Consider the following 229035-nt stretch of genomic DNA (forward strand, 5'->3'; position numbering starts at 1 on the left):
GTGGTTCGGGCGGTCGTCCAGGTGCCGGCGGCGAGGTGCCCGGCGGCCCGGGTGAGGTTGTGGGTCGGCGCTTGTCCCGCAGTTGTGTACGAGGACCGGTTCGTTGCCGGCGAGCACATAGTACGTGTGGCATGTTCACGGCCAGCACGGAGAGTTACCTGTGGACGCAGGCCGTTGACCTGGACTTTCATCGACCGCAACGGCGTCAACCCTCGGCTGGGGACCTGGTTGACGGCAACGGTGACGGCAACGCGGACAGACACCAGCGCACGCCCGCGCACGCCGAACGGTCCGTCGGGTCCCCGTTGGACGTCCTCGACGGCCATCTCCACGAATAGCCTGCCAGGCCGCGAACGACGACCCATGGGCGGCGCGAGCGTACGAGGGGCCGCCCCTCCGGCCTCAAGGGCGCTACGCGTCGCCCTGCGACCGCCCTCCGGGCGTCCCTTGACCCCGGAGACCACTACGGCCCCGCAAGCGCCGACACCACCGGGCAGGCACCTGACGGCGCCCCGCCCGCCACCGCGCCACCCAACCGCCAGCACGTCGACCCAGAACCCAACACACGCAGAGGACAGGCGACGACAGCCACGGGGCGGACACCGGGGCCATGGAGCACGGCAGGGTCCCAGAGAAGGAGCCCCAGAGAAGGAGCAGGCTGGTTCAAATTTGCTCTACATAATCAAGACGGCCCGGCCGAAGCCGGGCCGCGCGCACGCGCTACAGGCCTACGGCCACGCGCGCACGCCACATCACGCCGAACCGATCAAGTGACAGGATCCGGCGTGCACGGCGACGATCACCAGAGACCATGATTAGTTCACATCGCAAGCGTGTACCCCAAGGGCGTAGTCGAGGTCCACGCCACCCGCCCTCAGGCGAACGCATCGATCGTCATCGACTCAACCTGCCTGATGAAGGCAACCGTGACGGCAACGCTCGCTAACCTCAGCAGTCAGGCACAACACGATCATCACTCATGGTATCAAATCACCTACGCCATCATCGAGTCCTCATCGAAGCCGAGTTCATCTTCGATACATAGCGCCACCGCAGCATGCCAGCGAATCGGGCCTGGCCACGAATCAGTAGTCATCTCTGCCAAATATTTATTCGCCTCATCTGATTCAAGCTCACTCAGAGCAAGTATTGCCTTCTGGCATAACCAATAGGCAGGAGCATCAGATTCAAGGGAACGTTTGACGACTCGGAATATCACACCTGCCGCATCGGTCGCCACTACCTCGCCGAGGATATCAACAAGATCCTCTTGATTAAGGCCAGCATGGTTCGCCTCAAGCAGATCCATTATGACCCGGCCGAGACCGGGAGCATGCAACTTCGCGCCCAAATTCGCAAAACGCTCGACCTTACGCCAGTCGCATGCCGCTGCTGCGACACGAATCCAACGCTCCACAGAGTCGGCGGCTCCCGGGAATCTTCCCTGGACAGCATGGGCAACCTCATCAGTAACAGGACCCCGAACGAGGTGAGAGTCTACCGCCTCAGAAAGCACGGCATCATTCCCTGGAAGCATCACCAATCGCCCATTCTCCTGAAACCAACAATCCTAGAGTTGAACACATCGACAGACTCTGGCCTCAGCCCAAAAGTTTCGAATCCTCGTTCCATCTTTAGATGCACAGATCGAATGTCTTGACCAATATCTCCTGGAAGCTTGCCTGCCGCGATAAGCGCATCGCGAGTGCCCGGCTGCATGTCATATTGAACCAATACGGAATACTTCTCGGCGTTACGACCGCCGCGCCGCGAGAATCGGTCCCGCAGCCCTCCCAGATATGAACGCGACTGGGTAACGAAGTTTTCCGTTCCCCTGACGGTTATCTCGCCGTTGTCTCCAAGTTGCTTGAACTCCTTCTCGCTCATCGCTCGATAAAAGGTCTCATTGCAGTTGTGTACGAGGACCGGCGTTGTGCCGGCGAGCACATAGTACGTGTGGATGCCTTCGACGGTGAGGTTGTGGACCCGACGTTCCGGGGTGAACGCGCGTACCGCCTCGATCTGGACGTACGTCCCCGCCGAGGTGCGCAGCCACTGGCCCGGTTCCAGGTCGGTGGCCGGCACCCACTTCTTGAGGTCGGCGACCCAGAACGGGTGCCCGTCGGTGGCAATCACCGAGCCGGACTCGTCGCCTTTCGCGCCGTCGGTGTCGACGGTGACCTCGACCAGGTTCTTGTGGCCGTCGCCGACGATCAGGCCGACCACCTTGCGGGCCTCGGTCTGCCCGGTCTCGGGGTCGGTGGCGAGCACCTCGTCGCCGAGGGTGATGTCCTCGATCGCCTTGTTCGAGCCGTCGGCCAGCACCACGCGTGTGTCCGGGGTGAAGCTGTTGCCGGTCTTGCAGGATTTCCCGGCCGTCTCGGCGACGTCGTCGCCCTGTCTGGCTGCCGTGGCTGCCGCGTCGTCGGCCTGTTTGGCTACCGCCGCTGCCGCGTCGTCGGCCTGTCTCGTCGCCAGCGCGGCGGCCTCGTCGGCTTGGGCGAGCACCCGCTGTGCCCACTTCATCTCGTCGAACCAGGTCAGGACCGCCTTGCCGGCCCGCATCGCGGCCTCGCCGATCTTCTTGGCCTTGAAGATCTTGCCCCAGGGAAGTGCACCGACCACCGCCATCGCGCAGGCGCCGATGTCGCCCTTCATCACGCAGTCGCGGATGTCATTGATCCCCAGAACCTCCAGCAGGATCTGCCCACCGGCCTCGATAACGATGTCAAGGATCTTCTTTTCCTTGACTGACTTCGCCCTGTTGACCTCGTCTTGGCTCGGGCCGCTCGGCGCCTTGGTGCCGCCCGCCGGGGGCTTGGTCTGCGTCGGGCCGGTACCGGCCACACCACCACCCCTGCCGGTGCAGGGGTCGTCGGCGCAGTACCGCAGGCCCGAGGCGTCCGAGAAGCTGACCGGTGAGTTGTTGGCGTAGGCGTACCCCTGCATCTGCTGGGGGTCGGTGAAGTCGATGATGGGGTCGACCGAGATGAACCGGCCGGTTGCTGGCTCGTATTCCCGGGCTCCGAGGTGGGTCAGTCCGGTGGATGAGTCGATGGTGCCGCCGACGAAGCCCTGCTGTCCCGGCCACACTGAGGGCTGGGTGCCGCGCGCCTGGCCGTACGGGGTGAACTTGCGCCGGGTCGAGGCGAGGGTGCTCGCGTCGATGGTCTCCTGGGCGGTGCCGTGGTGATCGCCGATCAGGAAGTTCACCTTGTTGGACGGGGTCCGGACCGCGCCGACCCCCTGGTAGTACCGGGTGCCGCTGACCGAGGTGGTCGCCTTGGTCAGGGTCAGCTCGGTGCCGCCCAGGTAGAGGGTGACGGTGGTCGGGTCCCGTCGGATCATCCGGTTGCCGTCGGCGTCGTAGAGGAACTCGGTGACCTTGGTGCCCTCGGTCACCTTGGCCAGGTGCCCCTCGTTGTCCCAGTCCAGGGTCTGTGCGGTTCCGCCGATCTTCCGGCTGATCATGTTGCCGGCGTTGTCGTACAGGTACTCGTCGAGACGCTGCCCGCCGGGCAGTCCGGGGGTGGGTGAGCCGACGGTGTTCACCGTCCGCAGGGTGTGCGGCTGCGGCGTGCCCGCCGTCGGGTACCCGTACGTGGCGGTGACGTCGTTGGCCGGGTTGCCCGAGGTGTCGTGCTGGACCTCGGTCTTCCGGTTGCTGGTCCCGTCGTGGAACGTGTACGAGTGCCAGTACGGGTTGGGTCCGCCGATGGTCGCCGCCGAGGGGGTCTTCGCCGCGCAGTCGTCGTTGGCGGTCCACGCCTGCGTCATCCGTCGTAGGTGGTCGTAGCCGAAGCACTGGGTGTCGGTGGTCGTGCCCTGCTCGACGCCCTTGATCTTGGTGACGTTGCCGATGGCGTCGTAGTCGTAGCTGATGTCGTCCAGTCGGGTCGGCGCGATGGCCCGGTCGACGATGGTCTGTGCCAGCCGGCGGGTGCCGTCCTGGTACTTGAAGCTCTGGTAGACCTCCTTGCCGACCGCGCCCATGGTGAGCCGCAACGGCTCGCCGTACTCCGAGTAGGTGGTGGTCTGGAGGTACTTACTCAGGCCGGTAACGCTGACCGGCATGTCCAGGCCGTTGTACCCGTAGCTGACCCGTTCCTCGGGCAGCCCACCGGCGAGCGGGTAGGTGGTGGCCTTCGGCAGGCCGGTGTTGTCGGTGTAGCTCTGCGCGAAGCTGTAACTGCCGGCCAGGGCCCCCTCGCTGGTCGGGATGGTGTACTTCGTCCCGGTCGGCTGGTTACGGACGTTGTAGCCGGTCACCTCGCTGACGTAGGCGTTGCTGCCCACCCACCGGGTCGACGAGGTCGGCAGCCCGATCTTCAAGCTGTCGTACGTCCACTGCGCGGCCAGGGCTCCCGTGGACGTGCCGTGCCGCAGCGCGGTCGGACGACCCAACTCGTCGTAACCGTAGGTGAGCGTCTTCTGCCGGGCATCGGTGGTGGAGACCAACCGGTCGCCGTCGTCGAAGGTACTGGTCGTGGTGCCCTTGTCCGGGTCACCCGCGTTGGTCTGCCGGCCTCGCAGGTCGTAGCCGTACGTCCACTTGTTGCCGGTCGGGTCCTTGACCTCCTTGAGCCGGCCGAACCGGTCGTAGGAGTAGGTGGTCGCCTCGTACGCGCCGGTGGGCGTCTCCGCCTGGTACTGGCGCAGTTCGGCGAGGCGTCCCGACCCGTCGGTGATCTTGGTGGTGGCGGTGCCGCCCTGCGGCGGGTCCACGTCGATCCGGTCACCGCGGTAGGTGGTGACCGTCCGCCACTTCTCGACGCCGAAGCTCTCGAAGATCTCGTTGGTCGGCCGGCCCATGCCGTCGAAGCGGTAGACCATCTGGCTCGGCACCAGGTTGTCGCCGACGCCGTCCAGCAGGGTCGCCGACGGTGCCGAGGAGTTGTAGTACGCGGCCCGTTTCTTCCAGGCCAGTCCCCGTGTGTCGTAGAAGACGTCGGTCAGCACCCGACCGCCGCCGTTGGCCGGTTGCTGGGTCTGCCGCAACCGCAGCATGCCGTCGTAGATCTCGTACCCGGTCCGGTACGAGCCGTCTTCCTTCAGCGTCTCGGTGGTCACCACCACCGGGGCGGACTGGGTCACCTGGTAGGTGAACTGGCTGTTCGGGGTGTCCGGGTAGGTGGCCTTGTCCCGGCCAGGCAGCCAGACCTTGGTGAGCCGGCCCAGCGGGTCGTAGCTCAGGTCGGTCCGCGCGCCGTTCGGGTCCACCTCGGCGACCGGGACCCCCCACGCCGGTTCGAGGTACTGGGTGGTCTTGTGCAGCTTCGGGTTGGTCGTGTCGACCTGGGTGACCAGGGCGTCCGCCGCCGGGAGGAAGGTGGTCTTCGTCTTCTTGCCGTAGACGTCGGTCGACTCGGTGACCCGGCCGTAGTCGTCATAGACCGACCGGCCGGTGACCGCCCAGCGCGGTCCACCCGCCGGCCACTCCATCAACTCCTCGACCTGGGTGACGTTGCCCTCGGTCGGGGCCGCGCCGAGGGTGGTGGAGTCGTCGTAGTACATCCGGGTCTCGGAGACCACGTCGGCCGGGCGGGACGGAGGGAGGGCGCAGGAGACCGCCACCTTCTCCACCCGCTTGACCGTCGTCATCAGCCAGTCGTCGGTGTTTCGGGCGTACTCGTGCCGGGTGCAGCTGTCGTCGTCGGTGCGGGACAGGTCGCCCAGGTCGCTGGTCTGGGTCGGGATGCCGTAGCCGTCGAAGCTGTGCTGCACCTCGGTACGACGCCAACTGCCGTCCGCCACCTTGGTCCGCGACTTCACGCTCGTCGTCTGGGTGACGTACGACTTCAACGCGCTGGTGCCGGGGCGGAGCCGGGTGGCGGTGGCGGCGCTGCGCCACGGGGTGTTCAGGGTGGCCGACTCGATCACCCCGCCGTCGCCGGAGTAGTAGATCGCCTCGCGGATCATGCCCTGGAACTCGGCCACGTCGGGCGTGGTCCCGTCCTCGGAGTCGGTGACCGACGCGGTGCGGGTGCCGGTGGAGGTCCTGTCACCGTCGAGGCCCTGGAAGTAGCGGGTCTCGGTCAGCGACAGGTTGTCCGGCGCCTTGCCCACCCGGGTCCGGACCCTGCCGTATCCGCGCCACTGGCTCCAGGTGCGGTGCGCGGCCTTGGTGAACTCGCCGTCGTCGTAGCCCCAGGCCGGGTTGAAGAACTCGTAGTTCGTCTCCTTCGGCAGCTGACCGCCCTGACGATCCTGTTCCACCACCTGGTTGACCACGTACTTGTGGAACCAGTCCAGCACCGGCTCAGTCTCACCCTCGGGCTGCCAGTAGGTCGGGTAGCAGCGCATGGTGTTGGTCTCGTTCGGCGCCGGCAGCACCACCGGGGTGAACCGGCTGCACTGCCGGGGCAGGTAGCCGATGCCGATGGTCGAGCCGGTCTCGGTGTCGATCCGGACCATCCGCTGCCGGGTGATCGCGGGAACACCTTCCAGGCCGTCGACCCGGTTGGGCATCATCTGGCCGGTGAAGGTCACCGGCGGCATGCTCACGCTGCCTCCGACCTTGCCGGTACGGGTGATCGAGGCGAGCCAGAGCGACGGGGTGGTGCCGTCCGCGGTCGTCGGAAAGGCGTGGTTCAACGTCCACAGGTTGACGTCCCGGTACGCCGTTCCCGAACGGACCTGGGTGGTGATCGAGGTCAGCCGTTTCCGGGTCCAGAACGTCGGTGAGAAGCGGTCGGTGCACTCCTCGTCCTTGACGCAGTTCTGGTCGACCGGGGTGTCCGGCCACCGGTTGGCGTTCGCCTTGGTGAACGTGCTCGGCGCGCAGTCGAAGTTGGCGTCCGGCAGGCAGCGCTCGTCGACTCCGAAGAGCACCCGTGACGGGGCCGGCTTGGCGTACTCCTGGCCGTTGCGCTGGCCGTACTCGATGCGGCTGAGGTAGCCGCCGCGCTCGTACTGCACCCCGGCGGTCTTGATGTTGCGGCCGTAGTAGTTGCTCTCCGGCGTGTAGTAGTACGCCATCGAGTTGCCGTTGGTGTCCACGACGTGGTCGAGGTTCCACCGCCAGCCCTGCTGGCACCAGGCGGCGTCGAAGTTGCTGTTGTCGCAGGGCTCGTTCGGGTTGTTGCCGAAGACCGGCGCCGTCCAGGTCGACTTCGTCTCCGGATTGCCGGTCACGTAGTTGGGCAGCCGGTTGCGGCCGAAGTAGTACTGGGTGCCATCGGTGGTGGTGACCCGCCAGTACTCGCCGTTGTCGTCGCCGTTGCTCGCGCCGGTCAGCGCCTCCACCCGGGAACCGTCGTCCTCGGCCGTCCGCCACCCGCCGGTGACGTCGTCACGGACCAGCTCGGTGGTCCGGCCGTTGAGCGACAGGGTGACATTGTTGGACGCCCAGCAGAGGTCGCCGGTCTTGACCTTGTTGACCGCGTTGCCGCCCATGTCCTCGGCACACGACTTGTACCGGCGCTCGACGAAACCGGGCCAGTAGTCCCAGCCGTCACCCACCCAGGTGGGCTGGTTGTTGGTGGAGACCATCCGCCCGTCGACACTGCTCGACGAGTAGCCCAGGCCGATCGACGGGGTCGGGCCACCGAGCGACGACGGCATCTCCATCGGGTACGACCAGGAGAAGTCACCGGCCGAGCCACCGGCCGACCAGGAGCCGCTGGGGTTCAGGCTGGTGGCGGAGTAGCTGCCACCCGGCCCGGAAGCGCCAGCGGCGGCGGCGAGCAGGGTCGCCGCCGCCGTCCGCCGTCCACTGCCCACGCCGGCCACATCCACCTCGGCCACCAGGGTCGAGGTGGCGACATCGTTACGGGTGCGCAGCACCGTGATCTGGGCACACTCGTCCCGTTCCGGGGTGGTCAGCGCACACGCCGGTAGCTGGACCAGGCGCAGCCGGGAGGCGTAGTCCGCGCCGTACGCGGTCCGGAAAGCCCGGTAGTCGACCTCGACGGAGACCCGACCGGCGGTGCCGTCGCCGCTGCCGATCCCGAACAGCACCCCCCGTACGCCGGCCCGGTCGGTGGTCGCGCGGTCCTCGACCTGCACCCGTACCGTCGCCGGGGCGGCGGCCGTGCCGCGGGCCGCGGTGCCGACAGCCGCCCCGACCTTGATCGGAGCGGACCCGACGGCGACTCGCGCGGTACCGACCAGGTCGACGGTGGTGGTAGAGGCAGCCGGCCAGGTTGGCCGGGCCAGCGGCGTGCCGGCCTGCCTGGCCTCGGGAACCGACGACCGCGCCTCGTGGCTACGGCCGGGAACCGAGCGTTCCTTCTGCAAAGCCGGCAGGTCCACCTCGACCGCTGCGCTGGCCTGCACCGGTGTGAGCGCGCTGGCCACCATGACCAGGCTCAGGACTCCGGCGACCCATCTCAGGTGCTGGTGTGTGGACGACACGCGACGTCGGGACGCGCGCAGCATGAAGTGACCCTTGGCCACGACAGCCTCCCCCGTGAGTGTGACGGCCATCGACGTTAGCCGTGTTGTGACGGCTACCGTAGGTAACTCTGCCCTCACGGACAAGTGAGAATTTCTGACAGCCTGCCTTTTGTGGATACTCGCTGTCATACGTCCCGATTGGACTTCATCGTGCTGTCCATGAACTGCTTGTCGCAGCCATTTCCGCCTGGTTGACTCTCGCCTCGCCGCCCGGAACATCGACGACATCAACCGGGCCTACGGGGAGGTTCCATGTCGCGCCGAAGAATGCTGTCCAGGTTCCTGGCCACCTTCACCACCACCGTCTCGGTGCTGACCGTGGCGGCCGTGGCACCGGCCTCGGCAGCACCCGCACCGAAACCCACCACCACCGGCCGCTCCGCCAAGGCCCCGGCCGGCAACGCGGCCTGGTACGCCACCGAGGCCGAGGCGATGGTCGCCGCCCGGCGCTCCGGCAAGCGCATCGAGGTCGACGCGCTGACCACCGAGACCCGACAGACCTTCGCCAATCCGCATGGCACCTTCACCCTCGAACAGCGGGTCCGGCCGGTCCGGATCAAGCGGAACAACAGGTGGGTGCCGGTCGACCCGACGCTGCGCTTCGGTGCCGACGGACGGGTCACGCCGCGCGCCACCAAGGTCGGGTTGAGCTTCTCCGGCGGCGGGGACAACGCCCTGGCCCGGGTCGTCCGGGACGGCAAGGAACTGGAGTTCAGCTGGGACGGCCCGCTGCCCCGGCCCACCCTGGACGGGGACACCGCCACCTACCCGAACGTGCTGCCCAACGTCGACCTGGTGGTCAAGGCGGACGTGGAGGGCTTCTCCGAGGTCCTCGTGGTCCGCACGCCCGAGGCGGCGGCGAACCCCGCCCTGGCGACCGCCGACTTCGCCCTACGCGCCAAAGGACTGAACGTCACCACCGACGCGGCCGGCAACATCAAAGCCCTCGACGCCGACGGCCGGATGGTGTTCACCGCGCCGACCCCCCGAATGTGGGACAGCGGCGGCACGGCGGAGCCCGGACTGTCGGCCGGTGCGCGGGCGTTCCAGAGCAACCAGGGCGCCCGGCAGGCCGCGATGAAGCCGACCATCCGCAACGGGACGCTCTCGATCACCCCCGACCAGGCCATGCTCCGGGCTGCCAGCACCCGCTACCCGGTCTACCTGGACCCGAGCCTGGTCAGTGGCAGCCGGTTGGCCTGGACGTCGGTCTGGAAGTCCTTCCCCAACTCGAAGTACTGGAACTCCAGTGACATCGCCCGGGTCGGCTACTCGCAGACCGACAACGTGACCAACCGCTCCTTCTTCCGGATGGACACCAGCCGGGTCAAGGGCAAGAACATCATCCGGGCCACCTTCCAGGCGTACGAGACCCACTCGTGGTCCTGCAACGCACGCTCGGTGGAGCTGTGGCGCACCGGCGCCATCAGCTCGGCGACCACCTGGAACAGCCAACCAAGCTGGATCGCCAAACTCGACACCGTCAACGTAGCCCGCGGCTACAGCTCCTCCTGCCCGGACGGCGGAGTCGACTTCGACGCCACCGCCGGCGTGCGGACGTCGGCGGCGGCCAAGGCCGGCGACCTCACACTGGGCCTACGGGCCACCAGCGAGACCGACACCTGGGCCTGGAAGAAGTTCCGCAACAACCCGACACTGAGCATCGAGTACAACTCGACGCCGTCCGTGCCGAACGCCCTCAGCACCAGCCCCGGCACCCCCTGCACCGGCGGCAAACTCGGCAACACCGACGTCTACCTGCGCGCCACGCCGAGCGACGCCGACGGCGGCAACGTCGTCGGCGAGTTCAGCCTCTGGCCGACCGGCGGCGCCACCACCGTGCGCAACGTGACGGTCTCCAGCGGCGTACAGGCGAGCGCCCTGCTCCTCAAGAGCAGCCTGACCGACGGCGCGACCTACAACTGGAAGGTCCGCACCAAGGACAGCGACGGCGCAGCGTCCGGCTACAGCGCCACCTGCTCGTTCACCGTCGACAAGACGCTGCCGACCGCCGACGTGGACATCACGTCGACGCAGTACCCGGCTCAGGACCCGGCGGGCACCGTCGTCAGCACGGTGCCCGCCGGCATCCCCGGCCAGTTCACCCTCAACGCCAAGGGCAACACGGACGTCATCGGCTTCTACGTAGGGCTCGACACCGACACCCCGAGCCGGTACGTCGCCGCGAACATGCCGGGCGGCACCGCGACCGTCACCATGACCCCGACCCACAACGGGCCCGGTTTCGTCGCCGTCAAGACCTGGGACGGAGTGAACCCCTCCGCGTCGGTCGACACCGACCACGCCTTCTTCGCCACCGCCCCGGTGGGCCCGCAGGCCGGCCGCAACGACCTCAACACCGACGGCCACGGTGACCTGATCGGCCGCACCGCCAGCGGCGACCTCTGCCTCTACCTGGGCGACGGCACGGGTGGTTTCATCGATGGCAACAGCTGCTCGGTGAAGATCGACAGCAACCGCAGCGGTTGGCTGCACGTGGTCCGCCCCGGCGACTGGGACGGCGACGGGTGGACCGACCTGGTGGCCGTCGAGACCGACGGTGACCTGGTCTACTTCACCGGCAACGGCGCGGGCGGGTTCCTGCCCGACGCCAACGACGTGATCATCGACTGGGACGCCAACGACAACCCGATCCGGACCACCGGCTGGAACCAGTACAACCTGGTCGTCGCCCCCGGAGACTGGGACGGCGACGGATATCCCGACCTGATCGCCCGCAAGTCCACCGGGGAGATCGTCCTGCACCGGGGCAACGGCTTCGGTGGTTGGGCCGACGACGCCGCGCCGGTACGCCTCGGCTGGGGAATCTGGCAGGGCTTCGACACCATCGTCGCCCCCGGCGACGTCGACGGTGACGGTAAGGCGGACCTGTTCGCCCGCAAGCCCAACGGCGAACTGACCCTGTTCCGGGGCAACGGCAAGGCGGGATTCCGCAGCCCGGGTGGGGTCAAGTACGGCGTATGGCAGACCGGGGTGAACGTACGGGGGGCGAGCACCACCTGCGACGCGTCCCCCTCGGTTGCCAACTGCCCCACCGTCGTCGACACGCTCAACCCCGGCGACCTCGTCCTACCGATCTGCCAGAAGCGCGGCGAGTCCGTCGGCGCCAACCCGTACTGGGTATACGGGACCACGCCGCGCGGCAAAACCGGGTGGCTCAACGGCTACCACCTCGACTACTCCGAGAACCAACTGCCCGACGTACCGAACTGCGCGCGACCGGCGCAGACCACCTACACCGTCTGGACCGACGGAGTGATCGTCACCGCCACCAACGCCACCTGCGAGGGGGCACCCAGCACCACCAACTGCACCACCGTGATCGACACGCTGTTCACCGGGTCCATGTTCACACCGATCTGCCAACGCACCGGGCAGACCATCAGCGGCAACCCGTACTGGGTCTACGGGATCAGCTCCAACGGACAGACCGGCTGGATGCCGGCCTGGTGGATGGACTACCCGGACAACCGACTGCCGAACCTCGCGCTCTGCGCCAACTACAACGGATCGATAGTGGGGACCGGCTGGAGCACCTACAGCGCCGGCCTGTTCGCTGCGGGCGACTTCAACGACGACGGCCACAACGACCTCATGGGCGTGAAAGCCACCGGGGACCTACACGTCTACCACGGCACCGGCAACGGCGCGAACCTCTTCACCAACGGCAACGGCGGCACCAAGATCGGCACCGGCTGGAACACCTTCAACAAGGTGTTCTGAACGACCGGCAACGCGCGATGGGAACCCGCTCGCAGAGCGGGCCCCATCGCGCCTTTCCGAGCACCGCCAAGGCCCTTGCGGTGAGGTGCCAGTACACCGTCACCACGACTGGTCGGTCACCGGCGGCTTCGTCACGGACTGGCATCGGCACCACCGGCCACCTCGGGGCCACAGGCCCCTCACTGACTGCATACGGGGCAGTGATCCGGTTGTGTGAGGCCGCGTACCGTGAGCGGCGGTGTGGGTGGTGATCGTGGGTGCTCGGTGGGTGCTCGTACGTCGGGGAACTGACCCGGACGTAGCGCTACGGACACGGACCCGACAGGAATCGCGACGTCCGCCAGTCCATCGATATGTAGGGATGCTTCCCGTGTGTAGGGCGTGGACCTGGGGGGACGCGACTGGACGTGGATGGATTAGAGGGGTTGCGGTCGGACGAGTTTGGGGTAGAGTGGTCTTTGTGGAATTCCGTTCTCCCGGCTTCGGTCTACGGATCAGAAGGTTAGGGGTTCGAGTCCCTTCGGGCGCACAAGATCATTGGGGGCCTGACCTGCCAAAACGGCGGTCAGGCCCCCTTGCGTTTCTGTCCCTTGTGGTCGGTTGGGTGCTCGGTGGGTGCTCGTGCGACGAGCATCCCTCACGTCCGGCCGTGTCCGGTGCTGGGTTGCCGTTTCTGGCTGGGTTTTGATCATGGCGGGGTCTACCGTTGTTGGTGCCCACGTTTCTGGTACGCGAATCTGTTCCGAGTTCGTCGTTGAGCCTGCTGGGTCCTTGTGTCTGCAGGCTGGGGCGTGTGCGGTGGTGCGGCTCGGGCGGGATGGCCTCCTGATACTGCGAGCGTCTACTGTCAGCGTGCCGTAAGGGGATGCTCCTATGGATGTCAAGGTGTGAGCGGTGGAGGTTGGGTGGGGTTGGTGAGGACCTCGTAGACCTCGCGGGCGATGTATCGCTTGAGGCAACGGATGATCTCTTTCTTGGATAGGCCTTCTTTGGTGCGGCGTTCGGTGTAGTCGCGGGTGCGTTGGTCCCAGCGCAGGCGGCAGATGACGATGCGGTGCAGGGCGGCGTTGGCTTGGCGGTCGCCGCCGCGGTTGAGTCGGTGGCGGTTGGTCTTGCCGCTGCTGGCGGGCAGGGGTGCGGCGCCGCAGAGCATGGCGAACGCGGCTTCGGAGTGGAGTCGGTCGGGGTTGTCGCCGGCGGTGACGAGGAGTTGTCCGGCGACGTCGGGGCCGATGCCGTTGAGTGTGCTCAGGTGCGGGTTGATCTGTTCGACGAGTGGGGTGATCAATGCGTCGAGCTGTTCGATTTCCTCGGTGAGGTGTCGGTGTCGGCGGGCGAGTGACCGCAGCGCGATCATGGCTGCGGTGGCGGGTTGGCTGGCCCGGTCGGTGCTGGGTCGGCTGGCAGCGCAGCGCGTGATCAGGTCTTTCATGGGCTGGTCGCGTAGGTCGGTGCGTAGTGGTTCGGGTGCGGTGATGATCAGGGTGTGTATCTGGCGTTGCGTGTCGGCGCGTTGCCGGATGGCGCTTCGGCGGGCTACCCGCAGGTTCCGTAAGGCTTCGACCTGTCCGTTCGCGGCCTTGGGGGTACTGGTACTGCGCGCGGCGAGACCGGCGCGGGCGGCGGCTTCGGCGTCGACCGGGTCGGACTTGCCCTGCCAGCGGCGGGTCTTACGGTCGGGCCGGTCGGCCTCGACCACGGTGACACCGCAGGTGTGTAGGAATCGGGTCAAGCCGGCTCCGTAGGCTCCGGTGCCCTCGACAGCGACCAGGGTCACCTGACCATGTCCGGTCAGCCAGTCCCATAGTGCCGCGTGACCGGGCGGGGTCGCGGGAAACTCGGCGGTGCCGAGAAGCCGTCCAGCGGTGTCGAGCACCGCAGCGGTGTGGGTGTCCTTGTGGGTGTCGACTCCGCCGGTGACCTGCACCTGGGCTTGTGTAATGGTGGACATGGCCGTCCCTTGCTCACTCGACTGACAGGGCGGCACGCACCAGCCGGGCGGGCGGACAGAACAGTGATGGGGCCTCTGGCCAGGCTCCTATCAGGTCACGGCCACGTCAGGTGAGTGCACGAGCAGTCCTCCCGGCCGCGGCCGACAGATCCCGTTCAAGACCCCAAGTCAGTTAGAAGGCGGGTCAGACCGGACCGGGAGGACTCTCTCGTACATCCTCACTGTCAGTAGCGAATGGTGATCAGCCCCTCCGGTGACGTGGGGGGACGTCCTCATGGATCCGCAGGGACTCAGTGACGTGAAGCGGGCGCTCGGGCGGCGGCTCGGGGCTTGGCGTAGGAAGCGTGGACTGACTCAGGACGATGTCGCGCGGCTGGTGCACAGCACCCGGAGCACGGTGGCCAACGTCGAGAGTGGCCGGCAGGTGGTGGACCGGGTCTTCTGGGCGCAGTGCGAGTCGCTCCTGCGGGCCGGTGGTGACTGCTCACCGGTTACGACGACTACCGGTCCCTCGATGCCCGGCATCAGGAGGAGAAGGCGCAAGCTGCTCGGCATGCCCGCTGGGGGGCGTTGGCGTCGCTTGACCCGACTGCAGGGCCTGTGGTGGCGAGTCGTCGGGACGAGGTGGTCGAGCCTGTCGCGGAGGTGCAGGCGCGGGTCCGCGACCAGCATGCCAACGTGCTCGACAAGTCGTTCCTCGGCGCCATGGAGGCGTTCGTTGCTGAGGTGGTCGATTCGTACGAGCTGCGGGGGCCGCAGGTCCTCGCGCCGGTTGTGGTCCGGGAGCGGCGGCGTGTTTAGCCGATGGTGATGGGTCGTGCGCGTCTGAGGCAGCAGCTGCGTCTGCTGGCCGTTGCGGGTCGTCTTTCCGGTCTGCTGAGTTACATGTCGGTCAACCTGGGACGCTTTGACTCGGCTCGCGCGTACGCGCTGGAGTGCTTCCAGTTGGCGGAACAGGCCGACGATCGTGATCTTCAGGCGTGGGTGCCAGTGGCCAGGGAATGATCCGGGTGGGCGGACATTTGTCTCCGGGCTGGCGGACAGTAGAACTCCGGGTTGACGATCACGAGATCGGTGGATGAAGCCCCGATATGTAGGCGGTCTCCGCGTCGTTGCACTGATTGTCGAAGATCGGCTGCTGCAACGCCGGGAGACCTGTGACCAAGTCTGGCAGGGAAATCGTGGAGATTCTGGAAGCGTTCGATCTGACTTGCTGTGCGCATTCGGCGGCGCAGCTCGCGGGAGTCGATGAGAAGACGGTGGTGAGGTATGTGGGGATCCGTGACGAGGGTGGTGACCCCGTTCTCGCGTTCGCGTCGACCACGGGTGACAGACCCGTTCGTGGACAAGATCGAGGAACTGGTGGAGAAGTCCCAGGCGCGGATCCGCGCTGATGTGGTGCATCAGCGCCTGACCGCGTTGGGTTCACCGGGGGTGAGCGTTCGACGAGGCGGGCGGTCGCGCAGGCGAAGGCAGGGTGGAAGGCGGGCCGGCGGCGCTCGTATCGGCCGTGGTCGCCTGAGCCGGGGGATGTGGATCCAGTTCGACTGGGGCTCCGGGCCGGTCATCGCCGGACGCGGGACGAGTTTGTTCTGCGCGTGGTTGTCGTGGTCACGGTTTGGGTCGTGCTACCGGTCTGGGACCAGACGCTACCGACGTTGGTGGCGTGTCTGGACGCGACGCTGCGGCGGATCGGCGGCGCGCCAACGTATGTGCTGACCGACAACGCGAAGACGGTGACGGTCGAGCATGTCGCCGACGTTGCGATCCGTCATCCGGAGATCGTGGCCGCTGGGCGGCACTACGGCTGCAAGGTCGAGACGTGCGAACCGTTCGACCCGGAATCGAAAGGCGGCGTCGAAGCGACAGTGAAGATCGCGAAAGCGGATCTGGTGCCGACGTCGGCGAACCTCGCCCCGGCGTACGAGTCTCTCGCGGAGCTGGCGGACGCCTGCTTCGACTGGTGCGAACGTGTCAACAACCGGGTGTACCGGGAGACCAGGGCCATCCCGGCGGCCCGTCTCGTGCAGGAACGCCAACACCTGCATGTCCTTCCCCCGCAGCCGCACGCGGTGGCGTTGGGTGAACAACGCCTGGTCAACGACGACCAGACGGTGTCGTTCGGGTCGGTGCGTTACTCGACCCCGCCAGGACACGTCGCCACGAAGGTGTGGTGCCGGGTGGCCGACGACGATTGTGGTCGTCGGACAGACCGGAGCCGGCCTAGCCGAGATCGCCCATCATCGGCTGTCAACACCGGGTAACCCGTCGATCGTCGACACCCACTACCCGCACCACCCCGGCGGGAACCTGCCACGACCACCACGGCCCAGGCCGCGCACCAGCGACGAGGTCGCATTCCTGGATCTGGGTGAAGGCGCCCACCGGTGGCTCATCGAAGCCGGCGCCGCCGGCGCGGTCCGGGTCCGGGCGAAGATGCGCAAAGCCGTCGAACTGGCCACGGCACTCGACCGGCAGCAGGTCGACCACGCTCTCGGCCTCGCGGCGATCGCCGGCCGGTTCGACGACGCCGACCTCGTGTCCATCCTGGACCACCTCGCCACCGCCGGCCCGCCAACAGACGTCGTGATCGTCGACCGCGACCATCGACGTAAATCGATCAATTTGGCTGGGTGGGACGCACGACAGCTACACGCGAATCATCTTGGCACCCACCAATCAACTGTGTCTCAGATCACATTTTGGCAACTTCGACCGACACCTGCCTGGCGTCCTCCTTCTGCTGAGAGTCCCCATCGGGGATCCTGGTACGGCGCTGGAGCGAAGAAGAGCATCGGCCTCTAGCCTCGGTCTTTCATCTGGGCGGCATTTCATAGCTGTTGGTCGATGACCTTGGTTCGGGGCTGGTCGGCCGGTTCGGTGGCATGGTGATGGCCCGGCGCTGGGCCGGGTTCCTCCGTGCTGCGGGTCGGGGCGTGAGGCTTCCGGGTCAGCCGGCGGGTCGTGGCAGTGCGGCGAGGTGGTTGAATGCGCTGGTCAGAGCGTCGGTCCACGGCCAGTCGGCGGTGATGGCGAGGCGGGTCCGGCGGGCGGTGCGGGTGAGGCGGGCCGCGACGTGCAGGAGCCGGTAGCGCAGTTTCTTGGGTTCTGCGCGGGCGAGGTCACCGTGCAGGAGCAGGGTTTGGGTCCAGGCGATCAGGTCGATGCCGGTCAGCGCGAGGTGCAGCCAGGCCTGGTTGATCGCGAAGACCCGGGACGGGAATCGGCCGAAGCCGGTGTCCTTGCCGCAGCGGATGCGGTCCTCGACGCGGGCGTGAGCGCGGTGCCGGGCCTCGAGGTGCTGGATGCTGCCGTTGCCGGGTGGGGTGTCGGTGGCGATGACCTGGTGTCGCCATCCCTCGGCGGTGTCGAACAAGGTCAGTTGGGCACCGGGGTGCGGGCGTTCGCGACGGACCAGGAATCGGGTGTCCTCGGGCCAGCCGGCGGCGTCGAACAGGCCGGTGATCTCGCAGACCTCGGCCTGTTGGCGCAGGTCACCGTCGGTGTCGACGGCGGGGACCCAGCCGGTGGCGGCCTGGATCGAGGCCCGGACCGACTCGGTGATCGCGGCGCCGACGGAGAACCGGATGTCCAGGTGCTGCTCGCGTAGGGACCGGATGTGGGCGAGGAAGCCGTGACTGGAGCCGGCCGAATCGCTACGGAGCAGGATCGGGGTGCCGTGCCGAACGGCGTCGGGGATCTGTGCGAGGGCCTGGTCCAGGACGGTGATGTGGTCGACGGTGGTGTTCGACCCGGCTCGGCCTTCCCGCAGCAGGCCGGCGAGGGCTTCGCCGGTGTTGTCCAGGAAGCACAGCAGCGGGTGGTAGCCGAAGGTCTTCTTCCAGGTGCGGGTCGCTGCTTCCTTCTCGGAATGGCAGATCACGATCGTCGCGTCGATGTCCAGGATCAGACCTTCGACCTGCTGGCCGGCCACCATCGGCTGCGGCAGGTCACCGCGGACCTCGGCATGTTGGGCCCAGGCGACCTCGCGGGCTCGGGCCCGGGCGGCACGCAGCCCGGCCAGCATCGGCTCGTCCAACTGCGACAACAACCGCCACGCAGTCGGGTCAGAGGCGACCGGCCCGAACAAGCCGGGCTGGTCCCGCAGCACCGCCAGATCAGCGATGGCCTCGCCGCCGTCGGCGAGCATCACCGCTAGATCCACGGCGATCCGGCCAGGGGCGTGTCCGCCCTGCCTCTTCCGCAGCCCCGCCAATGCCTCACTGAACACGCCGGTCAGCCCGGTGGCGTCGGCCAGATCAGCGAGCAGACGGGCACCGACGTGCCCCACCACGCCTCGCCCGCCCCCGGTCACCATGATCTTCGGACGTGTTGCGGTAGCCTTCACCCAGCAAGTGCCTTCCGTGACAGGAACATGGGACTCTCGACAAGCCCTATTTTCCCAGATCAGAAGGCACTTCTTCGTTCTCAGCCCAGTCCGTGGACAGCCCTAACCGAAGGGCCGAGGCTAGGTGTCTGCTCGGTGTGCCTAGCTCGTCGGACCCTGACGTGCTCGCCGTGTCGCGGGTTCGTGTCGAGGGTGTTCGACACAGGCCGGCCAGCTTTTACTTGATGGCATCAAGAGGTCGGCGGTTGTTCGGCTACCAGCATCTGAGTGTGTCAGCGGTGTCAGGAGGCGTTCCGGAGGCGGCGTCACCCATCGGGTGGAGACAACAATGGGTGCGTCCCGATCGTGTCGAGATCCGGGGACGGGTGCCGCGAGGTGTCGACCATTGTTTGCGGAGCGCAGCCGCTTAGATGAGCTGGCATGGTGGAGAGGCCACTGTCATGATCGATCCGCAGCAGCTTCAGGATGCGAAGCATGCCCTTGGCAGGAGGTTCCGCGAGTTGCGCAAGGGGCGCGGCCTGCTGCAGAGGGATGTCGCGCAGCGGGTGTGCAGCACTCGCAGCACGGTGGCGAATGTGGAGGCCGGCCGGCAGGTGGTCGACCGGGTCTTCTGGCAGCAGTGCGACACGCTCTTCGACGCCGACGGCGGGCTCCTCGGTGGCTACGACGCCTACCGCCGACTGCAGCAGCGTTATCAGTCCGAGCGGGCCGAGGCAGCACTGCGCGCACGGTGGGGCTCCGCCGCGGTGAGGGCCTTGGAGTCGAACGAGGCCAGCCCAGCTCTTCCGGTGCACCGACGGTCCGCCCCCATTGCACATCCCGGCGGCGATCTCGCATCGACGATCGCGTCCATGCTCGGGCAGGCTGCCCATGGCGCCAGGGCGGATCACACCCTCGCCGTGCCCGGTGGACGCTACTTCCCGAGCGCGCCTGTGGCGGTCGAGATGTATCCGGCGGTCGATGACGGGCGGATCGTCGCCACGATTCCCAGGGCCGATGCCGGCCGGCAGTGGCGGTGGCCGCTGCAGCGTCGACTCGTCGCCGGACGAGTCTCCACGGCCAAGGGCGAGGGAGTGTTTGCCTTGGACTCCCGCCAGGCGTCCCAGCGCATGGTCGGCATCGGCGACGATGTCCGCCTCCTCATCCCTCGCGCCTACCAACTGGACGAGATCACCGCGGCGGTGTTGTGGGCCGTGGCGAATCTGGACCAGTCGCTGCTGCTCGACGACGCTCGCCTCGACGCCTCGAGAGCTGCCACGGCAGAGTACAGCCGTCTGACCAGGTCCGCCGTCAGCGGCGACATCGTCCAGAACCTGGAGGACGTGTCACGGCTGTGGCTCGGCTCGGCGTTCTGCGCCGACCACATCAACCGTCAGTCAGCCGACCTGACCGAGGTGCCCACTTTCTGGACCCGGGAGCAGACTGGTGAGGAGGCCAGCACCTGGCTGCTGTTCGGGCACAAGCTGCGCTATCTGGCCGCGACCGCGGCACGGTTCAACAGCAGCTCGCAGCAGGCGACGAGGCTGTTCTGCGTCCCGCGGGCGGCGGTGGACGCGACGACGCAGTCAGAGCGGGTTCTCCTGCTGCTGGCGGTCGCGTTGATGGAGTCCTTCGGCATCGACGTCGCGGTCACCGACGAACCCGAGTACAGCGCGCTGCCCGGCCTCGTTCTCACCCGGCAGCGCGCGATCGTCGCGACGTGGATCCGCGCCGACGGCGTGTGGCACGTCGACGTCACCGGCCAGCGCGCCGCGCTGGCCGAGTACCACGACGCCGTCGGGCACGCACGAGCTCATTCCCTGGTCGCCGCTGACACGGCCGGTTCGAGGCTGCATGCCCTCGCCGACTATCTGGACCTCGACTGGACCAACCTGCGGAACCGGTGCGCCGAACTCGGTGACTACGGGCTGGCCGGGATAGCCGAGCCGCGCAGCCGCCTGCTGTCCCTGGACGGGGCTGATCGGGCGTGTCGCTTCGTCGGCTCCCTCCCGTAATAGGCTCCCGACACCACCACCCGTATGCCTGGAAGGACTCCGGTGTCCTCGAACCCGACAACGTCTGCGCCACGCGTGGTGGTGTTCGGACTCGGCGGCACCATCGCCATGACCAGCAGCACCGGCGACGCGGTGAGCCCCACCCTGTCCGCCCAGCAACTCGTCGACGCCGTACCCGGACTTGCCGCAACCGGGATCGACATCGAGGTAGTGGAGTTCCGGCGCTGTCCCGGCGCCTCCCTGACCTTCGCTGACATCACCGAACTCGCCGCCGCCGCAGCCGACGCGCTCGCCGGCGGTGCGACCGGCGTCGTGGTCACCCAGGGCACCGACACGATCGAGGAGACCGCCTACCTGCTCGACCTGCTCCACCACCGGCCCGAACCCCTCGTGGTCACCGGCGCGATGCGCAACCCCACCCTCGCCAGCGCCGACGGACCCGCCAACATCCTCGCGGCCATCCACACCGCCACCTCCCCACACGCGCGAGGTCAGGGCTGCCTCGTCGTCCTCGCCGACGAGATCCACGCCGCCCGCTGGGTCACCAAGACCCACTCCACCAGCGCAGCCACCTTCCGCTCACCGGACACCGGACCCCTCGGCTACGTCCTGGAAGACGCCGTGCGGATGCTGAACCGGGTGCCCCACCGGCTGCCCGTGCCCGTGCCGAACCCCGCCCGACAGACGACCGTCGGCCTGCACACGATCACCTTCGATGACGATCCCGCCCTCCTCGCCGCCGTCGGCACCCGCGTCGACGGCCTCGTCGTCGCCGGCTTCGGCGTGGGCCACGTTCCCGAATCCCTCGTCGACACCCTCACCACCCTCGCCGAACGAATCCCCGTCGTCCTCGCCTCCCGCACCCCCGCCGGGCCGACCCTCACCCACACCTACGGTTTCCCCGGCTCCGAGCAGGACCTCATCGCACGCGGCCTCATCCCCGCCGGCTGGCTGCACCCCTACAAGGCCCGCATCCTGCTCCGCGCCCTCCTCCACGCCGAAGCGAAGCCGCAGGAGATCGCGACAGCGGTAGCCGCCGCAGGCGGGCTCGCCGACTTCACCGTGTGGCCCTGGCCCGCCGCACTCGACAGCAATGGCCATTCGGAGAGGAGTACCACGAATGCGTAGCCACGAACTCGCCCCAGGCCGCATGATCGGCGTCGTCTTCGACCACGGTGACGACTTCTTTACCGCCCTCACCGACACCTGCCGTGCACACGGCATCAAGCAGGGCTACATCCCCGTCTTCATCGCCGGCCTCAGCACCGCGAAGATCGTCGGCACCTGCCAGCGGCTCGACAACCCCGACGCCCCGGTCTGGTCCCACGTCGACCTGACCAACGTCGAGGCGCTCGGTGGCGGCACCATCGCCTGGGACGAGACCACCCAGACGATCACACCCCACATCCACATCACGGTCGGACTGAAAGAACACAGCGCGACGGCCCACACCAGCCACCTGCTGGATGCCACGGTCCAGTTCCTCACCGAGATGCTCATCATCGAGATCAACTCCCCAACGATGAGCCGCCTACCGAACCCTGACCTGTACGACGTGCCACAACTGCGGTTCGACCACGCAAGCCGCACCGAGACGTAGTTCCCCACCTCGGCGCAGCCCTGCCGCAATGTCCCGCGCGCGGGACAGCGGGCCGCACCCGTGTCATTGGGGATCTTCATCACCGTCGGATGTGAGTGCACGTCGTCGACCGCTGCCTGGAGCACGCCGTCCACGTGATGCCCTCCCACGCCGGCACCTGGATCGCGGGGCCGGCGTGGGAGGGAACCATCTGTCGTACTCATCGGACCTGACGCGCGCCAGGCCGTGTCGAAGGTTCGTGTCGAGGGTGTTCGACGCGCGTGGACCAGCTTCTACTTGTTCCTGGCATCGAGGGTTCGGCGGTTGGCCGGCCGCCGACAGTAGGTGTCAGTGGCGTCAGGGGGCATTCCGGATGCAGCGGCACCCGTCGAGGTGAGGCCGCAGCGGGCGCATCCGGACCGCGTCGAGATCTGGGGACGGGTGCCGTTGATGGAAAGGAAGCGGTGGGCATGGGCTTGGACCGCGCGTCTGCCAGGGAAGAGACCGTCCGGCACCGTGGGCTGTTTGTCTGCCTGGAGGGGATCGACGGTGTTGGCAGGACCACCGCTGTCGGTCATGTCGTCGAGGTGTTGGGCGGCGGTACCGCCCTGAGGCTGCGCTGATGGTCCGGCCGTCGATTCCCCATGTCGCTATGCGTCCGCTCTGGCGGTGTCGCAACTGTGGCGCCGAGTGGCCTTGCCAGCCGGCTCGGCTGGCGCTGCTGGCGGAGTACCGGCATGACCGGACCGCGTTGCTGCTGTTCCTCGGGGCGCTGATGACCGAGGCGAGCGGTCAGCTTCACCAGCTCCACCCGGACCGCAGGCTCGATCTGACGGAGCGGTTCATGTCCTGGGCCAGGGCGCGCTGATGAGGGCCATGCCAAGGGTGAGAGGGCCCCCGGCCTCGACCCTGCCGCGAGTCACCTGCGCTTCATGACCGCTTCACCAGAGAACAGGCATGCGGAACCCCCAGCTCCGCACGCGGCGTTGATCAGCGCCGCTGACTGCACCAGGTGTAAGGAGAGAAGTCGTGACTGTCACCGCACACGAACCGACCACGACCGCGAGCATGACCGCCCTCGACCCTCGGACCCTCGTCACGGCCGAGGTGTTCGGGAAACTGGTCCATTACTTCGCCGCCGACCGGCACGTCACCCGCGTGTACGCGGAGCGGGCCGTGGAGCAGTTCCTGGTCTTTCTCAAGGCGCACGCCGACACCGTGACGAGCGAGGATTTCGGGATGCTGCTGCCCGACGGGTCGATCGGCCGTGTCGTGCCGACCCTCCCGGTCGACGCCGTGTGGCACTGCGTGTTGCAGCACACCGTGCCCTACGCCGCGGCCTGCAAGCAGATCGCCGGGAGCTTCGTCCACCACATCCCCATCCTGACCGAGGGGATGATGGACGGCACCGCCGTCACGTTCACCCTCGCGGCGCTGCACGCCACCGGGTACCGGGTCGACATGGAGTTCTGGCACGGTGAAGCCGAGTCGTGCTGCCCACCCGGAGAACCGGACTTCACCGGCAAGTAACAACGAGAGGTGACCATGCGCAGCGACTGGGCCGCCCTACCCGAGCCCGTGGAGGCGGCGGTCGCCGAACGGATCGGCGGCATCGTCGACGTGTACCCGGCTCCCAGTGGTGACCACGCGGAGATCGCGTCGACCGTCATCGGCTCCACCGGCACCGTCTTCGTCAAGGCCGCCTCTTCGGGCCCGGGCGTCCGGTCACTGCGCTACGAACTGACGGTAACCAGAGCCATCGACAGGTATCCGCCTACGGTTCTGTGGGACTTCGAGTCCGACGGCTGGTTGGTGGTGGGGGTCGAACGCCTGGACGGCCCCCACCCCGACCTGTCACCCGGCAGTCCCGACCTCGACACACTGGCCGCGACCCTCACAGGACTGCAAGAGACCGCCGCGCCGGACGTGCGGCTGTTCGCCCCGGCGGGGCGGCTCAGCTTCGCCCATCCGGCGATGGACGGCGATGTGCTCGTGCACTCCGACCTCAACCCGGCAAATCTGATCCTGACATCGGAGGGACTTCGGATCGTCGATTGGGCGTACGCGACCAAGGCGGCACCGTGGGTCGAGCTGGCGTTGCTCACTCAGTGGCTAATCGGCAACTGCCACACCCCGGCCCAGGCGGAAGACTGGCTGAGCCAGTTCCCCGCCTGGGCCGGGACTGACCCCGGGGTCTTGGACGACTTCGCAGCGAGGAACGCCTCGAAGTGGGCCAACAAGTCACGGCAGAGTACAGAGGGATGGGTGCGTGACCTCGCATGCTGGACCTACGAATGGGCTGCCTACCGGGCGTCTGGTGAACGCTGACAGTACGGGCGGCGTTCCCGGGCCTTTTCGGGGGTGGCCCTGCGATTCACCGGCCGCCCATGTTGACGCCGCACGTCGTGCCGTCTTTGGCTGCGGCGCGAACGATCATCTCGATGCCGGGTCTCGCTGGGGCATTCGGGAGATACACCGTACGTGCCGTCGAGGACACGAAGGCGTGAGCGGCCCGTCCACCGACCTGCTTGCAGTAGGAGACGGACGGATAGTTCGAGTCTTCCCGGTATGAGGTCATGTGCCAGCCCGCCGCTGCCGCCGGTTGGTCGAAGCGCTGCCGTAGTTGGGTTGCACCGTAGGCGACGGGTGTCTGGTACAGCCGGGTAACCTCAACGAACACCGGACTCGTCGGACTGCCCCCGTGTCCGTTGTCGCAGGTGTAGCTCTTGGCCTCCTTCTCGAGGAGCTGGCCGTCGTGTGGCGCGACGGCCAGCAGAGGGTCAGCCTCATACAGCCGGATCATGGCCGCCTCGTCGCGAGCCGGGTAGCAGGTGAACACCTCATAAACGATCACAATTGCACCGGCGACGAGTGTCACGGCCATCGCAACACGAAAGACGATCGACCTGTTCAATCTGTTCATGCCAGCCCCTTTGTCCCAGCTTCAGGTGTTGCTGCATGTCGGTTGAGGTCGCCCACTGGCAGTGTCCACTATGCCCGAATGTCGGCTTGCCCAACAGGGCTCTGTCGGGCGCGGGACCGCAATTGACGCGATCGCGTCTGGGAAGATGGATCCCTGTCGTGCCTACCGTGGTCACGGGTGGTGACTGCGTGGATTGCGGTAGCGAATCTCTGTGACCAGGCGGTGACCACCACAGCGTTGTCGCCCCAGCTCGCGCCGACTGCACGCAACGATCTCCCCCATGAGCACATGCCGTCGTCTTGAGCGCGGTTCACCTCGGCCGGGGAGTAGGTGATCGTCGGAGCTGCCCGTGGTGTCGTCTGCGCGACCAGGCCGTGAAGGCGCCGGACATCGGGAGCGCGGCGACAGCAGCCAGGGCTGTGCTCGGTGCCGTGGTCTGCCACGGTGCGGCGCCGGTGATCACGGCACGCCAGAACCATCGGGCGGACAGGATCATGCGGCTCAGCCGAGCGTCCGGGTGTAAGCGTTGGCGCAGTGCCAGACCCGCGATAGCGGAGTAGTCGCCAGGGCCGGCGCCGTAACCGGCTTCAGCAGCGCGACCAGTGTGCCGTCGGGCGAAGCTTTGGATTGCCATCGGACTCACGCATTACCTCCGGCCTCTCCAGCTCTTCACGGGAATGCCATCCCAGCGCCACAATCATCGACGATGCTGACTTCAGCTGCTGCAGATGGTGACCTGGAGGCATGGCATGGCATGGCATGGCACGACCGACCGCGAAGACGCCCGGCCTCGCCCGACCTCGTGTGCGTGCCGTGACGCTGGCACTTGCCACGCTTGTCGGCGCGGTGCTGTCGGCCACCAGTGCGGGGACTGCGGCGGCGACGCCTCCGGGGATCCCGTCGAAGGCGACGGCGCAGTCACGGCTCAACGCCCTCACCGTCTCCAGCGAGGGCTCCACCAGCGGCTACTCCCGTGACCTGTTCCCGCACTGGATCACCATCAGCGGCAGCTGCGACACCCGCGAGCAGGTCCTCAAGCGCGACGGCACCTCCGTCGTCGTCAACTCCTCCTGCCAGGCCACCTCCGGACGCTGGTACAGCCCCTACGACGGGGCGACCTGGACCGCCGCGTCGGACGTCGACATCGACCACGTGGTGCCCCTGGCTGAGGCGTGGCGCTCCGGTGCGAGTTCCTGGACGACCAGCCGCCGGCAGAGCTTCGCCAACGACCTGTCCGGCCCGCAGTTGATCGCGGTGACCGACAATGTCAACCAGTCCAAGGGCGACCAGGACCCGTCGACGTGGCAGCCGTCGCTGTCGTCGTACCGGTGCACCTACAGCAAGATGTGGATCACCGTGAAGTACGCCTGGGGCCTGCGGCTGCAGTCGTCGGAGAAGTCCGCGCTGCAGAGCATGCTCAACACCTGCTCCTCCTGAGTCCGCCCGGGTTCCGGCGTAGGAGCCCGCTCGGGTCCGTCGACGCCAGGAGATGCCGACATCAGGCGACCGTCCCGCCGACCATTCGGAACCTCCGCCCTGTCCGCACCGTTGAGTCCGGGGCATCGGGCACCCGCCTCCAGCCGCCGGCAAGCCGTACACCGGTGGCGGACTCAGGACAGAGGGGGCCCGAACAGCGCGTCGCGTGGCGCGATCATGCCGGCGGGCCTCCGTGATGGGCGGCCTCCCAACCCGTAGCGCGCCGCCATGACCGCAACACTCCCCTTCCGGTGAATCGCCGGCCTACCGGCACCGACCACGACCGTGGTGCAGGTCCACGGGTGGCTGTTCGATGACATGGACGCGTGCTCGTGCAAGACACCCCCGAGGGACACAACCTCCCCGGCAGCAGCCCCGAACTCGTCGATGCCGACGCGGCGGCCACCCTGCACAGGGAGGCCGCCGAGGAGTCTCAGGTACGGCTGACCGACCCGGTGATCCTCGGGCACGAACTCGCCGGCGACCAGGCGTACCTGCGCATGGCCGCGTGGATACTCTGGTTCGACGCCTACTGCCCGGACCCGGACGGTGGCCGTCTGCTCGGCCGGCGGCTGGTCCCCGTGACTGACGTGCCGCTCCTGCTCGGCTGGGGCGAGTCAGGAGCAGCGCAGGCCGTCCTTGCCGCCCGGGTGGCAGAGAGCAGGTAGACGCTACCGGTGTGGGCTCCCACCGCGCCGCCGACTGTCGTCGACTAGGCCCTGTCTGTCAGGGTGAGTTGAGACCAGCAACCCGTAGCAGGTCTATCTGGCAGGGCTAGTTCAGGATTCGGTGGAATCGGCCGGCGTTGATTCGATCGGCCACAATGCTGGTGGTGGTTCACTTCGGCTTTCGCTGGGATCGAGTCCGGCTCGTCGGCGGCGTGATGGTCGTGGTCGCGTCCGTCGTCGCCGCGCTGTTCCTTGATGCCCAGGTTGTCGGGTCGGTGGCGGGCCTGCTGGGGGCGGTGGCCACCGTTGCCGGTGTCTGGTTGCCGCGACGGCGTGCGGGGCAGCGGCAGGTCGGAGGACGTGGTGTGTCGGGCTCGCCCCGCCGGTCGGTGACGGCGCCGGTGGGTGATGCGCCGTTGGTGTTGCGCGGTCGGGAGGCAGAGGTGTCCCGGTTGCGTGCGGCGCTGGCTCGCCCCGCGGGGCGGTACGTGGTGGTGGCTGGTCTGGCCGGGGTGGGGAAGTCCGCGCTGGCGTTGACCCTGTACGCGCACGCGACGCACCGGCGTGGTCGACACACGTGGTGGGTCTCCGCGCGGACGCCGGAGACGTTCATCGACGGGCTCGTCGCCGTCGCGGAACTCCTCGGCGCCGACGCTACTGACGTCGAGGGTCTCCGGGCGGGCAACGGACGCGCCCGCGACGTCTTCTGGGAGTTGCTGTCCCAGGCGGATCGCGGCTGGCTGTTGATCATCGATGACGCTGACGAGTTTGGTGTGCTCGGCGCGCTCGACGGCACAGGATGGATACGGCCGAGCCGACGAGGCCTGGTCCTGGTCACCAGCCGGGTCAGTAGCGACCATCTGTGGGGACACACCGCCGACGTGATCACGCTCGGGCCGCTGGCGCAAGGACCGGCGACGCGGGTGCTGATGGACCTCGTCGACGGCGGCAGCGAGGAGCAGGCGCGAAGCCTGGCCCACCGTCTCGGTGGCCTGGCACTGGCACTGAGAGTGGCCGGCAGCGATGTCGGCTGGGAGTTCTCCCGCTGGGACTCGTTCGCCTCCTACGAGCGTGCGCTCGAAGCAGAGGACGTCACCGACGTCCTGCGGCTGGATGGCGGTGTTGACGGGCCGCCGGAACCGCGCCATGCCCTGGAGACGACCTTCGAGCTGTCCTTGACCAGTCTCGGTGAGGCAGGCGTGCCGCACGCGACGCCGCTGCTGCGGCTGCTGTCCTGCTACGCCCCGCACCTGCCGATCCCCGTCAGTCTCCTCACATGCGAAGGGGTCTATTCGCTGCTCGACAGCCCGAGGGGCGGTGCGGGCCGACACCGGCATCTCCACAACGCGCTGCGAGGGCTGGCGCAGTTGAGCCTTGTCACCGAAGGGCACCTGGAACGGGAGGGGGCACGGACGAAGACGGTGTCGTTGCATCCACTGGTCAGTCAGACCAGCCGCAGTCATGCCTCAGGTGTAGCTCACCAGGTGGCCGTCGGCGCAGTGGTCACCGCGCTCGACCCGCTCCGCGCCGACGACAGCCGCACCTGGCCGTTGGCCGCCATCCTCATCCCCCATGTGCGTCAACTGCTCGCCACGAGCACGCCATACCTCGACGAAGAGCACCACGCCACACTGCTCGACGCCGCGGCCCGGCTGGTGGCCGCCGCGACATGGAGCGGCGCGACGGCGACCAGCGAGCAACTCGCGGTCGACGCGCTCACTCGCACCACGTCGCTCGGCGACGATCACACCTCACGCCTGAACCTCAGTGCCGAACTGGCTTGGGCGACAGGCCGCAACGGCCGCTGGGACACCGCCCGCACCATGCTGACGTCGTTGCTCGACGCATGGCACAGCCAGCCAGACCCGCCGCTGCTGAACATGCTCGAGGTACGCCACAAACTCGCCTGGGCGATCGGGAAGACCGGGAACTGGGAACTGGCCCGTGCCCAACTGACCGCGGTCGCCGAACAACGTCGACACGCACTGGGTGACGACCATCCGGACACCCTGCACACCCGCTGCTGCCTCGCCTGGGCGATGTGGCGTACGGGATCCGGCGCCGAGGCCGAGGCCGAGTACCAGAAGGTGATCGCGGACCGCCGGGCGGTACTCGGCGACGACCACGTGGAAGTCCTCGACTCCTACCACTCCCTCGCAGAGGGCTACGTGCTCGACAACCGCCACGAGGAAGCCGAGACGGTGCTACGAACGGTCATCACCACCCGCGATCGCATCCTGGGACCCGAGCACCCGGAAACCCTCGACAACTGCCCCCGCTACTGGCTCGGACGCGCACTGCAGGGACAGGGGCGCTCCGCCGAGGCCACCGAACTCCTCACGAAACTCCTCAAGGAACAAACAATGATGTTCGGAGCAGATCATCCGGCGACCGCGGCCACCCGGGCACTCCTATCCGGACAGGACGAATCCGCCACCCAGTAACCGCAGATCATGCACCACCTCGATCAGCCCCTGCCCGAGGCGCATCCTGACCGACGTCGCGCAACCCGGTGCCACACTCCCCCAAAGCATCCCCGAATTGGATCCAGCCATCGATCAGCCCGAGGGCGACGGGAACAGGTATCCGGAAAAATTGACTTGTTTCGTCGTTGACGAGCGAGTGGCATCACGCCCGCGACGCCAGGCATTTGAGGGCAAGAAGCCCGGACGAGAGCATCGGTCACCTGAGCGGTGAACAGGCAGAGACCGCTTCTCAGCGTCGATACGATCGACCGCCGACCGAACCGTAGTCACCATTCGCAGGAACAGGCCCGGCACACTCACTGTCGTGGCCGCAGTGGAGTCAGCTACTGTAATCAATCGGCAGGATAACGGATGTGGAGGCAACGCGGACATGGCCAGACAGATCATTCACAGGCTCATCGACGACCTGGATGGTGGTGACGCTGACGAGACGATCAGGTTCGCTCTCGACGGGGTTCAGTACGAGATCGACCTGTCCACGGCCAACGCCGATAGACTCCGCAGCCTCTTCGCCCCGTATACGACCAAAGGCGCCAAGGTTACTCGCGGTAGCGTGGTCGGTGGTCGGAGCGGCCGCGGGATGGCAGGCGCAGAGGGACGGGCTACCAACGGCCGCGGCCGCGTCACGACCGACCGGGAGCAGAATCAGGCAATCCGGGACTGGGCGAAAAGGGCAGGCAAGGATATCTCCGATCGAGGGCGAATCCCACAGGAAGTCGTCACCGAATACCACGCCCAGGCTGGCCGATAGCCGCCGCCCTCTACTACGGCATCTCCCATCCCGCCTCGTAGGCGCGCGTCCGGCGAAGGATCGTCAGCAGCAGCGAACACAACGCCGCTTGTCGAGGCTGAGCTGAGATGCCCTAACCTCGGCCCTTCGGTTAGGGCTGTCCACGGACTGGGCTGAGAACGAAGAAGTGCCTTCTGATCTGGGAAAATAGGGCTTGTCGAGAGTCCCATGTTCCTGTCACGGAAGGCACTTGCTGGGTGAAGGCTACCGCAACACGTCCGAAGATCATGGTGACCGGGGGCGGGCGAGGCGTGGTGGGGCACGTCGGTGCCCGTCTGCTCGCTGATCTGGCCGACGCCACCGGGCTGACCGGCGTGTTCAGTGAGGCATTGGCGGGGCTGCGGAAGAGGCAGGGCGGACACGCCCCTGGCCGGATCGCCGTGGATCTAGCGGTGATGCTCGCCGACGGCGGCGAGGCCATCGCTGATCTGGCGGTGCTGCGGGACCAGCCCGGCTTGTTCGGGCCGGTCGCCTCTGACCCGACTGCGTGGCGGTTGTTGTCGCAGTTGGACGAGCCGATGCTGGCCGGGCTGCGTGCCGCCCGGGCCCGAGCCCGCGAGGTCGCCTGGGCCCAACATGCCGAGGTCCGCGGTGACCTGCCGCAGCCGATGGTGGCCGGCCAGCAGGTCGAAGGTCTGATCCTGGACATCGACGCGACGATCGTGATCTGCCATTCCGAGAAGGAAGCAGCGACCCGCACCTGGAAGAAGACCTTCGGCTACCACCCGCTGCTGTGCTTCCTGGACAACACCGGCGAAGCCCTCGCCGGCCTGCTGCGGGAAGGCCGAGCCGGGTCGAACACCACCGTCGACCACATCACCGTCCTGGACCAGGCCCTCGCACAGATCCCCGACGCCGTTCGGCACGGCACCCCGATCCTGCTCCGTAGCGATTCGGCCGGCTCCAGTCACGGCTTCCTCGCCCACATCCGGTCCCTACGCGAGCAGCACCTGGACATCCGGTTCTCCGTCGGCGCCGCGATCACCGAGTCGGTCCGGGCCTCGATCCAGGCCGCCACCGGCTGGGTCCCCGCCGTCGACACCGACGGTGACCTGCGCCAACAGGCCGAGGTCTGCGAGATCACCGGCCTGTTCGACGCCGCCGGCTGGCCCGAGGACACCCGATTCCTGGTCCGTCGCGAACGCCCGCACCCCGGTGCCCAACTGACCTTGTTCGACACCGCCGAGGGATGGCGACACCAGGTCATCGCCACCGACACCCCACCCGGCAACGGCAGCATCCAGCACCTCGAGGCCCGGCACCGCGCTCACGCCCGCGTCGAGGACCGCATCCGCTGCGGCAAGGACACCGGCTTCGGCCGATTCCCGTCCCGGGTCTTCGCGATCAACCAGGCCTGGCTGCACCTCGCGCTGACCGGCATCGACCTGATCGCCTGGACCCAAACCCTGCTCCTGCACGGTGACCTCGCCCGCGCAGAACCCAAGAAACTGCGCTACCGGCTCCTGCACGTCGCGGCCCGCCTCACCCGCACCGCCCGCCGGACCCGCCTCGCCATCACCGCCGACTGGCCGTGGACCGACGCTCTGACCAGCGCATTCAACCACCTCGCCGCACTGCCACGACCCGCCGGCTGACCCGGAAGCCTCACGCCCCGACCCGCAGCACGGAGGAACCCGGCCCAGCGCAGGGCCATCACCATGCCACCGAACCGGCCGACCAGCCCCGAACCAAGGTCATCGACCAACAGCTATGAAATGCCGCCCAGATGAAAGACCGAGGTTAAGCGGCCTCTCGTTCCGGCTCGGGCTTGTTGATCCAGACCTGTTCAGGCAGGTCGAGGATCTTGGGTGGGGGCGGGTGGTGCTGAACCGCTCCGGGTACTCCGTCCGGGCTGCGGCGAGGGTGCCGGCGCGGTTGGCGCGGACGCTGTGGTGACGGCCGTGGTGGACGTCGGCGGGGGTGTGCAACCCGATCCCGGAGTGGCGGTGGGCGTGATTGTACCAGGTCACAAACTCGGTCATGAACGCCCGCGCTTGGGCCAGGGACGCGAACCGGTCCGGGAAGACCGGCGCGTACTTCAACGTCTTGAAGCAGGCCTCGCTGTACGGGTTGTCGTTGGAGGTCTTCGGCCGGGAGTGCGAGCGGGTCACCTGGAGGTCTTCGAGTAGGTCAGCGACCGATTTCGAGGTCATCGAGGTATCCCGGTCGGCGTGCACGAGGTGCGGGACGTCGTGGGTGCTGAACACCTCGCGCATCATCGACTCGGCGAGCGGCCCGGACTCGAGGGCGTGCACCCGTGCGCCGACGATGTACCGGGAGCAGATTTCGATCATCACGTAGGCGTCGTAGAAGACGCCCTTGACCGGCCCGGCGAGTTTCGTGATGTCCCAGGTGTAGACCTGCCCCGGGCCGTGCGGAACCGGGTCGTGGCGTAGTTCGGGTTGATCGGCAGGCCATCGGCGTGGGTGAACACATACCCGGTGTCGGTCCATGCCTTGCCGTTCTCGGCGGCTTCGGTCTTCTGGTCGAGTTGGCGGCGGCGTTGTGCGCGCAGGACCTGGACGGTGCGTTTGTCCAGGGCGACGGCGCGGCGGCCGGCGGGGGCCTTGGGGTCGCCTTCGACAATTGGGTGTAACCGGCGGTGGTGCGGTTGCGCTCGATGGCGAGCACGCCCTGGTCGAGGTCGACGTCGGTCCGGAAGTACCAGGTGCCGTGGCCGCGCTCGGACAGCCGGGGGGAGGACTGTTCCAATCGCCGCCTTTGGTCGGGGGCACGCCCGGTGCTGCGGGCGCTCTGGTCCCACAACACCATCCTCGGCGACCTCCCCACCCTGGCCGCCGCCGCGATCAACCTCGCCACACCCCCTGCAAACCCGATCCAGCCGCGATCGCAACCAGCAAAGCCACCACGACGGGCCGACAACCCGAGGAACCCTGCGCCGACGTAGGAGCGCACCTGCGGCCGGGACCGTTCGCCGACAGAGCCGCCGTCTCGATAGTTGCGGCATGGGGGTGGCATCCTGTGGATCGTGAGGCCTAAGTGCTCCCTGTATGTGGACGTCGGTTACCTGCTCAGCGCCGCAGCGGTCCGGGTGACGGGGACGTCGCTGCGGAACGGGATTCAGGTCGACTACGAGTCGCTGATCGACGCGCTGGTCCAGCAGGCCGAGGCGCTGTCGGAGCTGCCGATGTTGCGCGTGCACTGGTACGACTCCGCGAGAGACGGTGTACCCGACGGCTCGCAGCAGTTCATCGGTGAACTGCCCAACGTCAAGCTGCGGCTCGGCCGGTTCGGCGTGGATGGCCAGCAGAAGGGTGTCGACCTGCGCATTGGGCTCGACCTGGTGATGCACGCGCGCAACGCGGTTGCGGATGTCTTCGTCCTCGTTTCGGGAGACGATGACCTGACCGAGGCCGTGGAGGAGGCCCAGGTGCACGGGGTGCAGGTCATCCTGCTCGCCGTCCCCAACGGGCAGGACCGACCCCATGGCATCAGCCGGCACCTGATCCGGGCGGCCGACGGGCTCAAGATCATATTTCCGGACACCATCGACCATGCCGTGACGAAGGTGGAGACACCCTCGGCAGTGCCGTCACCGATGGCGGTGCCGCTGGGCGGGCACCCGCGTGCCAAGGCCCCGTTGACGGGCTTCACCGCGCAGGAAGGCTCACGAGCACCCCGCCTGCCGTCCGTGCCCGCGTCCAGCGGGGCCCTGGACATCAGGACGGGCACGACGAATCACGAGGATCCTCCTGACCTTGCCGAACAGATCGGCTCGGTCGTCACCAACGTCCTGACGACTTTCCGCAGTTCCGCCACGCCGGAGGCCCTGGCGGAACTCACCGCCGGGAAACCATCGATTCCACGCGACATCGACAAAGCCCTACTGACCGACCTGTCTGAACGCCTCGGTGAAGTCGATCTGGGTGAAGCCGTGCGACACCAGCTTCGGGCACGGTTCTGGGAGCAGAATGACCAGGCCTAGCTGGAAGGCGACGTCTCGCTGGTAGCTACTCCCGAAGTCACGGTGGGCTACCAGTACGCCAAGGAGCTCGACCTCGGCTTCGAGCCCATGCCGCCTCGGCGTGCCCCGCGTCGGGTCGCCGCAAGGTTGTCTCGCCGCTCCGGTCCTCGAAGCGGGTCGACTGTGCTGCAGGACCCTCAGCGGGCGGCGCTGTCGAGGGGGTCTGCTGCACCGATAGGTGACAGGTGTAGTCACGCGGCCTGACTGGCCGGTGGGGTCATGATGGTCTCGTACTCGATGGGGGTCAACCGGGACAGGGATCGTTGGCGTCGGCGGCGGTGGTAGGTCCGCTCGATCCAGGTCACGATCGCGGTCCTCAACTGCTGCCGGGTGGTCCAGGTTCGCCGGTCGAGGACGTTGTTCTGGAGCAGGCCGAAGAAGGATTCCATGGCGGCGTTGTCGCCGGCGGCGCCGACCCTGCCCATCGACCCGATCATGTGGTGCTGGTTGAGGGCGTGGACGAATTTCCGGCTTCGGAATTGCGACCCGCGGTCGGTGTGCAGCACGCAGCCGGCCACGTCACCACGGCGGGCTACGGCGTTGTGCAGGGCGTTGACGGCCAGCCTCGACTTCATCCGTGAGTCGATGGAGTAGCCGACGATCCGGTGGGACCACACGTCCTTGATCGCGCACAGGTAGAGCTTGCCCTCGCCGGTGCGGTGCTCGGTGATGTCGGCCAGCCACAACCGGTTCGGGCCGTCCGTGGTGAAGTTGCGGCGCACCAGATCGTCGTGCACCGGCGGACCGACCCTGCCGCCCTTGCCCCGACGCTTCTTCTTGCTGAACGCGCTCCGCCAGCCCATGCCAGAGCAGATTCTCCAGGCGGTGCGCTCGACCATCGGCTGGCCGGCAGCGCGGGCCTCATCGGCCAGGAACCGGTAGCCGAACTCCGGGTCGTCGCGATGTGCGTCGAACAACGCGTCCGCCCGGTACGCCGCAGCCAGTTCAGCGTCGCCGACGGGCTGGGCGAGCCACCGGTAGTAGGGCTGACGAGCGATGTTCAATACCCGGCACGTCACCGCGACGGGGATCCCGTCGGCGGCCAGCTCGCTCACGAGCGGGTAGAGCCTTTTCCCGGCAGATTCGCCTGCGACAGGTAGGCCGCGGCCCGACGCAGGACCTCGTTCTCCTGCTCGAGGAGCTTGATCCGCTTACGGGCCTCCCGCAGCTCGGCCGACTCGCCGCCGCTGACACCCGGTCTGGTTCCGGCGTCAACGTCAGCCTGGCGCATCCACTTGAACAACGTCATCGGGTGGACTCCGAAGTCCTTCGCGATCTGCTCGACGGTCACGCCCGGATCACGGTCACGGGCCACCCGCACGACGTCATCGCGGAACTCACGAGGGTAGGGCTTGGGCACAGCAACATCCTTCCAGCTCACCGTCAGGGCAAGCCATCTCAGATGTCACCTATCGGTGCAGCAGACCCGAATGCTCCATTGAACTATGCCGTCCCGGTCTGGCTGATGTTCCCCAGGCTTGGTGGCTTCGCTATGCGGTCTGGGCCTCCAGGGCGCGGGTTTCTGATCGCTCGCAGTCGATGGGTGATCGCCAGTCACAGTCGGAGTGCCGGTGTCGGCGGTTGCGCCGATACCTATCCGAGGGCGGGCGAAATCGGCAGCGACGTCACAGACGTCGCCTATATCGCGAAGCGAGAGCGACCGATCCACCTCGGCTGATCCACCGGCCGCCGAAACCGGTCACGCCCTGCAGCACACCGTGTGCGGCCTATCGTTGTTAGGACCCCTCGGATGTGTTGAAGTCTGCCGATGCGTTCAGCGACGGGTCGGCAGCGAGGTCCACCAGTTCGACCAAGACCCGCGGCAGCAGCGCTGCTGCCGTGCCGGGCTCCGGTCGGCCAGCCGCCGGGCTCGTGCCAGCCGTGCCTGCAGTTGCGCCCACCCCTCGGGCTCTGGTCGGCCGGGGGGTGCGGGTCCGCTGGGTCGATCGCTGGTGGGTCGGCCGCCGACCGGGCGATGATCAAGCCGGACAGCTCGTCCAGTGTGTGTTTCCCGGTAGGGCCGGCCGGTAGTGGGAGGGGTCGGCGGTGGCCAGCACCTCGCTGATCTGCTGGTAGGTCTCGATGTCGCTGGGGCGAACCTCGAACGGCACCTGCCTCTGCGGAGGTAGGTGGCGGGTGAGCGTCTCGTGGAGCTGTCGTTGTCGATCTCGCTCGGGGCTCGGTGGTCGGACCCGCAGGGTGGTGTGATGCCAGTCGTCCAGGCACAGCACTCGAGGCAGGTCCGGCGGGACGAGTTGACGTATCTCCGCGTTCGCGGCCAGCAGAAGGTCACGGTGCTGGGGAGCGAGGAGCCTGAAGAGGTCCTCTGGGCGGATCGTCGCAGCAGCGGCCACCGGTACGGCCTGCCCCCTGATGACCAGCGGCACCTGCCGGTACCGCACTGCCCCCGGATCGCCCTCGAACAGGTCCGCGAAGTTGTCGATGCGGTTGGCGAACCGCGTATGCCAGGCCTTGTCCGTGCCGGTGAGGCAGTTGCCGAGAGCGTGCAGGACGTCGACGACGTTGCCGGCCCGCGGGTTGTAGCCGACGATGTCCACGACCAATGCCCAGCGCTCGGCGTCACTGAACGCATGGAGCCGAGCCGCTATCAGATAGCTGTAGGGGTGTTCCGGCTCGGGAAACCGACGCTGCTCGGCAGCTCGATCGAACACATCGACGACAGCCTCCACCTGCACCATGCTCCGGATCGTAGGCAATCGCTATCGTGCTCGATTCCACAGCGGTGACCCGGCCGTCGCGTCCAGGACCGTTCGCTCGAGCGTCGCTGCAGTTTGCCGATCCTGCGTCACAGCCCATCTGACGTGCAGGTCGGCCCAGTGCAAGGCGTCCTTGGCCCAAGCCGCCGCACGCTTGGGTAGGCCGCCGACAAGTTGCTCAAGGTGCTCCTGCACGAATGTGACATCGGCAAGGGCCCGATCCAGGACGGCTTCCCCCAGCCCACTGACCGCTGCCTTCCCCCGGCGGCACACCGCGAGCCGTCCTCGAAGTCCTTGGCCGCGACGCTCGCCGGCCATACCCACGTAGACGAGACCACCTGCCGCCCCCTGCCGAGCGAGGTACACACCTGGCAGACGCGGCGCCGAGACAGCAGCATCATGGAAAGGCAGCCACGGCGACCACTCGGCAAGATCTGCGACTACATCGTCGGCAATCATTGGAGCAGCATGCCGCAGGGCAGACGGGGTGAATCTTTGGAGGTACCGCACTCTCACGCCGCGATCCGCGCGAGCGCGACCACCCCAGCAGTGACGGGTTGTAGCCGGCAGGGCGGTCCGTCGGGCACGGGAGGTGCTCGACAACCCTCGTCGTTCCCATTGGCACGTTGACTTCCCGTACCTGCTTGTGCAGCTGGAGCCGTACGCCGACAACCTTCTCAGGAGACCACACCGCACACGGCAGGGACCAACGAACGGCAGCCATCCGCGACCGGGCGTCTCCTTCACGTGAGAGGCAGCCACCGGAAGGACTATCTCCTGGCCACGGCGACCCATTACGTCAGGCTGGGGATATTCATGGGTGACGTGAGGATCTTATTCATGTTTGACTGACGTGCATGTCAGGGCAGGTGCGGCTGGCGATCGACTACGGGGCTACCAGCACCGTGGCGGTGCTGGCGTGGCCCGACGGTCGATGGGTTCCGGTGGCCGTCGACGGCAACCCGGTGATGCCCAGCGCCGCGTGGGTGGCCGAGGACGCGGGTGTGTGGACCGGGCAGCAGGCGTGGCAGGCCGCCGCGCGTCAGCCGCACCGGTTCGTCGCTGCGCCCCAGCGGTCCGCCGAGCAGACCCTCACCGTCGACGGGCAGCAGATCGAGGCGACGACGCTGGTGGCGGCGACCCTGCGCAGGGTCGCCGAACAGGCTGGGCAGGTGGCCGGCGGGCCGGTGGAGGATGTGCGGCTGGTGGTGCCGGCCGGGTGGGGGCCGCGACGGCGCACCTGGATGCGGCACGCGGCGCATCGCGCCGGGCTGGGGCAGCCCCAGCTGGTGGAGGCCCCGGTCGCGGTGGCGGATCACCTGGTCACTTCCGGCGCGCAGATGCCGGTGGGCGCGTACCTGGCGGTGGTGGACATCGGCGGTGGGGCGGAGGTGACGGTCCTGCGTCGTGGACCCTCCGGGTTCGAGGTCCTCGCGACCCTCGCCGACCCCGACGCCGGCGGGGACGCCATCGACCGTGCCCTCGCCACCGCCCTGGCCGGGCAGGCAGAGGGCGGGTGGGGATGGGTGTCGAGCGTGCGGGCCGCGAAGGAAGCCCTCGCCCAGCACACGGCGATCACCGTGCCGCAGCCCGACGGCACGGCGGTCGTGGCCACGACCATGGCCCTGGAGCAGGCGGCACGGCCGGTCGTGGACCGGGTAGGGCAGCTGACCTGCGAGGCGGTCGCCGCCGCGGAACTCACCCCGGCGGACCTGACCGGCGTCTACCTGGTTGGTGGCACGGCCCGGCTGCCGCAGGCGGCCACGATGATCGCCGAACGGACCGGCCTCATCCCGCAGGTCGCCCTGGATCCGACGCTGGCCGCGGCCCACGGTGCCGTCGGCGCGAGTCCCGCCGCCGCTGGTAGTGGTGATGTCGGTGGGCAGGAGCCGGTGCCGCAGGTCCGGCGGGTGCTGGGCATCGCGGTGCCCGGCTTCGCGTCGCTGATTCTGATCACGCAGATGCTGCTCACCGTCACCCGAGGCGGGGTGTACCCCCTCGAGTGGGCGGAACCCGCATGGGGACTGTTGGCGATGGCCGCCGTGTTCGCGGTCATCGCGTGTCTGTCCGCCGGCACGATCCTCGGATCCCTGGCCGCCGCCCACCACCCCGGGCCCGCGACCCAGTCGCCCGCGGGCACCGTCAGCATTGGCATCCTGTCCGCCGTCTCCCTGGGCGCGGCCACCGCGAGTCTCTACGCCGTGGTGGCCGCCCAGTACCTGAAGATGCCGGTCGGCCCGTTCCTGCGTTGGGCCCTGTACCCCGTCGCCCCGATCGTCGTGCTCGCCCTCATCGCCGCTGTCGTCGCCGCCCGCCAGCGGCGCACTCCACCCGGTGGATGGTCGGCGCTGTTGGCGTTCCCCACCAGCTCCGTCCTCGCCGCCGCCATCGGGATAGGCCTGGTCCAGTACTCGAACACCGCAGCACGGTGGCCCGACATGGTGGTCTGGATCGACCTCGCCGGCCGGGTCGGCGGACTGCTGCTCGGTGTCGGCACGGTCCTGGCCCTGGTCCGCCCGTGGGCGCTCCGGCTCGTCCTGGGCGCGCCGCTGGCGGTCATCACCGCCGCGATCACCGCACCCCGCATCACCGGCACCCTCGCCGGCATTTACGCCACCGCCGTGGCCGGATGGTGGGTGTACCGGCTGTGGACCCGCCTCGTCCGCGCCCCGGCAACCCCATGAGCGGCCACCACCCCACCACGCGCGGGCCCCACCGGTGCCGGCGCGTGGGCCGGCACGACCACGGTGGACGGACGCGGTGAGGTGGCCCCGCCAGATCGCCTCCGCGGCTGCGGTCACCACCGTCCTGGCCGGCCCACCGATCGTGCTCACCTACACCGCCGGCTGGCCCCTGCCCACCCACCCCACCCAGGAACACCTCCGCCAGTGGCTCAGCGACCCCCTCACCGAGGACACCCTCATCGCCGGCCTGGTACTCCTCGCCTGGATGCTGTGGCTCCTCATCGCCGCCCTCACCCTCCGTACCACCGTCACCCGCGCGGCGGCGACGATCCGGCGGCTGCGGCGCCTGCCGCTGCCCACCCCGATGCAGGCCACCGCGACCGGCATGGCCGGCGCCGCCGCCCTGTGGGCACCCACCACCACCGCCACCACGACCGATGCACCACCGGCCCCCACACCCACCAGCACCGGCGAACACCCCCACCCCCAGCAGGCCGCCGACGCAGGGGTGGACGTGCCCGGGGGATGGATTCCCGCCGACACCGCACACCAGATCGCCGCCGCCGGCACCCTGGTCTGGCTCCGCCGCCGCCGCCTCTACCGACCCCCACCCCCCGAGCAACCCCGCGACGACAGCGACCTGACCGCCCTGCCACGCACCGTCACCGCAGTCCAGGCCGCCCTCGCCGACACGCCACCCACCCCCGCTACCCCGCTGAGAATCCCCACCGGGGGCATCGGGCTGACCGGCCCCGCAGCCACCGACGCTGCCCGCGGCATCCTCCTCACCACCCTGCTCCGAACCCTCCGCGACCCCACACAATCCACCACGATCGTGACCAGCCGCACCGACCTACACACCCTCCTTGGACCCCAAACCCTGCCCCTGCACGACCTGCCGGGCCTGACCGTCACCGACACTCCCGCCGACGCCATCACCACCATCACCCACCCGCCCCACCCAGGCGTGGCACACCCGACGCTGCTCACCCACGCACCCACCGACCCCGACACCGCCGCCCGCCTCGCCACCGCCCTGACCCACACTCCCGGGGTCCTCATCGGTACCTGGACCCACGGTCCCACCTGGCACATCACGCCCGACGGAAACGCCGAGCGCGGCACCGGGGGCGGACGGACCCGGCTGTGCGTACTCACTGCCACCGCTGCCCGCGACCTCCTCGCCGTCCTCACCCCCACCCCGTCCACACCATCGGCTGTAGCGGTACCCCGGCAACGACCACCCGCGCCCACCCCACCGCCCGAGCCGTCCTCACCGAAGCTGTTCACCCTGCGCGTCCTCGGCAACCCCACCCTGTGGGCGACCGGCAAGCCCATCACGATCCGCCGCACCGCAGCCCTGCAGGTCCTCGTCGCCCTCGCCGTCCACCCCGACGGCGCCACCACCCACGACCTCGCCACCACGATCTGGCCCGGCCTCCCCCGACACACCGTCGCCCGACGCCTCTACACCACCCTCAGCGACCTCCGCAAAGACATCACCACCACGGGACAGCCCCACCCCATCGCCCACACCGACGACCGATACCACCTCAACCACCAGCACATCGACGTCGACCTCTGGCACCTCAACGCCGCCATCGACCACGCCACCACCACCGTCGCTAACCACGCCCACGCCCACCAAGCGGTCATCGACCGCTACACCGGCGACATCGCGGCCAACCACACCTGGCCGTGGCTCGATCCCATCCGCGAGAGCACCCGCCGCCACGTCATCGACGCCCACAGCACCCTCGCCACCAGCGCATCCGACCCCCACGCCCGGCTCCACCACCTCCAGAACGCCCTCCGCCTCGACCCCTACAACGAGCACCTCCACCACCAAGCCTCCGACACCCTGACCACACTCGGCAGACCCCACGACGCCGATGCGCTTCTCACCCGCTACCAACGACGACTCATCGATGCTGGCATCACCTCACCACGTCCCGTCACACGATGAGCGCCGCTTTCGCGCGGCCCTTGGCGATGATCAGCGCATTCCGCGTCCAGGGGCGGCACGGCGTTCTGACGGCGGATCGGACGGACAGCTGCCGCCGGGCCGGTGCCAGTCACTACAGCAAGTCAACTACCGGACAGCAGCCCATCCGATCGGCTAGTGCCCGCCATCAGGCACCGCGACCACACTCCACCGGGTGACTTACCAACCGCCCGACGACAACACCTCGTGGCAGGGACCGCCACCAGCCACGCCGCAATCCGCCTACGGACCGCCACCGGCAGCACCGCCCCGCCGGAGACTCGGCACCGGGGCCATCATCGGCATCGCCGCCGGGGTAGTCGTTCTCGCCTGCTGTGGCATCACGGGGATAGCCGCCATCATGGGTGGTAGCACTCAGCCGGAGGCGAAGACCTCCCCGACAGCAGCGGCCATCGCCGAGCGGGTCCCACCAGCTGCGGACCCCACGCTGGTACCGACGACAGCAGCACCCCCCACCGACGCTGCGGCTGCGACAACCGCCCCAGCGCCGACGACACCCCCCGCAACGACCGCTCCCGCCGCGCCGCCCGCCCCGGCAAAGCTGACCATGCCGAACATGAAGGGCATGAACGCTGCTGTCGCCGACGACAAGCTCCGCAAGCTCGGATTCACCAACATCCAGTACGGCAGCCAGGACGAGAACGACACCGTGGTGCTGATGCTGCCCAACTGGACGGTGACCAAGCAGTCAGCGAAGGGCGGCAGCAAGATGCTGCCGGACGACCTGATCGTGCTGACCTGCACCAAGCAAGGCTGACGCCTCCATCCGCAGGCTCCAGCGGCAAAGTAGGCAACCGACTGGGGCCAGATCGTCCTCAGCGAGGTAGCACCTCAGCTCCGCCGTTCATGGGCTCACTACGCCATGAACGGCGAGCGGAAGGTCAGCATCGCCGTCCCACGACCGGCAGGCTCAGCCGTAGTTGTTCAACAGCGCCGCCATGTCATGGGGTCACCGCCCGGAGCCACGCCTACCCGTTGGTTGCCCTCACCCAACCGTCGCCGAACACTCCCACAACACCGCTGAGGTGATCATGTCCTACCGAACGGTCTGCCTGCCGGCGGGCTCAGGAGGAGCAGGTGTTGAGCATGCTCTGCAGGGCGGACTTCTCCGATGACTGCAGCCGCAGGCCCCAGGTGTACTTCACGGTGATCCACATCTTGCTGTAGGTGCACCGGTACGACGACAGCGACGGCTGCCACGTCGACGGGTCCTGGTCACCCTTGGACTGGTTGACGTTGTCGGTCACCGCGATCAACTGCGGCCCGGACAGGTCGTTGGCGAAGCTCTGCCGCCGGCTGGTCGTCCAGGAACTCGCCCCGGAACGCCACGCCTCCGCCAGGGGGACCACGTGGTCGATGTCGACATCCGACGCGGCGGTCCAGGTCGCCCCGTCGTACGGGCTGTACCAGCGCCCCGACGTGGCTTGGCACGAAGAGTTGACCACGACCGACGTACCGTCACGCTTGAGAACCTGCTCACGAGTGTCGCAGCTATCGCTGACGGTGATCCAGTGCGGGAACAGGTCCCGGGAGTAGCCGCTGGTGGAACCCTCGGCGGCGACGGTGAGGGCGTTGAGCTGCGACTGCGCCGTCGCTTTCGAGGGGATCCCCGGCGGCGTCGCCGCCGCAGCCCCCGCGCTGAGGGCCGAGAGGGCCGCGCCGACGAGCGTGGCGAGTGCCAGCGTCACGGCACGCGCACGAGGTCGGGCGGGACCGGACGTCTTCGCGGTCGGTCGTGCCATGCCATGCCTCCAGGTCACCATCGGCAGCAAACTGCAATCACCATCGTCGATCATTGTGGCGCTCGGATGGCATTCCCGTGAAGAGCTGGAGAGGTCGAAGGCACTGCGTGAGCCGATGCCAATCCAGAGCTTCGCTCGACGGCACACTCGTCGCGCTGCTGTAGCCAGTTACGGGGCCAGCCCTTGGTGACTACTGCGGGTACGATTCGTGACACCCTGCAGGACAGTGGCATCGATCCGAAGTGGTGGACAGTGGACCTCTGGATTGCCGTCGTCTGGAGCCTGATCGGCAGCGCCGTTGCGGAGTCCCTCAACCTGTACAGCATGATTCGGCCCACCGTCGAGTCCCGGGGCCGATGGCAGTGGCCATGGCGGGACAGGCGGGACCGTCCGATCGTCCTCTTCGCCGTCGGGCTGCGGCTGATCGCTGGTACCGGTCTGGCCGTAGCGGCCTTTAGCGTTGCTGCGGCGACCACCACGTTCAGTCTGTTCATCTTCGGCTTCGTCGGGCCGCTGTTGATCGCGAAGATGTTTGATCAGGTGCGGGTGATCGATGGCACCGCCCCTACACGGTACGAGGACGCCGCGTCCCCACGGGCGGACACGGCGTTCGGCCTGCCCATCCGGCTCGATCCAGACGAGCGCCGGGTCGTAGAGGCGTTGTCGGACGGTGTCAGCTACGACGAGAGCCAGATCAGCAGTGCCACCCTGATGCCTCCGTCGCAGGTCTCCGCCGTGCTCAGCCGACTGGTCGACCGGCGTCTGCTGCGCACCGAGCCGCCGGTGCCGGCGGTTGCGGGAGAGCCAGTGAGCCGGCGCTACCGGTTGGACCTGATCCACCAGCCGGAGGAGGAGCAGCCGTGACCGCCGGCCCGTGGCTGCCGCTCGGCGCCGTCGGTGTCGCCGCCCTCGTCTCCATTCTGGCGCTGCCCGGCGCCCGGAAGAAGAGGCCCTCCTGGCGGGCCGGACACTGGATCGCGCTGCGGGTGGGGATGGACGCATCGTCCGCCTACGTGGCGTTCCGGCTGGGCGCCGAGTGGGTACCCGGCGCCGACCCGCTGCCGCTGATGCTGATCACAGGCCTTTCCGGTCCGGCGATCCTGCGCACTCAGGTCTCCTTTCTCACCAACAGCCACCAGCTCAAGCACTACGGCCCAGCGACCGTGTACGGCTGGATGCAACGCAACCTGGACAACCGGATCGACGAGATCAGCTCCGCCGAACAGTCCCGCTGGGTCGGCCGGGCACTACCGGTGATCGAGCAGCTTGGTATCGACACCATCCGTACCCAGGTGGAGTCCTACCTACGTAGCCTCGACAAGCTCAGCCGTGAACAGCGCAACCGCGAACTGCTCTACCTCCGGCAGGTCGCTGAGGACTCCACGGACCACTCCACCAAGTGCCGCTCGGTTGTGCAGCGCCTCCTCGACCGGGGTGACCACACCATGCTGCGCAGCCTGGAGAAGGAGGGCGGCCGGCTGGCCGCCTTACCGACCAGCAAGCCCGTCCAGGCCCCCTGAGCAGGGGTAGACGAGAAAGCTCTCCCCAGGTGTGGGAGGGCCAAGGATGACGCGGACTCCCGCCCCGCCGCGCCGGCTGATGCTGGGGCGGACGGTGGCCCGATCGTCGTTGTCTCGGCTCATCTCGGCGGAGTCGACGAACACCACTTCCACATCCCGCACCACGGTCAGCGCCCGCATCAGCGGCACGTCGGCCCTGACCAGTTCCCGGAACTCATCGCCACGCTCGATATCTGGGTTCACCTGGCGCGCAGAGCCGTTATAGCCGTTCCGGCCTGTTGAGGTGGTTGCGGTGCACTCGCTGGGCGAGGTGGCCGCCCAGCGACGCCCCGCACAGCACGTCCGGTTCACCGATGGTGCCGGCCGGGATGAAGCAGGTGTGGCGGAACGCCTCGATGAACGTGGTTGGGGTGCTCCTGCACGGAGTGCGGTGGTGACTGCGGAGGACAGGGCCAGGGTGGAGCCGTGTGCACCGGCCGCAGGTCGACGTGACCGATCTCGCCGCTCGGCATAGCGGTAGTGGTCAGCTGTCCTAGAAGATCATCGATCATGACAGTTCGGGCGCGGTGTCAAGGAGCATCGATTGCGGTGGTCGGCTGGTCGACCTTACGTGCGCAGTGCGGGCATCGTCGTGGGCAGGGTGTCTGCGGTACGGCGGTGGTGAGGCCGCTGGAACGCAGGATCGTGCTGACCGTCTGGGCGAAGGTGCTGGCCTCGCCGATGACGGTCTCCCCGGGGATGTCGAGCAGGTCGCGGTGGGTGTACCAGGTGCGCATCTCGTCGGGGGTGACGGGGATCGGCTCGTCGCGGCCGAGGTGGCGGCGGACGGTCTCGTCGAAGGACACATCCAGGTAGAAGGCGGCGACCGGGCCGGGATGGTCGTCGATGAGCTGGTGCAGCACGGCCGCGTAGCGTTCGGTGTGCAGGATGCCTTCGAGGATGACGTGGTAGCCCAGGTCGAGGACGGTGCGGGCGGTCGCGGTGATGAACGCCGGGGCGACCGGGTCGATGCGGGCGCTGTCGTGTTCCCGGAGAACGATTCTGCGCAGGTAGTCCTGTTCCAGCAGGGCCGCACCGCGTCCGAAGCGGCGGCGTACCTCGCGGGCGGTCGTGGTCTTCCCGCTGCCGGAGTTCCCGCGAATGATCACCAACGTGGGCGGTGAGGGCTTCGTGGGTTTCGGCGTCGTCATGGCGTGCTCCGTCAGCCGGTGGCGGTATGGTGGCGCACCGTCGCGGTGGGCCTGGTGGTGTCGTAGCCGGCGGCTTGGAGGGTAAACAACTCCGCGCACCGGCCGGCGGCGCTTATGAGGCGGTCGTGGGTGCCGGCCTCGACGCGAAGCCCGTGATGCAGGCCGAGGACGCGGTCGGCGTGGCGGACGTTGGCCAGCCGGCGAGTCATCAGAATGATCACGCTCCGTCACGTCCCTGCTTCAGGTTACGTCTCGGTGCGGCTTGCGTGGTCGAACCGTAGTTGTGGCACGTCGTGCAGGTCAGGGTTCGGTAGGCGGCTCATCGTCGGGGAGCTGATCTCGATGATGAGCATCTCGGTGAGGAACTGGACCGTGGCATCCAACAGGTGGCTGGTGTGGGCCGTGGCGCTGTGTTCTTTCAGTCCAACCGTGATGTGGATGTGGGGTGTGATCGTCTGGGTGTTCTCGTCCCAGGCGATGGTGCCGCCACCGAGCGCCTCGACGTTGGTCAGGTCGACGTGGGACCAGACCGGGGCGTCGGGGTTGTCGAGCCGCTGGCAGGTGCCGACGATTCTCGCGGTGCTGAGGCCGGCGATGAAGACGGGGATGTAGCCCTGCTTGATGCTGCGTGCACGGCAGGTGTCGGTGAGGGCGGTGAAGAAGTCGTCGCCGTGGTCGAAGACGACGCCGATCATGCGGCCTGGGGCGAGTTCGTGGCTACGCATTCGTGGTGCTCGTCTCCGGTTGATCGGTGCTGTTCAGGGCTGTGGGCCAGGGCCAGGCGGTGGTGTCGGTGAGCCCTCCTGCGGTGGTATCGCTGCGACGATGTCCTGTGGCACTGCTTCGGCATCGAGGAGGGTGCGGAGCAGGATCCCGCCTTGGAGCCTGCGGATGAGGTCCTGCTCGGAGCCGAGTGAAACGTAGGTGCGGGTGAGCGGCGTCCAAGCGGGGGTGCGGGAGGCGAGGACGACCGGGATTCGTTCCGCGAGGGTCGGGGTTGCGCGTCTCGTCGGTGGCCACGGGGGAGATACGGCAGTCCGAACAGGTTGAGCCTGTTACCGGTGCGGGGTGGGCAGAATTTGGAGTTCTTTCGCAATGACGTGCCAGCAGAAGGTCTCGCTGTCCTCGCAGGGGTTCAGGGCTTGGAGAGGTGTGAGCCGAACGCCGTGGTCGGCGAGTAGTCGTAGGTGGGCGTTGAATGCGGGATGGCGGGCGAGGCTGGTCTTGACGAAGGGGGAGGCCACTATCGGTAGCCCTGTGCCGAGGGCTTCGTTGAGGATGCCGAGGGCCATGCTGTCGTTGATGCCGGTGGCCCATTTGTTGATGGTGTTGAAGGTTGCCGGGACGACGGCGATGGCGTCGGCGGGTGGCAGGCTGCGGGGTTCGTCGGGGTGCCGCTGCCGGTAGCTGACGGGATGCCCTGTCAGTGCGGCCAACTGTTCTGCGGGGAGCCAGGTGTAGGCGGTCTCGGTCGCGATGATGTACACGTCCCAGCCGTCGCGTTGTGCTGCTTCTACCAACTCGGCGATGTGCCGGGCTGGTGGAGCGGCACAGACCACGAGGTAGAGCAGCCGGGTGTTCACAGGCTCGGGCATCAGGCGACGATCTCGGCTCGTTCGGCGAGTGCTCGCAGGCCGGGGGTCGCGGAGCGTCGCTCGCGGGCGAGCAGGATGCCGATCAAGCGGCGTGTCCTGGCGTGCACGTGCACGGTCTGGGGTGCGATGCGTTCGGCTTCGAGGAGGTGCAGCACTGCTGCGGGATCGTTGTCGGACGAGCTGGCGTGTGCCGCGGCGAGGTCGAGGTGGACTTGGGCCCGGCGGCTCATCAGCGCCTTCGGCAGCGAGGAGGTGTCGAGGTGTTCGCCGAGATGGATGGCTAGCTGTGGGCGGTCCGTTCGGGTGGCGATGTTGATGCGGTGGATCATGACGTTCGTTGGCCCGAAGCCGGTCCAGAGGTCGTTGCGGTCGGCGCCGACCTGTTGGGCCAGGGCGTGCGCGTCGTTGAGGTGCCGCTCGGCTGCGGCGGTCTGGGCTTGGCGGGCGGCGACCAGTGCTGCGAGCAGGGTCAGTGCTCCCTGGGCCGATAGGGCCTGCGGCCCGCCTCCCTGTGGGGTCCGTTTGAGGTGGTCAAGGGCTGCCAGTACCACTGCCTCGGCACTGTCGGTGCGGTGTGGCATGGCCAGTAGTGCGGTTCCCACCGAGAATGCCGCTGCGGCGACGAGGGCGGCGTCCTCGGTGTGGTCGGTGGCGATACGGGCGGCTCGGTCGGCAGCTATCCAGGCGAGGCTGGGATCGCCGAGTTTGACGGCGACTTTGGAAGCGGCGAGATTCGCCGCGGCCAGGACCGCGGTAGCCCGGTTGCGGTGGGTGCCGGTGCCGGTGCCGGCGCGGGCCATGATGTCCGCCTGCTCGATCGTGTCGGGTAGCTCCCGGATCGTCTCGGCGTAGTTGCCACGCTGATACAGGTTGTGGAGGTGCGCGACCCGTTGACGGACCTCTGGCAACCTGGTGGGGTCGATCGCCTGGTCCGGTCGGTTGGGTGCGAGTAGACGGTGGCGAAGGGGAGCCAGCAGGTGGGCGGCGGCATGGTTGTCGTCTTCGCGACGGCCGGTCTCCGCGTCAGCGACTGGTGGCTGCCGATGCTGTGCCGCCTCGGCGATCACCCGATGATCCAGGACCGCTCCCCAACGGGCGTGACGGGCCGCCTCGGCCTTCTCCTGTTGATGCCGAACCTCAAGAGACCGGTACTCGTCATAGCCGGTGAGCAACTCGCCCCCGGCCTGCAGGAGCGAATCGCACTGCGCCCAGAAGACGCGGTCCACCACCTGCCGGCCGTTCTCGACGTTGGCGACGGTGCTCCGGGTGCTGTGCACCCGGCGCGCCACGTCATCCTGAGTCAGCCCATGAGTCTTGCGCCAGCCGGCGAGCCTCCGCCCCAGCGCCCGCTTCGCGTCACTGATCTGCTGCGGATCCACGAAAATGCCCTCCACCTATCATCGGGGGCGTCGATCACCGCTCGTCACGTACCCCTCACGCAACCTGACAGTAGCCGGTGACGGTCGGAGCGGCTGTCGGGACTCGGTGTCGAGGGTGTTCGACACCCGGGCGTGCGTGTTGCGCCACCCGCCAAGCCACCCGCCGCTCACCCGAGTTCATCACCATCGTGACCAGCAGTTACCCAGAGTGCAATGATCCTGACAGCGGACTCCTCCGTTTGCGCGGCCGACACTTTACGCCCGGTAGGCCGCCCATTCGTGGGTCCAGCAAGCGAGGTCATGCACCCAACTCTCTGTGCTCTGCCGCGACTTGTTGGCCCACTTGGAGGCGTTCCTCGCTGCGAAGTCGTCTAGGACTCCGGGGTCAGTCCCGGCCCAGGCGGGGAACTGGCTCAGCCAGTCTTCCGCCTGGGCTGGGGTGTGGCCGTTGCCGATCAGCCACTGAGTGAGTAACGCCAGTTCGACCCACGGTGCTGCCTTGGTCGCGTACGCCCAATCGACGATCCGCAGTCCCTGCGGTGTCAGGATCAGGTTGGCCGGGTTGAGGTCGGAGTGCACGAGCGCGTCGCCGTCCATCGCCGGGTGGGTGAAGCTGAGCCGCCCGGTCGCGCCGTACAGCCGCACGTCTGGCGCGGCGGTCTGTTGAAGCCCTTCGAGGGTCACGGCAAGCGTGTCGAGGTCAGGGCTCCCGGGTGACAGGTCGGGGTGGGGGCCGTCCAGGTGCTCGACCCCCACCACCAACCAGCCGTCGGACTCGAAGTCCCACAGAACCGTAGGCGGATACCTGTCGATGGCTCTGGTTACCGTCAGTTCGTAGCGCAGTGACCGGACGCCCGGGCCCGAGAAGGCGGCCTTGACGAAGGCGGTGCCGGTGGAACCGATGACGGTCGACGCGATCTCCGCGTGGTCACCACGCGGAGCCGGGTACACGCCGACGATGCCGCCGACTCGTTCGGCGACCGCTGTTCCCACATGCTCGGGTAGGGCGGTCCAGTCGCTGCGCATGGTCACCTCTCGTTACTTGCCGGTGAAGTCCGGTTCCCCGGGCGGGCAGCACGACTCGGCTTCACCGTGCCAGAACTCCATGTCGACCCGGTAGCAGGTGGCGTGCAGCGCCGCGAGGGTGAACGTGACGGCGGTGCCGTCCATCATCCCCTCGGTCAGGATGGGGATGTGGTGGACGAAGCTCCCGGCGATCTGCTCGCAGGCGGCGGCGTAGGGCACGGTGTGCTGCAACACGGAATGCCACACGGCGTCGACCGGGAGGGTCGGCACGACACGGCCGATCGACCCGTCGGGCAGCAGCATCCCGAAGTCCTCGTTGCCCACGGTGTCGGCGTGCGCCCTGAGGAAGATCAGGAACTGCTCCACGGCCCGCTCGGCGTACGAGCGGGTGACGTGCCGGTCGGCAGCGAAGTAGTCGACCAACTTCCCGAACACCTCGGGCGTGACGAGGGTCCGAGGGTCGAGGGCGGTCGTGGTCGGTTCGTGTGCGGTGACAGTCACGACTTCTCCTTGCACCTTGTGCGGTCAGCGGCGCTGATCAACGCCGCGTGCGGAGCTGGGGGTTCCGCATGCCTGTTCTGCGGTGAAGCGGTCATGAAGCGCAGGTGACTCGCGGCAGGGGTGAGGCCGGGGGCCCTCTCACCCTTGGCATAGCCCTCATCAGCGCGCCCTGGCCCAGGAGATGAACCGCTCCGTCAGGTCGAGTCTGCGGTCCGGGTGGAGCTGGTGCAGCTGGCCGCTCGCCTCGGTCATCAGCACCCCGAGGAACAGTAGCAACGCGGTCCGGTCGTGCCGGTACTCCGCCAGCAGCGCCAGCCGGGCCGGCTGGCAGGGCCACTCGGCACCGCAGTTGCGGCACCGCCAGAGCGGACGCATAGCGACATGAGGAATCGGCGGCCGGGCCATCAGCGCAGCCCTAGGGCGGTACGATCATCCAACACTTCTACGACATGACCGACAGCGATTGTCCCGCCAGCCCCATCAATCCCCTCCAGGCAAATGAACAGCCCTTGCAGCCAAACGATCTCTTTCCTGGCAGACGCGTGATTCGAGCCCATGACCACCGCCCCCTCCTTTAGCGGCGCCCGACCCCAGGTCTCGACGCGCCCGTAGCGGCCTCACCTCGATGGGTACCGCCGGATCCGGAGTGCCTCCTGGCGCTACCTTTGGTCGGCCAGCAGCCCCACCACTCGATGCCAGAAACAAGTAGAAGCGTGTCGACACTCGTCGAACACCCTCGACACGAACCTTCGACACAGGGCCTCTGGCACCCCACCATCGGTGGGTGGGTGGTCGTAGAGGTCCAGGACCCGGCGCATCTTCGATGTGAAGTCGGGGTCGGTGCTGGCCTTCCACGTCTTGGTGGCTTGCCACGTCACCCCGCGTTCGTGCAGGACACGACGCACGGTCTCGACGCTGGCCGTCGTGACGTAACCAGCGGCGACGAGGTAGTCGCGCAGCTTGGTAGCGATCAGCAGGAGAACGGTTGGCCGAGGAAGCGGGGGTCGCACCGGGCGATGACGCAGATCCAGTCGCGGGTCTGCTCATCGATCCGTCTCGGTGCGCCCCCACTCCATTTTGGTCCAGGGCGTCGAACCCCCGATCGTTGAACGCGTGGATCACGTCGCGGACGTAGTCCTCACTGCTCTTGAGCAGGTGGGCGATGTCCGGACCGGCTGCCCCTGGGCGGACATCAGCACCACGACCGCCCGTCGCAGCTTCCCGGATCCTTCGCCGTCCGAGTGATCCGCTGCAACCGCTGACCCTCAGCTATCGACACCTGCCGGACGAACACCTCCGGCCGTCTACCCACCGGCCATCACCTCCCACCACGAGTGCTGGGGGACAGCCTGCCCGATCCATCCTCAGAACCAACGCATAACACGATCAACGTTCAAATACGAGGCATTAGCCTCGGTCTTTCACTTGAGCATGGATCAATAGCCGCCGCTCGATGAGTGCAGTTTGCGTGTTTGCTGATGTTCTGTTGGCATGCCAAGGTCCCGGCGCTGGGCCGGGTTCCTCCGTGGTGATGGTCGGGCGTGCGTCTCGAGGTCAGCCGGTGGGCCGGGGTAGTGCGGTGAGCTTGTTGAACGCGCTGGTCAGGGCGTCGGTCCAGGGCCAGTTGGCGGCGATGGCGAGGCGGGTCCGCCGGGCGGTGCGGGTGATCCGGGCGGCGACGTGCAGCAGCCGGTAACGCAGCTTCTTCGGTTCGGCGGTGGCCAGCTCGCCGTCCAGGAGCAGGTTCTGGGTCCAGGCGAGTAGGTCGATGCCGGTCAGAGCGAGGTGGAGCCAGGCCTGGTTGATGGCGAAGTGTCGCGACGGGAACCGGCCGAAGCCGGTGTTCTTGCCGGTGCGGATGCGGTCCTCGACGCGGGCGTGGGCCCGGTGCCGGGCCTCCAGGAACTGGATGCTGCCGCCGCCGGGTGGGGTGTCGGTGGCGACGACCTGGTGCCGCCAGCCTTCGATAGTGTCGAACAGGGTCAGTTGGGCGCCGGGGTGCGGGCGTTCCCGGCGGACCAGGAGCCGGGTGCCGGGCGGCCATCCGGTGGCCTCGAACAGGCCGGTGATCTCGCAGACCTCGGCATGGTCACGCAGGTCACCCTCGGTGTCGACGGCGGGAACCCAGCCGGTCGCGGCGCGGATCGCCGCCCGCACGCCTTCGGTGATCGCGGCGCCGACGGAGAATCGGATGTCCAGGTGCTGCTCGCGCAAGGCTCGGATGTAGGCGAGGAAGCCGTGGCTGGAACCAGCGGAGTCACTGCGCAGCAGGATGGGGGTGCCGTGCCGGGCCGCGTCGGGGATCTGGGCGAGGGCCTGGTCGAGCACGGTGATGTGGTCGGCGGTGGTGTTGGATCCGGCCCGACCTTCCCGTAGCAGGCCGGCGAGGGCTTCGCCGGTGTTGTCCAGGAAGCACAGCAGCGGGTGGTAGCCGAACGTCTTCTTCCAGGTGCGGGTCGCTGCTTCCTTCTCGGAGTGGCAGATCACGATGGTGGCGTCGATGTCCAGGACCAGGCCGTCGACCGGGCGGCCGGCCACCGTGGGCTGCGGCAGGTCGCCGCGGACCTCGGCGTGCTGGGCCCAGGCGACCTCGCGGGCTCGGGCCCGCGCAGCACGCAGGTGGGCCAGCATCGGCTCGTCCAGTCGGGACAACAGCCGCCACGCGGTCGGGTCGGAGGCCACTGGCCCGAACAGACCGGCCTCGTTACGCAGCACCGCGAGATCAGCGATAGCCTCACCGCCGTCGGCGAGCATCACCGCCAGATCGACCGCTACCCGGCCCGGATCGTGCCCGCCCCGCCGCTGCCGCAGCCCGGCCAGGGCCTCACCGAACGCGCTGGTCAGCCCAGTCGCATCGGCCAGGTCAGCGAGCAGCCGGGCACCGACGTGACCCACCACGCCCCGCCCACCCCCGGTCACCACGATCTTCGGACGTGTTGCGGTAGCCTTCACCCAGCAAGTGCCTTCCGTGACAGGAACATGGGACTCTCGACAAGCCCTATTTTCCCAGATCAGAAGGCACTTCTTCGTTCTCAGCCCAGTCCGTGGACAGCCCTTACTGAAGGGCCGAGGTTAGCCTGAAAGCTGCTCGAAGATAGTATGTCCGAACATTTTCAGGCCGCACTCTTTTGCTCCGAAACGTTACTCATGGCGTGCCCTGCTTCCTCCACTGAGCTTGTAGGACACGGGTGTTTAGAGTGTTCACGAAGTCGGGCCCGCACAGGCGTTCAAGGTCCGCGAGTAGTTCCAGGTCTGCCGGAGTGGCAGTCTCCTCACCCTTCGCCTCATGTTGCCACCGCAGGATAGCAAGATTGGTGCGAGTCATCAGAGTGTTCGGATGCTCGGGGCCGAGCACCCGCCGGGCGTCGGTGAGAAGCTCCTGATAGGCGGCAATGGCACCAGCGTGGTTCCCCATTTGGTCTAAGCATTCAGCTAGTCGGGAGCGGGTGGCTAGGACGCGTGGATGGTCAGGGTCGTACACGTGCAGGAGATCGGGGAGCAGCCCTTCGCAAGCGGTGGCGGCACCGGCAGCATCCCCCGCCTCACCACGCCAATAAGCCATGTTGAAACGGATGCCGAAGGTCTGCGGATGATCGGGGCCGGACACCCGCAGGACTTCGGGGAGTAGCTCTTCGAACTCGGCGGCTGCACCAGCCGCGTCCCCCGCCCCACCACGCCAGTGGGCTAGATGGCCACGAATGGACAGGGTTTGCGGATGGTCAGGGCCGAGCACTGCGGAGGAATCAGCATGCAGTTTCTCGTAGGCAGTGACGGCACCGGTCGCGTCTCCCGTCTCACCACGCCACCGCGCATGGTTGCTACCGGCCAGTAAGGTGTGCGGGTGGTGGGGACCCAGCACCCGTACAAGATTGGGGAGTAGCTCATCGTAAGCGGTGGCGGCACCGGCAGCATCCCCCGCCTCACCACGCCAAAAAGCCAGGTTGATGCGGGTTAACAGGGTTTGCGGATGGTCAGGGCCGAACACTGCGGAGGAATCAGCAAGCAGTTTCTCGCAGGCAGTCACGGCACCGGTCGCGTCTCCCGTCTCACCACGCCATCGAGCAAGGTTGTAGCGGGCATTCAGCGTGTCCGGGTGGTCGGGGCCGAGCACCCGCAGGATTTCGGGGAGTAAATTTTCGTATGCAGTCACGGCACCAGCCGCGTCCCCCGCATCGCCATACCAGTGGGCAACATAGTGTCGAGTGCGCAGTGTGTCCGGGTGATCGGGGCCGAGCACCCGTAGCTGGTCGGTGAGGAGCTCCTCGAAGGCGCGAACAGCGCGGGCGGCATCCCCCGCCTCGCCACGCAATCGGGCAGAGTTGCCGCGGATGATCAGCGTGTCGGAGTGGTCATGGCCGAGGTAGCGAATGGCGGTGGAGTGTAGGGCATCAAAGTAGGCAGCTGCGGTGGCGGCTTGCCCTGTCTTGCCGAGACTGACTCCATGGGATAATAGAACCGCGTAGGCGCCATGGGTCCACAGCAGTGAGCCGGTATGGGTATATAAGGCGGTTGTGTTGGCGCGCAGGGATTGGGCGTGCTCCCGGTCGCGTTCATACTGGGGCCAGATGGCGTCCAGGGCGTCGGCGGCGGTAATGGCCAGGGGGGCGATGTGGTCGGTGGGGATGGCTTCGCGGACCACACGCTGCAGGAGACCATGGACCCGGAAGTTTCCGGTGGCCGGGTCCGTGGTGGTGAGGCTAAGCCGGGCGAGGTTGTTCAAGGCGTCCATCACGTCGTCGTCCTCTACCGGCGAACCGATACGGGCACCCAGGTGGGACAGGACAGCCCGGGTGGTAAGTACTGCGGCGGGGATACCATTCGGGTCAAGCAGTGCGGCCAGTTCCAACACCGGCCGGGCCACTCCAGGCGGGGAGAAGGTATCGGCGCGGCCGATGGACAGCGACCATGTGGTTGCGACCGTGTAGGGGTAGTCGTCCGGCAAGGCTCGGGGTGCCAAGGCGGTTAACTCTCGGCGGCGATCGGCAAAACGACGGCGGTAGTCGCCGCAAGTCATGTTGGCGCGGTCGAGAATGTAGGTAGCGGCCTGCGCCAGCGCCAGCGGAAGATGACCGAGGTCATCGGCCAGTCCGGCGGCCTGCCCTAGCCGGCCCGGATCCGCGAGCTTCTCGGTCAGATAGTTCATGGATTCGGTCGGGGTAAATATCCCAAGGTTGATGATCTGCCGACCGGCGGCTAGGGCACTGTCGGTGTTGCGGGTGGTGACTACTGTCCGCCCCGACCTGCTTGGCGGTGGCCACAAGCCGCGCAGATCATTGGGGTCGGTCAGGTCGTCAAGGACGATCAGCCAGCGGCATGTGGTCGTGGCCAGCCAGGCCAGGAACCGGTCGGTTGCCTGGTCCGGGTTGGAATCATCGGCACCGGTGACATCGGCAGCCGCTTGCGTGTAGGCCGTGACCATCGCCGACCGAGACGTCGCGGACACCCATACCAGCAGATCCAGATCCCCCCGATTCCACAGCCGGCGTGCCAACCCGGCAGCGAGTTGTGTCTTGCCCACCCCGCCGAGCCCAGCCACCACCTGACACGGCACCGTGCCGCTGCCAGCCGCCGCATCAAGGGCATGATCGGCAAGGCGCTTCTGCTGGCAGTGCGCCATCACAGGCACCACGCCAACCTGATGAGGCCATACCACCGGAGTACGCCCGTGGACCGTCACCGGAGCATTGAATACTCCGACGGCACCAAAGTTGACCATGGCCGTGGCCCGAGAGCCAGCCTCTCCGGGAACGGACGGCCCTACACCGTTCCCGGAGAGGCTGGGGGGACCGGCGTCCCCTGGTGAAACGCCACCGGAGCATTGAACTGCCCCACCGCCCCATAGTTACTCGTCACCGTAAACACCCCGGACCGGGTCCCCGCCGGATCCGCCTGGGCGAGGAGCACTCGCGCAGCGGCGAGAATATCTTCGTCAACGTCCGCACCAGTGGCGTGCAGATCCTCACCGAGGCGCGCCTGCCACACCCCCGGCTCCATCTCCCGCCCCTCCAACGCCCTCACTGCCTGCTCACGACCAGACAGCCGCTTTACAAGCAGCGCCTTCAGGCCACCGTAAGCGTCTTGCATTGCACTACTGACCCCTGCCGTCGTTGCAGCCGCCAACGCCGCCACGATCAACTCCACACCAGTCACCCGCGCCGTTCCTCTCGTAGATGCCGCTACCGCTCTCGCACTACTCAACGCCGAACAAGCGGCGAACTCAAGAATGCTTCGATCGCCGTTGGGGTTCGTTAACGATCGGTACCGTCTCGGAGTACTGCGAGGCTGCTCGCGAATGAGCCGGTCAGGCTGTCCAGGACGGTTTTCCCCCTGCGTGCTGTGGCGAGGGACGGTTCGCCGATGACTCCGGTGTCGGTGTAGCCGCGCATGCCCAGAACGAGTAGGTCCGGACGCTCCGTACGGTGGTCTGCGGTCCGATAGCTGTCGCGTACGACCTCGGGGCACAGGTGCAGCAACACGGAGGTTTCGATCTCCCCGGCGTGCATGTCGTCGTGGCTGCTGCTGGCTAGTCCGGCCTCCTGGCGGGCGGTCTCCCAGTCCTCCCGTCTCGGGAACAACGCCATGCGGCGCCCTTCGACGTTGGCTTCCTGCACGACGTTGGCCAGGATGTAGTTCCCGCCATGGCCGTTGACCACGATCAGTCGTTCGACTCCCGACCCGCGCAACGATGCGGCGACGTCGGTGATGATACGGGCCAGGGTGGATGAGCGGATGCTCACCGAGCCGGGCCAGCCGGTGTGTTCCTGCGAGCAGCTGATGGTCACGGGCGGTAGGAGCATCAGATCGTAGGCGGTTGCTGCGGCCTTCGCTATGGCGCAGGCGACGATCGTGTCCGTCAGCAAGGGCAGGTGATCGCCGTGCTGCTCGAAACTGCCCACCGGCAGCACCGCGACATCCGCGTGGCGGTTGGCCTCGTCCGTGGTCGTGGCGGTGGTGATCAAGTCCATGATCACAGTCTGACCGTGGAAGCGACGAGGGAGAAGGCGCTGTTGAACGTGACCGCCTCGTCGGACGCCGTTTGTCCTGCGAGGCGGGCATGCAACTGATGCAGCGGGCGCATCGCGCGGGCGGAGTTCGTGGTGGCGGTCAGAGTGAGTGCGTGACTTCCCTCTGCGCTCGCCTCGGTCAGTCGGCCATCGGCGGCGTAGGCCAAGGCGAGCCAGGCACGTGTCAGCGCCTCGTCCTGACGGTAGTCGGCGGGCCACCCCTCCAGAATTTCCTTCAGCGTCCGCGCCGCCGGACCGACCATACCGAGGCGTAGCAGACAGTAACCCTCGTAGGCTCGAAGGTAGGCGAGGGTGCAGTGGTGGCCGATGGTGTCCGGGTCGTCCTCGCCGACCTCTGCCGCACGGTCGACGAGCCGGTGAGCGGCGTTGATCGCCGCCAGTGAGCGGGTCTGATCGCCTTGAAGTGCGTGTCCTTGGGCTTGGCGGATCAGACACAGCGCCCGGTCACGATCCGTGAGCGGCACGAGAGACTCGGCAGTGGCGGCGAGCGCTGCGGCTTGATCTCCATCGAGACGATCCGCAGCCTGCTGTGCCTGCCTCATCAACACGTAAGCGGCCATCCGCTTGTCCGCGGCCTTGTGCGCCAGTCCGAGAGCTCGATCGAGCCAGTGCGTCGCGGCCGTGGCGTTCCCGAGGTTGTCGGCGGCCCATGAACCGAACTCCGCCCACCTGGCCTCCACCGCCAAGAGGCGAGGCTCAACGTCTGCGGTCGCGTCGTGCCGGTACCGGCGGATGACAGACGACTCCCGACAGACAATCTCGTAGATCTGCCGAGGCCCGAACATGTTGTGGGAGACCGACAGGAGCCGGAGCATCTCGATCCAGTGCAGGGCCAACACCGGATCCACACCAGCCGGGGCAAGTCCTAAGCCGGGCGATGCGTCAGCACGTGACTCCTGGTCTGTGCCGGTCGGAGTCCTACCGGACGCTGGCACCTGGCCACGGGCGACCTCACCCCACCGTGCACGTTGCCCAGCCTCGGCCTTCTCCTCGTCATGACGCTGCTTGAGTCGCCGGTACTCGTCGTAGCCGGCAAGCAACTCACCACCGGCACGCAGCGCTTCATCACAACGCTGCCAGAACACCCGATCCGCCACCTGGCTGCCGCACTCGACCCCGGCAACGGTGCTCCGCGTGCTGTTCACCCGCGCCGCCACATCCGCCTGCGTCACACCCAACGCACGACGACGCTCCGCAAGCCTCCCACCGAGAGCCCGCTTCACCTCTCGAACCTGCCGCGGATCGATCACGACAACCCGACCCCCACGACGTACGCCGTCAGCACGAAAGACAATTGACGCAGAGCGAAGCCACCGTAACCGAACTCCACCCCACCAAGCGAGTCTTCACCGTTGCCCATTCACCCCACCGCACAGGCTCACCGACACGAACACGCCCTCGCACCCAACGGGACGCCACCAGACAGGGCCGGACGTGAGGGATGCTCGTCGCACGAGCACCCACCGAGCACCCAACCGACCACAAGGGACGGAAAAGCAGAGAGGCCTGACCGCCATTTCGGCAGGTCAGACCCCTCATGATCTTGTGCGCCCGAAGGGACTCGAACCCCTAACCTTCTGATCCGTAGTCAGATGCTCTATCCATTGAGCTACGGGCGCCCGGTGCTCGACCAGTCTACACAACCGGTTTTGCGCGGAGACTCCGGGATTCGAACCCGGGAGGGGCTTTAAGACCCCAACCGCATTAGCAGTGCGGCGCCATAGACCAGACTAGGCGAAGTCTCCTCGGTGACCCTGCGGACCACCGCGGACGAGGATACAGGTCCGCCCCCACCCGGGGCAAAGCGACTATCCCGACCGACTGCAAGCCCTGCTGGGGATCGTGCCGGAGGGTCAGCCCGGAGGTGGCTGCGGGGCGGCGGCCGCCCTCCCACGACACCGCCCCGCACGCGTATTCCCGCGTGTGCCAGGTCACGTTCGCGGCTACGCTCCTGTCCCATGCAGGAGCAGCCGCCGAGCGACCCGCCCCGTCGCCCCGCCAGCGACCGGGCGCGTCGCCGCTCGCCGGAGGCGACCTTCACGCCGCCGCCCGTACCGCCCCGGCAGCAACAACCTTCCGATGACGAGGCGACGCCCCGGCCGAAGCGGAGTCGCCCCACGAAGGCGGCACCGGCCGTGCTGTTCCAACCCCCCGCCGACGGGTCGCCCGTACCATCGCCGCCGCCTGCCGCCCGACCACGCCGCGCGGCCGACGGTCCGCCGGCAGACGAGCCGACCAGCACGGCGGGCGGTCCGCCGGCAGAGGAGCCGACCAGCACGGCGGGCGGTCCGCCGACCGCACCCGCGCAGCGCGGAGGGGACGAGAGGTCGGTACGCGACGCCGCCCCCGCCGCGGGCAGCGCGCCGGCACCCGCCGCGATCCCCGGGTCGCCTGCCGCGCGACGCACCGCCCGCAGCCGGGCGGCGGGGGCGGCCGCCGGCAGCACCACCTCCCCACCCCGGCGAGAACTACGGCCCGACCCGGCCGAGGGGCCCACCACAGTCCCCGGCACCCCCGATCCACCGCCGGAGACCGCTGTCTCGCCGGAGACGCCGGAGACGCGTGTCTCGGCGGAGACGCCGGAGTCAGCTGTCTCGGCGGAGACGAGCACGCCGACAGAAACAGCCGCTCCACAGGCACCGGTTCCGCCACCGAAAACGGCCAGACCGGCACAGAAGTCCACGGCTTCGCAAGCGGCCACACCGACGACGACCACGCCGGTGGTGCCGGGCACGCCGCCACGGAAGCGGGCCCCCCGGAAGGCGGCCCCGGCGGAGGAAGCCGGCCCGACCACCCGCCGGGCTGCGCCCCGCAAGCGGGCGACCTCACCGAAGAAACCGGCACCGCCGGAACCCGCCCCGGCGGCGACCACCAACCCCACCGGGGAACCCGACCCGACCATCGGGCAGCACCCGGTAGCAGGGCCCGACCTGGCGGGCGGGCAGCGTCCGCCCGCCGGATCGGAACTCGGCACCGCGCCGACCGCCCCCGGGCCGGCCACCGCCGACCTGGCGGAGCACGGCCCACGAGCCGTGCCCCCACAGCCCGACGCCACCGACGCACCTGCCGAGGCGGCAGCGGACCCGGACGGCGTGCCATCGGAGCGGGTCGAGCTGGCGGTGCTCCGGGCCCGGCTGCTGGCCCACCCGGGATTCGCCCCGGAGCTGCTGGCCCTGGCGGCGGTCGAGGGGATCGGGCCGCGCGCGCAGACGTGGGCGCGCGGGCTGCGGGAGGCGTACCCGGATGCCGGTCCGGACGGGCTGGCCCGGCTGGCCACCCGGCGGTTCGTCAGGTGGGCCGGGGTGGGTGGGGCGACGGCGGCGGTGGCCGGGCTGTTCGCGCCGGTGGCGGAGCTGACGGCGGTGCTCTGGACGCAGTCCGCGCTGGTGCTGCACGTGGCGGCGGCCTACGGGCGGGACCCGCTCCACCCGGACCGGGCGGTGGAGTTGCTGGTGCTGACCCAGGTGCACCCGGACGCGGACAGCGCCCGTGCCGCATTGGACTCGGCGCGGGCGGCGGACGGGCCCGGTGACGGGCCATGGCCGCGTGCGGCGGAGGCGGCCTGGCGGTTGGCGGCTCCGCTGGCCGCGCAGGCCGGGGGCTGGGCTGCGCTCCGGCTGGCGGCCCGGCTGCTGCCGGGGGCGGCGGTACTGGCGACGGCGGCGGGTGACGCGGCGGCAACCGAACGGCTCGCTGCCCGGGCGGTGGCCTCCTACCGGCCGGCCCGGGTCGGCCGGTAGGGCCGGCCCCCACCGAACCCGCTCACCGTCGGCGGCCTCCGCGGCACTTCAGTGACCACCGCCGGAACATCGACAGCGGAGCGGCGCGGCGACAGGAGGGCGGCGCGGGCAGTGGGTGGCGGCGGTCAGAGCCAGTCGAACCAGTCCTTGGGCAGCAGCGAGTAGCCGACGAAGGCGACCACGTCCAGCAGGGTGTGCGCCACGATCAGCGGCATCACCCGCCGGGTGCGCAGGTAGAACAGGCTGAACACGACGCCCATCACGGCGTTGCCGACGAACGCGCCGAAGCCCTGGTAGAGGTGGTAGGAGCCGCGCAGCAGCGCGCTGGTCGCGATGACCGCGCCGATCCGCCACTGGAGCTGGCGTAGCCGGGTGACCAGGTAGCCGACCACGATCACCTCCTCCAGCACGGCGTTCTGCACGGCGGCGAGGACCAGCACCGGCACCGCCCACCACAGCGGCGGCAGGCCGGCGGGGACCAGGGTGGCGTTGATGCCGAGCTGCGCCGCCACCCAGAACAGGGCCAGGCCGGGCAGGCCGATCAGCGCGGCCAGCCCGGCGCCCCGGGCCAGGTCGGACCCGGGCCGTCGCAGGTCCACGCCGAGGGTCCGCGCCGGGTCGCCGGGGTCCCGTGCCAGCAGGTGTACGGCGAGCAGCACCGGCAGCAGCGCGAAGACGATGCCGAGCAACTGGTACGTCAGGTCGAGCCAGGGCCGGGCGGACTGCGAGGTGTTGAGCGAGGCGGTCTGTTTCGACAGCGGCCCGTCGGCGGTCAGCTTCGCGGTCAGCGACACCACGGCGTAGACGGCCGACTGCCCGAGCGACAGGCCGAGCACCAGCAGGGTCTCGGTGCCGAGGACCCGCCGGGTCACGGGGCGGGTGGGCTGCTCATCGGTCACCGCACCACTCTGCCCGACGGGGTGGCCCGATTGCACCGGCCGGTGCCCCGGACGAGCCGATCGCACAGTCTGTGCGACCGCTATATACGCTCCGTGGACATTCTATCGGGGCCCGATCCGCCGTCAGGAGGAGGACCGCCCCCCGTGGACAACTTCGCTCGGCTGTTGAAGGAGAGTTGGACCCTGGTCGAGGAGGACCGGAACCGGCTGAGCGGTCGTTTCTACGCCCGGCTGTTCCTGCTCGATCCGGAGCTGCGCCGGCTGTTCCCGGCGGAGATGACCGGCCAGGGTGACCGGATCCTGGACGCCATCGTCACCGCGACCCAGGTGATGGACGATCCGGAGAGCTTCGACGAGTACCTGCGCTCGCTGGGCCGGGACCACCGCAAGTACCACGTCGACGCCGCGCACTACGCGACGATGGGGGTGGCGCTGCTCGACGCGTTGCGTACCACTGCCGGTGACGGTTGGAGCCTGGAGTACGACCAGGCGTGGCGGGACGCGTACGCGGCCATCACGGCGACCATGCTGGCCGGGGCGGAGTCGGACGAGAATCCGCCGTTCTGGCACGCGGAGGTCCTCACCCACGAGCGGTACGGCACCGACACCGCCGTGTTGACCGTCCGCGCCCTCCAGCACCCGCTGGTCTGGCGGGCCGGCCAGTACGTCAGTGTCGAGGTGCCCCGGCACCTGCCCCGGGTGTGGCGGACGTACTCGGTGGCGAACGCCCCGAACGATGACAACGTGCTGGAGTTCCACGTCCGTACGCCGGCCGGCGCGGGCTGGGTGTCCGGGGCGTTGGTGCGCCGGACCAAGCCGGGTGACCTGCTGCGGGTGGCCGCTCCGATGGGGTCGATGACGGTGGACCGGGATTCCGGGCGGGACATCCTCTGCGTGGCCGGCGGGGTCGGCCTGGCGCCGGTGAAGGCGATGGTGGAGGAGTTGGCCGGCTGGAACCGGGCCCGCTGGGTGCACGTGTTCTACGGTGCCCGGCACGCCGACGAGTTGTACGGCCTGGCCGGCCTGGAGGAGCTGGTCGCCGCGCATCCCTGGTTGTCGGTGACCCCGTCGTGCAGTGACGACCCGGGCTTCGACGGCGAGCGTGGGGACGTCCCCGAGGTGGTGGCCCGGTACGGCCCGTGGACGTCGCACGACTGTTACGTCTCCGGCTCAGCCGCGATGGTCCGGGCGACGTTGCGGGCGCTCGCCGAGGACGACGTCCCGCCGCAGCACATCCGGTACGACACGTTCGGCAACCTGTAGAGCTTTACTCCCCCCGAACCGGGGCGCGTGCCCCCGCCCCCTGGGGCACGCGCCCCGGTCCCCTCCGTGCCCACCCGGATCAGCGTCCGGGGCAGGGGTTCAGGCGTTGCTGTCGCGGTACTCCTCGACGGGGACCAGCGGCACGCCGGGTGCCATCCGGTCGGTCCAGGCCCGCCCGTCGAGGTGGTCGATCTCGTGGGCGACCAACCGGGCCATCCCGTACGCGAACGAGGTGATCATCCGGCTGCCGTCCCAGCGGGCGTGTTCCACGTCGATGCGCAGTGGGCGGGGCACCAGGCCGCGGTGGTCGGCGGTGGCGAGGCAGCCCTCGTACTGTTCGACGGTTTCCGGGCTCTCGGCGACCAGCCGGGGGTTCACCAGGACGACCGGCGGGGCGGTCCGGTCGGGGGGGCGCACGACGGCGACGGCGACGTCCAGGCCGAGCTGCGGTGCGGCGAGGCCCATCCCGGCGCTGAACGTGTGCACCTCGTCTGCCTGGGCCAGCAGGTCGGTGAGCCGGCCGGCCACTTCGCGGGCGGCGGCGGCTTCCCGGGGCAGGTCGAAGGGGCGGGCCGGCCGGCCGGACGCGGTGGCGTCGGGGGGCAGCACGCCGAGGGCGCGCAGCCGGTCGGCGGGGCGGGCCGGCACCTGCGGCGTCGTCTCCGCCGGCTCCTGGCGGAACCGCCACTGGAGGCGGAAGCGGGTGTTGAGCGGCGGGTCGTCGGTGGACCAGTCGAAGACCACCCGGTCGCCCCGGTCGTGTCGGCGGACCGGGGTGCGCAGTGGCCCCTCGTCGGCGGAGAGCGAGGTCTCGACCCCCCAGACCCGGGGGTCGAGGGCCGCCGGGAGGTCGAGCCGCACGGCCAGGTGCCGGGTGGGCAGGCGGACGGCCCGTTGGAACCAGGGGCCCCACTTGACCCGGCCGACCCGGTAGGCGTACTCGACCTCGGCGCGATCGCCGGGGTGCAGCGGGAACGGCCCGTCGGCGTTCTCGAACAGCAGCCAGATCTCCTTGTACGCGTCCCGGTCGTGGCGGACCCGCCAGTGCATCGGTTCGCGGCCGCCGTCGTCGTGGTGGATGGCCCGGAAGCGCAGCTCGGCGAAGGTGAGCGGGTGTTCCCGGTGGTGCCGGTTGGAGCGCCCCGGATCGTCGGGCCACCGGTCGACGGCGACCCGGACGAGGTAGCGGGTGACCGGTTCGGTGCCGGCGTTGTGCAGTCGACGACGGATCACGCACCGGTAGGTGCCGTCGACCAGGGTGAGGGTGGCGGTCTCCTGTTCGACGACGAGCCCGGTGCCCGGCGGGAGCCACCGCCCGGGGGGTGTCGGTTCACGTTGCCCGGGAACGGCACGGGCCTGGCGGAGCTGGTCGTACTCGCGGAAGCACTGCCAGATGACGCCGCCGGCGTCGAGGACGGCTTCGGCGCGGCGGGCGAAGTCTTCGGTGGGCCGGTGCCGACGCCCCTCGACGTGACTCACGTACGACGGGTCGAAACCCATCAACGTGGCGAGCTGTTTCTTGGTCAGCCCTCGCCCCGTCCGGTGCCGGGCGAGTTCCGCCGCGAACGAATCGGCGGCCCGCTCCAGGGGAGAGGTCGTCATCAGCTTCCTCACGCAAAGCAGCCGGGACGACAAGTCTTCACGTTTTCTCCGTTTCCCCGTACCGAACTGGCACGTTGTCGACATATGCCTTGACACCGCCGGCGTTTTCCGCGCCTTCGGTCGGGTAGTAGCCGAACCGGGCTGATCCGTGCCGACCGGACGGCCATGGTGATCCCGACCTCCCGATCCGCTGCCGGAGAGGCTTCCCTCAGGACCCCAAGCATGGTTAGGCTAGCCTTAGCTTCACGGGCGACCCCTCCGGCACCGGAGTGGCCGACGAGACCTCCGCCACCCACGGCGGACGAGCGGTGACGGGAGGGGGTCGGGATGACGGCGGTGATGCCGGGCCAGGATCTCGCCGGCCGGCTCGCCCCGGTCACCACCACCCTGCGGGCCATGTTCGGCACCGACGCGCTGCCCGGCCTCGCGCCGGGTCTGGTGGTGGCGGACGAGTTCGGCTGGAGCCCCGCCACCACCCTCGTCGACGGCACCCGGATGCCCGAGTTCCTGCGCGCCGCCGCCCGCCGCTGGGGTGGCACCCCGCACGCCTGCGCCGCGCTGGCCTGGAAGTCCTACAGCTACTGGACGGCGCTGCCGGTGGTGCTCGGGTGGGCCTCGGCCCGCCGGGTGCCGCTGCTCGACCCGGCCGACGTGCTGATCCACTTCGAGGACCACCGGCAGCTGCTCACGATGGGCCTGCGCCGCTCGACGACCGTCGCGGTGCTGCCCGGTGACCCGCTCGCCCTCACCGGCCAGCCCGGGGTCCGGGTCGCCGCCGACGAGGCCGAGCTGCTCGGCCTCCTGCGCGCCTCACTGCTCGACGCCCATCTCGCCCCGATGGTCACCGCGATCCAGGCGGAGGTGCGGGTGGGCGCGCGTACCCTGCTCGGCTCGGTGGCCTCGGGCATCGCGCACGGCATCCTGCGGGCGGCGGACGCCCTGCCCGGCCCGTCGGTGCGCACCATCGACACCCTGCTCGACACCCTCGGCATGGCCGACCTGGTCGAGCTGGTGCCCGGCCGGGGCGGCGAGCCGACCGTGCAGCGGCGCACCTGCTGTCTCGCCTTCACCCTGCCCAGCCCCAAGGTCTGCCAGGGCTGCTGCGTCCGCGCGGCCTGACCGGCCCGCCCCCGCTCAGCCCGTGAGCGGCCGGACGTCCCAACGCCACACCCCACCGGTCCAGACGGGGGTGATGCCGGTCACCGCGGTCATCGCCCGGCGCAGCGCGTCGGCGTGCGGGTGCGGGCCGAGGATCACCACGCCGGCCCGCCAGTAGCGCAGGTCGGTCACGGCGGCCCGTCGGTCGGCGGCGGTGACCGGTGGGATGGTGCCGGTGCGCGCGATCCCGCCGAAGAAGTTGCTGGTCCGCCGGTACGGCGCGGTGAACAGGGCGGCGTCCGGCTCGGGCGACCACGGCCGGGTGTCGGGGGCCAGGAAGTAGCCCCGGGCCAGCGGCATCTCCAGCCGGGTCCGGGACGACCACCGCAGCGGGTCGGCGTAGGTGTTGTCGGGCAGCGGCAGGGTCACCACGCTGCGGCCCCCGGTGACGTAGGGGCGCCACCCGCCGGAGGTGACGAACGCCGGCACCGGGTCGAGGCGGGTCGCCGGCAGCGGGGTCGGCAGCAGCGGCAGCAGGGCCATCAGCAGGACGGTCGCCGTGACGAAGCGGATCTGTCGCCTGGCGGTCGGGTGCCGGTGGGCGAGATCCCGGGCCCGCTGCACGCCGAGGGCCAGCAGCACGCCGATGACCGGGGTGATCGCCAGCGACCACCGGGTGGGCACCACGGAGTGCAGCAGGGGCAACTCCTCCAGCAGCGCCCAGGGGGCGGGGACGCCGGTGTTACGCCCGTTGAGCTGCACCTCCCGGCCCAGCGACAGGACGGCGAAGAGCAGCCCGAGCGCGGCCAGGCCGAGCACCAGGGCGTTGCGCCGCAGCCACCAGACCAGGGCGACCGTGAGGACGACCAACGGCCAGCCGAAGAACGCGTTCTCCTCGGTGGGGTTGCGCGCCAGCGGGTCGGCGGACCGGGCGTCACCGGCCAGGGACTCCCGCGACCAGCCGACGAACGCCCCCAGGTCGGTGCGGTAGCCCCGGATCAGCCGGGACAACCCGTGGTAGGAACCCGGCCCGAAGAGCTGCACGTACAGCGGGTAGGCGAGCAGCACGGCGGACAGCAGCGCGGCCACGCCCAGCCCGGCGAGGAACGGTCGGGCCGCCGTACGCAGCTGCGGCCGGCCGATGACCAGGGCGCCGGTGACCGCGGCCAGGGCGATCGCCGTCATCAGCAGGATCTCCAGGTTGAGGAAGGCCTGCCAGACGATCAGCAGGCCCAGCAGGAGCCCGTTGCGCAGCCACCGGCCCGGCTCGGTCAGTCGCAGGGTGCGCCAGATGATCAGCGGTACGACGAACTGGGAGACGATGTTCGGGTGGGCGTTGGCGTGCGACACCATCGCCGGGGCGTACGCGCAGAAGGCTGCGCCGAGCCAGGCCGGCCCCCGGGACCGGGTCACCACCCGGGACAGGAAGAAGTACCAGGCGGTGCCGGTGGCCGCCATTCCGAGGGTGAGGAAAAGAAGAAAGGACCAGTGCGGCCCGAAGAGCATGGTGACCGGGGTCATTGGTATTGAGATGGATAATACGGAGGTATTCGCCATCAGATTCACGCCGTCGGGCACGTTCATCCGGTCCGAACCGAACGGATAACTCCATTCCGTGACGACCCGAGCGCCGTGCGCCATCATCCACTCGAACTGCGCCTGGTCCGACCGGTTGTCCCGCACCCCGGCCCCGGGGTCGCGCCACAACCGGGCCGTGACCCACATCGCCAGCGCGAGATAGCTGGCCACGGCGAGCGCGTCCCACCGCCACCCCGCCCTCGCCGGACCCCCCGCCGCCGGGGCAGGTGGGCGACGCGGGCGGCCCGTCGGGAACACCCGCCGCCACCTCCGCCGGACGACACGCCGGGTCGGCACCGGCTCGGCGTCCCCGACGCCGGACCGGCCGGCGACAGGCTCCGATTCAGAAGTAGTCATGACAATTCACAGCGTAGTTGGCCTATGGCGGGCACGTGACATGTTTCGGGTACTGCCGTACTATGTGCCGGGTTCGCCGACCGCCGATCACGTGCCCTCCCCCGACCACAATTCGGCCTTCACAGTGCCCCGTTTCCTCCGCCCCTCGCGCGGATGATTCACTCTGTCGGTCCAGGCGCGGGTCAGTCATATCGTGAGGAATCGACGCATGGTAGAAATCACTGGGGATCAGCGCGTCCAGTCAGAGGTCCTGGAGGGCCTCGCCACCGCGGTCAACCACCGCCGGTGGTTCGTCGAACTGGCGGTGCCCCACCTCGGTGACGACCCGATCGAGATCGGCAGCGGCCTGGGCGACTACGCCCTGGAGTGGGCGCGGCACGTCCCCCGCTTCACCGCCACCGAGGCCGATCCGGACCGGCTGATCCTGCTCAAGGAGCGGCTGGTCGACGAGCCGACGATCGAGGTCCGCGAGATGCTGCTGCCGCACCCGGGCGGCGGCGACTACAGCGCGGCCGTGTCGTACAACGTGCTGGAGCACATCGAGGACCACGTGGGTGCGCTGCGCAGCATGCGCGACCTGGTCCGGCCCGGCGGCGCGGTGATCATCATCGTGCCGGCGTTCCAGTTCGCGATGGGCCCCGCCGACATCGCCACCGGCCACGTGCGCCGCTACACCAAGAAGACCCTCGGCGACGCGATGACCGCGGCCGGGCTGCGGGTCGAGACGATGCACTACGCCAACGCCCTCGGCCTGATCGGCTACTTCATGGCCACCAAGGTCTTCCGGCTGATGCCGAAGGAGGGCCCGATGGTCAAGGTGTACGACACCCTCGTGCTGCCCGCCACCAAGGCCGTCGAGCAGCTCGTCCGGCCGCCGTTCGGCCAGTCCGTCTTCGCCGTCGCCCGGGTACCCGGCTGACCGTGCCGCCCGCCCGCCGGCCCCGCCCACGCGGGACCGGCGGGGCACCGCTCACTCCTTGATCTGGTACGTCGGCCGGATGACCGCCCGCGCCAGGGTGTGGAACGCCAGGTTGAAGCCGACGTACGCGGGGCTGGCGTCCGGCCCCACGCCGAGCGTGTCGACGTCGACCGCGTGCACGGCGAAGACGTACCGGTGCGGACGGTCACCCGGCGGTGGGGCCGCGCCGCCGTAGCCGGTGTCGCCGTAGTCGTTGCGGACGCTGAACGCCCCACCCAGGTCGGCCTCCTGCACGCCGGTCGGCAGGCTGGTCGTCGAGGCGGGCACGTCGACCAGCACCCAGTGCCAGAAACCGCTGCCGGTCGGGGCGTCCGGGTCGAAGCAGGTCACCACGAAGCTCTTCGTCCCGGCGGGGAAGCCCGACCAGGCCAGGTGCGGGGAGACGTTCTCGCCACCGGTGCTGCCGTGCGCGTACCGGGCGTCCATCGGCTCGCCGTTGTGCACGTCGTCACTGGTCAGGTCGAACGACGACACGGTCGGCAGCAGCTCGTACGGGTCCGGGGCGATCGGTCGTTCCAGGGTCATCGGGAAGGTCCTTCCGGTGTGCGCGTTTTCCTCTGCCCCTTCTTACCCCGTCCGCCCCTCCTACCCCGCCGGGCCGGGACGACGAACCGGAAGCACCGCGCACCGTCGGGCCGCCAGAATGAGGGGACGCGGCCGACGGGCCGGTCGACGACCGGGAGGGCACATGCGGGACACCGAACGTGAGGCGGAACTGTTGGAGGCGGAGCGCCGCCTCCAGGCCGCCCAACGGGCCGGCGACGTGGCAGCGCTCGACGCCCTGCTCGACGACCGGCTGATCGCCGTCGGGCCGGACGGTCGCACCTTCGGCAAGTCCGACGACCTGGCCGCGCACCGCAGCGGCAGTTCGGTGCTCGACGAGCTGGTGGAGGAGGAGTTGGAGCTGCTCGTCGCCGGGACGACGGGGGTGACGTTCTTCCGGGGGCGGGTCAGCGGCACCTTCGAGGGTGCGCCGTTCGCGGCGCGGTTGCGCTACACCCGCACCTGGGTCTACGACGACGGGTACGGCTGGCGCATCCTCGCCGCCCACCTCAGCCCCGCCCCCTGACCCAGCTATCTGGGCTGCTCGCTGGCCGACGCAGAGCGGCTGTAACCGGTCAGGACTCCGCCGGGGCGGCGGCGCGCACCCCGGGATCGCTGCTGTTCAGGCCGGTTGCGGGGGACGGGCACCGGTTGCCTACTCTCCAGCTTCGCGGGCTGCACGAAGATCGATCGACGAGCGACCGCGTCGCCTCTGGCGTCCAGTTGGTAGACGTCGAGCCAGCACCACCCGTCGTAGGTGATCCAGTCGAGCACCCGGATGACCCGGCACCAGATCGGCTTGATGAACTGCACGCTGGCAGCGCGGGTGACGTACACCAGGTCGCCGGCCTTCGGCAGTGGCGCGTTCATCGATGGCCTCAGACCTGACGTAGCCTGCGCCACGCCCTGATCCGGGCACGGGCGGCCTCGACCATCGGGCAGAAGCTGCCCTCGGTGCATCTTCCGCACCGGCTGTGGCGGTGGTGCTCCAGGCAGTCCCACGCCGACTGGACCAGGAGCGGCACTCCGCTGCGCGCATCCACCGCGCCCCGGCGGACAGCCGCCTCCCCGCAGGGGCAGTCATCAGGGGCAGCGCGTGGGTAGGGCTGTGGTGGTGCCCTCCGGACCGGAGCCCACGCGCCGGTCTTATTCGGATACGCCGTGGCCGGACCGGTGCGATCCAACGGCGGGTAGGCACTCGGACGGCCAGCGAGCCGCCGCAGGGCACGTGTGATCAACGAACGCAGCATGAGCATCCGATCCTTCTGCCGGCCGATAGCGGGCCGTCGTGCGGACGTTCGTCCATGGAGATCCCTCAGCCGGTGGTGCTGCGGAGACGGGATGCCGGGCTGAGGTGGCACGGGATCCACCCCAGCCCGGCGGGGGCATCACGGCCAGGTGCCAACCAGGGAGGAATACCCGCCCAACAACCTAGGTCACTATATGACCACTATGCAAGGAGAGACCGGGGTGACCGGCGTGTCGTGATCTACTGGCCAGGCCAACCAGGTACCGGACTATCCGGAGATCCGCCATGCCCATCCCCATGTCCTCACGCCAGATCGCCGACGACCTCAGCGCCCGCATCCGCTCCGGGGAGTATCCGCCGGGCTCCAAGCTGCCGTCCCTGCGGGAGTTGGCCGACCTGTACTCCGTCAGCGTGTCCACCATCCAGCGCGCCCTGGAACTCACCCGTGACCGAGGGCTCACGGTCGGTCGGGCCGGTGCCGGGGTGTACGTGACCGAGGGCTACTAGGTGGGGACGATGATCGACCAGTTCTCGCCGACGCCCCTGTACGTGCAGCTCGCCGACCTGATCGCCAAGCGCATCGAGTCGGGAGAGTTGCAGCCGCTCAAGCCGCTACCGAGCGAGCTGCGGCTACAGCAGGAGTACGGGGTGGCACGCGGCACGGTCCGCGCGGCGATCGCCCTGCTACGGGAACGCGGGCTGGTCATGACCATGCCCCAGCGCGGCACGTACGTCACCGAGCACCGCACGAAGACGTAGCCCGGGTTGATTCCGCCCGGTCGGCGCGGGTAGTCCAGATGACGCCAGCAGCTGGAACGGTAGAACATTTAGTTCTACACTCGGTTTCATGGAGCGCATCGGTGTCCGGGAGCTGAACCAGAACACGAGCCAGGTGTTGGCCCGGGTGAGTGGCGGCGAGACCGTGGAGATCACCGATCGAGGCCGCCCGATCGCCCGACTGATTCCGGTAGGTGACGAGAGATCGGTTTTGGCCAAGTTGGTAGCCGCAGGGCGAGCCGTCGCCCCCACCGGCAGTGGCTCTGTGCCGCTTCCACCGAAGCTCGGTGACGAGAACGTGGACGTGGCCGCTTCGCTCGCAACGATGCGCGACGAGGAGCGCTGGTGATCTATCTCGATTCCGCCGCCGTCGTCAAGCTGGTCCGACAGGAGGAGTGCAGCACAGACCTCGTCTCCTGGCTCAACGCACACGACGACGTCCCGCTGGTCTCCTCCGCCCTCGTCGAGGTGGAAGTGCCCAGAGCGCTGCGCCGGTCAGCTCCGCAGGCGTTGATCGGAGTGCCGGCTGCCGTCGGACGGCTGTTCCGACTGGAGATCGACAGCACGATCCGGGCGACCGCAGCCACGTTCGCCGAGCCGATGCTCCGCAGCCTCGACGCCATCCACCTGGCCACCGCCCACGTGCTGACCAACGAATCCGGCACGGCACTCACCGCCTTCGTCACCTACGACCGACGGCTGCTCGAATGCGCCAAGGAAGCAGGACTACCCACAGCAAGCCCCGGCCAGAACTGACCTACGAGTCCCCGCCCCGGTACGGATTCCGGCCCTCCGTACGACACACGCCAAATGTAACCCAACAAGCTTGAAATATAACTCACGCGCAGTTACATTTCGCGCCATGACCGAGGACTTAGCCGACCTGGTACAGACGCTGCGCGCAGCTGGCGGGGATACGACCAGTGTCGAGGTCAAGGCTGCCGCAGGCGGACTGCCTGTATCGCTGACCTCCTCGTTGAGCGCCCTGGCCAACCTTACCGGTGGCGGGACGATCATCCTGGGCCTGGACGAACGTACCGGCTTCCGCCCGGTGCCACTCGCCGATCCACAGATCCTCAAGCAGGGCCTCGCCGCCAAGGCCCGCGCGTACACACCGCCCGTGCGCCTGTCCATCGACGACGGACTACATCAGCCAGTTATATGCTGCCTCGGCGGGCCAGAACTCTTGCGCCGCAAGTAGGACGACATCGACCTGCCCGCATCGGCTATTTGGTGAGCCCGTTCGCGTCGCCGCCCGGCCTGTTGTAGCTGGCGGGCTGGCCGCCTGATGACTTCTGCAACGTCTCCTTGTCAGCGACAATGCACCCATGACCCTGATTGCAACCTTGGCCAGCAACTCCGTCGTAGTCCAGGTCTCCGACCGAAGAATCTCTCTATTACATCCGGACGGCTCGACCGAACTGAGAGACGACGTAACGAATAAAGCTGTGTTGTATGAGAACAGAGCAACTCTGTCTTTTACAGGACTTGCTGAACTTGAAGGCCAAACGACGGACTTGTGGATCGCTCAACGTTTAGCCGCCGCACCAAACCTGAACGATGGTCTCGAAAAACTGACTAACGACCTCACCGTTCTCTTCCGGCGACGACCTTACCGAGGCCACTCCCACAGTATTGTCATGACGGGTTGGAAGAGGAACGGATCTGACGAGCCCACGCCGTTCTCAGGGTTGGTGTCGAATCAATTTGAGGTCGGAAAGGGATGGAGAGCGTCTCCGTCGGCGGATTTCGACTGGTTCGTGGAGATGGCGAGACCTGAGCTGCCTACGCTGATCTTCGCTCCAGACTTGGTCCCGAGGACGTCGGCAAGGGCCTTGTACCGCCAGCTACTCAGAGTGAAAAGCCAAGGCCTGAATGTTGCAAACGCCGTCGATCTGATTGCGGGAGAGATTCGGTCGGTCGCGGATTATCGGCCCACGGTCGGTCGCGAGTTGATGGTTTCAGTCCTGCCGAAATCTGCTGTCCCCCTCGGTCCGGTTACTGAACTGTCCGTCATAAGCGGACACGCCAATTCTGATACACCGACCTTCTGCAGCCTCTCCGCGAGCGGCGACCAGGTCGCGTATGGCCCAACAATGATCATGAACGGAATGATTATATCCGGCTTCCAGGCACGCCCTATCACCGACGACTAGCCCGATCCCTTTTCGCCACCATCCCGACCCACCCCGACCCTGGCCTGTTCGGCTTTCCTGAGTCAGTGGTGGCCGGGATGGCAGCTCCCCAACCCACTCGCCGACACTCCTTGAGTTTGCAGCCGGGCCATCACGGTCCGCCCCTACCTGCGCCGGTCGCAGCGCATTTCAGCCACCGATACGTTCAAGCACTACGCCAGCGATCTAACTCATGCTCGTAATCACCACATCCACCTCGGCGGCTCAGGACGTCTAAACCTTGGCCGACCGATTCGCATAGTCAATCACACGCGCGCCGACGGCACGCGCGGCTTGCAGGATCGGTTCCGGATTGGGCTTCATGCGGCTCGGATCGGCGTATGCCCGGCCGACCACCGGCGACACGTAGGCGGCGAGCCGATGCGCTGTTTGGTACGCGCTCACCGCGCCGGCCGAGTTGTTGCTGACGACCGCCACAGGTATCCCGGCCCGCGACGTACCAGCCTGTCTGGCACTGGTTCGCATTCTGCGGCATCATTCGCGGGAGCACTGCCGGAACATCAACGGGCAGATGTTCAACGCCGCTGGCGCTTGACCGGGACCGGTGTCTAAAGCACCTATCTGGGTGCATGGCGGCAGGCACGCGCGACAGCGCTGACACCGGCTTAGCAGCGCTCACCGCTGGCGCACCGGCCCTACGACCTGCGGCACGCCGCCGTATCGCTCTGGCTCAACGCCGGAGTGCCGACTACTCAGGTCGCCCAGTGGGCCGGGCACAGCGTGTATGTGCTGCTCAAGATCTACGTCTCGTGCATCGACGGACAGGACGAGGTCGCTCGGAAGCGGATCGAGGGGCGCTAGGCACCGAGCCGACCGAAGGGCCGGAGAGCGCCGACACGTAGACGACACAACCAGTGAGACACGGCAGTCCCAAGCGAGACGAAGTGAGGCTTGCTCGCGACATATAGACACGCCCCCTGCCGGCGTCCGCACTGGTCAGGGGGCGTTTCTGCGGCTCTGGACGCGGAGGGTGTGGGATTCGAACCCACGAAGACATCGCTGCCTTACCGGTTTTCAAGACCAGCGCCATCGGCCACTAGGCGAACCCTCCCGGACCGCCACCCACGGGTGCGCGGCCTGTGCCTAGTCTGCCACGAACCGCGTCCGGGCGAGCCGGCCCACCACCGTCGGGCGGGGTTCGGCGTACCGGAAAGGGGTCCTTGATCCATGGCATGACCAGCGTGACCTCACCCGGTCGGTCCACTGTGGCCGAATTTCCGGCCGTCCTGGGCGAGCGGTGGCCCGCCCCGGACGACGGGTGGTGGATTTTGCCGACCGAAGGTGGCCGCAGTGGCAGTTGTCGTCAGACCGACGTGTGTCACCGCACCGCCACCGTCGACGACTGCGTTTTCGGATCGGATCGGGTAAGACTGGGCCATGCACGCGATCACGATCCCGGAACCCGGTGGACCCGACGCGCTCGTCTGGGCGGAGGTGCCCGACCCGGAGCCCGGTGCGGGTGAGGTGGTCGTCGAGGTGGCCGCCAGCGCGGTGAACCGGGCCGATCTGCTCCAGCGGCAGGGGCAGTATCCGCCACCGCCGGGTGCGCCCGCGTACCCCGGATTGGAGTGTTCGGGGGTTGTCGGCGCACTCGGTGCGGGGGTGACCGGCTGGGCGGTGGGTCAGCCGGTGTGCGCGCTGCTGGCCGGCGGCGGGTACGCCGAACGGGTGGCCGTGCCGGCCGGGCAGCTGCTGCCGGTGCCGGCCGGCGTCGACCCGGTCGACGCCGCCGCGCTGCCCGAGGTGGCCTGTACGGTCTGGTCGAACCTGGTCCGGGTGGCCCACCTCGGCAAGGGCGAGACGCTGCTGGTGCACGGCGGCGGGAGCGGGATCGGCACGTTCGCGGTGCAGTTCGGTGCGGCGCTGGGCGCGACCGTGGTGGCCACCGCCCGGTCGACCAAGCACGGCAAGCTGCGGGAGTTGGGTGCCGCGCACACCGTCGACTACCGGGAGCAGGATTTCGTGGAGGAGGTCCGGCGGGTCACCGACGGGCGGGGCGCGGACGTGATCCTCGACATCATGGGTGCCTCCTACCTGGGCCGGAACGTGGCGGCGCTGGCCGACGGCGGCCGGCTGGTGGTGATCGGCATGCAGGGCGGGCGCAAGGCGGAACTGGACCTGGGCGCGCTGCTGGCGAAGCGGGCGTCGGTGGCGGCCACCGCGCTGCGCTCCCGTCCGCTGGCCGACAAGGCGGACATCGTCCGGGGCGTCCGGGAGCAGGTGTGGCCGCTGGTGGAGTCCGGCGCGGTCCGACCGATCGTTGACCGGCGGCTGCCGATGCGCGACGCCGCGCAGGCGCACCGGCTGGTCGAGTCGGGCGACCACGTGGGCAAGGTGCTGCTCACCACCGGGTGACGGCCCGGCCGGACCACGAGGTGGTGCGGCGGCAGGAGCACCGCACGGACCCCGGACCAGGCGCCGGCGGCACGGCCCACGCCAGGCGGGGGTACGGGGGTTACGGCTGGTCGGTCGGCTCGGCGGTGTGCAGGCCGGCAGCGCAGCCCAGAGCCCGGGGAGCGTTCAGGCCGGCGGACGCGGGCCATCGCGGCGGGGCAGCACCAGGCGGGCGCCGGGGCCCTCGCCGGCCAGCGTGTCGCCCGGGTTGTAGAGGGTGCAGCGCTGCAACGACAGGCAGCCGCAGCCGATGCAGCCGTCCAGGTCGTCGCGGAGCTTGCCGAGCAGCTTGATCCGTTCGTCCAGCCGCTCCCGCCAGGTGCGGGAGAGGGCGGCCCAGTCGTCCGGGCTGGGGGCGCGGGACGAGGGCAGCGAGTCCAGCGCGGTCCGGATCTCCTCCAGCGAGATGCCGACCTGCTGGGAGATCCGGATGAACGCCACCCGGCGCAGCTCGGTACGGGCGTACCGACGCTGGTTGCCGCCGGTGCGGTCGGCGTTGATCAGCCCGAGGCGTTCGTAGTAGCGCAGCGCCGACTGGGCCACCCCGCTGCGCGCGGAGAGCTGCCCGATGGTGAGTGACTCGTGCATCATGACCCTTGAGTTGAAGTCAACTTCAGGTTGCACGCTAGCCATATGACCACACCGACCGCAACCCGCCCGTGGGGCCGCACCCTCCCCGCCCCGGTCGTCGCGCCGCTGGAACGCATCCGCGCCGGCAACGCCTACGACGACAACGTGTACTCAACCGTCGACGTGCACTGGGTGCTCTACGACCGGGTCCTGCGGGTCACCCCGGCCACCGTCGACGACCCGGACCGGGACCGCTTCCTGCTCTCCAAGGGGCACGCCGTGGCCGGCTACTACGCGGTGCTCGCCGCCAAGGGGTTCATCCCCGTCGACTGGCTCGACGACGCGGGCGGGCCCGACAGCCGCCTCGGCGGCCACCCCGACCGCACCCTCGTCCCCGGCGTCGAGATCGGCTCCGGCTCCCTCGGCCACGGCCTCGGGCTGGGCGTCGGCACCGCGCTCGGCCTACGCGCCCAGGGCCGCACCACCCCCCGGGTGTACGTCCTGCTCGGCGACGCCGAACTCGACGAGGGCTCCAACCACGAGGCGATCGCGTACGCCGGGGCGACCGGCCTGGCCGGGCTCACCGCGATCGTGGTCGACAACGCGTCGGCCAGTCACGGCTGGCCAGGCGGGGTGGCCAGCCGGTTCACCGTCAACGGCTGGACCGCCGCCACCGTCGACGGGCACGATCACGACGCCCTGCACGCCGCCCTCACCGGCCACGACGGCCACCGCCCGCACGTCGTCGTCGCGGTCGACGGACCGACCCCGGGGAGCCGGTCATGACCATGCGGGACACCTTCGTCGCCAGCGCCACCCGGTTCCTCGACGACCCCCGGACCACGATCGTGCTGGCCGACATCTCCGCCGACGCCTTCGCCGAGGCGGGCCGACGGTATCCGGACCGGGTGGTCAACGTGGGCATCCGGGAACAGTTGATGGTCGGGGTGGCCGGTGGGCTCGCCCTCACCGGGCAGCGCCCGATCGTGCACAGCTACGCCCCGTTCCTCGTCGAGCGGGCGTACGAGCAGATCAAGCTGGACCTCGACCACCAGGGGGTCGGCGCGGTGCTGGTCAGCATCGGCGCGTCCTACGACCGGGCGGAGGCCGGCCGGACCCACCTCGCCCCGGCCGATGTCGCCCTGATCGACACCCTCGACGGCTGGACCGTGCACGTGCCCGGTCACCCCGACGAGGTCCCCGACCTGCTGCGCGACGCGGTCTGCGGGCAGCACTCGAGCTACCTGCGGCTGTCGCTGCGCAGCAACACGCGGGCGTACCCGCAGGCGGGTGGGTTGCAGGTGTTGCGCGACGCCGGGCCGGGCGCGGCGCTGCTGGTGGCGGTCGGTCCGGTGCTCGACGCCGCGCTCGCCGCGGTGGCCGGGCTACCGGTGACGGTCGCCTACACGCACCGGCCCCGGCCGTTCGACGTGGCCGGGCTACGGGCGCTGGCCGGCGGCGAGGTGATCGTGGTGGAGCCCTACCTGGCCGGCACCTCGACGCGGGTGGTGGCCGAGGCGTTGGCGGACCGGCCGCACCGGCAGCTCAGTCTCGGCGTGGGCCGGGCGGAGCTGCGGCACTACGGCACCGCCGAGGATCACGACCGGTGGCACGGCCTCGATCCGGCCGGGCTGCGCCGGGCGATCGGCGACTTCCTGGCGGCGGGCCACCACACCGGCCCTTCCTGACGACCGGGCGGTCTCCGACACGCCGACCGGAGGCCACGGCGGGCCCGGCCGTCGCGCTCAGCGGGATGCGCGCGACGGCCGGGAACGGGTGCGTTCCCGGCCGAGGATCCAGATCGCCTCGACGCCGTCCTTCCAGGTGATCTTCTTGCCCTCCTCGCGCCCGCGCGCCCGGTAGCTGATCGGGACCTCGTACGGGCGGATGCGACGGCGCAGGAGCTTGCCGGTCACCTCCGCCTCCATCCCGAACCCCCGGGACCGGATGCCCAGCGACCGGTACAGCTCGACCGGCATCAGCTTGAAACAGGTCTCCAGGTCGCCGATGTAGGAGTTGAACAGGACGTTCGCCGCCATCGTGACGCCCTTGTTGCCCATCACGTACCAGAAGCTGTAGGCGCTGTGACTGCCGAAGGTGCGGTTGCCGTAGACCACGGTGGCCCGCCCGTCGAGCACCGGGGCGAGCAGCCGGGGGATGTCCTGCGGGTCGTACTCCAGATCGGCGTCGAGGATGACCATGTACTCACCCTCGGCGCTGTCCACGGCCGTCTTGATCGCCGCGCCCTTGCCCGCGTTACGGGAGTGGGTGATCACCCGCAGCCGCGCGTCGTCCGCCCGGCCGAGGATCTCCCCGGTGCCGTCCCGGCTGCCGTCGTCGACCACGACCAGCTCGATCTCGCACGGATAATCGACCGCCAATGCCTGCTTGAGGGCATCCGCGATGCGTTCTTCCTCGTTGTAGACCGGCATGAGGATCGAGAGCTTCACGGGAATCTCCACGGTGGCGACAGTGAGTCGGGCCTAGCCTAGCCTGGCAGATCGGCCCCGCGAGGGTCGCCACCGCAGCGGCGGGTTCCCGTCATCCGTGGCCACCGTACCGGCCGGCACCCGGTCTTTCAGCGCAATGGTGTTTACTTCCGCCCATGTCGGCAGCCGGCTGGATGCTCGTGGCGGCCCCCGTCGCCTCGCTCGTGGTGCTCTCCGCTCTGCTGCGGCCCCGAGCCGCCGGGGTGGACGCCCCGCACCGCCTCGGCGTCGTCCGGGCCGCCCTGCTCACCGGCGTCTTCGCCGTGCTGACCGTGGAGGTGCTCGGCGCCCTCGACGCGCTCACCCTGCCCGCCTTCGCCCTGGCCTGGCTGCTCTTCGTCGCCGGGGTGGCGGTCGCGGCGGCGACCCACCGACGGTCCGGGCGGGTTGCCGGCCGGCCCGGCACCACCGCCGCCCGGACCCGCCGGGCGGTGCTGGTCGGCTCGGCAGTGGGCGGCCCGACGGCACAGGGCCCGGGCGGGGGCGGGCCGAGGGCGGACGACCTCACCGGGGACCCGGCCGCCGGCACCCGCGCGGAACTGCCGAGCACCGCCGGGCGCGGCGTCGCGGCGGTGCTGTCCGACTGGGCGGGCCGACTGACCCACCTGCGGCGTACGGCGACCCGGGGCGAGCGGCTGCTCGCCGGCGGGGTGCTCGCGATGGTGTCGATCGAGCTGGTGGTGGCGCTGCTGGCCGAGCCCAACAACTTCGACTCGCAGACCTACCACCTGCCGAAGGTGGAGCACTGGGTGGCCCAGGGCAGCCTGGAGTTCTGGCCCACCGCCATCCACCGGCAGGTGACCATCCCGCCCGGCGCGGAATACCTGCTGCTGCACCTGCGCCTGTTCACCGGCGGGGACGCCCTGCACAACCTGGTGCAGTGGGCCGCCGGGATCGGCTGCCTGCTGGCGGCCACCCGGATCACCGCCCAGCTCGGCGGCGGCCGGCGGGCCCAACTGCTCAGCGCGTTCCTGCTCGCCACCACGCCGATGGTGGCCCTCCAGGCGACCAGCACCCAGACCGACCTGGTGGCCGCCGCCTGGGCCGCCTGCGCCGCCACCCTGGTGCTGGACGGCCTGCGCCGCCGGGCCGACCTGACCGCCGCGCTGGCGCTGGGCGCGGCCACCGGCCTGACCGCGTTGACCAAGACCAGCGGGCTGATCGCCGTCGGTCCCCTGCTGCTGCTCTGGGGGCTGGCCCAGCTCCGCCTCGCCGGAGGCGGCACCGGTCACTCCGCCGGGGCCGGCACCGGTCACTCCGCCGGAGGCGGCACCGACCGGACCGGCCGGGCGGTCGACGGTGTCGGGTCGGATCCGGCGACCCGGGCGGCCGACCGGCCGGCACCCACCGGGACCCGGCAGGTGGCCCGGACGGTGGGCGGTTCGCTGCTGGTGCTGCTGGTCGCGGCGACCGTGGTGGGGCCGTTCCTGGCCCGGGAGACCGCCGAGTTCGGCCACCCGTTGGGGCCGCCACGACTGCGCGAGTCCATCCCGATGGAACGGCACGACCCGGCGTCCGTGCTGGTCAACGCGCTGCGGATCGGGCACACCGCGTTCGACACCCCGCTCGCCCCGCTGCGCGCCGGCACCGCGGGGGCGATCACGGCCGGCTCCCGCGCCGTCGGTGTCGACCCGCAGGACCGGGCCATCACCTTCGGCCGGGAGGTCTTCCCGGTGCCGTCCTGGTATCCCGACGAGGACCGGGTGGCCTTCCCGCTGGCCGGGTCGCTGGCGCTGCTCGGGGCGCTCTTCGCGCTGGCCCGCCCCCGCCGGGTCAGCCCCGGTCGACCGGGGACACTGCGGGCGTACGCGGCCGTGGTGGTGCTCGCGGTGGTTCTGCACACCGCGATGATCAAGTGGCAGCCGTGGGGGAATCGGCTGCTGCTGTACGCGCTGGTGCTGGCCGTACCGCTGGCCGGGCTCTGGGTGGACGCGGTGCTGCGGCGGCGGCCCGGGGCGGGACGAGGGTCGGTGGCCGCCGGGCTGGTGGTGACCGTGCTGGCCACCTCCGCGTTGGCCGGCGTGCTGGCCCTGTCGTACGGCTTCCCGCGCCGGCTGGTCGGTGCCGGCTCGGTCTTCACCACCTCGGAGTGGGACACCCGGTTCCTGCGCCGGCCACAGTGGGCCGACGAGTTCCGGTGGGCCGCCTCGGCGGTGCGGGCGAGTGACGCCCGACGGATCGGCCTGGTGCAGCAGAACGACAACTGGGAGTACCCCTGGTGGTTGCTGCTGCGCGGCGACGACGGCCGCTCGCCCGAGCTGGTGGCGTTGCAGTCGGTGCTGCCGGACCGGCCGCCGGCCGACCCCACCTCGGTCGACGCGATCGTCTGCACCGGCCCCCGCACGGAGTGCGCCCGGCTGGTCCCGGCGGGCTGGACGATCGAGTACCGCGACCACGTCGGCTACGCGCTGCCCCCGCCCCGCTGAGCGCGATCCGACCGCCGGCAGCGCCGGCCAGCTGAACCGGTCGGCGGGACGTCGGGCCGGCGTGGTGGCCAACGCCGGCCCGACCGTCCCCACGGGTCACTTCTGCTTGACCGGCACCACGATCAGCCGGGCCACGCTGGCGTCGCCGTCCCTGGCCCCCGCCACGTTGACCTTCGTACCCACCTTGACGTCGTTGGCCTTGATGGTGGTGCGCCGCTCGACCACCCGGAGCTGCTCGCCCAGCTTCCAGGTGAGGGTGAAGCCGTCGGTGGACTTCACCGTCACCGAGTCGCCGTCGATCGCGGTGACCTCGCCGCGCTGCACGACGACGGTCTTCGTGCCGTCCTTGGTCTGTACCACCGCCTCGCCGTGCAGGCCGTTGCGGCCCAGCTGCACCCGGGCCTGCCGGCGCTGCCGCAGCTCCTTCACCCGCTCGCTCCGCTTGCCCTTCGCCCCGGCCTGCGGGGACGGGGTGGTCGACGCGGCGGGCGCGGCGAGCAGGTCCAACTCGACCGGGTCGAGGCCGAGCGCGGCCAACGCCTGCCCCTCGACGCCCAGCGCGGCGGCCACCTCGACGACGGCGACCTTCGTGCCGTCCTGCGCGACCTGGGCCGTACCGCAGCCGGCGACGCCGAGCGTGAGCGCCGCGAGCAGCGACGTGGCGGTGACGGCGATTCCCCGATGTGCCATGACTCTCCCTCTGGTCCGTGGTGCCACCAGCGTCGCGGAGCCCGATGGGCGCGGGGTCAGGCCGATGTTCGGGTCGGGTAAGGATGGGCGGGCAGCCGGACGGTGAACGCCGCGCCGCCCTCGGCGGCGTGCCCGGCGACGATCTCCCCGCCGAGCCGGCGGACCAGCCCGGCGGCCAACGCCAGCCCCAACCCGCTGCCGACCTTGCGGACCCCCCGGTAGCGCTGGTGCAACGCCCCCCGCTCGAAGGCCACCGCCAGGTCGTCGTCGGTGAAGCCGGGCCCGCCGTCACGGACCTCGATCAGCCCACCGGCGGTCGGGTCGGCACCGGCCGCCCGGACCGCGAGCACCACCGGCGCCCCCGGCGGTACGACCCGCAGCGCGTTCTCCAACAACCCGTCCACCACCTGCCGGATCCGCCCCGGATCGGTGTACGCGGGCACCGCCGTGCCCGGCGTCTCCAGCCGGAACGGCACCCCGACGGCCGCGCACCGCTCCGACCAGGTGCGCTCGGCGTCGGCGGCCAGCCGGGTGAGGTCGACCGGCACCGGTTCCAACGGGAAGTCCACCGCCTCCAGCCGGGCCAGCGCCAACAGGTCGGCGACCAGCCGGTCCAGGTGCTGGGCCTCGGTGAGCATGGTCCGGCCGGTGGCGGCGGCCTCGTCCGCGCCGATCACCCCGTCGGCGAGCGCCTCCGCCCACCCCCGGATCGCGGTCAACGGGGTACGCAGCTCGTGCGAGACGGACAGCAGGAACTCCCGCTGCCGGCCCTCGCTGGTGGCCAGCGCGGCGGCCAGCCCGTTCAACGCGTACGCCAGGTCGGCGACCTCGTCGGGGGGTTCGACGGGCACCCGGACGGCCCGGTCACCGGCGCGCAACCGGGCGGCGGCGGTGGCGGCGTGCCGGATCGGGCGGGCCAGCCGGCGGGCGAGCAGCAGCCCGGCCGCCGCCCCGGCGGTGAGCCCGGCGAGCAGCGGCAGCCAGAGGGCGCGCAGCACCTGCCGCCACGGCCCCTGCGGGGTGGCACGGGTCAACACCACACCCTCACCGCCGGGCAGTGCCCGCCCCTCGACGAGGGTCCGTTGGCCGTTGACGAACCGTCGACCGGAGACGTCCCGACCGCCGGAGACCCGGTTCACCACCTGCCGGGGCAGGCCGGGGCGGTCGGCCAGCCCACCCTGGACGACGTACACCTCGATCTGTTGTTCCCGGAGTTGGCGGATCAGCCGGTCGCCGGCCGCGTCGCGCTGGCGGCTGGGGCGTACCCGCAGGACGTCGGCGGCGAGACGGGCCTGGGCGGCCAGCGCGGCCTGGTCGCGGCGTTCCACCCCGCGTACCGCCAGGGGGACCGCGACCAGCGCGGTGACCAGCACCGACACCAGCGACACCGCGCAGGTGACCAGGACCGCGCGGGCGGTCAGCGTGTGGGTGAACCGGCGGCGCGGCCGACGGCGACGCCGCCGGGCCCCGCCCGGCGGCGGGGCGGCCGGCGGCGGGGCGGCCGGCGGCGGGGTGGTCGGCGGCCGGGGGGCGGGCTCAGCCATTGGCGGCGTATCCGACGCCCCGGTGGGTGCGGATCACGCTGGCCGGGCCGAGCTTGGCCCGCACCTGGGCGACGTGCACGTCGACGGTGCGGGTGCCGGCGTGTGCCGCGTAACCCCAGACCCCGGCCAGCAGCTCCTCCCGGGTGAAGACCCGGCCGGGGCGGGCCATCAGGTGGGCGAGCAGGTCGAACTCGGTGGAGGTGAGCTGGACGGGGGAGCCGGCCGCGAGCACCGTGCGGCGGGCCGGGTCGAGGGTGACCGGGCCGACGGTGCGGGGCCGGTCCGGCCCGTCCGGGGCGCCGGCGGTGCGCCGCAGCACCGCCCGGACCCGGGCCACCAACTCCCGGGGGCTGAACGGCTTGGTGACGTAGTCGTCCGCGCCCAGCTCCAGGCCGACGATCCGGTCGACCTCGTCGTCGCGGGCGGTGAGGAAGAGGACCGGGGTCCAGTCACCGGCCTCGCGCAGCCGCCGGCAGACCTCGGTGCCGGCCAGGCCCGGCAGGGTGATGTCGAGGACGCAGGCCACCGGGCGCAGCCGTCGGGCGGCGGCCAACCCGCCCGTGCCGTCCCGTTCCAGGTGTACGCCGAACCCGTCCCGGCTGAGATAGAGCCGGACCAGGTCGGCGATGGCCGGTTCGTCCTCCACCACGAGGACGAGCCCACGTTGGCCGGTGGCGTCAGCGGTCACCGGCCCATGATGACCGACCCTGGACCGACCGAAACGTAGGCCGGTGTTCGGGTCAGGTAAGGATGCGGTCAGCGGGTCGGCAGCGGGCGCAGCAGCGGGGCCGGTGCGACGGCCGGCGCGTCGCCGATGGTGGCGACGACCCGTTCCTCGGGCTTGCGCAGCCGGGTGCGGAACGCGTGGTGCAGCAGCGTGTCGAGCTGCCACACCTGCTTCGGGTGCTGGGTACGGATGACGAACCGCTCCCGCACCCCGTCGATCGCGGTGGCCGCCAACTCGACGGCCTGCGCCCGGGGATCGGGGCTCCAGGTGACGTTGCTCAGCTCACGCAGCTCGGTGTTCAGGTGCAGGCGCAGCCGGTGCAGCACCCGGGTCTGCTGGGTGACCACCAGCCGGCGGTGGGTGAGCAGGAGGAGGTAGTCGCCGTCGACCGGCCGGTCGGGGCGGGCGCACCGGGCGACCAGGATGGTGGCGTCGCCGGAGCCGACGCACTGCCGGAAGACCGGCATGTGCCGACTCACCGTCTGGACCGCCAGCCCGGTCTCGGCGGCGGCCGGGAGGAAGGTGCGCGAGAAGACGTCCATACCTGGCCAACGAGCCGTGACCAGGGGTGATGTGGGTCACTGTCGACTTTTGGAAGTTCCACTCCCCCGTGTCGCACCACCGGTGTGTCTTCCGGACCTCCCGCCCGCCCGACACCCGGTCAGACGGGCATCGGGGCGAAGAGCTCGCCGAGCCACCCGGGCACCGCGTCGGCGTACTCGGTGCGGCTCGGGTCGGTGGTGTCGAGGGCCCGCCGCCAGGACAACGCCCGACTCACCGTGGTCACCCGCATGGCCAGCCCGGCGACCTCCCGCAGGGTCGCCCGGTCGTGCCGGTCGGTCCACGGCTCCAGATAGGCGTCCCGCAGCCGGACCAGCACCGGGTCCCCCTCCGGCAGCGAGAACGTGTGTGCCGCCGAGCGCAACGTCACCAGCAGGGTGCCGAACGGGTGCGCGACGGAGGCGTCCCCCCAGTCGAAGAAGCGGTAGCCGTCGGCGGCGGCGAACACGTTCCCGTCGTGCAGGTCGTCGTGCTGGGCACTGGCCGGGATGCCGCTGTCGGCGAGCCGCTGGCAGTCCTCGGCGAAGCGCGGCAGGTGCGCCCGCAACCGGTCGTGGGTCGCCGCGTCCAGGCCACCGCCCCCACCTACGCCACCGGCGTCGAGGAGCAGGGCGGCCCGGTCGTCGAGGAGGTCGGCCAGGAGGCCCGGCATCGCCGCCGGACGCTGGTCGGGTACGCCGAGTGCGACGAGTTCGTCCGCCGCCGGGACCAGCTCCCGCTGGAGTTCGGCGTAGGCCGCCAACACGTCGACCCAGCGGGCGGGCTCGGGTTCGGGTTCGGCCAGTTCACGCAGGGTGGGGCCGCCGTCGGGCAGCAGGGACCAACCCCGGGACGGGTCCACCGCGACCGGGTCGAGCACCCGACCGGGGGTACGCCGGGCCAGCTCGGCCAGGAGCACCACCTCGTACGCCGTGCCGGGATTGTTCGCCTTGAACCAGTACGACCCGGCGTCGGTGGGCACCTGCCAGACCGACGACCAGGGGCGCAGCCGGGCCTCCACCGGGCCGGTGACCCGGCGACCGTGCCGGTCCAGGTGCCCGGTGACCCAGTCGAGGGCGGCGGACCGCCACTGCGGATCGGCCCAACCGGCGGCTACGGGAATGGTCGTCACGCCGCGCAGAGTAGGCCACCATCCCACCCCGGCACCCGCCATTTTCCACCGGGCCGGCCCGCTGGTCGGGTGGTGGCCGGATCGACCTGGGATCGCGGACGGGCGGTGTCAGAGCAGTTCGAGGATGGTGGCGTTGGCCATGCCGCCGCCCTCGCACATGGTCTGTAGGCCGTAGCGGATGTCGTTGTCCCGCATGTGCTGGAGCAGCGTCGTCATGATCCGGGCGCCGGACGCCCCGAGCGGGTGACCCAGCGCGATCGCCCCGCCGCGCGGGTTGAGCCGTTCCGGGTCGGCCTCGGTCTCGGCCAGCCAGGCCAGCGGCACCGGGGCGAACGCCTCGTTCACCTCGTACACGCCGATCTCCTCGATGCCCAGGCCGGCGCGGCGCAGCGCCTTCGCGGTGGCCGGGATGGGGGCGGTGAGCATGGTGACCGGGTCGTCGGCGGCGACCACGGCGGTGTGCACCCGGGCCAGCGGACGCAGGCCGTGCCGGCTGGCCCAGTCGCTGGTGGTGACGGCGAGCGCCGCCGCGCCGTCGGAGATCTGCGACGCGGACCCGGCGGTCACCACGCCGTCGGCGCGGAACGGGGTCTTCAGCCCGCCGAGCACCGCGAGGGAGGTGTCCCGGCGGATGCCCTCGTCGGCGGTGAAGGTGCCACCGTCGGCCAGCGGCACCGGGGCGAGCTCCGGGTCGAACACCCCGGCGTCCTGCGCGGCGGCGGCCTTCTCGTGGCTGGCCAGCGCGAACTCGTCGAGCTGGCTGCGGGAGAAGCGCCACCGGGCGGCGATCAGCTCGGCACCGACCCCCTGGTTGAACGGGAGCGGCTGGTCGTCGGCGAAGCCCTCGACCCCCCGGTAGCGGGCCCGGAGCTGGTCGCTGAACGGCATGCCGTCGCCGACGCTGGACCCCATCGGCACCCGGGTCATCGACTCGACACCGCCGGCCACCACCAGGTCGGCCTGCCCGGAGAGCACCGTCGCGGCGGCGAAGTGCAGGGCCTGCTGGCTGGAGCCGCACTGCCGGTCGAGGGTGGTGCCGGGCACCGACTCGGGCCAGCCCGCGGCGAGCACGCCGTTGCGGGCGACGTTCCAGGACTGCTCGCCGACCTGGGACACGCAGCCCCAGATCACGTCGTCGACCTGGCCGGGATCGATGCCGGTGCGGTCGGCGAGGGCGCGCAGCACGTGCGCCGACAGGTCGACCGGGTGCACCTCGGCCAGGCCACCCTTGCGCCGCCCGACCGGGGTACGGACCGCACCGACGATGACTGCGTCGCTCATGACTACTCCCCGGTAACTTCGGCTGCCTCGATCCTACGTCCCCGACCGCCGGTCCGCCCTGCCCGGCGCACCCGACCCGACGCAGAGGGGCGGGCGGCGCGGGGCGAGCGGTCGCCGCAGGGGGGCGGGCGGAGCTGGCATGCTGGGACGGTGCATCCACCATCGTCTCCGGCCCGCCAGTGGCGGGTCCCCCCGGCGCTCCCGGCGGTGAAGCTGGTCGGTGCGGTCGGGTTGGTCGCCCTCGGGCTGCTGCTCGCCGCCGGGGACCCGGTCCCGCTGGCACTGGCCGTCGCCGCCGCCGTGGGCCTGGCCGCCTGGGCGGTACGCGACCTGCTCGCCCCGGTCCGCCTCGCGGTCGACGCCGAGGGGATCACCGTCGTGCGGGGGTACGCCGGGCGGCGGCACCTGCCGTGGGGCGTGGTGGAGGCGGTCACCGTGGACCGGCGGACCCGGTTCGGGTTGACCGGGGAGACGCTGGAGATCGACGCGGGCGAGACCCTGCACCTGCTCGGCCGGGCCGACCTGGGTGCGTGGCCGACCGAGGTGGCCGAGGCGGTCCGGGCCGCCCGCCCCTGACCGGCGCGCGGCCCGCGCCGGCACCGGCACCGCTCAGCCGAGCAGCATCACGGTGCGGACGATCACCAGGCCGAGCAGCGCCACCAGGATCACCGCCGTACCGGCCGCCTGGAAGACCGAGCGTCGCATCCGGGGGGCGTACGCCAGCACGAGCGCCATCAGTGCCCCGACGATCAGCCCGCCGACGTGGCCCGGGATGGAGATGCCCGGCACGGTGAACGTGAAGATCAGGTTGATCACCAGGATCGGCAGGATCGCCGAGGTGTCCCGACCCAGCCGGCGCATCAGCACGAAGATCGCCGCGAACAGCCCGAAGATCGCCGTCGAGGCACCGGCCGACGCGGTGTTGGGGCTGCTGAACAGGTAGGCCGCCACGTTGCCGCCGAGCCCGGCGACCAGATAGAGGGTGAGGAAGCGCAATGGCCCGAGCAGGGCCTCCAACTCCCGCCCCAGCACCCAGAGCGCCCACATGTTGAGCAGCAGGTGCACCACGCCGTAGTGCAGGAACATCGCGGTGACGAGGCGGTACCACTCACCGGAGGCGACGCCGTGCGCTTCCCCGAACGGCACGTACGAGGCGTAGCTGAGCACCGAGCCCCACTGGGTCAGCGGGGTGCCGCCACCGAGCAGGCCGCCGAAGCCGGACCCGCCGATCATCGAGTCGCCGCCCCGGTCGCTGAGCACCGAGACGATCATCACCAGCACGTTCAGGGCGATCAGGACGCGGGTGACCACGCCGCGACGGCCGGCGGCACCGCCACCGAAGGCGGTACGCGCCGGCCGTACGCTGCGGCGTCCCTCGTTCACGCACTCCGGGCACTGGTGGCCGACCGGAGCGTCCCGCATGCAGTCCGGACAGATCGGCCGGTCGCAGCGGGAGCACCTGAGGTACGTCTCCCGGTCGGCGTGGCGGTAGCAGACCGGGGTGGTCGGCACCGGCCCACCGGTGGCGTCGCCGGCCGGCCCGGAGCGTTCAGTCATGCGTGCAAAGGTACCTCGCGGGTGCGGTCAGGCCTCGGTGCGCTCGATCTCGACCCGCTCGATCACCACGTCCTGCAACGGCCGGTCGCTCGGACCGGTCGGGGTGTTCGCGATCGAGTCGACCACCTTCGCCGACTGCTCGTCGGCCACCTGGCCGAAGATGGTGTGCCGGTTGTTCAGGTGCGGGGTCGCCCCGACGGTGATGAAGAACTGCGACCCGTTGGTGCCCGGCCCGGCGTTCGCCATCGCCAGCAGGTAGGGCCGGTCGAAGCGCAGCTCCGGGTGGAACTCGTCGGCGAACGTGTAGCCCGGGCCGCCCCGGCCGGTGCCGGTCGGGTCGCCCATCTGGACCATGAAACCGCTGATCACCCGGTGCGAGATGGTGCCGTCGTAGTACGGCCCGTTGCCCGGCTGACCGGTGCGGGGATCGGTGTATTCCTTTTTGCCCTCGGCCAGTTCCACGAAGTTACGAACCGTCTTCGGAGCGTGATTGCCGAAGAGCTCCAGCCGGATCGGGCCAGCGTTGGTGTGCAAGGTGGCGTAGACAGCCTCGGCCACGGGTACTCCTCACTCGTTGGTCAGTTCCATGCGGATCCTCCCATGTGCCCCATCTGGCAGTGCGGAGGCATCCGTTGGTGGAGGATGACGAAGGAACAACTCCCAGGAGGTGGGACCGTGTTGGGAATCGGGCGACGCAAGACCCAGGGGCAGCTGGCAAAGGTGGAGCTGCACCAGGGCATCGGTCACCTGAGGCAGGCTGCCACGCACGCGGCGAAGGGTGCCGGCGCCACGGTCGGCCCGCGGGTCCAGGCGGCCCGGGGGGCGGTCGCGCCGACCGCTGTCGTGGTGCGGGACCGGGCTTCCAGTGGCCTCGCGACGACGGTCGCGGCCCTCGCCCCGGTGGCCCTGGCCGTGCGCAACGCCCAGGCCGAGGCCGCCGGTAAGGCGGTGGCCGGCAGGAAGGCCGCCGCCGCGAAGCAGGCCGCGGTGAGCAAGAAGATCAAGGCGAAGAGCCCGAAGGCCCGCAAGAGGAAGCGCACGTCGCGCGGCATGCTCGCCGGCCTGCTGGTCGCCGGGACGGTGGCCGGGGTGGCCGGTGCGATGGCGATGCGTCGCCGCCGTGAGCAGCAGGAGTGGGCCGAGTACGACCCGACCCGCAGCATCGGCACCGCCCCCGTCACGCCGCCCGCCGCCGGCGTCTCCGCCGGCTCGGTCACCGCCGGCATCGACGCCCCCCGCGACGAGGTCGACATCCTGGTCGTGGAGACCCCGTCGGCCGACGACCCCGCCACCACCGGTCCGGTGCCCCCGTCCACCGGTGTCGGCAGCTCCACGGTGGCCGGCACCCCGGCCGGCAAGCCGGTGATCCACCCGAACGACAAGGTCCCCTCGGTCGCCGAGGGCGCCACCGACGTCTCCGGCCGGCCGGCCGACGACCTCGGCAAGGCGCTCGACGCCGGTCGGAACGCGGCGCAGTCCGGCACCCGGCGCTGATCCCCCGCACCACGTCGGCGGCGCGGTGACGACCTGACCGGTCGTCCCGCGCCGCAGCCGACTTCCGGACCCCGTCGGGTCCCGGGTCGCCCGACAACGGGACGCGCCGCTGGCACCCGGAGCCCTCGGCACGGTACGGCCCGGCACCGTCATCCGGCCTGCCCGGGGCGGCGGTCCCCACGAGAACGTAAGGATTTTTCAGGGTTCTCCCCGACCGTTACGGGCCCACCCGGCGGGCTTCCGGCTCCTACAGTGCTCGTATGTCGTCGACCACCGACCCGGAGCGCCCGGCTCCGGAGCCGAACGGCGCCCCCTCGACGGGGCGCTGGGACCAGTCCGCCGAGCGTCCGGAGGAGCCCCCGGCCGGGCGTGACCGGGCGCTGTCCCGGCGGCGCGTGCTCTCCGGCACCGCCGCCGCGCTGGCCGGCGCGGGTGTGGCGCTGACCGGTGAGTTCGGCTACGCCGAGGCCACCGCCGACAGCAAGCTGCCCGTCTACGGCGGGTACGCGGCCAGCGTGCACGCCGACCGGCGTACCCCGCCCCGGTCGTCCCGGGTCGACGTGGTGTGGAGCGTGGACACCACCCGACGGTTGATCGCGCTCACCTTCGACGACGGTCCGGCCCCGAACTGGACCCCCCGGGTGCTGTCGATCCTCGCCCAGACCGACACCCCGGCCACGTTCTTCATGGTCGGCCGCCGCGCCCGTGAGTACGGTCGGCTGGTGGCGCACCGGCTGGACGGCCACGAGATCGGCAACCACACCTGGGCCCACCAGGACCTGGCGAAGATGACCTACGAGCAGGCGTGCACCGCGATCGGTCGGGCGCACAACGAGCTGACCCGGCTCTGGGGGCGGGAGCCCACCCTGCTCCGCCCGCCCTACGGGCACCTGGCCGGCAGCACCCTGCTGGCCGCCAACGACCTCGGCTACCAGGTGGTCCTGTGGAACCGGCAGATGCTCGAATCCCGGTTCACCCAGAATCCGGACGGCCTGGTCGACTACATCGTCGAGTCCTGTGACCCGGGCACGATCCTGCTCGCCCATGACACCGGGCCGGCGGACCGGCTGGTGGCGATCCGGGGGCTGGCCGCGATGATCATCGGGTTGCGGCGGCGGGGCTTCGAGTTCGTCACCGTCTCCGAGCTGATGGCGGCGGCGACCCCGGCGGCCACCCCGGCGCACTGACCCACCGCCGCCCCGGCCCACCGACCGGGCGGCACACCGGCCACTGACCGGCCGCCACCCCGGCCCACGACCGGGCGGCGGTCAGAGCCAGCCGTTGCGGCGGAACCACCGGTAGAGCGCCAGCGAGATGGCGAGCATCAGCGCCAGCACACCCGGGTAGCCGTACGTCCATTTCAGCTCGGGCATGTTCTCGAAGTTCATGCCGTAGACCCCGGCGAACGCGGTCCAGACCGCCGCGATGGCCGCCCACGCGGCGATCTTGCGCATGTCGTTGTTCTGGTCGACGGTGACCTGCGCCAGCCGGGCCTGGAGGATCGAGTTGAGCAGGTCGTCGTAGGAGTTGACCTGTTCGACGGTGCGGCTGAGGTGGTCCTGCACGTCGCGGAAGTAGCGGCGTACCTCCTGCGGCACCTCCCGGTGCACCTGCGCGGTCAGCGTCATCAGCGGCCGTTGCAGCGGGATCACCGCCCGCTTGAACTCGACCAGTTCCCGCTTCATCTGGTAGATGCGCTGGATCCGCCCGCTGCTCTGCCGGTCGAAGACGTCGGCCTCCAGCACGTCGAGGTCGTCCTCCAGCTGGTCGGCCACCTCCAGGTAGAGGTCCACCACCCGGTCGGTGATCGCGTACGCCACCGCCCACGGGCCGTGCCGCAGCAGGTCCCGCTTGGCCTCCAGGTCGGCCCGGACGGGCGACAGCCGGCAGGCGTCCCCGTGCCGGACGCTGATCAGGAAGTTGGGGCCGATGAAGAGCATCACCTGGCCGGTCTCGACCACCTCGGAGGTCTCGGTCAGCTCGGTGTGCTCGCAGTACCGGGCGGTCCGCAGCACCAGGAAGCTGACGTCGCCGAAGCGCTCCAGCTTGGGCCGCTGCTGGGCCTTCACCGCGTCCTCGACGGCCAGCTCGTGCAGCCCGTACGTCTCGGCGATGGCGGTCATCTCGGCCAGTTCCGGTTCGTGCAGGCCGAGCCAGACGAACCCGCCGCGCTCGTCGCGGGCGGCGGCCAGCGCTTCGGCGTACCGCCACTGGCCGGGGCGGCGTTCGCCGTCGACGTAGAGGCCGCAGTCGACCACGCCGCTGCGGCCGGGGCCGGTGGGCGCGGGGGTGCGGGGGGAGCCGTCGGCGTTGAGGATGCGCGACATCGCCCGGACCGGGGACACCCAGGCGCGGGGGTTCAGCACCCGACCGCCGTGCAGTGTCGTCGACCGCTCCCGTTCCGCCCGGTCCGTCATGGCGTACCCCCTCCCGGTGTGCGTGCTGCGGCTTGCAGGCTACGCCGCCGCCGGGCCGGCGGCCCTCGGACGATCGGCGGCCCCTGCGGCGGGACGGACGGCGGCAGGTGGGTGGCCGTGATCCTGGTCACCCGGGCCGGGCCGGGAGCGGGGCGGATGCCGGGGAGCAGGTGGGGGGTGGTGCCGGGCGGGTCGGGCCGCGTCCAGGGGGGTGAGGGGCGACCCGACCCACCCGGCACCGTTGGGGGCGGGGGCAAAGCTGCGGCGTCACCCGGCCGGCCGGTGGCAGGGGCCCTGAGCGGGTCACCAGCCAAACGTGAGTGACGCTCGCAGCATTGTGGGGCGTCGGGCCGGCCGAGGGGAGCCCTCGACCGGCCCAGGTCGCGCTTCTGTCAGAAACCCGACAGATTTTCAGCCGCGTACGGCAGCCACCGCGTCCGCCAGCCGACGCACACCCTCGTCGATCCGGTCCGCGGTCACCGCGGAGAACGCCAACCGCAACGCGTGCCGCCCACCGTCGACCATGAAGTCGCTGCCCTTGACCACGGCGACGCCCCGCTCGGCGGCGGCCGGCGCCAACCGGTCCACGTCCACGTCGTCGGGGAACTCCACCCAGAGGAAGTAGCCGCCGTCCGGCTCGACGAAGGTCACCTCGGGCAGGTGCCGGCGCAGCGACTCGGCCAGCACCCCGGCCCGCTCACCCAGCGCCGACGACACCGTGGCGATGGACCGCTGGATGTCACCCGAGACGCAGAACTGGTGCACGATCGCCTGCGCCACCATGCCCGGCGAGATGTAGAGGCTGGTCGCCGACTTGGCGATGTCGGCGATCAGGCTCGCCGGCCCGACCAGGTAACCGACCCGCACCCCGGGGCAGACGGTCTTGGTGAAACTGGACGCGTGCACCACCACGCCCCGGGTGTCCATCGACAGCATCGACGGCAGCGGCTCACCCCGGAACCGGATGTCGGCGTAGGGGTCGTCCTCGAAGATCGTGAAGCCGTACTCGGCGGCCAGGTCGAGCAGCTCCCGGCGCTTGTCCAGCGACAGCGTCACACCGGCCGGGTTCTGGTAGTTCGGGATCACGTGGGCCAGCCGGGGGCGTACCCCGGACTCCAGCAGCTTGCGCAGCTCGGCGGTGTCCAGGCCGTCCGGCTCGATGCCCACGCCGTGGATCTCGCCGCCCATCCGCTGGAGGTTGAGCAGCGTCCGGTCGTACGTCGGCCGCTCCACCACCACGGCGTCACCGCGCCGGACCAGGTGGTCGAAGAGGAACGCGTCGGCCTGGAGCGAGCCGTTGGTGACCAGCACCTGATCCGCCTCGACGCCGTGCTTCTCGGCGATCCACTTCCGCAAGGGTGGGTAACCCACGGAGGTGCCGTAGGCGGTGACCCCGGCGGGGTCGGCGTCGAAGGCACGGACGGCGGCGGCCTTGAGCCCCTCGACATCCACGATGTCCAGCGAGGGCGCGCCACGGGCAAACGAGATCAGCTGCTCGGCGGTCATGCGCACGAGCCTAGGGCCTGCCCGGCCCGCTCCGGCCGGCATACACGCCAAGTTCAACATGCGGGCAGTCCCGCCCGCCCCGGCGGTGGCGGCGGTCCAGCCCGGCGGCCTCCCGACGGTGGCCGGCGCACCGGGAGTCCGGAGCGGGATGCACCGGGCGTCCGGGCCGGGGCCGGGGCCGGGGCGAACCGGTCGACTCCGGTGCAGGTCGGGACGGGACCGGACATCGGCACGGCCGGCCGGCGCTCGCTACTGTCGAAGTGTGCCCACCGAGCCCTCCCGCTGCGCCGGCGCGTTGACCGTGGACGATGGCGTCGAGTTGGCACCGCACCGGTTCACCGGGCTGGTCGCCCCGGCGGTCGAGCGGGCGTTCGTGGCCGGGATGCTCGCCGGCCGCGACGGTGGTGGCGCCGAACTGAGCCAGCGGTACGGCGGCCCGGCCGCCACCGGCTTCCTGGTGGAGTTCCGCACCCGGCTCGCCGCACCCGGGGGTGCCGTCGACCGGGCCGGCTTCGCGGCGGTCAACCGCTACCGCGACCCGGCCACCTGCCAGCGGGCGCTGGACAAGCAGGTCGCGCACGGCATGATCGCCCGCCGGCCGGACGGCGGTTTCACCGCCACCGAGCGGGGCGTCGACTTCCTCACCGAGCTTTATCAGGTGCACGCCGAGGTGACCGAGGAGCTGTGGGCCGGGCACGACGACCGGGTGCACCGGCTCGTCGAGGCGTACGGTCGGGTGCTGGCGTACGCGGTGCTGCTCGCCGGGGAGCCGGATGCCGAACCCGGGCCGGCGTTCGCCGCGATGGCCCCGCCGTACGAGCCGGACGGCATCCCGTCGGGGGTGTTGCTGCTCAACCGCCTCGGCACGCTGCGGTACCACCGGGCGGACGCGCACGCCGCCGCGTGGACCGCCGCCGGGCACACCGCCGCCAGCGTCGGGGAGCTGCCGGACGGGCCGGAGCGGCGGGCCATCGAGCTGGAGACGGATCGTCGGGCGGCCGGCCCGTACGCGACGCTGACCGCCGACGAGCGGCTGGGCGTGCTCGCCGACCTGGCCGCCCTGCCCGGTTGAACCGCTGCCCGGCCAGCCCTGGAACCCCTGCCCGGCCCGGCTGAACTCACGGTTGGCGGCGGCTGCCCGGTCACCCGGGGCTATCCTCCACGGTGACCTGGAGTCGTACGAGGGAGGCCCGCATGATCGGGATGGTGCTCGCGGCCGGTGCGGGACGCCGACTGCGCCCGTACACCGACACCCTGCCCAAGGCGTTGGTGCCGGTGGACGGTGAGACCACCATCCTGGACATCGCGCTGCGCAACCTGGCCGAGGTGGGGCTCACCGAGATCGTGATCGTGGTCGGCTACGCCGCCGACGCGGTCGTGCAGCGGCAGTCGGCGCTGGAGGAGAAGTACGGCGTCACCCTCGACCTGGTGCACAACGACAAGGCCGAGGAGTGGAACAACGCCTACTCGCTGTGGCTGGCCCGGGAGCACTTCGACCGGGGGGTGCTGCTGGTCAACGGGGACACCGTGCACCCGGTGAGCGTGGAGAAGACGCTGCTGGCCGAGCGCGGGCCGGGCATCCTGCTGGCGGTCGACACCCTGAAGGCGCTGGCCGAGGAGGAGATGAAGACCACCTTCGACGCCGCCGGTCAGCTCACCCGGATCACCAAGCTGATGGACCCGGGCGAGGCGTACGGGGAGTACATCGGCGCGACGCTCATCGAACCGCAGGTGGCCGGGGCGCTCGCCGACGCGCTGGAGGCGACCTGGCGGCGCGACCCGAACCTCTACTACGAGGACGGCTACCAGGAGTTCGCCGACCGGGGCGGCGAGGTGCGGGCCGCGCCGATCGGAGACGTCTCCTGGGTCGAGGTCGACAACCACGACGACCTGACCCGGGCGCGGGAGATCGCGTGCCGCTACTAGCCCGTACCATCCTGACCCCGCTGCACATCGACGTGCGGCGCGGTGCGGTCGCCGACCTGGCCACGATCCTCGCCGACGGGCGGATCTCCGCCGGGGGTGACGTGGCAGTGGTGGTCGGCCCCGGTCAGGGCGGGCAGATCGCCGACCTGCTCCGGCCGTCGCTGCGTACGGCGGACGTGTTCACGGTGGCCGGCGGCACCCTCGACGCCGCCGACGAGCTGGGCGGCAAGCTCCGCGAACGGTCGTACGACGCGGTGGTCGGCATCGGCGGCGGCAAGACCATCGACGTGGCGAAGTACGCGGCCACCCGGCGCGGCCTGCCGATGGTGACCATGGCGACGAGCCTCGCCAACGACGGCATCGCCTCCCCGGTGGCCAGCCTGATCAACGGCGGCATCAAGGGCTCCTACGGGGTGCACATCCCGATCGCGGTGATCGTCGACCTCGACTTCGTGGCGGCCGGCCCGGACCAGCACAACCGGGCCGGCATCGGCGACGTGATCAGCAACATCAGCGCCCTGGCCGACTGGGAACTGGCCCGCCAGGTACGCGGCGAACCGGTCGACGGTCTCGCCGCGTCGCTGGCCCGGATGGGCGCGGAGGCGGTGCTCGCGCACACCGGCGACATGACCGACGACGCGTTCGTCACGGTGCTGGCCGAGGCGCTGATCTCCAGCGGCCTGGCGATGGCCGTCTGCGGCAGCAGCCGACCGGCAAGCGGCGGCTGCCACGAGATCATGCACGCCGTCGACGCCCTCTTCCCCGGCACCTCGTCGCACGGCGAGCTGGCCGGCCTCGGCGCGCTGTTCTGCACCTTCCTGCGCGGTGACCAGCGGCGTTTCGCCGAGATGTCGGCCTGCCTGGGCCGGCACCGACTGCCCCGGCTCCCCGCCGACGTGGGGCTGAGCGACGACCAGTTCGTCGAGGCGGTGCAGTTCGCCCCGGCCACCCGCCCCGACCGGTACACCATCCTGGAGCACCTGGCCATGTCGGTTACCGAGACGCGGGGGCGGCTGGCAGACTACGCCGGTGCACTCCGCGACCACAGTGGCTGAACCCCGCCCCACCGTTGCCGACTTCCACCGGGTCAACCGGGGCGGCGGCCTGTTCAGCGAGTCGGTCAGCCAGTGGCTGGGTGCCGTCTTCGCCCTGGTCGCCCAGCGCCTCGGGCTGCGCCCGACCGCGCTGACCATCACCAACCTGGTGCTCGGCCTGGCCGCCTCGGTGACCGTGGTGGCGCTCGCCGACCGGGTCGCCGCCGGTGCCGTCCCGGCCTGGCTGGTCGGGCTGGTCGCGCTGATCGGCTGGCAGGTGGCGTACGCCCTGGACTGCGCCGACGGGCAGCTCGCCCGGGTGACCGGTCAGGGCAGCGCGGCCGGTGCCCGGGTCGACGTGCTCTGCGACGTGGCCGCCCAGATCGCCCTGGTCGCCGCCCTCTCCGCCACCGCCGTGGCGCAGCGCCCATCCACGCCGACATGGCTGATCGCGACCTTCGCCGGCACCTGGATGGTCAACCTGGTGACCTCGGTGATGCAGTCCGGCCCCAACGCCGCCAGCATGGTCACCTCGACCTCCCTGCCGGTACGCCTGGTCAAGCTGGTCCGGGACTACGGCGCGGTGATCTTCGTGGCGGGGCTGGTGCTGATGCTGGTGCCGGCGCTGGTGTTCTGGGTGGTCGTGGCGTTCACGGTGGTCAACGGCGGGTTCCTGCTGGCCAGCATCGCCTTCTCGGCCCGCGCCTCGCTGTAGGGCCTACGGCGGTACTGCCGTCACGGTCCAGCAGGGGGTTCGGCACCGTGCTCTTCCGCGCGTTGTCGCCGGAGTTGTTCAAGGACGGCGGTGTCGTCTTCGAGGTCGGGGTGGTCGACCTGTCGGTCGAGGTCGACGACGTGTTCGAGTTCCCGGATCGCCTGGTCGAGTTCACCGCCCGCCCGATGGATCATCGCGATGTTGTACCGGGTGACGGCTTCGCCGGCCCGGTCGCCGACCTCCCGCTGGATGGGGAGGGCCTGGTCGAAGTAGTCCAGGGCCCCCTGCCGATCCCCCAGCCTGTCGTACACGCTGCCGATGTTGTTGAGGGTGGTGGCTTCGCCGGCCCGGTCGCCGACCTCCCGTGTGATGGGGAGGGCCTGGCGGAAGTGGTCCAGGGCCCGCTGCCGATCCCCCAGGCTGTCGTACACGTGGCCGATGTTGTTGAGGGTGGTGGCTTCGCCGGCCCGGTCGCCGACCTCCCGCTGGATGGGGAGGGCCTGGTCGAAGTAGTCCAGGGCCCCCTGCCGATCCCCCAGCCTGTTGTACACGCTGCCGATGTTGTTGAGGGTGGTGGCTTCGCCGGCCCGGTCGCCGACCTCCCGTGTGATGGGGAGGGCCTGGCGGAAGTGGTCCAGGGCCCGCTGCCGATCCCCCAGGCTGTCGTACACGTGGCCGATGTTGTTGAGGGTGGTGGCTTCGCCGGCCCGGTCGCCGACCTCCCGCTGGATGGGGAGGGCCTGGTGGTAGTGGTCCAGGGCCCCCTGCCGATCCCCCAGCCTGTCGTACACGCTGCCGATGTTGTTGAGGGTGGTGGCTTCGCCGGCCCGGTCGCCGACCTCCCGTGTGATGGGGAGGGCCTGGCGGAAGTGGTCCAGGGCCCGCTGCCGATCCCCCAGGCTGTCGTACACGCTGCCGATGTTGTTGAGGGTGGTGGCTTCGCCGGCCCGGTCGCCGACCTCCCGCTGGATGGGGAGGGCCTGGTCGAAGTAGTCCAGGGCCCCCTGCCGATCCCCCAGCCTGTCGTACACGCTGCCGATGTTGTTGAGGGTGGTGGCTTCGCCGGCCCGGTCGCCGACCTCCCGTGTGATGGGGAGGGCCTGGCGGAAGTGGTCCAGGGCCCGCTGCCGATCCCCCAGGCTGTCGTACACGCTGCCGATGTTGTTGAGGGTGGTGGCTTCGCCGGCCCGGTCGCCGACCTCCCGCTGGATGGGGAGGGCCTGGTGGTAGTGGTCCAGGGCCCCCTGCCGATCCCCCAGCCTGTTGTACACGCTGCCGATGTTGTTGAGGGTGGTGGCTTCGCCGGCCCGGTCGCCGACCTCCCGTGTGATGGGGAGGGCCTGGCGGAAGTGGTCCAGGGCCCGCTGCCGATCCCCCAGGCTGTCGTACACGCTGCCGATGTTGTTGAGGGTGGTGGCTTCGCCGGCCCGGTCGCCGACCTCCCGCTGGATGGGGAGGGCCTGGTGGTAGTGGTCCAGGGCCCCCTGCCGATCCCCCAGCCTGTTGTACACGCTGCCGATGTTGTTGAGGGTGGTGGCTTCGCCGGCCCGGTCGCCGACCTCCCGTGTGATGGGGAGGGCCTGGCGGAAGTGGTCCAGGGCCCGCTGCCGATCCCCCAGGCTGTCGTACACGCTGCCGATGTTGTTGAGGGTGGTGGCTTCGCCGGCCCGGTCGCCGACCTCCCGCTGGATGGGGAGGGCCTGGTGGTAGTGGTCCAGGGCCCCCTGCCGATCCCCCAGCCTGTTGTACACGCTGCCGATGTTGTTGAGGGTGGTGGCTTCGCCGGCCCGGTCGCCGACCTCCCGTGTGATGGGGAGGGCCTGGCGGAAGTGGTCCAGGGCCCGCTGCCGATCCCCCAGGCTGTCGTACACGCTGCCGATGTTGTTGAGGGTGGTGGCTTCGCCGGCCCGGTCGCCGACCTCCCGCTGGATGGGGAGGGCCTGGTGGTAGTGGTCCAGGGCCCCCTGCCGATCCCCCAGCCTGTTGTACACGCTGCCGATGTTGTTGAGGGTGGTGGCTTCGCCGGCCCGGTCGCCGACCTCCCGTGTGATGGGGAGGGCCTGGCGGAAGTGGTCCAGGGCCCCCTGCCGATCCCCCAGCCTGTCGTACACGCTGCCGATGTTGTTGAGGGTGGTGGCTTCGCCGGCCCGGTCGCCGACCTCCCGCCGGATGGGGAGGGCCTGGTCGAAGTAGTCCAGGGCCCCCTGCCGATCCCCCAGCCTGTCGTACACGCTGCCGATGTTGTTGAGGGTGGTGGCTTCGCCGGCCCGGTCGCCGACCTCCCGCCGGATGGGGAGGGCCTGGTCGAAGTAGTCCAGGGCCCCCTGCCGATCCCCCAGCCTGTCGTACACGCTGCCGATGTTGTTGAGGGTGGTGGCTTCGCCGGCCCGGTCGCCGACCTCCCGTGTGATGGGGAGGGCCTGGCGGAAGTGGTCCAGGGCCCGCTGCCGATCCCCCAGGCTGTCGTACACGCTGCCGATGTTGTTAAGGGTGACGGCTTCGCCGGCCCGGTCGCCGACCTCCCGTGTGATGGGGAGGGCCTGGTCGAAGTAGTCCAGGGCCCGCTGCCGATCCCCCAGCCTGTTGTACACGCTGCCGATGCTGGTGAGGGTGGCGGCTTCGTTGCCCCGGTGGCCGGCCTGTTGGTACAGGGTCAGGGCCTGCTGGTAGTCCTCCAGCGCCGGCCGGGGTCGGCCGGTCGCCGACCGCGCCCAACCCCGCTGGTAGAAGGGGCTGGCGTCCGGGCCGAGGGTCAGGGTCGCGGTGGCCATGGCCTCGACGGCGGCGAACCGCGAGGTACGCAACCACACCCGACCCACCCGGTCACCGACGTTCCGGGCGATCTCCGGCTGCCGACCGGCGACAGCGAGTCGATGCACCTCGACCCAGCGGGCGATGGTCCTCGGGTCAGTGGCCATCGGAGGCGGTGGGGTCGAGGACCCAGAGTTGGTAGAGGGACTGGGCGGCGTCGGCGCAGGCCTGGGTGTGTTCGTCGTCGGTGAGTAGGGGGCGGACGAGGGGGTGTAGGACGTTGGAGACGTAGTAGCGGGGCTGGTGGGTCTCGGGGTCGGTGCCCTCTTCGAGCAGGCCGAGTTGGACGGCCCGCTGGATGTGCCGGGTGGCGTCGGGCTGCTGGTGCAGGGCGTGGACGGTGGCGGCGGGGACCGGTAGTTCGACGACGTTGACCTTGGCGAGCATGCGGCGCAGTTCGAGGGGTTGGGAGTCGAGCAGGTTGTCGGCGAGGACCGTCTCGCGGCGGAATTTGTCGGCTTCGTTCTCGATAGCGGTGAGCAGGCCGTCGACGTCGAGGTTGGCACCGCCGACGTCGCGGTTGGCATCGTCGACGATCCGGTTGAGCCAGTCGAGCAGCCGGGGGTTGCCCGCTGCGGCCATGATCGCCCGGTCCCGGATGACGGGGTCGATGGTGGAGTCGGGGCGCAGCTTGGCCAGATTGGCGATCTTCTTGGTCTGTTCGACCGGGGTGAGGGTTTCCAGCGCTTCGACGGCGAGGGTGGTGCCGGCCGGGGTGGGGAAGCGGTAGCGGCTGGTGATGACGACGCGGCTCGGGCTGCCGGTGTCGCGGATGGCGGTGAGCAGGGCAGACAGGATCTCGGCCATCGCCGGGGCGAGCACCCGGCTGCCGTCGTCGCGGGTGTCGAGGTTGCCGGTCTCGAAATCGTCGAAGACGAACAGGCAGGGAGTGTCGCCGAGCGGCCCGTCGGCGTCGAGCAGGTACCGCAGCCGAACCAGCAGCGGAAGCTGTTCGTTGTCGAGGAGTTTGGCGGCCTCGGTCCTCTGGTCAGGGTCGTCGAAGCGGACCTTGTCGAGCAGTTCGCGGAACTTGATGGCGTCGACCCGGCCGTACCAGACGGCACGCTGGTGGGTGGGCATGCGTTCCAGGAGCCGGGAGGCGAGGCTGCTCTTGCCGAGCCCGCCCATGCCGGCCAGCAGCAGGCCCTGCGCCGCGCCGGGGGTGTCGGCGGGTTGCCGCAGTACGCGTAGGCAGCGCTGGATGACCCGCCGCCGGCCGACGAACTCGGCGCGGGACGCGACCCGGGACAGTTGGGTCTGCGGGTCCAGGAACTGCTGGTCGGCGGCCCGCACCTGCAACCGCTTACGGCCCTTGGTGTGCAGCGGCGTGACCATGGGGGCCAGCGGGGACCGGTCGGCGTAGACCCGGAGCAGATGCCAGTAGCTGCTCTTCCTGTCGTGGAACAGATGGCGGCGGGCCTGGACGACGGCCCGGTCCAACGACCCGCCGTCGGCCAGGGCCTGGTAGAGCGCGGCGGCGAAGTCGGTGGCGGAGACGTCCCCGACCGGCAGCGCCCAGCCCAGCACCGCAGGGGCACCAGCCTGCACCAGGCTCTCACTCATCGACGGGAACACCCCGCCCTCCGGGGCGTCGGCGGTGAGGCAGCCGGAGACGAACACCAGCCTCGGCCAGTGACCCTGCATCGCCTCAGCCAACTGGTCGGCCGTCGCCCTGGTGGGTGCGCCGAACTCGTCCTCCAGGACGAAGACCGGCTGCCCACCGGCGGTGGTGGCGTGCCCGCTCAGGTGCAGCACGTCGAAGTGGCCGGGCCCGTAGTCGCGGCTGAGGAAACGTAGCCCCTCCAGGGTGCCGCTCTCCTCGACCACCAGATCCGTACCGGTGCGTCGGGTCGCGGCCAGGATCGCCGCCTCCTCGGCCTCGAAGTTGAGCACCGGCTCGACACCCTCGGGCGAGGCCGCCATGAACAACACCCGCAACGGCCGGTTACCCGGCGCGACCGGGCCGGTCAACGCCGCATGTTCGCCGGCCGCCCGCACCGGCAGCAGCGGCGCCCGCCCGGCCACCGTCAGGAAGGCGCCCTCCCGGGCCAGCAACTCCCACGGCAGGTGCCGCAGCCGCTGTTCGGCGGTGATCCGCAGCACCGCCCCGGCGGGATGGGCCAGCATCGGGGTGAGCCACCGCTCGTCGCCGTCGAGGAACTCCGCCAGCCGGGTCCCCAACTCGGCCAGCCGGGTCGCGCCGTACACCCGCTGTGCGGTGGTGTCGGTGCTGTAGTCGCGGCGTACCAGGGTGATCAGTTCGTCGACCGCGGCCCGGTCCAGGCTGCGGACCCGGGGTGGCTGGCCGTCGGCGGACAGCCGCAGCTCGTAGTGGTTGGAGGTCTGCTCGAAGACCTCCAGGTCGAAGGTACTCATCTGCCATCCCCGTCATGGTGGTCAGGTCAGTCCGGCCCGCAGCTCCGCCGCCCAGCTCGCGGCCCGCGCCCCGGACACCTCCACTGTGGCGCTTTCCATGACCACGTCTCCCCTGATGCGCCTGGTCAAGCCGGTCCGAGGCCGCCCACCGCCGGCCCGGCCAGGTGATCGACGGTGGACCTTGGGTGGCTACTGTACGTTTCCTTCGCGTCGCGCGACCGCTTCGTGAACCCGGCTCGGGTGACGACTTTCCGACTTACTGACCGGCTCCCTGCCATCGGGGGTAAGAACGTTCACGACCGATGCGCTGCCGCCCGCCGGGTGGTGCCACGGTCCGGTGGCGACCGCGTCGGCAACAAGGAGCATCAGGATGACCGAGGTGGAGTCGGGGATCGAGGATCGGGAAGCAGCACGACTCCGACCCGTCACTCCCACTGCGGCGGTCACCGTTGCCCGGTGGGTCGAGGTGCACCGGCTCGCGGTGGCCGGTCGGCAGCCGGTGATCGCCCGGGATGTCGGTTCCCGGGTGTGTCGGGTGTGGCTGCGTACCTCGCGGTTCGCCGCTGTAGAGGCCATGGCCACCGCGACCCTGACCCTGGGCCCGGACGCCAGCCCCTTCCACCAGCGTGGCTGGGCGCGGTCGTCGACCGGCCGACCCCGGCCGGCGCTGGAGGACTACCAGCAGGCCCTGACCCTGTACCAACAGGCCGGCCACCGGGCCGGCGAAGCCGCCACCCTCACCAGCATCGGCAGCGTGTACGACAGCCTGGGGGATCGGCAGCGGGCCCTGGAGTACTACCACCAGGCCCTCCCCATCCAGCGGGAGGTCGGCGACCGGGCCGGCGAAGCCACCACCCTCAACAACATCGGCCACGTGTACGACAGCCTGGGGGATCGGCAGCGGGCCCTGGACCACTACCAGCAGGCCCTCCCCATCCAGCGGGAGGTCGGCAACCGGGCCGGCGAAGCCACCACCCTCAACAACATCGGCCACGTGTACGACAACCTGGGAGATCGGCAGCGAGCCCTGGACCACTACCACCAGGCCCTACCCATCCGGCGGGAGGTCGGCGACCGGGCCGGCGAAGCCACCACCCTCAACAACATCGGCCACGTGTACGACAGCCTGGGGGATCGGCAGCGGGCCCTGGACCACTTCCGCCAGGCCCTACCCATCCGGCGGGAGGTCGGCGACCGGGCCGGCGAAGCCGTCACCCTCCACAACATCGGCAGCGTGTACCACAGCCTGGGGGATCGGCAGCGAGCCCTGGACCACTTCCGCCAGGCCCTACCCATCCGGCGGGAGGTCGGCGACCGGGCCGGCGAAGCCACCACCCTCAACAACATCGGCCACGTGTACCACAGCCTGGGGGATCGGCAGCGGGCCCTGGACTACTTCGACCAGGCCCTATCCATCCAGCGGGAGGTCGGCAACCGGGCCGGCGAAGCCGTCACCCGGTTCAACATCGCGATGCTCCTCAGGGCAGGCGGTGACCTCGACCAGGCGATCCAGGAACTCGAACACGTCGTCGACCTCGACCGACAGGTCGACCACCCCGACCTCGAAGACGACACCCGTGTCCTCGAACAGCTCCGACAGGAACGCACGGAAAGCCAGTAGGGAAGCACTTCGGCCACGGCCGAGCGAGACCCTTTCGATACATCGAAAGGTGTCGTAGTGTGGCGGTCGCAGGCAAGCGCTTTCCTGTCGTGTACGACACGTCGGCGGGTGCTCCTGCGGCGCGGACGCCTGTCCGCCACCACCCCGTCCCATCACCCGTCTCGGAGGACACGTGAGCACACGTGAGAACGGCGCGACGTCGCGCCGCCGACGCTGGCAGGTCGCCCTGCTGCCGTTCGCCACCGTAGGGCTGGTCGCCGCCGGCCTGGTCGTCACCCAGACCGGCGCCCAGGCCGCCACCTGGCCCACCGCCAAGAGCACCACCACCGTCACCACCACCCAGTCGGTCAGCGGCACCAAGGACTACGGCCTGGTGCGCTACAAGGCCGGCGGCGCGATGGGCGACGGCGGCCAGAGCGAGAGCCAGAAGCCGATCTTCGAGCTGGCCGACGGCGCGACGATCAAAAACGTGATCATCGGTTCGCCGGCCGCCGACGGCATCCACTGCAAGGGCACCTGCACGCTGATCAACGTGTGGTGGGAGGACGTCGGCGAGGACGCCGCCACCTTCAAGGGCGGCTCGTCGGCGAACTACACGGTCGACGGCGGCGGTGCCCGGTCCGCCTCCGACAAGGTGTTCCAGCACAACGGCGGCGGCAAGCTGACCATCAAGAACTTCGACGTCAGCAACTTCGGCAAGCTGTACCGGTCGTGCGGCAACTGCTCGACCCAGTACAAGCGGACCGTCGTCATCCAGAACGTCACCGTGACCGCCCCCGGCAAGGTGCTCGCCGGCATCAACACCAACTACGGCGACACCGCGACGTTCTCGGGCATCACCATCTACGGCGACAGCAGCAGGAAGATCTCCATCTGCGACCGCTACACGGGCAACAGCTCCGGTGCCGAGCCGGTCAAGACCGGCAGCGGCCCCGACGGTACGTACTGCAAGTACACGTCGTCGAACATCGTCTACAAGTAGGGCCGACGCTCTTCAGGCATCGAAAGCTCAGCCCCTGCCGAGGCGGGCCGCGCACGCACCGAGGTGGGCGTGCGCGGCCCGTCGCCGTCGCTGGCACCGACGCCCCCAGCGAGCGGGCAGCCAGCTTGTCGCCCACGACAACAGGCCAGGTCACAGCCGCGCGGAGAGTATGACGGAAGACGACTGACAGTTGGCCGTGACATGCGGACGCCTGGACGTCGGAGGTGCGAGAATAGGCGACGATCCAAGACACAGGAGGTGAGCCGGGATGTCGAGCAGCGCCGAGCAGATGCCTGAGTGGCCGACCGCTGAGCACGTACCGGCCGAGGAGATTGCCCGTCGCCAGGGTGTCCGGCCGATCGCCTCCGTCGACGACCTCGCACGGCCGGGCCTGTTCGAGTCCGACGACGAGCTGGACGACTTTCTCGCTGATCTTTATGCCTCCCGCCGGGCCAACGCCGCGTGAGCCTGGTAGTCCTGGACACTGACGTCGCATCGGCCATTCTGCGCGGCCGGCTACACGACAGGCTCCGCACCCGACTGGTGGGTAAGACCCTGTGCATCACCTTCGTCACGCTCGGGGAGCTGACCAAGTGGACTGCGATGAGGAGTTGGGGGCCACGCAAGCTGGCCGACCTCGCGCAGTGGCGGTCCGGCGTGGTGCTGCTCCCCTTCGACGAGGCGGTAGCGACGACCTGGGGCCATCTTCAGGCTCGGGCGCAGCATCGCGGGCGGCCCCGGCCGACGAATGACTCCTGGATCGCGGCGTGCTGTCTCGTCGATCGGCTGCCGCTGGCGACCTTCAACGACAAGGACTACGCCGACTTCGCCGAGTACGACGGCCGCCGGCTCTTCGACGTCTCGTAGGTGGTACGGAAGCGGGAAGTCCGTAAACCCAGGTCAGGCCCAGATGTTCTTGGGCGTCTTCGACCGCCGCACCCACCTTGATTGACTCAGTTGGGGCGAAGTTGGGGTGTCAACCGTGCAGGAATACCGCTACTTCAGCCCACGGGTTTGGCCGCTCAGCTCTCGGACGGCTGTTCGTCCCCACCGCAGCGTGCTCCGGACTCCCGAGACAGGAGCCGGGGCAGGTTACTGTCGCAGTCGATACGACGGGCAACGTCAGTTGCTCTTGAGGGAGTCGACGAAGGTGCGCCAGCCGTGGGTGTCGAAGGCGAGGGTGGGGCCGGACTTGTCCTTGCTGTCCCGGACGGCCACTCCGTTGCGGAGGTCGGCCACCTCGACGCACTGACCGTTGGCGTCGCTTCGGCTGCTCTTACGCCACACGCCGCGTGAACGGTCCATTACCGCGTCTCCCCCTACGTCATGTCCTTCACTACGGCGGCGATCAGGTCTCGGGACTTGCTGACGCTGAGCGCTGCCGCGTGCAGGTGCGTATACGCCAGCGTAACGCGTCGCAAGTCATCCTCGCGTTCGAGATAGGCGTCTCCCGCCTGGCTCACCACGTAGACGACTGGGCTGTGGATGTCCTCGGGAAACTCCAAGATCGAGAAGGAGCCCACGGTGCCGGGGTGCCAGCCCTCGCCGAACGGCAGCACCTGAAGCTCGATGTTCGGCCGCTCGCTCATCTCGATGAGGTGACGGAGTTGGGCGCGCATCACGTCCGGACCGCCGGTCTGACGACGCAGCACGCCTTCGTCCACGATGCCCCAGAACTTCAGCGCTGGCTCTTCGATCAGGTGATCCTGCCTGGTCATCCGCACCTCGACCCGACGACGCACTTCCTCGCTCTGACCCGGCCAGGCGGCGCTGACGATCGCATAGGCGTATGCCTCGGTCTGAAGCAGTCCTGGCACGACGGCCAGCTCGAAGTTCCGGACTGCCGTCGCTGCGGACTCCAGCCCGATGTACATGCTGTACGGGTTCGGGAGTTGGCCGAACTTCGCCCACCAGCCGCGCTCCTTGCCTTGGCGCTGAAGGTCAAGTGCGGTTTGCCGTATCCGGTCGTCACTGACGCCGTAGCGGGTGAGCATGACGATCACGTCAGGCCGACTGACGCCGACCACCCCTGATTCGATCTTGTAAATCTTCGACTCCGAGCAGCCCAGCTCGGTTGCGATCTCCTTGTGCGAGACACCGGCAGCCTCACGGAGCCGGTGCAACTCTCGGCCGAGCTGCCATCGCGCGATCGTCGGCCCGCTTGCCCTCGCCACGTCTACCTCCAGGGTTGCGAACACCGTCAGTGTTCTCCCCTCCATCTCCGAGATCAAGGAGCGCAAGGCGAGCCCTGTTCCTCCATGGAAAGTTTCCATGGAAGTCTAGACTTCGCCGATCGCCTTTGCCACTCTCTGTATGGAAGCAACTACGACTCGGAGGTCCCCCCATGGCTCGGCATGCGAAGCATCTGACGCGCTCTGGTCTGCTGGCGAAGCTCTGGCCGTTCGGGCGTCGTCGGGTGAACCCGCTCGACCGGCTCCGGCCGGCGACGAACCACGCCGAGCGCGTCGCGGCGTACCGGGTGACAGGGGTGGCGCGGGTGCCCGACCTGCCGGAACGGCCGCTGTTGACGCTGGCGGGGGAATACCGGGCGGGGTGCTGGTCGTGACGGCACGGCGCGGGCCCGACCACGACGACCGGGGCGAGCAGATCCAGGCGGCGGAACGCGAGGCGGCCCGGCAACGGATCCTCGCCCAGGCCGAGGCGGAGCGGATACCGGCCGAGGAGACCACCCGGGCGGTGCCGGACCGGCGGTGGCGTCGTGGACAGCAGTGAGCTGCTGCCGGTCGGCCGGCGGGTGGCGTACTGGCGGGGGCGGCGGAAACTGTCGCAGCAGGTGTTCGCCGATCGGCTCGGCCGGTCGAAATCGTGGGTCGACAAGGTCGAGCGGGGTGTCCGGTCGCTGGACAAAATGTCGACGTTGCGGGACATCGCCGCCGTGCTGAGAATCGACACCGCCGTGCTGCTCGGCCGGGACGCCCGACCCGCCACGACGACCGCCCGGATCGAAGGGGTGGAGCGGATCCGGGAGGCCCTGTCGACGTACGACATAGCGCTCGGTCGCCCGGCGACCCGCCCGGCGGCGCCGGCCGACCGAGTGGTGCGGGACGTCGGGCACGCCTGGGTGCTGTTCCAGCATGCCCGGTACCCGCAGGTGACCACCGTCCTGCCTGGTCTGCTGGCCGGCGTGCAACGGGTCGCCGCCGACGATCACGAGCGGAGCCGCCCGCTGCTGGTGGAGGTGTACCGGCTCGCCGCCGCGCTGCTGGTGAAGCTCGGCGAGGCCGACCTGGGCTGGCTGGCCGCCGATCGGTCCATGGCCACCGGTGCCGGCGATCCCCTGCTGGTGGCCGCCGCCACGGTGCAGCTCGGCCAGGTGTTCCGCGCGTCGGGGCGGGCCCGGGCGGCGCAGTCGGCGGCGCTCGCTGGCGCGTACCGGATCGCCCTGCTCGGACCCGGCGATGGTGGCCCCGGTGAGTTGTCGTTGTGCGGGGCGCTGCTGGTGCAGGCCGCGCTGGGGGCGGCCCGCCTGGGTGACGACCGGGCCGTCGCCGACCTCCTCGACGAGGCCGCCGGGATGGCCGCGCAGGTCGGTGAGGGCCACGACCACCACCGGACGGCGTTCGGGCCGACGGCGGTCGACCTCGCCCGTACCGCCGCCGCCCTGGAGCTGGGCCACGCGGGTGAGGCGGTGGCCTGGCACGAGCAGACGACCCGGCGGGACGCCTGGCGGTGGCTGCCACTGGAGCACCGGGCGGCGCACCTGGTCGATGCGGCCCGCGCCTACCTCCAGGCCGACGACCCGACCAACGCCGGCCGGGTGCTGGCCGACGCCGACCGGATGGCACCCGCCGAGGTACGCCACCGGCCCGCCGCCCGGGAAGTGCTCGGCCAGGTGGCCCGCGCCCCGCACGCCCCGGCCACGATCGTCACGCTCGCCGCCGCCCTCGGGGTGACCTGACCATGACCGCGCCGCACCTGTCGCTGGTGCAGATCCGCAACCGGCTGATCCTCACCGCCCGCGCGGTCCTCCGCGACCACCGGCCCGACCGGATGGCCGCTGCCGGGTCTGCCGGGTCGCGGACTGCCGGGTGTCGGCCGCCGCCCGCGACGTCCTCGCCGCCGCCGCTGCCTGCCGGGAAAACCCTGGCCGGCAAGCCGGCTCCGCCCGGCCAGGAATGCAGGCTGGCTAATCGGTGCCGGGAGCCGCCACCGGCAGGCCCACCGAGGCGGCGATATCCGCCATCCGCTTGTCGTATGTGACCAGCACGTCGAGCGCATCGCCAAGGATCTGGGCGCTTGCCACGTGCAATGCGTCCAATGTTCGAATCCCGGCAGGAAGCGCTGCTGCGGAATCCCGGACCTCCTCGGTCAACAGGATCTCGGTGAAGTTACGAGCCAGCATCTGCATGGCGTCCGGATAGTCTCCGATCCGGTCGAGGGTGCGTACCGTCTCGACGAACCCGACAGAGCTGGTCGCCATCGGCATGCCGGCCCGGTCTGCCAGAAACTCCTTCAGCTGCGTCACGTGGGTGCGGCCGGAGAGCAGCGTGATCAAGGCGGACGAGTCGAGGTAGATCACCGATCATCGTCCTCACGGTCTGCCAGGAGCAGATCGAGAGGCGACACGTCGGACGGCACGTCGTAACGGGGCAACCGATCGAGATCGCTCGTGGTGGTCGCCTTGAGGCGGATCGCGCCTTTGGCCACCAGGGACGCGTATCTGCCGAGTGTCCCTGAACCCGGCAGCAGGACGGCGATCACGCTGCCGTGCCGCGTCACCTCGATCGACTCGCCCCGCTCGACCCGGGCGAACATCGCGCTCGGGTTGTAGGAGAACTCACGCACGGAAACGGTGCTCACAACACGCCTCCCTTGTGCCGACAACGCCATCATTGTACCTACACGGCTGGCCGCTTGCCTGCACGCCGCGCGATCGGAGTCAGTTGGCGCGGGTGAGGGAGGCGTAGATGGCCAGGTGCCGCTTGAGGACCACGTCCGGATGGAAAGTCTGCTCGTACCGCAGCCGGGCCGGGGCGGACAGCAGCGCGGCACCGGCCCGCGCGACCGGAAGCGCGGCGGCCAGCGCGGCCGGGTCCGGCGGGACCACCCAGCCGGCGGTGCCGCCGACCAGACCGGCCGGGACCGCCGGCGGACCGGCCGGCGGCGGGGCGTGACCGGCGACCGCCGAGGCGACCGCGGCCGGGCCGGTGCCGGCGGGCTCGTGCGGGGCGTCCGCGCCGACCAGGTACGGGATGCCGCCGAGCGCGGTACCGAGCACCGGCCGTCCACTGGCCAACGCCTCGATGATCACGGTGGGCAGCACGTCGTGCCACATCGAGGCGGCGATCACCACGGCACTCGCCTCGACGGCGGCGCGTACCCCGTCCCGGTCGAGTTGGCCCAGGTAGACGACGTCGGCGCGCTCGGCGGCGGCGGCCTCGACCAGCGGGCGCAGCTCACCGTCACCGGCCACCCGCAGCGTGCCGAGGCTGCCCACCGGGTGCCGCCGCCACGCGTCCAACAGCAGGTCGACACCCTTCTCCGGGGTCAGCCGGGCCAGGAAGAGAAAGCCGTCGCCGAGCGGGGTAGGTGCACCCGGGTCGGGCACCGCGTTGGGCTTGACCACGATCCGCTCGGCCGGGATGCCGTAGTCGGTCAGGTGGTCGGCGATGGCCGAGGTGAGCGCGATGAACCGGTCCACCGAACGCCAGGTGCCCCGGTGCACGGCCAGGGTGGCCGCCATCAGCGCGCTCTGCGCCCGCGAGTCGCGGTAGCAGCGGTGCACGATCGACGGCACGGCCAGCACCCGGCCCTTGCAGTCCTGGCAGATGACGCCGTCGCGGAAATAGATCCCCGACGAGCAGACCTGCCGGTAGTTGTGCACCGTCTGCACCACCGGCACCCCGTGCTTGTGCGCGGTCCGCACCACCCACGGCGACAGCAGCGGGTACGGGTTGTGCAGGTGCAGCACGTCCGGCCGGTGCTCGGTGAGCAGCCGGGACAGCTCCTGCTGGGCGCGCGGGGCGTAAATCGGTGAGATCGGCAGCAGCGCCTTGGCCGACTTCGGCATCGACGGGATCTCATCCGAGCTGCGGATGAACGGCAACACCTCGACCCCGGCGGCGGTGAGCTGCCCGATCTCCGAGTCCACCATCGTGTTCTCACCCGACGGCTGGGCTTCCCGGTACCGGTTGTGCGCCACCACGATTCTCACGGGAAGGAAGGCTACCGTGATGTGATGCCCGAACTACCGGAGGTGGAAGCGCTCGCCGGCTACCTACGTGAGCGTGCCGTGGGGCGACGCGTCGACCGGGTCGAGGTCGCCGCGATCAACGCCCTCAAGACGTACGACCCGGCGCCCACGGCGGTGTCGGGCCAGGCGGTCGTGGACGCCCGGCGACACGGCAAGTACCTCGACGTGATCTTCGACGGTGACCTGCACCTGGTCGTGCACCTGGCCCGCGCCGGCTGGCTGCACTACCGCGAGGCGTTCCCGTCGACCACTCCGCTGCGCCCCGGCAAAGGTCCGATCGCCCTGCGGGTACGCCTCGACGACGGCTCCGGGTTCGACCTCACCGAGGCGGGCACCCAGAAGAAGCTCGCCGCCTACCTGGTGACCGACCCGGCGCAGGTCCCCGGGGTCGCCAAGCTCGGGCCGGACGCGCTCGACGCCGACCTGGCCACCTTCACCGAACGGCTACGCAGCCGACGGGGGCAGGTCAAGGGGGTGCTGACCGACCAGGCGGTGCTGGCCGGGGTCGGCAACGCGTACTCCGACGAGATCCTGCACGCGGCGAAGCTGTCCCCGTTCGCGATCACCGACCGGCTCACCGACGACCAGCTCACCACCCTGCACGCGGCCACCCGGGCGGTGCTCGGCGAGGCGGTACGCCGCTCCGCCGGGCACCGGGCGGCGGAGCTGAAAGGCGAGAAGCGCTCCGGACTGAAGGTGCACGCCCGCACCGGGCTGCCCTGCCCGGTCTGTGGCGACACGGTACGGGAAGTGTCGTTCGCCGACTCCAGCCTCCAGTACTGCCCGACGTGTCAGACCGGCGGCAAACCGCTCGCTGACCGTCGGTTGTCCCGCCTCGTACGCTGAGTCACAACCCGCCATTGTTACGGAGAGGTATCGCCTGCGGCGCGTGGAACCTCCCCGTCCGCGCTCTACCCCGGTGGCCGTCCATCGGTATAGTGGCTCGGTCCCCGGCTTCGAAAACTGACGTGAAGTCGGCCGGTTCCTCGTTGGCGACCCCAGACGCAAAGCCCCCCGGCTCCGCGTTTGACCCGCCGCCAGCGTGGGAGACTGGAACGGTGGGCGACCCGGGCCCCTCACGGCGAGTGAGCGGCGCGTGTCATGCGGGAGGACATGGGTTGAGGTGACGACAAGCCTCCAGCGCCCGGTAACCAACACAGGCCGGAGCAGACTCGTGCGGCACGTGGACAGCTTCGAGATCCAGCCGCCGACACCGCCGTCACACAACGGGGTGCCCCGGTCGGCCTGGGCTCGCGCCCGACGCCGGGTGTCCCGCTGGCACCGCCCGTACATCGCCGCGCTACTGCTGCTCGACTTCGCCGCCGTGGTGTTGGCGGACTGGGTCGCCCAGGAGGCATTCGGCCAGGCACGCGCGGGCTTCTACAACGCGCAGGCGGACCCGACCTGGTTCTACACGGTGGTCTTCCTGCTGGTGCCGCTCGGCTGGTTGGTGGCCCTCTGGGGCAACCGGGCCTACGACCGGCGCTACCTCGGCCTCGGCCCGGAGGAATACAAGCGGGTCATCCGGGGTGGTGTCGCGGTCGCCGCGACCGTCTCGTTCGTCGCGTTCGCCACCAAGACCGACCTCTCGCGTTACACGGTGGGGTTCGCCCTCGCCGGGGCGTTGGTGCTGGTCCTCCTCTTCCGGATCACCGCGCGGTTCGTGCTGCACCGCATCCGGGGTCGGGCCGGGCACGCCGGGCACCGGATGGTGCTGGTGGGCACCCTGCCGGAGTGCCTGGAGGTCTACATCGCGGTCACCCGCAACCCGAGCGCCGGCCTGGTACCGGTGGCCATCCACATCACCGACGGGTACGCCGCCGCCCGGGGCATCGAGACCCCCGTCCCGGTGTACGCCGGGCGGGACGTGCTGGCCCTGGTCCGGGAGGTCGGCGGGGACACCATCGCGGTCTGCGGCTCGGCCAGCGCCGAGCCGGGTGAGCTGCGCCGGCTGGCCTGGCAGCTGGAAGGCTCCGGTGTCGACCTGGTGGTCGCCCCGCAGCTCACCGACATCGCCGGCCCCCGGGTGCACATCCGCCCGATCGAGGGCCTGCCGCTGCTGCACGTGGAGGAGCCGACCCTGTCCGGGCCGGCGCTGCTGGCCAAGAACCTGATGGACCGGGTCGCCGCCGGGCTGGGCCTGCTGCTGCTGGTGCCGGTCTTCCTCGCCGTCGGGCTGGCCATCCGGCTCTCCGACCCCGGGCCGGTCTTCTTCCGCCAGCCCCGGGTCGGCCACGAGGGGCGGACCTTCCGGGTCTGGAAGTTCCGCACCATGTACGTCAACGCCGAGGAACGACTGGCCGGCCTGGTCGACCAGAACGAGACCGACGGCATGTTGTTCAAGATGAAGCAGGACCCCCGGGTGTTCCCGGTGGGCCGTTTCCTGCGGGCCTCCTCGCTGGACGAGCTGCCCCAGCTGATCAACGTGCTGTGGGGGGAGATGTCGCTGGTGGGGCCGCGTCCGCTGCCCGCCGACGACGGCGACTTCCTCGGCGACGTACGGCGTCGGCTGCTGGTCCGCCCCGGGATGACCGGGCTGTGGCAGGTCTCCGGCCGCTCCGACCTGTCCTGGGACGAGGCGGTCCGGCTCGACCTCTACTACGTCGACAACTGGTCGCTGGCGTACGACCTGAGCATCCTGTGGCGCACGGTCGGTGTGGTGCTGGCCCGCAAGGGCGCGTACTGAACCCCTTGGCGTGGCGGCCCGGACAGGTCAGGATCGCGGGGTGGGTGGCAACCTCTCCGCCGTGGTCGGCGTCGTCTCGCTGGTGACCGCGCTCGCCGCCGCGCTCTGGGCGGCGCTGCGGCTACGTGGTCGACGGGGCATCGCCACCGCCACCCAACGGGCCACCTACGAGGTGCTGCACACCGCCGGGCTGGCCGCCGAACCACTGCGTACCGGGCTGCACCCGGCGGGCGCGGCGAAGGCCGTACGCCATCTGCGGGCGTTGGTGGGGGCGGCCGGGCTGGCGTTGACGGACGCCGACACGCTGCTCGCCCTCGACGGGCGCGGCGGGCACCACGGCGACCAACTGCTCGCGGCGGCCCGGCGGGTGGCCGAAACCGGCCGGTCGACGGTGCTGGGCGAGTCGGAGCTGCACTGCGACCGGGTGGACTGCCTGGTCCGGGGGGCGGTGGTGGCGCCACTGTCAGCCGACGGCCGGGTGGTCGGGGCACTCGTCGCGGTGGCCGACGGGCCACCCGAGCCGGGCCTGGTGCAGGCCACCCTGGAGACCGCGCACTGGGCCGGCAACCAGCTCTCGCTGGCCGAGCTGGACTCGTCGCGGGAGCGGCTGGCCCGCGCCGAGATCCGGGCGTTGCGGGCACAGATCAGCCCGCACTTCATCTACAACGCGCTGACCGCGATCGGGTCGTTCGTGCGCACCGACCCGGAGCGGGCCCGGGAGCTGATCCTGGAGTTCGCCGAGTTCACCAGGTATTCCTTCCGGGCGCACGGGGAGTTCACCACCCTCGCCGAGGAGTTGCGTTCCATCGACCGCTATCTGACCATCGAACGGGCCCGGTTCGGTGACCGGTTGCAGGTGCGGTTGCAGATCGCCCCGGAGGTGCTGCCGGTGACCCTGCCGTTCCTGTGCCTGCAACCGTTGGTGGAGAACGCGGTACGGCACGGGTTGTCGCGCAAGCCCGGTACCGGCATGGTGAGCATCGAGGCCCGGGACGCGGGTGCCGAGTGTCACATCACGGTGGAGGACGACGGAGTGGGGATGGACCCGGCCACGCTGACCGCAGGGATCGCCGAGCTGACCCGGGCCGGCAGCGACCCGACCGACGACCCCGGCCAGCACGTCGGCCTGTCCAACGTCGACGAGCGGCTCCGCTCGGTCTTCGGCGACGGGTTCGGCCTGGTCGTCGAGACGGGCCCCGGCTCGGGTACGAAGGTGAGCCTGCGGATTCCGAAGTTCCACCCGGGCGTACGGGCCGGCGCGTGAACGAGCGGGCCGGCACGGTGAACGCGTCCGGGTTCCTGCGGGTGCTGGCCGTCGACGACGAACCACCGGCGCTCGACGAGTTGGCGTACCACCTGCGGGCCGATCCCCGGGTGGCCCGGCTGCACACGGCCGGGGACGCCACCGAGGCGTTGCGGGTGCTGCGGGACACCGACGTGGACGTGGTCTTCCTCGACATCCGGATGCCCGGACTGGACGGGATGGAGTTGGCCCGGGTGCTGCGCCGGTTCGCCCGGCCGCCCGCGATCGTCTTCGTCACCGCGTACGACGACGGGGCGGTCGACGCGTTCGACCTGGGCGCCACCGACTACGTCCGCAAGCCGGTACGCGCCGAACGGCTCGCCGAGTCGCTGCGCCGGGTGATGGGTTCCCGGGTGGTGCCGTCGCATCCGGCGGCGCTGGCCCGCGCCGAGGAGGACCCGACCATCCCGGTGGAGCTGGCCGGGACGACCCGGATGCTGCCCCGCTCGGCGGTGCGCTGGGTGGAGGCGCAGGGCGACTACGCCCGGCTGCACACCGCCGACGGGTCGCACCTGGTCCGGGTGTCGCTGGCCACCCTCGCCGAACGTTGGGCGGACGCGGGTTTCGTGCGCATCCACCGGTCGTACCTGGTGCAGTTGCGGCTGATCGCGGAGCTGCGCCTGGTCAACTCGGGGTACGTGGTGCTGATCGACGCCGCCGAGTTGCCGGTGAGCCGCCGGCACACCCGGGAGCTGAAGGACAAACTGGTCCGCGCCGCCAAACAGGACTGGAACCGCTGAGCAGGCCCGCGCTGCCGCCACCGCACGGCCGGCCCTGATCGTCGCGCTGTCGGCGAGGTCGCGGAGACGGCCGACCCCTATAACCCGCGCTGTCGGCGAGGTCGCGGTGACTGCCGGCCCGGAACACGCGACGTCGGTGACGGAGTGCCCGGGAGGCCGCGACTTCAGCCCCCTGGCCTGGGGACGGCGAAGGGCGCCCCGGTCTGGCCGGGGCGCCCTTCGCCGTTGGGGCGGGTCAGCGCGGGGAGTGGGTACCCACGCCTGAGTCGATCACCTTGAACCTGCTGCCGGGGGACGTGGCCCGGCCCGTGGGCGGGGTGGCCGTGCCCGGGTAGACCCAGAGCGTGCCGACCACATCGGCGACCACATGTGTGTTACCGGAGTGGTTGTAGACGTTGAATCCCTGCGTGGGGCCGAGGATGCCCAGCACCGCGTTGGAGACCGTCTGCCCGGCGGCCGGGTTGAGGTTGCTCGCCGTGGGCCGGGTCATCGCCGAGTCGGCCGGCCACACCGTGAGCACGGTGTTGCTGGTCGGGGTGACCGCGGTGACGTTCATCGCGAGCACCTGCGTGCTGGGGGTCAGCATGCTCGCCGGCGCGGTGACCTTGCCGACCGCGGTCGGCCCGAGCACGCTCGGCAGGCCCTGGCCGATCCGGCTGTCCGCGATCCGGGTCGGCGACATCGGCGTGAACCGCAGGCCGTCCGGAACCGTGCCGTCGTCGATCACGCCCACCACGTCCACCACCAGGTGGGTGGTCTGCGAGGTGTAGATCGCGAACTGCGGGGCCCGCTTGCCACCGCACTCGGTGCACTCGACCGTCTCCACGATCGCGAGGTTCGGCACCACCTTGCCCGCCGGGTAGTTGACCGTGGACGCGGTGGGCACGTCCCCCTGCCCGGTCCAGGCCGTCAGGTAGCCGGCCTTGCGGGGCGAGACGGCGGTGATGTTGACGACGAGCGCCCGGATGTTGGCGTTGACGTTGCCGAAGCTGAGCCAACTCTCCATGTAGTAGGTGGCGGGCAGGGGAGCGCCGTCGTCCCGGGTGTCGTAGAGGCGGTACGGCTTGATCCACTGGTACTGGCCGCCCGGCCCCCGGCTGGAGAGCGAGTTGTTTCCCGCCCAGACGCCCGCCACGTCGACCACGACGTCCGTCGACCCGGCGTGGTTGTAGACCGACACCTTGCCGCCCGAGCCCACCTTAACGGTGACGCTGTTCGAGCCGAGCCACGACTTCGCGAAGTTGATCGAGGAAGCGGTGGGGCGGCTCTGGCCGGCAGGGTAGAGAGTCAGAAAGCTCCCCGCCGTCGGGCCGACGACTGTCACGTTCAGCACGACCGAGCCGACACCGCTGCTCGGCACGCCGCCCCGACCGGTGACCTGGAGGTCGACCTTCTTACCCGGGCCGATCTTGGCCTTGGGCGCACCCAGCCCGGAACGGGTGTCCATCAACCGCTTCGGCGTCAGCGGGTAGTAGCTGCCGGTGACACCCCGGAAGCCCTCCACGGCCAACTGCACCCGGCGGGTGCCGGAGGCGCTGTCATCGGCGAGCAGCAGGCTCGCCTGCTGCACCCCCTCCTTTGTCGGGTTGGCCGCGACAGAGACGGTGCAGGTCTGGCCCGGGGCCAGCGTCCGACCGGTGCAGTTCGAGCCGAGCAGCGCGAACGCCCCGGGCGTCGGGCCGCCCAGGCTGGCCGCCCCGAACGTGACAGGCGCGCTGCCGACGGACCGGAAGGTCACCGTCCGGGCCGCGCTGGGCACCGCGATCTCCTGGTAGTTGAAGCTCACCGGGTTGGGCTCGCCGTGCGCGACCGCGTAGTCCACGGACGAGTTCCAGCGCAGCTCACCGCTGACCGTGCCGGTGTAGTTGGTGCTGTCCCGGCAGCTGTACTCGTACGCGGCGGCGAAGGCGTCGACCCGGCCGGTGTCGCTGTCCCGGTCGGCCTGCCGGACCTTGATCCAGCCGGAGACGTGGCCGCAGCCGCGCCCGTCGGAGGCCAGGTCCATGGCGGCGGTGCCGCCGTCGCCCTGCCAGGTCGCCTGGTAGGTCTGACCGGCGGTCCACTGCTCGCCGGCCGGCGGCTGGATGCTGAGTCGCACGTAGGAGCCGGCCCGGGTGGTATCGACGGCCAGCCGGTCGTTGCTCTGCGCGACCACGGAGATGGTGGAGTTGTCGCGGTCGAAGACGTCGGACTGGTAGATCGGATAGCCGCCGGTCTGGTCGCCGACGTCGACGGTGAGGACCGTGTACGGCGCGGTGGGCGCGGCCAGCGCCATCCCCGGCAGTACGGCCAGCGCACAGGCCCCGGCAATGCTCATGCCGAGTAGAGCGCGAAAAATGCGCATGAATACCCCGTGAAGAAGGAAGAGTGATTGTGGACCACACACTATGGGTGGTGATCACGAGCGGCAAGGCCGAATCGACGGAATGCCAAGAAAGGGCATTGCGCCCTTACCGGATCGACGACCGGCACCGTGTCCGAAGCCCGTTCACCCTGCATGGCAGGCGCCTGCCATTCATCGTCGGAAAACGCGAGAGCGCCCCGACCGGGTGGTCGGGGCGCTCTGCGGGTGACGACTGACGGTCAGCCGTCGGGGTGGCTGTCGGTCAGCTCCGGTTCGCGGCCGGGACCGCGCTCGGCTTGGCCTTGCCGCCCTTCAGCGACGTGGCCGACTTGGCCGTGGACGCCGGCGGGTAGTAGAACGTGCCCACCACGTCGGCGACCAGGTGCGTGCTGCCGGACAGGTTGTTGACGTTGAACGCGTACTCCGGGCCGATGACGCCGAGCACGCCGTTGGAGACGACCTGGCCCGCGTACGGGTTCAGGTTGCTGGTGGCGGGCTTGCCGATGTCGTCGAAGTCGGCCGGCCAGGTGGTGATGACCGTGTTCTTGGTCGGGGTGACGGCGGTGACGTTCATCGCCAGCACCTCGGTGTCGGGCGTGACCAGCGCGCCCGGGGCGGTGACCTTACGGGTGCCGTTGGCCGGGATGGCCCCGGAGATACCCAGGTTGGAGCGGCTGTCCACGATCCGGGTCGGGCTCAGCGGCGCGAACCGCATGCCGTACGGGGACTCACCGTCGTCGACCACACCGACCAGGTCGACCAGGACGTGCGCCGCCTGCGAGGTGTAGATGTGGAACTTCGGCGCACCCGTGGTGCACCAACCGTTCAGCTCACTGCCGGTGCAGGGGGTGGTCTGCACGAAGGTCAGGTTGGGCACGTTCGTGCCGGCGAGGTAGTTCACCGTCGAAGCGGTCGGCCGGGCGCCCTTGCCGGACCACGCGGTGAGGAAGCCGGACTTGGCCGGCGACACCGCGGTGACGTTGAAGACGAACGACTTGACGTGCGGGTTGTAGTCGTCGCCGAAGTCGAGCGAGTATTCCAGCACCTGACCCGCCGGGGGCTTACCCTCCGGGTCCTCGCGGCTGTCCCACATGCGCTCCGGCAGGTACCACTCGTACTGGCCGCCGGCACGGTTGGTGAGGCTGTTGTCGCCCGCGTAGAAGCCGACCACGTCGACGATCACGTCGGTCGAGCCGCTGTTGTTGAAGACCGAGACCTTGCCACCGGAGCCGAGCTTCACGGTGACGTTGTTGGAGCCCAGCCAGCCCTTGGCGAAGTTGACCGAGGAGGCGGTGGGGCGGGACTCACCGGTCGGGTAGGCGGTGAGGAAGCTGGCGGCGCTGGGACCGGTGACGGTCACGTTCAGCACGACCGCGCCGACGCCGCTGGCCGGTACGCCACCACGGCCGGCGACCTGGAGGTCGACCTTCTTGCCGGCACCGATCTTGCCGATCGGGGCACCCGTGCCGTTACGGGTGTCCAGCAGGCGGGCCGGGGCGACCGGGTAGTAGGCACCGGTCACGTCGTCGAGGGCCGCCGCCTTCTGCAGCGGTGCGGAGACGGGAGCCGCGGAGGCCGTACCCGGCACCACGGCCAGTGCACATGCTCCGGCGAGAGTGACGCCGAGGATAGTGCGAATTTTGCGCATAGAGACCCCGTGTTCGAAGAGGAAAGGATTGGCCGCCCCAGCGTAGGGGCCCGGGTCAATGCCGGCAAGGCCGATACAGATGACCGCCCGGTGACGTTCCGGTGAGGACGAATCACACGAAATGCCACCGGCATCCTCGGCCCGTCGCTGTCGTCCACAGGATGGCCGCCTTGTCCACAGGTTGTCCACACCCCCCGGTGGACGACACTTGACATTCGGGCCGGGCCCGCGAGACTGCCCGGGTGACCGCCCACCACGAGCCCGAACCGACACCCCGGGACCCCGGGCCACCGGCCGCCCGGCCGACCGGGCGGGTACGGATCGTGCTGGCCGGCGTCTCCCGCCGGGACACCCGGGCCGACCACACCCGCACCGAACTGGCCCAACAGACCCGGGTCGGTGAGGCGCTGGTGCGGGGCCTGGTCCGGGCGCAACTCACCCTCGCCCTGCGACTGAGCCTGCTGGTGCTGGTCGGGCTAGGCGGGCTGCCCTGGCTGTTCGCCATCGCACCCCCGGTCGGCCGGGTCACCGTGCTCGGGGTCAACCTGCCCTGGCTGCTGCTCGGGGTGGTCTCCTTCCCGTTCCTCATCGCCGTCGGCTGGGCGTACGTGTGGCTCGCCGAACGCAACGAACAGGACTTCGTCGACCTCGTCCAGCGGCCGGAACGCTGAGATGGGCAACGGGTACGTCGTCCCGGCGATCGTCGCGGTCACCCTGGTCACCGTCGGTATCGGCTTCTACGGTCTGCGCCTGGCCCGGACCACCTCCGACTTCCTGGTGGCGTCGCGGACGGTCAGTCCGACCTGGAACGCCGCCGCGATCGGCGGGGAGTACCTGTCGGCGGCGAGCTTCCTCGGCATCGCCGGCCTGATCCTCAAGTACGGCGTCGACGTGCTCTGGTATCCGGTCGGCTTCGCCGCCGGCTACCTGGCGCTGCTGCTCTTCGTCGCCGCGCCGCTGCGCCGCTCCGGGGCGTTCACCCTGCCGGACTTCTGCGAGCTGCGGCTCGGCTCCCGCCGGCTGCGCACGCTGGCCACCGTGTTCGTCATCTTCATCGGCTGGCTCTATCTGGTGCCGCAGTTGCAGGGCGCCGGGCTGACCCTGGCCACGGTGGCCGGCTCGCCCTACCCGGTGGGGGCGCTGCTGGTCGCGGCGGTGGTCACCACCAACGTGGCGTTCGGCGGAATGCGCGCGATCACCTTCGTCCAGGCCTTCCAGTACTGGCTGAAGCTGACCGCGCTCGCCGTACCCGCGATCTTCCTGGCCCTCCAGTGGCAGGCCGACGCCCGCCCGGCGGTGACCCCGCCCGACGGGCCGGCGTTCCGCACCGCGACCACCGTCGTGGTCGAGCACCGCGCGGCCCTCACCTTCCCCGACGGCACCATCCGGGAGGTACGCCCCGGCGACGAGCTGAGCTTCGCCGCCGGTGACCCGGTGCCCGAGGTGTCCGGGGCCGCCACCGGGGCGGCCGACTGGCTGCTGCCCAGCGCCGCCGGGGACGACGACCGGGGGCTGTTCGCCACCTACTCGCTGATCCTGGCGACCTTCCTCGGCACCATGGGACTGCCCCACGTGCTGGTGCGCTTCTACACCAACCCCGACGGCGCGTCGGCCCGGCGGACCACCCTGGTGGTGCTGGCGCTGGTCGGCGTCTTCTATCTGCTACCCACCCTCTACGGCGTGCTCGGCCGGATCTACACCCCGCAACTGCTGGTCAGCGGGCAGACCGACGCGGTGGTGGTGCTGCTTCCCGAGGCGGCGCTCGGCAGCGGCGTCACCGGGCGGCTGCTTGCCGCCCTGGTCGCCGCCGGGGCGTTCGCCGCCTTCCTGTCCACCTCGTCCGGGCTGCTCACCAGCGTCGCCGGGGTGATCTCCACCGACGTGCTGGGACGCGGCTCGGTACGCGGCTTCCGGCTGGCCACGGTGATCGCCGGCGGGGTGCCGGCGGTGCTCGCGCTGAACGTCTCCGGGCTGGACGTCTCCCAGGTGGTCGGGCTGGCCTTCGCCGTCGCCGCGTCCAGCTTCTGCCCGCTGCTGGTGCTCGGCATCTGGTGGCGCGGCCTGACCGACCTCGGTGCGGCGGCCGGGGTGCTGGTCGGCGGCGGGGCGGCGATCGGCGCGGTGCTGGTCACCGTGCTCGGCCCCCCGTTGTCCGGCTGGCCGGCCACCCTCACCACCCAACCGGCCGCCTGGACGGTGCCGCTCGCCTTCACCGTGATGATCGCCGTGTCGATGGCGACCCGCCGTCGCACCCCCGTCGACGTCGGGGCCACCATGCTCCGCCTGCACACGCCCGAGTCACTGCGCTCCTGACCGTTTCGTCCCGGTCGTCCGGGGCCATGCCAGGATCGACGGGGCGGTCACGTCACGTCTCGGATCCTTCACCGTGCGCGACCGTCCGTCTCGGGGATGAGCCCGGATCGTCCCCCGGCGGGAGCAGCCACTCGCCCGGCCCGGATACGGTCGACACATGACTGGTGAACACCCTGCGCTGGCACTCCGCGGCCTGGCCAAGCAGTTCGACGGCAAGGTGGCGGTCGCCGGGGTGGACCTGGCCGTCCCCGCCGGCTCGTTCTACGGACTCCTCGGCCCCAACGGCGCCGGCAAGACCACCACCCTGTCGATGGCCGTCGGACTGCTCCGACCCGACCACGGCAACGCGTGGGTGCTCGGGCACGACGTCTGGGGTGACCCGGTCGAGGCGAAACGGCTGCTCGGCGTCATGCCCGACGGCGTCCGGCTGTTCGACCGGCTCACCGGCGCGGAGCTGCTGGCGTACCACGGGCTGCTGCGCGGGATGGACCCGGCGGTGGTCGACCAGCGGGCGGCGGAGCTGCTCGACGTGCTGGCCCTCACCGACGCCGGCCGGACCCTGGTCGTCGACTACTCCGCCGGCATGAAGAAGAAGATCGGCCTGGCCTGCGCGCTGCTGCACGGCCCCCGGCTGCTGGTGCTCGACGAGCCGTTCGAGGCGGTCGACCCGGTGTCGGCGGCGCTGATCCGCGACATCCTGCACCGGTACGTGGTCGGCGGCGGGACCGTCGTCTTCTCCAGCCACGTCATGGAGGTCGTCGAGCGGCTCTGCTCGCACGTGGCGATCCTCGCCGACGGCACCATCAAGCGGGTCGGCACCCTCGCCGAGGTGCGTGGCGAGCGTTCCCTGGAGGACGTCTTCGTCGAGGTCGTCGGCGGCCGGACCGCTACCGGTGAGGAGCTGGCGTGGCTGTCCCGGTGAGCACACCCGCCGAGCGGGTCCGCCCGGTCTCCCCGCGCCACTTCGTCCGGCTCAAGCTGCGGGTGATGGGCAACAACTTCCGGGGCCAGGGCTGGCGGATCGCGCTCTTCGTGGTCGGGGTGGTGGTCGGGCTCTGGTTCGCGGCCGGCGGTTTCCTGATGTTCGCCGCCCCCGGCTTCGCCGACGAACCCCGCTACGCGGTGATGGCGGCGGCGTTCGGTGGCGGGGTGCTCGTCCTCGGCTGGCTGCTGCTGCCACTGGTCTTCTTCGGTGTCGACGAGACCCTCGACCCGGCCCGGTTCGCCCTGCTGCCGCTGTCCCGCCGCACCCTGGTCACCGGCCTGTTCGCGGCGGCGCTGATCAGCGTGCCGGTGTTCGCGGTGCTGGTCGCGGTCGCCGGGCTGGTGGTCAGCGCCGCGCTGCTCGGCGGCGCGGCGGCCGGCGTCGTCGCCGCCGTCGGCGTGGTCGCCGGGGTGCTGCTCTGCGTCGCCGCCAGCCGCGCGGTGACCAGTGCGTTCGCCACCATGCTGCGGTCCCGCCGGGTCCGTGACCTGGCCGCCGTGCTGCTCGCCGTGGTCGCCGCGCTGCTCGGCCCGTTGCAGCTCGTGGTGCTGGCCGCCGTACGCACCGCCGACTGGGACCGGCTCGTCGGGGTGGCCCGGATCGTCGGCTGGACCCCGTTCGGCGCACCCTGGACGATCGGCCTGGACGTGGCCGAGGGCCGGGCCTGGGCGGTGCCCGTCAAGCTGCTGATCACCGCGGTCACCATCGGGGCGCTGCTGCTCTGGTGGTCCCGGTCGCTGGAGTCGGCGATGGTCGGCGCGGCGAGCGCCGCCCCGACCAAGACCCGCCAGGCACCGACCGGCGGCGCGATCGCCCAACTCTTCCCCCGCGCGGTCGGCTGGGCCCGCCGGGACCGGTTCGGCGCGCTGGTGGCCCGCGAGTGCCGCTACTGGTGGCGCGACGCCCGACGACGGGCCAACCTGATCACCATCGCCGTGGTCGGGATCTTCGTCCCGGTGATGGTCAACCTCGGTGGCGCGGGCTTCGCCGTCGGCCAGGAGGGCTTCGAATCCACCGGGGACCCGTCGCCGGTACTGCTCAGCATCTCGATGATCTTCGTCGGCGTGCTCGCCTCGGTGACCCTGGCCAACCAGTTCGGCTTCGACGGCAGCGCCTACGCGGCGAACGTCGTGGCCGGGGTCCCGGGTCGGCTGGAGCTGCGCGCCCGGATGACCGCCTTCTCCGTGTACGTGCTGCCGATGCTCGGTCTCGTCTCCCTGATCATCAGCGGGGTGCTCGGCCGGCCGGAATGGTTCGGGGTGGCGGCGGGCGCACTGCTCGCCTCGTACGGGGTGGGATTGGCGATCAACGGGTTCATCTCGGTGCTCGGGGCGTACTCGCTGCCGGAGACGAGCAACCCGTTCGCGATGAACGGCGGTTCCGGGGTCGCCAAGAGCATGCTCACCCTGCTGTCCATGGTCGGCTCGGCCGTTGCCGCCGTACCGATGGTGGTGGCCGCCGGGCTGCTCGGCGACGTCTGGCTCTGGCTGGCCCTGCCGGTCGGCGCGGCGTACGGGGTGGGGGCGGCGCTGCTCGGGGCGTACCTGGCCGGGGACGTGCTGGACCGCCGGATGCCGGAGTTGCTGTCGACCGTCACCCCCCGCCGCTGATGCCGGTCGTCGAGGCGGTCACCACCGTCGCGGTCCCGCCGGAGGTGGCGTTCGCGGTGTCGCAGACCGTCGCGCCGGTGCGCTACCGGTGGGACCCGTTCGTCCGCGAACAGCACTTCGTCGACGGTGCCACCCGCCCCGGCAAAGGCGTGCGCACCTTCACCCGGTCCCGGCACGGCCTCGTGATGATCAGCGAGTACGTCTCCTTCGCCCCGCCGACGAACGTGGGGATGAAGATGGTGCGCGGCCCGTGGTTCTTCGAGATGTTCGCCGGTGGCTGGCGGTTCGCACCGGCACCCGAGCCGGGCCACACGGTCGCCACCTGGCGGTACAGCTTCCGTTGCCGGCCGGCGTTCCTGCGCCCGGTCGCCGACCGGGTCGGCGTCTGGCTGCTCACCCGGGACATCCGCCGCCGGATCGCCGGTTACGCGGCCGGTTGCGCCGACCCGCAGGTGCTGGCCGCCGCCCGTGCCACCCTGTCCGTCGACCCTCCACCCACCGGCACGGGTACGCCCTAGCGCCGCACCGCCGTCACGGGCGGCGGGTACGGCCGACCCTGACGGTGCCGACGAAGGAACGCCAGGTGTCGGGGGTGAAGTGGAGCGTCGGGCCACAGCGGTCCTTGCTGTCCCGGACCAGCACCACCCCGGGCAGATTGTCCGCCACCTCGACACAGTTGCCGGAGTCGTCGGAACGCGACGAGGTCCGCCAGCGTGGCTCGTCAGGGGTCATGGCGTCACCTTCAGCTTGTTGACCAGATCGAGCGAGGCGCGCTCGGCCAACGCCTCACCCAACAGACTCTCCCACTTGCGCAGCATCAGTCGAATCCATTCCGGATGGTCCGCGATCTGCCCTCGGGCGGTGTTGTCCAGACACAGGACCTGCTCGCTCCCGGGCAGTTCCGCCAGCACGAACCCACCGCCCAGCGAGACGTGCGCACCGGCATCGAGCGGCAGCACATGGAGCCGCACATGAGGCAGCTCAGCAGCCTCCAGTAGCCGTCCGAGCTGCCGGTCCATCACCGCCGGCCCACCGATCGACCGCCGCAGTGCGCTCTCGTCGATGACGAAGACACACTCGGGTGGGTCGTCCCGCCCCAGTACCGCCTGTCGGCTCATCCGGAGCGCGAGGAGTTCCTCCACCCGCTCGTCGCGCTGGAGCCCGCCGGCCGAGAAGACGGCCCGCGCGTAGTCCTCCGTCTGGAGCAGCCCGGGCACCAGACACGGCTCGAAGTTGCGCAGCCGGGTTGCCTGAGCCTCGTAGCTCTGCCAGGGCAGGAACCATGACGGTGCCCGCTCCCCCTCCTGGTCTCTGGGCGCGCGCCCGGTCGGCGGGAAGGTCCGACGATCGTCTACGCGTGAGCGGCACCGAACCGGCGTGTCGTAGTCGTTTACCCGTGGACGATCATGAAAGCGAGGCCGTCTCTCGCCCCGACCTGGCAACGCGGGACTGGGCGGGGGCCACAATGTTTCACGTGAATCCAGAACCGGGTGCCGAGATCCACCACACCGACCCGTTCGCGGTGCCGACCGGGCAACGCTCGCCGGCCCGTCGGCTGCGGGGACGGCTCGCCGCACCGGTGACGCTCTGGACCGCACCCGGCCCGGCCGGGCTGACCGTGTCGTCCACCCTGGTCGCCGAGGGGGAGCCGGACCGGCTGCTCGGCCTGATCGACCCCGAGGCCGACCTCTGGGCGGCGATCGAGGAGGCCGGCCGGTTCGCGGTGGCCCCACTCGGGCCGTCCCACCGGCAGCTCGCCGACCGGTTCGCCGGGCTCTTCCCCTCGCCGGGCGGCCTGTTCGCCACCGACACGTGGACCGACACGCCCTACGGGCCGGTGCCCGCCGACGCCGGGAGCTGGGCCGGCTGCCGCCTGGACACCGCCCGGGAGTACGGCTGGGCGCTGCTCGTCGAGGCCACCGTCGAAACGGTCGAGATCCTGACCGACACCCCGCCCCTCCTGCACCACCGGGGCCGCTACCACCAACTCCCCTGACCGGGCGGGGTGGCGTCGCAATGTCACCGATATAGCGGCTTCCTGGCCGGCGGATACTGCTATATCGACCCAAGAGAGTGGATCATGGCCGGCCGGGCGGGGCCAGGGCGGCCGGCGGGGCGGGGTCATGGTCCCGGGCGCGGGGCGGGTCGGGGCGGGCGGCGGGAAGCGGGCGGCAGGGGCCGGTGAGCGGGGTGACGTGGGTCACTGGGCGCAGGTGGGGGACCGTTCGGCGCAGGGGACTGCCGGGATCGATCTGCACCTTTTCTCGCAGGCAGGCCGCTCTCTACGGTGCGCGAAACTCCCGATGCCTGTGAAGGTGGTGATCCACAGATGTCCACGGACACACCCACGCCCGCCCCGGCCGAGTCGGCGGCGGAGCGTTATCTGGCCGTACAACGGTCGGACGAGTTCGTCGGGTTGCGCCGCGCGCTGCGCAGCTTCGTCTTCCCGATGACCGTCGCGTTCTTCCTGTGGTACGCGCTCTACGTGATCCTCTCCGCCTACGCGCGGGACTTCATGGGCACGAAGCTCTTCGGCAGCAACATCAACGTGGCGCTGATCTTCGGGCTGCTCCAGTTCGTCTCGACGTTCCTCATCGCCTGGCTCTACTCGCGGTACGCCGACCGCAAGCTCGACCCGACCGCCGACCGCATCCGCGCCGAGATCGGGGAGGTGACCCATGAACACGGTCCTCGCGGTTGAGGCGGGTGGCGGCACCGCCCGCAACCTGACCATCACGCTGTTCCTGGTCTTCGTGGCGGTGACCCTGGCGATCACGATCTGGGCCAGTCGGCAGACCAAGACGGCCACCGACTTCTATGCCGGCGGCCGGTCGTTCTCCGGTTTCCAGAACGGCATGGCGATCGGCGGCGACTACATGTCGGCCGCGTCGTTCCTCGGCATCGCCGGCATCATCGCGCTGTACGGCTACGACGGCTTCCTCTACTCGATCGGCTTCCTGGTCGCCTGGCTGGTGGCGTTGCTGCTGGTGGCGGAGCTGCTGCGCAACTCGGGCCGCTACACGATGGCCGACGTGCTGGCGTTCCGGATGCGGCAGCGCCCGGTGCGTACGGCGGCGGCGGTCTCCACCATCACGGTGTCGATCTTCTATCTGCTGGCCCAGATGGTCGGGGCGGGCGCCCTGGTCGCGCTGCTGCTGGGGATCAAGCCGGGCACCACGTTCCTCGGCATGGACGCCGACACCGCCAAGATCGCCACCATCATCATGGTCGGCGCCCTGATGATCATCTATGTGACCGTGGGTGGCATGAAGGGCACCACCTACGTCCAGATCGTCAAGGCGTTCCTGCTGATGACCGGCGCGCTGGTGATGACCGTGCTGGTGCTGGCCAAGTACAACTTCAACCTGTCGGCGCTGCTCGGTGACGCCGCCGCCACGTCGGGCAAGGGCAGCGCGTTCCTCGAACCCGGGCTCCGCTACGGCGTCGAGGTGGCCGGCAACTCGACGCAGACCTTCTATAACAAGATGGATCTGCTGTCGCTGGGCATCGCCCTGGTGCTCGGCACCGCCGGCCTGCCGCACATCCTGATCCGCTTCTACACCGTGCCGACCGCCAAGGCGGCCCGCAAGAGCGTGCTCTGGGCGATCGGCATCATCGGCACCTTCTATCTGTTGACGCTGGCGCTGGGCTTCGGCGCGGCGGCGCTGGTCGGCGGCAAGGCGATCGTCGCGCAGGACAAGGCCGGCAACACGGCCGCGCCGCAGCTCGCCGAGGAGTTGGGCAAGACCTTCCTCGGCGGCAACCTGGGCGGGGCGACCCTGTTGGCGATCATCGCGGCGGTCGCGTTCGCCACCATCCTGGCGGTGGTCGCCGGCCTGACCCTGGCCTCGTCGTCCAGCCTGGCGCACGACTTCTACGCCAACGTGATCAAGAAGGGGCAGACCTCCGAACGCCAGGAGGTCCGGGTGGCCCGGATCTCGGCCCTGGTCATCGGCGCGGTCTCGATCGCCCTGTCGATCTTCGCGCAGAGCCTCAACGTGGCCTTCCTGGTGGCGTTGGCGTTCGCGGTGGCCGCCTCGGGCAACCTGCCGGCGATCCTCTACAGCCTGTTCTGGAAGCGGTTCAACACCTCGGGCGCGGTCTGGGCGATCTACGGCGGCCTGATCTCGGCCGTGTTCCTGGTGTTCTTCTCGCCGGTCGTCTCCGGCGCACCGACCTCGATGTTCCCGGAGCACGACTGGCAGTGGTTCCCGCTGTCGAACCCGGGGCTGCTGTCCATCCCGTTCGGGTTCCTCTGCGGCTGGATCGGCACGGTCATCTCCAAGGAGCACGACGAGGACAAGTACGCCGAGTTGGAGGTGCGTGCCCTCACCGGCGCGGGTGCGCACTGAGCAACCGGCACCACGAGGCCCCCGCCGCGAGCGATCGCGGCGGGGGCCTCCGCCGTCGCCCGGGGCCCGCCGACCCCGACGGCCGCGTCGTGGCAGGCCCCGAGGCAGAGACGGGCAGGGTACGGGGCACGGGCGTCACCCAGGTCGAAATGACCTGCGGCGGTCGCGCTGAGTAGGCTGACCGCCATGAAGGTTGCCCAGCGGTTCGGTAGCGGTCACCGCGTCCTCGTCACCGGCGGTGCCGGGTTCGTCCCGTCGCACCTGGTGGACGCCCTGATCGAGCGCGGGTGCACGGTCGTCGCGCTGGACAACTTCGTCACCGGCTCCAAGGACAACGTCGCGCACCTGGCGGAGCACCCACGGTTCACCCTGGTCGAGGCGGACATCTCCGAGGGTCTGCCCAGCCACCACCCGGCCCTGGCCCAGCGGTTCGACGCGATCCTGCACATGGCCTCCCCGGCCAGCCCGACGGACTTCGCGAAGCTGCCGGTGGAGATCCTCCGGGTCGGCTCGGTGGGCACCCTGCACCTGCTCGACCGCGCGGTCACCGACGACGCCCGGTTCCTGATGGCCTCCACCTCCGAGGCGTACGGGGACCCGAAGGAGCACCCGCAGCGGGAGACCTACTGGGGCAACGTCAACCCGATCGGGGTGCGCAGCGTCTACGACGAGGCGAAGCGGTTCTCCGAGGCGGCCACGATGGCGTACCACCGCAGTCGGGGGCTGGACGCGGCGATCGTCCGGATCTTCAACACGTACGGCCCCCGGATGCGGCCGGACGACGGCCGGGCCATCCCGACGTTCATCTCCCAGGCGTTGCGTGGCGAGCCGATCACCGTGCACGGCACGGGTGAGCAGACCCGGTCGATCTGTTACGTCGACGATCTGGTGCGCGGCATCCTGCTGCTGCTCGACTCGACGCAGACCGGCCCGATCAACTGCGGCACCGAACACGAGCTGACCATGCGGCAACTCGCCGAGACGATCGCGTCACTCTCCGGCAGTACGTCACAGGTGACCTACGTCACTCGCAGCTCGGACGATCCGGAGATGCGCCGCCCCGACCTGACCCTCGCCCGGGACCTGCTGGGATACCAGCCGCAGGTGTCGCCCGACGAGGGCCTGCGACGCACCATCGACCATTTCCGCAGCCGGCTAGGGTAGCTCTCCCACGCCACGCGGGGCGCTCGGGAGGCTTCACATTCAGCGAACGCTCGACCCGCCTACGTACGCTGAAACGCATGTCAGCGACCTCGTCAGCCGGCGCCTCGCTCCCGTACCTGCACCGCAGCGCGGGCCGTGCCTCGGTGCCCGGCTCCGACCGGGGCGCCACCGGGCGCACCCGCCAGTCCGACGCGCAGTGGTACCCCTCGCACCAGGAGAGTCAGCCCCGGTCGGGCGGGCCGGGTGGCCCCGGCACACCCTCGGGGCCGGGCGGGCCGGGGAACTACGGCCGGCGTGGGCCGCGCCCGCGCTGGGGGCGGATGGCCCTGGTGGCCGGCGTGACGGTGCTGGTGGTGGCGCTGCTCGGCGGGATCGGGGCCTGGTTCTACACCCGTAACCTCAACGAGGACCTGGCCCGCACCGACCCGTTCTCGGAGATCACCGGTGGGCGGCCGGCGAAGGCGGTCGACGGGGCGCTCAACATCCTGCTGGTCGGCACCGACTCGCGGGACCCGGACGCGGCGGTCGACAAGCCGGGCGAGTGGCGGGCGGACACGCTGATCGTCATGCACATCCCGGCCGACCACAAGTCGGCCTACCTGGTCTCCGTCCCGCGTGACCTGTACGTGCCGATCCCCGAGAGCGCGGGCGCGGCCTGCGACTCCGGTCGGCGTGCCAAGATCAACGCTGCCTTCGCCTTCGGTGGCCTGCCGCTGGCGGTACGCACCGTGGAGTGCTTCACCGACGTCCGGATCGACAACGTGATGGCGATCGACTTCGGCGGCTTCAAGGAGGTCACCGACGCGCTCGGCGGGGTCGACCTGAAGGTGGAGCGGAGCATCACCTCGATCCACAAGCCGTACCGGAAGTTCACCAAGGGCACCATGCACATGGACGGCGCGACGGCCCTGGACTGGATCCGCCAGCGCAAGCAGTTCCCCCAGGGCGACTTCGCCCGGATGCGCCACCAGCAGGAGTTCCTGCGGGCGCTGATGGACAAGGCGGCGAGCACGGGCACGCTGACCAACCCCAAGAAGCTGAACGCGTTCCTCCAGTCGGTGACCGCCGCGGTGACCGTCGACAACGACTTCTCCCTCGGCGACATGGCGATCCAGTTCCGCAACCTGCGCGGGGAGAACCTGACCTTCCTCACCAGCCCGAACACCGGCAGCGACACCATCAACGGCGAGTCGGTGGTGGTGTCGGACCGGGAGAAGGCGCTGGCGATGTACAAGGCGATGTCCGCCGACACGATGGCGGACTGGGTGGCCGCCGACAAGAAGGCGGACACGCCGGGCAACGGGAACTGAGCCGGCCCGGCATCCGGGGTCGGCCCGACCCCGGATGTCGGGCAGATTTCGACGAGCGTCATCAGAGGTCTTTACCGAAGGCTTGATCATCAAAAGCCAACAGCCGTCCGGTCTCATCGATTCATCCGTTCGGACAAATCGCGGAGGAAAAGGTCGGGTTGTCTGGGATTTGTGCGTGTGACGACCTCGCCTTGACGGGAAGCGGTACGTAAAGTGGTCCCGCCCCCCGATCACGCGAGCTGGAGCATGCATGCCGGTTCAGACCAGCCCCCGCCCTTCGTCGCTGAACGCCGACCCCTACCGGGCGTCGGCCGCCGTCCCGTCACCGGGCGGTCGCGGCGGTCGGCCCTCCGGCACGGCCCGCAAGCGCACCCGGCGCAAGGACCCGCTCTGGGCGCGGCTGACCGTCATCTTCGGCGCGGTGCTGATGGTGACCAGCGGCATCGCGATCGTCGGCAGCAAGGCGCTGATCAGCCAGGCCACCGGCAACATCGCCCAGCGCAACCTGCTCGGCGGGGCGGGGAAGACCGAGGCGGAGGGCGGCGCCAACCTGGACGGCCCGATCGACATGCTGCTGCTCGGCGTGGACGCCCGGGAGCGCTGGGCCGCCGACGACGTCCGGTCGGACAGCATCATCGTGCTGCACATCCCGGCCAGCCACGACCAGGCGTACCTGATCTCGATCCCCCGCGACACCGAGGCACAGATCCCCGCGTTCAAGAAGAGCGGGTTCAAGGGCGGCACCGACAAGATCAACGCGGCGTTCCAGGCCGGCGCGCGCAACGGCGGCGGCTGGGAGGGCGGCGCGCAGCTGATGGCCCAGACCATCAAGAACATGACCGGAGTCAGCTTCGACGGTGCCGCGATCATCAACTTCGGTGGCTTCAAGAACGTCATCGACACCCTCGGCACGGTGCGCATCTGCGTCAGCCACGAGGTGAAGTCGCACCACATGATGATGGTCGACGGCAAGCAGATGTGGAACGCCGACGCCAAGAAGACCGGCCGGCCGATGACCCCGGTGGTCTACAAGAAGGGCTGCCGGGAGATGAACGGCCTCCAGGCGCTCGACTACTCGCGGCAGCGTTACGGCCTGCCCAACAGCGACTACGACCGCCAGCAGAACCAGCAGCAGCTGATCAAGGCGATGGCCCGCAAGGCCACCGACAAGGGCATGATGACCAACCCGGTCAAGGTCAACCAGCTGATCAAGGCGGCCGGCAAGGCCTTCATCCTGGACACCGGCGGGGTGCCGGTCGCCGACCTGGTCTTCACCATGCGCGGGGTCACCGCCAACGAGTTGACCATGCTGCGCACCAACGGTGGCACGTTCAACGGCAACGCCAACAACCGTGAGGCGCTCAGCCAGCAGACGCTGGACATGTTCCAGGCGATCAAGGAAGACAAGCTGGCCGAGTTCGTCTACGCCAACCCGAGCGTGCTGTCCACCCGGAAGTGACCCGCCGGTAGTCCCGGCGAACCGCCCCGGGGACCCGTGGTCCCACCGTAGCCTGACGTGAGAAGCACTCACGTTTCGGCCACGGGAGGGCGTCACGGCCAGGTCAGCGCGATCCGTTCGGGGGCGGGGCACACCGCCTCCCGCCCGGCGCGGGACACGCTGGTCGCGGATCCTGCTCGGCGTCGGCCTGACCCTGGTGCTGCTCGCCGGGCTCGCCGTCGTCGGGGTACGGCTGCTCGCCCACCGCTACGACCGGACGGTCAGCCGGGAACAACTACTCTCCCCCGACGCCCGGCAGGCCCGCACCGAGCTGGACACCGGGCTGAACTACCTGATCGTCGGCTCCGACCGACGCCCCGGCGCAGCCGGGGCGGACCAGCGGTCGGACACCATCCTGATCGTGCACGTTCCGCCCGGCCTACGGCAGGCGTACCTGATTTCCGTCCCCCGCGACCTGCTGGTCGCGATCCCACCCGACGCCGCCGGCTACGGCGGGGGCCAGGACAAGATCAACGCGGCGTACGAGCACGGCGGTGGCGGCGAGGGCGGCACCCGACTGCTCTCGGCCACCCTGACCCGACTCACCGGCATCCGCTTCGACGGCGCGGCGCTCGTCGACTTCGCCGGCTTCCGCCAGGTCATCGACCTGCTCGGGGGCATCCGGATGTGCGTCGACACCGAGGTCCGGTCGATCCACACCGGGACGAACTTCCCGGTCGGCTGCCAGCAGATGGACGGCGCCAGGGCGCTGGACTACGCCCGGCAACGCTACGACCTCCCGAACGGCGACTACGACCGGCAACGACACCAGCAGCAGATGCTGCGGGCGATGCTGGACCGGGCCGCCCAGTCCCACCTGCGCAGCGACCCCGTGCAACTGGACCGGGTGCTGCGGGCGGTCGGCAGCTCGCTCACCGTCGACACCAACGGGGTGCCCCTGGACGACCTGGTGTTCGCGCTGCGTTCCCTGCCCGCCGACGCGCTGCACGGGGTGCAGTTGCCGTCCTACCCGCAGACCATCGACGGCATCTCCTACGTGGTGCTGGACCAGGGCGGCGGCGGGCTCTTCGACGCCGTCCGCACCGACCGGCTGCCCGACTGGTCGCGGGCCAACCCGCGCTGGGTCAACCGGCTGTGACCACCACCCCGACCACCGGATCCCGCGCCACCGGGGTCCCGGAAGCCACCGAGGTGCCGGGAGCCGCCACGCCGGCTGCCGACGTGCCGTCGGCGGCACCGAGGATCTAGGCTTGGTGACCGTGTTCGGATCCCAGGTTCCCAGCGTCCCCGTGACCGCGATCGACGACGACACCTACCTGCTCGACGTCCGGGAGGACGACGAGTGGGCGGCGGGCCACGCGCCCGGCGCCCACCATGTGCCGATGATGGAGCTGCCGGCCCGGCTCGCCGAGGTGCCCACCGACCGCGAGGTGGCGGTGATCTGCCGCTCCGGCGGGCGCTCCGCACAGGTGGTCGGCTACCTGCTCGGCAACGGGTGGGAGCAGGTGCGCAACGCCGACGGCGGGATGCGGCAGTGGGTGGCCGTCGGCAAACCGGTGGTCACCGGGGACGGGCAACCCGGCCAGGTCATCTGAGCGACCGAGCATGGGTGATCCACTGGTCTTCGCGCACCGTGGCGCGTCGGCCGACCTCCCCGAACACACCCTGGCGGCCTACCTACGGGCCCTCGACGAGGGTGCCGACGGGTTGGAGTGCGACGTCCGACTGACCCGCGACGGGCACCTGGTCTGCGTACACGACAGGCGGTTGAACCGGACCAGCAACGGTCACGGCCTGGTCAGCGCCCGCACCCTGGCCGAGCTGGAGACGTTGGACTTCGGCTCCTGGCATCCCGGGTGCACACCGGCCGACGGCGACGAGGCGCTGGACGACGCGCACACCCGGCTGCTCACCCTGGACCGGCTGCTGACCGCCGTACGGGACGCGGGCCGCCCGGTCCGGCTGCTGGTGGAGACCAAACACCCGTCCCGCTACCGGGGGGACGTCGAGCGCCGGTTGGTGACCATGCTGCGGCGACACGGGCTGGCCGAACCGGGCCCCGACGACCCGGTCCAGGTCACCGTGATGTCGTTCTCCCCCCTGGCCGTCCGCCGGGTCCGTGAGCTGGCCCCGGCGCTGCCGACGGTGCTGCTGCTGGAGGTGCTGCCCCGCTGGCTGCCGCTCGGCCGGCTACCGTTCGGGGCCCGGATCGCCGGGCCGGGCATCGGCCTGGTCCGGGCCCGCCCGACGCTGGTGCCCGCGCTGCGGGCCGCCGGCCACCCGGTGTACGTCTGGACGGTCAACGAACCGGCCGACCTGGACCTGGTCCTCGACGCGGGGGTGGACGGCGTGATCACCGACCGGCCCGCCCACACCCTGGCCCGGCTCGGCCGGTGAGGCCCGTCGCCGCCCGACCGGTGAGGCCCGTCGCCGCCCGACCGGCTCGGCCGGTGCGGCCCGTCGCCGCCTCACTGGCCCGGCCGGTGCGGCCCGTCGCCCGACCGGCCCGCTCGCGCCCGGGGCGTCCCAGCGGCGGGTCGGCCCCCGCCCGGGGATGTCCGACGGGCGGTGCACCGGGCACACTCGGGGCATGCCGGAGCGCACCGATCTCGCCGACCTCATCACCGACCACGGCGCGGTGATCGAGATGATCAACTCGGGAGAGGCCGGGTTGCCGGTGCTCACCGCGCTGCTGCGGGCAGCCCGACCCGCGCTCGGCGCGGCCTGCGTGGCCTTCGTCGAGTTCGCCCCGACCGGGGGACGGGTGATCGCCGCCAGCGGCTGCGCCGAGTGGACCATCGGCCGCCCGTTGCCCGCCTCCGACCCGGCCACCGTCTGTCTGCTCACCGGTCCCCGGGTCCGGCAGACCCGGCTGGACCACCTCGACGGTCCGCTCGCCGGAGAGCTGGCCGAGCGGGGCCTGCGCCGCATGATCGTCGCCCGTGCCGAACTCAACGGCCTGACCGTCGGCAGCCTGCACGCCCTCTACGCCGACGGCGAGGACTCCGAGGACCGGGTCCAGCACGCCACCCTCGGCTACCTCGCCTCCTGCATCGCCCACATGTACGGCGACCAGAGCGGCCTGCCGGTGCACGGCGACGGCCCGGTCGTGGCGGCGCTCGCCGACGGTCTGGCCGTGGTCGACCGGGACGGCCGGGTCCGGCTCTGGAACCCCGCCGCCGCCCAGGTCACCGGCCGCGGCGCCGGTGAGGCACTGAACCGCCCACTACCGTTCCCGCTCCCCCCGACCGGCCAGGTGCTCGACCACCAACTACCCGACGGGCGGTGGCTGCGGATCACCTCCGGCGAGCTGGTCGACCCGGGCACGCTGCGGGTGGTCACCTTCCGCGACATCACCGACCAGCAGCGCCGGGACTCCGACCGGGACCTCTTCGTCGCGGTCACCAGCCACGAGCTGCGTACCCCGGTCACCGTCATCAAGGGGTACGCGGACACCCTCACCGACCACTGGGAGTCGCTGACCGACCACGACCGGCGGCAGGCGGCCCGGGTGATCGGTCAACGGGCCAACGAACTGGCCCGGCTGGTCGACCGGCTGCTCGCCTCAGCCACCGACGTACGCCCCGGCGACGAGCCGGCCGTGCCGTTCGACCTTGGCGGGGCGTTGCGCGCGGCGGTGCTGGACCTCCCCGGTGACCTGCGCCGCCGCCTGCTCCTGCACGTCCCCGTCGACCTGCCCAAGGCGCTCGGGGACCGGCACAGCCTCACCACCGTGCTGACCGAGCTGTGCACCAACGCGGGCAAGTGGTCACCTCCGGACGCCGTGATCGAGGTGTTCGCGGCCGCCGACGGGCAGACCGTGTCGTTCCGGGTGACCGACCGGGGGGTGGGCATCCGGCCGGAGCACGTGGAACGCGCCTTCGACCGGTTCTGGCAGGGCGAGTCCGGCGACCGGCGGGGTTATCCCGGGGCCGGGTTGGGTCTCTATCTCGTCCGCCGGATCGTTGAACAGCAGAATGGATGGGTATCCCTACGTCCACGAGATGGTGGCGGTACCGTCGCAGAGGTGCGGCTGCCGCGCGGGTGAGCCGTCGGTGGACCCGGGGTGGTCCACCCCGCCAGCAGGCACGGGTCGAGAAGGAGCCGGGGTGTCGACGGGACGGGTCGAGCGTTCGTGGTGTGTGGTGGTTCCCCACCACGCCACCGGCGCGCGGCTGGCCCGGCACCGGCTCGCCGACGAGTTGGCCGGCCTGGTGCCCCCGCCGCTCCTCGCCGACCTGGTGGCGGTCCTGGCCGAACTGGTCGGCAACGCGGTCCGGCACGCCGACCCGCTGCCCGGCGGGGTGGTCCGGGTCGCCTGGCGGCTGCGGCCCACGTCGACCGGTCCGGGTCTGTCCGTCCGGGTGACCGACGGCGGCGCCGGCGTGGGGCCCCGGATGCGGGCCGCCGGCACGGACGCGGTCGACGGCCGGGGCCTGCACATCGTCGCCGGCCTGGCCAGTCGGTGGGGGGTCGACCGGGACGGTCTGGGGCAGAGCGTCTGGGCCGAGTTCGACCCGGCCGACTGCCGCCCGGATCTGATCGCCGCCGGCTGACCCGTCACCGCCGTCGGCCGCCGGCCGAGCCGCGGTCCGCCTGTCCCTCCACCAGCCGGGTCGGGATCGGCGACGTCGGCGACGTCGGCGGCACCGGCGACCCGGCAGGCGCGGGGCGGGTCCTGCCCCCACCGCCGCCGATCGGGCTCTAGGCTGTCTCGCCGTGAGCAAGCGTCGAAAGAACCAGCGCGCCGAGGCCGCCCCCCGCCGGGAGAAGATCCGGGACGTGTTCGTCCCCCGTCCGTTCGAAGGGCTGGTGGACGAACCGGAGTGGATCGCCCTGCGCGAACTCGTACCGGCCGCCTCGGCACCGCTGCGACTCACCCCGGACCTCGTCGAGGAGCACGGCGACCGCCCGGTCACCCTGGCGACCGTGCTGCCGATGGCCGCCCCGGCGATGACCAAGCCGGACGGTCGGGTGTTCATCGGTCTCCAGCGCCACCAGCAGTCCGGTGACGTCTCCCGGGACCTGGCCGACGCGCTGCTCTGCGCGTTGCGTACCGAGCCGGGTGGGGCGGTGACGGTGCCGCCGTTGCCGGGCCCCGGCCCCCGGCTCCAGGACATCCTGGTCGACGGCACGCTGGACATCACGATGCACGAGGGTTTCGAGTTCTGGCTCGATCCCGGCGCCGCCGACGACCCGACCGTGCAGGCGTCCCTGGAGCGGGCGAACGCCGCGATCTATCCGACCGTGAAGCTGGCCGCCGCCCGGGCCGCCTACTGGTGTCAGGTGCCGGAGAAGGCCCACGTGCGCTGGGTGCTCGGCGACGACGAGGACGCCGCGTTGGACGCGCTCTCCCGGCTCTCCGCCGCCGGTGCCCTCCCCCTGGGCGAGGGCACGAAGTTCGCCGGCATGTTCCGGGCGCACGGCCGGCTCGCGCCGGTCTGGGACCTGCCGGAGGACGTTCCGGCCGCCGAGTGGGAGGAGCCGGTCGCCGCGTTCGCCAAGCGGTACGCCGACGCGTTGGCCGAGAAGGAGCCGCTGGACACCGCCGGCCGCCGGGCCCGCCAGGGCCTGCTCGGCCGCCAGCTCACCCTCCGCTGAGCCACCCCCACCGGTCCGGGGCGACGACGCCGGGGTAGGCGGACAGCGGGTCAGCCGGCGGGCGGTCGCAGTGGCTCGCGGACCAGCGGGCAGGACATGCAGCGCGGGCCGCCCCGGCCGGAGCCCAGCTCCGAACCGGCGATCGGGATGACCTCGATGCCGGCGCGCTCCAACTGGGCGTTGGTCTCCACGTTGCGTTCGTAGCCGACACAGAGCCGGGGGGCCAGCGCGAGGGTGTTGTTGCCGTCGTCCCACTGCTCGCGTTCGGCGGTCACCGGGTCCAGGCCGGTGTCGATCACCCGGAGCTGGTCGAGGTCCATCGCGTCGGCCGCCGCGCGTAGGAACGGCGCGGGGCCGTCGACCCGGGGCTCGCCGTCCGGGCCGGCGATCACCGTGTACGCCGACAGCGTGCTGGCCACGTTGGGGTACATCAGCACCGTGTCGACGTCGACCATGGTGCAGACGGTGTCGAGGTGCATGGTGGCCCGTTCCTGGGCGATCGGCACCACCAGCATGGTGTGCGCCAGGCCGGCGGCGAAGACCTGCCGGGCCAGCCGCTCGGCACCGGCGGGGGTGGTTCGCTCGCCCACCCCCACGGCGAGCACCCCGGGGGCGAGCAGCAGCACGTCGCCGCCTTCGAGGTGTTCCAGGCCCGGGTGGTAGACGGCCCGGGTGCCGACGAAGCGGGGGTGGTAACGGTAGATCGCGTCGGTCAGGGTGGTCTCCCGGCGGCGGGCCGGCATGGCGAGGCTGGTGACCCCGACCCGGTCGCCGATCCACAGTGACGAGTCGCGGGTGAAGAGCAGGTTGGGCAGCGGGTCGATGACGAACTCGTGCCGGTCCATCATCGTCCAGACCAGACCGCCGGGGCGCTCGGCGCTGATCCGTACCTCCTCGTGGGCGAGCCCGGCGGTGAGCACGTCGGCGAGCGCGGCGGGGTCGAGGTAGGCGAGGTGGTCGGCGACCCGGCGGCGCAGGGTGTCGCCCAGCCGGGGCGAACCGAGCACCTGCTCGGTCAGCTCGGCGCGGGCCTCGGGGACGGCGAGCGTCTCGGCGAGCAGGGTGGCGAGGTAGAGCACCTCCACACCGCGCCCGCGCAGCTCGGCGGCGAAGGCGTCGTGCTCCTCCTGGGCCCGGCCGACCCATGGGATAGCGTCGAAGAGCAACGAGTCGTTGTTGCGGGGGGTGAGGCGGGCAAGTTCCGGACCCGGCCGGTGCAACAGCACCGTGCCGAGTCGACCGACCTCGCTGTCCACGTAGTGGGTCACCTCCGCAGCGTAGGGCAGTGATGAACGATCTTCAGCGGAAGAACAGCGGATGAATATGGCATTCATCCGCACTCATTCCGGCGTTCCAACTTGCCGTACCCCCACAGTGGCGACGTAGGGTAGTGAGACCATAACTTTCGAGGGACCTTTTGCCGGAGGTCGCGATGACTGTCTTTCCCGCTCGTCGAGCCGTACCCACCCGGGCACTGCCGCCCGTGGCGGTGCCGCACCCCCGTCCCGACGGGTCCGCGGCACTCGATCCGGCCCGTCCCACCCCACTGGAGTGGGCGCGTCGACGCCGCGCCGAGCGGGGCGCCCGCCGGCTGGAGGCCGCCGGGGCGCGGGCGCTCGGTCAGCTCGACCACCTGGGCCCCGCCTGGCACGTCATCGAGTGGCCGCGCACCGACGTCTCCGACGTCCTGCGCGACCACGGCCAGGACGAACGCGCCGGGTTCCTCGCCATCGGCCCCAGCGGGCTGTTCGCGGTGAGCATCGCCGACCACGGCCGGGCCCGGGTGCTGGTCGCCGGGGACGTGGTACAGATCAACGGCAAGCGCCCGCCGTACGTGGCCGAGGCCCGCAAGGACGCCAAGCGGGCGAGCAAGGCCCTCACCGCAGCGGTCGGCCTGCCGATCCCGGTGACGCCGGTGCTGACCTTCGTCGGCTCCGGCGTCATCAGCGTCTACGGCCTGCCCAAGGACTGTATGATGGCGACCCACCGGGAGCTCGACCGGCTCCTCGTCGCCGGAGGCAACCGGATCAGCCCGGCCACCGCCGAGAAGCTGTCCCGGGTCGCCCAGGCACCGCAGACCTGGCACAACGGCACCTACCGTCCCACCGGCGACTACCGGTGGTACGACGAGGGCCGAACGGCCGCTGACAAGCCGGCAGGTCGCCGGTAACGTCACCGGCGACGCCCCGCGGCACCGGTCCCCCCGACACCTCCGGTCCGCGCCGTCGCCGGCCGCCCACCAAGGCACCCGATCCACCCACCGGCGGCCGGTGGCTCCCGCGCGGTCGGCGACCGTCATCAAGACCGGCTAGCGTGGACAGTCCGTCGGTGTACCTAGGAGGCGCGGTGGCCCACGTCGAACTCTCGCTCTCGGACGTGTTCGTGCCGGCCGCACGGACGACGCCGACAGGGCCGGGAGGCGACAACGTCGGGCAGTGGTCAGCCACCGTCTCCCACGCCGAGGAGCCCTGCCTCCTGATCGCCGCCGACACCCGGGTGGTCGCCATCTCCGCCGCCGGCTGCGAGCTGCTCTGTCTCGGCGCTCCCGAGGAGGTGGTCGGCCTGCCGCTGCTCGAAGGGGGCCTGCGGCTGCTCGACTTCACCGCCGCCCGCCACGAGCTGCCCGAGCAGGAGACCGACAAGATCCCGCCGTTGCTGGCCCTGCACTCCGGTCGACTCGCCCGGGGGCTGCTGAGGGTGCAACCGGCCGGCGACGACACCACCTACGCCACCGTCGACGCGATCTCCACGCCGATGCTCACCGACGGGTCGGTCGCCGGCTCACTCACCTTCTTCTCCGCGATCTGACCGGCTCCCCCGTCCCGACGCCCCCGCGCGCGACTCCCCCGAGGATCGGCCCGTGCCGCCCTACCCCGCACACCGTCCCCCGTGCCACCGGCCGGTCACCGGTCGGATCGTCGTGGCCCTGCTCGCCGTGCTGCCGGCCACCGGCTGCGCCGCACCGCCGCCAGACCCGCCACCGGTCCCCCTCGCCCCACCGACACCCGCCGTCAGCGCGCCGCCGGCAACGTCGCCCGGCATGCCGCCGGTGACCCCCACGCTGCCGGTGATCCCGACACGGCCGTCGACCCCGCCGCAGCCGACCCCCACCGCCGCGACGGTCGCCACGGCCTGCGCCGGCCGGCCCTCCGCCAACTCGGTGATCGGGCTGCTGCGCAGCGACGTGCTGCCGGGCGACGTGTCGGTGCGGGCAGTCGAGGGGCCGCTCTGCGCCGACGGCTGGCACTACACCGTGCTGGCGGTCAGCGGGCACGAGGAGCTCCAGGCGGTCAGCCGGGGGGAGCCGGGGGCGCTGCGGCTGGTCACCGCCGGCACGGACGTCTGCTCGATCGAGGTCAAGGCCGTCGCGCCGTCCGCCATCCGGACGTTGGCCTGCGACGCCGGGACCGGGCTGCCACCGGGTGCGTAGGCTGGGCGACATGCCCGGAACACCGCCGACCCGATACGTCTACCTGGGCCCGGAGGGCACCTTCGCCGAACAGGCGTTGCGTACCGTCCCGGCCGCCGAGCACGGCAGTCGTACGCCCGCCCGCAGTGTCGGCGAGGCACTGGAGAGCGTCCGGGCCGGCGAGGCGGACGCGGCGCTGGTGCCGATGGAGAACTCGATCGGCGGCGCGGTCGGGGTGACGCTGGACGAGCTGGCCGAGGGAGGCCCGCTGGTGATCACCCGGGAGGTGATCCTGTCGGTGGAGTTCGTGCTCGGCGCGCGCCCCGGCACCGAACTCGCCGGGGTGCGCAGCGTGGCCGCCCACCCGCAGGCGTCCACCCAGTGCCGCAACTGGCTACGCGCCCACCTACCCGACGCCACGGTGATCGACGTGCTCTCCAACGGCGCGGCGGCGGCCGGCGCGGCCAACGGCGAGTTCGACGCGGCGATCTGCGCCCCGATCGGGGCGGCCCGGCACCGCTTGACGCTGCTCGCCGACAAGATCGCCGACCACCCGGACGCGGTGACCCGCTTCGCCCTGCTGTCCCGCCCCGGCCCGCCCCCGCCGCCCACCGGCGACGACCTCACCTCGCTGGCCGTCTACATCGCCCACGACCGGGTGGGCGCCCTGCTGTCGGTGCTGATGGAGCTGGCCGTCCGGGGGGTCAACCTGACCCGGATCGAGTCCCGCCCCACCGGTGAGGCGCTCGGTCGGTACGTCTTCTTCCTCGACTGCACCGGTCACGTGGCGGACGCCCGGCTCGGTGAGGCGTTGCAGGGGCTGCGTCGGGTCTGCGCCGAGGTGCGCTTCCTCGGGTCGTACCCCCGGCACCGGTGGACCGACGCGGTGGGTGACCGGCCGGTCCCGGCACCGGCCGGCCTGTCGGACGCCGACTACACCGACGCGGCGGCCTGGCTGGCGCGGCTGCGCTCCGGCGAACTGAGCTGACCCCGCCTGCCGCAGCGCCCGACGGCACGCAGACGGATGGGGGCGGTCCCGGCCGGGACCGCCCCCATCTCGGCGAAGGTCAGCTGAGCAGGCCGCCGAGCAGGCCCTGTTGCTGCTGCTGGCCGCCGCTGCCCTGGACCGGCGGCTCCTCCGACGGCTGGACCACGACGAAGCCCTGGCCGGCGAAGCTCATGGTGAACGCCTCACCGGTGCTGCGGCCGAGCAGGGTGCCCAGGCCGAGCTGCTCGGCGCGGTGGTAGCCGGTCTGGAGGTTGGCCGACCAGCAGACGGCGGCCTGCGGGTCGACGTAGGTGGGGGCGTCGACGTTGAGCACGACCGGGGTGCCCTTGGTGGTGATGGCGATCCGGCCGTGGCCGCTGAACACGCAGTTGAACAGGCCCGACGAGGCCATCCCCGCGCCGCCGACCATCTTGATGTCGTACGACAGGCTGGAGTCGAAGGCCAGCACGCTGGACCCGTTGATCGACAGGGCGTCGCCCGGCTCCAGGTCGATGATGTGCACGTCCTTGGCCAGCTCGGCGAGGAAGACGTCGCCGTGGCCGCTGAGCTTCATCAGCGGCACTCCCTCGCCGGTGAGCCGCTGCTTGATGAACTTGCCGATGCCGCCCGAGCCGAGCGCCTGGAACTGCACCTGCCCCTGGTAGGCGACCATGGACCCGACCCGGGCCATCGCCTCACCGTTGAGTTCGATCTTGAGCATCTTGGAGTTCTGCAGCCGCATGCCGGGCTGGGCGGACTCCTTCTCCAGGTTCTCCGCGGAGAACAGCGCGCTGCGCATTGGGTTTCCTCCTGATTGGGGGTGTGCTCGCCCCACGGTAGGCAGCCCCCGCAACAGCCGCATCGGCCGGGTGGAGCACAAGCCCGGCTCCACGCACCGAACCGGTCACCTGTGCGGAGGTGACCGGCCGGAGCAGGCGGGTGGCGGGCTCAGCCCCAACCCAACGCGTGCAACCGCTCGTCGTCGATGCCGAAGTGGTGGGCGATCTCGTGCACCACCGTCACCGCCACCTCGTCGACCACGTCGTCCTCGGTGGCGCAGATGTGCAGGATCGGCCGACGGTAGATGAAGATCCGGTCGGGCAGCACACCCGAGTAGCTCCAGCCGCGCTCGGTCAGCGCGTGCCCCTCGTAGAGGCCGAGCAGGTTCTCACCGGCGGGCGGGTCGTCCTCGACCAGGATGACCACGTTGCTCATCAACCGGAGCAGCTCCTCGGGCACCTCGTCGAGGGCCTCGCCGACCAGCTCCTCGAAGCGTTCACGGCTCATCTCCACGGGCACCTCACCCATTGTGCCCGACCCGCCGCCCACCCACCGGCCCGATCACCCACGCTCGGACCGCCCACCGGGAGCACCTCGAACCACCGCACCGTGATCTCGCTCGATCCTGGTCACCGGGGCGACGAATCGCCCGGATACCACGACGACCGGGATCGAGGGTGAGCCCCGACCCCACCCCGGGGCGGGGTGGGGCCGGGGCTCGGGGTCAGGAGGCGAGGCGGGCGGTGAGGCTGATCTGCGCGCCGGGGGAGAGCAGCCGGGAGATCGGGCAGCCCTCCTTGGCGGCCTGGGCCAGCTTGGTGAACTGGGCCTCGTCCAGGCCCGGGGCCTGACCGACGGTCTCCAGGTCGATCCGGGTGACGGTCATCCCCGCGTCGGTCTTGTCGAAGTGCACCTTGGCGGTGGTCTCCACCGAGGTGTCGGACAGGCCGGCGTCGGCGAGCTGCTTGGAGAGCGCCATCGAGAAGCAGCCCGCGTGGGCGGCCCCGATCAGCTCCTCGGGATTGGTCCCCTCGCCCTCCTCGAAGCGCGACTTGAAGGAGTAGTTCCCCTCCAGGCCACCCTTGCCGGTGCGGACGGTCCCGGCGCCCTCGGTGAGGTTGCCCTGCCAACGTGCGGATGCGGTACGGATAGGCATACCCGAACGCTAGTCGAACCCGCACCGCACTGCCGACCTTCCGGGGGCGGGCGCTCCCGGCCGGTGGCCCTCCGACGTGGGATGATGCGGGTCAGGCCCGCGACGCGGAAGGTAGCCGATGTCCCAGGATCTCCCCATCCCGAGACAGGACGACCGCTCGGACGACAGCCCCGTGCCGCAGTGGGACGCCCCCGAAGGACCCACCGGCCGGCGATTCGGGCCCTGGCCCACCGCGCTGCGCCGCGACCACCGGCTGCCCCCGGTGCTGACCCTGCTCGGCGCGGTCGCCGCCACGGCGTCGGCGGCCGGGGAATGGCTGGTGATGACCCTCCCGAACGGTGGTCCGGAGGGCAGCGGCACCATCCGGGTGCCCGGTGGGGTCGCCGAGGTGGGCGGCTTCGGCATCGCGTACCTGGTGGGACTGCTACTACTCAGCGCGGCGGTGGCGCTGACCCTGCGGGGGAGCGCGGCGGTCCGGCACGACGCCCGGGTGGCCGGACTGGCCGTGGCGGGTGCCCTGCTGGTCCTGCTCACCGTCACCGCCTTCTCGTTGGACGACTCCGGGCAGCGGGCGGTGTTCTACTCCGCCGAGGACGGGTTCCGGGTGGACTACGGCCGGGGCCTGGTGATGGCCTTCGTGGCCGTCACGCTCGTCGGGGCGGCACTGCTCACGGTCGTCCCGCAGCAGCCGGCCGAACGGCCGGACGGCGACGGCGACGTGGCGGAGCGGACGGGCTTCGGCCCCGGCGGGGACGACCGGCCGGCCGTACCCGCCGACCTGACCGTCACCCCGACGGTCCCGTTCGCCCGTCGCGAACCCGACGCCTGAGCGCCCCACCCACCGCGGCCCACCCCGCCGGTCGCCGGGAGCGGAGCTCGACCAGGGCCCCCGTCGGCCCTGCCACCGGCCACGACCCGCTCCCGCCACCGGCCACGACCCGCTCCCGCCCGGCGCCGGAACCGGCACGCCGGGTGGCGGTCCGGCGGCCATCGGACGTTGCCGCCCGGTTCGCCGGGAAGCCGTGGTGACGACCTTTCCGGCGAGGTACGGTTGCTGCCCGCCGTCACACCGGGTCGGACGACCGGTACGGACGGCGGCGGGCAAGGAGGAACGATGACCCGCCCGGGACTACCGAAACTCATCGCCACCGACCTCGACGGCACGCTGGTGCGCAGCGACGACACCGTCTCGGCGTACACCCACGGGGTGCTCGACCGGGTGCGGGCCGCCGGCATCCCGGTGGTCGGCGCCACCGGCCGGGGCCCCCGGTTGAAGGAACTCACCCGTAACGACATCCGGGCCGCCGACTACCTGGTGATGGCCGGCGGCGGCTGCGTGGTCGACCAGAGCGACCCGGCCGGCCCGGTGGTGCTGCGCGACGAACGGCTCTCTGCCGAGGTGCTGGCCGGTTTGCTGACCGACCTGGAGGCCGCCGTCGGCCCGCTGACCGTCATGGTCGAGGGCTCCGACGAGCACGACGCGCCGCTCTGGGGCGACTACCACCCGGCCTGGCCCTACCCCGAGCGGTTCGAGGCGCGCACCCGGGCGGAATGTCTCGCCCTCGACGTGATCAAGGCGTTCGTCCGGACCGCCGACCACGACGTGGACGAGCTGCTGGCCACCGCCCGCCGGATCGTCCCGCCGCAGGTCGCCACCCTCACCCAGGCCGGTCTCGGCTTCGTCGAGATCACCCCGGCCGGGGTGGACAAGGCCAGCGGGCTGACCGTGGTCGCCGAACGGCTCGGCGTCGACCCGGCCGACGTGCTGGTCTTCGGGGACATGCCCAACGACCTGCCGATGTTCGCCTGGGCCGGCTGGTCCCGGGTGGCCGTGTCGAACGCCCACCCGCTGGTGCGGGCCGCCGCCGACGAGGTGACCCTGCGCAACGACGACGACGGGGTGGCGGTCTACCTGGACCGACTACTCTCCCGGTGATGGGAGAGACACCACGGCTGGTCGCCAGCGACATCGACGGCACCCTGCTCGGCGACGACCGCCGGCTCAGCGCCCGCACCACGGCGGTGCTGGAGCGGATCGCCGCGGCGGGCACGCCGGTCGTGCTGGTCACCGGCCGCCCGATCCGCTGGCTCCAGACGGTGTACGACCAGCTCTCCGCCCCACTGCCGGCGATCTGCGCCAACGGCGCGGTGGTCTACGACCCGGACACCGACCAGGTGCTGCGGGCCGACCCGCTGGCCCCGGAACTGCTCGCCGAGGTGGCCCGGCGGTTGCGGGCGGCGGTGCCGGAGGTCAGCTTCGCGGTGGAGATCGTCGACAGCCGGGAGATGCGGCACGAGGCGCACTACCCGCTGCGCTGGGACGCCGACCACGATGCCATCCGGGCCGTCGAGTCGCCCGAGGAGCTGGCCTCGGTGCCGGCGGTGAAGCTGCTGGCCCGCGCCGGCACCCAGGACCCGGACGCCTTCGTGCAGGTGGTGGCGGGGGCGCTGGAGGGGCTGGCCGAGGCGACCCACTCGTCGTACAGCGGGCTGGTGGAGATCTCCGCCGCCGGGGTGACCAAGGCCGCCGGGCTGGCCTGGTACGCGGCCCGGCTCGGGGTGGCGCAGGCCGACGTGCTCGCCTTCGGTGACATGCCCAACGACGTGCCGATGCTGACCTGGGCGGGGCGGGCGGTGGCGGTGGCCAACGCGCACCCCGCCGTGCTAGAGATCGCCGACGAGGTGACCGGGGCGAACACCGCCGACGGCGTGGCGGCGTACCTGGAGAAGGTCTTCGGGGTGGGCTGAGCGGACCGGGGCGTCACCGCGCGGCGACGCCCCGACGCCCGACCCCGGGCCGGCGGCCCCGACCCGGGGGCGGGCCACCGACCCGGAGGCAGGGCCGAGGGTCAGAGGCCGGCCGGGGCCGGCCGGGGGTCAGAGGTACTGGCCGGTGTTGTGGCCCTCGCCACCGGGCTGCTGCCCCATGCCGGGCATGCCGGGGATCATCGCGCCGGGGCCGCTGGGCAGGGCGGGACGGCCACCGGAACGCATCTGCTCCAACTGCACCCGGGCGGCCATCTGCTGGGCCACCAGGGCGGCCTGGATGCCGTGGAAGAGCCCCTCCAGCCAGCCGACCAGCTGGGCGTGGGCGATCCGCAGCTCACCCTCGCTGGGGGCCTGGTCCTCGGCGAACGGCAGCGAGAGCCGTTCCAGCTCCTCACGCAGCTCGGGGGCGAGGCCGTCCTTCAGCTCGACGATCGACCGAGCGTGGATCTCCCGCATCCGGTGCCGGCTGGCGTCGTCGAGCGGGGCGGCCTTGACCTCCTCCAGCAGCTGTTTGATCATGCTGCCGATCCGCATCACCTTGGCCGGCTGCTCCACCAGGCGGGTCGGGTCCTCGCCGGTCTCGTCGGTCTGCACGGTGCCGACCGGGCGGCCGTCCGGGCCGACCACCACCACGGTGCCCGACTGCCCGTCCGCGCGGCCCGGCTCGTCATCTTGTCCAGTGGAATGCGCTTCGGTCATGGCACCCATCTTTACCCACCCGGTCCCGCCGCACGCGCCCGGACCGCCACCGGCCCCGACATCGCCCATGGGCAGCGGGAACACCCTCGGTGAGGTCGCTCACGGGGCGCGGCCGGCGGGGACGCCGTCGCGGCGGTGGCCGCGCTACCGTCGCCGGCATGCCCACCGACCCGCGTGCCGTGCTCACCCGGCCCGCCCCACCGCCGGACCTGACCGTCCGCTACGGCGACCGGCCGGAGCAGCTCGTCGACCTGCGCCGGCCGGCCGGGGGTGGTCCGGTCCGCCCGCTGGTGGCGGTGCTGCACGGCGGTTTCTGGCGGGCCGGGTACGACCGCACCCACACCGGCCCGCTCGCCGCCGCGCTGGCCGACCTGGGGTGGCCGGTGGCCCAGCTGGAGTACCGGCGCACCGGTCAGCCCGACGGGGGTGGCCGAACACCCTCGCCGACGTGCGGGCGGGGGTGGCGGCGCTGCCCGGGTTGGCGGCGCGCGCCCTGCCGGGGCAGGTCGCCGAGGGGCCGCCGCTGCTGCTGGGGCACTCGGCGGGCGGGCAGCTCGCGCTGCACGTGGCGGCACACGTCCCGCAGGCCGTGGGCGGGGTGCTGGCGCTGGCACCGGTCGCCGACCTCGTCGAGGCGTACCGGCTGGATCTGGATTCGGGGGCGGTGGCCGCGCTGCTCGGCGGCGGCCCGGCCGAACACCCGCAGCGGTACGCGGTGGCCGACCCCCGCAGCTCGGTGCCGGCACGGACGCGGACGGTGATCGTGCACGGGATGCGGGACCGGCAGGTGCCGATCGCTCTGAGCAGGTCATATGCTGCCACCGCACAAGCCGCCGGAGCCCCGGTCACCCTCGTTGAGCTGCCGGAATGCGAGCACTTCGGGTTGATCGACCCGCTCTCGGCGGCCTGGCCCGAGGTAAGGGCTGCGTTGCAGTCGCTGCTTGAAGATCAAGATCCATTGACGCAAGGCCGCTCACCAGGTAGAACGCCGGAGGGGCGGTGACGCCCGGCAATGCTCCCGGAAGGATTTCGGTGTCGCAGATGAACCGCAGGCGGGCCCTCCAACTGTTGGCCGCGCTCGGTACGACCGGACTGGCCGCCGCCTGCGGCACGGACGACACCGAGACGCCGGTCGTGGGCAAACCGATCAAGATCGGGCTGATCCGGCCGGAGAGCGGCGTCGGCAAAGCCATCGGCGAGGACATCGAGAACGGCTTCCAGCTCTTCCTGGCCATGAACGGGCAGCAGCTCGGCGGGCACCCGGTGACCGTGGTGACCGTCGACGAGGGGGACAACGCCAAGAGCGGCCAGGCCGCCGTCGACTCCCTGCTCGCCCAGAACGTGCTCGCCATGAGCGGCGTGGTCAACTCCACCGTGATGTCCGGCATCCGCGACGCGGTGGAGAAGGCCCGGGTGCCGCTGATCGGGTCCAACGCCTCCCCGCCCAGCCTCCAGAGCGTCGTCTACATCTGGCGGACGTCGTACGTGCTCGACGAGCCGGGCCGCGCGCTCGGGTCGTACCTGCGGCGAACACTTCCCGCCGGCAGCCGGCTCGCCATCGTCACCCCGGAGGGCACCGCCAGCCAGGACGTGATCAACGGGTTCCGGGACGGCTTCGGCACCGACGACCCCCGGATCATCGGCGACCCCATCCTCACCACCGCCAACCCCACCCCGGGCGAGAACGAATTCAGCGCGCAGATCAACGAGGCGCTCAGCCGCCAGCCCGACGGGATCTTCTGCTTCTATTCCGGCACCGCGGGTGAGCAGTTCATCAGGCAACTGCGCCGCAGCCGCTGGTTCGGCGACATCTACGCGCCCGGCTTCCTGACCGAGGGCAACATCCTCACCGACCTGCGCTCGACCCTGGTCAACGCGGACGACAGCCTCAAGGCCGGCACCATCCAGACCTCGCTGAACTACTCGGCCGACCTCAACAACAACGCCAACCGGATCTTCGCCTCGGCATACCGCAAGACCTACAACGTCTCGCCCACCACCTACGCGATGGCCTCGTACGACGCCGCGCAGGTGCTCGACAAGGCGATCCGGCTGGCCGGCGCGGAACCCACCGCGCAGCAGGTCAACCTGGCGCTGGGCAAGATCGGCCAGATCGACAGCCCGCGCGGGCCGTGGCAGTTCAACCAGCCGCGTACCCCGCAGCAGAAGTGGTACCTGCGCAAGGTGCAGTTCGACGGCCGGCTGCTCTCCAACGTCCTGATCAACGAGATCGCCACCCTCGGCTGAGCCGCCCCACAGCCGGCCGCGGCATGGCAGGCGGTGGCGGGCAGGCCAGGCCGTGGCGGGGCAGGCCGTGGCGGGGTCGGCCGTGGCGGGGTCGGCCGTGGCGGGGTCGGCCCTTCGCGGCATGGCACCGGTCAGGGCAGGCCGTGGCGTGGTGGTGGGCGCGGCGGTCAGGGGCGCAGCTCGGCGATGCAGCACTTGACGCTGCCGCCGCCCTTCTTCAGCTCGGCCAACTCCACCGGCACCGGGGTGTACCCGGCCGCCTTGAGCTTCCCGGCCAGCCGGGTCGCCTCGCTGTTGAGCACCACGTTCGCCCCGTCGCTGACCAGGTTCAGGCCGAAGGCCAACGCGTCCTCGTCGTCGGCGAGCACCGCGTCCGGGAAGAGCTGGGTGAGCACCCGCTGGCTGGCCGCCGAGAAGGCCCCCGGGAAGTACGCGACGTTGCCGTCGTCGATCGAGGCGAGCGCCACGTCCAGGTGGTAGAAACGCGGGTCGACCAGGCGCAGCGACACCACCGGCCGGCCCAGCGCCTCCTGCGCCTCGGCGTGCGCCGGCAACTCGGTGCGGAACCCGTGCCCGGCGAGGATCAGCCCGCCGTGCGCCTCCGGCAGATAGGCGAAGTCGCCCTCCCCCTCGTTGGTCTCGCTCGGCGCGATGAAGTGCCAGCCGTGCTCCTGGTAGAACGCCCGGTGCGCGGCGGCCTCGGCGGCCCGCTGCTCGTGCTTGAACTGCGCGCCGTAGACCGTCCCGTCCACCACGAAGGCACCGTTGGCCGCGAAGACCATGTCCGGCAGCCCCGCCTGCGGGGTCAGCACGTGCACCTCGTGCCCGAGCCCGACCAGCGTGTCCCGCAGCCGGTCCCACTGTTTGACCGCCAGTGCCACGTCGACGCCGACGGTGACGTCCATCCACGGGTTGATGGCGTACTCGACCGCGAAGTGCTCCGGGGCACACATCAGATATGTCCGCTTTCGCGGGGCGCGCTGCTGGTTCACGGTCACCAAGGGTAGGTAGCGTAGAACGTTGGTAACAGCCACAACCATTGCTTCCACGAGGCGGAACGTTGCAGATAGACGCGGTCGACCAGCGAATCATTGCGTTGCTCGTGGCGGACGCCCGAACCTCGTACGCGGACATCGGCAACCGGGTGTCACTCTCCGCTCCTGCGGTCAAGCGACGGGTGGACCGGCTGCGGGCCACCGGGGTGATCCGGGGCTTCACCGCCGTGGTGGACCCGGCCGCCGTCGGCTGGACCACGGAGGCGTTCGTCGAGTTGTTCTGCGCCGGCCGGACCACACCCACCCAGCTGGGGGTGGCCGCCCGCCGGCACCCCGAGGTGGTCGGCGCCTACACCGTCTCCGGTGAGGCCGACGCGCTCGTGCACCTGCGGGCCGCCGACATCTCCCACCTGGAGGAGGCACTGGAACGGCTCCGGGCGGAGCCGTTCGTCACCTCCACCCGGAGCACCATCGTGCTGTCCCGACTGGTCGAGTCGCCCGGCGTCGGCCCGTCCACCCCCTGACCGCCCGCGCCGCCCATGCCGGTCGGGCCGGTCGGGCCGGTCGGGCCGGTCGGGCCGTACCCGGCGGCGTAGCCAGCAGCCGGGCAGCAGCGCGGCGGCAGGCCGCCGGCGGCGGCGGCGCGGTTGTCTGGTGGGCGGAGGATCAGAGGTACATGCCGGTGCGGTGTTCGCTGTCGCCCCGGCCCGGCTTGTCACCCTCGCCGAAGAACCGCTTCCCGCCGAACTCACCGTGCAGCCGGTCGTCCAACTCGTCGGCGAGCCCCGTCATCACCTGCACCGCCAGCATCAGGTGGGTAGCCTGGAAGTTGCGCCCGAAGACCGGGATGGACGCCCACACCGTGTCGTCGGCGCAGTACAACCGGCCGATCGGCATCCGGTTGGTCAGCTCGGAGAGTTTCACGTACAGCCGCTCGGTCGGCTCGACCTCGGTCAGCACCGGCGAGAAGACGTCGACCAGCGGCGGGTTGTCCCGCACCCGGACGAAGACCATCGCCGACCCGGCCCGGATGTTGATGTCGCCGTCGGAGTCGATCTGAAGGTGGTCGGAGGTCGACTTCAGCATGGTCGACACCACCGTGCGGACCCGTTCGGGCAGGTCCAGGACCTCCTGCTCACCGTTCTGCGCGCTCGCCGCAGCGGCCAGTGCCTCGTCGAGGTCGGCCTCGACGTCCTGGTCGGGGCCGAACTCGCTGCGTGCGGTGCCGAGCGCCTCGATCGGCAACGACTCACCCTCGGCGTCCTGGCTGAGATAGACCAGGAAGGCCGGGTGCGGTGCGCCGTACACGTCCCGCAGGGTGCGGGAGAGCAGCCCGGCCAGCTTGCTGGCGTCGTCGGCCACCCCGTCCAGGCCGAAGTGTTCGCCGGAGCCCGCCACCACGCCGGGCGGCGACCAGCCGAGCGCGATCATGTCGGCCACCGCCGCACGGTCCAGCCGGAAGCCCTGCGGCAGGGTGGCGTTGCCCACCGCCCGGGCGGAGATCCGGCCCCCCTCGTCGATGCTCACGCTGATCGAATAGACCGCGTCACCCGTGCCGGAGGCGGTCGGGTCCAGGGTGAGTTCGAGCTGCGCCCCGGCGGGCAGCTCACGCAGCCGCGCGGCCAGCGCCCGGGCGAACTCCCGCCACGCCTCGGTGACCTTGGCCCGCAGATCGGCCGTGCTCGGCTCGTCCAGCAGGACCGACTCGTGGTGGTCGTGGTGCGCCGGCGAGGTGCCGGGCTGATCACCGGTCGGCTTCGAGGGGTGGTCCGCCGTCATGATCGCCTCCGTCCGTCAAGGTCACCCTACCCAGGCGGGCCGGAGAACGAATCCACCGCGACCGGCATCGGACACCGTCGCCGACGATCGTGGCGGCGAGAGATCACGACGTGACGGGATCACCGGTGGGGCGGCCGGTCAGCCGGCCGCGACGGTCATTGCCGGGCCGCTCAGGGTGCCGGCGGTGCCTGCCGGCCGACCTCGGACGCCAGCCGGTCGGGGCGCTCGCCGCCCAGCTCCACCGGCCACTGGGCGGCCAGTCCGCTGAGCCGGGCCGCCGCCGCTGCCGGGTCCGCACCGCGCCCGACCGCCACCCCCAGCAGGTACGCGGTGACCGGCGCACCCGGCCGCAGCACCTGGTGGGCGACGTCCCGGGCCAGGTCCAGCACGGTCGGCACCGACACCTCGGCCGGGTCGAGACCCAGCTCGGCGCAGGCCGCCGTCACCCAGTCGTCCAGCACCGTCATCGCGTCCACTCCTCCGCCCGGCGAATGTCGGAGTCAGTGTCGCAGTCGAACCACGGTGGCGGGCCGGCAGCGGACCAGACCAACTCGCGTACGGTCAGCTCACCCAGGAGTTCCCGCATCGACGCCCCGGCGAGGGCTTCGGCTCCCCCGCCGCCGGCCCGCCCGACAACCCGGACGCCCCCGGTCCCGCCGGCCCTTCCGGGCAGCTCGGCGTTGCCGGGCAGCTCGGCGTTGCCGGGCAGCTCGGCGTTCCTGGCAGCCCCGGCGGTCCCGGGCAGCTCCGCGACCCCGGCAGCCCCGACACTCCCGGCGGCCTTGGCGGCCTCGGATCGGCGGGCGGCCACGCGGGCCAGCGCGGCACGTAGCGACGGCACCCGCCACACCCCGCACAACGGTTGCCGCCGGCCCCGGTCGTCGAGGAGACAGACGCCGTCCGGTGCCTGCGGGCCGGACTCGGCGGCGAGCGCGTCGAGTAGCACGCCGACGGCCGGGCGGGTGAGCAGCGGCAGGTCGGCGGCGAACAGGGCGACCACCGTCGTACCCGGGTGGAGCAGGGCCAGTCCGGCCGCCGTCGCGGCCACCGGGCCACCGCCCGCCGGCTCCTCCCGGGTCACCAGCACGTCGACCGGCAGCGACCCGCCCGGCCCGACCAGCACCCGGGGCGTGGCGTCAGCAACGGCGGCGAGCACCCGGTCGCGCATCGACAGCCCGTGCACCGGCACCGCCGGCTTGTCCCGCCCACCCATCCGGCGGGCCGCACCACCGGCCAGCACCACCGCCGCGTACGCCGTCATCCGGTCACGGTAGCGGTTTGGCTCCCACCCGGCCCGGCATCATGATCCGGTCACTGCCCTCATCGGTCGATCCTGTCGCGTTCCACGGTCGCCGGCGCCGGCACCGGGTGCCCCGCCGGACGGGCACCCGGCAGGCCGACGGGGTCACCGGCCGAGCATGCGACCGCGCAGCCAGGGTGGTCACCGTGCGGGAGGCCGGGTGGGCGGGGCAGGATGGCGGGATGGGACGGGCCACTGACCGGCGGAGCGTGCTCCGGATCGACCTCGACGCGGCGGACGACGCCCGGGTGGCGCTGCGCCGGCCCGACACGCTCGCCGTGGAGGAACCGCTGGAGATCCGGGTCGGTCCGGGTGGCCCGGGTCGACGCCGCCCGCTGGCGGTGACCATGCGTACCCCCGGTGACGACCTCGACCTGGCCATCGGTTTCCTGCTGACCGAGGGGCTGATCCGCAGCGACGCCGACGTGCACACCGCCCAGCTCTGCTCCGGGGCGGAGACACCGAACACGTACAACGTGGTCGACGTGGTGCTCTCCCCCGGTGTGCCGGCACCGGAGACGGACCCGACACGCAACTTCTACACCACCAGTTCCTGCGGGGTGTGCGGCAAGGCCAGCATCGACGCGGTGCGTACCCGGTCCCGTTTTCCCGTCGCGGACGACCCGCTCACCGTGCCGGCGAAGCTGCTGGCGGAGCTGCCGGACCGACTGCGCGCCGCGCAGCGTGCCTTCGACCGCACCGGCGGCCTGCACGCGGCGGGCCTGTTCACCCCCGACGGTGAGCTGGTGGTGCTGCGCGAGGACGTCGGCCGGCACAACGCCGTGGACAAGGTGATCGGCTGGGCGGTGCGGCAACGGCGGCTGCCGCTCGCCGGGCACCTGCTGATGGTGTCCGGCCGGGCGAGTTTCGAGCTGACCCAGAAGGCGTGGATGGCCGGGGTACCGCTGCTGGCGGCGGTCTCCGCCCCGAGCACCCTGGCCGCCGACCTGGCCGACGAGGCGGGCCTGACCCTGGTGGGCTTCCTGCGCGGCCGGACGATGAACGTCTACACCGGCGCGCACCGCGTCACATCCTGATCTCTCATGGGGATCCGATCGCTGCCCGTGTCGCGACCGGCGGCCCCACCGGGGTCGGCGTTGCGGTCGGCCCGGCACGGCGTCGGCGGTGCGGTTGGCGCGGCGTCGGCGGTGCGGTCGGCCCGGCACGGGGTTGGTGGGAGTGGGGCGAGGATTGTGGAGATTTCTTGTCGCCAGGGCAGCAACAACTCTCCACAATCGATGGACAGCCGAGCCCCGCTACCGCGATCGAGGCGGCGAGGAACCCGCGCAGCGCCGGCCTGCTGCGCCGACCCGGACCGGCGGGGAGAATCAACGACCCGGCGGGCGGGCCCAGCTCAGGAAGCGGTCGGTCACGTCGATCTGGCGACCGTTGTCGAGCTGCGTCAGATGATCGGTCGCCTCCGTCGACAACCGGGCCAGCAGGGCGAGCAGGCCCGGCCGGTCGCCGTCGTACCTGGCGAGGAGGGCGATTTTCGCCGCCCCGCACGGCCACGGGTTCGCATCGACCCGGCACAACCAGATCGGCCGCAGCGGCGTGTGCCGGCCGGGCAGCGGCCCGGTCACGGTGTCCCCGCCGACCGGGACGCCCGCCCCCGGCCGGGCCGCGCGTCCCGGGGGACCGCCATCCCCCGCCGCGAGACCGTCGCCCCACCTCGCCGGGCCGGGGGAGCCGGGACGGTCCGGGTGGGGGCGCGGTCCGACTGCGGGGCGGGCCGGCGCGCACCCGCCGGCATCAGGAACAGGGTCCGCCGCCGCACCGCGTCGCCGACAGCATTCAGCTGGTACGCATCGATCCACACCCACCCGTCGTACGTGTGCCAGTCGGTCAGCACCCGGATGACGCGGACCGTGATCGGCCGGATGAACTGCACGCTGGCGGTACGCGACAGGTGCAGCACGTCTCCCGACCTGATCTCCGGCGGAGTCACCGTGGCCCCGGGTTCCGGCTGACCGCCCAGCGGTGCGTCGGCACGACGCCGGTCATCCGCCCCGGCCCCCGGTACGGCGGAACGAACGGCCCGATCGGTCCGGGCACGATCGGGCGCGCGGGCGGTCCGGGGTCGGGTACGGGCGTCGGGTCGGGTACGGGCTTCGGGCTCTGCTCGGGTTTCGGCTTCTCCCTGGGCACGGGGTCTCCTCTGCGTCGACGTGGAGGAGGGGCCGTCCCGCCCTCCCACGGGACGGCCCCTCCGGCAGACGCCGTCGCCAGCTCTCGACCACTACCGACAGCGCCGCCCCGAATAGACCTTGCCCAGGGTTGCGGATCGATGACACCGCGTAGCGGTCTGTACCGCAGACATTCGGGACGTTCACTCGGAGGAGCGTGGATGAATCGGGCAGTTCAGAGAGCGATGGCTGCGGTTGGCGAGACCGCCGAAAGCCTCGCCTCTCAGATCGGAGTTGATCCGAAGACGGCAGCCCGGTGGGTGAACCAGGGACGGATTCCCCAAACGCGCCACCGCGCCAAGGTTGCCGAGATCTTGCGTAAGGACATTGAGGAACTTTGGCCGGACATTCTGAAGAAGCTCGAGCCGGCATGGTTCAGACCGTGGGCCGAGATCGAGCGGGAGGCGTCCGGCCTGCGGTGGTTCGAGAATGCCGTCCTGCCAGGCGTACTCCAGACCCCTGATTACGCCCGCGCCATCATCGCCAGCGGCCCGCTCGCCGCCGATGCCGAAGATCACGTGGAATCTCGCCTACAACGGCAGGCGGCCGTGCTCAACCGAGCACGGCCGCCCTTGCTCGTGTTCGTGATCGACGAGGCAGCTCTACGCCGGGGAACCCCAGACGTCATGAATGCCCAGTTGGACCACCTGGTAGAGCTTGCCCAGCGACCGAATCTGATGGTCCACGTCCTGCCGCTACGCGCCGGACTTCATCCAGGTCAGGCAGGACCGTTCATCATCGCGAACACACCGGAGGGTGAAGAGGTCGGCTATCTGGACGATCAGGCCGCAGGACGCATCACCAAGGACGTTGCTTCCCTTTGGGAGGTCTGGGATACAGTCAGGTCGGTAGCGTTGCCGCGCGACCAGACCATCGAATTTCTGAGGGCACGATCATGGATGAGCTGACCGGGGCGCGCTGGCGTAAGAGCAGCCGCAGCAGCTCCAATGGTGGAGCTTGTGTCGAGGTCGCCGACGATCTTCCCGGCGCGGTCGCCGTGCGGGACTCCAAGGACCCGGACGGGCCGGCCCTGACGTTCGCCCCGACCTCGTGGCGCACGTTCGTCGCCGGGTTGGCCGATCGCGCCTGACCGACATACCCGGTGAGGTGCCTGCTCCGAGTTGCGGGGCAGGCACCTCACGCCCACTGCCAGGAACTATGCGCATCGCCGGGTACCGACGTCTGTAGTAGGATCGGCGTTGAACGCTCTGGGCGCCCTCGGGCCACCAGAGTTCTGGCTTCACCAATGAATGGCACCTCCCGGGGTCGGGCGGGTGCCATTCATTTTTGGCTCGGCCCACCGGCACGCCTGGCGCACGGGCCGCCCACCACGCCATACGCTGCGGCAGCACAGGAATTCGGGTACCTGGCCCCCGTCGGTGAAGTGGGATGCGTGTCTGAGGCGACAGCACAGCTACTACGACAACGGTTCTCCGTGGAACGGCTGGGCACCTACCAGGCTGCGGTCGGCGGTGATCTTGACCAAGCCGTGGCGCTGTACGAGTGGAACGCCACCGTGAGCGGCGCTTTCTGGATCACGCTGGGCCACGTCGAGGTGCTGATCCGCAATGCCATGCACCAACAGTTGACCGACTGGTCCACCCGGGTCTACCGGGAGCCCCGCTGGTACCTCGATCCTGGTCGAGTCCTGGACGAGCGCCGCCATCAGCAGATCGCCAAGGCCCGCGAGCAGGCCACCCGCGACAGCCGGCAGGAAACCCCTGGACGGGTCGTCGCGGAACTCACCTTCGGGTTCTGGCCCTTCCTGCTCACCCGCACCTACGACCGGTCCCTCTGGCCGCACCTACGCGACGCCTGGCCGAGCCGACGGCTGCGTCGAGACGTCCACGGTCCCTTGGCCGACCTGCACGAGCTGTGCAACCGGATCGGGCATCACGAACCGATCTTCAACCGACCGCTGAAGGAGCTGCACGCCAGGGCGCTCGACCTGGCCTGCTGGACGTGTCCCGCCACCGGGGCCTGGATCGGATCGCGGTGCCAGGTGCTCAACGTCCTACAGACCCGGCCCTGGACCGTGCGTGCCACCCCCGCGCCGCCGCAACGGCGTGGGCAGCACCGCCCGGCCCGACGCTGACCCCACCGTTCACCGCCCCGCCACGAGCGGTGGGCAAAGGCACGCTGCAGGTGCCGCGACAGCGCGGCCGGCCAGCGACAATGGTGCGCCGGCAGCGGTGCAGAGCGGGTTAACGACACCGGCACGGCCGGTCAACGAGGCCGGCGGGGTCGACGACGACGGCGGCGCAGCACTCCCGGCTCGGTCACGGCCGGCCATCCGTCCAGGTCGGACGGTGGTACACCGCGCCGGAGCAGGTCGTCGAGGATCTGGGCGAGGGTGTAGTCGGGGCGGAGGCTCAGCGCCCGTTCCAGCGCCACGGCGGCGAGCGCGCCCTGGCCGGCCCGCCAGGCGGCGAAGGCGAGCAGGCAGGCCGGGGCGGGGACCAACTCCTCCTCGGTGCGGCGCAGCACCTCGCTCCAGAAGGCGATGTCCTCCTCGCGCCCGTCGGTGCGTTCCCACGCGTGGTCGCGTACCGGCAGGTGGGTCAGGAGCAGGGTCAGCCAGGCCAGCTCGTCGTCGGTGAGCCGGTCGCCGCGCCGGTGCCGACGTTGGGCCTGCCGTACCGCTGCCACGCCGGCCCTGCGGATGGCCCGTTCGCCGAACTCGTCGGTGGCGGGGGCCGCCTCCAGCAGGCCCAGCAGGCGTCGTTCGGCGCGGTCTCCGGCTTGGCGCAGGGCGACCCGGTCGACGCCCTCGGCGGGGGCCACCTGCGCGGTGAGCGCCGCCCGGTCGGGGAGGGCCACCTGACCGGCGTAGACCGCGGCGGCGGCGACCTGGCTGGCCTCCGGGTCGTACGGGGTGCCGTCGGGTGGGCAGCAGTCCGGCGCCTCGCAGAGGTACGACCAGTAGCGGCGGTCGGTCACCCGCAGCGCGTCGAGCACGGGCAGCCCGATGTCGTCCAGCGCCGACCGAACGGCGTCCACCGCCGGGGTGACCCGTTCGGGCGGGCCGAAACCGATGACCGTGGTGGATTCGGCGTCCTGCCGGCCGATCACGTCGCCGAGATGTCGCGCCGGCAGGGCCGGGTCGGTGCCCGACTCGGGCAGGTCGGCGCGGGCGGCGAAGACGATCCGTCGGCCCCGCATCGCCACCACCACGATGCTGTCGACGGGGTGGAAGCCGATCAGGTAGGGCACGGCGGTGATCAGGTCGGCGGGCGAGCGGACGGTGAGCCGGGGGCGGTCGGTCGCGTTCATGTCCGGCAGCCTGCGGCGGGCGGGAACATCCTCGACAGGCCCTGTGGACGACACGCGGGTTATCCACAGATACGGACGGTAGTCGTGCAGGTCACCGCGATCCGGGAGGCGACGCGGCCCACCGGGGTCGGTCCGAGCGGCTACCTTGCGCTCATGGACCTGGCGTACCTACGGGCGCACCCGGAGCACCTGCCCACCTTCCTGACCCACCAGCGCATCCGGGAGACCCCGGTGGCCGGCGGGGACAGCTGCGCGGCCTCGCGGTTGACCCTGGACGACGGCCACTCGGTCTTCGCCAAGACCTGGCCGGAGCGGGCCGGTCGACCGGTGCCGGAAGGCTTCTTCGACACCGAGGCCGCCGGGTTGCGCTGGCTGCGCGAGGCCGGCGCGGTGGCCGTACCGGAGGTGGTGGTGGCGCTGCCGGAGCTGTTGGCGCTCGACTGGGTCGACCCCGGCGAGCCGACACCCGACGCGGCCGAGCGGTTCGGTCGGGAGCTGGCCGGCACGCACCGGGCCGGCGCCGACCGGTTCGGGGCGGCGTGGCCCGGGTTCATCGGCACCCTCGGGCAGGACAACACCCCTGACGACGGGCCGTGGCCGGACTGGTTCGCCCGGCGGCGGCTCCTGCCGTACCTGCGGATGTCGGTCGACGGCGGTGCGCTCGACGGCCCGGACGCCGCGCTGGTCGAGCAGGTGGTGGCGCGGGTCGGCGAGTTCGGCGGCGACGAGCCGCCGGCCCGGCTGCACGGCGACCTGTGGCCGGGCAACCTGCTCTGGGGCGCGGACGACCGGGTGTGGCTGGTCGACCCGGCGGCGCACGGCGGTAACCGGGAGACGGACCTGGCCCAGCTGGCGCTCTTCGGGGGTCCGCCGCACCTCGACCGGATCATGGCCGGCTACCGGGAGGCGTGGCCGCTCGCCGACGGTTGGCCCGAACGGGTGCCGCTGCACCAGCTGCACCTGTTGCTCGTGCACACCGCGTTGTTCGGCGGGGCGTACCGCGATGCGGTCGTCGGTGCCGCCCGAGCGGCGCTGCGGGGCGTCGGCCGCGCTACGGTCGACGGGTGACCGCCGCCCCGACGACCGCCGGCGTCCTCGTCGACCGGTACGGCCGGATCGCCCGGGACCTGCGCGTGTCGCTGACCGACAAGTGCAACCTGCGCTGCACCTACTGCATGCCGGCCGAAGGACTGCCCTGGCTGGCCGGGCCGCAGCTGCTCACCGACGCGGAGATCGTGCGGCTGGTCGGGGTCGCGGTGCAGCGGCTCGGGGTGACCGAGGTGCGGTTCACCGGGGGCGAGCCGCTGATCCGGCCGGGGCTGGTCGGCATCGTCGCCGCCGTGGCCGCGCTCACCCCCCGCCCCCGGATCTCGTTGACCACCAACGGTCTCGGCCTGGACCGGCTCGCCCCGGCGCTGCGCGACGCCGGGCTGGACCGGGTGAACGTGTCGTTGGACACCCTGGACGCGGCCCGGTTCGCCGCGTTGACCCGGCGGGACCGGCTGGCCGACGTGCTCGCCGGGCTGGCCGGGGCCGCCGCCGCCGGGCTCACCCCGGTGAAGATCAACGCGGTGCTGATGCGCGGGGTCAACGACGACGAGGCACCGGCGCTGCTGCGGTTCGCCCTCGACCACGGCTACGAGCTGCGGTTCATCGAGCAGATGCCGCTGGACGCCCAGCACGGCTGGGACCGGGCCACGATGGTCACCGCCGACGAGATCCTGGCGTCGCTGGCCGCCGACTTCGCCCTCACCCCCGACCCGGCGCACCGGGGCGCCGCCCCGGCCGAGACCTGGCTGGTCGGCGGCGGACCGGCCCGGGTCGGGGTGATCGGCACGGTGACCCGGCCGTTCTGCGGCGACTGCGACCGCACCCGGCTCACCGCCGACGGCCAGCTCCGCAACTGCCTGTTCGCCACCGAGGAGTCCGACCTGCGGGGCGCGCTGCGGGCCGGCGCGGACGACGCCGACCTCGCCCGCCGCTGGCAGGCCGCCACGGTGGTCAAGCGGGCCGGGCACGGCATCGACGACCCGACCTTCCTGCAACCCGTCCGGCCCATGTCGGCGATCGGAGGCTGAGGTGGACCTCACCGTCCGGTACTTCGCCGGGGCGCGGGCCGCCGCCGGCCGCAGCGAGGAGACCGCCTCCGCCGGCCGGCCGCTGGACGAACTCCTCGGTGAACTCGCCCACCGGCACGGCCCCCGGCTGGCCGCGGTGCTCCAGGTGGCGAGTTTCCTGGTCGACGGCGTCGCCTGCCATGATCGGCAGACGCCGTTGCCGGCCGGGGCCACGATCGACGTGCTGCCTCCCTTCGCGGGCGGCTGAGGAAGGGCTGCCGTGTTGGCGATTCTGGGGTTCGTGGGCACGCTCGCCCTGGTCACCGGCCTGATCCACTTCTACCTGTGGAAACGGCTGGTCAAGGACACCACCGGACCGGGCCGGTGGCGCCGGGTCGGCACGGTCGTCGCCCTACTCCTGGCGGTGCTCGTCCCGGCAACCATGGCCGGCACCCAGATCGCCGGGGCGTTCTGGCTGGCCTGGCCCGGTTACCTCTGGCTCGCGGTGATGTTCTACCTGCTGATCGTGCTGGTGGTGCTGGAAGTGCCGATGGCGGTGACCCGGCTGGTGCTGCGACGGCGCAGCACCGCCGCCGAGGCCACCACCGCCGCCCCGGAACCGGCGCTGGTCGGTGCGGCCGGCAGCGCCGACCCGCCGGCCGCCGAGGCCGTGGACCGGCCGGACCACGACGAGTCCCGCCGGTTGCTGCTCGCCCGGGGGGCCGCCATCTTCGCCGGGCTCACCGCCGCCGGCATCACCGGGTACGGGGTCCGCACCGCGCTGGGCCCCCCGCAGCTCGACCGGGTACGCATCCCGCTGGCGAAGCTCCCCCGCAGCATGGACGGGCTGCGCATCGCCACCGTGTCGGACATCCACCTCGGTCCGCTACGCGGTCGGGTGCACACCGAGCGGATCGTCGAGATGATCAACCGGTTGGACGCCGACCTGGTCGCGGTCGTCGGTGACCTGGTCGACGGCTCGGTCGCCGAGCTGGGCGAGGCCGCCGAGCCACTGCGTGACCTGCGTTCCCGCTACGGCAGTTTCTTCGTCACCGGCAACCACGAGTACTACTCCGGGGTCGAGGAATGGGTGGCCGAGGTCGACCGGCTCGGCCTGCGGGTGCTCCAGAACGAGCGACAGGAGATCCAGGCCCGGGGCGGGGTGCTCGACCTGGCCGGGATCAACGACGTCACCGCCGACGGCACCGGCGTCGCCGGCCCTGCCGACTTCACCGCCGCGCTCGGCGGCCGGGACGTCAACCGCCCCGTGGTGCTGCTCGCCCACCAGCCGATCGCCGTGCACGAGGCGGCGAAGTTCGGCGTCGACCTGCAACTGTCCGGGCACACCCACGGCGGTCAACTCGCCCCGTTCAACCTGGCCGTCAAGCTCCAACAGCCGGTGGTCTCCGGGCTCGGTGAAATCGACGGCACCAAGGTCTACGTCACCAACGGGGCCGGTTTCTGGGGTCCCCCGGTCCGGGTCGGCGCACCGCCGCAGGTGACCCTGGTCGAACTGCGCGCCCCGTGACCTGCCCGGATGGACGGAGAGCCCGGCTCATACCGCGTCCGGCCGCGGTAGTCCAGCACCGGATTGCCCTCCTCACGCGTACGCGTGGCGGCAGGCGGGTAGTGGACCGGCCGTGACAGGATGCGGCGTGCCTCCGTTCAGCGCCGCTCCCCCTGGTGGCGTCCCGCCGTTCGTCGCGGACCTGCACATCCACTCGAAGTACTCCCGCGCGTGCAGCCGCGATCTCACCCTGCCCAACCTCGGTTGGTGGGCCCGACGCAAGGGCATCGGGGTGCTCGGCACCGGCGACTTCACCCACCCCGCCTGGTACGACCACCTGCGGGAAACCCTGCAACCGGCCGAGCCCGGCCTGTACCGGCTCGGCCCGGAGGCCGAGGCGGACATCGCCCGGCGGCTGCCGCCCCGGCTGGCCGACGCGGCGGAGGCCGACCCGGTCCGGTTCATGCTGAGCGTGGAGATCTCCACCATCTACAAGCGGGACGACCGGACCCGCAAGGTGCACCACCTGATCTACCTGCCCGACCTGGACGCGGTGGCCCGGTTCAACACGGCGCTGGGCCGGATCGGCAACCTCGGCTCGGACGGCCGGCCGATCCTGGGCCTGGACTCCCGGGACCTGCTGGAGATCACCCTCGACGCCAGCCCGGACGGCTACCTGGTGCCGGCGCACATCTGGACACCGTGGTTCTCCGCGCTCGGCTCGAAGTCCGGCTTCGACGCGATCGCCGACTGCTACGCCGACCTGGCCGAGCACGTCTTCGCGGTGGAGACCGGGCTCTCCTCCGACCCGGCGATGAACTGGCGGGTCGGCAGCCTGGACCGTTACCGGCTGGTCTCCAACTCCGACGCGCACTCCCCGCCGGCCCTGGCCCGGGAGGCCACCGTCTTCTCGTCGGCCCGCGACTACTTCGCCATCCGGGACGCGCTGCGGACCGGTGACGGGCTGGCCGGGACGATCGAGTTCTTCCCCGAGGAGGGCAAGTACCACGCCGACGGGCACCGGCTCTGCGGCGTCAACTGGTCGCCGGAGCGGACCAGGGCGGCCGGCGGGCGCTGCCCGGAGTGCGGCAAGCCGTTGACCGTGGGGGTGCTCAGCCGGATCGAGGAGCTGGCCGACCGGCCGGACGGGCACCGCCCCGAGCACGCCCGCGAGGTGACCCACCTGGTGCCGCTGGCCGAGATCCTCGGTGAGATCAACAAGGTGGGGCCCCGGTCCAAGAAGGTCGAAGGCAAGCTCAACGAGCTGGTCGCCGCGCTCGGCCCGGAGTTGGAGATCCTCACCCGTACCCCGGTCGACGAGATCGGCCGGGTCGGCGGGGAGTTGCTCGCCGAGGGCATCGGCCGGTTGCGCCGGGGCGACGTGCGCCGGGTGCCCGGCTACGACGGCGAGTACGGCGTGATCACCCTCTTCGACCCGGCCGAGCTGGGCGGGGCCGGTGGGTCGGGGCAGGAGACGCTCTTCGACGTACCGGTGCCGGCGCAGCGCAGGCCGACGGAGCCGGCGGCGAAACCGAAGGCCAAGCGGCCGGCGGCGGCGAAGGCCGAGCCGAAGCCGAAGCCCGCGCCGACCCCGCCACCGCCACCGATCGCCTCGACCCCCTCGCCGCACGAGCCGTTCGAGCCGATGCTCGCCGGGATGGAGGAGGTCGGTACCGGCCTGCTCGACCGGTTGGACGCGATGCAGCGGGTGGCCGCCTCCGCGCCCGGCGGCCCGCTGCTGATCGTGGCCGGGCCGGGCACCGGCAAGACCCGCACGCTGACCCACCGGATCGCCTACCTCTGCGCCGAGCTGAACGTCTTCCCCGAGCAGTGCCTGGCGATCACCTTCACCCGGCGGGCCGCCGAGGAGCTGCGGCACCGGCTCGACGGGCTGCTCGGCCCGGTCGCCGAGGACGTCACCGTCGGCACCTTCCACTCGCTCGGGCTGGCCATCCTGCGGGAGAACGCCGCCGCGGCCGGCCTGCCGGAGGGGTTCCGGATCGCCGACGACGCCGAGCGGTCGGCCGCCCGGACGGAGGCCGGCGACGACCCGGCCCGTTACACGGCGTTGCTGCGTAAGCAGGACCTGGTCGACCTGGACGAGTTGCTGACCCTGCCGGTCGCACTGCTCAAGGGCGACAAGAAGCTGGTCCGGGAATACCGGGAACGCTGGCGGTGGATCTTCGTCGACGAGTACCAGGACGTCGACCCCGTCCAGTACGACCTGCTGCGCCTGCTCAGCCCCGCCGACGGCAACATCTGCGCGATCGGCGACCCGGACCAGGCTATCTACTCGTTCCGGGGTGCCGACGTCGGCTACTTCCTGCGGTTCTCCGAGGACTTCACCGACGCCCGGCTGGTCCGGCTCAACCGCAACTACCGCTCGTCCGCGCCGATCCTGGCCGCCGCCGTCCAGGCCATCGCGCCGTCGTCGCTGGTCCGGGGCCGCCGGCTCGACCCGGCCCGGCTCGACCCGGAGGCCCCGCTGGTCGGCCGCTACCCGGCGGCGTCCGTCGCCGACGAGGCCGATTTCGTGGTACGCACCGTCGACGACCTGGTCGGCGGCCTCTCCCACCGGTCGTTGGACTCGGGGCGCATCGACGGCCGGTCCACCACCCTGTCCTTCTCCGACATCGCGGTGCTCTACCGCACCGACGCGCAGGCCGCCCCGATCGTGGACGCGCTGGCCAGGGCCAACATCCCGGTGCAGAAGCGGTCGCACGACCGGCTCCGGGACCGGCCCGGTGTCCTCGCGATCGCCCGGGAACTGCGGCACGCCGACGGTCCCGCCGGTGGGCTGCCCGCCCGGGTCCGGCTCGCCGGTCAGGTGCTCGCCGAACGGTTCGCCGCCCCCACCCTGGACGCCGCCGGCACCGTCCGCCCCGAGGACGTCCGGACCGCCGTCGACCTGCTCACCCCGCTGGCCCGACGCTGCGGCGACGACCTGGAACTCTTCCTCTCCCAGCTCGCCACCGGGGCCGAGGTGGACGCGCTGGACCCGCGCGCCGAAGCGGTCACCCTGCTCACCCTGCACGCCGCGAAGGGGCTGGAGTTCCCGGTGGTCTTCCTGGTCGGCGTGGAGGACGGTCTGCTGCCGTTGCGCTGGCCCGGCTCGACACCGGACGACGACGCGATCGCCGAGGAACGTCGGCTGTTCTTCGTCGGGTTGACCCGCGCCCAGGACCGGCTCTACGTCAGCCACGCCGCCCGCCGGGTCCGGCACGGTACCGAACGCGACTGCCGACCGTCGCCGTTCCTGGACGTCGTCGACCCGGGGCTGTTCGAACGGTTCGGCGAGGCCGAGCCACGCCGACCCAAGGACCGGCAGCTCCGCCTGATCTGACTGTCCGTCGACCGACCTACGGGGTCGCCGCAGCGGTATCCGCCCGCGCTGATACCGCTTGATGCGTGACGTTGCTGCCCGCCCGCCCCAGCCGGCCCGACAGGCCGGTCAGGCGAGCAGGACGGCCAGCCAGGCACCGGTGAGCAGGGCCGGGCCGAACGGCAGGGCGGTGTCCCGGCGTACCCGGCGGGCGGCCAGCAGCGCCAGCACCAGCAGCCCCTGGAGCAGGTGCGGCAGGAGCAGGCCGAGCCAGAGGGTAGGCCAGCCCAGCCAGCCCAGCGGCAGCCCGAGCACCGCCGCCAGCTTCACGTCACCGAAGCCGAGCCGGGAGCGGGGCAGCAGCGCCAGCACGACGTACAGCAGGAGGGAGAGGGCGGCCCCGGCGAGCGCGAGCGCCAGACGACCGGGCGTGCCGGTGACGACGGCCGCGACGGTCAACGCGGTGCCGCCGCCGAGCGCGGCCGCGCCGACCAGCGGGTCGGGCAGGCGGAGGCTGGTCAGGTCCGCCACCGCCAGCACCAGACCCACGGCGGCGACCAGCAGGAACGCCGGCAGTGCCGGCTCCGGCCACCGTGCGGCGGCCAACCCACCGAGGACCACCGCCCCCACCACCGCGATCCCGACCGGCGCTGGAGCCGAGGCCACGGCCGGCGCTGGAGTCGGGTGCATGGCCGGCGGGGTGCGGGGTGGGAAGGAACGGGCGATCCGGGGTGCGGCGAGGCCGGCCAGGACGCCGAGCATCGCGGCTACGGTCACCGGGCCGACGGGCACGGCCCTCGACGTTACCGCCGGGACGGTACGGCGGCTGCCCCGTCACCCGCCGGCCGGCGGGCCCGCTCGGTGGTCACCACCAGCGCCACGCCGGCCACGATCACCGCACCGCCGAGCAGCACCTGACCGGTGATCGGCTCAGCCACCAGCAACGCGCCGAGCGCCACCGCCACCACCGGGTTCACGTAGGCGTAGGTGGAGACCAACGAGATGGGCGCATGGGCCAGCAACCAGACGTACGCGGTGAAGGCGACCAACGACCCGGCCACCAGCAGGTACGCCAGGGCGAACCAGGAACGGGTCGTCACCTGCGCCGGGGAGAACCCGCGCAGTTCACCCCGGGTCACGGACAGCACGACGAGCGCCACCGCCCCGGCGACCATCTCGTAGACGGTGGCGACGAACGGGTCAGCGGGCATCCGCAACCGGTTGGACAGGAACGACCCCACCGACCAGCAGGTGGCCGCCGCGACCACGGTCAACGCACCGACCAGCGGCACCGTCCCCGTCCCGCCCCGGGGGAGCACCAGCAGCACCAGCCCGAGAAAGCCCACCGTCACCCCGGCGAACGTCCACCCCGGCGGGCGGTCCCCGGTGACCGTACGCAGCAGCACCACCAGCAGCGGGACGGTGGCCACCAGCAGCGCGGCGATGCCCGACGGCACCGCCACGCCGGCCGGGCCCGACTCGGCGAGCACCACCAGGCCGTTGCCGCCGGCCAGCAGCAGCACCCCGACCAGCGCGGCCGAGCCGAGTTGCCGCCGGTCGACCCGCAACGCACCCGCGCCCCGCCGCAGCCGCAGGACCACCGCCAGCACCAACGCGGCACCACCGAAGCGGGCGGCAGCCGAGCCGAGCGGCGGCATCGACTCCACCACGACCCGGATACCGAGGTAGGTGGAACCCCACAGCACGTAGACCAGGATGAGTGCGGTCCAGATCAGCGCTGGTCGGGCGGGTGTCGCGGCCGAGGAAGGTGAGGTCATCGCGGGACCACGCTACGGTGACCACGTCGGTGGCGTCCTTCCGGACGACCGGCATCTCGGCACGCGGGAGGGCGGGCATGGCGAACTACGGACCACCGGGCGGTTCCCCGGACCCGTGGGGTGGGCGACGCCCGGACGACCGTTGGGGCCAGCCCGCCCCGGAGCAGCCCCACCCCGCAACCGTGCCGACCCAGCCGACGGGTGGACAGCAGCCCCACCATCCGGCGTACGACCAGTTCCAGTCGGAGCCGTACGGGCCGGCAGGGCAGTTTCCGGCGGGCGGACCGGTGGCCTACCCGGGCAACCCCGGGTCGGGGCGCGGCCGGGGTCCGCTGATCGCGGTGCTGGTTGTGCTCGCCGTGCTGACCGTCAGCGGTGGCACCCTGTGGTACCTGCTGAGCGACGACGAGCCGACGAACACCGGTGCGGCGCTGCCGACGGCACCGGTGGTGCCGGACGCGGCCACTGCCGAACCGGGCGGGTCGACCACCGCCACCCCCGCACCCGCCGCCTCGGCCGACCCGCGCTTCGTCAAGGCTGGGCAGTGCGTCCGCAACGAGGGTCCGGCCGGCGGCAAGCCCAAGCTACTGATCACCGAGTGCGCCCCGAGAACGTACGAGGTCTTACGTCGTTTCGACGGGGCGACCAGTGGTGAAAGGGACGCCGAGGCGAAGTGCGGCAAGGTGGAGGGCTACACCAACTGGTACTTCTTCGACAGCGAGCTGGACACCCTCGACTTCGTCCTCTGCCTGAAGCAGCGCTGAGCCCACCCCTGGGGGAGAGATTGTCAACCTTCGGCCCACCCGACTCCGGCCGCCCCGACGAGGAACAACGTCCCTCGAACAGCGACCCGGAGCCACCCACCGCGCCCCTCGCGCACCCCGACCCCGAACCAGCGACGAAGCCCATCTTCCGCGCCGAGCCGGAGCCACCCACCGTGAGAATTCCGTCGGAGGCGGAACCACCGACGGCACCGATCCCGGGCGGATCGGACGAGCAGCCGACGGCACCCCTCACCCGCAACCAGGACGAGCAGCCGACGGCACCGATCTCCCCGGCGGCTCCACACGCCGCCGAGGAACCGGTGACCGCCGTCAACTCGCCGGCTGCCCCGCATCCGGCTGACGAGACGCCGACCGCGCCGATCTCCGCGCCTGCCCCGGGCGCTGCCGAGGAACCGGTGACCGCACCCCTCCGGGGTGACGCGGACGACCAACCGACCGCCCCGCTCTCCGCCGGGCCGACCGGACCCGATACCGGCCCGGACGAGCCGCCGACCACACCGATCCGCCCGGAGGACGTCGAGCCACCGACCACACCGATCCGCCGGGAGGACGTCGAGCCACCGACCGTGCCGGTGTCACGGGAGGCGGGCGAGCCGGCCACGGCACCCATTCCGAGTGCGGAAGAACCGCCCACCGCACCAATGGCCGCGTCCTCGCCGGAGCCGCCGACGGCACCGATCTCGGCCGCCGCGCCCGAACCGCCGACCACACGACTCTCAGCCACCACGCCCGAACCCCCGACCACACCACTCTCGACCACCACGCCCGAACCGCCGACCGCACCACTCTCGGCCACCACGCCGGAACCGCCGACCGCACCCTTCGCCGCCGAACCGCCGACCGCCCCGATCTCCACGCCACCTGAGCCGCCGACCACCCGGCTGCCGGTGTCGGGAGCCGGGCAGCCGGCCACCACGCCGATGCCCGCAGCGGGCGGCGGATACTCGCCGACCACCCAGATGCCCGCAGCGGGCGGGTACTCGCCGACCACCCAGATGCCGGCAGCGGGGGCTGACTACCCGACGCCGTCTTCCGGAGCGGGCTACCCACCTCCGTCCTCGGGGGCGGGTTATCCTCCGCCGGACACCTATCTCCCGCCGACCGGCACGCCGGTGCCGTCCTCGGGGGCCGGCTACCCGCCGCCGGGGCCCTTCCCGCCCGCCGGGCCGACCGCCGCACCGGCGGCCGGCGCGTTCAGCGCACCGGCGTCACCACCACCGGCCAGCTACCCCGCCCAGTCCCCACCGCCCCCGGCACCCAGCTACCCGGGGCCGGCCGCACCGTCATCCGGCTTCCCGGGGGCAGCCGCACCATCGTCCGGCTTCCCGGGGGCAGCCGCACCATCGTCCGGCTTCCCAGGACCGGCCGCACCATCGTCCGGCTTCCCAGGACCGGCCGCACCATCGTCCGGCTTCCCAGGACCGGCCGCACCATCGTCCGGCTTCCCAGGACCGGCCGCACCGCCGCCCGGCTTCCCGGGGCAGCCCACGCCACCGGGATATCCGGGGCAGGGTTTCCCGCCTCCGGCGGCACCGCCGGCAAAGGGTCGGGGCGGTCGGATCGCGCTCATCATCGGGCTGGTGGTGGTCCTGCTGCTGTGCCCGTGCCTCGTGGTGGGTGGCTGGTTCCTCCTGGCGTCGGGTGACAGCGACGATCCGGCTCCGGAGGCGGTCGCGTCCGCCTCGCCGACGGAGAACGGGCCGACCGGGAACGCACCGACGGAGCCGACCGTCGAGCCGACCACGGCCGAGCCGACCCCGACGCCGACCCGGGCGGAGCAGATCGTCCGGGGCGACTGCGTGGTCAACGACGGTACGGCCAGTGACGCCGACCTGCGCAAGGTGCCGTGCGGTCCGAACACCTACGAGGTGCTGCTGCGGATTCCGGCGTCCACCAACGGGGACCGGTGTAAGTCGCTGGCCCCGGAGTCGAACGCCAACTACGTGCACGACAACTCGGTGGACCTCTTCGATTACGTACTCTGCCTGCGCAAACGCAGCTGAACAGGGAAATATGGGGCTGTCTAGCATCAACGCTAGACAGCCCCATATTCGTGTCGAGAGGGTCGCCGGCACCCCCGTCGCCTCCACCACGGGACCTGCCCGGACCCGGTGGGCGACACGCCGGTAGCCCCGTCTACGCATCTCTAGTCCGCAGGCTAGACCGCCCGATACTGTGCGATGCGTGGATCCGGTCCGCAACCCGTACGCCCCGGGCGCCGGTCAGCGCCCGCCCGAGCTCGCCGGGCGGGGGCGGGAGCTGGACGTCTTCGACGTGGTGCTGGAACGGATCGCCCGGGGACGCCCCGAGCGCAGCCTGATGCTCACCGGCCTGCGCGGCGTCGGCAAGACCGTCCTGCTCAACACCCTGCGCTCCCAGGCGATCAACCAGCTCTGGGGCACCGGCAAGATCGAGGCCCGACCGGAGCAGTCGCTGCGTCGACCGATCGCCGCCGCGCTGCACATGGCGGTCCGCGAACTCGCCCCCCGGCACCGGGCACCGGAGCGGATCGACGCCTTCCTCGGCGTACTCAAGGCGTTTGCGCAGCGCAGCGCACCGACCACCGGGCGGGCCGGTGCGGCCCCCCGGTTGCGTGACCGGTGGCAGCCCGGCATCGACGTGCCGGCCAGCAGCGGCCGGGCCGACTCCGGGGACATCGAGATCGACCTGGTGGAGTTGCTCACCGACGCGGCGGCGGTCGCCGGGGACGTGGGCACCGGTATCGCCGTCTTCATCGACGAGATGCAGGATCTCGGTGCGGAGGACGTGTCGGCGCTCTGTGCGGCCTGCCACGAGTTGTCCCAGCTCGGCGCACCCTTGATCGTGGTCGGCGCGGGCCTGCCGCACCTGCCGGCGGTGCTCAGCGCCGCCAAGTCGTACTCGGAGCGGCTCTTCCGTTACCTGCGGATCGACCGGCTGGACCGGATCGCCGCCGACCAGGCACTGTGCGCGCCGGCCGGGCGGGAACAGGTGGAGTACGAGCAGAAGGCCCTCGACCTGCTCTACGAGTCGTCCGGCGGCTACCCGTACTTCGTCCAGGCGTACGGGAAGGCGACCTGGGACCATGCGCCCCGCTCCCCGATCACCGACGCGGACGTCCGGGTCGCCGCCCCGGAGGCGGAGGCGGAGCTGGCGGTCGGTTTCTTCGGTTCCCGGTTCGAGCGGGCCACCCCTGCCGAACGCGAGTACATGCGGGCGATGGCGACCCTGTCCCAGGTGGCGGGCGAGGCTGACGGCGGTGGTCGGGACGACATGGACGCCGCCGTGCCGACCGCCGAGATCGCCCGTGCGCTGGGCCGCAAGCCGGCGAGCCTCTCCCCGGCCCGGGACGCGCTGATCAAGAAGGGTCTGATCTATTCGGGGGAACGCGGCACGGTCGCCTTCACCGTCCCGCACTTCGGCCGCTACCTGCGTACCCAGCCGGCCTGATCGGCACCGGCCACGGGGCGACCGGACCCGCCGGACGGCCGGCACCGGCCACGGGGTCAGACCCGGGACCAGGGGGGTGGGAAGACCACCTCGCCGCGCGGGGGTGGTGGCGCGTCGCTGGTCTCCGGCGGCAGCACCAGCGCCTGCCACGGCTCTCCCAGCCCCGACCAGGGGCTGACCAGCCCCATCCGGTCGGCCCGGGTGAAGCCGAACCGCCGGTAGTACGCCGGGTCGCCGAGGACCACCACCAGCCGCTCGCCCAGCTCGGTGGCGGCCTCCAGCGCGGCCTGCACCACCGCCGTGCCGTGCCCGACCCGTTGCCGGTGCGGGGCCACCGCCACCGGCCCGAGTACCAGCGCCGGGGCGCGTTCCCGGTCGGCCTCGACCCGGACCCGGGTGAGCAGCGCGTACCCGACCACCTCGCCGCCGTACTCGGCGACCATCGCCAGTTCCGGCAGCCACGCCGCACTGCCGCGCAGCTCGTCGACGAGCGCGACCTCACCGGGGGTGGTGCGGTCGGGGCGGGCGAAGGCGGCAGCCAGCACCCGACGGATCGGGCCGGCGTCGGCCGGGCCCTCGGGACGCAACCGCAGGGTCGTCACCGGCGCGACGTTACCGGTCGTGGCAGGTCCATCAGCGACGGTCGCCCAGTTCGGCGTGGCGTGTCATCGCGCCGACCGGCACGGCGCGGTCCCGGGAGCAGCGGCGCGACCCGCTTCGGGCGACGGCACGCAGAGCGCTCCGGATCGGCCGTTGCCCGGATAGCAGGGGTCCAAACGGGGTATGACTGAGCAATGAAACCCGTGCGCTCCCTCGCCCGTGTCATGTTGAGCGGCATCTTCGTGGTCAGCGGCGCCCGCAACTTCCAACACCCCCAGCGGCTCGTGACGGCTGCCCGGCCGGTCACCGACCGGGTCGCTCCGCTGGTCCAGCGGGCCGCGCCGCAGTTCCCCACGGACCCCGAGACGCTGATCCGCGCCAACGCCGCCGTGCAGCTCGCCGCCGGCCTGATGCTGGCCACCGGGAAGTTCACCCGGCCGGCCGCACTGGTCCTGGCCGGCACCCTGGTGCCCACCACCGCCGCCGGTCACCCGTTCTGGGACAACGACGATCCGACGACGCGGAGCAACAACCAGGTGCACTTCCTGAAGAACCTCGGGCTCTTCGGTGGTCTGCTGCTCGCCGCAGCCGACACCGAGGGCAGGCCGGGCCTGCGCTGGCGGGCCGGTCACCGCATCGGCCACTCTCGACGGTCGGTCGGTCGTGCGGTGCGCACCGCCCGGCGGGAGGCCCGGATCGCCGTCCGGTCGGCCGCCGCCGCCCGCCGGCTTCCCGGCTGACCTGCATCGATTCGGCCACCACCCCCCGTAAGGCCGCGAATTACCTGAACCACCCGACACCCGTTAACGCGGTGGAAATGTCAAAAACTGGTGTGGGATCGGACACGGTCGGATAACGCGGGAGGCAGCAACGTGAGGCGCCGTTCTAGGCTCCCTACCGGACCTGGACGGGTAGGACGACCTTGGTATGGGGGTGGCCACGCCATGCCGACGACCGTCGGTAGACGGGCGGACCGCCTCGCCCCAGTCCGTCGCGCAACGCGTGGGATCGATCGTAGGACAGTCGTACGGGTCGGCATCGTGGCCGCCGTCGCCTATGCCGCATGGCTCGCCATCGGTGCTTTCGGGCGGCCGTACAACTTCTTCGACATGAAGATCTACCACGGCGCGGTGGTGTGGTGGGCGAGCGGGCACGAGTTGTACGAGTTCATCGCGCCCACCACCACGCTGGGTTTCACCTACCCGCCCTTCGCCGCGCTGGCCATGCTGCCGATGGCGATGCTGCCGATCGAGGCGGCCGGCTGGATCAACGCGGCCGGCAGCATCGCCGCGCTGGCGGTGATCCTCGCCGCGCTGCTGCGCCCGATCGTCGACCGGCTCGGCTGGCCGCTCTGGTACTCCGTGGCCATCGCCACCCCGATGGCCACCGCCCTCGAACCGGTCCGGGAGACCCTGGGGTACGGGCAGGTCAACCTGCTCCTGTTCGCGTTGATCATGGCGGACCTGGTGGGTCTGCGCTGGCGTTCCCGGCGGGGCACCCACGGACGCGGCACCGACGGCCCGTTCCTGCGGCTGCTCTACAGCGGGTCCTGGGCGGGCATGGGCATCGGCCTGGCCACCGCCGTCAAGCTCACCCCGGCGCTGTTCATCGTCTACCTGCTGGTCACCCGGCAGTGGCGGGTCGCCGCCACCGCCGTCGGCACCATCATCGGCGTCACCCTGGGCAGCTTCGCGCTGGTCGGCACCGAGTCGCGGGCCTACTTCGGCGGGGTGCTGTGGCAGACCGAGCGGGTCGGGGCCGCCGACATGACGCCCAACCAGTCGCTGGCCGGCCTGCTGGCCCGGCTCTACGACTCGATCGAGACGCCCGGTCTGCTCTGGTTGGCGTTCTCGGTGCTGATCCTGGCCGTCGGGTTGTCCCGGGCCGCCAACGCCCGCGCCGACGGCGACGAGCTGACCGCGTTCACCCTGGTCGGGCTGACCGCCAACGTGATCAGCCCGATCTCCTGGTCGCACCACCTGGTCTGGGTCATCCCGGCGATCGTCGTGCTCGCCGACGCCGCCGTACGCCGCCGTGAGGCGAGTCGGGGGCTGTCGGTGCGTACCGGCCCGCAGTCGTTCGGCGGGCCACCCGGGGTGAGTGGGCTGCGCCCGCCGATCTGGTACCCGACGCTGACCGGGTTGCGGCACGGGGTCGCGGCGCTCGGGTTGTACCTGCTCTTCGTGATCTCGCCGATCTGGCCGTACGAGCACAAGCTGCCCGAGGTGTCCCACTACCAGAACGGCCTGTTCGGCGCGCTTATGGAGAACTCGCTCGCGTTGGCGCTGATCGTGCTGGTCGCCGCCCTGCCGTGGCGGCCCGGTGCCGAGCCCGCTTTCTATCCCGACCGGTCGGCCCGTGTCACCACGGCCGGTCGCCGCTGACCCCGCCCGGCCCGCGCCACCACGGTCGGCCGACCCTGGCCGGCCCGGTGGGGCACGACGCCACGGTCAGGGGCAGTTGACCCACTCCTCGGTGCCGTCGGCGAAGACCTGCCGTTTCCAGATCGGCAGCCGCGCCTTCACCTCGTCGACCAGCCGGGCGCAGGCCGCGAAGGCCGCCGCCCGGTGTGCCGTGCTGACCGCCGCCACCAGCGCCACGTCCCCGATGTCGAGCCGACCGATGCGGTGCGACACGGCCACCGCGTAGACGTCGGGGTCGGCGGCGATCTCGGCGGCCACCGCGCGCAGCGTATCGACGGCGCTCGGGTGGCCCTCGTACTCCAGCAGGGTGACCGGTCGGCCGTGGTCGTGGTCGCGGACCACGCCCTGGAAGGAGACGACCGCGCCGGCCCGGCGGTCGGCGACCGCCGCCTCGTGCGCGGCCAGGTCCAGCGGCTGGTCGGTGACCGCGAGCAGGGCCGTGGTGGGGTCGGCCGTCACCACGTGCGCTCCCCGGGCAGCAACGGCAGCGGTACGACGGGCACCCGGGCCCCGACCTCGCCGGAGGTGCCCGGCCGGATCACCGCGAACCCGTCCGCGCCGGCCAGCCCTCGCAGCATCGCCGAGCCGACGTGCCGGACCGGGTGGGCGGTGCCGGCGGCCCGGTCCAGCCGGACCAGGGCCAGGTGGGTGTAGTCGCCCCGGCCGGGCACCGGCCCGGCGAGGGTGGCGTACGGCAGTGCCGGCAGCACCCGGCCCTGGAGCCCGGCGAGCAGCGGCGCGACCAGCGACACCAGGGCGACGATCGCGGACTGCGGATTGCCGGGCAACCCGGCCACGAAACGGACCCGTCCGTCGTCGTCGACCAGCCGGGCCAGCAGCATCGGGAAGCCGGGCCGGACGGCGACGGTGTTGACCACGTGGTCGGCGCCGAGCGCCTCCAACGTGGGGTGCAGGTGGTCGACCGGGCCGTGCATGGTGCCGCCGGTGGTGCAGACCAGGTCGGCCACGGCCAGCGCCCCGCGCAGGGCGGCCACGTGGGCGGGCAGGGTGTCCGCCACCGGACCGACCACGTCGGAGGGCCGCACCTGGCAGCCGTAGCGGCGCAACCAGGACGGCACGGCGGGACCGAGCGCGTCGCGGACCCGGCCCGACCCGGGCGGGCCGGCGGTGAGCAGTTCGTCGCCGAAGACGAGCAGCGCGGCCCGGGGCTGACGGCGGACCCGGAGCTGGTCGTGCCCGCAGGAGGCGGCCAGCCCGATCAGCGCGGGGTCGACCGGGGTGCCGGCCGGCAGCAGCTCCTCACCGGCCACCGCCTCCTCGCCCGGCTCCCGCCACTCCGGGTTCGGGCGCGGCGTGCCGGTCACCCGCCCGTCCGGGGTACGACCCGAGTCCTCGATGCGCAGGATGGCGGTCGTGCCGGCGGGGACCATCGCGCCGGTGGCGATCTCGACGGTGGTGCCGTCGGCGGTCAACCCGGCCGGGGTGTGCCCGGCGAGTACCCGCCCCACGACGTCCCACGGGCCGGTGCCGCGCACCGCCCAGCCGTCGACGCTGGAGGTGGGGAAGGCCGGCAGGTCGGTCCGGGTGGTCAACGGTTCGGCCAGGGTGTGCCCGTCGGCGTCGGCCAGCGCCCGGTTGACGGCGGGCAGGGCGGCGGCCAGGCCGACCGCGTAGACCCGGGAGCGGGCCTCCTCCCATCCGGCCGGCGGCGGCGCGGCGACCTGGGCCGCGGTGGCGGCGGTTTCCGTGCTCACCGGGGGCCTCCGTTCGGACGGGACGCGGGGCTCCGCGTTCACCCCCGCGAGCCTATCGCCGCCGGGGCGGCCGTGCGGTCAGTGGTCGCCGCCGCGCAACTGGTCGACCGCGTGGGCGAGGATCGGGCCCAGCACGGCCAGACCGTCCTTCGCACCGCCCCGCGAGCCGGGCAGGTTGACCACCAGCATCCGGCCCAGCACCCCGGCCAACCCCCGGGACAGCGCCGAGGTGGGCACCCGGTCCCGGCTGTACGCGCGGATCGCCTCGGCGATGCCGGGGATCTCGTGGTCGAGCAGCGCCCGGGTCACCTCCGGGGTCCGGTCGGTGGGGGTGATGCCGGTGCCGCCGCTGGTCAGCACCACGTCGATCCCGTCGGTGTGGGCGGCGCGCAGTGCCTCGCCGACCGGTTCACCGTCGGGCACCACCACCGGTTCGTCGACCTGGCAGCCCAGCTCGCGCAGGCCGGTGACGAGCAGCGGGCCGCTGGTGTCGGCGTACACCCCGGCGGCGGCCCGGTTGGACGCCACGATCACCCGGGCCCGGATCACGGCCGGTCCTGGGGGCGGACCCACTCGCCGGTCTTGCCGCCGGTCTTGCGCAGCACCCGGACGGCGTCCACGGTGGCGGCCGGGTCGACCGCCTTGACCATGTCGATCAGGGCCAGCCCGGCGACGGCGACCGCGGTCAGCGCCTCCATCTCCACCCCGGTCCGGTCGGCGGTGCGGGCGGTGGCGGTGATCTCGACGGTGTCGTCGGTGAGGCGCAGGTCGACGTCGACGCCGTGCAGGGCGATCGGGTGGCAGAGCGGGATCAGGTCGGGGGTGCGTTTGGCGCCCATGATGCCGGCGAGCCGGCCGACGGCCAGCGCGTCACCCTTGGGCAGCCCGTCGCGGCGCAGCAGGTCCACCACCTCGGCGGTGGTGTGCAGCCGGCCGGCGGCCACGGCGACCCGGCCGGACACCGGCTTGGCGGAGACGTCGACCATGCGGGCCGCGCCCGCGGCGTCGACGTGGCTGAGCTGCGCGGGATCGGTCACGTCCGCGAGCCTAGCGGCCGGGTCCGACCGGGGGGTACGTCCCATTCACCCCGGGCGGTGGGGATCAAGCGGGTCGACGCCGTACGGGATGATTCGTGATCGATAGTTCACCGTCGATTTCATCGGTCGCCACTAATACGTTCTCGGGTCGGCGGGAGAGCGGGAAACGTCATCGCCCGAGAGATCGGACACCTCGTCGTCACGGACGAGAAACCCAACGTCGCGTCGCGACCGCGAATCGCCACCGGGCCACTTCGTCGGCACTGGCACCAGCGCGCCCACACGACTACGCTGCGTTCCGCAATCGGGTGATCCGTCGCACTCACCCGCCGGTCACCGCACAGTTGCTCCAACCAGCGACCCTCACCCGATGTCGCAAACCCCGCCGCTGCACCATTATCTAGCGTTAACGAGAACGGTCGGGAGCACTCAGCACTCCGTTTCCCCGTGGAAACGGAAAGTCACCAACCTGCACTCAATTCTCACCTATCGCTCATAGTTACATTTATACCTCCAAAATCGTCCTAACCGCCCTTAGGCTGTCCCCTGTCAGATCCCGACCGGAAGGTTGGACACGGCGACCAGGGGAGGCGAAAGCGATGTCCGCACACGAGTGGCTCTGAACGATTGTGGTGGCGGCGTGACCCCACGTAGCCTTGGCCTCTGCTCAGCGACACGGAGTGGTTGTCGAGGACACGATGGCACGACCGGACGAAGGCAAGACGGAGGCCGAGCGGCAGCTGACGCTGCACGTCGGCCTCGTCTGCGTGGTGGCCACCGCAGCAGCGGCCGTCGCCCTGTACCAACTGGCCCACCTGCACCTCACCGGCGGCGACCTCACCCGATCCATCGCCCTGGCCTTCATGGCCGCACTCGGCGTCCGGATCAACTGGCGAATTCGAATTCGGGCAACGGTCCACGCAATATCGTGGAGCGAGACCGCGATCGTCCTCGGCCTGGCCGTCGCCCCCGCACCCCTGGTCGTGCTGACCACCGGCACGGGCGTCGCGATCGCCCTGCTCTCCATGAAGCCCTCACCCCTCAAGACCGCCTTCGGCATCGCCAAGAGCATGCTGCTGGCGGCCGGCGGTGGCATCGCCCTGCACACCCTCGGCTGGTCACCACAGGACACCGACCTCCGACACGTCATCGGCATGATCGGGCTCGCCTACCTCGTCGCGGTCGTCCTCGACGAACTGCTCACCCTGCCGGTCATCGCGATGGCCACCGGCACCGCGCTGCGCAGACTGTTCTGGGACGACCTCGGGCTCCGCCTGACCAGCGTGCTGGCCCGGTTCGTCCTCATCGCCGTCACCCTGGTCATCCTCCAGGCCGACCCCCGGCTCCTGCTGGCCGTGCCGCCCCTGGTGCTCAGCCTCCACCTGCTCTACTCCAACCAGGTCAAGTCCCGCACCGAGCAGCAGGCCTGGCAGCGCCTCGCCCGCACCACCGACGCGCTCAACGTGGTCGACCTGGACAAGGTCCTCACCACCGCCGTCACCCAGGCCACCGAGCTCTTCTCCGCCGACGAGGTCGAGATCGAGCTGCGCGACGCCGGCCGCACCGTACGGGGGGCCAGCGGCACCATCACCTACGACGGCCCCGCCGGCACCCCCAGCGACATCGAGGGCACCGTCCTGCCCGCCCGGCTCGAAGGCCACGACCGGACGGCCGACGTCGGGATGCTCCGACTCCGGTTCCGTGGCCCGGTACGCCTCAACGAACGCGAGCAGTACACCCTGCGCACCTTCGCCTCCGCCCTGTGCACCGCCGTCCGCAACGCCCAGGCGTACGCCGAACTGGCCCGGGTCGCCGCCGAACACGCCCACGCCGCCAGCCACGACGCGCTCACCGGCCTGGCCAACCGCCGGCAACTGCTCGACCGGGGCACCGAGCAGCTCGGCACCCGGCACGCCGAGGGGGTGACCGCCCTCGTCCTGATCGACCTCAACCACTTCAAGGAGGTCAACGACACCCTCGGCCACGCCGCCGGTGACCAGGTGCTGATGCAGGTCGCCGACCGGCTGCGCGCCGCCGCCCGCGACGAGGACCTGGTCGCCCGCCTCGGTGGGGACGAGTTCGCCGTGCTGATGCGCAACCTGCCCGCCCCCGCCATCGCCGCCCACCGGGCCGAGACCCTGCTCGGTGCCCTGCACGAACCGCTCGACGTGGACGGCATGCGGATCAGCGTGGAGGCCAGCGGCGGCATCGCGGCGGCCCCCGCCACCGGCGGCATGCCGGAGCTGCTGCGCCGCGCCGACGTCGCCATGTACCAGGCCAAAAGGGCCGGCCAGCGGATCGCCACGTACGCCCCGACCCGGGACACCGCCGACCTGCGCCGGCTCACCCTCGGCGGTGAACTGCCCCGCGCGGTGGCCGACCACGAGTTCACCGTCAACTTCCAACCGCTCGTCGACCTCGGCACCGGCGAGGTGACCGGAGCCGAGGCCCTCGCCCGCTGGCACCACCCCCGGCACGGGGTGATCGACCCGCTGCGCTTCATCGAGGCGGTGGAACGCTCCGGCATGCTCCCCGCGTTCGCCGAGGCCATCCTCGACCAGGCACTCGTCGCCGCCGTCACCTGGCGTACGGCCGGCTTCGACCTCCCGGTCTCGGTCAACGTCTCCCCCCGCAGCCTGCTCGACGCCCGATTCCCCAGCGCGGTGCTGGCCCGCCTCCAGGCCCACGACTTCCCCCCCGACCGGTTGGTCCTGGAGCTGACCGAGACGCTCACCCTCAGCCAACTCGACGTGGTCGACCGGGTGCTGAGCCGGCTGCGCGACTCCGGCATCCGGCTCGCCCTGGACGACTTCGGCACCGGTTACTCCTCCCTCTCCCTGCTCTCCCGCATCCCGGTCCACGAGCTGAAGATCGACCGCAGCTTCGTCACCGCGATGGAGAGTTCCGCGGAGGCGGCGGCCGTCATCCGCTCCACCCTCGACCTCGGCCGCAGCCTCGACCTCGCGGTCGTCGCCGAGGGCGTGGAGAGCGAACCGCAACGCCGCGCCCTGTGGTCACTCGGCTGCGCCGCCGGCCAGGGGCACCTGTTCGCCCGCCCACTGCCGGCCGGCGCGCTCCTCGCCGCCCTCCAACGCGGCTCCGGCGGCCGGCCCGGCACCCTCGCCACCCCGCTGCACGACACCGGCGCGGTCATCCGCCTCAGCACCCCCGGCCGCCGCCAGCCCGCCCGGAACCGCGCGACCGGTCTGCCACACTTGCCGGCGTGACCGTCGCCGACCGCGCCGCCCGCCGCTGGCGGACCGTCGACACCGCAGCCGACGGACTCGCCCTCGACCTCGGCCTCTACACCGTCTCCGCAGCCTTTGCCGCCGTCACCGCCGCCACCTCCACCCTGGCACCGCACCGGGCCTGGGGGAGCGTCGCCGCCGTCGGCTACCTCGCCGCGACCCTCCTGGTCGCCGCCCAGGTCCTGCTGCGACGCCACCGCCCCGGGCTGGCCGGCACCACCGCCCGCGCGATCGTCACCGGCCTCGCCTGGGTCGGCACCGCCCTGCTCCCGCTGCTCGTGCAGGCCGGGCAGCGGGCCGCCGGGCGGACCGACCGGGCCCAGGAGGAGGTGGTGGTCGTCGAACAGGCCGGCATCCGGCTCGCCGAGCACGGCACCCCCTACCTCGGGCCGGACGCCATCGCCGCGTTGCCCGCCGACGAACGGCTGCTCGGCTACACCCCGTACCAGCCGGGGATGGCGTTGTTCGGGCTGCCCCGGGCTGCCGCCGACGCCTGGTGGACCGACTCCCGCGTCTGGTTCGCGCTGGTCACCGCCGCCGCACTGGCGCTCGCCGTGGTCGCCGTGCGACGGTCCGCCAGACCCGGCGGAGGCCGGGCCGACGAGGGCTGGGTCGGGGCGGCGGCGGTGCTGCGCGGCGTGCAGGCGGCGACCGTCCTGCCGATCTGCGCGCTCACCCTGGCCACCGGCGGCGACGACCTGCCCGTACTCGCGCTCTGCCTGCTGGCCCTGGCCCTCGCCGCCGCCGGACGGCCCGGCGGGGCCGGGGTGGCGGTCGGGCTGGCCGGCGCGTTGAAACTCTTCGCCTGGCCGGTCGCGCTGGCCCTGATCTTCTGGGGGACCACCCGGCGGGCCGGGCTGCGGGTCGCCGTCGGTGCGCTCGGCCTACCCGCCCTCGCCCTGCTCCCCGCCCTGCTGGTCGACCGGGACGCGCTGGTGGAGAACGTGTTCCGCTTCCCGCTGGGCCACGGCCAGGTCACCAGCCCCGCCCAGTCCCCCTTCCCCGGCCACCTGATCGCCACCGCCCTGCCCGGTGGTCGGCTCGTCGCCGCCGCGCTGCTCGTCGCCGCCGGTGCCGCGATCGCCGTCCGGCTCGTCCGCCGCCCACCGCGCGGCGCCGCCACCACCACGCTGATCTGCGGGTACGGCCTGCTCGCCGCGATCCTGCTGATGCCCACCACCCGCTTCGGCTACCTGCTCTACCCCATCGCCCTGCTGAGCTGGGCACCCGCCCTGACCACCCACCGGACCCCGGTTCCGCCGAGTCCCCGGCACGCCCCGCCCGCAGGGCGTAAACCTGAGAGCATGAGCAGCTATCGCGATCGGGAGGACGCCGGCCGGCGACTCGCCGAGCGGCTCACCGCCCTGGCCGGCCAACCCGATGTCGTCGTGCTGGGCCTGGTCCGTGGTGGGGTGCCGGTGGCCCGGGTGGTCGCCGACCGGCTCGGCGCGCCACTCGACGTGCTGGTGGTCCGCAAGCTCGGCCTGCCCTGGGCCCCCGAGGTGGCCTTCGGCGCGCTCGGCCCCGGCGGGGTCCGGGTCCTCAACGACCAGGTCGCCGCCCGGCTCGACCCGGCCGACGGCAGCGACGTGCAACGCCGCGAACAGGCCGAACTCGACCGTCGGGAGGCCCGCTACCGATCCGGTCGCCCCCCGCTCGACCTGACCGGACGCACCGCCCTGATCGTCGACGACGGGCTGGCCACCGGCGCGACCGCCCGCGCCGCCGTACAGGTCGCCCGGCGACTCGGTGCCCGACGGGTCGTCGTCGCCGTGCCGGTCGGCGCACAGCAGGCGTACGAGATGCTCACCGCCGAGGCGGACGAGGTGGTCTGCGCCCGGCGTCCCGCCGACTTCGGGGCGGTCAGCGCCTACTACGACGACTTCCACGAGGTCGACGACGACGAGGTGACCGGGGCGCTGATCGCCACCGCCTGAATACTGCGCCGACCGGGTACCGTCGAGCGATGCAGCTCACCTGTCCCAAGTGTCGCGGAGAAATGCGCCAGTACGAGCGCAGCGGAGTCGTCATCGACCAGTGCGGCGAGTGCCGGGGGATCTTCCTGGACCGTGGCGAACTCGAAAAGCTGTTCGAGGCCGAGGCGAACTGGAACCAGCAGCGCGGTGCGCCCGCGCCCGGTCAGCCGGGGTCCGTCCCCGGTCAGCAGCACGTCCAGACGCCCGGCGGATACCCACCGCCGCCTCCGCCGCCACCCGCCCCGAGCCACCAGCCGGGTTACGGTGCCGTGCCGCCGCCCCCGCCCCCGCCGGGTTACCCGCCGCAGCCCGCGTACGGCACCCACGGTGGTTACGGTCACCCGCAGCAGCACCACGGCTACCACGGCCACTACAAGCGCAAGAAGCACAAGGGTTTCCTCGACGAGATGTTCGGCTGAGCGATCCCGACGACGACCGGGCCGGGACCTCCCGTGCCCGGCCCGGTCCCGCCGGGTGGCACTGCCGGGTGGCCCGTCAACCGCCGTGCCGGGGCACGCCGCTCGTGCGACGCTGCACGGCATGACGTTCGTCCGGCAGCACACCGCGTTGGCGCAGGTCTACGACGGGATCACCCGGGTGGTCACCGACCTCGACGACGCGGCGCTGCAACGATCCACCCGGTGTCGCGGCTGGGTCGTCGCCGACCTGCTCTTCCACCTGCTCGGCGACGCCCGACGCGCCCTGGTCACCCTGGCCAGCCCCGCCGACGGGCCGGCCGACACCGACGACGTCAGCTACTGGCGGTCCTTCCCGGCAGGTGACGACCCCGACGCCGCAGCCCGGCACGCGTGGTGGGTCCGCCGCTCGGCCGCCGCCTTCGACCGGCCCACCGGCGTGGTCCGGATCTGGGCGGACACCGCACCGGCTGTCGTCCGCGCGGCGGGTGCCGCCGACCCGCAGGGGCACGTCACCACCCAGGGGCACGTGCTGCGGGTGCCCGACTTCCTGGCCACGCTGACCACCGAGGCCGTCGTACACCACCTCGATCTGGTGCACCACCTGCCCGAGGGGCCGCCGCCCGGTCCGCTGGCCGTCGAGGTCGCGGTCACCACCATGGACGGCCTGCTCAGCGACGACGCCGTCCGGCCCGCCGACTGGGACGACCTGACCTACCTGGGCAAGGCCACCGGTCGGGAGCCGTTGACCGACCGGGACCGGGTGGCGCTGGGCGAGGCAGCCGGCTGGTTCCCGCTGCTCGGCTGAGTCACCGGCCACAGCGTCGGATCAGACGATCGCCATGTCGACGAAGCGGGACAGGTGCAGCTGGGCCGCCACCGTGATCGAATCGGTGGGCCCATTCCGATGCTTGGCAACAATGAAATCCGCCTCCCCGGCGCGCGGCGACTCCTTGTCGTAATAGTCGTCGCGGTGCAACAGGATGACGACATCGGCGTCCTGCTCGATCGAGTTGTGGGTGGCGATCCCGTTGGCGACGAAATTGTGGGTGCCGAGTACCGTCGCGTCGAAAACGTCCTGCTCGCCGAGCGACTCGATCGAGGTGATCTCGTCCCAGAAGATGTCGTTGGTGGCATGCAGTTCAAGGTCGGCGGCGTCGAGTACCGAGGCGATCTTCGCCAGTCGGGATCGGCTCGGTGCGCGCTTCCACAGGGCGCTGCCGCAGAATTGTGTACCTATCGCCCGGGCGAACTCGCGGTGGCTGATGCCCCGCTCTACCAGGACGTCCCGAACCTGGCTCCACACCTCGGTCGGCACCGTGTCGACGTTGGTGTTGCTCACGACCGTCTCCAACACGGTGAGCAGCGCTTCGCATGCAGCCGCGCGCTCGCCGTGCACCCCGATCTCCCGTAGGAACCGCAGTTGGTCGTCCCGGCCCGAGATGTCGAGGGTGTACTGGGGACGGTGGTCAGCTACCGGAACGACTCTGAGGCGTGCGGTGATGCCGTACCGCAGGAGGAGACGGGAAATGTCCTCGAGCATTCTGCGACTGGTGGAGGAGAAGTAGACGCGTCCACCCCTACCCGACTTGTTGACATGGACCGAGCCGTCGGTTGCCCACAGGTGGCGCAGGAAGAGCGTGACCTGTTCCTTGGGCATACTGAAGATCGCCTGCGGAATGAACTTCTCGTGCGAACGCAGCCCGAAGAGCCCCAGCCCGTCGAGCCATTCTGCGATCGGATTACGCCGTCCACGGGCCAGTCGGTACGGTGCAGGCAGCCGGAGCGTCGTGCCCCGGGCGGCCTCGTACTCGTCCCGTACGGCGCTGATTCCGAAGTGCTTCGCGGCCTGGGCCACTGCCACCAGGTTTTCCTCGTCCCGGCTGGCGTACCGGATCGGCTGGCGTCTGACGAACGAACCGTCACCAAGCAGGTGCGCGAGCAGCACCACCTCCGCCTCCACCCACGGCCGGACCGCCAGCGGCGGGGGCAGGTGTCTCGGCGTGGCCAGCCGCGCCCCGACAGCCAGCTCACCCAGCGGCACCCACCCGGCGAAAGTGAGGAAAGGGTGGTTCGCCGTCGCGTCGATCTGCTTTCCCGACGCGAGAGTCAGCCGGAACACCTCGCGCCGACCGCTGGGGAAGACATGGGTCATGGTCCGGGGCGAGTACCGCAGGTTCTCGTCAAGCGCCCAGACCGGGATTTCCCTCGTCCCGGCCTTCAGCAGCTCGCCCATGGTGACTTCCGCATTGGTGTCGGCCCGGATAAGTCGGGTCTCCGCCGTCAGACAGCCGGATTCCCGCAGATCGGACAGCTGCGGTCGTTTGTCGGTGCGTTGCTCGGGACCACGGTTGAGCTGACTGACCGCGATCACCGGGCACTCGACCTCCTTGGCCAGCAGCTTGAGGCCACGGGACAGGTCCGCGACCTCCTGCTGACGGCTCTCGGTGCGCTTCGGTGAGGTCATCAGCTGGAGATAGTCGACGACGATCATCTTGAGGTCGTGCTTCTGCTTGAGCCGCCGCGCCTTCGCCCGGATCTCCATCAGGTTCATGCTCGGCGTGTCGTCCACGAACAGCGGCGCCTCGCTGATCTCACCCATGCAGCGGGCCAGCTTGGTCCAGTCGTCGTCGGAGAGCTGCCCGCTGCGCAGCACGTGCAGCGGGACCCGCGCCTCGGCCGAGAGCAGCCGCATGACGATCTCGACCTTGCTCATTTCCAGCGAGAAGATGGCGGCGGCCTGGTTGGCCCGGATCGCCGCGTTGCGGGCGAAGTCCATGCTGGCCGTGCTGTTGTGGGTGGGGATCATCGACCGGCCGGCCAGGTAGAGGTGGTCCGGGTTGTCGACGGTCACGCACCGCACCGGCACGCTGGCCACCGGCCGCACGTCCACCACGTACCGGACACCCGGGTCGGTGCGTGGGCGGACGGCCTCGGCGGACGCCCTGGGCTCGCGGCGGAAGACGGCGTCCTGGGTGGCGAAGGCGACCGTGTACGTCGTCCCGGTCCGACCGGGTGCCGGCCGCTCGGTGACCGTGCAGCGGTACCCGAGACCCACCACGAGTTCCCGTACGTCACCGGTCAGCCGACGCGAGGTCGAGGTGTACCGGAGGTCGCCGGTCGGGGTGAGGGTGCCGGCGGTGTCCATCAACCCGGCGAGCAGCGCCCGACGTTGCGCCTCGGAGCCGCGCAGGTAGTCCCGGGGGATGTGCTTGTCCGCGAGGACGCCGATCTCCCGCAGCGTCGCCAGGAAGGACCCGGCGAGATGACCCGGGTCGGCCCGGCCGTCGCCGAGCCAGCCACCCAGGCCGTACGGGGGGATGGGCACCGCCCGCTCGGGCAGTTGCAGGGGGGCGCAGGTGGCGACGGCGTGGCGGGGGCTTCCCTCCGGGCCGGTACGCAGCGTCGCCGCGATCTGCGCCGTGGTGAGTACGCCGTCGCCGGCCTCGGCGGGGCCCTGAGCTGAGTCTGCCGGTATGCCGCCCGCCGGCGCGAGGGCCCACCTCCGGGTGCTGGTCTGCCACAGGTGCTCGGCGTCGGCGACGATCACGCTGCCGTCGGAGAACTCGACCTCGTAGCAGGGACGCCCGCGCATCACGGCGAACGCGGCGGTGACCGTGGTCGGCGTACCGTCGGCGGCGAGCAACCGGTCGCCGACCTCGACCTCACCCATCGTGGTCCAGCCGTCGGGGGTGGGCAGCGGCGTGTCCAGGGCGAGCGCCTTGCCGAGACCGGGCCGGCCGGCCACGATGATGAGCTGCCCCGGGTGCAGGCCGTTGAGCAGCCGGTCCAGGTCGGTGAAGCCGGTCGGCACCCCGGTCATCACGCCGCCCTGCGCGCCGACCGCCTCGATCTCGTCGAGGGTGGGCTGGAGCATGTCGGCGAGGATCGCGAAGTCCTCGCTGACCCGCCGTTCGGTGATCTCGTAGACCGCCTGCTGGGCCAGGTCGACGACGTCGTCGACGTCGCGGCTGCCCCCGGCGGCGGTGCCGTAGCCGAGCTGCACGATCCGGGTGCCCGCCTCGACCAGCCGGCGCAGCACCGCGCGTTCGCCGACGATCCGGGCGTAGTAGGAGGCGTTCGCCGCCGTCGGGACGGCCGCCATGCAGGTGTGCAGGTAGGGGGCGCCGCCGACCCGGGCGAGGTCCCCCGAGTCGGCGAGGGCCGCCGCGACGGTGATGCCGTCGGCCGGCTCACCGCGCCCGTAGATGTCGAGGATCGCGTCGAAGATGGTGGCGTGGACGGGCCGGTAGAAGTCGGTCGACTTGAGGATCTCGACGACGTCGGCGATCGCGTCCTTGGAGAGCAGCATGCCGCCGAGGACGCACTGCTCGGCGGCCACGTCCTGGGGTGGGGTCTTGTCGAACTGGCCGTCGCGGGGCGGCGGGGCGGACGACTGCCCCGCTGCCCGGGGCTCCGCCCGCATGTCGTCGGTGACCGACACGGTTCCCCCTCCACAGCGTCGAGCTGGCCCCAGCGGTACGCCGGTGGTGTGCCACCTGCCGGTCGGGTCGATCGGGGGGCCATCGCGCGACCGGTCGGTGCCCCACGATACGGACCCCGAGGTCAGACCCTCAACCGGCGCGGTGGATGAGCCTCGGGACAACCTGTGGACGCGAGTGGACAATCATGTGCGCAGCGTGTGCACAGCCTGTGGAAAACTGTGGAGGAAATCCGAGCTCCACGGCTCTGACCTGGTGTTTCTTTGTCCCCACCCTGTGGACGAATAATTTCTGGTAAGGCTCTTGGGTCGGTCTTCCCGTACTATCTCTGCGAAACGGCTACACCTGGACAGCGGATTGCACTTTCGGTTGAGAAGGGTCACGCTCCGGCCGTGAGTTACCGGGACTGGGAGCGCGGGGAGGGCAACCCGCGCGAGCGTCAGCCGATCGCCCCGTGGGACGACCTCGGCGACCCGGTCCTGTCAGCTTCACACTCCTCGACGGACCGCTACCGCACGCCGAGCCGCCGCCGGGCGGTCGAGCGTGGCCAGGAGGAGCCCGTCGACGCCTACCTGCCCCGGTGGGCGGTCGAGTCGGGGATCGCCCACGCCGACGGCCGTGGCCGGCACGCCGCCCCGGACGACGAGGACGACGACGCCCCTCCGGTCTCCGGGGTGGGTCGTCGTGCCGCCAGACGGCGGCGGGAGAGCGAACGGCGGGAAACCCGCGCCATCGCCGCGGCCCCCGAGTCCGACCACACCCGGGAGTGGACTTTCGACCGCCCGCAGGATCAGGGGTACGTCGGCAGCCGGCGGGCGGACACCGATGAGGGTGCGCCGGTCTCCGGGGCCGCCCCGACGGCCCGCCCGCGGCGGTCGCCGTCCCGCCGGCCCGAGGTGATCTGGTCCGGCGGTGACGACTCCGACCTGCCGGTGGAGGCCGTACCTGAGCAACCGCCCCGGCGACGGCGGCGCAACACCGACGATTCGTGGGCCCGGCCGTTGACCGACCCGGGAAGCCGTCCGGCGAGCGACCCGTGGAGCCGTTCCGCCGAGCCGGAGCCGGAGTACCGGCCTGCGGTGGACCCGTGGGACGCGTCCGGCGTGCACAGCTGGCAGAGTCCGGTGGTCGACGACCGCTGGGAGCGTCCCGGCGGGGCGTCGCGGTGGGAGCAGAGCGACGACACCGGCCAGTGGGACCGGTTCACCGACACCGCGCAGTGGGACCGGACGGACATCGGCCGGTGGGGTTCGGTGACCGCGGATCGTGACGAGGTCGACCGCCGGGACACGGGCGGGATCGGCCGCCGGGACACGGGCGGGATCGGCCGCCGGGACACGGGCGGGATCGGCCGCCGGGACACCGGCGGTGACGACCGCTGGGGCCGGGACGACGCCGACCGGTGGGACGCCGACGGTGTCGGCCGCCGGGCCCGGGACGACGTCGACCGGTGGGAACGGTCGGTGCCACCCCGGTCCTCGCAGCCGGTGACGGGTGGCGAGGGCTGGCCGTGGGGTGAGCAGCCGGAGGGGTTCTGGTCGGGCACCCGGCTGGCCGGCGACGATCCCCGGTGGATGGACCCACCGACCTCGGCACCCCGCTCTCCGGTGGTGGGTTACACGGCACCGAGGCCCCGGCCGGTGCCCCGGCGTCGGGCCGAGCCGGCGTCGGGCCGGTCGGTGGCGACGGCCGCACTGCGGGACCGGATCGGATCGGTGGGTGCCGGTTCGTGGAACCGCCGCCTGGAGGACGACCTGCTCGACCCGGACCCGGGTGGCCCGCTGCGCCCGCTGGTCTACACCGCCGCCTGCTACCTGGTGCCGGCGGTGCTGGTGTTTCTGTGGCTGTTGACCCTGGATGGTCAGCCGCCGGCCGGCTGTGTCACGGACATCAGCGGCGGCGGGTGTGAACCGCCCCGGGCGCACGCCTTCGGTTCCCTGGTCGCGGGGGCACCCCGGTTCGGGCTGTCGCTGCTGAGCAGTCTGGTGGTGGCGGTCCTGCTGCGCCGGGTGGGGACGACCTGGCGGCCGGCGACGGTGGCGTTGGCGGCGGCGGTGGTGGGTGGTGGCCTGTCCACCGTGTTGATCAGCGCGATCACCGGTCAGCCGATCGGCTGACCTGCGCGGCGCTCCCGGCGTCGGTGGCGCCGCGCGGTGCCACCGAGCCTGGCTCCGGGTGTTGTGCGGTCGACGGTCCCAGGGGTGAAGGGACGCCGCCGCAGAGCCCCGGGCCGTCGGTGGACATGACTTGGCCCGCACCGGGTGCCGGTGCGGGCCATGTCGGGTGATGCTGTGCGGTGAGGTCAGCCCTGGACGACGTTGAGGTCGAACTTGGCGGACACCTCGGGGTGCAGCTTGACCCGCACCGGGTAGGCGCCGGTCGACTTGATGTGACCGGGCATCTCCAGCCGACGACGGTCGAGGACCGGGCCGCCGGCCGCCTTGACGGCGTCGACGACCTCGGCCGGGGTGACCGAGCCGAAGAGCCGGCCACCGTCGCCGGCGCGGACCTTCAGGTTGACCTTCAGGCCCTCAAGCTGGTCCTTGACCTCGGTGGCGTGGCCCAGGTCGCGGATCTCCCGGGCCGAGCGGGCCCGCTTGATGACCGTGACCTGCTTCTCCGCACCCTTGGTCCAGCTGATCGCGAAGCCCTGCGGCAGCAGGTAGTTACGGCCGTAGCCGTTCTTGACCTCGACGATGTCGCCGGGGGCACCGAGACCGGAAACTTCCTGGGTCAGGATGATCTTCATGTCGGTGCCTCCTCTCAGCGGGCCGTGGCGGTGTACGGCAGGAGCGCCATCTCACGGGCGTTCTTGACCGCACGGGCGATCTGCCGCTGCTGCTGGGAGGTGACCCCGGTCACCCGCCGAGCGCGGATCTTGCCGCGGTCGGAGATGAACTTACGCAGCAGCGCGGTGTCCTTGTAATCGATATAGGTGATCCCGTCCTTGTCGAGCGGGTTCACCTTCTTCTTCGGCTTGCGAAGTGCCGCAGCCTTGGCCATTGCACGTGCTCCTGGTTTACGATCGCGGGCGCTCGGCGCCATTAGAACGGTGGCTCCTCATCAAAATTGGCGCCCGAACCACCGCGCGAGGAGGGAGCCGGAGCAGCAGAGGCCCAGGGGTCGTCGAAGTTGCCTCCGCCGCCGCCCTGATTGCCACCGCCACCGGAACCGAAGCCACCGCCGCCACCACCGGAACGCGACATCTTCTGCACCTTCGCCGTGGCGTAGCGCAGCGACGGGCCGATCTCGTCGACCTCAAGCTCGATGACGGTGCGCTTCTCACCCTCGCGGGTCTCGTACGACCGCTGACGCAGCCGACCCGAGACGATCACGCGGGCGCCCCGCTGGAGCGACTCGGCGACGTGTTCCGCCGCCTGCCGCCACACGGTGCAGGCCAGGAAGAGCGGCTCGCCGTCCTTCCATTCGTTGGTGGTCTTGTCCATGAACCGGGGCGTCGAAGCGACCCGGAACTTGGCGACCGCCGCACCCGACGGGGTGAACCGCAACTCGGGGTCATCGGTCAGATTGCCGATGACCGTGATGGTGGTGTCTCCTGCCATGACCAACTCCTCGCGCACTCATCGTTGCGTCGTACAGACTCGCAGAGCCGTACGACATCACCGACGAGGCTGATCCGGGCGAACCGGGGTTGAATGCTTAGCGCATCTCCGGCCGGATGACCTTGGTGCGCAGCACGGACTCGTTGAGCCGCAGCTGGCGGTCGAGTTCGGCCACCGCCTCCGGCGTCGCCTGAAGGTCGATGACGGCGTAGATGCCCTCGGCCTTCTTGTTGATCTCGTACGCGAGGCGCCGGCGGCCCCACACGTCGGTCTTCTCGACCGAGCCACCCGCGGTCCGGATCACGTTCAGGTACGTGTCGAGCGAGGGTGCGACGGTGCGTTCCTCGAGGCTGGAGTCGAGGATCACCATTACTTCGTAATGACGCAAGACGTGCTCACCTCCTGTGGGCTAGGCGGCCACGGTCCTTCCGTGGCAGGAGGTCGTGCGTCGTGCCCGTCCCGGAGCGGGGGAACCCGACCGGACGCGGACAACCGGACCAGAATACCCGGCCCCGACGATCATGCCCGGGCAGGTCGACCCGACGGGGTGACCCGGCCGGGCAGGAAGGGCGACAGGGGCCCACCGCGACACCCGAAGGCCGGCGGTGGACCCCTGTCCACGGGGCCGCGGGGCGTCCCGTCCGCATTCCTTGGGTGGGACCTGGGGAGGAACGACCACACCGATGAGGTTGGATCGAGGACACCCCGCGGAGCTTCATCCTGTTGTTATCTGACGGTACAACGGCAATCGTCACGTGATAGCCGAATTGCAGCTATTCGTCCCACTGCCCTATCTCGGTCAACGATCGCCGCGGTCACCGGGTGACGCCACGCACCCTGCGGCGCGGCGGATCGGGGCGGCGGGACGGCGCGACTTGCCCGCGACCGTCGCCAGCCGGCGTCGGGAACGGGACGTAGGCTCGCCTGCATGCGTATCGGAGCCCACGTCGACCAGGCCGACCCGCTGGCGGAGGCGGCCACCCGTACCGCCGAGGCGGTGCAGTTCTTCCTCTCCGACCCGCAGGGCTGGAAGGCCCCGAAACCCCGGGAGGACGCCGACCGGCTGCGCGCCGCCGACGTGGACCTCTGGGTGCACGCCCCGTACGTCATCAACGTGGCCACCCTCAACAACCGCATCCGCATCCCCAGCCGCAAGCTCCTGCTGGCCCACGCCACTGCGGCGGCGCAGCTCGACGCCCGGGGGCTGATCGTGCACGGCGGCCACGTCAACGCCGGTGACGACCTCGCCGTCGGCTTCGACAACTGGCGCAAGACCTTCGCGTACGCGGCCGACTCCGGTGGCTTCCCCGTGCCGGTCCTGATCGAGAACACCGCCGGCGGCGACAACGCCTGCGCCAGGCGGCTCGACGCGCTGGCCCGGCTCTGGGACGCCCTCGGTGACTACGAGGTGGGCTTCTGCCTCGACACCTGCCACGCGTACGCCGGTGGCGAGGAACTGCTCGACCTGGTCGACCGGGTGAAGGCGATCACCGGCCGGATCGACCTGGTGCACGCGAACAACTCCAAGGGCGGGTTCAACTCCGGGCAGGACCGGCACGACAACCTTGACGGCGGCACCATCGACCCGGAGCTGCTGGTGGCGGTGATCCGGGCGGCGGACGCCCCGGTCATCGTGGAGACCCCCGGCGGGGCGACCGGTCAGGGTGCCGACATCGCCTTCCTCCGTGGGCAGCTCGGCACGGGGGCCTGAACGCCGATGACCACCAACGCGACGGGCGGCAGCCCACCTCCACGGCAGACCGGCGGCACGGACCCCACCCCCGGGTCACCGCAGGACCGGCCGGCACCCGACGCGCGGGACAGCTCGGAGCCGGGCAGGAACGTCCCGCCCCCGGCCCCGGCCACCGAACCCGACCCGCAGCCAGCCGGGTCGGGCGGTGAGCCGGGCGGGTCGGGTGCAGAGCCGGCCGGGTCGGACGGCAAGCCGGCTGGGGCGGGCGGTGAGCCGGCTGGGGCGGGCGGTGAGCCGGGCGGACCCGACTTGCAGGCCGACGGAGCCGGCGTGGAGCCCGCCGAGGGCGGCCCGGTAACCGACGAGAGCCGGGCCGAGGGTGGGAAGGCCGGCGGCGGGAAGGCCGGGGCCGACCCCGGGCCGACCGGGGCGAAGGCCCAGCCGGCCGGGACGACCACGGAGAAGGCCGCAGCGCCGACCACGGTGGCGACCGACCGGGCTGGCACGCCGACCGCAGTGGCAGCCGACCAGGGCACGACGACCGCGGTGGCAGGCGACCAGGCCGGCACGACGATCGACCCGGCTGCGAAGCCCAGGACCTGGAAAGACCGGCTCAGGAGAAGCAGGGCCGGGAAAGACAAGGCCGGGACAGACGAGGCCGGGAAAGACAAGGCCGGGAAGGACGAGGCCGGGAAGAGCCGGGGTGACGGGCCGGCCGGGGGCGAAGCGGAGCAGCAGGAGCCGGCGGCCGAGGCCGATCCGTGGACCTCGTTCGCGCCCGCGCCCGAACCGGTGCCCGGCCGCCCCGTCCGGGCGGCCCACGCCACCGGCCGGTTCCTGGTGCACGAGTGGACGCTCGCCGTCCTCGGCTCGCTCACGCTGGCCGTGGGGATGACCTGGCCGACCCTGCGCTACCCGCTCTACACGCTCCCCCAGGACTACTGGGACCCGAGCCTCCAGGCCTGGCAGATGGCCTGGTCCGGGCATGCCCTGCGGACCGACCCGGGGCAGCTGTTCCAGTCCAACACGTTCTTCCCGGAGCCGTGGAGCTTCGCCTTCTCCGACATGCTGCTCGGGTACGCCCCGGTCGGTCTGCTCGGCACCGGCCCGGACGCCGCCGTGCTCCGCTACAACATCATGTTCGTGCTGGCGCACGCGATGGCCACCTTCGGGGCGTACGTGCTGGCCCGGCAGTTGGGCGCGGGACGGATCGGGTCGGCCGTCGCCGGGGTCAGCTACACGTACGCGCCGTGGCTGCTCGCCCAGGCCGGTCACCTGCACATCGTCTCCAACGGCGGTATCCCGTTGGCGCTGGCCATGCTGGCCCGGGGGCACGGCTGGTCGCTGCGGCACGGCTACCGCCCCGAACGCCGCCGGGTCGGCTGGGCGTACGCCGGGTGGGCGGTCGCGGCCTGGCAGCTCAGCCTGGGCTTCGGCATCGGCCTGGTCTTCGCGTACGTCCTCGCGGTCATCCTGCTGGTCTCGGCGGTGGTGTGGTTCTGGCGGCGGCGGCAGGGGCGGCGGCCCTTCGGGCGGCGGCTGTTCGTGGCCGACCTGGTCGGCGGGCTCCTCTTCGCCGCCGTCGGCGCGCTGCTGGCGGTGCCGTACTTCAAGGTCGCCGAGCTGCACCCCAACGCGGAACGGACGATCGGCGACATCGGTGTCTACTCACCACCGGCGAGCGGCTTCTTCACCGCGCCCGGCGAGTCGTGGATCTGGGGTGGGTTGCACGAGGGGGCGCGGGCGGCGCTGCCCTGGCATCCGGAGATGACCCTGCTGCCGGGCTTCGTGCTGTACGCGCTGGCGGCCGGCGGGCTGTTCTTCTCGGTGTGGCGGCTGCGGCACCGGCTGTTCATGCTGGCCGGGGTGCTGGTCACCATGGTGCTGGCGATGGGCACCCGGTTCTTCGACGGCACCTTCACCTATGCGCCGCTCTTCGACCACCTGCCGGGCTTCAACGGTCTGCGTACGCCCGGTCGGATGATGCTCTGGACGACGCTGCTGCTCGGCCTGCTGGCCGCCGGTGCGGTGAGCGCCTTCGCCCAGCGGGTCCGCGAGCTGAGCACCGAGCGGGTGCCCTCCCGGCCGTCACCGTGGCTGCGCGTGGCCACCCTGCTGCCGCTGCTGCTGGTGGTCGTGGAGGGGTTGAACACCACACCGCACCCGGTGGTGCCGGAGCAGCCGGCGGCGATGCGCACGGTGGACGGTCCGCTGCTGGTGCTGCCCAGCAGCCAGAACCAGGACCAGCCGGTGATGCTCTGGTCGACCAGCCGCTTCCAGCAGGTGGTCAACGGCGGCAGCGGCTTCACCCCGAAGCAGCTCGACGACGTCCGTCGGGTGACGGCGGCCTTCCCCGACCAGACCAGCGTCGACTACCTGCGCACCCTCGGCGTACGCAACGTGGTGGTGCTGCGGGACCAGATCGTCGGTACGCCGTGGGAGGTGACCGTGGACGCGCCGGTCGAGCAGTTGGGCATCACCCGCCAACAGGTCGGCAATGCCGTGGTGTTCCGTCTCTGAGGTCGGGTTGCGGTGGGGGTCTGCGGGGGAGCCCAGCGGGCTCCGGGCGGTCAGGCTTGATCCCTGCGCCGGCTGGGCTCCCCCGCAAACCTGACGGGCGCACGGCCGTCTTGGACTTGCGCGTCTGGGTGGGGGTTGGGGTTGCGTGGTGTCAGGCGGGGGCTGGTTCGGGTTCGGGGGCGGGGGTTTTGCGACGGAGTTTGGTCAGCCAGGGGGCGTCGGGGGCGCCGTCGAGCACGCCGCCGTCCGGGTCGTCGGAGTAGGTCTGGCGGACCGCGTCGCGCTCCGGGTGCAGGATGTCCTTGACGATCAGGACGCAGAGCACCACCACCGTGCCGAGCCGCAGCGACGAGGCCAGCACGAAGACCCCCTCGGGGAAGACCGGGCGGCTGGTGGCCGAGCCGAGCAGCTCGCCGTAGAAGGCGACGAAGTAGCACACCTCGGCGAACTGCCAGGCGAGGAAGGCACCCCAGCGGGGCCGGGCGAGCACCGCCAGCGGCAGCAGCCAGAGCACGAACTGCTGCGACCAGACCTTGCTGAAGATCAGGAAGGCGGCCACCACCAGGAACGCGAGCTGGGCGAGCCGGGGGCGGCGGGGTGCCCGCAGGGTCAGTACGGCCACGCCGATGCAGGCCAGCCCGAACAGGGCGTACGACAGGTTGTTGAGGGTCGGGATGTTGCCGTTCAGCCACTGGAACGGGCCCTGGTCGCCGGGGGTGCCCGTGTTCACCTTGCCGTCGAGGTACCGCCCGATGTACCAGAGCGTGCCCCAGTCGATGGGCCGGGTGGTGTTCAGGTCGAAGAACCGCCCCCAGTTGTCCGGGTAGCGGATCGCCGTCGGCAGGTTCACCGCGACCAGCGCGACCAGGCCGGTGGCGACGGCGGTGAACGCGGCCCGCAACCGATTCGCGCGCAGGCCGAGGATCAGGATCGGGCCGAGCAGGAACAGCGGCCACATCTTCGCCGCACCGCCCAGGCCGAGCAGGATGCCGGCCAGTACGGGTTGTCGTTTCGCCCAGGCGGCCAGCCCGAGGGCGGCCAACCCGATGGCGAGGAAGTCCCAGTTGACGGTGGCGGTGAGGAACAGCGCCGGGGCCAGCGCGAAGAGTGCCGCGTCCCAGGGTCGTCGGCGGCGCAGGGCGAGGATCACCGCGGCGGTGGCGACGGCGAGCGCGCTGAGGGCCAACGCGTTGGCGTTGTAGAACCACCGGCCCTGGTTGATCGTCGGATCGTCGACGCCGACGGCGTGCACCGGCAGGCCGAGGGCGCCCATCATGTAGCCGGTGAGCACCGGGTATTCCACCGGGTGGTCCCGGTAGGGGACCTTGCCCTCGTGCAGGCCCTCGGCGTAATAGAGGGCCAGCACGTCGGTGTAGCACATCCGGGTGTACTGGATGTTGTTCTGCCATGCACCGTTCTGGCAGGGCGCCTTCTGCACCCAGTGCAGGGCCAGGGTCAGGCAGGCCAGGGCCAGCACGATCCGGGCCGCCGTCCAGAACCGGCTCTCCCGGCCGGCGGGCCGGTCGACGGCGACGGCATGGTCGCCGAGCGGCCCGCCGATCGCCTGCGAAACGCCTCGGACGAAGCCGTCCGATCGGGACGGGTGGTCGCTGCTCCCGGCGTCGTCGATGCCGGCCGTCGGCTGGGTGCTCATGAGAATGCATCCTGCCCTATGAATGGCTCCCGGACGAGCAGCATGTTCCGCCGGCGGCCCGCTTCACCCCGCGCGGACCGCCCCGGTGGGGGCCTGCCGAAAGACGCCGCTGCCGGCGATCCGCAGGTCTGCGGGTCGCCGGCAGCGGCATAGACGCTCGTCGGTGTACTGGTCAGCTCAGTCGCGGGTACGCGGGGTCGGCAGCAGTCCGCCGCCGTTCCCGCCGTTCTGGCCGGGGAGGTTCTGGTTGGGTGGGATCGGCGGACCGCCGCCCTGGTTCCCTCCCTGATTACCACCCTGGTTGCCGCCCTGGTTCCCACCTTGGTTGCCGCCCTGGTTGTTGCCGCCCTGGTTCCCGCCACCGAGAAGGCACTGCAGGTCGGTCGGGGCGCAGTTCTGGCCGTTCGGGTTCGGCGGTGGCGGCGGGGGCGGCGGCGGGGTGCCGTTGCCGGACTCCGGGTCGCCGACCTTCGCTGCCGGCGGGAAGTCCAGCTTCTCCTCGCCCTTGAGCGCGCCGTTCATGACCCGTTCCCAAATCTCGCCGGGCATGGAGGAACCGGTCATGTTGGCACCATTGTTCAGCTTGATCGCTTCCCGCTTGCCCTTGTTGCCCACCCAGACGGCGGTGGCGAGCTGTGGGGTGTACCCGACGGTCCAGGCGTCACCGTTCTGGTCGGTGCCCTCCTTGAGCTCCCAGGTGCCGGTCTTGGCGGTCGCCTTCCGGCCGTCGGCCAGGGTGTGGCTGATCCGGCCCGGGTAGGCCTCCAGCACGTCGGTCACGTCGGCGACCACGTCCGGGTTGATCCGCTTCTGCGGCTTGAGCTGCTCGCCGCCGAGCTTCTCCCACTTGCCGGTCTCCTTGTTCTGCTTCTCGGCGGAGATCAGGAAGTGGGCCTTGTTGTAGATGCCCTTGTTGGCGAAGGTGGCGAGGCCGTTGGCGTGGTCGAGCACGGTGATCGGGTACTGGCCGTAGGCGACCACGTGGTAGAAGGGGTCGGGGGCGAGGTCGCTGGACTTCTCCTTGGTCAGGTCGTGCCCCTTGGGCGGGCTCACGTTGGTCTGCCACATCATGCTGACGCCGGCCTTGGCCGCCATGTCGACGATCTTGTCGGGCCCGATGTCCAGGCTGACGTGGTAGAACGGCACGTTCAACGACTTCAACGTCGACTCCCGCAACGTGCAGGAGTCACCACAGGACGGGTTGTCGGTGCCGGCGTTGCTGACCCGGAACTTGTCACCCTCCGGGGTGAAGGCCCGGCCCTTCCAGCGCGACTCGACGGACTTGCCGGCCTCCAGCGCCGCCGCCAGCGTGTAGATCTTGAAGCTGGAGCCGGGCGAGTGCCCACCGGTGACGTTGCCGTTGGTGTCGGTGTTGGTGCCGGCGTAGTCGGTACCGGTGCCGTCGTCCCCGCCGTAGTAGCCGAGCACCCGGCCGTTGCGCGGGTCGATGGAGACCACGGCGGCCATCAGGTTCTTGCGGGAGCCATCCAGCTCCGAGCCCTTGGTGCCGCGCTGGGCGGCGCTGGTGACGGCCTTCTGCACCTTGTTGTCGATGGTGGTCCGGATCCGGTAACCACCCTCGCGGAGCATCGCCGAGCAGCGCGGCTTGCGCTCGGTCACCTCGGCGTCGTTGTCGGTGCAGAGCTTCTTCTCCCGCATCTCCGCCGAGACGTAGTTGATGACGTTGCCGATCGGGGTGTTGACGCCGAACTTGACGCCCGACCGGGACTCCTTGGGGGTCTGCAGCGTCTTCGTCGGGTACTCCGTCGGATGCGCCGGCCGGCCGGGGGCATCGACCCAGCGCATCTCGATCATGTTCTTGATGACGTAGTCCCAGCGGTCCTTGGCCTCGGCGGGGTTGAGCGCCGGGTCGAAACCCTTGTGGGTGGCGCTCGGTTCCGGCTGCTTGATCAGGGCGGCGAGCACGGCGGCCTCGGCCACGTCGATCTTCGAGACCGACTTGCCGAAGTAGGTCTGCGCCGCCGCCTCGATGCCGTACGCGTTGCGGCCGAAGTAGATGGTGTTGAGGTAGTGCTCCATGATCTGTTCCTTGGTGAACTGATCGTTGAGCTTGGAGGCGACGATCGCCTCCTTCACCTTTCGCGCGTACGAGTCGTCCTGGAGGTTCTCGTAGGCGTTGCGGGCGTACTGCTGGGTGATCGTCGAGGCGCCCTGCTTGTCGCCGTTGGAGAGGTTGTTCCAGGCGGCGCGGGCGATGCCCTTGTAGTCGACACCGGCGTGCTCGTAGAAGTTCTTGTCCTCCGCCGCCGCCACCGCGTCGCGCATGTGCTGCGGGATCTGGTTGATCGAGACGAAGGTGCGGTTCTGCTCGCCCACCTTGGCGATGACCGTCTTGTTGTCGCTGGCGTAGATGGTCGTGGCGAGCGGCAGCTTGATCTGGTTGGGCAGCACCACGGTGGTGGAGTAGTAGGTGAAGCCGACCACGCCGAGGCCGGCGAGCATGATGAAGACCGCGAAGCCGGCGATCAGCAGGTTGATCCGCTTGCGCCGCTTGGCCTTCGCCATCGCGTCCGGGTCACCCGGGCCGCGTCCACGCCCACCGCCGGCACCACCTCCGTAGCCGCGACCCGGCCCGTTCGGGCCGCCCGGCCCACCCGGCCCGCCGCCGCCGACCGGCGCGACGCCGGCCCGCGCCACCGAGGCGCGACCCGCGGAGCCGACCGAGGCCGCGCCGACGCTGGCCCGGCCGGCGGAAGCCGTCCCGACGCTGGCCCGCCCGGCCGGTCCGCCCGCCGGGAGACCGGCACCGAGGCCCGACCCCCGCCACCCCATCCCGGCGAGGCCGGGGAGACCGGCACGGAGGCCCGACCCGGCCCGGCCGGGGAGACCGGCACCGAGGCCCGGCCCGGGGTAGCCCGGCCGACCGGGGCCGCGCCACCTGTCGCGCGCGGCGGGGGCACCGCCGCCGAAGCCCGCCCGGTGGGCGCGGCACCGCCGACCGAGGCCCGGCCGGCCGGGGCGGCACCCCGGTCGTCACCGCCCCATCGGGGGTACGCGTCGTCCGCCCCCGGTCCGGGGCCGCCGTTCGAACCCGGTACCTGGGCCCGCGCGCGCGGGGAACTGGGATCGCCGTACGAGTTCATTCCTCACACCCTGCCGGTCGCGGTGGGACGCGGGGGCGCCACCACCGGGTTGCCGTGAGCTGACACACGCGCCATGAGGCCGGCGATGAGCCGGGTGCGCGCTGCAAATTCCACATCATTCGGGCCAATCGGGCCGATGGGCCGCCGGTCGCGGTGTCTGTGTCGTACGACACCCGAGTCGACCGGATCAGCCAGGTTCACCGTTGCGCCTCTCGCCTTCGCTCCTGCCGGGCGGCGGCGGCGGACTCCGCAGCGCCCTGTTCCGGACCGCCGTCGGCCAGCCCGTCCCCGCCGAGCAGGAACTGCTCGACGAGGTGGTTCCAGTCACAGCCGAGGCACACCTCCACCACGAAGACCTGAAACTCACGCAGCGTCATCGCCAGCGCGGGCAACTCGGCCAGCGTGCGCGCCTGGCCGGCGGACTGCTTGAGCTCGTCCCCGTAAATGTAGTGGACGTGGGTGAGGTTCTCGCTCCGACAGATCGGGCACCGCTGTTCGGTCGGTTCCCCGTGGAACCGGGCCGCGTTCTTCAGGTAGGGCGAGGCGTCGCACACGTCGTACGTGCCGATCCGCCCGGCGAGCACGTCACGCAGCACTGCTCGCTTCTGCAGCGAGTAGTCGACCACCTGACGAGACGTGCGCATGCGGCAAAGGGTACGCGTTCCGATCGGGTGGGGCGACCACCGTCACGATCCGTGCACGGGCTGGCGCAGAACGGGGGTTTGCCCTGACAGCGGGGGAGGTACTAACGTGCGATGTATCGGTCCGATACATCGAGGCGGTTAATCAGCCGCTCCGAGGGTAAGGAAAGGGTGGCCCGTGCTCGAGCTCGCCATCCTCGGCCTCCTGCAGGAGGCCCCGATGCACGGCTACGAACTCCGCAAGGAGCTCACCGCCAAGCTCGGCGCCATCCGGGCGGCGATCAGCTACGGCTCGCTCTACCCGACCCTGCGCAGGTTGCAGGCGGCGGGTTGGATCACCGAGGCCGCCGACGCACCGGCCACCGCCGAGGAGGTTCCCGCACTGACCAGCCGACGAGGTCGGGTGGTCTACAAGATCACCGCGGAGGGCAAGGAACGCTTCGCCCAACTGATCGCGCAGGCCGGGCCCGAGACGTACGACGACACGGGCTTCGGTGTGCACTTCGCGTTCTTCGCCCGCACCGACCAGGCGACCCGGCTGCGCATCCTGGAGGGTCGCCGCCGCACGATCGAGGAACGTCGCGAGGGACTTCGGGACGTGCTGGGCCGGGCGGCCGAGCGTCTCGACGCGTACACCCTGGAACTGCAACGCCACGGCCTCGACGCCTGCGAGCGCGAGGTCCGCTGGCTGGAGGAGCTCATCGCCAACGAGCGCTCCGGCCGTGCCCCGACAGTCCCGCGACCCGGGACGGCCGGCGGTCCACGAGACAACAACAGCCCGCCTCCGCCTGGAGAGTCCAGGAATGAGCGGCCGTCATGAAGAAGGAGGCAGACGCTATGGGCTCCGTCCGCGTCGCCATCGTCGGTGTGGGTAACTGCGCCTCGTCCCTCGTGCAGGGCGTGGAGTACTACCGCAACGCCGACCCGAACGACCGCGTCCCGGGTCTCATGCACGTCACCTTCGGCGACTACCACGTATCGGACGTCGACTTTGTCGCGGCGTTCGACGTGGACGCCAAGAAGGTCGGCATGGACCTCGCGGAGGCGATCGTCGCCAGCGAGAACAACACCATCAAGCTCTGCGACGTGCCGCCCACCGGCGTCAGCGTCCAGCGCGGCCCGACCTTCGACGGCCTGGGCCAGTACTACCGCGAGATCATCGAGGAGTCCGACGCCGCGCCGGTCGACGTGACCAAGGCGCTGCGCGACGCCCAGGTCGACGTGGTCGTCTGCTACCTGCCGGTCGGCTCCGAGCAGGCCGCCAAGTTCTACGCCCAGGCCGCGATCGACGCCGGCTGCGCCTTCGTCAACGCGCTGCCGGTCTTCATCGCCTCCGACCCGGAGTGGGCGCAGAAGTTCACCGACGCCGGCCTGCCGATCGTCGGTGACGACATCAAGAGCCAGGTCGGCGCCACCATCGTGCACCGCGCGCTGGCGAAGCTGTTCGAGGACCGGGGCGTCGAGCTGCTGCGCACCTACCAGCTCAACTTCGGCGGCAACATGGACTTCATGAACATGCTGGAGCGCACCCGGCTGGTCTCGAAGAAGATCTCGAAGACCCAGTCGGTCACGTCCCAGATCCCGCACGAGATGGTCAAGAGCGACGTGCACATCGGCCCGTCGGACCACGTGCCGTGGCTGGACGACCGCAAGTGGGCGTACATCCGCCTGGAGGGCCGTTCCTTCGGTGACACCCCGCTCAACGCCGAGCTGAAGCTCGAGGTGTGGGACTCGCCGAACTCCGCCGGTGTCATCATCGACGCCGTCCGGGCCGCCAAGATCGCCCTGGACCGCAAGGTCGGTGGCCCGATCCTCTCGGCCTCCTCCTACTTCATGAAGTCCCCGCCGGAGCAGTACGCCGACCACGACGCGCACGCCGCCGTCGAGTCCTTCATCAAGGGCGACATCGAGCGCTGACGCGCCTACCACCAGCACCACCGAGGGCCGGGTCCGTACGGATCCGGCCCTCGCGTGTTCAGCCCGCCATCTCCAGGTACGGCGACAGCCGCAACGTCAACTCCTCGACCGAGTCGACCTCACCACTGGTCAACGCGTCGGTCAGGGCCATCCGGTCCTTGGCCGGCATGGTGAGGCGCAGGCCGGAACGAGTCAGCAGGATGCGCATCGCCGCCCAGGCGAGCCCGGCGTTCCACAGGTCGAGGGGACGCCAGACCGTCAACCCGTGCAGCAGTGCCGCCGCCCTGTCCAGCGCGCTCGGGTAGGCGGCCTGTCCGACCAACCGCGCGTGCGGTCGGGCCGCCGCCGCCACGAGTATCCCGGCGTCCCGCACCTGGCTCCGGGGGCCGGTGTGCTCGGCGAGCAGGGTCAGCAGGTCCTCGGCGTCCGGCCAGGGGTGGGTCATCTGTCCCCCAGCATCTCGAAGAACTCCGCGTCCTCCTCGAACACCCGGCGGGCGGCCTGGCGGGTCCATTCGTCCCGGTCGTGCCGGTCCAGGTAGGCCTGCACCGCCACCTCGACCGTCTTGTGCATCGACCGGTGCTCCGCCTCGGCGAGCTCCTTGAGTCGCTGCTCGACCTCGGGCTTCAGGTTCAGGGTGAAGGCCATACCAGAGTTGTATAACTCGTCGGTCGGCTGGTCAACCACGCTCGACGCCACGTCTCTTCCTCGCTGGGTCGTCGTCCGCGACGATGGTGGCGAGGACCGCTCGGATCAGGGCGGACGGACTGTGCGATCACCCCTCGGGCAGCCAGGCGCGGCGCAGCGCCACCCCCGCCTCCAACTCCAGCAGCGTCACCTTGCGCGGCAGGCCGCCACCGAAGCCGACCAGCTTGCCGCCCGCGCCGACGATCCGGTGGCAGGGCACGATCACCGGCACCGGGTTGCGGTTGCAGGCCACCCCGACCGCACGTGCCGCGCCGGGGTCGCCGACCCGCCGGGCCACCTCGCCGTAGGTGAGCGTCTCCCCGTACGGGATGCGGGTCATCTCCCGCCAGACGGCGCGCTCGAACTCGGACCCGCGCGGCACCTCCACCGGCACGGTGAACCCGGTCAGCTCACCGGCGAAGTACGCCCGCAGTTCCGCTACGGCCTGCCCGGACACCCCGTCGGTAGGTGACTCGGCCGCCGACTCCACCCGGCCGAAGTGTGCGCCGCACACCCCATCGTGGTCGGTGGCCACGGAGAAGGCTCCGATCGGCGTATCGAGAACGGTCCAGCGCACGCCGACATTCTCCCCTTCGCCCCGGCCCCGCCGCCATCCACCCGGCACGGCGGCGGTCCTGCGCTGCTCTGACGGCTGGTCTGACGCGATGTGGCCTGGTCAGCAGGATCGGTAGACCTTGTCCGCCTTGTTCTGCTTCGGATAGACGTCGCTGATAGATCTGCTCGCCGCGCTCACCTTGAAAAGAAAGGTGCCGTTGCTCTCGTAGAACGATGCCGACCCGGAGGGCAGGTTGTAGTAGACGGCTTCGGTGCGGTTCTGCCAACCCCAGGTGGCCAGGTTCTGCCAACCGCAGTCGGAGAGCTTGCCGTACGGGTCACCGAATCGGGTGTCGTCGTAGAAGCAGAACCATCCACTCGGGCAGGTGGGGGTGGCAAACACACCCGGCGAGCGCCCCGATTCCGCAGCCGCCGGAGCGGCGAACGAGAAGCCGCCCAGAACGATCACCGCATTGACCGTGATGCTAGCCAGCAGACGTCGACCGACACGGATCATGGTGGCTTCACTCCCTCAATCGACCGGCAGTACGGCGAGATCAGGGCATCTAGATCAACGCTTCGGATGCAATTGATCACATTCAGTGACGCCCGTTGAGTCAGGGTAGGGTTCCACCGAGAGTGATCGCCAGACCGGGCCGAACGCGGAGGGGTCCGGAGAAACCGGTACGTGCAGAGTTCCGGTACGCTCGTTTGCCGCAGCGGGCCCAGCAAACCCTGCGCCTGGCCTACGGATCAGGTCCGCGACCTTGCCATATCGGTGGCTCGACCGCCGATCACCGAAACCTCCAGTGGCGGCACCACCCACCACCACTGCCCTTTTTCCACATGGCGCACCCGCAACTCAGCCTTTTCTCGCCGCATTTCCGACACCCCAGCCAGACCATCGCCACCGTCCAGTGGGCCGGGCGGCTGTCGGTCCTTGACCCCGGGACGGCCTCAGCCGGAACCTCCACTACGGGAGCAGCCGAAATAGGTGGTTCGAGTCTCGGCCACCGGCGACAACGACTCGGGAGAGGTGGTCAATTCGTGGAAGAGGAGAGCGCCGTTGCGGGGGTCGATGACCAACGTGTCACGGCTGTTCAGCGTCCCGTCGGTGGCTCCAGCGTCCACGCTGAACGCCAGGCCCGAGCGGCCCTCACCGTCACTCCACGACCCGCGGTAGACCACACCAGGAGTCTGGGGGAGCAACTTCACGACTGCCGCTCGCTGTGCGTGGCTGAGGCAGTGGTCCTTGTACAGGTTGGCGATCCCACGGAACGTGCCGGTCGACCCGGGTCCCTGCTCGGCCAGGAGTTGCCTCCGGAGTTCCAGCGGGTCCGTCGACGGGTCCGGAACACGAATCCGTACGTCTCCCGGAGCAAGACAGTCCGCACCTTCAGGGACGGGTGGGCGATGCTCTTTGATCACAGCGCTGGCCTCGCAGTCCCACCCGTCGTCGGTGACCCACCGCCGGTACTCCCGCACCACCCGGTCGTCTGACTGAGCCGGGGGGGCCGCTCGTGACGACACCTGTCGCCGGATGACCGCGTCCGTCCGCACGATCGCCGGTTCCCACGGGATGACCACCCGCTGGCCCAGTACGGTGAGCTCGTACCCGCCGCCGACCCCGGTCGGCGGGACCGGGGTATCCCTACCACCGGGCTCTCCCCCGCCCAGAACGACCAGAGGAGCAGCGACCAACGTCGCCACTGCCGTCAGGAGCCTTCGCCACCGCAGGCGTGGTCGCTGTTCGATGCCGGATTCCGCGTTCACCACCACTCGGCCGGACGTGTCCACGTCCTCGGGTGCCGGGGCCGAGGCAGTGAGCGACCCCGACCGTAGGTCGATCGGCTCTGCCTGCTCTTCGACGGGACGATCGGCCTGCTGCCTGATGACGTGGCTGGCCTTCGTCTGCCATGAACGGACATGGCTCTCAAGCCCGCCCAGGCAGAAGACGATGTAGCCCAGCACATCCGGATCGAGGGCACCCTCGCCGGCCAGGACGTCGTGCACCATCTCCTTGGTCGGTGCTCTGCCCGACAGTGCGCCCCGCAGTGTCTCGTTCCCTACCTTTCCGAGTCGCCTGACGAACTCCTCCTCGGGCAGGTCCTGATCCCGTGCGAGGCAGCGCAGCGCGGCGAGCAGGTCTGATGACGAGCTGAAACTGCGGTCCGGTTTGAACCGCTTGGCGGCCTCCTCCGTCGCCGTACGAAGTCGTTGCCACTCACGGTGCTTCGCCTCATCGGTGAGTCCGATGCCGACGAGGTAGCCGCGTAGCGCTTCGTCCGTCGGGACCTTCCGACCATCGGCACTCTCCGACAGGCTGCTCCCGCCCTTCCCACACCTGAGCCTCATGATGGCGAGTTTCGGAGCGCCAGCGGCTGCATGTGCGGCACGCAGCTTCGTAGCGAGTTCAGCGGGCGGCCCGAAACCCACCACCGGTTTCGGCGGCCGGCCCGCCTTGTTCGTCGTCCCGTGTTCGATGGTCGGGTTCCCCCGGCTGTGCACTCTCGTTCTGACCTTCCTGCGTGATCTCGGGCTACCGTTCTACCGGCCCCTGGGGGCCTGTCCCACGGGGCGGTCCTGCATCTGGTCGTCTCGGCCGGCTGGTTCGGCGGCATCCTCGGGCCGGTGCCCGGTTTCCCCTCCCAGCACGTACAGCAGCCCGCGCAGGGTGCGTCGCTCGCTGCGGTACGGGGAGCTCGACTCCCAACGGGCCAGCCTGACTGCGACCGCCCCGAGGATCGCGGGAACCGTGACCGCAACCTGCCAGGAACCTCCGTCGCGCATCACCGCCGCCGAATAGGCCATCAGCATGGCCAGCAGAACAGTCGCTGATGCGCCCCCACCGGACCGGGGACGCCCCTGGTGGCCGCTGCTCAGGTGGTGCTGACGAGCCATTGTGGAACTCCTTACCGGCACGACGCGTGTCACGTCGTGCACTCGTTTCGTTGAAGGTGTGGCGGGGAGTCGGCTCCGGCGAGTCACGGTCACGGACCTCACCGCCCTGAGAGGCGATCCTTCTCCACCCCGCCGACGAATCCCAATCCTGCCGGAGTTGCCACCAGGCACCCGTCGCCGTCCGCGCAGCCAACGTGACGGTTGTTCGCAACGCGCGGGAGGCGAACATCTCCCTATGCGGCCAGCCCTTCCGAAAAACTCCCCGGAAAATTCGTGAGCTGGGATTTCACCCAGCTGAGGACGGCCACGGATCCGTCTCGGCCCGGCCCGGTCGAGCGTCGGGTCGGGCCGGCGGCGAGGATCGTCCAGCAGAGACCAGGCGGCACACCCCGCTCCTGACCCCACACCGGCTTCTCCACCACCCACCCCTGTCGAAAAAACGAAAAAAAGCATGCGGGGCCGAACAGCGCCGACGAACGCAGAGGCAGCGGTCCGTCAACGCAAGGTAACCTTGCCCGTCGTCGCTACCGTGCAGGTCGTGGCCACGGGGACGCTCATCTTTCTGATCATCGGTGGGGCGGGCGTCGGCGTGCTGGCGCTCGCCCTGCTCGGCGGCGAAATCCTGCATTTCGGTCATCCCGACGTCGACGGTCCGGTCTCCGTCGAGGCCGTCGCCGGTTTCCTCGGCGCGTTCGGCTTCGGCGCGGCCATCGTCAACGAGCTGCTCGGTGGGCGTACCCCGGGGATGATCGCGGCGGCGGTCGGTGGCGGCGCGCTCGCCGCAGTGCCCACCGCGTGGCTGGCGGGTCGGCTGAGCCGGGCGGCGCGCGACATGCGCACCGACGCCACCCCCACCCGGGACGACCTGGTCGGCGCGCTCGGCCTGGTGGTCACCCCGATCCCGACCGGCGGCTACGGCGAGGTGCGGGTACGCGTCGCCGGCCAACCGGTGAAACTCAACGCCCGCGCCGACGAGCCCATCCCGCTCGGTGCGCAGATCTTCGTGGTGCAGACGCTGAGCGAGACCAGCGTGCACGTCGAGACCTACTGACCCTCTTCTCGCAGAGACGGAACCCCCCATGCCTCTCCTCATCGCCATCGGCGGCGCGGTCGTCCTCGCCCTCGTCCTCGTGATGTTCGTGCTCTCCCGGATCAAGGTCGCCGGGCCGAACGAGGCGTTCATCGTCACCGGCCGCAAGGGGCGGACCACGCAGAACGCCGACGGCGGCCGGTCCACCGACAACTCCGGCCAGAAGGTCGTCCTCGGCGCGTCGGTCTTCGTCCTGCCGGTGGTGCAGAAGCTCCAGTCGCTCGACCTGTCCAGCCGCCGCATCGACGTCGGCATCCGGGGCGCGGTCAGCAAGCAGGGCATCCGGGCCGACCTGCACGGCGTGGCCATCGTGAAGGTCGGCGGCACCGAGGACGCGATCCGCGCCGCCGCCCAGCGGTTCCTGCACCAGCAGGACGAGATCGACAACTTCACCCGGGAGGTGCTGGCCGGCGCGCTGCGCTCGATCGTCGGCCGGCTCACCGTCGAGGAGGTCATCCGGGACCGGGCGGCGTTCGCCAACGCGGTCGCCGAGGAGGCCGAGCACTCGATGACCAACCAGGGGCTGGTGCTGGACACCTTCCAGCTCCAGGACATCCTCGCCGAGGGGTCGTACCTGCAGGACCTCGGTCGGCCCGAGGCGGCCCGGGTGCTCAAGGACGCGGCCATCGCCGAGGCCCGCGCCCGCCAGCAGGCCGAGCAGGAGCGGCTGCTGGCCGAGGAGGCCATCGCCGAGGCCAACCGGAACCTGTCGCTCAAGCAGGCCGGCATCCAGGCCGAGATCGACGCGGCGAAGGCGAAGTCGGCGGCGGCCGGGCCGCTCGCCCAGGCCGAGCGGGACCAGGCGATCCTCTCCGAGCAGCAGAAGGTGGCCGAGCGCAACGCCGAGCTGAAGCAGCGCCAGCTCGACACCGAGGTGCGCAAGCCGGCCGACGCGGCCCGGTACAAGGTGGAGCAGGAGGCCGAGGCGTCCCGCAACGCGGCGGTGCTGCACGCCGACGCCCAGCGGCAGGCCACCATCGCCGCCGCCCAGGCCGCCGCCGAGCAGGCCCGGCTCACCGGTGAGGGCGAGCGGGCCCGCCGGGCAGCGCTGGCCGAGGCCAACGCGATCGAAGGCGCCAAGGAGGGTGAGGCCGAGCAGCGGCGGCGGTCCGCGATCGCCGAGGCGGTCGAGCGGGAGGGCCAGGCCGAGGCCACGGCCATCCTGGCCCGGGGTCAGGCCGAGGCCGACGCGATGGCTCGCAAGGCCGAGGCGTTCGCCGCGTACGGTGAGGCCGCCGTGCTCGACCTGCTGGTCAAGATGTTGCCGCAGGTGGTCGAGGCGGCCAGCGCCCCGATCGGCGCGATCGACAAGCTGACGGTGATCTCCACCGACGGGGCGTCCTCGTTGACCAAGTCGGTGGCCGGCAACGTGGCCCAGGGCCTCCAGCTCGGCTCCGACCTCACCGGCATCGACCTGTCGGCCCTGCTCGCCAAGCTCGGCGCGGCGTCGGCCGGGTCCCCGGCCAACGGCAAGTCGCCGGTCGAGGGCAGCGCGGTCGAGACCCGCTGACCGTACGCGCGACGAGGGGCCGTCCGGCGTGCGCCGGGCGGCCCCTCGCGTCGTTCAGGTCAGCTCAGCGCAGGCCCTGCTCGTGGGCCCAGCGCAGCAGTTCCGCCTCGGCCTCGTCACGGTCGAGCGGGCCGCGTTCCAGGCGCAGCTCCTTGAGGTGCTGCCAGGCCCGGCCGACCAGCGGACCGGGCGGCACGCCGAGCAGCTCCATGATCGCGTTGCCGTCGAGGTCGGGCCGGACCCGGGCCAGGTCCTCCTCGGCGGCGATCCGGGTGATCCGCTCCTCCAACGCGTCGTAGTCGGCAGCCAACTGGGCGGCCTTGCGCCGGTTACGGGTGGTGCAGTCCGAGCGGGTCAGCTTGTGCAGCCGGTCCACCAGGTCACCGGCGTCGGTGACGTACCGGCGCACGGCCGAGTCGGTCCACTCGCCCCGGCCGTACCCGTAGAACCGCAGGTGCAGGCCGACCAGCTTGGTGACCTGGGAGGTGACGTCCTTCGGGTAGCGCAGGGCCTTCATCCGCGCCTTGGTCAGCCGGGCACCGACCACCTCGTGGTGGTGGAAGCTGACCCGACCATCCCCACCGACCGCCTTGGTGGCCGGCTTGCCCACGTCGTGCATGAGCGCGGCCATCCGGAGCACGAAGTCACAGCCGTCCGTCTCGTAGGACACCGCGTTGCTCACCACGGTCAACGTGTGCTCGTAGACGTCCTTGTGCTGGGCGTGCTCGTCGATGGTCAGCTTGAGGCCGGTCAGCTCGGGCAGGAACCGGTCGGCCAGCCCGGTGTCGACCAGCAGCCGCAGCCCGGTGATCGGGTCGGTGCCGCAGAGCAGCTTGGTGAACTCGTCGCGGATCCGCTCGGCGGTGATCCGGTCCAGGTCGGCGGCCATCGAGGTCATCGCCGTCCGCACGTCGGGGTGGACGGCGAAGCAGAGCTGGGCGGCGAACCGGGCGGCCCGCAGCATCCGCAGCGGGTCGTCGCCGAACGACTCGGCCGGCGTGCCCGGGGTACGGATGATCTTCGCGGCCAGGTCGTCCAGCCCGCCGTACGGGTCGGTGAACCGGTGGTCGGGGAGGCTGACCGCCATCGCGTTGACGGTGAAGTCGCGCCGCCGCAGGTCGTCGGTGAGGTTGGTGCCGTACTCCACCACCGGGTTGCGGCTGACCTGGTCGTACGCCTCGGCACGGAAGGTGGTGACCTCCAGCCGGAGGCCGTCGCGCTGGCAGCCGATGGTGCCGAACTCCCGACCGGTCTCCCAGATCGACTCGGCCCAGCCCTTGATGATCCGTAACGTCTGGTCGGGGTGGGCGTCGGTGCAGAAGTCCAGGTCGTCGCCGAGCCGCCCGAGCAGGGCGTCGCGCACCGAACCACCCACCAGGTGCAGCTCGTGCCCGGCGCGGGCGAACCGGCGGCCCAGCTCGTCGGCGACCGGTGAGACGCGGAGCAGCTCGGCGACGGCGTTGCGCTGCGCGGTGGTCAGCTCACGGCGTTCGGCGGCGTGGGGTGTGGAGGCTTCGGACATGGGATCGCCAGCCTATCGGGCGGGGACGGGAACCGATCCGCCGGGCGCGGGTGTCGGGTCCGGGTTGACTATGGTCATGGCGTGCGGACCGGTACCGGCTCCGACGGATCCCCGGGAGGCTGGAGATGAGCGGCGGGCTCTACCGCAGCGCGAACGCCGCGCAGGGTGACGACGGGCTCCGGCCGTACGACGGGGCGACGTTCATCTCCGCCGAGCCGTTGAACCAGCCGGGGGTGGAGGCGACCGCGCCGCCGCAGGAGGTGGTCGCGGAGACCAGCGCCGCGGCGAACAGCGCGGTGATGGCGGTCGGCAGCCTGGTCAGCCGGGGCACCGGCTTCGTCCGCAACCTGATGATCGGTGCCGCGCTGGGCAGCGCCGTCGGCGACGCGTTCACCACCGCCCAGTTCCTACCCAACCAGGTGTACGAGTTCCTGCTCGGCGGCGTGCTGACCAGCGTGCTGATCCCGGTGCTGGTACGCCGGCGCAAGGCCGACCCGGACCGGGGTGAGGCGTACGCCCAGCGGCTGCTGACCCTCGCGGTGCTGGCCCTCGCGGTCACGGTCGTGCTGGCCCTGCTGCTGGCCTCGACCCTGACCACGCTCTATGCCGGCGGCAAGAACCAGGACTACACCGGCCTGGTCACGAACCTGTCCTACCTGATGCTGCCGATGCTGTTCTTCACCGGCGTCAGCGCGTTGATCGCGGCGGTGCTGAACACCCGGGGGCACTTCGCCGCGCCGATGTGGGCGCCGATCCTCAACAACCTGGTCGTCATCGGCACCTTCGGCCTCTACATCGTGGTGTACGGCGCGCAGGCGCTGGGCCCGGAGGACATCGGCTGGGACCGGATCCTGCTGGTCGGTGGGGGCACCCTGCTCGGGGTGGCGGTGCAGGCGGCCGGGCTGCTGCCGGCGCTGCGCAAGGTGGGTTTCCGGTGGAAGCTGCGGTTCGACTTCCGGGAGTTGGGTCTGCGTGAGCTGGCCCGGCTCGGTGGCTGGATGTTCTGCTATGTCGCGGTCAACCAGCTCGGCCTGTTCGTGGTGGTCAACCTGCTCACCCGGGCCGCCGGTGGCGACGACAGCAACGCCGGCCTGCTGATCTACAACAACGTCTTCCTGTTGCTGATGATGGCGCACGGCATCATCGCCGTCTCGATCATCACGGCGCTGATGCCCCGGATGAGCGCCGCCGCCGCCGAGGGCCGGTTCGCCGACGTCACCGCCGATCTGTCCCGGGGCACCCGGATGGTGACGGCGGTGCTCGCCCCGATCGCGGTCTGTTACGCGGTGCTGGCCGGCCCGGTCTCCGTGGTGGTCTTCCGGTACGGCGCGTTCACCGGTGACAACGCGCTTGCCACCTCGCTGGTGCTGCTGGTCGCCGCGCTGGGCCTGGTGCCGTTCGCGATCAGCCAGCTGTTCACCTTCGCCTTCTACGCGTTGCCGGACACCCGCACCCCGGCGCTGGTCAACATCCCGGTGGTGATTCTGCGGGTGGCCGTGCAGATCGGGGTCTTCGTCACCTTCTCGGCCACCTTCGCGGCGGCCGGCATGATGCTCGGCAACGCCGTCTCGTACGTGGCGGCGGCGGTGCTCTCGGCGATGCTGCTGCGGCCCCGGGTGGGCCGGATCGGGCTGGGTCGGATCATGCGGACCGTGGGCAAGGTGCTGGTGGCGGCGCTCGGTGCGGCGCTGGTCGGCCTGCTGGTGGTCAACCTGCTCCCCGGTGACCCGGGCAACCTGAGCTGGACGGCGGCGGCGGTGCGGCTGGTCCTCGGCGGGGTGGTGATCGGCGGGACGTACCTGGGCCTGGCGATGGTGCTGCGGATCGGTGAGATCACCGAGGTGGTCGGGATGGTGCGCCGCCGGCTCGGCCGCTGATCCGCTGCCCGTACCGGGGCCGGGCGGACAGGGGACACGCAGGGTGAACGAGGATCACCAGCCTGGGGACACGCCTGTGGATAACTTGGTTAGTCCCCGCTCAGTCACCGTAAGGGCCTGTGGACAACCAACCGTACGGCTGAGCATGTGCGGCCGTTCGGGGGGAACCTGACGTACTGCCACCGGGTTGTCACCGGTGGGCCGGCCCGGGGGTCGGTGGCTTGCGGCCAGCGTCTAGATTGGCCAGTACATGTGCCAGCAACGCGGGCGAGAGTGGCGGTAACCGGACTAATCCCCTCATATGCGACGGCCCGTTGAGCGCGGCGGGAAGATGACATGTCGGGATGGCGGGCGGTCCGGGTAAGGTCGCTGTCGACGGACACGGCAGGTGGCCGACTCCCGCGTCGACGCCGCCGGCCGCTCCATCGACGGCGGATCGGGAAGCCACATGCCCAGCAGTTCGGGTCCATCGATCGACACGATCACCGAGGGAGGACGGGTGACCCAGGTCGGCGAGGGTCAGGAGGCGGAGGAAACCGCTCCTCCGGTCATGACCTTCGGTGCTCCCACAGCCGGTGAGATCCTCGCCGAGCGGTACGAGTTGGTCGAGCACATCAACAACGACAGCGCCGGGCGCCTGGTCTGGCGGGGCGTCGACGTCATCCTGCGCCGCCCCGTGGCCGTGGTGCTCCGCTACCCGGGAGGCGACTCCGCCACCGAGATGCTCCAGGCCGCCGTGGCGGCCAGCCGGGTCATCCACCCCAACCTGGTCGGCGTCTACGACGCCATCGACGAGGACGTCCGGGCCTACGTCGTCCGGGAGTGGGTCGACGGTCGGTCCCTGCGTGAGCTGGTCGCCGACGGCCCGTTGGATCCGGCCCGAGCCACCGCCATCGGCAACGCGGTCGCCAGCGCCATGGCCGCCGTGCACGCCACCGGAATGGTCCACGGCAACGTGCACCCCGGCACCGTGATGATCAGCGACGACGGCCGGGTGGTGCTGGCCGACGCCCGCACCGACGGCGACGACAGCCAGGAAGCCGACATCCGCGCGGTGGGCGGCATCCTCTACTTCGCCCTCACCGGGCACTGGCCGCACGCCGAGGCGCCGCTGCGCGGTGCGACCGCCGGCCACGGCCGCGCCGCCATCCCGGACGCCGTCCGCGACGCCAGCGGCGCCATCGCCGCACCCCGGCAGGTCCGGGCCGGCGTGCCGGCGTACCTCGACGACCTGACCATGGACCTGCTCGACGCCGAGATCGCCCCGCCGTCGTCGGACGTGCTCTCGGCCGAGCTGGGCCGGCTCGACATCCCCGCCGAGGACCACTTCCTCGACCAGACCGGCACCATCCGGTTCACCGCCGACGGCGTCGAGGACCGCTCGCCGCTCGCCGCCGCAGGGGGTCGGAAGGTTGCCATCGGCATCGCCGGTCTGCTGGCGGTCGCCCTGATCGGCCTACTCATCGGCATCAACACGCTGGGTGGCGACGACGACCCGCAGACCGAGCCGGTGGCCCGCCCCTCCGCCAGCACCCCGGCCGGCGACGCCACCCCGGCCCCCGCCGTGCGCAAGCTGAACATCCAGGACATCCGGATCATCGACCCGGACAGCCGGCAACGCAACGAGCTGGGCGACGCCGAAAAGATGCTGGACGGCGACGAGGACAAGGGTTGGGAGACCGACACCTACTACTCGGCCAACTTCAGCAACTACAAGAAGGGCATGGGGGTCTGGATCGACCTCGGCGCCCTGCACACCGTCAAGTCGCTCACGGCCACCCTGTCGGACTCCGGCGTCTCCGCGGCGCTGTTCACCGGCACCGGCGACTTCCCGTCCAGCTCGCAGGGCGACAAGGACCTGGTCAAGGGATTCAAGACGCGGATCGGGCAGCCGTTCGAGCAGCACGACGGCACCAAGATGGCCTTCGACGGCTTCGACCCCGAGCAGAAATACCAGTACCTGCTCTTCTGGATCACCGAGCTGCCCTCCACCGAGCGGGGCTTCAAGCTGGGCGTCCAGGAGATCGCGGTCCAGGGATCGTGACCTGCCGGCCGCGACCCCGTCACCGCCTCCGCCGGGCGTGGTGATGGTCGGTCGCGGCGGGCACCCACCCGACCCGGCGACCGGCGGGCCGGCAGCGACCGGGGCACCGCAGCCCGAGGCCACCGACCTGGACCTGCTGCGTGCCCACGTCGCCGGTGACCGGGACGCCTTCACCGAACTCTTCCACCGGCACCGCGACCGGCTCTGGGCGGTGGCCCTGCGGACCACGGGTGACCGGGAGGAGGCGGCCGACGCCCTCCAGGACGCACTGCTGTCCGCCCACCGCGCCGCCGGCCGGTTCCGGGGCGACTCCGCCGTCACCACCTGGCTGCACCGGATCGTGGTCAACGCCTGCCTGGACCGGCTCCGCCGCCGGCAGGCCCACCCCACCGTCCCACTGCCCGACGGCAACCACACCGACGACGCCCGGGGCACCGGCGGCGTCGAGCCGGCGGCACCCGCCACCGACCACGACACCGCCCTGGTGGTACGCCAGGCGCTGGCCGGGTTGCCGGTCGAGCAGCGGGCCGCGCTGATCCTGGTGGACGTGCAGGGCTACCCGGTGGCCGAAGTCGCCCTGATCCTCGGGGTGGCCGAGGGCACGGTCAAGAGTCGCTGCGCCCGGGGCCGGGCCCGGCTCGCCCGGGTGCTCGGGCACCTGCGCGCAGGTGGGGACGAACCGTCGCCCCACCCGGCCGCCAGCTCAGCGACCACGCGGGGCGGGCACCTCCGGACGGGTCGGGACGTTTCCGACGTCACACCGGGGAACCGGCAGCCGACCGACGGCGTCCGATCGGGGTCGGGGCAGGCCCGGCGGGGCGCCATCCAGGAGGAGACGTGACGGGCCGGGAGTTCAGGGAGGTCGACCACGACCTGCTCGCCGACTATCTGGGCGGGGCACTGGACGGCACCCCGGAGCAGACCGTCGTCGCCCGACTCGTCGCCGAGGACCCGGCCTGGTCCGACGCGCACGACGTGCTGGCCCCCGCCCTGACCCGGGTGCACGACGAGCTGACGGGTTGGGGTGCCGCCGTACCGGAGATGCCCCTGGCCGTGGTGGAGCGGCTCACCGCCGTGCTCGCCGGTGCCGGCCCGGCCACCCCACCCACCGACGACACCGCCACACCCGACCGGGCCGACCCGCAGGTCGGCCCGGTGCCCACGCAACCGGGCGGGTCGCGTACCCCCGGCGGTCGGGCCGGGGCCGGACGCACCGATGCGTCGGGTCCCGGTCGGCGACGGCGCTGGGCGCGGCTCGCCGGGCCGGTCAGCCTCGCCGCGGTGTCGTTGGCCGCAGTGGGGTTCGGCGTGGCCCACCTGCTCGACGGCGCGGCCTCCCGGGACTCCCCCGCCACGACGATGGCCGGGCCGGCGCAGGACGGCGCGGAAAACGCGGGCCGGGGTTTCCGGTTCACCGGTGAGACCCAACGCAGCGGCATCGACTGGTCCCCGACGACGCTGCGCGGCACCACGGCCGCCCCACTGCCCCGCCCCGTCACCCCGCCGGGTCTCCAGTCCGCGGAGGGGCCCGACGTCACCACCCAGATCGACCCCACCACGCCGGAGAGCAAGCGACTCACCGAACCCGGTGGGCTCGACCGGCTGACCGGGCGGGCGGCGCTCGACGCCTGTCTCGCCGACATCGCCGCCGAGCACAACCGTGGGCCGGTCGCCGTCGAGGTGGTCGACTACGCCACCTTCAACGGCCTGCCTGCGGTGGTGGTCCGCTTCACCGATCCCAGCGGTGCACGGTGGGCGTGGGCGAGCGGTGCGGAGTGCGGTGTGCCGGGGTCCGGCGCGGACACCCGCTACCAGGCGCAGGTAGGGTGAGGACCCGGTCACCCCTCGTCCCGCATCGCGTGACGTGACCCACCGGACGACCGGTCCGGGAATCCCCGGTTCGTACGATGACGTTCTGCAAGTCAGCCGCCGACGTCGTTGAACCGTCGGCGCTCGGATCGACGTCGGTGCGCCGCCGATGTCGTACACACACATCGGGAGACGGCAGTGGACGAGGTCCGCAACCTGATCATCATCGGCTCCGGGCCGGCCGGCTACACGGCGGCGGTCTACGCCGCGCGCGCCAACCTGAAGCCACTCGTGATCGAGGGTGTGCAGTCCGGTGGTGCGTTGATGACCACGACCGAGGTGGAGAACTTCCCCGGTTTCGCCGACGGCATCCTCGGCCCCGAGCTGATGGACAACATGCGCAAGCAGGCCGAACGGTTCGGTGCGGAGTTCCTGACCGACGACGTCACCCGGGTCGAGCTGAAGGACACCGGCGACACCGGTTCCGACGCGGTGAGCACCGTGTGGGTCGGGCAGACCGCCTACCGGGCCAAGGCCGTCATCCTCTCCACCGGCTCGGCCTGGCGTCCGTTGGGCGTCCCGGGCGAGCAGGAATACCTGGGGCACGGCGTGTCGTCCTGCGCCACCTGTGACGGGTTCTTCTTCCGCAACCAGCACATCGTGGTGGTCGGCGGCGGTGACTCCGCGATGGAGGAGGCCAGCTTCCTCACCCGGTTCGCCGAGTCGGTCACCATCATCCACCGGCGCGACTCGTTCCGGGCCAGCAAGATCATGGCCGACCGCGCGCTGGGCAACGACAAGATCAGGGTGGAGTGGAACAGCACCGTCGAGGAGGTGCTCGGCGACGACGGCAAGGTGACCGGCGTCCGGGTCCGCAACGTGCACACCGGCGACGTCAAGGTGCTCGACGTGACCGGCGTCTTCGTGGCGATCGGCCACGACCCGCGCAGCGAACTCTTCCGCGACCAGGTCGAGGTGGACGACGAGGGTTACGTGAAGGTGCAGGCCCCGAGCACCCGCACCAGCGTGCCGGGTGTCTTCGCCGCCGGTGACGTGGTCGACCACACCTACCGGCAGGCGATCACCGCCGCCGGCACCGGCTGCGCCGCCGCCCTCGACGCCGAGCGGTTCATCGCCACCCTGAGCTGAACGACAGCAACACCAACAATCTGAGGAGGAGGGTCATAGTGGGAGCAACGAAGGTCGTCACCGACGCCAGCTTCACCGCCGACGTGCTGAAGTCCGACAAGCCGGTCCTGGTGGACTTCTGGGCCGAGTGGTGCGGCCCGTGCCGCAAGGTCTCGCCGCTACTGGAGGAGATCGCGGGCGAGATGGCCGGTCAGGTCACCATCGTCAAGCTCAACATCGACGAGAACCCGGAGACGGCCCGCGCCTACCGGATCATGTCGGTGCCGACCCTCACCATCTTCAAGAACGGCGAGCCGGTGCAGTCGATCGCGGGGGCCAAGCCGAAGGGCGAACTGGTCCGGCTGATCGAGTCGGCGCTGTAACACCTGCGCACCACCGGAACCCCGTACCCCCACCGGGTGCGGGGTTCCGGTCGTCCCGGCGCCACCTGACCTGCGCGAACCGCCGGCCGAACCAGACCGGTCACGGTACGCTCCGTAAGCGCTGGTCCTCCGGACGCACAGCGTGGCCGTCTGCGAAGGTGCCCGGCAGCCAACCTCTGAGGGGGTCCTGCGTGCGTCCGATCCGATCCGGTGACCGTGGACCGGCAGTGACCGAGATCCGTGCCGTCCTGACCGGCCTGGACCTCCTCGCCGCCACACCCGGTGACGAGTTCGACGTCGCCACCGAACGTGCCGTCCGGGCCTTCCAGCAGTCCCGTGGGCTCAGCGCCGACGGCCGGGTCGGCGCGGAGACCTGGCGGGCCCTGGACGCGGCCCGCTGGCGACTCGGGGCCCGCACCCTCTACCACGCGGTGCCCGAACCCCTCACCGGCGATGACGTCCGCTCCCTGCAGGAACGACTGCTGGAGATGGGGTACGACGTCGGGGGCGCCGACGCCGTCTACGGCGTACGCACCTCCAGGGCGGTGGCCCAGTTCCAACGTGAGGTCGGGTTGAAGCCCGACGGCTCCTGCGGCCCGTACACGATGGGTGCGCTGCGGCGGCTCGGCCGCAAGGTGGTCGGCGGACGCCCCCAGTGGCTGCGGGAGTCCGACGCCATCCGGCAGTCCGGCCCGACGCTGGTCGGGCGGACCGTGGTCATCGACCCGGGGCACGGCGGCACCGACCCGGGCGTGGTGGTGCCCGACGGTTCACTGCGCTGGACCGAGGCGGACCTGGTGCACGACCTGGCCAGCCGGCTGGAGGGGCGGCTCGCCGCAGCCGGGGTACGGGTGCAGCTGACCCGTGGCCCCTCCCCCCGCGACTGCCTGCCGGACGTCGACCGGGCGGAACTGGCCAACTCCCTCGGTGCCGACGTGTTCATCTCGCTGCACACCGACGGTCACGCCGACCCGGCCGCCGACGGGGTCGCCACCTACCACTACGGCACCGACAACGGCGTCACCTCGGCCACCGGGGAACGACTCGCCGGGCTGGTGCAGCGGGAGATCGTGGCGCGGACCGGGCTGCGGGACTGCCGTACCCACGCCAAGGCGTGGGACCTGCTGCGACTGACCAGGATGCCGGCCGTCCGGGTCGAGGTGGGCTACCTGACCTCACCGCAGGACCGGTCCCGGCTGGTCGACCCCCGGTTCCGGGACCGGGTCGTCGAGGCGATCGTGGCCGCCGTACAGCGGATGTTCTTCCCGGTCGAACGGGACGTGCCGACCGGCTCGATCGACGTCAGCGCCCTGCGGGCGGTGGTGACGGCCGGCGCGGTCCGCGACTGAACCTGGTGGTGCCGCGGGCTGGCGGGGCGTAGGGCTCGCCGCTCAGCCGGCGCTGGACCGGGTCGCCGGGGCGGGGCGGACCGGCCGCAGCAGGCTCTCCGGGCTCATCGAGCCGAGCAGCTTCTCCAACGCGTACTCGACGTCGGACTTCCAGCTCAGCGCGGTGCGCAACTCCAGGCGCAGGCGCGGGTAGCGGGGGTGCGGACGGACCGTCTTGAAGCCCACCGAGAGGAAGAAGTCGGTCGGGGCGACGCAGGCCCGCACGGTGTCCTCCGGCTCGTCACCGAACTTCGCGTCACCGAACGCCTCGATCGCCTTGATGCCCCGCTTGGTCAGGTCCCGGGCGACACCCTGAACCAGCATCCGGCCCAGCCCACCGCCCGCGAACGCGGGCACCACACTGGCGGTCATCAGCAACGCGGCGTCCGCCGACACCGGCGAGGTCGGGAAGGCCATCGAGCGGGGCACGTAGGCCGGCGGCGCGTACAGCACGAAACCGGCGGGCATCCCGTCGACGTACGCCAGCTTGCCGCAGGAACCCCACTCCAGCAGCGTCTGGGAGACCCACGCTTCCTTCTCCAGCCCCGGGTCACCGTTGGCGCAGGCCCGCTCGGCGGAGACCGGGTCCAACTCCCAGTAGACGCACTGCCGGCACGGGCGAGGCAGGTCCTCCAGGGTGTCGAGGGTCAGACTGACCAGACGTCGCGACATCAGCGCATCCCCACACTCAGGCTCGGAGGCGAGACCAGCCCGCAGCGGCGGCACACCGGCTGCGTCCCCGACGAGCGATCGTACGCCGCCTGCCGACCGTACGGGAGGGGACGCGCGAATCGCCACCCGGGCCAGGGGACGGACGTCCGGGATGTGGACGGGGACCACATCGTGACCGACGACCGCCCCGCCGGGGATTACGATCGACCGACCGGCGTCCCCGCGCCGCCATGGTCGCCGGCACCGCGGGTACCCCAGCGGGCGGGAGCCCGACCGACACCCGATCGAGGTGATGTCATGACCGGCACGACGCTTGACGACTACACCGACCGGTACGCCCGGCGCGTCCGGGGCATGACCGCCTCGGAGATCCGGGCCCTCTTCGCGGTGGCCAGCCGGCCGGAGGTCGTCTCGCTCGCCGGTGGCGCACCCTACATCGCCGCGTTGCCGCTCGACGCGGTCGGCGAGATGCTCGGCAAGCTCGGCAGCGAACACGGCACCACCACCCTCCAGTACGGCATCGGCCAGGGCACCCTGGAGCTGCGCGAACGGATCTGCGAGGTGATGGCGGACTCCGGCATCGACGCCTCCTGCGGCGCCTCCCCCGACGACGTGGTGGTCACCGTCGGCGGTCAGCAGGCGCTCGACCTGGTGGCCCGGCTCTTCCTCGACCCGGGTGACGTGGTGCTCGCCGAAGGCCCGACCTACGTCGGCGCACTCGGGGTGTTCCAGGCCGCCCAGGCGCAGGTCGTCCACGTGCCGATGGACGACGACGGGCTGATCCCGGAGGCCCTGGAGGTGGCGATCGCCGACCAGGCCCGCGCCGGCCGGCGGGTGAAGTTCCTCTACACCATCCCCACCTACCAGAACCCGGCTGGCGTGACGCTGAGCGAGGAACGGCGGGAACGGGTGCTCGACATCTGCGAGCGCGCCGGCCTGCTGGTGGTCGAGGACGACCCGTACGGCCAGCTGGGTTTCGAGGGTGAGGCGCCCAGGCCGCTGCGGGCCCGCCGCCGCGACGGGGTGTTCTACCTGAGCACCTTCTCCAAGACCTTTGCCCCCGGGCTGCGGGTGGGTTGGATCCTGGCCCCGCACGCGGTCCGCGACAAACTGGTCATCGCCAGTGAGGCGCAGATCCTCTGCCCCAGCGCTTTCGCGCAGGCCGCCGTCACGACGTACCTGTCGACGATGCCGTGGCGCGAACAGCTCAAGGTCTACCGCGAGGTCTACCGGGAACGGCGTGACGCCCTGCTCGGCGCGCTGCACGACCTGATGCCGGAGGGCACCACCTGGACCAGGCCCACCGGTGGTCTCTTCGTCTGGGCCAGCCTGCCCGACGGGCTGGACGCCAAGGCGATGGTGCCACGTTCCATCGCCGCCCGGGTCGCCTACGTACCGGGCACCGGTTTCTATGCCGACGGCACCGGCACCGGCAACATGCGGCTCAACTTCTCCTTCCCCGCCCCGGAGCGGATCCGGGAGGGGGTACGCCGGCTGGCCCGGGTCATGGAGCAGGAGATCGCCATGCGGCAGGTCTTCGGCCCGGTCGGTCCGACCGGGAGCCGGCGGGGCGGGGCGGACGTCCCCGGCCCCGACTTGGCATGATGCCCGCATGGCTGCCATTCCCGTCGAGCGCACCGTCGTGACCGATTCCGCCGCCGACCTGCACATCCTGGTGCTGGCCGGTGGCCTGTCGTACGAGCGGGACGTCTCCCTGCGGTCCGGCCGGCGGGTCCTCGACGCGCTGCGCAGCGCCGGGGTGGAGGCGGAGCTACGGGACGCCGACGTGGCACTGCTGCCCGCGCTGGCCGCCGACCCGCCGGACGCCGTGGTGATCGCCCTGCACGGTGCGACCGGCGAGGACGGCTCGCTACGTGGGGTGCTCGACCTGTGCGACGTGCCCTACGTCGGCTGTGACGCGCGGGCCGCCCGGCTGGCCTGGGACAAACCGTCAGCCAAGGCGGTGCTGCGGGAGAACGGCATCCCCACCCCCGACTGGGTGGCCCTGCCGCACGACCGTTTCTCCGAGCTGGGCGCGGTGGCCGTGCTCGACCGCATCGTGCAACGGTTGGGGTTGCCGCTGATGGTCAAGCCCACGCAGGGCGGCTCGGGCCTGGGTGCCGCCGTGGTGCGGGATACCGCCGCCCTCCCGGCCGCGATGGTCGGTTGCTTCGCGTACGACTCGACGGCACTGGTCGAGCGGTACGTGCCCGGCATGGACGTGGCGGTGTCGGTGCTCGACCTGGGCGACGGGCCACAGGCGCTACCGCCGGTGGAGATCGTGCCCCGCAACGGCGTGTACGACTACGCCGCCCGCTACACCGCCGGCCGGACCACCTGGCACGCACCGGCCCGCCTCGACCCGGCGGTGGCCGGCGCGGTGGCCGAGGTGGCGTTGGCCGCCCACACCGCGCTCGGGCTGCGCGACCTCTCCCGGGTCGACCTGATCGTCGACGGGGACGGCCGACCCCACGTGCTGGAGGTCAACGTGTCGCCCGGCATGACGGAGACGTCGCTGCTGCCGTTGGCGATCCAGGCGGCCGGGCTGGACTTCGGTCAGGTCCTCGGCACACTGGTCGGCCGAACGGCAGCCCGCCGCCGCCCCTGATCCGCGCCCGCGCCGTCGGGCTTTCCTGCCGTCGGGTTGCCCGGACAGGGGTCGGTAGCCCTGCGGGTCGGGGTGGTCCCCGTGCGGCCGGGTCAGCGCCGGTCGGGGTCTGACGCGACAGTCACGCCGGGCCCGTAGTGGGCTTCGCCGCGCTGACGGCGCCGGTCCCGTCCGTACCGTCGACTGCCGTGCCTTCGGTCTCCGACGCGACCGTGTCGGTGTTTCCGGGCCCGGTACCGGGCCGGTCCGTTCCGCTGCCACCCGGGCCGGTGCCGGTTGCGGCGGCAGCCCGGTCGGCCGTGCCCTCCGGATCGGGACGGGCAGCCGTGTCGGCCCGTCCCGGACCGGCACCGTCAGCGGTGCCGTCGTCGTCAGCGCCGACGGTGCGGGTTTCCCTGCTTTCGGCGTCCTGGGTGCTGCGCGGATCGAGGACGAGGGCCGCGCTGTCGGGCCCGGTCCGCTCCGGGGCCGACGCGGTCGCACTCTCCACCGACGAGGTCTCGGTGTTGATTCCGGTCTCAGCTTCGGCCCCGGTCGAGCCTTCCGTCGGGACCGGGAGAGGGATCTCCTCCGCCGACTCGATCACGGAGACGGCGTCTCCCGCAGCCGCAGCCGCGGCTGCCTCGGCCGACGACTGCGCGGCGATGCTGGAGGGCGTCTGCCACTGGATCCGCGGCGGCTCGGCGAGGGGCCGGCCGCCGAACTCGGCGAGCCAGGCCGCGACATGTGCGAGGTTTTCCCGCCACTGGGATTCGGAGATGGGCGGCAGGATCGAGTCCCAGAGCGACAGGAAGGTGCCACGCAGCTGGAGTCGGCCGTACGGACGGGCCAGGAACCACATGTGCAGGTGGGCGGACCCGTCACCCCACCGGTTCACATGCACCCGGGCGACGCCGTCCAGCGAGCGGATGGCGCGTTCCAGTCGGACGGTCATCACCCCGAGTTCGGCAGCGAGCAAATTGGGCAGGTCGCCCAGGTCGAGATGCGAGCGCGACTCAAGGATCAGCACCATGGGCAGGCCGGTCGGACGGTCCATGGCCCGCACCCGCCACCGCTCACCCACCCAGATGTACGCGTCGTCGGGTGCTTTGCAGGCGATGCACTCCCGGAGCCCTTCGCCCTTACGGGGAGGCTCGACCGCCACCGGTTCGTCGAGGTGCTTGACGCGCAGCTCACCCTCGAAGGGAAACGACGGCCACTGGGTGAAGTCCGGAACTGGGGAGGCAGGGGTGTCGTGCACGACGCTGACCCTAACCGAGACCGGCACCGCTGTCCCTACCCCGAACGCCGCTGATCATGACGGGATTTCGGCCGATCGAAGCGGCTGACACCGGGGCGCGGAGGGGGCGACAGGTGGGTTGTCCACAGGCTGATGAGATCACCACCACACCCCGTCATCCACAGGCTGGGGATGGCTCTGACGCGCTGTTTCACGTGAAACGGGTAGTGCCTGTGGAAAACTTCTGTGGATAACTTTGGCGTTCGTCCACAGCACTGTTCACAGGGATGGCGTGCTCGACTCGTTCAACGATCGAAGGGCGGCTGTAGCTGTCGGTAGCTCCGGGCTTTTAGCCCGGACACCGGTCCTCTCGGCCATCCGATCGGTCCCGTGGGGGAGCGCCAGACCACCGGCCGTGCTCCTGTCGCCAACTCCTCCTCATCCCCTGAGGGCACTCTCCACCTCCTGGACGCCCCATGGAGAGGCCCAATCGATCACAAGGGATACGGGAGACCCATGCCCTCGTCGACGCCATGGCGCTGCTCGCTCCCGACCACCGACCACCGCGCTCGCCCGCTGAGATCACCATTCGCTGCTACCTGCGCCGCCGGAGCCGACTCCATGGCTACGCACGCGAGTCCGGCTTCGTGGGGAACGGCGAACCCCGCCCCGGGCACCTGGTGTGATCGCCGGTGGAGCGGCAGGCCGGTTTCACGTGAAACCGGCGCAGTGCCGACTGCTGAGTGGGCAGCTCCGACGCCTCCCCGCCGGTACCGCCCGCCGCCGCCATCGGACGGAAGGTTCGGCGGGGTGGAAGTTGGATCGCAACCGCACGGGCATGTTCCACGTGAAACCTGATCGAGGCCGTTGTTCCACGTGGAACAACATCGTTTCGGTAGTGGCGTCCCGGAGGCCGACAGCAGCATCTCCCGCCGAGGGCGGACGGCCCGGGGGCTGGGGCCCGGAGGGCCTGGGGCGGAGGGCCTGAGGCGGAGGGCCGAGGGTCGGGGGCTGGAGTGCGGGAGGGGCCAAGGGGCCAAGGGGCCGGAAGGCGGAGGGGCCGGAAGGCCGGCGGGCGGGGGTCGCGCGACCCGTCCATGGCCGGAGGCGACCATGGTCGATGCCCGACCCGCAGCCGTGCCCGTCACGCCCGAAAATCCCACGGCACGGACCGCCCCCAGGACGACAGTCGGCCTCGCTCCCCAGCGCGCGGCCGTGGCTCCGCTTCGCGCAGCGGGCCGAGGCCCTCAGATCGACTGAGCCGTCACGTGAGCATCTCGGGTACCACCAGGACGGGGCGTCACCTTTCCAGTCGTCTCCGGCGTCCTGAGCGATCCGGTCCACCCATCACGGCAGCCGCCGGGCGGATCAGCAGACCGCTCCGCGGACGGCGGCTACTCCGCGAAGCCTCGGATGCCAGGTGGTCCGCGACCGCCGGCGCGCGGTCGGTTCCCGCCGGCGCGCGCGGTCGGGCGTGCGGTTCCCGGCCGACCGGTCGCCTTGGTGGACGGTTCCCGGCCGACCGGTCGCCTTGGTGGGCAGTTCCCGGCCGACCGGTCGACTGGTGGGCGGTTCCGCACGCGGTCGGCGGGTGGGACGCGACTGGCCTGCGGTCCACTCTGCGCTCCTGCGTTTCACGTGAAACGGGGGCGACGCTCGGCTCGATGGCGGCACCCGAGGAAATGTCGACCCGCAGGGGAGAAACCCGCCGACCCCGAGCAGAACGGCCGCCGGGCGGGAAGCCACGCCTCGGAGTCGGGTGGTGAAAGGGCGAGGGCCCGGCGTGGACGTGCTCTGCTGAGTGCAGCAGGTCCACCGCCCATACTGGCGGCAGGGCAGCACCACCAGAACGGCCGCGTACCCGTCTCGGGTACGCGGCCGGGGAACGGCGGGAAACGGATCAGTCCTCGGGCTCGGATTGGCCTTCCTCGCCGACCCCGATGATGCCGACGATCCGCTCCAGGTCGTCCACCGTGGCGAACTCGATCGTGATCTTTCCCTTGCTCCGACCGATGTCCACCTTCACCCGGGTGTCGAACCGGTCGGAGAGCCGGTCGGCCAGATCGGTCAACGCCGGGGCGTGCGCCTTGGACCGGCGCTTGGCTGCCGGGGTCTTCGCGGGGCCGTCGCTGAGCGTCAGTGCCACGATTTCCTCGGTAGCCCGGACCGAGAGCCCTTCGGCGACGATCCGCAGGGCCAACTGCTCCTGCGCCTCGGCCTCGTCGAGGCTGAGCAGCGCGCGGGCGTGGCCGGCCGACAACACACCGG

General features: G+C 70.9%; 197 protein-coding genes, 3 tRNA genes and 10 pseudogenes (2 of these 210 cut by a window edge). 118 read left to right on the forward strand and 92 right to left on the reverse strand.

The window, feature by feature from the left end; translation table 11 throughout:
- The 3 genes from ACQP2H_RS30550 to ACQP2H_RS30560 all read right to left on the reverse strand — a co-directional run.
- Positions 1-119: the 5' portion of a transposase gene (locus ACQP2H_RS30550; RefSeq protein ID WP_433230017.1), read on the reverse strand. Its footprint begins 142 nt before the window's first position; only the first 119 of its 261 coding nucleotides appear in the window; it begins with the start codon at positions 117-119; the stop codon falls past the left edge of the window.
- 875 nt (positions 120-994) lie between these two features.
- The gene (locus ACQP2H_RS30555) at positions 995-1417 is read right to left on the reverse strand and encodes a hypothetical protein (protein ID WP_433230020.1); all 423 of its coding nucleotides are present in this window, start codon (positions 1415-1417) and stop codon (positions 995-997) included.
- A 119-nt stretch (positions 1418-1536) separates the two neighbouring features.
- A complete protein-coding gene (locus ACQP2H_RS30560; RefSeq protein WP_433230023.1) occupies positions 1537-8397 on the reverse strand; it encodes a polymorphic toxin-type HINT domain-containing protein in 6861 nt (2286 codons plus the stop codon).
- A gap of 252 nt (positions 8398-8649) precedes the next feature.
- Between ACQP2H_RS30560 and ACQP2H_RS30565 the strand changes: the two genes are divergently transcribed.
- On the forward strand, positions 8650-12141 hold the full coding sequence (locus ACQP2H_RS30565) for an FG-GAP-like repeat-containing protein (protein ID WP_433230025.1): 3492 nt from the start codon (positions 8650-8652) through the stop codon (positions 12139-12141).
- An 880-nt stretch (positions 12142-13021) separates the two neighbouring features.
- Here ACQP2H_RS30565 and ACQP2H_RS30570 read toward each other — a convergent pair.
- Positions 13022-14092, reverse strand: coding sequence for an IS110 family transposase (locus tag ACQP2H_RS30570; protein WP_433230028.1), 1071 nt, complete (start codon positions 14090-14092; stop codon positions 13022-13024).
- A 274-nt stretch (positions 14093-14366) separates the two neighbouring features.
- On the opposite strand from ACQP2H_RS30570, the pseudogene ACQP2H_RS30575 reads away from it, so the two are divergent.
- The 4 genes and pseudogenes from ACQP2H_RS30575 to ACQP2H_RS30590 all read left to right on the forward strand — a co-directional run.
- Positions 14367-14513: pseudogene (locus ACQP2H_RS30575) on the forward strand (helix-turn-helix transcriptional regulator); the annotation flags it as partial.
- A gap of 182 nt (positions 14514-14695) precedes the next feature.
- Positions 14696-14893 carry a hypothetical protein gene (locus tag ACQP2H_RS30580; RefSeq protein ID WP_433233781.1) on the forward strand — a complete coding sequence of 66 codons (198 nt, stop codon included), beginning with the start codon at positions 14696-14698 and terminating at the stop codon, positions 14891-14893.
- Between the two features lie 9 nt (positions 14894-14902).
- A complete protein-coding gene (locus ACQP2H_RS30585) occupies positions 14903-15097 on the forward strand; it encodes a hypothetical protein (RefSeq protein WP_433230031.1) in 195 nt (64 codons plus the stop codon).
- 593 nt (positions 15098-15690) lie between these two features.
- Positions 15691-16356 carry a hypothetical protein gene (locus ACQP2H_RS30590; RefSeq protein ID WP_433230034.1) on the forward strand — a complete coding sequence of 222 codons (666 nt, stop codon included), beginning with the start codon at positions 15691-15693 and terminating at the stop codon, positions 16354-16356.
- Here the strand turns inward: ACQP2H_RS30590 and ACQP2H_RS30595 are convergent.
- Both ACQP2H_RS30595 and ACQP2H_RS30600 read right to left on the reverse strand, forming a co-directional pair.
- Positions 16343-16699 carry a hypothetical protein gene (locus ACQP2H_RS30595; RefSeq protein WP_433230036.1) on the reverse strand — a complete coding sequence of 119 codons (357 nt, stop codon included), beginning with the start codon at positions 16697-16699 and terminating at the stop codon, positions 16343-16345. The genes ACQP2H_RS30590 and ACQP2H_RS30595 overlap by 14 nt on opposite strands.
- Positions 16700-17042: 343 nt before the next feature.
- The gene (locus tag ACQP2H_RS30600; protein ID WP_433233738.1) at positions 17043-18410 is read right to left on the reverse strand and encodes an IS1380 family transposase; all 1368 of its coding nucleotides are present in this window, start codon (positions 18408-18410) and stop codon (positions 17043-17045) included.
- 470 nt (positions 18411-18880) lie between these two features.
- Between ACQP2H_RS30600 and ACQP2H_RS30605 the strand changes: the two genes are divergently transcribed.
- The 6 genes from ACQP2H_RS30605 (at position 18881) to ACQP2H_RS30630 (ending at position 24341) form a co-directional block, all read left to right on the forward strand.
- Positions 18881-20434, forward strand: coding sequence for a helix-turn-helix transcriptional regulator (locus ACQP2H_RS30605; RefSeq protein WP_433230039.1), 1554 nt, complete (start codon positions 18881-18883; stop codon positions 20432-20434).
- Positions 20435-20458: 24 nt separating this feature from the next.
- A complete protein-coding gene (locus ACQP2H_RS30610) occupies positions 20459-21562 on the forward strand; it encodes an asparaginase (protein ID WP_433230041.1) in 1104 nt (367 codons plus the stop codon).
- Positions 21555-22034, forward strand: a complete 480-nt coding sequence (locus ACQP2H_RS30615; RefSeq protein WP_433230044.1) for a PPC domain-containing DNA-binding protein — start codon at positions 21555-21557, stop codon at positions 22032-22034. Before ACQP2H_RS30610 ends, ACQP2H_RS30615 begins: the two co-directional genes overlap by 8 nt.
- Positions 22035-22665: 631 nt before the next feature.
- Positions 22666-22881: a flavin reductase gene (locus ACQP2H_RS30620; protein WP_433230047.1), complete on the forward strand. Its 216-nt coding sequence runs from the start codon at positions 22666-22668 to the stop codon at positions 22879-22881.
- A 161-nt stretch (positions 22882-23042) separates the two neighbouring features.
- Positions 23043-23543 (forward strand): hypothetical protein, encoded by a 501-nt coding sequence (locus tag ACQP2H_RS30625; RefSeq protein ID WP_433230050.1) that lies wholly within the window; start codon positions 23043-23045, stop codon positions 23541-23543.
- 15 nt (positions 23544-23558) lie between these two features.
- Positions 23559-24341: a phosphotransferase gene (locus ACQP2H_RS30630; RefSeq protein WP_363818241.1), complete on the forward strand. Its 783-nt coding sequence runs from the start codon at positions 23559-23561 to the stop codon at positions 24339-24341.
- A gap of 46 nt (positions 24342-24387) precedes the next feature.
- Here ACQP2H_RS30630 and ACQP2H_RS30635 read toward each other — a convergent pair whose 3' ends face one another.
- Entirely contained in the window at positions 24388-24936 is a 549-nt protein-coding gene (locus tag ACQP2H_RS30635) for a hypothetical protein (protein ID WP_433230052.1), read from the reverse strand.
- Positions 24937-25695: 759 nt separating this feature from the next.
- Between ACQP2H_RS30635 and ACQP2H_RS30640 the strand changes: the two genes are divergently transcribed.
- The 5 genes from ACQP2H_RS30640 (at position 25696) to ACQP2H_RS30660 (ending at position 31951) form a co-directional block, all read left to right on the forward strand.
- Positions 25696-26373: a GmrSD restriction endonuclease domain-containing protein gene (locus tag ACQP2H_RS30640; RefSeq protein WP_433230054.1), complete on the forward strand. Its 678-nt coding sequence runs from the start codon at positions 25696-25698 to the stop codon at positions 26371-26373.
- Positions 26374-26738: 365 nt separating this feature from the next.
- Positions 26739-27080: a hypothetical protein gene (locus ACQP2H_RS30645; protein ID WP_433230057.1), complete on the forward strand. Its 342-nt coding sequence runs from the start codon at positions 26739-26741 to the stop codon at positions 27078-27080.
- A 155-nt stretch (positions 27081-27235) separates the two neighbouring features.
- On the forward strand, positions 27236-29524 hold the full coding sequence (locus ACQP2H_RS30650) for a tetratricopeptide repeat protein (protein WP_433230059.1): 2289 nt from the start codon (positions 27236-27238) through the stop codon (positions 29522-29524).
- Positions 29525-29936: 412 nt separating this feature from the next.
- Positions 29937-30317: a histone-like nucleoid-structuring protein Lsr2 gene (locus ACQP2H_RS30655; RefSeq protein ID WP_433230062.1), complete on the forward strand. Its 381-nt coding sequence runs from the start codon at positions 29937-29939 to the stop codon at positions 30315-30317.
- A gap of 266 nt (positions 30318-30583) precedes the next feature.
- Complete coding sequence (locus ACQP2H_RS30660; RefSeq protein WP_433233738.1) at positions 30584-31951, forward strand: IS1380 family transposase; 1368 nt, start codon at positions 30584-30586, stop codon at positions 31949-31951.
- A gap of 145 nt (positions 31952-32096) precedes the next feature.
- Here the strand turns inward: ACQP2H_RS30660 and ACQP2H_RS30665 are convergent.
- Positions 32097-32839: pseudogene (locus ACQP2H_RS30665) on the reverse strand (transposase); the annotation flags it as partial.
- 530 nt (positions 32840-33369) lie between these two features.
- Between ACQP2H_RS30665 and ACQP2H_RS30670 the strand changes: the two are divergent.
- On the forward strand, positions 33370-34302 hold the full coding sequence (locus tag ACQP2H_RS30670) for an NYN domain-containing protein (RefSeq protein ID WP_433230065.1): 933 nt from the start codon (positions 33370-33372) through the stop codon (positions 34300-34302).
- 230 nt (positions 34303-34532) lie between these two features.
- Here the strand turns inward: ACQP2H_RS30670 and ACQP2H_RS30675 are convergent.
- Together ACQP2H_RS30675 and ACQP2H_RS30680 are read right to left on the reverse strand one after the other, a co-directional pair.
- Positions 34533-35701, reverse strand: a protein-coding gene (locus ACQP2H_RS30675) for an IS3 family transposase (protein WP_357538599.1) whose coding sequence is annotated in 2 segments (ribosomal slippage) — positions 34533-35414 and positions 35417-35701 — 1167 coding nt in all. Because the reading frame shifts where the segments join, the coding sequence is not laid out codon by codon here.
- Positions 35702-36320: 619 nt separating this feature from the next.
- On the reverse strand, positions 36321-37040 hold the full coding sequence (locus ACQP2H_RS30680) for a DUF7003 family protein (protein ID WP_363817576.1): 720 nt from the start codon (positions 37038-37040) through the stop codon (positions 36321-36323).
- Between the two features lie 875 nt (positions 37041-37915).
- On the opposite strand from ACQP2H_RS30680, the gene ACQP2H_RS30685 reads away from it, so the two are divergent.
- The 3 genes from ACQP2H_RS30685 (at position 37916) to ACQP2H_RS30695 (ending at position 42504) form a co-directional block, all read left to right on the forward strand.
- A complete protein-coding gene (locus tag ACQP2H_RS30685) occupies positions 37916-39742 on the forward strand; it encodes an Hsp70 family protein (RefSeq protein WP_363817579.1) in 1827 nt (608 codons plus the stop codon).
- A 76-nt stretch (positions 39743-39818) separates the two neighbouring features.
- On the forward strand, positions 39819-41708 hold the full coding sequence (locus ACQP2H_RS30690; RefSeq protein WP_433230068.1) for an AfsR/SARP family transcriptional regulator: 1890 nt from the start codon (positions 39819-39821) through the stop codon (positions 41706-41708).
- A gap of 604 nt (positions 41709-42312) precedes the next feature.
- On the forward strand, positions 42313-42504 hold the full coding sequence (locus ACQP2H_RS30695) for a hypothetical protein (RefSeq protein WP_433230071.1): 192 nt from the start codon (positions 42313-42315) through the stop codon (positions 42502-42504).
- A 307-nt stretch (positions 42505-42811) separates the two neighbouring features.
- Here the strand turns inward: ACQP2H_RS30695 and ACQP2H_RS30700 are convergent, their stop codons facing one another.
- A complete protein-coding gene (locus ACQP2H_RS30700; RefSeq protein WP_433230074.1) occupies positions 42812-43489 on the reverse strand; it encodes an HNH endonuclease family protein in 678 nt (225 codons plus the stop codon).
- Positions 43490-43675: 186 nt separating this feature from the next.
- On the opposite strand from ACQP2H_RS30700, the gene ACQP2H_RS30705 reads away from it, so the two are divergent.
- Positions 43676-44353: a hypothetical protein gene (locus ACQP2H_RS30705; protein ID WP_433230077.1), complete on the forward strand. Its 678-nt coding sequence runs from the start codon at positions 43676-43678 to the stop codon at positions 44351-44353.
- Entirely contained in the window at positions 44350-45009 is a 660-nt protein-coding gene (locus ACQP2H_RS30710; protein WP_433230079.1) for a hypothetical protein, read from the forward strand. The genes ACQP2H_RS30705 and ACQP2H_RS30710 overlap by 4 nt, the downstream gene beginning before the upstream one ends.
- Before the next feature lie 569 nt (positions 45010-45578).
- Here the strand turns inward: ACQP2H_RS30710 and ACQP2H_RS30715 are convergent.
- The 15 genes and pseudogenes from ACQP2H_RS30715 to ACQP2H_RS30785 all read right to left on the reverse strand — a co-directional run bounded on the left by ACQP2H_RS30715 (position 45579) and on the right by ACQP2H_RS30785 (position 59470).
- Positions 45579-46199, reverse strand: coding sequence for an AAA family ATPase (locus ACQP2H_RS30715; RefSeq protein WP_433230082.1), 621 nt, complete (start codon positions 46197-46199; stop codon positions 45579-45581).
- 11 nt (positions 46200-46210) lie between these two features.
- Positions 46211-46420, reverse strand: a pseudogene (locus tag ACQP2H_RS30720) (ABC transporter ATP-binding protein); the annotation flags it as partial.
- Positions 46421-46444: 24 nt separating this feature from the next.
- Positions 46445-46924, reverse strand: coding sequence for a PPC domain-containing DNA-binding protein (locus ACQP2H_RS30725; RefSeq protein WP_433230085.1), 480 nt, complete (start codon positions 46922-46924; stop codon positions 46445-46447).
- Positions 46925-47254: 330 nt separating this feature from the next.
- Positions 47255-47794 carry a flavoprotein gene (locus ACQP2H_RS30730; protein ID WP_433230088.1) on the reverse strand — a complete coding sequence of 180 codons (540 nt, stop codon included), beginning with the start codon at positions 47792-47794 and terminating at the stop codon, positions 47255-47257.
- Entirely contained in the window at positions 47794-49173 is a 1380-nt protein-coding gene (locus ACQP2H_RS30735) for a helix-turn-helix transcriptional regulator (RefSeq protein ID WP_433230090.1), read from the reverse strand. The genes ACQP2H_RS30730 and ACQP2H_RS30735 overlap by 1 nt, the downstream gene beginning before the upstream one ends.
- 255 nt (positions 49174-49428) lie before the next feature.
- Positions 49429-50199: a phosphotransferase gene (locus tag ACQP2H_RS30740; RefSeq protein WP_433233742.1), complete on the reverse strand. Its 771-nt coding sequence runs from the start codon at positions 50197-50199 to the stop codon at positions 49429-49431.
- A 12-nt stretch (positions 50200-50211) separates the two neighbouring features.
- Positions 50212-50700, reverse strand: coding sequence for a hypothetical protein (locus ACQP2H_RS30745; protein ID WP_433230093.1), 489 nt, complete (start codon positions 50698-50700; stop codon positions 50212-50214).
- 159 nt (positions 50701-50859) lie between these two features.
- The gene (locus ACQP2H_RS30750; RefSeq protein ID WP_433230096.1) at positions 50860-51075 is read right to left on the reverse strand and encodes a flavin reductase; all 216 of its coding nucleotides are present in this window, start codon (positions 51073-51075) and stop codon (positions 50860-50862) included.
- Between the two features lie 1179 nt (positions 51076-52254).
- Complete coding sequence (locus tag ACQP2H_RS30755; RefSeq protein WP_433229678.1) at positions 52255-53652, reverse strand: IS1380 family transposase; 1398 nt, start codon at positions 53650-53652, stop codon at positions 52255-52257.
- A gap of 193 nt (positions 53653-53845) precedes the next feature.
- A complete protein-coding gene (locus ACQP2H_RS30760) occupies positions 53846-56317 on the reverse strand; it encodes a tetratricopeptide repeat protein (protein WP_433233745.1) in 2472 nt (823 codons plus the stop codon).
- A gap of 631 nt (positions 56318-56948) precedes the next feature.
- Positions 56949-57665 carry a creatininase family protein gene (locus tag ACQP2H_RS30765; RefSeq protein WP_433230099.1) on the reverse strand — a complete coding sequence of 239 codons (717 nt, stop codon included), beginning with the start codon at positions 57663-57665 and terminating at the stop codon, positions 56949-56951.
- Between the two features lie 2 nt (positions 57666-57667).
- Positions 57668-58564, reverse strand: a complete 897-nt coding sequence (locus tag ACQP2H_RS30770) for a hypothetical protein (RefSeq protein WP_433233784.1) — start codon at positions 58562-58564, stop codon at positions 57668-57670.
- Positions 58565-58816: 252 nt separating this feature from the next.
- Positions 58817-58975 (reverse strand): annotated as a pseudogene (locus tag ACQP2H_RS30775) (helix-turn-helix domain-containing protein); the annotation flags it as partial.
- Positions 58976-59271: 296 nt separating this feature from the next.
- A tRNA-Arg gene (locus ACQP2H_RS30780) sits at positions 59272-59344 on the reverse strand.
- 35 nt (positions 59345-59379) lie between these two features.
- A tRNA-Ser gene (locus tag ACQP2H_RS30785) sits at positions 59380-59470 on the reverse strand.
- A 978-nt stretch (positions 59471-60448) separates the two neighbouring features.
- Between ACQP2H_RS30785 and ACQP2H_RS30790 the strand changes: the two genes are divergently transcribed.
- A complete protein-coding gene (locus ACQP2H_RS30790) occupies positions 60449-61465 on the forward strand; it encodes a hypothetical protein (protein WP_219465236.1) in 1017 nt (338 codons plus the stop codon).
- 125 nt (positions 61466-61590) lie between these two features.
- Here ACQP2H_RS30790 and ACQP2H_RS30795 read toward each other — a convergent pair whose 3' ends face one another.
- Entirely contained in the window at positions 61591-62364 is a 774-nt protein-coding gene (locus tag ACQP2H_RS30795) for a CPBP family intramembrane glutamic endopeptidase (RefSeq protein WP_219465237.1), read from the reverse strand.
- Between the two features lie 144 nt (positions 62365-62508).
- On the opposite strand from ACQP2H_RS30795, the gene ACQP2H_RS30800 reads away from it, so the two are divergent.
- Entirely contained in the window at positions 62509-63627 is a 1119-nt protein-coding gene (locus ACQP2H_RS30800) for a globin domain-containing protein (protein WP_219465239.1), read from the forward strand.
- 99 nt (positions 63628-63726) lie between these two features.
- On the opposite strand, the gene ACQP2H_RS30805 is transcribed toward ACQP2H_RS30800, so the two are convergent.
- Positions 63727-65229: a peptide deformylase gene (locus tag ACQP2H_RS30805; RefSeq protein WP_357538207.1), complete on the reverse strand. Its 1503-nt coding sequence runs from the start codon at positions 65227-65229 to the stop codon at positions 63727-63729.
- A 339-nt stretch (positions 65230-65568) separates the two neighbouring features.
- On the opposite strand from ACQP2H_RS30805, the gene ACQP2H_RS30810 reads away from it, so the two are divergent.
- Complete coding sequence (locus ACQP2H_RS30810; RefSeq protein ID WP_357538213.1) at positions 65569-66348, forward strand: hypothetical protein; 780 nt, start codon at positions 65569-65571, stop codon at positions 66346-66348.
- A 15-nt stretch (positions 66349-66363) separates the two neighbouring features.
- On the opposite strand, the gene ACQP2H_RS30815 is transcribed toward ACQP2H_RS30810, so the two are convergent.
- Entirely contained in the window at positions 66364-68052 is a 1689-nt protein-coding gene (locus ACQP2H_RS30815) for a hypothetical protein (protein ID WP_357538211.1), read from the reverse strand.
- A 418-nt stretch (positions 68053-68470) separates the two neighbouring features.
- Here ACQP2H_RS30815 and ACQP2H_RS30820 point away from each other — a divergent pair, with 418 nt between their 5' ends.
- The gene (locus ACQP2H_RS30820; RefSeq protein WP_357538205.1) at positions 68471-69181 is read left to right on the forward strand and encodes a class I SAM-dependent methyltransferase; all 711 of its coding nucleotides are present in this window, start codon (positions 68471-68473) and stop codon (positions 69179-69181) included.
- A 51-nt stretch (positions 69182-69232) separates the two neighbouring features.
- On the opposite strand, the gene ACQP2H_RS30825 is transcribed toward ACQP2H_RS30820, so the two are convergent.
- A complete protein-coding gene (locus ACQP2H_RS30825; RefSeq protein ID WP_219465243.1) occupies positions 69233-69766 on the reverse strand; it encodes a YbhB/YbcL family Raf kinase inhibitor-like protein in 534 nt (177 codons plus the stop codon).
- Between the two features lie 163 nt (positions 69767-69929).
- On the opposite strand from ACQP2H_RS30825, the gene ACQP2H_RS30830 reads away from it, so the two are divergent.
- The gene (locus tag ACQP2H_RS30830; protein WP_433230106.1) at positions 69930-70310 is read left to right on the forward strand and encodes a nuclear transport factor 2 family protein; all 381 of its coding nucleotides are present in this window, start codon (positions 69930-69932) and stop codon (positions 70308-70310) included.
- Positions 70311-70315: 5 nt separating this feature from the next.
- Here ACQP2H_RS30830 and ACQP2H_RS30835 read toward each other — a convergent pair whose 3' ends face one another.
- Positions 70316-70654: a hypothetical protein gene (locus tag ACQP2H_RS30835; RefSeq protein ID WP_433230109.1), complete on the reverse strand. Its 339-nt coding sequence runs from the start codon at positions 70652-70654 to the stop codon at positions 70316-70318.
- Between the two features lie 664 nt (positions 70655-71318).
- Here ACQP2H_RS30835 and ACQP2H_RS30840 point away from each other — a divergent pair.
- The 6 genes from ACQP2H_RS30840 to ACQP2H_RS30865 all read left to right on the forward strand — a co-directional run bounded on the left by ACQP2H_RS30840 (position 71319) and on the right by ACQP2H_RS30865 (position 73966).
- Positions 71319-71540, forward strand: a complete 222-nt coding sequence (locus ACQP2H_RS30840; RefSeq protein WP_219465245.1) for a GntR family transcriptional regulator — start codon at positions 71319-71321, stop codon at positions 71538-71540.
- Positions 71541-71549: 9 nt separating this feature from the next.
- Positions 71550-71792 (forward strand): GntR family transcriptional regulator, encoded by a 243-nt coding sequence (locus tag ACQP2H_RS30845; RefSeq protein WP_219465246.1) that lies wholly within the window; start codon positions 71550-71552, stop codon positions 71790-71792.
- Positions 71793-71880: 88 nt separating this feature from the next.
- Positions 71881-72159, forward strand: a complete 279-nt coding sequence (locus ACQP2H_RS30850; protein WP_219465247.1) for a type II toxin-antitoxin system Phd/YefM family antitoxin — start codon at positions 71881-71883, stop codon at positions 72157-72159.
- Complete coding sequence (locus ACQP2H_RS30855) at positions 72156-72566, forward strand: type II toxin-antitoxin system VapC family toxin (protein ID WP_091251046.1); 411 nt, start codon at positions 72156-72158, stop codon at positions 72564-72566. The genes ACQP2H_RS30850 and ACQP2H_RS30855 overlap by 4 nt, the downstream gene beginning before the upstream one ends.
- A 106-nt stretch (positions 72567-72672) precedes the next feature.
- The gene (locus ACQP2H_RS30860) at positions 72673-73011 is read left to right on the forward strand and encodes an AlbA family DNA-binding domain-containing protein (protein WP_219465248.1); all 339 of its coding nucleotides are present in this window, start codon (positions 72673-72675) and stop codon (positions 73009-73011) included.
- Between the two features lie 127 nt (positions 73012-73138).
- Positions 73139-73966 carry a hypothetical protein gene (locus ACQP2H_RS30865; RefSeq protein ID WP_219465250.1) on the forward strand — a complete coding sequence of 276 codons (828 nt, stop codon included), beginning with the start codon at positions 73139-73141 and terminating at the stop codon, positions 73964-73966.
- A gap of 255 nt (positions 73967-74221) precedes the next feature.
- Here the strand turns inward: ACQP2H_RS30865 and ACQP2H_RS30870 are convergent.
- A pseudogene (locus ACQP2H_RS30870) lies at positions 74222-74476 on the reverse strand (haloacid dehalogenase); the annotation flags it as partial.
- Between the two features lie 84 nt (positions 74477-74560).
- On the opposite strand from ACQP2H_RS30870, the pseudogene ACQP2H_RS30875 reads away from it, so the two are divergent.
- Positions 74561-74847, forward strand: a pseudogene (locus ACQP2H_RS30875) (integrase); the annotation flags it as partial.
- A 122-nt stretch (positions 74848-74969) separates the two neighbouring features.
- Here ACQP2H_RS30875 and ACQP2H_RS30880 read toward each other — a convergent pair.
- Positions 74970-75056: transfer RNA gene (locus tag ACQP2H_RS30880), tRNA-Ser, on the reverse strand.
- Between the two features lie 326 nt (positions 75057-75382).
- Here ACQP2H_RS30880 and ACQP2H_RS30885 point away from each other — a divergent pair.
- On the forward strand, positions 75383-76360 hold the full coding sequence (locus tag ACQP2H_RS30885; protein ID WP_433230115.1) for an NAD(P)H-quinone oxidoreductase: 978 nt from the start codon (positions 75383-75385) through the stop codon (positions 76358-76360).
- Positions 76361-76525: 165 nt separating this feature from the next.
- Here ACQP2H_RS30885 and soxR read toward each other — a convergent pair whose 3' ends face one another.
- Positions 76526-76987 (reverse strand): redox-sensitive transcriptional activator SoxR, encoded by a 462-nt coding sequence (gene soxR / locus ACQP2H_RS30890; protein ID WP_219470461.1) that lies wholly within the window; start codon positions 76985-76987, stop codon positions 76526-76528.
- A 45-nt stretch (positions 76988-77032) separates the two neighbouring features.
- On the opposite strand from soxR, the gene ACQP2H_RS30895 reads away from it, so the two are divergent.
- Together ACQP2H_RS30895 and ACQP2H_RS30900 are read left to right on the forward strand one after the other, a co-directional pair.
- Positions 77033-77755, forward strand: coding sequence for a transketolase (locus ACQP2H_RS30895; RefSeq protein ID WP_219465253.1), 723 nt, complete (start codon positions 77033-77035; stop codon positions 77753-77755).
- A 2-nt stretch (positions 77756-77757) separates the two neighbouring features.
- On the forward strand, positions 77758-78657 hold the full coding sequence (locus tag ACQP2H_RS30900) for a transketolase family protein (protein ID WP_363818250.1): 900 nt from the start codon (positions 77758-77760) through the stop codon (positions 78655-78657).
- Between the two features lie 57 nt (positions 78658-78714).
- On the opposite strand, the gene ACQP2H_RS30905 is transcribed toward ACQP2H_RS30900, so the two are convergent.
- Positions 78715-79419 (reverse strand): glycosyltransferase family 2 protein, encoded by a 705-nt coding sequence (locus ACQP2H_RS30905; RefSeq protein ID WP_219465255.1) that lies wholly within the window; start codon positions 79417-79419, stop codon positions 78715-78717.
- Between the two features lie 155 nt (positions 79420-79574).
- Between ACQP2H_RS30905 and ACQP2H_RS30910 the strand changes: the two genes are divergently transcribed.
- Entirely contained in the window at positions 79575-81884 is a 2310-nt protein-coding gene (locus ACQP2H_RS30910; protein WP_433230120.1) for a phospholipid carrier-dependent glycosyltransferase, read from the forward strand.
- A gap of 96 nt (positions 81885-81980) precedes the next feature.
- Here the strand turns inward: ACQP2H_RS30910 and ACQP2H_RS30915 are convergent, their stop codons facing one another.
- From ACQP2H_RS30915 to ACQP2H_RS30940, 6 genes are all read right to left on the reverse strand, one after another.
- Entirely contained in the window at positions 81981-82574 is a 594-nt protein-coding gene (locus ACQP2H_RS30915) for a hypothetical protein (RefSeq protein WP_219465259.1), read from the reverse strand.
- A gap of 56 nt (positions 82575-82630) precedes the next feature.
- Complete coding sequence (locus ACQP2H_RS30920) at positions 82631-84118, reverse strand: sensor histidine kinase (protein WP_433230123.1); 1488 nt, start codon at positions 84116-84118, stop codon at positions 82631-82633.
- Positions 84111-84806, reverse strand: a complete 696-nt coding sequence (locus ACQP2H_RS30925; protein ID WP_208565052.1) for a response regulator transcription factor — start codon at positions 84804-84806, stop codon at positions 84111-84113. The genes ACQP2H_RS30920 and ACQP2H_RS30925 overlap by 8 nt, the downstream gene beginning before the upstream one ends.
- Before the next feature lie 68 nt (positions 84807-84874).
- Entirely contained in the window at positions 84875-85387 is a 513-nt protein-coding gene (locus tag ACQP2H_RS30930; RefSeq protein WP_208565053.1) for a hypothetical protein, read from the reverse strand.
- 119 nt (positions 85388-85506) lie between these two features.
- Positions 85507-86517 (reverse strand): phosphotransferase, encoded by a 1011-nt coding sequence (locus ACQP2H_RS30935; RefSeq protein ID WP_433230127.1) that lies wholly within the window; start codon positions 86515-86517, stop codon positions 85507-85509.
- A 108-nt stretch (positions 86518-86625) separates the two neighbouring features.
- Positions 86626-87798: a thiolase family protein gene (locus ACQP2H_RS30940; protein WP_208565055.1), complete on the reverse strand. Its 1173-nt coding sequence runs from the start codon at positions 87796-87798 to the stop codon at positions 86626-86628.
- A gap of 150 nt (positions 87799-87948) precedes the next feature.
- Between ACQP2H_RS30940 and ACQP2H_RS30945 the strand changes: the two genes are divergently transcribed.
- Entirely contained in the window at positions 87949-88374 is a 426-nt protein-coding gene (locus ACQP2H_RS30945; RefSeq protein WP_357019037.1) for a PH domain-containing protein, read from the forward strand.
- Between the two features lie 33 nt (positions 88375-88407).
- Here ACQP2H_RS30945 and ACQP2H_RS30950 read toward each other — a convergent pair whose 3' ends face one another.
- Entirely contained in the window at positions 88408-89355 is a 948-nt protein-coding gene (locus ACQP2H_RS30950) for a rhomboid family intramembrane serine protease (RefSeq protein ID WP_219465269.1), read from the reverse strand.
- 27 nt (positions 89356-89382) lie between these two features.
- Positions 89383-89913: a peptidylprolyl isomerase gene (locus tag ACQP2H_RS30955; RefSeq protein WP_208565059.1), complete on the reverse strand. Its 531-nt coding sequence runs from the start codon at positions 89911-89913 to the stop codon at positions 89383-89385.
- Positions 89914-89997: 84 nt separating this feature from the next.
- Between ACQP2H_RS30955 and ACQP2H_RS30960 the strand changes: the two genes are divergently transcribed.
- Together ACQP2H_RS30960 and ACQP2H_RS30965 are read left to right on the forward strand one after the other, a co-directional pair.
- A complete protein-coding gene (locus tag ACQP2H_RS30960; RefSeq protein WP_357538190.1) occupies positions 89998-90849 on the forward strand; it encodes a hypothetical protein in 852 nt (283 codons plus the stop codon).
- A gap of 260 nt (positions 90850-91109) precedes the next feature.
- Entirely contained in the window at positions 91110-92036 is a 927-nt protein-coding gene (locus tag ACQP2H_RS30965) for a polysaccharide deacetylase family protein (protein ID WP_219465273.1), read from the forward strand.
- An 81-nt stretch (positions 92037-92117) separates the two neighbouring features.
- Here ACQP2H_RS30965 and corA read toward each other — a convergent pair whose 3' ends face one another.
- Together corA and ACQP2H_RS30975 are read right to left on the reverse strand one after the other, a co-directional pair.
- A complete protein-coding gene (gene corA / locus ACQP2H_RS30970) occupies positions 92118-93266 on the reverse strand; it encodes a magnesium/cobalt transporter CorA (RefSeq protein ID WP_208565062.1) in 1149 nt (382 codons plus the stop codon).
- A 411-nt stretch (positions 93267-93677) separates the two neighbouring features.
- Positions 93678-94772, reverse strand: a complete 1095-nt coding sequence (locus ACQP2H_RS30975) for a PLP-dependent aminotransferase family protein (protein ID WP_219465275.1) — start codon at positions 94770-94772, stop codon at positions 93678-93680.
- A gap of 262 nt (positions 94773-95034) precedes the next feature.
- Between ACQP2H_RS30975 and ACQP2H_RS30980 the strand changes: the two genes are divergently transcribed.
- The 4 genes from ACQP2H_RS30980 (at position 95035) to ACQP2H_RS30995 (ending at position 98447) form a co-directional block, all read left to right on the forward strand.
- The gene (locus ACQP2H_RS30980) at positions 95035-95844 is read left to right on the forward strand and encodes a hypothetical protein (RefSeq protein WP_307798941.1); all 810 of its coding nucleotides are present in this window, start codon (positions 95035-95037) and stop codon (positions 95842-95844) included.
- Positions 95845-95966: 122 nt separating this feature from the next.
- Positions 95967-96698, forward strand: a complete 732-nt coding sequence (locus tag ACQP2H_RS30985; RefSeq protein WP_357896335.1) for a phosphocholine cytidylyltransferase family protein — start codon at positions 95967-95969, stop codon at positions 96696-96698.
- Positions 96686-97753, forward strand: coding sequence for an iron-containing alcohol dehydrogenase family protein (locus ACQP2H_RS30990; RefSeq protein ID WP_433230134.1), 1068 nt, complete (start codon positions 96686-96688; stop codon positions 97751-97753). Before ACQP2H_RS30985 ends, ACQP2H_RS30990 begins: the two co-directional genes overlap by 13 nt.
- On the forward strand, positions 97728-98447 hold the full coding sequence (locus tag ACQP2H_RS30995) for a CDP-alcohol phosphatidyltransferase family protein (protein ID WP_433230137.1): 720 nt from the start codon (positions 97728-97730) through the stop codon (positions 98445-98447). The genes ACQP2H_RS30990 and ACQP2H_RS30995 overlap by 26 nt, the downstream gene beginning before the upstream one ends.
- Before the next feature lie 20 nt (positions 98448-98467).
- Here the strand turns inward: ACQP2H_RS30995 and ACQP2H_RS31000 are convergent, their stop codons facing one another.
- Both ACQP2H_RS31000 and ACQP2H_RS31005 read right to left on the reverse strand, forming a co-directional pair.
- Positions 98468-101365, reverse strand: a complete 2898-nt coding sequence (locus tag ACQP2H_RS31000) for a tetratricopeptide repeat protein (protein ID WP_433230139.1) — start codon at positions 101363-101365, stop codon at positions 98468-98470.
- On the reverse strand, positions 101355-103634 hold the full coding sequence (locus ACQP2H_RS31005; RefSeq protein ID WP_433230142.1) for a CHAT domain-containing protein: 2280 nt from the start codon (positions 103632-103634) through the stop codon (positions 101355-101357). The genes ACQP2H_RS31000 and ACQP2H_RS31005 overlap by 11 nt, the downstream gene beginning before the upstream one ends.
- Before the next feature lie 370 nt (positions 103635-104004).
- Here ACQP2H_RS31005 and ACQP2H_RS31010 point away from each other — a divergent pair, with 370 nt between their 5' ends.
- The 4 genes from ACQP2H_RS31010 to ACQP2H_RS31025 all read left to right on the forward strand — a co-directional run bounded on the left by ACQP2H_RS31010 (position 104005) and on the right by ACQP2H_RS31025 (position 107104).
- Positions 104005-105255, forward strand: a complete 1251-nt coding sequence (locus ACQP2H_RS31010; protein ID WP_433230144.1) for a tetratricopeptide repeat protein — start codon at positions 104005-104007, stop codon at positions 105253-105255.
- Positions 105256-105427: 172 nt separating this feature from the next.
- On the forward strand, positions 105428-106237 hold the full coding sequence (locus ACQP2H_RS31015) for a pectate lyase (protein ID WP_219465280.1): 810 nt from the start codon (positions 105428-105430) through the stop codon (positions 106235-106237).
- A gap of 268 nt (positions 106238-106505) precedes the next feature.
- On the forward strand, positions 106506-106703 hold the full coding sequence (locus ACQP2H_RS31020; protein WP_088642370.1) for a hypothetical protein: 198 nt from the start codon (positions 106506-106508) through the stop codon (positions 106701-106703).
- On the forward strand, positions 106700-107104 hold the full coding sequence (locus tag ACQP2H_RS31025; protein ID WP_219465282.1) for a type II toxin-antitoxin system VapC family toxin: 405 nt from the start codon (positions 106700-106702) through the stop codon (positions 107102-107104). Before ACQP2H_RS31020 ends, ACQP2H_RS31025 begins: the two co-directional genes overlap by 4 nt.
- Positions 107105-107359: 255 nt before the next feature.
- Here the strand turns inward: ACQP2H_RS31025 and ACQP2H_RS31030 are convergent, their stop codons facing one another.
- Together ACQP2H_RS31030 and ACQP2H_RS31035 are read right to left on the reverse strand one after the other, a co-directional pair.
- Positions 107360-107542 carry a DUF397 domain-containing protein gene (locus ACQP2H_RS31030; protein WP_219465284.1) on the reverse strand — a complete coding sequence of 61 codons (183 nt, stop codon included), beginning with the start codon at positions 107540-107542 and terminating at the stop codon, positions 107360-107362.
- Between the two features lie 14 nt (positions 107543-107556).
- Complete coding sequence (locus tag ACQP2H_RS31035) at positions 107557-108435, reverse strand: helix-turn-helix domain-containing protein (protein ID WP_308290948.1); 879 nt, start codon at positions 108433-108435, stop codon at positions 107557-107559.
- A gap of 146 nt (positions 108436-108581) precedes the next feature.
- Between ACQP2H_RS31035 and ACQP2H_RS31040 the strand changes: the two genes are divergently transcribed.
- From ACQP2H_RS31040 to ACQP2H_RS31050, 3 genes are read left to right on the forward strand one after another with little or no spacing between them, the layout of a single operon-like run.
- Positions 108582-108803, forward strand: a complete 222-nt coding sequence (locus ACQP2H_RS31040) for a hypothetical protein (RefSeq protein WP_219465286.1) — start codon at positions 108582-108584, stop codon at positions 108801-108803.
- A complete protein-coding gene (locus ACQP2H_RS31045) occupies positions 108800-108970 on the forward strand; it encodes a hypothetical protein (RefSeq protein WP_219465289.1) in 171 nt (56 codons plus the stop codon). Before ACQP2H_RS31040 ends, ACQP2H_RS31045 begins: the two co-directional genes overlap by 4 nt.
- Positions 108957-110156 carry a helix-turn-helix domain-containing protein gene (locus tag ACQP2H_RS31050; RefSeq protein ID WP_433230151.1) on the forward strand — a complete coding sequence of 400 codons (1200 nt, stop codon included), beginning with the start codon at positions 108957-108959 and terminating at the stop codon, positions 110154-110156. Before ACQP2H_RS31045 ends, ACQP2H_RS31050 begins: the two co-directional genes overlap by 14 nt.
- Positions 110157-110384: 228 nt before the next feature.
- On the opposite strand, the gene ACQP2H_RS31055 is transcribed toward ACQP2H_RS31050, so the two are convergent.
- The 3 genes from ACQP2H_RS31055 to ACQP2H_RS31065 form a co-directional block, all read right to left on the reverse strand.
- On the reverse strand, positions 110385-110777 hold the full coding sequence (locus ACQP2H_RS31055; RefSeq protein WP_219465291.1) for a type II toxin-antitoxin system VapC family toxin: 393 nt from the start codon (positions 110775-110777) through the stop codon (positions 110385-110387).
- On the reverse strand, positions 110774-111058 hold the full coding sequence (locus tag ACQP2H_RS31060) for a type II toxin-antitoxin system Phd/YefM family antitoxin (protein ID WP_308290950.1): 285 nt from the start codon (positions 111056-111058) through the stop codon (positions 110774-110776). Before ACQP2H_RS31060 ends, ACQP2H_RS31055 begins: the two co-directional genes overlap by 4 nt.
- Positions 111059-111137: 79 nt before the next feature.
- A complete protein-coding gene (locus ACQP2H_RS31065; protein ID WP_433230154.1) occupies positions 111138-112412 on the reverse strand; it encodes a glycosyltransferase in 1275 nt (424 codons plus the stop codon).
- A 24-nt stretch (positions 112413-112436) separates the two neighbouring features.
- On the opposite strand from ACQP2H_RS31065, the gene ACQP2H_RS31070 reads away from it, so the two are divergent.
- The 4 genes from ACQP2H_RS31070 to ACQP2H_RS31085 all read left to right on the forward strand — a co-directional run bounded on the left by ACQP2H_RS31070 (position 112437) and on the right by ACQP2H_RS31085 (position 117180).
- A complete protein-coding gene (locus tag ACQP2H_RS31070) occupies positions 112437-113297 on the forward strand; it encodes an Fpg/Nei family DNA glycosylase (protein ID WP_219465296.1) in 861 nt (286 codons plus the stop codon).
- Positions 113298-113625: 328 nt separating this feature from the next.
- The gene (locus tag ACQP2H_RS31075; protein ID WP_219465297.1) at positions 113626-115137 is read left to right on the forward strand and encodes a sugar transferase; all 1512 of its coding nucleotides are present in this window, start codon (positions 113626-113628) and stop codon (positions 115135-115137) included.
- A gap of 40 nt (positions 115138-115177) precedes the next feature.
- Complete coding sequence (locus ACQP2H_RS31080) at positions 115178-116401, forward strand: sensor histidine kinase (protein ID WP_208565080.1); 1224 nt, start codon at positions 115178-115180, stop codon at positions 116399-116401.
- Between the two features lie 17 nt (positions 116402-116418).
- Positions 116419-117180 (forward strand): LytR/AlgR family response regulator transcription factor, encoded by a 762-nt coding sequence (locus ACQP2H_RS31085; RefSeq protein WP_088643667.1) that lies wholly within the window; start codon positions 116419-116421, stop codon positions 117178-117180.
- Between the two features lie 235 nt (positions 117181-117415).
- Here ACQP2H_RS31085 and ACQP2H_RS31090 read toward each other — a convergent pair whose 3' ends face one another.
- Positions 117416-119497 (reverse strand): choice-of-anchor D domain-containing protein, encoded by a 2082-nt coding sequence (locus tag ACQP2H_RS31090; RefSeq protein ID WP_219465298.1) that lies wholly within the window; start codon positions 119495-119497, stop codon positions 117416-117418.
- Positions 119498-119786: 289 nt separating this feature from the next.
- Positions 119787-121112, reverse strand: a complete 1326-nt coding sequence (locus ACQP2H_RS31095; RefSeq protein WP_433230159.1) for a hypothetical protein — start codon at positions 121110-121112, stop codon at positions 119787-119789.
- Between the two features lie 302 nt (positions 121113-121414).
- Between ACQP2H_RS31095 and ACQP2H_RS31100 the strand changes: the two genes are divergently transcribed.
- The 5 genes from ACQP2H_RS31100 (at position 121415) to ACQP2H_RS31120 (ending at position 126598) form a co-directional block, all read left to right on the forward strand.
- Complete coding sequence (locus tag ACQP2H_RS31100; RefSeq protein WP_374197537.1) at positions 121415-121843, forward strand: hypothetical protein; 429 nt, start codon at positions 121415-121417, stop codon at positions 121841-121843.
- Position 121844: 1 nt separating this feature from the next.
- Entirely contained in the window at positions 121845-123485 is a 1641-nt protein-coding gene (locus ACQP2H_RS31105; RefSeq protein WP_363817701.1) for a cation acetate symporter, read from the forward strand.
- Positions 123486-123642: 157 nt separating this feature from the next.
- Positions 123643-124407: an ABC transporter ATP-binding protein gene (locus ACQP2H_RS31110; protein WP_208565085.1), complete on the forward strand. Its 765-nt coding sequence runs from the start codon at positions 123643-123645 to the stop codon at positions 124405-124407.
- Entirely contained in the window at positions 124392-126080 is a 1689-nt protein-coding gene (locus ACQP2H_RS31115) for an ABC transporter permease (protein ID WP_433230163.1), read from the forward strand. Before ACQP2H_RS31110 ends, ACQP2H_RS31115 begins: the two co-directional genes overlap by 16 nt.
- Complete coding sequence (locus ACQP2H_RS31120) at positions 126080-126598, forward strand: SRPBCC family protein (protein WP_219465301.1); 519 nt, start codon at positions 126080-126082, stop codon at positions 126596-126598. The genes ACQP2H_RS31115 and ACQP2H_RS31120 overlap by 1 nt, the downstream gene beginning before the upstream one ends.
- A 13-nt stretch (positions 126599-126611) precedes the next feature.
- On the opposite strand, the gene ACQP2H_RS31125 is transcribed toward ACQP2H_RS31120, so the two are convergent.
- Both ACQP2H_RS31125 and ACQP2H_RS31130 read right to left on the reverse strand, forming a co-directional pair.
- Positions 126612-126812: a DUF397 domain-containing protein gene (locus ACQP2H_RS31125; protein ID WP_433230166.1), complete on the reverse strand. Its 201-nt coding sequence runs from the start codon at positions 126810-126812 to the stop codon at positions 126612-126614.
- Positions 126809-127297, reverse strand: a complete 489-nt coding sequence (locus tag ACQP2H_RS31130) for a DUF5753 domain-containing protein (RefSeq protein ID WP_433230168.1) — start codon at positions 127295-127297, stop codon at positions 126809-126811. Before ACQP2H_RS31130 ends, ACQP2H_RS31125 begins: the two co-directional genes overlap by 4 nt.
- 245 nt (positions 127298-127542) lie before the next feature.
- On the opposite strand from ACQP2H_RS31130, the pseudogene ACQP2H_RS31135 reads away from it, so the two are divergent.
- From ACQP2H_RS31135 to ACQP2H_RS31190, 12 genes and pseudogenes are all read left to right on the forward strand, one after another.
- Positions 127543-128076 (forward strand): annotated as a pseudogene (locus ACQP2H_RS31135) (flavin reductase family protein); the annotation flags it as partial.
- A gap of 333 nt (positions 128077-128409) precedes the next feature.
- A complete protein-coding gene (locus ACQP2H_RS31140) occupies positions 128410-128781 on the forward strand; it encodes a DUF485 domain-containing protein (RefSeq protein WP_208565091.1) in 372 nt (123 codons plus the stop codon).
- Positions 128759-130432: a solute symporter family protein gene (locus ACQP2H_RS31145; RefSeq protein ID WP_219465307.1), complete on the forward strand. Its 1674-nt coding sequence runs from the start codon at positions 128759-128761 to the stop codon at positions 130430-130432. The genes ACQP2H_RS31140 and ACQP2H_RS31145 overlap by 23 nt, the downstream gene beginning before the upstream one ends.
- 186 nt (positions 130433-130618) lie before the next feature.
- Entirely contained in the window at positions 130619-131596 is a 978-nt protein-coding gene (locus tag ACQP2H_RS31150) for an NAD-dependent epimerase/dehydratase family protein (protein WP_219465308.1), read from the forward strand.
- Positions 131597-131673: 77 nt separating this feature from the next.
- Positions 131674-132906, forward strand: a complete 1233-nt coding sequence (locus ACQP2H_RS31155) for an LCP family protein (protein ID WP_219465310.1) — start codon at positions 131674-131676, stop codon at positions 132904-132906.
- Positions 132907-133156: 250 nt separating this feature from the next.
- A complete protein-coding gene (locus tag ACQP2H_RS31160; protein ID WP_208565095.1) occupies positions 133157-134365 on the forward strand; it encodes an LCP family protein in 1209 nt (402 codons plus the stop codon).
- Between the two features lie 196 nt (positions 134366-134561).
- On the forward strand, positions 134562-135503 hold the full coding sequence (locus tag ACQP2H_RS31165; RefSeq protein ID WP_357538157.1) for an LCP family protein: 942 nt from the start codon (positions 134562-134564) through the stop codon (positions 135501-135503).
- A 121-nt stretch (positions 135504-135624) separates the two neighbouring features.
- Positions 135625-135960, forward strand: coding sequence for a rhodanese-like domain-containing protein (locus ACQP2H_RS31170; protein ID WP_208565789.1), 336 nt, complete (start codon positions 135625-135627; stop codon positions 135958-135960).
- Between the two features lie 10 nt (positions 135961-135970).
- Positions 135971-136762, forward strand: a complete 792-nt coding sequence (locus ACQP2H_RS31175; RefSeq protein ID WP_357538155.1) for a glycerophosphodiester phosphodiesterase — start codon at positions 135971-135973, stop codon at positions 136760-136762.
- A gap of 193 nt (positions 136763-136955) precedes the next feature.
- Positions 136956-138413: a sensor histidine kinase gene (locus tag ACQP2H_RS31180; protein ID WP_433230176.1), complete on the forward strand. Its 1458-nt coding sequence runs from the start codon at positions 136956-136958 to the stop codon at positions 138411-138413.
- A gap of 94 nt (positions 138414-138507) precedes the next feature.
- Entirely contained in the window at positions 138508-138921 is a 414-nt protein-coding gene (locus ACQP2H_RS31185; protein ID WP_307799007.1) for an ATP-binding protein, read from the forward strand.
- Between the two features lie 163 nt (positions 138922-139084).
- Positions 139085-139966: a DUF5926 family protein gene (locus tag ACQP2H_RS31190; protein WP_433230179.1), complete on the forward strand. Its 882-nt coding sequence runs from the start codon at positions 139085-139087 to the stop codon at positions 139964-139966.
- 50 nt (positions 139967-140016) lie between these two features.
- Here ACQP2H_RS31190 and ACQP2H_RS31195 read toward each other — a convergent pair whose 3' ends face one another.
- Complete coding sequence (locus ACQP2H_RS31195; RefSeq protein ID WP_208565101.1) at positions 140017-141234, reverse strand: arginine deiminase; 1218 nt, start codon at positions 141232-141234, stop codon at positions 140017-140019.
- Between the two features lie 164 nt (positions 141235-141398).
- Between ACQP2H_RS31195 and ACQP2H_RS31200 the strand changes: the two genes are divergently transcribed.
- The 4 genes from ACQP2H_RS31200 (at position 141399) to pheA (ending at position 144363) form a co-directional block, all read left to right on the forward strand.
- Positions 141399-142136, forward strand: coding sequence for a hypothetical protein (locus ACQP2H_RS31200; RefSeq protein ID WP_219465316.1), 738 nt, complete (start codon positions 141399-141401; stop codon positions 142134-142136).
- A gap of 176 nt (positions 142137-142312) precedes the next feature.
- Complete coding sequence (locus ACQP2H_RS31205) at positions 142313-142774, forward strand: hypothetical protein (RefSeq protein WP_208565103.1); 462 nt, start codon at positions 142313-142315, stop codon at positions 142772-142774.
- A 52-nt stretch (positions 142775-142826) separates the two neighbouring features.
- Positions 142827-143396, forward strand: a complete 570-nt coding sequence (locus ACQP2H_RS31210; protein WP_363817726.1) for a hypothetical protein — start codon at positions 142827-142829, stop codon at positions 143394-143396.
- A gap of 10 nt (positions 143397-143406) precedes the next feature.
- Positions 143407-144363, forward strand: a complete 957-nt coding sequence (pheA, locus tag ACQP2H_RS31215; protein ID WP_357538151.1) for a prephenate dehydratase — start codon at positions 143407-143409, stop codon at positions 144361-144363.
- Positions 144364-144442: 79 nt separating this feature from the next.
- Here the strand turns inward: pheA and ACQP2H_RS31220 are convergent, their stop codons facing one another.
- The 3 genes from ACQP2H_RS31220 to ACQP2H_RS31230 form a co-directional block, all read right to left on the reverse strand.
- Complete coding sequence (locus ACQP2H_RS31220; protein WP_208565106.1) at positions 144443-145162, reverse strand: AIM24 family protein; 720 nt, start codon at positions 145160-145162, stop codon at positions 144443-144445.
- Between the two features lie 149 nt (positions 145163-145311).
- Complete coding sequence (locus ACQP2H_RS31225) at positions 145312-145656, reverse strand: metallopeptidase family protein (RefSeq protein WP_208565790.1); 345 nt, start codon at positions 145654-145656, stop codon at positions 145312-145314.
- Between the two features lie 211 nt (positions 145657-145867).
- Positions 145868-146299, reverse strand: a complete 432-nt coding sequence (locus ACQP2H_RS31230; protein ID WP_208565107.1) for an OsmC family protein — start codon at positions 146297-146299, stop codon at positions 145868-145870.
- Between the two features lie 118 nt (positions 146300-146417).
- Here ACQP2H_RS31230 and ACQP2H_RS31235 point away from each other — a divergent pair, with 118 nt between their 5' ends.
- The 3 genes from ACQP2H_RS31235 (at position 146418) to ACQP2H_RS31245 (ending at position 149047) form a co-directional block, all read left to right on the forward strand.
- A complete protein-coding gene (locus tag ACQP2H_RS31235) occupies positions 146418-147128 on the forward strand; it encodes a hypothetical protein (protein ID WP_219465318.1) in 711 nt (236 codons plus the stop codon).
- Positions 147129-147413: 285 nt separating this feature from the next.
- On the forward strand, positions 147414-148235 hold the full coding sequence (locus ACQP2H_RS31240) for an HAD family hydrolase (protein ID WP_208565109.1): 822 nt from the start codon (positions 147414-147416) through the stop codon (positions 148233-148235).
- Positions 148235-149047 carry an HAD family hydrolase gene (locus ACQP2H_RS31245; RefSeq protein ID WP_219465319.1) on the forward strand — a complete coding sequence of 271 codons (813 nt, stop codon included), beginning with the start codon at positions 148235-148237 and terminating at the stop codon, positions 149045-149047. Before ACQP2H_RS31240 ends, ACQP2H_RS31245 begins: the two co-directional genes overlap by 1 nt.
- A 129-nt stretch (positions 149048-149176) precedes the next feature.
- On the opposite strand, the gene ACQP2H_RS31250 is transcribed toward ACQP2H_RS31245, so the two are convergent.
- Complete coding sequence (locus tag ACQP2H_RS31250) at positions 149177-149776, reverse strand: bacterial proteasome activator family protein (protein WP_208565111.1); 600 nt, start codon at positions 149774-149776, stop codon at positions 149177-149179.
- Positions 149777-149925: 149 nt separating this feature from the next.
- On the opposite strand from ACQP2H_RS31250, the pseudogene ACQP2H_RS31255 reads away from it, so the two are divergent.
- A pseudogene (locus ACQP2H_RS31255) lies at positions 149926-150770 on the forward strand (alpha/beta hydrolase family protein).
- Between the two features lie 29 nt (positions 150771-150799).
- Positions 150800-152014: an ABC transporter substrate-binding protein gene (locus ACQP2H_RS31260; RefSeq protein ID WP_219465321.1), complete on the forward strand. Its 1215-nt coding sequence runs from the start codon at positions 150800-150802 to the stop codon at positions 152012-152014.
- A 167-nt stretch (positions 152015-152181) separates the two neighbouring features.
- On the opposite strand, the gene ddaH is transcribed toward ACQP2H_RS31260, so the two are convergent.
- Positions 152182-152967, reverse strand: coding sequence for a dimethylargininase (gene ddaH / locus ACQP2H_RS31265; RefSeq protein ID WP_219470476.1), 786 nt, complete (start codon positions 152965-152967; stop codon positions 152182-152184).
- Positions 152968-153074: 107 nt separating this feature from the next.
- On the opposite strand from ddaH, the gene ACQP2H_RS31270 reads away from it, so the two are divergent.
- The gene (locus ACQP2H_RS31270) at positions 153075-153533 is read left to right on the forward strand and encodes an Lrp/AsnC family transcriptional regulator (RefSeq protein WP_208565114.1); all 459 of its coding nucleotides are present in this window, start codon (positions 153075-153077) and stop codon (positions 153531-153533) included.
- Between the two features lie 142 nt (positions 153534-153675).
- Here ACQP2H_RS31270 and ACQP2H_RS31275 read toward each other — a convergent pair whose 3' ends face one another.
- From ACQP2H_RS31275 to mobA, 3 genes are all read right to left on the reverse strand, one after another.
- Positions 153676-154788 (reverse strand): YbjN domain-containing protein, encoded by a 1113-nt coding sequence (locus ACQP2H_RS31275; protein WP_219465322.1) that lies wholly within the window; start codon positions 154786-154788, stop codon positions 153676-153678.
- A gap of 170 nt (positions 154789-154958) precedes the next feature.
- The gene (locus tag ACQP2H_RS31280; RefSeq protein ID WP_219465323.1) at positions 154959-155255 is read right to left on the reverse strand and encodes a DUF6457 domain-containing protein; all 297 of its coding nucleotides are present in this window, start codon (positions 155253-155255) and stop codon (positions 154959-154961) included.
- Entirely contained in the window at positions 155252-156049 is a 798-nt protein-coding gene (gene mobA, locus ACQP2H_RS31285; protein WP_357538145.1) for a molybdenum cofactor guanylyltransferase, read from the reverse strand. The genes ACQP2H_RS31280 and mobA overlap by 4 nt, the downstream gene beginning before the upstream one ends.
- A 221-nt stretch (positions 156050-156270) precedes the next feature.
- On the opposite strand from mobA, the gene fdhD reads away from it, so the two are divergent.
- Positions 156271-157125 carry a formate dehydrogenase accessory sulfurtransferase FdhD gene (gene fdhD, locus ACQP2H_RS31290; protein WP_219465327.1) on the forward strand — a complete coding sequence of 285 codons (855 nt, stop codon included), beginning with the start codon at positions 156271-156273 and terminating at the stop codon, positions 157123-157125.
- 291 nt (positions 157126-157416) lie between these two features.
- Here the strand turns inward: fdhD and ACQP2H_RS31295 are convergent, their stop codons facing one another.
- Together ACQP2H_RS31295 and ACQP2H_RS31300 are read right to left on the reverse strand one after the other, a co-directional pair.
- A complete protein-coding gene (locus ACQP2H_RS31295) occupies positions 157417-157671 on the reverse strand; it encodes a flavin reductase (RefSeq protein ID WP_219465329.1) in 255 nt (84 codons plus the stop codon).
- A complete protein-coding gene (locus ACQP2H_RS31300; protein ID WP_433230194.1) occupies positions 157668-158036 on the reverse strand; it encodes a hypothetical protein in 369 nt (122 codons plus the stop codon). Before ACQP2H_RS31300 ends, ACQP2H_RS31295 begins: the two co-directional genes overlap by 4 nt.
- A 399-nt stretch (positions 158037-158435) precedes the next feature.
- Between ACQP2H_RS31300 and ACQP2H_RS31305 the strand changes: the two genes are divergently transcribed.
- The 3 genes from ACQP2H_RS31305 (at position 158436) to ACQP2H_RS31315 (ending at position 160369) form a co-directional block, all read left to right on the forward strand.
- Positions 158436-159182 carry a helix-turn-helix transcriptional regulator gene (locus ACQP2H_RS31305; protein ID WP_363817742.1) on the forward strand — a complete coding sequence of 249 codons (747 nt, stop codon included), beginning with the start codon at positions 158436-158438 and terminating at the stop codon, positions 159180-159182.
- A complete protein-coding gene (locus ACQP2H_RS31310; protein WP_363817745.1) occupies positions 159170-159364 on the forward strand; it encodes a DUF397 domain-containing protein in 195 nt (64 codons plus the stop codon). The genes ACQP2H_RS31305 and ACQP2H_RS31310 overlap by 13 nt, the downstream gene beginning before the upstream one ends.
- Before the next feature lie 303 nt (positions 159365-159667).
- Positions 159668-160369, forward strand: a complete 702-nt coding sequence (locus ACQP2H_RS31315; RefSeq protein WP_433230198.1) for a hypothetical protein — start codon at positions 159668-159670, stop codon at positions 160367-160369.
- 131 nt (positions 160370-160500) lie between these two features.
- Here ACQP2H_RS31315 and ACQP2H_RS31320 read toward each other — a convergent pair whose 3' ends face one another.
- Positions 160501-161547 carry a DUF4192 domain-containing protein gene (locus ACQP2H_RS31320; protein WP_433230201.1) on the reverse strand — a complete coding sequence of 349 codons (1047 nt, stop codon included), beginning with the start codon at positions 161545-161547 and terminating at the stop codon, positions 160501-160503.
- A gap of 153 nt (positions 161548-161700) precedes the next feature.
- Here ACQP2H_RS31320 and ACQP2H_RS31325 point away from each other — a divergent pair, with 153 nt between their 5' ends.
- The 5 genes from ACQP2H_RS31325 to ACQP2H_RS31345 all read left to right on the forward strand — a co-directional run bounded on the left by ACQP2H_RS31325 (position 161701) and on the right by ACQP2H_RS31345 (position 168454).
- Entirely contained in the window at positions 161701-162615 is a 915-nt protein-coding gene (locus ACQP2H_RS31325) for a fructosamine kinase family protein (protein ID WP_433230204.1), read from the forward strand.
- Positions 162612-163625, forward strand: coding sequence for a GTP 3',8-cyclase MoaA (moaA, locus tag ACQP2H_RS31330; protein WP_357538137.1), 1014 nt, complete (start codon positions 162612-162614; stop codon positions 163623-163625). The genes ACQP2H_RS31325 and moaA overlap by 4 nt, the downstream gene beginning before the upstream one ends.
- Position 163626: 1 nt before the next feature.
- Entirely contained in the window at positions 163627-163872 is a 246-nt protein-coding gene (locus ACQP2H_RS31335; RefSeq protein WP_088643614.1) for a MoaD/ThiS family protein, read from the forward strand.
- Between the two features lie 12 nt (positions 163873-163884).
- Complete coding sequence (locus ACQP2H_RS31340) at positions 163885-165132, forward strand: metallophosphoesterase (protein WP_357538135.1); 1248 nt, start codon at positions 163885-163887, stop codon at positions 165130-165132.
- A gap of 127 nt (positions 165133-165259) precedes the next feature.
- A complete protein-coding gene (locus ACQP2H_RS31345; RefSeq protein ID WP_433230209.1) occupies positions 165260-168454 on the forward strand; it encodes a UvrD-helicase domain-containing protein in 3195 nt (1064 codons plus the stop codon).
- Positions 168455-168562: 108 nt separating this feature from the next.
- Here ACQP2H_RS31345 and ACQP2H_RS31350 read toward each other — a convergent pair whose 3' ends face one another.
- Together ACQP2H_RS31350 and ACQP2H_RS31355 are read right to left on the reverse strand one after the other, a co-directional pair.
- A complete protein-coding gene (locus ACQP2H_RS31350; protein WP_433230212.1) occupies positions 168563-169210 on the reverse strand; it encodes a prepilin peptidase in 648 nt (215 codons plus the stop codon).
- Between the two features lie 26 nt (positions 169211-169236).
- Complete coding sequence (locus ACQP2H_RS31355) at positions 169237-170211, reverse strand: EamA family transporter (RefSeq protein ID WP_208565132.1); 975 nt, start codon at positions 170209-170211, stop codon at positions 169237-169239.
- Between the two features lie 287 nt (positions 170212-170498).
- Between ACQP2H_RS31355 and ACQP2H_RS31360 the strand changes: the two genes are divergently transcribed.
- From ACQP2H_RS31360 to ACQP2H_RS31370, 3 genes are all read left to right on the forward strand, one after another.
- Positions 170499-170975 (forward strand): LppU/SCO3897 family protein, encoded by a 477-nt coding sequence (locus ACQP2H_RS31360; RefSeq protein ID WP_219470480.1) that lies wholly within the window; start codon positions 170499-170501, stop codon positions 170973-170975.
- A gap of 1601 nt (positions 170976-172576) precedes the next feature.
- Positions 172577-172999 (forward strand): LppU/SCO3897 family protein, encoded by a 423-nt coding sequence (locus ACQP2H_RS31365; protein WP_308290954.1) that lies wholly within the window; start codon positions 172577-172579, stop codon positions 172997-172999.
- Between the two features lie 181 nt (positions 173000-173180).
- Positions 173181-174425, forward strand: a complete 1245-nt coding sequence (locus ACQP2H_RS31370; RefSeq protein WP_219465342.1) for an ATP-binding protein — start codon at positions 173181-173183, stop codon at positions 174423-174425.
- 56 nt (positions 174426-174481) lie between these two features.
- On the opposite strand, the gene ACQP2H_RS31375 is transcribed toward ACQP2H_RS31370, so the two are convergent.
- On the reverse strand, positions 174482-175027 hold the full coding sequence (locus ACQP2H_RS31375; RefSeq protein ID WP_208565135.1) for a GNAT family N-acetyltransferase: 546 nt from the start codon (positions 175025-175027) through the stop codon (positions 174482-174484).
- A 192-nt stretch (positions 175028-175219) separates the two neighbouring features.
- Between ACQP2H_RS31375 and ACQP2H_RS31380 the strand changes: the two genes are divergently transcribed.
- Complete coding sequence (locus tag ACQP2H_RS31380) at positions 175220-175765, forward strand: DoxX family protein (RefSeq protein WP_433230219.1); 546 nt, start codon at positions 175220-175222, stop codon at positions 175763-175765.
- A 204-nt stretch (positions 175766-175969) separates the two neighbouring features.
- The gene (locus tag ACQP2H_RS31385) at positions 175970-177409 is read left to right on the forward strand and encodes a glycosyltransferase 87 family protein (RefSeq protein WP_219465345.1); all 1440 of its coding nucleotides are present in this window, start codon (positions 175970-175972) and stop codon (positions 177407-177409) included.
- 66 nt (positions 177410-177475) lie between these two features.
- Here the strand turns inward: ACQP2H_RS31385 and ACQP2H_RS31390 are convergent, their stop codons facing one another.
- From ACQP2H_RS31390 to moaC, 4 genes are all read right to left on the reverse strand, one after another.
- Positions 177476-177907 carry a molybdenum cofactor biosynthesis protein MoaE gene (locus ACQP2H_RS31390; RefSeq protein ID WP_219465347.1) on the reverse strand — a complete coding sequence of 144 codons (432 nt, stop codon included), beginning with the start codon at positions 177905-177907 and terminating at the stop codon, positions 177476-177478.
- Complete coding sequence (locus ACQP2H_RS31395; protein WP_208565138.1) at positions 177904-179163, reverse strand: molybdopterin molybdotransferase MoeA; 1260 nt, start codon at positions 179161-179163, stop codon at positions 177904-177906. The genes ACQP2H_RS31390 and ACQP2H_RS31395 overlap by 4 nt, the downstream gene beginning before the upstream one ends.
- A 78-nt stretch (positions 179164-179241) precedes the next feature.
- Complete coding sequence (locus tag ACQP2H_RS31400; protein WP_219465348.1) at positions 179242-179712, reverse strand: MogA/MoaB family molybdenum cofactor biosynthesis protein; 471 nt, start codon at positions 179710-179712, stop codon at positions 179242-179244.
- Positions 179709-180200, reverse strand: a complete 492-nt coding sequence (moaC, locus tag ACQP2H_RS31405; RefSeq protein WP_208565140.1) for a cyclic pyranopterin monophosphate synthase MoaC — start codon at positions 180198-180200, stop codon at positions 179709-179711. The genes ACQP2H_RS31400 and moaC overlap by 4 nt, the downstream gene beginning before the upstream one ends.
- Before the next feature lie 698 nt (positions 180201-180898).
- On the opposite strand from moaC, the gene ACQP2H_RS31410 reads away from it, so the two are divergent.
- The 5 genes and pseudogenes from ACQP2H_RS31410 to ACQP2H_RS31430 all read left to right on the forward strand — a co-directional run bounded on the left by ACQP2H_RS31410 (position 180899) and on the right by ACQP2H_RS31430 (position 186648).
- Positions 180899-183427 (forward strand): putative bifunctional diguanylate cyclase/phosphodiesterase, encoded by a 2529-nt coding sequence (locus ACQP2H_RS31410; protein ID WP_219465350.1) that lies wholly within the window; start codon positions 180899-180901, stop codon positions 183425-183427.
- A pseudogene (locus ACQP2H_RS31415) lies at positions 183424-184722 on the forward strand (glycosyltransferase 87 family protein); the annotation flags it as partial. The gene ACQP2H_RS31410 and the pseudogene ACQP2H_RS31415, both read left to right, overlap by 4 nt.
- A gap of 30 nt (positions 184723-184752) precedes the next feature.
- Complete coding sequence (locus ACQP2H_RS31420; protein ID WP_433233755.1) at positions 184753-185385, forward strand: phosphoribosyltransferase; 633 nt, start codon at positions 184753-184755, stop codon at positions 185383-185385.
- Positions 185386-185414: 29 nt separating this feature from the next.
- Positions 185415-185843 (forward strand): zf-TFIIB domain-containing protein, encoded by a 429-nt coding sequence (locus tag ACQP2H_RS31425; RefSeq protein ID WP_433230225.1) that lies wholly within the window; start codon positions 185415-185417, stop codon positions 185841-185843.
- Positions 185844-185964: 121 nt separating this feature from the next.
- A complete protein-coding gene (locus tag ACQP2H_RS31430) occupies positions 185965-186648 on the forward strand; it encodes a maleylpyruvate isomerase N-terminal domain-containing protein (RefSeq protein WP_433230228.1) in 684 nt (227 codons plus the stop codon).
- 21 nt (positions 186649-186669) lie between these two features.
- On the opposite strand, the gene ACQP2H_RS31435 is transcribed toward ACQP2H_RS31430, so the two are convergent.
- The gene (locus tag ACQP2H_RS31435; protein WP_433233758.1) at positions 186670-190266 is read right to left on the reverse strand and encodes a replicative DNA helicase; all 3597 of its coding nucleotides are present in this window, start codon (positions 190264-190266) and stop codon (positions 186670-186672) included.
- A gap of 408 nt (positions 190267-190674) precedes the next feature.
- On the opposite strand from ACQP2H_RS31435, the gene ACQP2H_RS31440 reads away from it, so the two are divergent.
- Positions 190675-192399: a hypothetical protein gene (locus ACQP2H_RS31440; RefSeq protein ID WP_433230231.1), complete on the forward strand. Its 1725-nt coding sequence runs from the start codon at positions 190675-190677 to the stop codon at positions 192397-192399.
- 185 nt (positions 192400-192584) lie between these two features.
- On the opposite strand, the gene rplI is transcribed toward ACQP2H_RS31440, so the two are convergent.
- The 4 genes from rplI to rpsF form a co-directional block, all read right to left on the reverse strand.
- On the reverse strand, positions 192585-193031 hold the full coding sequence (rplI, locus tag ACQP2H_RS31445; protein ID WP_208565147.1) for a 50S ribosomal protein L9: 447 nt from the start codon (positions 193029-193031) through the stop codon (positions 192585-192587).
- A gap of 14 nt (positions 193032-193045) precedes the next feature.
- Positions 193046-193285: a 30S ribosomal protein S18 gene (gene rpsR / locus ACQP2H_RS31450; RefSeq protein ID WP_007073789.1), complete on the reverse strand. Its 240-nt coding sequence runs from the start codon at positions 193283-193285 to the stop codon at positions 193046-193048.
- A gap of 41 nt (positions 193286-193326) precedes the next feature.
- Positions 193327-193863: a single-stranded DNA-binding protein gene (locus tag ACQP2H_RS31455; protein ID WP_208565148.1), complete on the reverse strand. Its 537-nt coding sequence runs from the start codon at positions 193861-193863 to the stop codon at positions 193327-193329.
- 79 nt (positions 193864-193942) lie between these two features.
- Positions 193943-194233, reverse strand: coding sequence for a 30S ribosomal protein S6 (rpsF, locus tag ACQP2H_RS31460; RefSeq protein WP_067301247.1), 291 nt, complete (start codon positions 194231-194233; stop codon positions 193943-193945).
- A 540-nt stretch (positions 194234-194773) separates the two neighbouring features.
- Here rpsF and ACQP2H_RS31465 point away from each other — a divergent pair.
- On the forward strand, positions 194774-195556 hold the full coding sequence (locus ACQP2H_RS31465) for a deoxyribonuclease IV (RefSeq protein ID WP_208565149.1): 783 nt from the start codon (positions 194774-194776) through the stop codon (positions 195554-195556).
- A gap of 312 nt (positions 195557-195868) precedes the next feature.
- A complete protein-coding gene (locus ACQP2H_RS31470) occupies positions 195869-198058 on the forward strand; it encodes a hypothetical protein (RefSeq protein WP_433230237.1) in 2190 nt (729 codons plus the stop codon).
- A 151-nt stretch (positions 198059-198209) separates the two neighbouring features.
- On the opposite strand, the gene ACQP2H_RS31475 is transcribed toward ACQP2H_RS31470, so the two are convergent.
- The 3 genes and pseudogenes from ACQP2H_RS31475 to ACQP2H_RS31485 all read right to left on the reverse strand — a co-directional run bounded on the left by ACQP2H_RS31475 (position 198210) and on the right by ACQP2H_RS31485 (position 203460).
- Positions 198210-199712 carry a glycosyltransferase family 87 protein gene (locus tag ACQP2H_RS31475; RefSeq protein WP_433230240.1) on the reverse strand — a complete coding sequence of 501 codons (1503 nt, stop codon included), beginning with the start codon at positions 199710-199712 and terminating at the stop codon, positions 198210-198212.
- A 177-nt stretch (positions 199713-199889) separates the two neighbouring features.
- A pseudogene (locus ACQP2H_RS31480) lies at positions 199890-202816 on the reverse strand (transglycosylase domain-containing protein).
- A 197-nt stretch (positions 202817-203013) separates the two neighbouring features.
- A complete protein-coding gene (locus ACQP2H_RS31485; protein WP_433230243.1) occupies positions 203014-203460 on the reverse strand; it encodes a DUF5318 domain-containing protein in 447 nt (148 codons plus the stop codon).
- A gap of 175 nt (positions 203461-203635) precedes the next feature.
- Here ACQP2H_RS31485 and ACQP2H_RS31490 point away from each other — a divergent pair, with 175 nt between their 5' ends.
- Together ACQP2H_RS31490 and ACQP2H_RS31495 are read left to right on the forward strand one after the other, a co-directional pair.
- Positions 203636-204277, forward strand: coding sequence for a PadR family transcriptional regulator (locus tag ACQP2H_RS31490; RefSeq protein WP_208565153.1), 642 nt, complete (start codon positions 203636-203638; stop codon positions 204275-204277).
- Between the two features lie 17 nt (positions 204278-204294).
- Complete coding sequence (locus ACQP2H_RS31495) at positions 204295-205374, forward strand: inositol-3-phosphate synthase (protein ID WP_208565154.1); 1080 nt, start codon at positions 204295-204297, stop codon at positions 205372-205374.
- A 58-nt stretch (positions 205375-205432) separates the two neighbouring features.
- On the opposite strand, the gene ACQP2H_RS31500 is transcribed toward ACQP2H_RS31495, so the two are convergent.
- The 5 genes from ACQP2H_RS31500 to ACQP2H_RS31520 form a co-directional block, all read right to left on the reverse strand.
- A complete protein-coding gene (locus tag ACQP2H_RS31500) occupies positions 205433-205819 on the reverse strand; it encodes a hypothetical protein (protein WP_433230245.1) in 387 nt (128 codons plus the stop codon).
- Positions 205816-206022, reverse strand: a complete 207-nt coding sequence (locus ACQP2H_RS31505; protein ID WP_067310753.1) for a ribbon-helix-helix protein, CopG family — start codon at positions 206020-206022, stop codon at positions 205816-205818. Before ACQP2H_RS31505 ends, ACQP2H_RS31500 begins: the two co-directional genes overlap by 4 nt.
- Positions 206023-206149: 127 nt before the next feature.
- A complete protein-coding gene (locus ACQP2H_RS31510; RefSeq protein WP_433230248.1) occupies positions 206150-206638 on the reverse strand; it encodes a methylated-DNA--[protein]-cysteine S-methyltransferase in 489 nt (162 codons plus the stop codon).
- Positions 206639-206737: 99 nt separating this feature from the next.
- Positions 206738-207133 carry a peptidase inhibitor family I36 protein gene (locus ACQP2H_RS31515; RefSeq protein ID WP_433230251.1) on the reverse strand — a complete coding sequence of 132 codons (396 nt, stop codon included), beginning with the start codon at positions 207131-207133 and terminating at the stop codon, positions 206738-206740.
- A 440-nt stretch (positions 207134-207573) separates the two neighbouring features.
- Positions 207574-208971: a hypothetical protein gene (locus ACQP2H_RS31520; protein WP_433230253.1), complete on the reverse strand. Its 1398-nt coding sequence runs from the start codon at positions 208969-208971 to the stop codon at positions 207574-207576.
- A 1075-nt stretch (positions 208972-210046) separates the two neighbouring features.
- On the opposite strand from ACQP2H_RS31520, the gene ACQP2H_RS31525 reads away from it, so the two are divergent.
- Both ACQP2H_RS31525 and ACQP2H_RS31530 read left to right on the forward strand, forming a co-directional pair.
- Positions 210047-210568, forward strand: a complete 522-nt coding sequence (locus tag ACQP2H_RS31525) for a hypothetical protein (RefSeq protein ID WP_357018814.1) — start codon at positions 210047-210049, stop codon at positions 210566-210568.
- A gap of 28 nt (positions 210569-210596) precedes the next feature.
- Positions 210597-212117, forward strand: coding sequence for a flotillin family protein (locus tag ACQP2H_RS31530; RefSeq protein WP_433230256.1), 1521 nt, complete (start codon positions 210597-210599; stop codon positions 212115-212117).
- Positions 212118-212181: 64 nt separating this feature from the next.
- Here the strand turns inward: ACQP2H_RS31530 and ACQP2H_RS31535 are convergent, their stop codons facing one another.
- A complete protein-coding gene (locus ACQP2H_RS31535) occupies positions 212182-213639 on the reverse strand; it encodes a CCA tRNA nucleotidyltransferase (protein ID WP_208565161.1) in 1458 nt (485 codons plus the stop codon).
- 125 nt (positions 213640-213764) lie between these two features.
- On the opposite strand from ACQP2H_RS31535, the gene murJ reads away from it, so the two are divergent.
- From murJ to ACQP2H_RS31570, 7 genes are all read left to right on the forward strand, one after another.
- Positions 213765-215516, forward strand: coding sequence for a murein biosynthesis integral membrane protein MurJ (gene murJ, locus ACQP2H_RS31540; protein ID WP_433230259.1), 1752 nt, complete (start codon positions 213765-213767; stop codon positions 215514-215516).
- A 448-nt stretch (positions 215517-215964) separates the two neighbouring features.
- On the forward strand, positions 215965-217560 hold the full coding sequence (locus tag ACQP2H_RS31545) for a protein kinase family protein (RefSeq protein WP_219470485.1): 1596 nt from the start codon (positions 215965-215967) through the stop codon (positions 217558-217560).
- Between the two features lie 43 nt (positions 217561-217603).
- Positions 217604-218401, forward strand: a complete 798-nt coding sequence (gene sigM, locus ACQP2H_RS31550) for an RNA polymerase sigma factor SigM (RefSeq protein WP_219465383.1) — start codon at positions 217604-217606, stop codon at positions 218399-218401.
- Positions 218398-219390 carry a hypothetical protein gene (locus tag ACQP2H_RS31555; protein ID WP_357532678.1) on the forward strand — a complete coding sequence of 331 codons (993 nt, stop codon included), beginning with the start codon at positions 218398-218400 and terminating at the stop codon, positions 219388-219390. Before sigM ends, ACQP2H_RS31555 begins: the two co-directional genes overlap by 4 nt.
- 177 nt (positions 219391-219567) lie before the next feature.
- Entirely contained in the window at positions 219568-220518 is a 951-nt protein-coding gene (trxB, locus tag ACQP2H_RS31560) for a thioredoxin-disulfide reductase (protein WP_357532680.1), read from the forward strand.
- A 38-nt stretch (positions 220519-220556) separates the two neighbouring features.
- On the forward strand, positions 220557-220880 hold the full coding sequence (gene trxA / locus ACQP2H_RS31565; protein ID WP_067310719.1) for a thioredoxin: 324 nt from the start codon (positions 220557-220559) through the stop codon (positions 220878-220880).
- Positions 220881-221071: 191 nt separating this feature from the next.
- Positions 221072-222229, forward strand: a complete 1158-nt coding sequence (locus ACQP2H_RS31570) for an N-acetylmuramoyl-L-alanine amidase (RefSeq protein WP_357532682.1) — start codon at positions 221072-221074, stop codon at positions 222227-222229.
- 42 nt (positions 222230-222271) lie between these two features.
- Here ACQP2H_RS31570 and ACQP2H_RS31575 read toward each other — a convergent pair whose 3' ends face one another.
- A complete protein-coding gene (locus ACQP2H_RS31575) occupies positions 222272-222940 on the reverse strand; it encodes a GNAT family N-acetyltransferase (protein ID WP_208565167.1) in 669 nt (222 codons plus the stop codon).
- Positions 222941-223237: 297 nt separating this feature from the next.
- On the opposite strand from ACQP2H_RS31575, the gene ACQP2H_RS31580 reads away from it, so the two are divergent.
- The gene (locus tag ACQP2H_RS31580) at positions 223238-224545 is read left to right on the forward strand and encodes a PLP-dependent aminotransferase family protein (protein WP_433230264.1); all 1308 of its coding nucleotides are present in this window, start codon (positions 223238-223240) and stop codon (positions 224543-224545) included.
- Between the two features lie 7 nt (positions 224546-224552).
- Entirely contained in the window at positions 224553-225548 is a 996-nt protein-coding gene (locus ACQP2H_RS31585) for a D-alanine--D-alanine ligase family protein (protein WP_433230267.1), read from the forward strand.
- Between the two features lie 121 nt (positions 225549-225669).
- On the opposite strand, the gene ACQP2H_RS31590 is transcribed toward ACQP2H_RS31585, so the two are convergent.
- Both ACQP2H_RS31590 and ACQP2H_RS31595 read right to left on the reverse strand, forming a co-directional pair.
- The gene (locus tag ACQP2H_RS31590) at positions 225670-226560 is read right to left on the reverse strand and encodes a hypothetical protein (protein ID WP_433233763.1); all 891 of its coding nucleotides are present in this window, start codon (positions 226558-226560) and stop codon (positions 225670-225672) included.
- A 2107-nt stretch (positions 226561-228667) separates the two neighbouring features.
- Positions 228668-229035: the 3' portion of a ParB/RepB/Spo0J family partition protein gene (locus ACQP2H_RS31595; RefSeq protein ID WP_219465387.1), read on the reverse strand. The gene runs 679 nt beyond the window's last position; only the last 368 of its 1047 coding nucleotides appear in the window; the start codon falls outside the window, past its right edge; its stop codon occupies positions 228668-228670.

The sequence above is a fragment of the Micromonospora sp. CA-248260 genome (genome assembly GCF_050942205.1).
Classification (GTDB): domain Bacteria; phylum Actinomycetota; class Actinomycetes; order Mycobacteriales; family Micromonosporaceae; genus Micromonospora; species Micromonospora antibiotica.

What these genes read in the sequence shown, in the direction of transcription:
- ACQP2H_RS30565 (WP_433230025.1), top strand. Translation starts at nt 8,650, where the DNA reads ATGTCGCGCCGAAGAATGCTGTCCAGGTTCCTGGCCACCTTCACCACC.
- ACQP2H_RS30570 (WP_433230028.1), bottom strand. Translation starts at nt 14,092, where the DNA reads ATGTCCACCATTACACAAGCCCAGGTGCAGGTCACCGGCGGAGTCGAC.
- ACQP2H_RS30585 (WP_433230031.1), top strand. Translation starts at nt 14,903, where the DNA reads ATGGGTCGTGCGCGTCTGAGGCAGCAGCTGCGTCTGCTGGCCGTTGCG.
- ACQP2H_RS30595 (WP_433230036.1), bottom strand. Translation starts at nt 16,699, where the DNA reads ATGGTCGCGGTCGACGATCACGACGTCTGTTGGCGGGCCGGCGGTGGC.
- ACQP2H_RS30600 (WP_433233738.1), bottom strand. Translation starts at nt 18,410, where the DNA reads ATGGTGACCGGGGGCGGGCGAGGCGTGGTGGGGCACGTCGGTGCCCGT.
- ACQP2H_RS30605 (WP_433230039.1), top strand. Translation starts at nt 18,881, where the DNA reads ATGATCGATCCGCAGCAGCTTCAGGATGCGAAGCATGCCCTTGGCAGG.
- ACQP2H_RS30610 (WP_433230041.1), top strand. Translation starts at nt 20,459, where the DNA reads ATGCCTGGAAGGACTCCGGTGTCCTCGAACCCGACAACGTCTGCGCCA.
- ACQP2H_RS30615 (WP_433230044.1), top strand. Translation starts at nt 21,555, where the DNA reads ATGCGTAGCCACGAACTCGCCCCAGGCCGCATGATCGGCGTCGTCTTC.
- ACQP2H_RS30620 (WP_433230047.1), top strand. Translation starts at nt 22,666, where the DNA reads ATGCGTCCGCTCTGGCGGTGTCGCAACTGTGGCGCCGAGTGGCCTTGC.
- ACQP2H_RS30630 (WP_363818241.1), top strand. Translation starts at nt 23,559, where the DNA reads ATGCGCAGCGACTGGGCCGCCCTACCCGAGCCCGTGGAGGCGGCGGTC.
- ACQP2H_RS30635 (WP_433230052.1), bottom strand. Translation starts at nt 24,936, where the DNA reads ATGAACAGATTGAACAGGTCGATCGTCTTTCGTGTTGCGATGGCCGTG.
- ACQP2H_RS30640 (WP_433230054.1), top strand. Translation starts at nt 25,696, where the DNA reads ATGGCACGACCGACCGCGAAGACGCCCGGCCTCGCCCGACCTCGTGTG.
- ACQP2H_RS30650 (WP_433230059.1), top strand. Translation starts at nt 27,236, where the DNA reads ATGCTGGTGGTGGTTCACTTCGGCTTTCGCTGGGATCGAGTCCGGCTC.
- ACQP2H_RS30655 (WP_433230062.1), top strand. Translation starts at nt 29,937, where the DNA reads ATGGCCAGACAGATCATTCACAGGCTCATCGACGACCTGGATGGTGGT.
- ACQP2H_RS30660 (WP_433233738.1), top strand. Translation starts at nt 30,584, where the DNA reads ATGGTGACCGGGGGCGGGCGAGGCGTGGTGGGGCACGTCGGTGCCCGT.
- ACQP2H_RS30680 (WP_363817576.1), bottom strand. Translation starts at nt 37,040, where the DNA reads ATGGTGCAGGTGGAGGCTGTCGTCGATGTGTTCGATCGAGCTGCCGAG.
- ACQP2H_RS30685 (WP_363817579.1), top strand. Translation starts at nt 37,916, where the DNA reads ATGTCAGGGCAGGTGCGGCTGGCGATCGACTACGGGGCTACCAGCACC.
- ACQP2H_RS30695 (WP_433230071.1), top strand. Translation starts at nt 42,313, where the DNA reads ATGAACGCTGCTGTCGCCGACGACAAGCTCCGCAAGCTCGGATTCACC.
- ACQP2H_RS30700 (WP_433230074.1), bottom strand. Translation starts at nt 43,489, where the DNA reads ATGGCACGACCGACCGCGAAGACGTCCGGTCCCGCCCGACCTCGTGCG.
- ACQP2H_RS30715 (WP_433230082.1), bottom strand. Translation starts at nt 46,199, where the DNA reads ATGACGACGCCGAAACCCACGAAGCCCTCACCGCCCACGTTGGTGATC.
- ACQP2H_RS30725 (WP_433230085.1), bottom strand. Translation starts at nt 46,924, where the DNA reads ATGCGTAGCCACGAACTCGCCCCAGGCCGCATGATCGGCGTCGTCTTC.
- ACQP2H_RS30730 (WP_433230088.1), bottom strand. Translation starts at nt 47,794, where the DNA reads ATGCCCGAGCCTGTGAACACCCGGCTGCTCTACCTCGTGGTCTGTGCC.
- ACQP2H_RS30740 (WP_433233742.1), bottom strand. Translation starts at nt 50,199, where the DNA reads ATGCGCAGCGACTGGACCGCCCTACCCGAGCATGTGGGAACAGCGGTC.
- ACQP2H_RS30750 (WP_433230096.1), bottom strand. Translation starts at nt 51,075, where the DNA reads ATGCGTCCGCTCTGGCGGTGCCGCAACTGCGGTGCCGAGTGGCCCTGC.
- ACQP2H_RS30760 (WP_433233745.1), bottom strand. Translation starts at nt 56,317, where the DNA reads ATGGCGCACTGCCAGCAGAAGCGCCTTGCCGATCATGCCCTTGATGCG.
- ACQP2H_RS30765 (WP_433230099.1), bottom strand. Translation starts at nt 57,665, where the DNA reads ATGGACTTGATCACCACCGCCACGACCACGGACGAGGCCAACCGCCAC.
- ACQP2H_RS30805 (WP_357538207.1), bottom strand. Translation starts at nt 65,229, where the DNA reads ATGACGACCTCTCCCCTGGAGCGGGCCGCCGATTCGTTCGCGGCGGAA.
- ACQP2H_RS30810 (WP_357538213.1), top strand. Translation starts at nt 65,569, where the DNA reads ATGCCGGGCCAGGATCTCGCCGGCCGGCTCGCCCCGGTCACCACCACC.
- ACQP2H_RS30815 (WP_357538211.1), bottom strand. Translation starts at nt 68,052, where the DNA reads ATGTGGGTCACGGCCCGGTTGTGGCGCGACCCCGGGGCCGGGGTGCGG.
- ACQP2H_RS30820 (WP_357538205.1), top strand. Translation starts at nt 68,471, where the DNA reads ATGGTAGAAATCACTGGGGATCAGCGCGTCCAGTCAGAGGTCCTGGAG.
- ACQP2H_RS30825 (WP_219465243.1), bottom strand. Translation starts at nt 69,766, where the DNA reads ATGACCCTGGAACGACCGATCGCCCCGGACCCGTACGAGCTGCTGCCG.
- ACQP2H_RS30830 (WP_433230106.1), top strand. Translation starts at nt 69,930, where the DNA reads ATGCGGGACACCGAACGTGAGGCGGAACTGTTGGAGGCGGAGCGCCGC.
- ACQP2H_RS30835 (WP_433230109.1), bottom strand. Translation starts at nt 70,654, where the DNA reads ATGAACGCGCCACTGCCGAAGGCCGGCGACCTGGTGTACGTCACCCGC.
- ACQP2H_RS30840 (WP_219465245.1), top strand. Translation starts at nt 71,319, where the DNA reads ATGCCCATCCCCATGTCCTCACGCCAGATCGCCGACGACCTCAGCGCC.
- ACQP2H_RS30845 (WP_219465246.1), top strand. Translation starts at nt 71,550, where the DNA reads ATGATCGACCAGTTCTCGCCGACGCCCCTGTACGTGCAGCTCGCCGAC.
- ACQP2H_RS30850 (WP_219465247.1), top strand. Translation starts at nt 71,881, where the DNA reads ATGGAGCGCATCGGTGTCCGGGAGCTGAACCAGAACACGAGCCAGGTG.
- ACQP2H_RS30860 (WP_219465248.1), top strand. Translation starts at nt 72,673, where the DNA reads ATGACCGAGGACTTAGCCGACCTGGTACAGACGCTGCGCGCAGCTGGC.
- ACQP2H_RS30865 (WP_219465250.1), top strand. Translation starts at nt 73,139, where the DNA reads ATGACCCTGATTGCAACCTTGGCCAGCAACTCCGTCGTAGTCCAGGTC.
- ACQP2H_RS30885 (WP_433230115.1), top strand. Translation starts at nt 75,383, where the DNA reads ATGCACGCGATCACGATCCCGGAACCCGGTGGACCCGACGCGCTCGTC.
- soxR (WP_219470461.1), bottom strand. Translation starts at nt 76,987, where the DNA reads ATGCACGAGTCACTCACCATCGGGCAGCTCTCCGCGCGCAGCGGGGTG.
- ACQP2H_RS30895 (WP_219465253.1), top strand. Translation starts at nt 77,033, where the DNA reads ATGACCACACCGACCGCAACCCGCCCGTGGGGCCGCACCCTCCCCGCC.
- ACQP2H_RS30900 (WP_363818250.1), top strand. Translation starts at nt 77,758, where the DNA reads ATGCGGGACACCTTCGTCGCCAGCGCCACCCGGTTCCTCGACGACCCC.
- ACQP2H_RS30910 (WP_433230120.1), top strand. Translation starts at nt 79,575, where the DNA reads ATGTCGGCAGCCGGCTGGATGCTCGTGGCGGCCCCCGTCGCCTCGCTC.
- ACQP2H_RS30915 (WP_219465259.1), bottom strand. Translation starts at nt 82,574, where the DNA reads ATGGCACATCGGGGAATCGCCGTCACCGCCACGTCGCTGCTCGCGGCG.
- ACQP2H_RS30920 (WP_433230123.1), bottom strand. Translation starts at nt 84,118, where the DNA reads ATGGCTGAGCCCGCCCCCCGGCCGCCGACCACCCCGCCGCCGGCCGCC.
- ACQP2H_RS30930 (WP_208565053.1), bottom strand. Translation starts at nt 85,387, where the DNA reads ATGGACGTCTTCTCGCGCACCTTCCTCCCGGCCGCCGCCGAGACCGGG.
- ACQP2H_RS30940 (WP_208565055.1), bottom strand. Translation starts at nt 87,798, where the DNA reads ATGAGCGACGCAGTCATCGTCGGTGCGGTCCGTACCCCGGTCGGGCGG.
- ACQP2H_RS30950 (WP_219465269.1), bottom strand. Translation starts at nt 89,355, where the DNA reads ATGACTGAACGCTCCGGGCCGGCCGGCGACGCCACCGGTGGGCCGGTG.
- ACQP2H_RS30960 (WP_357538190.1), top strand. Translation starts at nt 89,998, where the DNA reads ATGACGAAGGAACAACTCCCAGGAGGTGGGACCGTGTTGGGAATCGGG.
- ACQP2H_RS30965 (WP_219465273.1), top strand. Translation starts at nt 91,110, where the DNA reads ATGTCGTCGACCACCGACCCGGAGCGCCCGGCTCCGGAGCCGAACGGC.
- corA (WP_208565062.1), bottom strand. Translation starts at nt 93,266, where the DNA reads ATGACGGACCGGGCGGAACGGGAGCGGTCGACGACACTGCACGGCGGT.
- ACQP2H_RS30975 (WP_219465275.1), bottom strand. Translation starts at nt 94,772, where the DNA reads ATGACCGCCGAGCAGCTGATCTCGTTTGCCCGTGGCGCGCCCTCGCTG.
- ACQP2H_RS30985 (WP_357896335.1), top strand. Translation starts at nt 95,967, where the DNA reads ATGATCGGGATGGTGCTCGCGGCCGGTGCGGGACGCCGACTGCGCCCG.
- ACQP2H_RS31000 (WP_433230139.1), bottom strand. Translation starts at nt 101,365, where the DNA reads ATGGCCACTGACCCGAGGACCATCGCCCGCTGGGTCGAGGTGCATCGA.
- ACQP2H_RS31005 (WP_433230142.1), bottom strand. Translation starts at nt 103,634, where the DNA reads ATGAGTACCTTCGACCTGGAGGTCTTCGAGCAGACCTCCAACCACTAC.
- ACQP2H_RS31010 (WP_433230144.1), top strand. Translation starts at nt 104,005, where the DNA reads ATGACCGAGGTGGAGTCGGGGATCGAGGATCGGGAAGCAGCACGACTC.
- ACQP2H_RS31020 (WP_088642370.1), top strand. Translation starts at nt 106,506, where the DNA reads ATGTCGAGCAGCGCCGAGCAGATGCCTGAGTGGCCGACCGCTGAGCAC.
- ACQP2H_RS31030 (WP_219465284.1), bottom strand. Translation starts at nt 107,542, where the DNA reads ATGGACCGTTCACGCGGCGTGTGGCGTAAGAGCAGCCGAAGCGACGCC.
- ACQP2H_RS31040 (WP_219465286.1), top strand. Translation starts at nt 108,582, where the DNA reads ATGGCTCGGCATGCGAAGCATCTGACGCGCTCTGGTCTGCTGGCGAAG.
- ACQP2H_RS31070 (WP_219465296.1), top strand. Translation starts at nt 112,437, where the DNA reads ATGCCCGAACTACCGGAGGTGGAAGCGCTCGCCGGCTACCTACGTGAG.
- ACQP2H_RS31090 (WP_219465298.1), bottom strand. Translation starts at nt 119,497, where the DNA reads ATGAGCATTGCCGGGGCCTGTGCGCTGGCCGTACTGCCGGGGATGGCG.
- ACQP2H_RS31105 (WP_363817701.1), top strand. Translation starts at nt 121,845, where the DNA reads ATGGGCAACGGGTACGTCGTCCCGGCGATCGTCGCGGTCACCCTGGTC.
- ACQP2H_RS31110 (WP_208565085.1), top strand. Translation starts at nt 123,643, where the DNA reads ATGACTGGTGAACACCCTGCGCTGGCACTCCGCGGCCTGGCCAAGCAG.
- ACQP2H_RS31120 (WP_219465301.1), top strand. Translation starts at nt 126,080, where the DNA reads ATGCCGGTCGTCGAGGCGGTCACCACCGTCGCGGTCCCGCCGGAGGTG.
- ACQP2H_RS31125 (WP_433230166.1), bottom strand. Translation starts at nt 126,812, where the DNA reads ATGACCCCTGACGAGCCACGCTGGCGGACCTCGTCGCGTTCCGACGAC.
- ACQP2H_RS31140 (WP_208565091.1), top strand. Translation starts at nt 128,410, where the DNA reads ATGTCCACGGACACACCCACGCCCGCCCCGGCCGAGTCGGCGGCGGAG.
- ACQP2H_RS31145 (WP_219465307.1), top strand. Translation starts at nt 128,759, where the DNA reads ATGAACACGGTCCTCGCGGTTGAGGCGGGTGGCGGCACCGCCCGCAAC.
- ACQP2H_RS31150 (WP_219465308.1), top strand. Translation starts at nt 130,619, where the DNA reads ATGAAGGTTGCCCAGCGGTTCGGTAGCGGTCACCGCGTCCTCGTCACC.
- ACQP2H_RS31155 (WP_219465310.1), top strand. Translation starts at nt 131,674, where the DNA reads ATGTCAGCGACCTCGTCAGCCGGCGCCTCGCTCCCGTACCTGCACCGC.
- ACQP2H_RS31160 (WP_208565095.1), top strand. Translation starts at nt 133,157, where the DNA reads ATGCCGGTTCAGACCAGCCCCCGCCCTTCGTCGCTGAACGCCGACCCC.
- ACQP2H_RS31175 (WP_357538155.1), top strand. Translation starts at nt 135,971, where the DNA reads ATGGGTGATCCACTGGTCTTCGCGCACCGTGGCGCGTCGGCCGACCTC.
- ACQP2H_RS31180 (WP_433230176.1), top strand. Translation starts at nt 136,956, where the DNA reads ATGCCGGAGCGCACCGATCTCGCCGACCTCATCACCGACCACGGCGCG.
- ACQP2H_RS31200 (WP_219465316.1), top strand. Translation starts at nt 141,399, where the DNA reads ATGACTGTCTTTCCCGCTCGTCGAGCCGTACCCACCCGGGCACTGCCG.
- pheA (WP_357538151.1), top strand. Translation starts at nt 143,407, where the DNA reads ATGCCCGGAACACCGCCGACCCGATACGTCTACCTGGGCCCGGAGGGC.
- ACQP2H_RS31220 (WP_208565106.1), bottom strand. Translation starts at nt 145,162, where the DNA reads ATGCGCAGCGCGCTGTTCTCCGCGGAGAACCTGGAGAAGGAGTCCGCC.
- ACQP2H_RS31230 (WP_208565107.1), bottom strand. Translation starts at nt 146,299, where the DNA reads ATGCCTATCCGTACCGCATCCGCACGTTGGCAGGGCAACCTCACCGAG.
- ACQP2H_RS31235 (WP_219465318.1), top strand. Translation starts at nt 146,418, where the DNA reads ATGTCCCAGGATCTCCCCATCCCGAGACAGGACGACCGCTCGGACGAC.
- ACQP2H_RS31240 (WP_208565109.1), top strand. Translation starts at nt 147,414, where the DNA reads ATGACCCGCCCGGGACTACCGAAACTCATCGCCACCGACCTCGACGGC.
- ACQP2H_RS31245 (WP_219465319.1), top strand. Translation starts at nt 148,235, where the DNA reads ATGGGAGAGACACCACGGCTGGTCGCCAGCGACATCGACGGCACCCTG.
- ACQP2H_RS31250 (WP_208565111.1), bottom strand. Translation starts at nt 149,776, where the DNA reads ATGGGTGCCATGACCGAAGCGCATTCCACTGGACAAGATGACGAGCCG.
- ddaH (WP_219470476.1), bottom strand. Translation starts at nt 152,967, where the DNA reads ATGTGTGCCCCGGAGCACTTCGCGGTCGAGTACGCCATCAACCCGTGG.
- ACQP2H_RS31275 (WP_219465322.1), bottom strand. Translation starts at nt 154,788, where the DNA reads ATGACGGCGGACCACCCCTCGAAGCCGACCGGTGATCAGCCCGGCACC.
- ACQP2H_RS31280 (WP_219465323.1), bottom strand. Translation starts at nt 155,255, where the DNA reads ATGACGGTGCTGGACGACTGGGTGACGGCGGCCTGCGCCGAGCTGGGT.
- mobA (WP_357538145.1), bottom strand. Translation starts at nt 156,049, where the DNA reads ATGACGGCGTACGCGGCGGTGGTGCTGGCCGGTGGTGCGGCCCGCCGG.
- fdhD (WP_219465327.1), top strand. Translation starts at nt 156,271, where the DNA reads ATGGGACGGGCCACTGACCGGCGGAGCGTGCTCCGGATCGACCTCGAC.
- ACQP2H_RS31305 (WP_363817742.1), top strand. Translation starts at nt 158,436, where the DNA reads ATGAATCGGGCAGTTCAGAGAGCGATGGCTGCGGTTGGCGAGACCGCC.
- ACQP2H_RS31310 (WP_363817745.1), top strand. Translation starts at nt 159,170, where the DNA reads ATGGATGAGCTGACCGGGGCGCGCTGGCGTAAGAGCAGCCGCAGCAGC.
- ACQP2H_RS31320 (WP_433230201.1), bottom strand. Translation starts at nt 161,547, where the DNA reads ATGAACGCGACCGACCGCCCCCGGCTCACCGTCCGCTCGCCCGCCGAC.
- ACQP2H_RS31325 (WP_433230204.1), top strand. Translation starts at nt 161,701, where the DNA reads ATGGACCTGGCGTACCTACGGGCGCACCCGGAGCACCTGCCCACCTTC.
- ACQP2H_RS31355 (WP_208565132.1), bottom strand. Translation starts at nt 170,211, where the DNA reads ATGACCTCACCTTCCTCGGCCGCGACACCCGCCCGACCAGCGCTGATC.
- ACQP2H_RS31380 (WP_433230219.1), top strand. Translation starts at nt 175,220, where the DNA reads ATGAAACCCGTGCGCTCCCTCGCCCGTGTCATGTTGAGCGGCATCTTC.
- ACQP2H_RS31385 (WP_219465345.1), top strand. Translation starts at nt 175,970, where the DNA reads ATGCCGACGACCGTCGGTAGACGGGCGGACCGCCTCGCCCCAGTCCGT.
- ACQP2H_RS31410 (WP_219465350.1), top strand. Translation starts at nt 180,899, where the DNA reads ATGGCACGACCGGACGAAGGCAAGACGGAGGCCGAGCGGCAGCTGACG.
- ACQP2H_RS31420 (WP_433233755.1), top strand. Translation starts at nt 184,753, where the DNA reads ATGAGCAGCTATCGCGATCGGGAGGACGCCGGCCGGCGACTCGCCGAG.
- ACQP2H_RS31425 (WP_433230225.1), top strand. Translation starts at nt 185,415, where the DNA reads ATGCAGCTCACCTGTCCCAAGTGTCGCGGAGAAATGCGCCAGTACGAG.
- ACQP2H_RS31430 (WP_433230228.1), top strand. Translation starts at nt 185,965, where the DNA reads ATGACGTTCGTCCGGCAGCACACCGCGTTGGCGCAGGTCTACGACGGG.
- ACQP2H_RS31435 (WP_433233758.1), bottom strand. Translation starts at nt 190,266, where the DNA reads ATGCGGGCGGAGCCCCGGGCAGCGGGGCAGTCGTCCGCCCCGCCGCCC.
- rplI (WP_208565147.1), bottom strand. Translation starts at nt 193,031, where the DNA reads ATGAAGATCATCCTGACCCAGGAAGTTTCCGGTCTCGGTGCCCCCGGC.
- rpsR (WP_007073789.1), bottom strand. Translation starts at nt 193,285, where the DNA reads ATGGCCAAGGCTGCGGCACTTCGCAAGCCGAAGAAGAAGGTGAACCCG.
- ACQP2H_RS31465 (WP_208565149.1), top strand. Translation starts at nt 194,774, where the DNA reads ATGCGTATCGGAGCCCACGTCGACCAGGCCGACCCGCTGGCGGAGGCG.
- ACQP2H_RS31475 (WP_433230240.1), bottom strand. Translation starts at nt 199,712, where the DNA reads ATGAGCACCCAGCCGACGGCCGGCATCGACGACGCCGGGAGCAGCGAC.
- ACQP2H_RS31485 (WP_433230243.1), bottom strand. Translation starts at nt 203,460, where the DNA reads ATGCGCACGTCTCGTCAGGTGGTCGACTACTCGCTGCAGAAGCGAGCA.
- ACQP2H_RS31495 (WP_208565154.1), top strand. Translation starts at nt 204,295, where the DNA reads ATGGGCTCCGTCCGCGTCGCCATCGTCGGTGTGGGTAACTGCGCCTCG.
- ACQP2H_RS31500 (WP_433230245.1), bottom strand. Translation starts at nt 205,819, where the DNA reads ATGACCCACCCCTGGCCGGACGCCGAGGACCTGCTGACCCTGCTCGCC.
- ACQP2H_RS31505 (WP_067310753.1), bottom strand. Translation starts at nt 206,022, where the DNA reads ATGGCCTTCACCCTGAACCTGAAGCCCGAGGTCGAGCAGCGACTCAAG.
- ACQP2H_RS31515 (WP_433230251.1), bottom strand. Translation starts at nt 207,133, where the DNA reads ATGATCCGTGTCGGTCGACGTCTGCTGGCTAGCATCACGGTCAATGCG.
- ACQP2H_RS31520 (WP_433230253.1), bottom strand. Translation starts at nt 208,971, where the DNA reads ATGAGGCTCAGGTGTGGGAAGGGCGGGAGCAGCCTGTCGGAGAGTGCC.
- ACQP2H_RS31530 (WP_433230256.1), top strand. Translation starts at nt 210,597, where the DNA reads ATGCCTCTCCTCATCGCCATCGGCGGCGCGGTCGTCCTCGCCCTCGTC.
- ACQP2H_RS31535 (WP_208565161.1), bottom strand. Translation starts at nt 213,639, where the DNA reads ATGTCCGAAGCCTCCACACCCCACGCCGCCGAACGCCGTGAGCTGACC.
- murJ (WP_433230259.1), top strand. Translation starts at nt 213,765, where the DNA reads ATGAGCGGCGGGCTCTACCGCAGCGCGAACGCCGCGCAGGGTGACGAC.
- ACQP2H_RS31545 (WP_219470485.1), top strand. Translation starts at nt 215,965, where the DNA reads ATGCCCAGCAGTTCGGGTCCATCGATCGACACGATCACCGAGGGAGGA.
- sigM (WP_219465383.1), top strand. Translation starts at nt 217,604, where the DNA reads ATGGTCGGTCGCGGCGGGCACCCACCCGACCCGGCGACCGGCGGGCCG.
- ACQP2H_RS31575 (WP_208565167.1), bottom strand. Translation starts at nt 222,940, where the DNA reads ATGTCGCGACGTCTGGTCAGTCTGACCCTCGACACCCTGGAGGACCTG.
- ACQP2H_RS31580 (WP_433230264.1), top strand. Translation starts at nt 223,238, where the DNA reads ATGACCGGCACGACGCTTGACGACTACACCGACCGGTACGCCCGGCGC.
- ACQP2H_RS31585 (WP_433230267.1), top strand. Translation starts at nt 224,553, where the DNA reads ATGGCTGCCATTCCCGTCGAGCGCACCGTCGTGACCGATTCCGCCGCC.
- ACQP2H_RS31590 (WP_433233763.1), bottom strand. Translation starts at nt 226,560, where the DNA reads ATGGTGCTGATCCTTGAGTCGCGCTCGCATCTCGACCTGGGCGACCTG.